This window comes from Geotalea daltonii FRC-32, from assembly GCF_000022265.1.
GTDB classification, from domain to species: domain Bacteria; phylum Desulfobacterota; class Desulfuromonadia; order Geobacterales; family Geobacteraceae; genus Geotalea; species Geotalea daltonii.
Window position 1 is genome coordinate 3,992,501 of record NC_011979.1, and the last position, 230,686, is coordinate 4,223,186.

Annotated in this window: 189 protein-coding genes and 6 tRNA genes (2 of these 195 cut by a window edge); 45 read left to right on the plus strand and 150 right to left on the minus strand. The window is 52.6% G+C overall.

Going from position 1 to position 230,686, the window contains the following annotated elements:
• The 72 genes from tyrS to GEOB_RS18210 form a co-directional block, all read right to left on the minus strand.
• A protein-coding gene (gene tyrS, locus GEOB_RS17865; RefSeq protein ID WP_012648657.1) for a tyrosine--tRNA ligase crosses the window boundary here: on the minus strand, positions 1-287 show its beginning. The gene continues 925 nt to the left of window position 1, outside the view; only the first 287 of its 1,212 coding nucleotides appear in the window; it begins with the start codon at positions 285-287; the stop codon falls past the left edge of the window.
• Between the two features lie 29 nt (positions 288-316).
• Positions 317-1,105, minus strand: coding sequence for a TIGR00282 family metallophosphoesterase (locus tag GEOB_RS17870; RefSeq protein WP_012648658.1), 789 nt, complete (start codon positions 1,103-1,105; stop codon positions 317-319).
• A complete protein-coding gene (gene rny / locus GEOB_RS17875) occupies positions 1,095-2,660 on the minus strand; it encodes a ribonuclease Y (RefSeq protein ID WP_012648659.1) in 1,566 nt (521 codons plus the stop codon). The genes GEOB_RS17870 and rny overlap by 11 nt, the downstream gene beginning before the upstream one ends.
• Positions 2,661-2,689: 29 nt before the next feature.
• Positions 2,690-3,295 (minus strand): 5-formyltetrahydrofolate cyclo-ligase, encoded by a 606-nt coding sequence (locus GEOB_RS17880; RefSeq protein ID WP_327049802.1) that lies wholly within the window; start codon positions 3,293-3,295, stop codon positions 2,690-2,692.
• Between the two features lie 262 nt (positions 3,296-3,557).
• Positions 3,558-3,836 carry a cell division protein ZapA gene (locus GEOB_RS17885; protein WP_012648662.1) on the minus strand — a complete coding sequence of 93 codons (279 nt, stop codon included), beginning with the start codon at positions 3,834-3,836 and terminating at the stop codon, positions 3,558-3,560.
• Complete coding sequence (locus GEOB_RS17890) at positions 3,833-4,018, minus strand: cell division protein ZapB (protein ID WP_012648663.1); 186 nt, start codon at positions 4,016-4,018, stop codon at positions 3,833-3,835. Before GEOB_RS17890 ends, GEOB_RS17885 begins: the two co-directional genes overlap by 4 nt.
• A gap of 67 nt (positions 4,019-4,085) precedes the next feature.
• Positions 4,086-5,114 carry a signal recognition particle-docking protein FtsY gene (gene ftsY / locus GEOB_RS17895; RefSeq protein ID WP_012648664.1) on the minus strand — a complete coding sequence of 343 codons (1,029 nt, stop codon included), beginning with the start codon at positions 5,112-5,114 and terminating at the stop codon, positions 4,086-4,088.
• Complete coding sequence (locus GEOB_RS17900) at positions 5,114-5,476, minus strand: roadblock/LC7 domain-containing protein (RefSeq protein ID WP_012648665.1); 363 nt, start codon at positions 5,474-5,476, stop codon at positions 5,114-5,116. The genes ftsY and GEOB_RS17900 overlap by 1 nt, the downstream gene beginning before the upstream one ends.
• Before the next feature lie 47 nt (positions 5,477-5,523).
• Entirely contained in the window at positions 5,524-9,054 is a 3,531-nt protein-coding gene (smc, locus tag GEOB_RS17905; protein ID WP_012648666.1) for a chromosome segregation protein SMC, read from the minus strand.
• Positions 9,055-9,200: 146 nt separating this feature from the next.
• Positions 9,201-9,746, minus strand: coding sequence for a 50S ribosomal protein L17 (gene rplQ / locus GEOB_RS17910; RefSeq protein WP_012648667.1), 546 nt, complete (start codon positions 9,744-9,746; stop codon positions 9,201-9,203).
• Positions 9,747-9,780: 34 nt separating this feature from the next.
• Entirely contained in the window at positions 9,781-10,803 is a 1,023-nt protein-coding gene (locus tag GEOB_RS17915) for a DNA-directed RNA polymerase subunit alpha (protein ID WP_012648668.1), read from the minus strand.
• Positions 10,804-10,837: 34 nt separating this feature from the next.
• Positions 10,838-11,464, minus strand: a complete 627-nt coding sequence (gene rpsD, locus GEOB_RS17920; RefSeq protein ID WP_012648669.1) for a 30S ribosomal protein S4 — start codon at positions 11,462-11,464, stop codon at positions 10,838-10,840.
• Positions 11,465-11,496: 32 nt separating this feature from the next.
• Positions 11,497-11,892 (minus strand): 30S ribosomal protein S11, encoded by a 396-nt coding sequence (rpsK, locus tag GEOB_RS17925; RefSeq protein WP_012648670.1) that lies wholly within the window; start codon positions 11,890-11,892, stop codon positions 11,497-11,499.
• Positions 11,893-11,913: 21 nt separating this feature from the next.
• Positions 11,914-12,282, minus strand: coding sequence for a 30S ribosomal protein S13 (gene rpsM, locus GEOB_RS17930; protein WP_012648671.1), 369 nt, complete (start codon positions 12,280-12,282; stop codon positions 11,914-11,916).
• Between the two features lie 31 nt (positions 12,283-12,313).
• Positions 12,314-12,427 carry a 50S ribosomal protein L36 gene (rpmJ, locus tag GEOB_RS19875; protein ID WP_083767176.1) on the minus strand — a complete coding sequence of 38 codons (114 nt, stop codon included), beginning with the start codon at positions 12,425-12,427 and terminating at the stop codon, positions 12,314-12,316.
• Between the two features lie 26 nt (positions 12,428-12,453).
• A complete protein-coding gene (map, locus tag GEOB_RS17935; protein WP_012648672.1) occupies positions 12,454-13,200 on the minus strand; it encodes a type I methionyl aminopeptidase in 747 nt (248 codons plus the stop codon).
• 6 nt (positions 13,201-13,206) lie between these two features.
• Positions 13,207-13,851 carry an adenylate kinase gene (locus GEOB_RS17940; RefSeq protein ID WP_012648673.1) on the minus strand — a complete coding sequence of 215 codons (645 nt, stop codon included), beginning with the start codon at positions 13,849-13,851 and terminating at the stop codon, positions 13,207-13,209.
• A gap of 17 nt (positions 13,852-13,868) precedes the next feature.
• Positions 13,869-15,176 carry a preprotein translocase subunit SecY gene (gene secY, locus GEOB_RS17945; RefSeq protein WP_012648674.1) on the minus strand — a complete coding sequence of 436 codons (1,308 nt, stop codon included), beginning with the start codon at positions 15,174-15,176 and terminating at the stop codon, positions 13,869-13,871.
• A gap of 2 nt (positions 15,177-15,178) precedes the next feature.
• On the minus strand, positions 15,179-15,619 hold the full coding sequence (gene rplO / locus GEOB_RS17950; RefSeq protein ID WP_012648675.1) for a 50S ribosomal protein L15: 441 nt from the start codon (positions 15,617-15,619) through the stop codon (positions 15,179-15,181).
• Between the two features lie 17 nt (positions 15,620-15,636).
• Positions 15,637-15,816 carry a 50S ribosomal protein L30 gene (gene rpmD / locus GEOB_RS17955; RefSeq protein WP_012648676.1) on the minus strand — a complete coding sequence of 60 codons (180 nt, stop codon included), beginning with the start codon at positions 15,814-15,816 and terminating at the stop codon, positions 15,637-15,639.
• 25 nt (positions 15,817-15,841) lie between these two features.
• Positions 15,842-16,333, minus strand: coding sequence for a 30S ribosomal protein S5 (rpsE, locus tag GEOB_RS17960; RefSeq protein ID WP_012648677.1), 492 nt, complete (start codon positions 16,331-16,333; stop codon positions 15,842-15,844).
• Between the two features lie 23 nt (positions 16,334-16,356).
• Positions 16,357-16,725, minus strand: coding sequence for a 50S ribosomal protein L18 (gene rplR, locus GEOB_RS17965; RefSeq protein ID WP_012648678.1), 369 nt, complete (start codon positions 16,723-16,725; stop codon positions 16,357-16,359).
• Positions 16,726-16,751: 26 nt separating this feature from the next.
• Positions 16,752-17,291: a 50S ribosomal protein L6 gene (rplF, locus tag GEOB_RS17970; protein WP_012648679.1), complete on the minus strand. Its 540-nt coding sequence runs from the start codon at positions 17,289-17,291 to the stop codon at positions 16,752-16,754.
• 18 nt (positions 17,292-17,309) lie between these two features.
• Positions 17,310-17,708 carry a 30S ribosomal protein S8 gene (gene rpsH / locus GEOB_RS17975; RefSeq protein WP_012648680.1) on the minus strand — a complete coding sequence of 133 codons (399 nt, stop codon included), beginning with the start codon at positions 17,706-17,708 and terminating at the stop codon, positions 17,310-17,312.
• Between the two features lie 34 nt (positions 17,709-17,742).
• Positions 17,743-17,928: a type Z 30S ribosomal protein S14 gene (locus tag GEOB_RS19880; protein ID WP_012648681.1), complete on the minus strand. Its 186-nt coding sequence runs from the start codon at positions 17,926-17,928 to the stop codon at positions 17,743-17,745.
• A 20-nt stretch (positions 17,929-17,948) separates the two neighbouring features.
• A complete protein-coding gene (rplE, locus tag GEOB_RS17980; RefSeq protein WP_012648682.1) occupies positions 17,949-18,488 on the minus strand; it encodes a 50S ribosomal protein L5 in 540 nt (179 codons plus the stop codon).
• A gap of 13 nt (positions 18,489-18,501) precedes the next feature.
• Positions 18,502-18,828, minus strand: coding sequence for a 50S ribosomal protein L24 (gene rplX / locus GEOB_RS17985; RefSeq protein ID WP_012648683.1), 327 nt, complete (start codon positions 18,826-18,828; stop codon positions 18,502-18,504).
• 22 nt (positions 18,829-18,850) lie between these two features.
• A complete protein-coding gene (gene rplN / locus GEOB_RS17990) occupies positions 18,851-19,219 on the minus strand; it encodes a 50S ribosomal protein L14 (protein WP_011938005.1) in 369 nt (122 codons plus the stop codon).
• Between the two features lie 13 nt (positions 19,220-19,232).
• Positions 19,233-19,490 (minus strand): 30S ribosomal protein S17, encoded by a 258-nt coding sequence (rpsQ, locus tag GEOB_RS17995; protein ID WP_012648684.1) that lies wholly within the window; start codon positions 19,488-19,490, stop codon positions 19,233-19,235.
• A gap of 9 nt (positions 19,491-19,499) precedes the next feature.
• Positions 19,500-19,688, minus strand: coding sequence for a 50S ribosomal protein L29 (gene rpmC / locus GEOB_RS18000; protein ID WP_012648685.1), 189 nt, complete (start codon positions 19,686-19,688; stop codon positions 19,500-19,502).
• Positions 19,678-20,100, minus strand: a complete 423-nt coding sequence (gene rplP, locus GEOB_RS18005; protein WP_012648686.1) for a 50S ribosomal protein L16 — start codon at positions 20,098-20,100, stop codon at positions 19,678-19,680. Before rplP ends, rpmC begins: the two co-directional genes overlap by 11 nt.
• A gap of 21 nt (positions 20,101-20,121) precedes the next feature.
• Positions 20,122-20,754, minus strand: a complete 633-nt coding sequence (gene rpsC / locus GEOB_RS18010; RefSeq protein ID WP_012648687.1) for a 30S ribosomal protein S3 — start codon at positions 20,752-20,754, stop codon at positions 20,122-20,124.
• Between the two features lie 23 nt (positions 20,755-20,777).
• Positions 20,778-21,113, minus strand: a complete 336-nt coding sequence (gene rplV, locus GEOB_RS18015; protein ID WP_012648688.1) for a 50S ribosomal protein L22 — start codon at positions 21,111-21,113, stop codon at positions 20,778-20,780.
• Positions 21,114-21,132: 19 nt separating this feature from the next.
• Entirely contained in the window at positions 21,133-21,414 is a 282-nt protein-coding gene (rpsS, locus tag GEOB_RS18020; RefSeq protein ID WP_012648689.1) for a 30S ribosomal protein S19, read from the minus strand.
• Between the two features lie 28 nt (positions 21,415-21,442).
• Positions 21,443-22,267, minus strand: a complete 825-nt coding sequence (rplB, locus tag GEOB_RS18025; RefSeq protein WP_012648690.1) for a 50S ribosomal protein L2 — start codon at positions 22,265-22,267, stop codon at positions 21,443-21,445.
• A 22-nt stretch (positions 22,268-22,289) separates the two neighbouring features.
• Positions 22,290-22,574, minus strand: coding sequence for a 50S ribosomal protein L23 (locus GEOB_RS18030; protein WP_012648691.1), 285 nt, complete (start codon positions 22,572-22,574; stop codon positions 22,290-22,292).
• On the minus strand, positions 22,571-23,194 hold the full coding sequence (gene rplD, locus GEOB_RS18035) for a 50S ribosomal protein L4 (protein ID WP_012648692.1): 624 nt from the start codon (positions 23,192-23,194) through the stop codon (positions 22,571-22,573). The genes GEOB_RS18030 and rplD overlap by 4 nt, the downstream gene beginning before the upstream one ends.
• Before the next feature lie 21 nt (positions 23,195-23,215).
• The gene (gene rplC / locus GEOB_RS18040; protein ID WP_012648693.1) at positions 23,216-23,851 is read right to left on the minus strand and encodes a 50S ribosomal protein L3; all 636 of its coding nucleotides are present in this window, start codon (positions 23,849-23,851) and stop codon (positions 23,216-23,218) included.
• A gap of 30 nt (positions 23,852-23,881) precedes the next feature.
• A complete protein-coding gene (gene rpsJ / locus GEOB_RS18045) occupies positions 23,882-24,190 on the minus strand; it encodes a 30S ribosomal protein S10 (RefSeq protein WP_012648694.1) in 309 nt (102 codons plus the stop codon).
• A 15-nt stretch (positions 24,191-24,205) separates the two neighbouring features.
• The gene (gene tuf, locus GEOB_RS18050) at positions 24,206-25,396 is read right to left on the minus strand and encodes an elongation factor Tu (protein ID WP_012648695.1); all 1,191 of its coding nucleotides are present in this window, start codon (positions 25,394-25,396) and stop codon (positions 24,206-24,208) included.
• A 29-nt stretch (positions 25,397-25,425) separates the two neighbouring features.
• Entirely contained in the window at positions 25,426-27,504 is a 2,079-nt protein-coding gene (gene fusA, locus GEOB_RS18055; protein ID WP_012648696.1) for an elongation factor G, read from the minus strand.
• 30 nt (positions 27,505-27,534) lie between these two features.
• Positions 27,535-28,005 carry a 30S ribosomal protein S7 gene (rpsG, locus tag GEOB_RS18060; protein WP_012648697.1) on the minus strand — a complete coding sequence of 157 codons (471 nt, stop codon included), beginning with the start codon at positions 28,003-28,005 and terminating at the stop codon, positions 27,535-27,537.
• A 23-nt stretch (positions 28,006-28,028) separates the two neighbouring features.
• On the minus strand, positions 28,029-28,400 hold the full coding sequence (gene rpsL / locus GEOB_RS18065) for a 30S ribosomal protein S12 (protein WP_012648698.1): 372 nt from the start codon (positions 28,398-28,400) through the stop codon (positions 28,029-28,031).
• 119 nt (positions 28,401-28,519) lie between these two features.
• Positions 28,520-32,653: a DNA-directed RNA polymerase subunit beta' gene (gene rpoC, locus GEOB_RS18070; protein ID WP_012648699.1), complete on the minus strand. Its 4,134-nt coding sequence runs from the start codon at positions 32,651-32,653 to the stop codon at positions 28,520-28,522.
• A gap of 70 nt (positions 32,654-32,723) precedes the next feature.
• Entirely contained in the window at positions 32,724-36,836 is a 4,113-nt protein-coding gene (gene rpoB, locus GEOB_RS18075) for a DNA-directed RNA polymerase subunit beta (RefSeq protein WP_012648700.1), read from the minus strand.
• 157 nt (positions 36,837-36,993) lie between these two features.
• On the minus strand, positions 36,994-37,374 hold the full coding sequence (gene rplL, locus GEOB_RS18080) for a 50S ribosomal protein L7/L12 (RefSeq protein ID WP_012648701.1): 381 nt from the start codon (positions 37,372-37,374) through the stop codon (positions 36,994-36,996).
• A gap of 45 nt (positions 37,375-37,419) precedes the next feature.
• Entirely contained in the window at positions 37,420-37,944 is a 525-nt protein-coding gene (gene rplJ, locus GEOB_RS18085) for a 50S ribosomal protein L10 (RefSeq protein WP_012648702.1), read from the minus strand.
• Positions 37,945-38,114: 170 nt separating this feature from the next.
• Positions 38,115-38,816 carry a 50S ribosomal protein L1 gene (rplA, locus tag GEOB_RS18090; RefSeq protein WP_012648703.1) on the minus strand — a complete coding sequence of 234 codons (702 nt, stop codon included), beginning with the start codon at positions 38,814-38,816 and terminating at the stop codon, positions 38,115-38,117.
• Between the two features lie 21 nt (positions 38,817-38,837).
• Positions 38,838-39,260, minus strand: a complete 423-nt coding sequence (gene rplK / locus GEOB_RS18095; protein ID WP_012648704.1) for a 50S ribosomal protein L11 — start codon at positions 39,258-39,260, stop codon at positions 38,838-38,840.
• A gap of 65 nt (positions 39,261-39,325) precedes the next feature.
• Positions 39,326-39,853: a transcription termination/antitermination protein NusG gene (gene nusG, locus GEOB_RS18100; protein ID WP_012648705.1), complete on the minus strand. Its 528-nt coding sequence runs from the start codon at positions 39,851-39,853 to the stop codon at positions 39,326-39,328.
• A gap of 10 nt (positions 39,854-39,863) precedes the next feature.
• Positions 39,864-40,049, minus strand: a complete 186-nt coding sequence (secE, locus tag GEOB_RS18105; protein ID WP_012648706.1) for a preprotein translocase subunit SecE — start codon at positions 40,047-40,049, stop codon at positions 39,864-39,866.
• A 36-nt stretch (positions 40,050-40,085) separates the two neighbouring features.
• Positions 40,086-40,162: transfer RNA gene (locus GEOB_RS18110), tRNA-Trp, on the minus strand.
• 39 nt (positions 40,163-40,201) lie between these two features.
• On the minus strand, positions 40,202-40,351 hold the full coding sequence (gene rpmG, locus GEOB_RS18115; protein WP_012648707.1) for a 50S ribosomal protein L33: 150 nt from the start codon (positions 40,349-40,351) through the stop codon (positions 40,202-40,204).
• 54 nt (positions 40,352-40,405) lie between these two features.
• Positions 40,406-41,596 (minus strand): elongation factor Tu, encoded by a 1,191-nt coding sequence (gene tuf, locus GEOB_RS18120; RefSeq protein WP_012648695.1) that lies wholly within the window; start codon positions 41,594-41,596, stop codon positions 40,406-40,408.
• A 66-nt stretch (positions 41,597-41,662) separates the two neighbouring features.
• Positions 41,663-41,738, minus strand: a tRNA-Thr gene (locus GEOB_RS18125).
• A gap of 13 nt (positions 41,739-41,751) precedes the next feature.
• Positions 41,752-41,828, minus strand: a tRNA-Gly gene (locus tag GEOB_RS18130).
• Between the two features lie 113 nt (positions 41,829-41,941).
• Positions 41,942-42,026, minus strand: a tRNA-Tyr gene (locus GEOB_RS18135).
• 23 nt (positions 42,027-42,049) lie between these two features.
• A tRNA-Thr gene (locus GEOB_RS18140) sits at positions 42,050-42,125 on the minus strand.
• A gap of 122 nt (positions 42,126-42,247) precedes the next feature.
• On the minus strand, positions 42,248-44,062 hold the full coding sequence (locus GEOB_RS18145) for a YgiQ family radical SAM protein (RefSeq protein ID WP_012648708.1): 1,815 nt from the start codon (positions 44,060-44,062) through the stop codon (positions 42,248-42,250).
• A 61-nt stretch (positions 44,063-44,123) separates the two neighbouring features.
• A complete protein-coding gene (argC, locus tag GEOB_RS18150) occupies positions 44,124-45,164 on the minus strand; it encodes an N-acetyl-gamma-glutamyl-phosphate reductase (RefSeq protein ID WP_012648709.1) in 1,041 nt (346 codons plus the stop codon).
• A 107-nt stretch (positions 45,165-45,271) separates the two neighbouring features.
• Positions 45,272-45,664, minus strand: coding sequence for a 30S ribosomal protein S9 (gene rpsI / locus GEOB_RS18155; RefSeq protein ID WP_012648710.1), 393 nt, complete (start codon positions 45,662-45,664; stop codon positions 45,272-45,274).
• 34 nt (positions 45,665-45,698) lie between these two features.
• On the minus strand, positions 45,699-46,130 hold the full coding sequence (gene rplM, locus GEOB_RS18160) for a 50S ribosomal protein L13 (protein ID WP_012648711.1): 432 nt from the start codon (positions 46,128-46,130) through the stop codon (positions 45,699-45,701).
• A gap of 108 nt (positions 46,131-46,238) precedes the next feature.
• Positions 46,239-46,973 carry a tRNA pseudouridine(38-40) synthase TruA gene (truA, locus tag GEOB_RS18165; RefSeq protein ID WP_012648712.1) on the minus strand — a complete coding sequence of 245 codons (735 nt, stop codon included), beginning with the start codon at positions 46,971-46,973 and terminating at the stop codon, positions 46,239-46,241.
• Positions 46,974-47,062: 89 nt separating this feature from the next.
• Positions 47,063-48,490 (minus strand): two-component system sensor histidine kinase CreC, encoded by a 1,428-nt coding sequence (gene creC, locus GEOB_RS18170; RefSeq protein WP_012648713.1) that lies wholly within the window; start codon positions 48,488-48,490, stop codon positions 47,063-47,065.
• Complete coding sequence (creB, locus tag GEOB_RS18175) at positions 48,487-49,167, minus strand: two-component system response regulator CreB (RefSeq protein WP_012648714.1); 681 nt, start codon at positions 49,165-49,167, stop codon at positions 48,487-48,489. Before creB ends, creC begins: the two co-directional genes overlap by 4 nt.
• 45 nt (positions 49,168-49,212) lie before the next feature.
• Positions 49,213-50,583 carry an exosortase K gene (xrtK, locus tag GEOB_RS19540; RefSeq protein ID WP_012648715.1) on the minus strand — a complete coding sequence of 457 codons (1,371 nt, stop codon included), beginning with the start codon at positions 50,581-50,583 and terminating at the stop codon, positions 49,213-49,215.
• Positions 50,580-52,001, minus strand: coding sequence for a B12-binding domain-containing radical SAM protein (locus GEOB_RS18185; protein ID WP_012648716.1), 1,422 nt, complete (start codon positions 51,999-52,001; stop codon positions 50,580-50,582). The genes xrtK and GEOB_RS18185 overlap by 4 nt, the downstream gene beginning before the upstream one ends.
• A gap of 89 nt (positions 52,002-52,090) precedes the next feature.
• Positions 52,091-54,088: a VIT and vWA domain-containing protein gene (locus GEOB_RS18190; protein WP_012648717.1), complete on the minus strand. Its 1,998-nt coding sequence runs from the start codon at positions 54,086-54,088 to the stop codon at positions 52,091-52,093.
• A 179-nt stretch (positions 54,089-54,267) separates the two neighbouring features.
• A complete protein-coding gene (locus tag GEOB_RS18195) occupies positions 54,268-55,287 on the minus strand; it encodes an aspartate-semialdehyde dehydrogenase (RefSeq protein ID WP_012648718.1) in 1,020 nt (339 codons plus the stop codon).
• A gap of 197 nt (positions 55,288-55,484) precedes the next feature.
• Positions 55,485-56,585, minus strand: a complete 1,101-nt coding sequence (gene asd / locus GEOB_RS18200; RefSeq protein ID WP_012648719.1) for an aspartate-semialdehyde dehydrogenase — start codon at positions 56,583-56,585, stop codon at positions 55,485-55,487.
• A 95-nt stretch (positions 56,586-56,680) separates the two neighbouring features.
• On the minus strand, positions 56,681-57,769 hold the full coding sequence (gene leuB / locus GEOB_RS18205) for a 3-isopropylmalate dehydrogenase (protein ID WP_012648720.1): 1,089 nt from the start codon (positions 57,767-57,769) through the stop codon (positions 56,681-56,683).
• A gap of 144 nt (positions 57,770-57,913) precedes the next feature.
• Positions 57,914-58,951 (minus strand): ribonuclease Z, encoded by a 1,038-nt coding sequence (locus tag GEOB_RS18210; RefSeq protein ID WP_012648721.1) that lies wholly within the window; start codon positions 58,949-58,951, stop codon positions 57,914-57,916.
• Positions 58,952-59,173: 222 nt separating this feature from the next.
• Between GEOB_RS18210 and GEOB_RS18215 the strand changes: the two genes are divergently transcribed.
• Entirely contained in the window at positions 59,174-60,343 is a 1,170-nt protein-coding gene (locus GEOB_RS18215; protein WP_012648722.1) for a GspE/PulE/PilB domain-containing protein, read from the plus strand.
• 114 nt (positions 60,344-60,457) lie between these two features.
• On the opposite strand, the gene GEOB_RS18220 is transcribed toward GEOB_RS18215, so the two are convergent.
• The 6 genes from GEOB_RS18220 to GEOB_RS18245 all read right to left on the minus strand — a co-directional run bounded on the left by GEOB_RS18220 (position 60,458) and on the right by GEOB_RS18245 (position 69,474).
• Positions 60,458-60,757 (minus strand): TFIIB-type zinc ribbon-containing protein, encoded by a 300-nt coding sequence (locus tag GEOB_RS18220; RefSeq protein ID WP_012648723.1) that lies wholly within the window; start codon positions 60,755-60,757, stop codon positions 60,458-60,460.
• A gap of 121 nt (positions 60,758-60,878) precedes the next feature.
• Complete coding sequence (locus GEOB_RS18225; protein ID WP_012648724.1) at positions 60,879-62,504, minus strand: NADP-dependent glyceraldehyde-3-phosphate dehydrogenase; 1,626 nt, start codon at positions 62,502-62,504, stop codon at positions 60,879-60,881.
• Positions 62,505-62,561: 57 nt separating this feature from the next.
• Positions 62,562-64,625: an elongation factor G gene (gene fusA, locus GEOB_RS18230; protein WP_012648725.1), complete on the minus strand. Its 2,064-nt coding sequence runs from the start codon at positions 64,623-64,625 to the stop codon at positions 62,562-62,564.
• 132 nt (positions 64,626-64,757) lie between these two features.
• Positions 64,758-65,897, minus strand: coding sequence for a bacteriohopanetetrol glucosamine biosynthesis glycosyltransferase HpnI (gene hpnI, locus GEOB_RS18235; RefSeq protein WP_012648726.1), 1,140 nt, complete (start codon positions 65,895-65,897; stop codon positions 64,758-64,760).
• A gap of 87 nt (positions 65,898-65,984) precedes the next feature.
• Positions 65,985-66,551, minus strand: a complete 567-nt coding sequence (locus GEOB_RS18240) for a class I SAM-dependent methyltransferase (RefSeq protein WP_230198988.1) — start codon at positions 66,549-66,551, stop codon at positions 65,985-65,987.
• 229 nt (positions 66,552-66,780) lie between these two features.
• Complete coding sequence (locus GEOB_RS18245; protein WP_012648728.1) at positions 66,781-69,474, minus strand: MMPL family transporter; 2,694 nt, start codon at positions 69,472-69,474, stop codon at positions 66,781-66,783.
• Between the two features lie 217 nt (positions 69,475-69,691).
• On the opposite strand from GEOB_RS18245, the gene shc reads away from it, so the two are divergent.
• From shc to hpnH, 4 genes are all read left to right on the plus strand, one after another.
• On the plus strand, positions 69,692-71,758 hold the full coding sequence (shc, locus tag GEOB_RS18250) for a squalene--hopene cyclase (protein ID WP_012648729.1): 2,067 nt from the start codon (positions 69,692-69,694) through the stop codon (positions 71,756-71,758).
• 25 nt (positions 71,759-71,783) lie between these two features.
• Positions 71,784-72,770, plus strand: coding sequence for a hopanoid-associated sugar epimerase (gene hpnA / locus GEOB_RS18255; protein ID WP_012648730.1), 987 nt, complete (start codon positions 71,784-71,786; stop codon positions 72,768-72,770).
• A 99-nt stretch (positions 72,771-72,869) separates the two neighbouring features.
• Positions 72,870-74,780, plus strand: a complete 1,911-nt coding sequence (gene dxs / locus GEOB_RS18260) for a 1-deoxy-D-xylulose-5-phosphate synthase (protein WP_012648731.1) — start codon at positions 72,870-72,872, stop codon at positions 74,778-74,780.
• Between the two features lie 43 nt (positions 74,781-74,823).
• Positions 74,824-75,822: an adenosyl-hopene transferase HpnH gene (gene hpnH, locus GEOB_RS18265; RefSeq protein ID WP_012648732.1), complete on the plus strand. Its 999-nt coding sequence runs from the start codon at positions 74,824-74,826 to the stop codon at positions 75,820-75,822.
• A gap of 226 nt (positions 75,823-76,048) precedes the next feature.
• On the opposite strand, the gene GEOB_RS18270 is transcribed toward hpnH, so the two are convergent.
• The 21 genes from GEOB_RS18270 to glmU all read right to left on the minus strand — a co-directional run bounded on the left by GEOB_RS18270 (position 76,049) and on the right by glmU (position 105,316).
• On the minus strand, positions 76,049-76,285 hold the full coding sequence (locus tag GEOB_RS18270; protein WP_154650519.1) for a hypothetical protein: 237 nt from the start codon (positions 76,283-76,285) through the stop codon (positions 76,049-76,051).
• A gap of 429 nt (positions 76,286-76,714) precedes the next feature.
• Positions 76,715-77,437, minus strand: coding sequence for a transposase (locus tag GEOB_RS18275; RefSeq protein ID WP_327049804.1), 723 nt, complete (start codon positions 77,435-77,437; stop codon positions 76,715-76,717).
• Positions 77,438-77,536: 99 nt separating this feature from the next.
• The gene (locus GEOB_RS18280) at positions 77,537-77,869 is read right to left on the minus strand and encodes a transposase (protein ID WP_012648733.1); all 333 of its coding nucleotides are present in this window, start codon (positions 77,867-77,869) and stop codon (positions 77,537-77,539) included.
• 70 nt (positions 77,870-77,939) lie between these two features.
• A complete protein-coding gene (locus GEOB_RS18285) occupies positions 77,940-78,203 on the minus strand; it encodes an RHS repeat domain-containing protein (RefSeq protein ID WP_012648734.1) in 264 nt (87 codons plus the stop codon).
• Between the two features lie 113 nt (positions 78,204-78,316).
• On the minus strand, positions 78,317-78,967 hold the full coding sequence (locus tag GEOB_RS20735) for a CPBP family intramembrane glutamic endopeptidase (RefSeq protein ID WP_012648735.1): 651 nt from the start codon (positions 78,965-78,967) through the stop codon (positions 78,317-78,319).
• The gene (locus tag GEOB_RS18295; RefSeq protein ID WP_012648736.1) at positions 78,964-81,123 is read right to left on the minus strand and encodes an RHS repeat-associated core domain-containing protein; all 2,160 of its coding nucleotides are present in this window, start codon (positions 81,121-81,123) and stop codon (positions 78,964-78,966) included. The genes GEOB_RS20735 and GEOB_RS18295 overlap by 4 nt, the downstream gene beginning before the upstream one ends.
• A gap of 30 nt (positions 81,124-81,153) precedes the next feature.
• Positions 81,154-81,609 carry a hypothetical protein gene (locus GEOB_RS18300; RefSeq protein ID WP_012648737.1) on the minus strand — a complete coding sequence of 152 codons (456 nt, stop codon included), beginning with the start codon at positions 81,607-81,609 and terminating at the stop codon, positions 81,154-81,156.
• A gap of 10 nt (positions 81,610-81,619) precedes the next feature.
• Complete coding sequence (locus tag GEOB_RS20535; RefSeq protein WP_083767178.1) at positions 81,620-82,159, minus strand: RHS repeat-associated core domain-containing protein; 540 nt, start codon at positions 82,157-82,159, stop codon at positions 81,620-81,622.
• Positions 82,160-82,209: 50 nt separating this feature from the next.
• The gene (locus GEOB_RS20575) at positions 82,210-82,338 is read right to left on the minus strand and encodes a hypothetical protein (protein WP_083767179.1); all 129 of its coding nucleotides are present in this window, start codon (positions 82,336-82,338) and stop codon (positions 82,210-82,212) included.
• Between the two features lie 260 nt (positions 82,339-82,598).
• A complete protein-coding gene (locus GEOB_RS18310) occupies positions 82,599-82,961 on the minus strand; it encodes a hypothetical protein (protein ID WP_041267200.1) in 363 nt (120 codons plus the stop codon).
• A gap of 60 nt (positions 82,962-83,021) precedes the next feature.
• Entirely contained in the window at positions 83,022-86,237 is a 3,216-nt protein-coding gene (locus GEOB_RS19545; RefSeq protein ID WP_012648738.1) for an RHS repeat-associated core domain-containing protein, read from the minus strand.
• A gap of 137 nt (positions 86,238-86,374) precedes the next feature.
• Positions 86,375-87,025 carry a CPBP family intramembrane glutamic endopeptidase gene (locus tag GEOB_RS20740; protein WP_012648739.1) on the minus strand — a complete coding sequence of 217 codons (651 nt, stop codon included), beginning with the start codon at positions 87,023-87,025 and terminating at the stop codon, positions 86,375-86,377.
• A gap of 1 nt (position 87,026) precedes the next feature.
• Positions 87,027-87,176, minus strand: a complete 150-nt coding sequence (locus GEOB_RS20210; protein ID WP_154650521.1) for a hypothetical protein — start codon at positions 87,174-87,176, stop codon at positions 87,027-87,029.
• A gap of 112 nt (positions 87,177-87,288) precedes the next feature.
• Entirely contained in the window at positions 87,289-88,257 is a 969-nt protein-coding gene (locus tag GEOB_RS18325; protein ID WP_012648740.1) for a transposase, read from the minus strand.
• 340 nt (positions 88,258-88,597) lie between these two features.
• Complete coding sequence (locus tag GEOB_RS18335; protein WP_012648741.1) at positions 88,598-88,936, minus strand: hypothetical protein; 339 nt, start codon at positions 88,934-88,936, stop codon at positions 88,598-88,600.
• Between the two features lies 1 nt (position 88,937).
• On the minus strand, positions 88,938-92,804 hold the full coding sequence (locus GEOB_RS18340) for an RHS repeat-associated core domain-containing protein (RefSeq protein ID WP_012648742.1): 3,867 nt from the start codon (positions 92,802-92,804) through the stop codon (positions 88,938-88,940).
• Between the two features lie 13 nt (positions 92,805-92,817).
• Positions 92,818-93,111, minus strand: coding sequence for a hypothetical protein (locus GEOB_RS20215; protein ID WP_041267201.1), 294 nt, complete (start codon positions 93,109-93,111; stop codon positions 92,818-92,820).
• Positions 93,112-93,620: 509 nt separating this feature from the next.
• Entirely contained in the window at positions 93,621-93,785 is a 165-nt protein-coding gene (locus GEOB_RS20220; RefSeq protein ID WP_012648744.1) for a hypothetical protein, read from the minus strand.
• 727 nt (positions 93,786-94,512) lie between these two features.
• Positions 94,513-101,556 carry a right-handed parallel beta-helix repeat-containing protein gene (locus GEOB_RS18350; protein ID WP_012648746.1) on the minus strand — a complete coding sequence of 2,348 codons (7,044 nt, stop codon included), beginning with the start codon at positions 101,554-101,556 and terminating at the stop codon, positions 94,513-94,515.
• A gap of 520 nt (positions 101,557-102,076) precedes the next feature.
• Positions 102,077-103,906: a glutamine--fructose-6-phosphate transaminase (isomerizing) gene (gene glmS / locus GEOB_RS18355; protein ID WP_012648747.1), complete on the minus strand. Its 1,830-nt coding sequence runs from the start codon at positions 103,904-103,906 to the stop codon at positions 102,077-102,079.
• A gap of 36 nt (positions 103,907-103,942) precedes the next feature.
• Positions 103,943-105,316 carry a bifunctional UDP-N-acetylglucosamine diphosphorylase/glucosamine-1-phosphate N-acetyltransferase GlmU gene (gene glmU, locus GEOB_RS18360; RefSeq protein ID WP_012648748.1) on the minus strand — a complete coding sequence of 458 codons (1,374 nt, stop codon included), beginning with the start codon at positions 105,314-105,316 and terminating at the stop codon, positions 103,943-103,945.
• A gap of 378 nt (positions 105,317-105,694) precedes the next feature.
• Here glmU and GEOB_RS18365 point away from each other — a divergent pair, with 378 nt between their 5' ends.
• From GEOB_RS18365 to GEOB_RS18375, 3 genes are all read left to right on the plus strand, one after another.
• A complete protein-coding gene (locus tag GEOB_RS18365; RefSeq protein WP_012648749.1) occupies positions 105,695-106,237 on the plus strand; it encodes an MXAN_5187 C-terminal domain-containing protein in 543 nt (180 codons plus the stop codon).
• A 49-nt stretch (positions 106,238-106,286) separates the two neighbouring features.
• Complete coding sequence (locus tag GEOB_RS18370; RefSeq protein WP_012648750.1) at positions 106,287-108,161, plus strand: B12-binding domain-containing radical SAM protein; 1,875 nt, start codon at positions 106,287-106,289, stop codon at positions 108,159-108,161.
• Between the two features lie 224 nt (positions 108,162-108,385).
• Positions 108,386-110,242, plus strand: a complete 1,857-nt coding sequence (locus GEOB_RS18375) for a cytochrome c3 family protein (protein ID WP_012648751.1) — start codon at positions 108,386-108,388, stop codon at positions 110,240-110,242.
• A gap of 86 nt (positions 110,243-110,328) precedes the next feature.
• Here the strand turns inward: GEOB_RS18375 and modC are convergent, their stop codons facing one another.
• The 4 genes from modC to GEOB_RS18395 all read right to left on the minus strand — a co-directional run bounded on the left by modC (position 110,329) and on the right by GEOB_RS18395 (position 113,781).
• Positions 110,329-111,384 (minus strand): molybdenum ABC transporter ATP-binding protein, encoded by a 1,056-nt coding sequence (modC, locus tag GEOB_RS18380; RefSeq protein ID WP_012648752.1) that lies wholly within the window; start codon positions 111,382-111,384, stop codon positions 110,329-110,331.
• 3 nt (positions 111,385-111,387) lie between these two features.
• Positions 111,388-112,071 (minus strand): molybdate ABC transporter permease subunit, encoded by a 684-nt coding sequence (gene modB, locus GEOB_RS18385; RefSeq protein ID WP_012648753.1) that lies wholly within the window; start codon positions 112,069-112,071, stop codon positions 111,388-111,390.
• A 33-nt stretch (positions 112,072-112,104) separates the two neighbouring features.
• Positions 112,105-112,836 (minus strand): molybdate ABC transporter substrate-binding protein, encoded by a 732-nt coding sequence (gene modA, locus GEOB_RS18390; protein WP_012648754.1) that lies wholly within the window; start codon positions 112,834-112,836, stop codon positions 112,105-112,107.
• Positions 112,837-113,112: 276 nt separating this feature from the next.
• Positions 113,113-113,781, minus strand: coding sequence for a TVP38/TMEM64 family protein (locus GEOB_RS18395; protein ID WP_012648755.1), 669 nt, complete (start codon positions 113,779-113,781; stop codon positions 113,113-113,115).
• A gap of 339 nt (positions 113,782-114,120) precedes the next feature.
• Between GEOB_RS18395 and GEOB_RS19890 the strand changes: the two genes are divergently transcribed.
• The 11 genes from GEOB_RS19890 to GEOB_RS20745 all read left to right on the plus strand — a co-directional run bounded on the left by GEOB_RS19890 (position 114,121) and on the right by GEOB_RS20745 (position 126,887).
• Positions 114,121-116,202 (plus strand): ATP-binding protein, encoded by a 2,082-nt coding sequence (locus GEOB_RS19890; protein WP_012648756.1) that lies wholly within the window; start codon positions 114,121-114,123, stop codon positions 116,200-116,202.
• Positions 116,203-116,215: 13 nt separating this feature from the next.
• Complete coding sequence (locus GEOB_RS18405) at positions 116,216-117,634, plus strand: sigma-54-dependent transcriptional regulator (protein ID WP_012648757.1); 1,419 nt, start codon at positions 116,216-116,218, stop codon at positions 117,632-117,634.
• 257 nt (positions 117,635-117,891) lie between these two features.
• Complete coding sequence (locus GEOB_RS18410; protein ID WP_012648758.1) at positions 117,892-118,236, plus strand: STAS domain-containing protein; 345 nt, start codon at positions 117,892-117,894, stop codon at positions 118,234-118,236.
• Positions 118,233-120,323 carry a chemotaxis protein CheW gene (locus GEOB_RS18415; RefSeq protein WP_012648759.1) on the plus strand — a complete coding sequence of 697 codons (2,091 nt, stop codon included), beginning with the start codon at positions 118,233-118,235 and terminating at the stop codon, positions 120,321-120,323. Before GEOB_RS18410 ends, GEOB_RS18415 begins: the two co-directional genes overlap by 4 nt.
• Positions 120,313-120,867, plus strand: coding sequence for a chemotaxis protein CheW (locus GEOB_RS18420; protein ID WP_012648760.1), 555 nt, complete (start codon positions 120,313-120,315; stop codon positions 120,865-120,867). The genes GEOB_RS18415 and GEOB_RS18420 overlap by 11 nt, the downstream gene beginning before the upstream one ends.
• Positions 120,846-122,570 (plus strand): methyl-accepting chemotaxis protein, encoded by a 1,725-nt coding sequence (locus GEOB_RS18425; RefSeq protein WP_012648761.1) that lies wholly within the window; start codon positions 120,846-120,848, stop codon positions 122,568-122,570. Before GEOB_RS18420 ends, GEOB_RS18425 begins: the two co-directional genes overlap by 22 nt.
• Before the next feature lie 17 nt (positions 122,571-122,587).
• On the plus strand, positions 122,588-123,472 hold the full coding sequence (locus GEOB_RS18430; protein WP_012648762.1) for a CheR family methyltransferase: 885 nt from the start codon (positions 122,588-122,590) through the stop codon (positions 123,470-123,472).
• 7 nt (positions 123,473-123,479) lie between these two features.
• Complete coding sequence (locus GEOB_RS18435) at positions 123,480-124,568, plus strand: protein-glutamate methylesterase/protein-glutamine glutaminase (RefSeq protein ID WP_012648763.1); 1,089 nt, start codon at positions 123,480-123,482, stop codon at positions 124,566-124,568.
• Positions 124,569-124,773: 205 nt separating this feature from the next.
• Positions 124,774-125,172, plus strand: a complete 399-nt coding sequence (locus GEOB_RS18440) for a response regulator (RefSeq protein ID WP_012648764.1) — start codon at positions 124,774-124,776, stop codon at positions 125,170-125,172.
• Between the two features lie 152 nt (positions 125,173-125,324).
• Positions 125,325-126,473, plus strand: a complete 1,149-nt coding sequence (locus tag GEOB_RS18445) for a sensor histidine kinase (protein ID WP_083767181.1) — start codon at positions 125,325-125,327, stop codon at positions 126,471-126,473.
• A 249-nt stretch (positions 126,474-126,722) separates the two neighbouring features.
• Positions 126,723-126,887, plus strand: a complete 165-nt coding sequence (locus tag GEOB_RS20745) for a CcdB family protein (protein WP_407638390.1) — start codon at positions 126,723-126,725, stop codon at positions 126,885-126,887.
• A gap of 89 nt (positions 126,888-126,976) precedes the next feature.
• On the opposite strand, the gene GEOB_RS18450 is transcribed toward GEOB_RS20745, so the two are convergent.
• From GEOB_RS18450 to radA, 4 genes are all read right to left on the minus strand, one after another.
• Positions 126,977-127,052 (minus strand) — tRNA-Ala (locus GEOB_RS18450).
• A gap of 51 nt (positions 127,053-127,103) precedes the next feature.
• Positions 127,104-128,930, minus strand: coding sequence for an ATP-binding protein (locus GEOB_RS18455; protein ID WP_012648766.1), 1,827 nt, complete (start codon positions 128,928-128,930; stop codon positions 127,104-127,106).
• Between the two features lie 57 nt (positions 128,931-128,987).
• Positions 128,988-129,344: an RNA polymerase-binding protein DksA gene (gene dksA, locus GEOB_RS18460; RefSeq protein ID WP_012648767.1), complete on the minus strand. Its 357-nt coding sequence runs from the start codon at positions 129,342-129,344 to the stop codon at positions 128,988-128,990.
• Between the two features lie 97 nt (positions 129,345-129,441).
• A complete protein-coding gene (radA, locus tag GEOB_RS18465) occupies positions 129,442-130,788 on the minus strand; it encodes a DNA repair protein RadA (RefSeq protein WP_012648768.1) in 1,347 nt (448 codons plus the stop codon).
• A gap of 158 nt (positions 130,789-130,946) precedes the next feature.
• Here radA and GEOB_RS18470 point away from each other — a divergent pair, with 158 nt between their 5' ends.
• Complete coding sequence (locus tag GEOB_RS18470) at positions 130,947-132,575, plus strand: HEAT repeat domain-containing protein (protein WP_012648769.1); 1,629 nt, start codon at positions 130,947-130,949, stop codon at positions 132,573-132,575.
• Positions 132,568-133,944, plus strand: coding sequence for an HD-GYP domain-containing protein (locus GEOB_RS18475; RefSeq protein ID WP_012648770.1), 1,377 nt, complete (start codon positions 132,568-132,570; stop codon positions 133,942-133,944). The genes GEOB_RS18470 and GEOB_RS18475 overlap by 8 nt, the downstream gene beginning before the upstream one ends.
• A gap of 27 nt (positions 133,945-133,971) precedes the next feature.
• Here the strand turns inward: GEOB_RS18475 and GEOB_RS18480 are convergent, their stop codons facing one another.
• Complete coding sequence (locus GEOB_RS18480) at positions 133,972-134,553, minus strand: HEAT repeat domain-containing protein (protein ID WP_012648771.1); 582 nt, start codon at positions 134,551-134,553, stop codon at positions 133,972-133,974.
• Between the two features lie 58 nt (positions 134,554-134,611).
• On the opposite strand from GEOB_RS18480, the gene GEOB_RS18485 reads away from it, so the two are divergent.
• Together GEOB_RS18485 and GEOB_RS18490 are read left to right on the plus strand one after the other, a co-directional pair.
• Positions 134,612-134,926 carry a hypothetical protein gene (locus tag GEOB_RS18485; protein WP_012648772.1) on the plus strand — a complete coding sequence of 105 codons (315 nt, stop codon included), beginning with the start codon at positions 134,612-134,614 and terminating at the stop codon, positions 134,924-134,926.
• Between the two features lie 120 nt (positions 134,927-135,046).
• Complete coding sequence (locus GEOB_RS18490) at positions 135,047-136,027, plus strand: beta-ketoacyl-ACP synthase III (protein ID WP_012648773.1); 981 nt, start codon at positions 135,047-135,049, stop codon at positions 136,025-136,027.
• Here GEOB_RS18490 and GEOB_RS18495 read toward each other — a convergent pair.
• Both GEOB_RS18495 and GEOB_RS18500 read right to left on the minus strand, forming a co-directional pair.
• A complete protein-coding gene (locus tag GEOB_RS18495) occupies positions 136,014-137,078 on the minus strand; it encodes a CheR family methyltransferase (protein WP_012648774.1) in 1,065 nt (354 codons plus the stop codon). The genes GEOB_RS18490 and GEOB_RS18495 overlap by 14 nt on opposite strands.
• 95 nt (positions 137,079-137,173) lie before the next feature.
• Positions 137,174-137,488, minus strand: coding sequence for a hypothetical protein (locus GEOB_RS18500; protein WP_012648775.1), 315 nt, complete (start codon positions 137,486-137,488; stop codon positions 137,174-137,176).
• A 190-nt stretch (positions 137,489-137,678) separates the two neighbouring features.
• Here GEOB_RS18500 and mfd point away from each other — a divergent pair, with 190 nt between their 5' ends.
• The 3 genes from mfd (at position 137,679) to GEOB_RS18520 (ending at position 143,214) form a co-directional block, all read left to right on the plus strand.
• Complete coding sequence (mfd, locus tag GEOB_RS18510; protein ID WP_012648776.1) at positions 137,679-141,188, plus strand: transcription-repair coupling factor; 3,510 nt, start codon at positions 137,679-137,681, stop codon at positions 141,186-141,188.
• Between the two features lie 54 nt (positions 141,189-141,242).
• Complete coding sequence (locus GEOB_RS18515; RefSeq protein WP_012648777.1) at positions 141,243-142,169, plus strand: peptidylprolyl isomerase; 927 nt, start codon at positions 141,243-141,245, stop codon at positions 142,167-142,169.
• Positions 142,170-142,251: 82 nt separating this feature from the next.
• Complete coding sequence (locus GEOB_RS18520) at positions 142,252-143,214, plus strand: peptidylprolyl isomerase (RefSeq protein WP_012648778.1); 963 nt, start codon at positions 142,252-142,254, stop codon at positions 143,212-143,214.
• Between the two features lie 107 nt (positions 143,215-143,321).
• Here the strand turns inward: GEOB_RS18520 and GEOB_RS18525 are convergent, their stop codons facing one another.
• A complete protein-coding gene (locus GEOB_RS18525; RefSeq protein WP_012648779.1) occupies positions 143,322-144,221 on the minus strand; it encodes a DnaJ C-terminal domain-containing protein in 900 nt (299 codons plus the stop codon).
• Between the two features lie 162 nt (positions 144,222-144,383).
• On the opposite strand from GEOB_RS18525, the gene hemG reads away from it, so the two are divergent.
• From hemG to GEOB_RS18540, 3 genes are all read left to right on the plus strand, one after another.
• Entirely contained in the window at positions 144,384-145,799 is a 1,416-nt protein-coding gene (hemG, locus tag GEOB_RS18530; protein ID WP_012648780.1) for a protoporphyrinogen oxidase, read from the plus strand.
• Between the two features lie 213 nt (positions 145,800-146,012).
• Positions 146,013-146,975, plus strand: coding sequence for a zinc-ribbon domain-containing protein (locus GEOB_RS18535; protein ID WP_012648781.1), 963 nt, complete (start codon positions 146,013-146,015; stop codon positions 146,973-146,975).
• 95 nt (positions 146,976-147,070) lie between these two features.
• Entirely contained in the window at positions 147,071-148,723 is a 1,653-nt protein-coding gene (locus GEOB_RS18540; RefSeq protein ID WP_012648782.1) for a DUF4139 domain-containing protein, read from the plus strand.
• 96 nt (positions 148,724-148,819) lie between these two features.
• Here the strand turns inward: GEOB_RS18540 and GEOB_RS18545 are convergent, their stop codons facing one another.
• From GEOB_RS18545 to GEOB_RS18575, 9 genes are all read right to left on the minus strand, one after another.
• A complete protein-coding gene (locus GEOB_RS18545; RefSeq protein ID WP_012648783.1) occupies positions 148,820-149,665 on the minus strand; it encodes an FAD/NAD(P)-binding protein in 846 nt (281 codons plus the stop codon).
• 150 nt (positions 149,666-149,815) lie between these two features.
• Positions 149,816-150,820: a 4Fe-4S dicluster domain-containing protein gene (locus GEOB_RS18550; protein ID WP_012648784.1), complete on the minus strand. Its 1,005-nt coding sequence runs from the start codon at positions 150,818-150,820 to the stop codon at positions 149,816-149,818.
• A gap of 72 nt (positions 150,821-150,892) precedes the next feature.
• On the minus strand, positions 150,893-151,840 hold the full coding sequence (locus GEOB_RS18555) for a 4Fe-4S dicluster domain-containing protein (protein WP_012648785.1): 948 nt from the start codon (positions 151,838-151,840) through the stop codon (positions 150,893-150,895).
• Positions 151,841-151,870: 30 nt separating this feature from the next.
• A complete protein-coding gene (locus tag GEOB_RS18560) occupies positions 151,871-152,371 on the minus strand; it encodes a hydrogenase iron-sulfur subunit (RefSeq protein ID WP_012648786.1) in 501 nt (166 codons plus the stop codon).
• A 165-nt stretch (positions 152,372-152,536) separates the two neighbouring features.
• Positions 152,537-152,674 (minus strand): hydrogenase iron-sulfur subunit, encoded by a 138-nt coding sequence (locus GEOB_RS20225; RefSeq protein WP_407638369.1) that lies wholly within the window; start codon positions 152,672-152,674, stop codon positions 152,537-152,539.
• A gap of 165 nt (positions 152,675-152,839) precedes the next feature.
• A complete protein-coding gene (locus GEOB_RS20230) occupies positions 152,840-152,977 on the minus strand; it encodes a hydrogenase iron-sulfur subunit (protein WP_407638369.1) in 138 nt (45 codons plus the stop codon).
• 136 nt (positions 152,978-153,113) lie between these two features.
• On the minus strand, positions 153,114-155,111 hold the full coding sequence (locus GEOB_RS18565; RefSeq protein ID WP_012648787.1) for a CoB--CoM heterodisulfide reductase iron-sulfur subunit A family protein: 1,998 nt from the start codon (positions 155,109-155,111) through the stop codon (positions 153,114-153,116).
• 83 nt (positions 155,112-155,194) lie between these two features.
• On the minus strand, positions 155,195-156,085 hold the full coding sequence (locus tag GEOB_RS18570; RefSeq protein ID WP_012648788.1) for a CoB--CoM heterodisulfide reductase iron-sulfur subunit B family protein: 891 nt from the start codon (positions 156,083-156,085) through the stop codon (positions 155,195-155,197).
• Complete coding sequence (locus GEOB_RS18575; protein ID WP_012648789.1) at positions 156,082-156,666, minus strand: 4Fe-4S dicluster domain-containing protein; 585 nt, start codon at positions 156,664-156,666, stop codon at positions 156,082-156,084. Before GEOB_RS18575 ends, GEOB_RS18570 begins: the two co-directional genes overlap by 4 nt.
• Before the next feature lie 283 nt (positions 156,667-156,949).
• Here GEOB_RS18575 and GEOB_RS18580 point away from each other — a divergent pair, with 283 nt between their 5' ends.
• On the plus strand, positions 156,950-158,773 hold the full coding sequence (locus tag GEOB_RS18580) for an ABC transporter ATP-binding protein (RefSeq protein WP_012648790.1): 1,824 nt from the start codon (positions 156,950-156,952) through the stop codon (positions 158,771-158,773).
• Entirely contained in the window at positions 158,773-160,560 is a 1,788-nt protein-coding gene (locus GEOB_RS18585) for an ABC transporter ATP-binding protein (RefSeq protein WP_012648791.1), read from the plus strand. The genes GEOB_RS18580 and GEOB_RS18585 overlap by 1 nt, the downstream gene beginning before the upstream one ends.
• Positions 160,561-160,712: 152 nt before the next feature.
• Here GEOB_RS18585 and GEOB_RS18590 read toward each other — a convergent pair whose 3' ends face one another.
• Positions 160,713-163,622 (minus strand): CARDB domain-containing protein, encoded by a 2,910-nt coding sequence (locus GEOB_RS18590; protein WP_012648792.1) that lies wholly within the window; start codon positions 163,620-163,622, stop codon positions 160,713-160,715.
• Positions 163,623-164,022: 400 nt separating this feature from the next.
• Here GEOB_RS18590 and selB point away from each other — a divergent pair, with 400 nt between their 5' ends.
• The 3 genes from selB (at position 164,023) to GEOB_RS18605 (ending at position 168,392) form a co-directional block, all read left to right on the plus strand.
• Complete coding sequence (gene selB, locus GEOB_RS18595) at positions 164,023-165,933, plus strand: selenocysteine-specific translation elongation factor (protein ID WP_012648793.1); 1,911 nt, start codon at positions 164,023-164,025, stop codon at positions 165,931-165,933.
• A 136-nt stretch (positions 165,934-166,069) separates the two neighbouring features.
• A complete protein-coding gene (locus tag GEOB_RS18600; protein WP_012648794.1) occupies positions 166,070-167,779 on the plus strand; it encodes a methyl-accepting chemotaxis protein in 1,710 nt (569 codons plus the stop codon).
• 154 nt (positions 167,780-167,933) lie between these two features.
• Positions 167,934-168,392, plus strand: coding sequence for a response regulator (locus GEOB_RS18605; protein WP_012648795.1), 459 nt, complete (start codon positions 167,934-167,936; stop codon positions 168,390-168,392).
• Positions 168,393-168,395: 3 nt separating this feature from the next.
• On the opposite strand, the gene GEOB_RS18610 is transcribed toward GEOB_RS18605, so the two are convergent.
• Positions 168,396-168,890 (minus strand): MogA/MoaB family molybdenum cofactor biosynthesis protein, encoded by a 495-nt coding sequence (locus tag GEOB_RS18610; protein ID WP_012648796.1) that lies wholly within the window; start codon positions 168,888-168,890, stop codon positions 168,396-168,398.
• Positions 168,891-169,079: 189 nt separating this feature from the next.
• Between GEOB_RS18610 and GEOB_RS18615 the strand changes: the two genes are divergently transcribed.
• Positions 169,080-169,796 (plus strand): uracil-DNA glycosylase family protein, encoded by a 717-nt coding sequence (locus GEOB_RS18615; protein WP_012648797.1) that lies wholly within the window; start codon positions 169,080-169,082, stop codon positions 169,794-169,796.
• A 33-nt stretch (positions 169,797-169,829) separates the two neighbouring features.
• Entirely contained in the window at positions 169,830-170,444 is a 615-nt protein-coding gene (locus GEOB_RS18620; RefSeq protein ID WP_012648798.1) for a PHP domain-containing protein, read from the plus strand.
• A 124-nt stretch (positions 170,445-170,568) separates the two neighbouring features.
• On the opposite strand, the gene GEOB_RS18625 is transcribed toward GEOB_RS18620, so the two are convergent.
• Positions 170,569-170,919, minus strand: a complete 351-nt coding sequence (locus tag GEOB_RS18625) for a hypothetical protein (RefSeq protein WP_012648799.1) — start codon at positions 170,917-170,919, stop codon at positions 170,569-170,571.
• 338 nt (positions 170,920-171,257) lie between these two features.
• Here GEOB_RS18625 and GEOB_RS18630 point away from each other — a divergent pair, with 338 nt between their 5' ends.
• The 3 genes from GEOB_RS18630 to GEOB_RS18640 are packed head-to-tail and all read left to right on the plus strand — an operon-like array spanning position 171,258 to position 173,309.
• A complete protein-coding gene (locus GEOB_RS18630) occupies positions 171,258-172,361 on the plus strand; it encodes an SPFH domain-containing protein (RefSeq protein ID WP_012648800.1) in 1,104 nt (367 codons plus the stop codon).
• Positions 172,362-172,375: 14 nt separating this feature from the next.
• A complete protein-coding gene (locus tag GEOB_RS18635) occupies positions 172,376-173,071 on the plus strand; it encodes a zf-TFIIB domain-containing protein (protein WP_012648801.1) in 696 nt (231 codons plus the stop codon).
• A 4-nt stretch (positions 173,072-173,075) separates the two neighbouring features.
• The gene (locus GEOB_RS18640) at positions 173,076-173,309 is read left to right on the plus strand and encodes a DUF1653 domain-containing protein (protein WP_012648802.1); all 234 of its coding nucleotides are present in this window, start codon (positions 173,076-173,078) and stop codon (positions 173,307-173,309) included.
• A 28-nt stretch (positions 173,310-173,337) separates the two neighbouring features.
• Here GEOB_RS18640 and GEOB_RS18645 read toward each other — a convergent pair whose 3' ends face one another.
• From GEOB_RS18645 to GEOB_RS18735, 20 genes are all read right to left on the minus strand, one after another.
• A complete protein-coding gene (locus GEOB_RS18645) occupies positions 173,338-180,621 on the minus strand; it encodes a CxxxxCH/CxxCH domain c-type cytochrome (RefSeq protein WP_012648803.1) in 7,284 nt (2,427 codons plus the stop codon).
• Between the two features lie 11 nt (positions 180,622-180,632).
• Positions 180,633-184,994 carry a CxxxxCH/CxxCH domain c-type cytochrome gene (locus tag GEOB_RS18650; protein WP_012648804.1) on the minus strand — a complete coding sequence of 1,454 codons (4,362 nt, stop codon included), beginning with the start codon at positions 184,992-184,994 and terminating at the stop codon, positions 180,633-180,635.
• Between the two features lie 13 nt (positions 184,995-185,007).
• Positions 185,008-190,365, minus strand: coding sequence for a CxxxxCH/CxxCH domain c-type cytochrome (locus GEOB_RS18655; RefSeq protein ID WP_012648805.1), 5,358 nt, complete (start codon positions 190,363-190,365; stop codon positions 185,008-185,010).
• A 557-nt stretch (positions 190,366-190,922) separates the two neighbouring features.
• Positions 190,923-194,405 (minus strand): eCIS core domain-containing protein, encoded by a 3,483-nt coding sequence (locus tag GEOB_RS18660; protein WP_012648806.1) that lies wholly within the window; start codon positions 194,403-194,405, stop codon positions 190,923-190,925.
• Entirely contained in the window at positions 194,405-195,781 is a 1,377-nt protein-coding gene (locus GEOB_RS18665) for an ATP-binding protein (protein ID WP_230198989.1), read from the minus strand. Before GEOB_RS18665 ends, GEOB_RS18660 begins: the two co-directional genes overlap by 1 nt.
• Positions 195,748-197,610, minus strand: coding sequence for a contractile injection system tape measure protein (locus GEOB_RS19550; RefSeq protein ID WP_012648808.1), 1,863 nt, complete (start codon positions 197,608-197,610; stop codon positions 195,748-195,750). Before GEOB_RS19550 ends, GEOB_RS18665 begins: the two co-directional genes overlap by 34 nt.
• A gap of 15 nt (positions 197,611-197,625) precedes the next feature.
• Complete coding sequence (locus tag GEOB_RS18675) at positions 197,626-200,580, minus strand: hypothetical protein (RefSeq protein WP_012648809.1); 2,955 nt, start codon at positions 200,578-200,580, stop codon at positions 197,626-197,628.
• A gap of 8 nt (positions 200,581-200,588) precedes the next feature.
• Positions 200,589-203,339 (minus strand): response regulator receiver (CheY-like) modulated diguanylate cyclase/phosphodiesterase (GGDEF and EAL domains) with PAS/PAC sensor(s), encoded by a 2,751-nt coding sequence (locus GEOB_RS19555; RefSeq protein ID WP_012648810.1) that lies wholly within the window; start codon positions 203,337-203,339, stop codon positions 200,589-200,591.
• Entirely contained in the window at positions 203,324-206,329 is a 3,006-nt protein-coding gene (locus GEOB_RS18685; protein WP_012648811.1) for a baseplate J/gp47 family protein, read from the minus strand. Before GEOB_RS18685 ends, GEOB_RS19555 begins: the two co-directional genes overlap by 16 nt.
• The gene (locus GEOB_RS18690) at positions 206,319-206,720 is read right to left on the minus strand and encodes a GPW/gp25 family protein (protein ID WP_230198990.1); all 402 of its coding nucleotides are present in this window, start codon (positions 206,718-206,720) and stop codon (positions 206,319-206,321) included. Before GEOB_RS18690 ends, GEOB_RS18685 begins: the two co-directional genes overlap by 11 nt.
• Before the next feature lie 102 nt (positions 206,721-206,822).
• Positions 206,823-207,104: a PAAR domain-containing protein gene (locus GEOB_RS18695; protein ID WP_012648813.1), complete on the minus strand. Its 282-nt coding sequence runs from the start codon at positions 207,102-207,104 to the stop codon at positions 206,823-206,825.
• A gap of 9 nt (positions 207,105-207,113) precedes the next feature.
• Complete coding sequence (vgrG, locus tag GEOB_RS18700) at positions 207,114-208,832, minus strand: type VI secretion system tip protein VgrG (RefSeq protein ID WP_012648814.1); 1,719 nt, start codon at positions 208,830-208,832, stop codon at positions 207,114-207,116.
• A 74-nt stretch (positions 208,833-208,906) separates the two neighbouring features.
• Positions 208,907-209,575, minus strand: a complete 669-nt coding sequence (locus GEOB_RS18705; protein WP_012648815.1) for a CIS tube protein — start codon at positions 209,573-209,575, stop codon at positions 208,907-208,909.
• A gap of 3 nt (positions 209,576-209,578) precedes the next feature.
• Entirely contained in the window at positions 209,579-209,740 is a 162-nt protein-coding gene (locus GEOB_RS20360; RefSeq protein WP_012648816.1) for a DUF5908 family protein, read from the minus strand.
• A 1-nt stretch (position 209,741) separates the two neighbouring features.
• Positions 209,742-210,188 (minus strand): phage tail protein, encoded by a 447-nt coding sequence (locus GEOB_RS18710; RefSeq protein WP_012648817.1) that lies wholly within the window; start codon positions 210,186-210,188, stop codon positions 209,742-209,744.
• A complete protein-coding gene (locus tag GEOB_RS18715) occupies positions 210,188-210,628 on the minus strand; it encodes a phage tail protein (RefSeq protein WP_012648818.1) in 441 nt (146 codons plus the stop codon). Before GEOB_RS18715 ends, GEOB_RS18710 begins: the two co-directional genes overlap by 1 nt.
• 56 nt (positions 210,629-210,684) lie before the next feature.
• The gene (locus GEOB_RS18720) at positions 210,685-212,622 is read right to left on the minus strand and encodes a phage tail sheath family protein (protein ID WP_012648819.1); all 1,938 of its coding nucleotides are present in this window, start codon (positions 212,620-212,622) and stop codon (positions 210,685-210,687) included.
• Between the two features lie 10 nt (positions 212,623-212,632).
• Positions 212,633-213,646: a Smr /MutS2 protein gene (locus tag GEOB_RS18725; RefSeq protein WP_012648820.1), complete on the minus strand. Its 1,014-nt coding sequence runs from the start codon at positions 213,644-213,646 to the stop codon at positions 212,633-212,635.
• Positions 213,643-214,212, minus strand: coding sequence for a DUF4255 domain-containing protein (locus GEOB_RS18730; RefSeq protein WP_012648821.1), 570 nt, complete (start codon positions 214,210-214,212; stop codon positions 213,643-213,645). The genes GEOB_RS18725 and GEOB_RS18730 overlap by 4 nt, the downstream gene beginning before the upstream one ends.
• A 183-nt stretch (positions 214,213-214,395) precedes the next feature.
• Positions 214,396-215,523: an alpha/beta hydrolase family protein gene (locus tag GEOB_RS18735; RefSeq protein WP_012648822.1), complete on the minus strand. Its 1,128-nt coding sequence runs from the start codon at positions 215,521-215,523 to the stop codon at positions 214,396-214,398.
• A gap of 128 nt (positions 215,524-215,651) precedes the next feature.
• On the opposite strand from GEOB_RS18735, the gene GEOB_RS18740 reads away from it, so the two are divergent.
• The gene (locus GEOB_RS18740) at positions 215,652-216,623 is read left to right on the plus strand and encodes an ATP-dependent 6-phosphofructokinase (RefSeq protein WP_012648823.1); all 972 of its coding nucleotides are present in this window, start codon (positions 215,652-215,654) and stop codon (positions 216,621-216,623) included.
• Between the two features lie 62 nt (positions 216,624-216,685).
• Here GEOB_RS18740 and GEOB_RS18745 read toward each other — a convergent pair whose 3' ends face one another.
• Positions 216,686-218,329 (minus strand): aspartate:alanine exchanger family transporter, encoded by a 1,644-nt coding sequence (locus GEOB_RS18745; protein ID WP_012648824.1) that lies wholly within the window; start codon positions 218,327-218,329, stop codon positions 216,686-216,688.
• 197 nt (positions 218,330-218,526) lie between these two features.
• Here GEOB_RS18745 and GEOB_RS18750 point away from each other — a divergent pair, with 197 nt between their 5' ends.
• The 3 genes from GEOB_RS18750 to GEOB_RS18760 are packed head-to-tail and all read left to right on the plus strand — an operon-like array spanning position 218,527 to position 220,841.
• Positions 218,527-218,868, plus strand: coding sequence for a YtxH domain-containing protein (locus GEOB_RS18750; protein WP_012648825.1), 342 nt, complete (start codon positions 218,527-218,529; stop codon positions 218,866-218,868).
• 46 nt (positions 218,869-218,914) lie between these two features.
• The gene (locus GEOB_RS18755) at positions 218,915-219,382 is read left to right on the plus strand and encodes a DUF2844 domain-containing protein (protein ID WP_012648826.1); all 468 of its coding nucleotides are present in this window, start codon (positions 218,915-218,917) and stop codon (positions 219,380-219,382) included.
• Entirely contained in the window at positions 219,369-220,841 is a 1,473-nt protein-coding gene (locus GEOB_RS18760) for a DUF3443 family protein (RefSeq protein ID WP_012648827.1), read from the plus strand. Before GEOB_RS18755 ends, GEOB_RS18760 begins: the two co-directional genes overlap by 14 nt.
• A 74-nt stretch (positions 220,842-220,915) precedes the next feature.
• Here GEOB_RS18760 and GEOB_RS18765 read toward each other — a convergent pair whose 3' ends face one another.
• The 6 genes from GEOB_RS18765 to GEOB_RS18785 form a co-directional block, all read right to left on the minus strand.
• Positions 220,916-221,482, minus strand: a complete 567-nt coding sequence (locus GEOB_RS18765; RefSeq protein WP_012648828.1) for a phage tail family protein — start codon at positions 221,480-221,482, stop codon at positions 220,916-220,918.
• 90 nt (positions 221,483-221,572) lie between these two features.
• Positions 221,573-224,653, minus strand: a complete 3,081-nt coding sequence (locus GEOB_RS18770) for an efflux RND transporter permease subunit (RefSeq protein ID WP_012648829.1) — start codon at positions 224,651-224,653, stop codon at positions 221,573-221,575.
• Positions 224,654-224,819: 166 nt separating this feature from the next.
• Positions 224,820-226,352 carry an efflux RND transporter periplasmic adaptor subunit gene (locus tag GEOB_RS18775; protein ID WP_012648830.1) on the minus strand — a complete coding sequence of 511 codons (1,533 nt, stop codon included), beginning with the start codon at positions 226,350-226,352 and terminating at the stop codon, positions 224,820-224,822.
• Positions 226,349-227,653, minus strand: a complete 1,305-nt coding sequence (locus GEOB_RS18780; protein ID WP_012648831.1) for a TolC family protein — start codon at positions 227,651-227,653, stop codon at positions 226,349-226,351. Before GEOB_RS18780 ends, GEOB_RS18775 begins: the two co-directional genes overlap by 4 nt.
• Before the next feature lie 357 nt (positions 227,654-228,010).
• Positions 228,011-228,166 (minus strand): hypothetical protein, encoded by a 156-nt coding sequence (locus tag GEOB_RS20235; protein WP_154650522.1) that lies wholly within the window; start codon positions 228,164-228,166, stop codon positions 228,011-228,013.
• A 297-nt stretch (positions 228,167-228,463) separates the two neighbouring features.
• Complete coding sequence (locus GEOB_RS18785; protein ID WP_012648832.1) at positions 228,464-229,261, minus strand: transporter; 798 nt, start codon at positions 229,259-229,261, stop codon at positions 228,464-228,466.
• A 237-nt stretch (positions 229,262-229,498) separates the two neighbouring features.
• Between GEOB_RS18785 and GEOB_RS18790 the strand changes: the two genes are divergently transcribed.
• On the plus strand, positions 229,499-229,708 hold the full coding sequence (locus GEOB_RS18790; protein ID WP_012648833.1) for a GSU3473 family protein: 210 nt from the start codon (positions 229,499-229,501) through the stop codon (positions 229,706-229,708).
• A gap of 278 nt (positions 229,709-229,986) precedes the next feature.
• On the plus strand, positions 229,987-230,686 hold the start of the coding sequence (locus GEOB_RS18795; RefSeq protein WP_012648834.1) for a methyl-accepting chemotaxis protein. The gene runs 1,388 nt beyond the window's last position; 700 of the gene's 2,088 nt are visible here — the first part of the coding sequence; its start codon is at positions 229,987-229,989; its stop codon lies beyond the right edge, outside the window.

A 230,686-nucleotide genomic window follows, 5' to 3' on the forward strand; every position in this document is an offset into this window, starting at 1 on the left:
GAGAGAACTTTCCGCGTTTCCGATTTTCCCGTCGGGTCACCTATCATGCCGGTAAAATCGCCGATGAGAAAGTATATTTCGTGCCCCAACTGCTGAAACTGACGCAGTTTATGGAGCAAAACGGTATGGCCCAGGTGAAGATCAGGGGCGGTGGGATCAAAACCAGCCTTGACTCTTAAAGGAACGCCGGTCGCAGATGATTTCTCCAGCTTCTCGACCAGCTCTTTTTCCAGCAGGATCTCCACTGCGCCACGCTTGATTATTTCCATCTGCTCTGCAACAGTCATAACGCCTCCAAAACTCGATTCAAGCCCGGTCAGCCACATGAAACGGAAATTCGCTCAATTGATATAGCCTTTCCCGATGTCTCATTAACCTCTATAACCACGGCGTTGAGCCGGATGTTCTTTTTCGCCACTTCAAATTTTGTCGGCAGCTGTGTGAGGAATCTCTCGATAGCCTCTTCCTTGCGCACACCAATTACGGAGTCAAAGGCCCCGCACATGCCGGCGTCGGTCATGTAGGCGGTGCCGCCTGGGAGAATACGCTCGTCCGACGTTTGCACATGGGTATGAGTGCCCACAACTGCACTGACGCGACCGTCCAGGTAAAAACCGAGAGCCGCCTTTTCCGATGTGGCCTCGGCATGAAAATCAACAAATATGATGGGAGTTTCGACATTCAGTCGCTCTATCTCCCGGTCTGCGACTCTGAACGGGCAGTCAAGGTTATTCATAAAGACCCGCCCTTCCAGGTTAAGCACCGCGACCTTGACACCGCCGGCGGTTCTGATGATTGCACTACCCTGCCCCGGCGTTCCTTCAGGGTAATTTGCCGGCCTGACCAGTTTTTCTTCCTTTTTAATGAAAGATAAGGCGTCTTTTTTGTCCCAGATGTGATTACCGCTAGTGAGCATGTGGATACCACAGCCAAAGAGGTCTTTGGCCGTTTCCTCGGTGATGCCGAAGCCGCCGGCAGCATTCTCTCCATTGGCTATGACAAGATCGACAAAATAGCGGTCAATCAGGCGATGCAGCTCATAAGAAAGAGCCTGGCGCCCCGGCTTTCCGACAACATCTCCCAGAAACAGCAGTTTAACGGGCATATTCGGTAGCTCTGGTCTCTCTGATGACATTTACCTTTATCTGTCCAGGATAAGTCATTTCAGTCTCGATTTTTTTGGCAATGTCTTTGGCTAGAATCAGGGAGCGTTCGTCGCTGACCTCTTCACTGGCCACCATGACCCTGATCTCGCGTCCGGCCTGAATAGCAAATGAGTTGGTCACGCCGCTGAATGATGAAGCAATCCTCTCCAGATCGTCAAGCCGCTTGACGTAGGTTTCCATCATCTCGCGACGGGCACCGGGACGGGCTCCGGATAGGGCATCGGCGGCCTGAACAAGCACGGCAAGCACAGTTGCCGGCTTTTCGTCCTCGTGATGGGCCATGATCGCATGGATTATTTTTGGAGATTCACCGTATTTTTTGGCCAGTTCGGCACCGATAACCGCATGTGAGCCTTCTACCTCATGGTCAACAGCCTTTCCCAAATCATGTAAAAGCCCGGCTCTCTTGGCCTGCTTCACGTTGATGCCAAGCTCGGAAGCCATGATTCCGCAGAGAAACGCCACTTCCAACGAATGCTGATACACATTTTGGCTGTATGATGTCCTGTATTTGAGACGACCAATCAATTTGAGTATCTCGGGATGAATTCCATGAACACCCAAGTCGAAGGCAGCTTGTTCGCCGGCTTCTTTCATCGCCTGCTCTATCTCTTCCTCAGCCTTGGCGACAACCTCTTCAATTCTTCCAGGATGAATCCTGCCGTCAGCAATGAGTTTCTCCAGGGAAAGTTTGGCTACCTCCCGGCGTACCGGATTGAAACCAGAAAGAATCACCGCTTCGGGTGTATCGTCAATAATGAGATCTATTCCGGTTGCTGCTTCCAAAGCCCTTATGTTGCGCCCCTCACGGCCAATGATACGCCCCTTCATTTCATCCGAGGGGAGTGCAACAACCGAAACAGTTCGTTCTGCAACATATTCTCCGGCGTACCGCTGAATGGCAAGGGCCATTATTTCCTTGGATTTTTTGTCTGCAGTTTCTTTCGCTTCTTCCTCAATGGCCTTGATGCGCTTGGCTGCATCGAGTTTGGCTTCGTTTTCCATTGTTTCCATGAGGATCTTCTTTGCTTCTACAGCCGTCATACCGGATATATTTTCAAGCCTTGTCCGCTCTTCGCTGATCAGCTGGTTCAACTTCTCTTCTTTTTGCGCAACTCCCTGTTCCTTGGTGACAAGGGTCTGCTCTCTTTTAATAAACTCGGCATCCCTCTGGTCGAGAAGGTTCACCTTCTTGTCCAGGTTTTCTTCCTTTTGCTGCAACCTCTTTTCTAGTGCCTGAAGATCCCGGCGCTTTTCCTTCGTCTCCCTTTCAAATTCTGCCTTGGCCTGATAAACAACATCCTTTGCCTGCAAGGTTGCTTCTTTGGTGATGGTTTCAGCCTGACGCTTTGATTCTTCCAACATCTTTGCAGCCAGTTCCTCAGCTGAGGCAACTATGGCATCGGAAGACTTCTTCCTTAACAGATTACCTATCAAAAAGCCCACGGCAGCAGTTATTACTGCTAAAACAATTGTTATCATATCTATTTTCAAACTATGTACCTCCCTTCTATATGTTTAAATCAAGGACGGATAATCCTTGTCTCGCTGAAAATCAGATCCATGGTTACATCATGTGGTTCACCGACAATTTCATCAACCAGTTGGAAATCATAGCAGAGTCCTACGAATTTGCCGCATCCCTCAAGGAGGTGAAGCGTCCGATCATAGAAGCCTTTTCCATAACCGATTCTGCGTCCGTTTATATCAAAAGCAACGCCGGGAATAACAAAAATGTCGATGGTTTCGGGCAAATGGATAATGTTTTTTTCTCCCGGCTCCTCAATACCGAAAGCACCGTTCTCCAAGTCGGAGGCAGCATGAATCTGCCTGAAAGTTAGCTTGTTGCCGTCCACAACAGGATAAAGGACCTTCTTCCCGAGAAAAAAAGAGCGGCGCTGTAAAGCGACAGTATCAACCTCATGATGGATCGGCGCATAAAGTGCCAGGCTTTCAGCCCGCAGAAACTCGGAAGAGCCCATGAAAGATTGCTGAATCCGGAGACTGTGTGCTTCAACTTCTAAAGGGGACAACGCTCTTCTTTTGGACAACATAAGCCGGCGAAGTGAATGCTTTGGCATGCGGCCTTTCTCGATGGTGCGAAGCAGACAGTTTTGGGGCAAGCCCATTAACAGGAGGGAACTCTGGAGGGAGAATGGAGGAGGAATGTCAGGTTAGGCGGGGACTGTCGGGTAAAGTCGCCAGTAATGTGCATCAGCCACTAAAGCAACCGTTAACCCCACTGGACATATTAACCATATGTATTACAGCCACCTATCAGCGAAACGAGGCAATAGGTGAAAACTAGAAAATCTGCCTCGAAAAACTATTACCGACCCTGCATCCAGAACCACTTATATGAAAAATCTCCCTTGAGAGACCCTGAAAAACTTATCTTACCGAATCCATTCGCTGAATCAAACCAGCAATCCTGAAATCTTCGTCTTTTCTGCTACTTTCCAATCTGTCAAGCACTGCCAGGTAATCCTCCGCCACATTCAAAAGGGTCAGGATAACTGCCACCTGGTTATCGACCGTATTTCCCGAGTTTAAAACCTGCTCCACCCTCTTATTGACGAATGATTCCACCTTACGGACTGTGCCTTCATCAGCAGTGCTTCTAACGCTGATCTCCCGACCCAACACCGTTATTCGGTGTGAAACGTTCAAAGATGATCAACCTCTTGGAGCTTTTCCAAAATTGCATCTATACGTGACTTGATGCCGTTCCTGTCAAATTGCAATTTGGCGTTCTCTGTTCTTAACAGCTCGTTTTCCTGCTTCAGTGTCATGTTAATCTGTAAAAGCCGTTCGACTTTCCGTTCAAGTTCATCGAATAAACTACTGTCCATGGATCCACCTTTTCGCCAGGAATATTAAGTAAATACCCGACAAAAGTCAAGGTGATTGTTAAATTAACTAAAAGATAGCATCGACAAATTCCTGCGGTTCAAACTCCCGGAGGTCTTCTACACCCTCACCGACACCTATATAACGAACAGGTAACGAGAACTCATGGCTCACCGCCACCACTATCCCCCCCTTGGCGGTTCCGTCAAGCTTAGTGAGAATGAGGCCGGTGACTTGTGCCGCCTCCTTAAAGAGGCTCGCTTGTGAAATGGCGTTCTGGCCTGTTGCTGCATCTAATACCAACAGGGTTTCATGGGGTGCACCCGGAATTTCACGTTCTATTACCCGGCGGATCTTTTTCATCTCTTCCATGAGATTGACCTTAGTATGCAGGCGCCCCGCTGTATCGATCAAAAGAACATCACAGCCTCTGGCTAGGGCTGCTTTGCATGCGTCAAAAGCTACGGCAGATGGATCAGCCCCCTCCTTGTGGCGCACGACTTCGGCGCCAACCCTTTCCCCCCAGATCTCCAGCTGTTCGGCAGCCGCTGCACGGAATGTATCCCCTGCAGCCAGCAAGACTTTTTTTCCGGCGAGCCTGTACTGGGCTGCCAGCTTGCCAATCGTCGTCGTTTTGCCCACACCATTGACACCGATAACCAGAATGACAAACGGCTTGGCGGCAATTATATCAAGACCCGATTCCACTTGCACCAGTCGATTGGTGATTTCCTGTTTAAGCGCTGCTTTCAATGCATTCCCGTCTTTGAGTTCGTTCCTCTTCAGACGCTGTTCAAGGGTTCTTATCAACTCAACGGTAGTTTTCACTCCTATATCGGCAGTAATGAGAATTTCTTCCAGTTCTTCCAGAACATCGGCATCAATCTGTTTTTGGCCTAAAAGGAGGCTGTCGATCCTGCCGACAATGCTTTCATGGGTTTTTGTAAGCCCCTGCTTCAGGCGATCAAAGAAACCTGTCTTTTCCTTGGGCTCCGCAATTTCAGCATTCACAGCCTTTTCCTCGGCCTCAGTGGCCGAAGTATCAGCAGTAAATTTATCCAGCAGGCCCTTAAAGAACCCTCTTTTTTCTTCGGCCATCAATAAATCTCCTTTATCAACAACTGAATAGTGCGTGCAAAACACCTTTCCGCCCGTGCCAGCAGTATATCATTGTCCATGGTCATCACCAGGGAATAGTCAGAGCCGACGACACCGACAATAAAAAGCTGATTCTCCGTCTTTATCGCCAGATGGGTCAACGCTCCAGCTGTTGGAAATCCGGCAAGAACCTCCTTCAACTGGCCGATGATTATTCCCTGATGGGCTGCTGTCACCTTAAGTTCGTATGTGTCGGCAAGACAATATTGCTCAACCGCTTCCCCCTCCCAATCTGCCAGAATGGCCCCGGTTGAGCCGGGTGAATTTTCCACCAGTTCCTTCAAAATGGCTTTAAAAGGCAATTCCAACTCCTAACCAGCTCCGCATGATGCGCCCGCTCAAAATATAATTAGTTGAGTTTTACTGAGACCAGCTTCGAAACGCCCGGCTCTTCCATGGTAACGCCGTATAATGTGTCGACAACTGCCATGGTTGTTTTATTGTGGGTGATTATGATGAACTGTGAAAATGCGCTCATCTCCCTTACCATCTCGTTGAAACGGCCGATATTGGCATCATCCAGCGGCGCATCAACTTCATCAAGAAGACAAAATGGCGTAGGTTTTATCAGGAACAGGGAGAATATCAAAGCTACCGCACTGAGGGCTTTCTCCCCCCCGGAGAGAAGAGTAACGTTCTGCAGCTTTTTGCCGGGAGGCTGAACAATGATTTCCAAGCCGCTTTCCAGCAGGTCGTCCTCGTTCGTCAGTTTCAATTCCGCTCTGCCTCCGCAGAAGAGGCGCGGAAACACCTCCTGGAACTTTTCGTTGACCAGGTGAAATGTTTCAAGAAAGCGCCTGCGGGTGGTCTTGTTGATCCGCTGGATTGCCTTTTGCAATGAACTGAGGGAATCCTCAAGGTCTTCCTTTTGTTCATCAAGGAATAAAAAGCGTTTTTCAAGCTCTTGAAATTCTTCTATGGCTGTCAGGTTCACATCGCCCATCTCGTCGACAACCTTCATCAGCTCATTTTGCCGGGAGCGCTTTTCGGCCTCATTATATTCAATGTTACCGTACTTTGGGAGTATATCTGCTATTCCGGTCCGAAACTTATCAAGTACCTGTGTTTCAAGCTGGCTTAGTTGCATGGAAAGCTGTGTTGCACTAAGAGTGTGATTTGAAATTGCTTCCTTTGAGGTTACTACCAATTCCCGCAGTTTTTTCTGCTTAGCCTCGTCTTCCCTGTGAGCGCTTATCTCAAACTCGTACTCTTCCTTCAGTTTGCTATAGGAAAGTTCAAAAGAGGCCTGCTTTTCCAACAGGGCCTTCAGTGACTCTTCACTCTGCTGGATCGAGAGAACCAGTTTCTCCCGATCCAGAATAGATTTTTCAACCTCTGCAGCATGGTCTCCTGCTTGCTTCTTCAGTGCTGTCATCAACGATTCAACTCGCAGGAGGTCTTGATTGATCGCGTCTGTTTTCTCCTTGAGGGAAGCAACCTTGACCTTTCTGGCCGTAACAGCTTCGCGGGCGTCGGCAATGATTTCTTTTCGTGCCTCCCACGACTGTTGCAGGCTTGCTAATTCCAGCTCCAGCACTGATTTTCGCTCATCACCCTGTAAAACAGCCTTTTTTAGGTCCGAGATCTCCCTTTCAAGCAGAATTTTCTCTTCGTCAAGCTGTTCATTTTCAATGGTACCGACCGAAGCCCTCTCTTCTAATCTTCCAACCTCTTCACGAGCCCGCGTCAAATCTTTCTCTGCATTCAACAACTCAATTTCAGCCTGATGCAGTTTCTGCCTTATATCCCGTAACCCCTCTCCTGCAGTCGCTACGTCCTCTTTCAACTGAGTTCTCCGCTCTTCCAGCTCGGAAATTTGCTTCGTAAGAAGCTCTGCTTCCAGAGAAAGCTCTTTAATTTCACGTTTTTTGTGAATAAGCCCTTGGTAGGCGGCCTCCGGTGAGCCGCCGTTAACGATAGAGCCTGAGTGGACCATATCACCTTGAGAGGTGACAAACATCAGGTGCGGTGACTGCTTGCCGAGGATCAGCGCCTTCTCGAGGCTGTCGACAAGATATGTATGGGCCAGTAAGGGTTCTATGTACTCCCTGAATGGATCAACTATGCTGATATTATCCAAAAGACAGACAGCCTCAGGAATCAGCAGTGGCTTCTGCTGTTTACACGGCTGCTGCAGGACAAAACTGCACCTCCCCCCCGACACCTGACGCAGATGGGCAACAGCACTTAAAGCATCACTTTCCTGGTCACATACCAACCATTGGAGCCTCTCGCCAAGGGCTACCTCTACCGCAGCCTCAAAGGCTTCACCGGTTTCGACCATATCGGCGACCATACCATTGAACTTGCTTTTAAAGTCATCATTGGAGAGGAGGGTGCGGATCCCCTGCCCATAACCGGCAAACTGTGCCTCCAACTCCTGCAATGATTTCAGGCGGGAAGATTTTGCTGTAAATTGATTGCGTTTGTCATGAAGGGCCGTTTCCGTTGAAGAAAGAAGTGACTTCAACTCCCCTTCGCGCAGGACAAGAGCATTCATCTCCTCAACATCTTGCTGCGTCACCTCTTTGATTTTTTTGCAGGAATTCTCAAGTTTCAAGACGGCCTGAAATGCCTCCTCCCTTTGCTCCTGCAGTTTAATGATCTCTCTCTGATTCCGCTCGTATTTTTCCACCAGTAATTCGAGACGCTTCACGTCTGCAGCAAGCTTGTTGTTTAACTGGGCATTGTTGGATAGCACTTGGAACAATCCGTTCCTTGCTTCCTCAATCTTTGCCGAGGCGCCCTGTTCCGTCCTGGAAGATTCATCCAGAAGGCGCTCATCTTCCACCAGCTGGCTCGACTCACGCTGCAGCTCTGCGATCAGTGAGATCTTCTGCTCATTCAATGCAGCAAGCTCGGTTTGAGCTTCTGTGTGGCGAAGAGCGCAAGTATCCTGCTCTTGTCGGGATCGTTCAAAGAGTCGGTCGAGGTTTAACAGTTCCTTTTTGTGAAACTCACGGCGGCTATCTCCTGCCATAAGCTCACCTTTCATCCGATATATCTCTTCCTGCGCCTTTTGAATGCGCTCTTCACGCTCTACAAGCAGCAGACGTTTCTGTTCAAAAGCCAGTTCGCCTTTTTCCTGATCGATAATCTGAACGGAAAGTTCTTTCTTCAGTAGATCAAGTTGCCGATCAAGGTCTTCTTTTTCCTTCATCAGCGCAGCATATTTCTTTACGGAAAAGAGAAGCTCTATCTCTTTCAGTTCCTCCCTGCACTCCCTGAATTTTTCGGCTTTCCTGGCCTGCCGCTGCAGTCCACCCAGTTGCCGCCTTATTTCCGTAATTATATCGGTGATCCTGAGCAGGTTATTTCGGGTGAGCTCGATTTTCTTCAGAGCCACCTGCTTGCGAGCCTTGAACTTGGTAACTCCCGCCGCCTCCTCGATAAGGACACGACGTTCCTCCGGCTTTGAGTGGAGGATCATTCCTATCTTGCCCTGCTCAATTATGGAATAGGCTCTTGCACCAACACCAGTGTCCATGAAAAGCTCGGCAATATCGAGGAGTCGGCACTGGGATTTGTTAAGCAGATATTCACTTTCACCGTCGCGGTAGAGCCGCCTGGTAACCTGGATTTCGCTGTAGGTTAGGTATTTGGCAGGAACGCGGCCATCTTCAGTGGAAAAAACCAGTGAAACCTCGGCCATGCCCAAAGGTTTCCGGCTTTCGCTGCCGCCGAAAATGATATCCTCCATCTGCTTGCCACGGAGGTTCTTGGCTGATTGTTCCCCCATGACCCAGCGGATTGCATCAACCACATTCGATTTGCCGCAGCCATTAGGACCGACAATGCCGGTAATGCACTGCTGGAAATCCAGGGAAACCTTGTCGTGAAAGGATTTAAAGCCTATTATGTCGACCCGTTTTATTTTCATAAGCGATAGATAGTAACAGAGTGACTCTTTTGTTGTAAAGTTTTAGATGGGGCTGCATCGACGTATGGAGCCGGTTTTCACCCCTTTAAAGATAAAAAAAAAGGCACAGTTTCCTGTGCCCTTTGCAAAAAAGTCGAGTTTTGGTTCTAATCAGCTTTGGCTTCGCAATCCTCTGCCGGATCCTTGACACCCTGTACTTCTGCCTCTTCAGCAGGTGCGGCATCATTTGCGGTGGCTACTGGAGCCGACTCTGCGGTTGCAGAGGCAGCTTTTGCAGCTACCTTGGTAGCAGGTTTCTTGGCAGCGATCTTCTTTTTAGCCTTGGGTGCCTGTATTGTCTCTTCCACGAGTTCAATAACTGAAAGAGGTGCGTTATCCCCAGGACGAATACCGAGCTTGATGATGCGGGTGTAGCCACCGGCACGCTCAGCATACCGTGGTGCTATAGTAGTAAAGAGCTTGGTAACGACCTTCTTGTCACGAATAAAAGAGGCTGCCTGCCGCATAGCATTGAGGTCGCCCTTTTTGCCAAGAGTGATCATTTTCTCTGCAATGGAGCGAAGTCCCTTTGCCTTAGCATCAGTAGTCGTTATTCTTTCGTGATTCAGGAAGGAAGTAACCATGTTTCTGTACATGGCTATCCTGTGACTTGTGGTTCTTCCTAATCTTTTGCCTGCATTATTATGACGCATGACTGCTTGTTCCTTTCTCGTTTAAGCCTTGCGGTTATTCTTCTTCTTTCTGCTCGCCCCTGAGACGTCGCATAATTTCAGGGTCGGGAAAGTTGTCCAGTTTCATCCCCAGCGTCAGCCCCATATCAACAAGAATATCTTTTATCTCATTGAGAGACTTTCTGCCGAAGTTCTGCGTTTTAAGCATTTCAGCTTCGCTGCGGGAGACGAGTTCACCAATGAGCTTTATGCCGGCGTTCTTAAGGCAATTTGCCGAACGAACTGACAGTTCAAGCTCATCTACGGAACGGTAAAGATTCTCATTCAGCCTCTCACGCTCCTCCATGGGCTCAGCCTCTTCTACAGGCTCTACCTCCTCATCAAAATTGATGAATATGGTCAGCTGATCCTTGAGAATTTTTGAAGCATAGGCGACTGCATCCTGAGGCTTGACGCTGCCGTCAGTCCAGACTTCGATGGTAAGCTTGTCATAATCGGTGATCTGACCGACACGGGCATTGGTAACAGTAAAATTCACCTTGGTTAAAGGTGAAAAAATCGAATCAATGGGTATGGTTCCAACAGGTGCCTTTTCATCGCGATTCCGATCGGCGGGCACATAACCTTTGCCGAGCTTTACAACCATCTCCATTTCCAGGTTTGCATCCTTGGAGCATGTGGCAATGTGATGGTTCGGATTGAGTACTTCTATATTGGGATCCGTTATGATATCGCCTGCCCGGACAATTCCTTCGCCTTTCTGGGCGATTCTGACGACCCTAGGCTCATGGCCGTGCATTTTAAAGCGCACACCTTTCAGGTTCAGAATAATATCCGTAGCATCTTCCGTAACACCTGGAATCGCTGAGAACTCGTGCAATACACCTTTAGCCTTTACAGACGTGATGGCAGCACCTTGAAGTGAAGAAAGAAGAACCCTGCGCAGAGAGTTGCCGAGTGTGGTCCCGAAGCCGCGCTCAAAAGGCTCCGCATAAAATTTACCGTATGTATTTGTAAGCGATTCAGTCTCAACCTGGAGCTTCTTAGGCTTGATCAGGTCGCGCCAGTTTTTGTACATGTAATTCCTCCCTATACCGGGGTCTTTGAAGCTTTTACTTGGAGTAGAGCTCTACTATAAGCTGCTCTTGGATCGGCATGGTGATGTCTTCCCTGACAGGAAGGGTCTTTACCGAGCCCTTGAAAGCTCCCTTATCAAGCTCAAGCCATTGCGGGATTCCCCGCCGAACAACAGCTTCAAGAGACTCATTTATAGAAGCTACTTTGCGGCTTTTTTCCCTGAGCTCGACAGTATCTCCGGTCTTAACCTGGATAGAAGGAATGGTGACCTTTTTCCCGTTCAGGGTGAAATGGCCGTGTCTTACCAGCTGACGAGCTTCTATTCTAGAGGAAGCGAAGCCGAGCCGATAAACTATGTTATCGAGGCGCCTCTCAAGGAGGAAAAGCAGGTTTTCACCTGTTACACCTTTCAACCTGTCGGCTCTCTCAAAATAACCACGGAACTGGTTTTCTAGTATCCCATATATACGTCTAACCTTCTGTTTCTCACGAAGCTGCACACCGTAATCAGAAGTTTTTGATCTTCCTTGCCCATGCTGACCCGGGGGATAATTTCTTCTCTTGATGGCACATTTATCCGTATAGCAGCGCTCACCTTTGAGGAACAGTTCTGTATTTTCCCTTCTGCACAATCTGCATGAGGGGCCTGTATATCTAGCCAATGAAGACCTCCTTCACTCTTTCCTGAAAATTATTAAACTCTTCTGCGTTTTGGGGGACGGCAACCATTATGGGGAATTGGTGTTACGTCGCGAATAAAACTAATTGAGAAGCCTGCTGCCTGAAGAGCACGCAGTGCGGATTCACGACCGGAGCCAGGTCCTTTCACATAAACTTCAACGCTGCGCATTCCATGTTCCTGAGCCTTTTTTGCACAATCTTCTGCAGCTATCTGTGCAGCAAAAGGTGTGCTCTTACGGGAACCTTTGAAACCTTTGCATCCAGAAGTAGACCAGGCAACAACATTACCAACCGGATCAGTAATGGTGATCATGGTATTGTTAAAAGTGGCTTGGATGTGAGCCACACCATTGGGAATATTTTTCTTTTCTTTCTTCTTTTTTACGATTTTCTTAGCCGGGCTAGCCATTATTCCTCCAAGAACTTGACACTATTTCTTCTTACCTGCGACAGTACGTGCAGGTCCTTTTCTCGTACGTGCGTTGGTCTTGGTCCTCTGACCGTGAACGGGCAGGCCTTTTCTGTGCCTGAGCCCCCGGTAACAACCCAGATCCATCAATCGCTTTATATTCATAGAGATATCACGGCGAAGGTCGCCTTCTACCTTGACGTTCTTGTCTATGTTTTCCCTGATCTTGGCGACTTCTGACTCGGTCAGATTGTCGCTGCGAGTATTGGCATCAACGCCGGCTTCAGCCAGTATCTTCTGCGATGTCGAACGACCAATTCCGTAGATATAGGTCAAAGCTATCTCAATCCTTTTATTCCTTGGTAAATCTATTCCAGCGATACGTGCCAATGCCCGTCCCTCCTATTCGTAACTATTTGACCTAACCCTGTCTCTGTGAATGCTTGGGAATATCGCATATTACCCGCACAATGCCCTTACGTTTTACAATTTTACATTTTTCACAGATTTTTTTTACTGAAGCTCTTACCTTCATAAATAATTTCCTCTCATCTATTTGCATTAAAGCGTAGTCAGTATCTCGGGGCCATTTTGTGTAATGGCAACAGTATGCTCAAAATGCGCCGATAGGCCACCATCAACGGTTACCGCCGTCCACCCGTCTTCAAGAACCTTGACATCAGGCTTCAACTCATTAATCATCGGCTCAATAGCCAAGACCATTCCCGGCTTTAGTTTAACACCACGCCCTGGAGGTCCATAGTTCGGTATCTGTGGGCTCTCATGAAGATTTCTACCAATTCCATGACCAACAAAGTCCCTTACCACAGAGAACCCTTGTGCTTCCACATAAGCTTGCACTGCATGGGATATATCTGAAAGCCTGTTATCAGCTACAGCCTGCTTGATGGCAACATAAAGTGATTCTTCAGTCACCTTGAGAAGCTTTGTCGCCGTCTCACTAACCGTGCCGACAGGAATTGTCAATGCGGCATCACCATAAAAGCCGTCAATTACAAGACCGAAGTCGATACTGATTATGTCGCCACTGATTAGTTCCCGCTGGGATGGCATGCCATGAACTACCTGATTATTAACGGAGCAGCATAAGGAATAGGGATAACCTCCATACCCTTTGAATGCTGTCTTGGCCCCCAGCTTGGCAGCCTCACGTTCTGCAATGGCGTTCAGCTCCAAAGAGGAGATTCCTGGCAGAATCGACTTTTTCAAAAGCTTCAGTATCTCAGCTACTGCCCTACACGAGACCCGCATTCTGTCTATCTCTTGTGAAGATTTAAGAATGATCACCCTTTTTCAGCCTTGCAGTATCGATACGATCTTTTGCTGTATCTCTTCCATGGAACCCACACCCTCTACCGATCTGAGCAAGGATTTATTTTTGTAGTATTCCACCAGAGGCGAAGTCTGCTGCCAATAGACCTCAAGCCTCTTCCGCATAGTGTCTTCACGATCGTCATCCCGTTGATACAGCTCACCGGAACACTCATCGCAGATCCCGGAGCTCTTAGGAGGATCGAAAGACACATGAAAACCTTTCCCACAGTTACGACAAGTTCTCCTGCCGGTAACCCTCTCAAGAAGCTCTTCATTGTCAACCACTATGGATATGACATGATCAATCGAGCGCCCGAGACCTGACAATACCTTTGCCAGCGCATCAGCTTGAGCCACTGTCCTAGGAAAACCGTCCAGAATAAAACCATTAGAGCAGTCGGCAAGATTCAGCCGCTCCTGGATAATACCAACAACCACCTCATCAGGAACGAGTGCACCAGCATCCATGAAGGATTTGGCCTTACCGCCCATAGGGGTCATATCTTTAACGGCTGCACGAAGTATATCACCAGTTGATATCTGAGGAATCCGATACTTCTTTATCAGCAGTTTAGCCTGAGTGCCTTTACCAGCACCAGGCGGTCCCAAAAGAATCAGGTTCATGGTAATTTCCTTACAGACTAACGCCTACCCTTAATCTTTACACCCTTCATAAACCCTTCATAACTGCGGGTTATGAGGTGAGACTCAATCTGCGCAACAGTGTCCATGCCAACACCAACGGCAATAAGCAGCGCAGTACCACCAAAGTAAAAGGGCAGATTGAACTTCCCTATAAGTATCGAAGGCAGAACACAGACGGCAGAAATATAGATGGCACCGGCAAATGTCAACTTGGTCAATACCCTGTCAAGAAACTCCGAAGTCTCCTTGCCGGGCCTTATACCGGGTATATACCCCCCCTGCTTCTTGACATTTTCAGCCACGTCAACAGGGTTAAAAGTTACAGCCGTATAGAAGTAACAAAAAAAGACTATAAAAGCAACATAAAAAAGGTTGTACACCCAGTTTCCGGGCGTCAAGCTTTTTGAAGCCTTCTGCACCCATGGAATGTTGATGAAATTGCCAACAGTCGCCGGAAACATTATAATAGACGAGGCAAAGATCGGGGGGATAACTCCCGCCATATTGACCTTGAGCGGAAGGTGCGAAGTTTGCGTCCCGTAAGTCTTTAATCCGACAACACGCTTTGCATAATGAATCGGCAGCCTACGCTGTCCTCGCTCGACGAAGACGACAGCAGCAATCGCCAGAAACATCAGCGCAAGCACAAATATAATTGCAAAGAGTGGAATCTCACCGGTCTTAAGAAGTCTAAAGCTGTTAAGAATAGCTGTCGGAATGCGGGCGACGATGCCTGCGAAAATTATCAGGGAAATCCCGTTGCCGATGCCCTTTTCTGACATCTGCTCGCCGAGCCACATGATAAAAGCCGTTCCGGCCGTCAATGTGATAACAGTCATGATCCGAAATCCCCAGCCGGGGCTTGGCACAACCAATTCCCCTGCCGGGCCTCTCATGCTTTCAAGACCGATGCTTATACCCAGTGCTTGTACTACACTCAGCACTATAGTGCCGTAACGGGTATATTGTATAATTTTTTTCCGGCCGGCTTCCCCCTCTTTAGATAACTTTTCGATAGCTGGCACAACCACAGTCAGCAACTGAAAAATGATGGAGGAAGAAATATATGGCATGATACCGAGTGCAAAAACGGTGAGCTTTTCTAATGCGCCACCAGAGAACATATCGAAGAGTCCCAGGAGGGTCCCCTGCGCTTGCTTGAAGAAGTGCGCCAGCGCTTGGCTGTCAATGCCAGGAGTTGGGATATGACACCCTACCCTGTACACTGCAAGCATTGCCAAGGAGAAGAGAACTCTTTTTTTCAGTTCAGGAATTTTAAATATGTTCTGGAAGGCCTCTAACAAGGTTATATCTCCTCGACAGTTCCACCGACAGAGGTAATTTTATCCCGTGCTGCTGCACTGAACTTGTGGGCTTTTATGGTGAGAGACTTGGTCAACTCCCCAGAAGCAAGGATTTTGATACCATCGCATATATCTTTAACCAAGCCGCTTTTCTGCATTGCCTCAACATCTACACAACTGCCTTGCTCAAAAGCGTCCAGTTGAGAGAGATTCACAACAGAGTATACTTTTTTAGACAGCGGCTTAAAGCCACGTTTGGGCAGCCTGCGATGCATAGGCATCTGGCCGCCTTCAAATCCGGCCTTAACACTGCCGCCACTGCGAGCCTTCTGGCCTTTGTGACCCTTGGTAGCTGTTTTACCATGGCCTGAACCTGTTCCACGACCTATTCTTTTTCTATTTTTTGAAGCACCTGCTGCTGGCTTTATGCTGTTTAATTCCATATGACACCTCAAGAGGATTACTCATCAACTTTTAGCAGATGGCTCACTTTATTGATCATGCCCCTGACTTCAGGCGAGTCTTTTAAAGTGACCGTCTTTTGCCGCTTGGTCAACCCTAGACCATTGAGAACAGCCTTAACGCTGGTCGATTTTCCTATATGACTTCTGACAAGGGTAACTTTTACTTCTGCAGACATATCTTGTACTCCTTAAGCTTTTTTGCTACTGCTCTGCGAGGCCCCTTCTCATGATCAGTTCTTCCGGCGTCCTGAGTCTCATCAGACCGGCGAAGGCAGCTTTCACTACGTTATGTGGATTATTGGAACCAAGACATTTAGCAAGAATGTTATGAACTCCTGCCGATTCAAAAACAGCCCTGGCTGCACCGCCCGCGATTACGCCGGTACCAGCGGATGCAGGCATCATCAGAACTTTCCCGGCTCCGAAACGGCCTTCGATCTCGAAGGGTATTGTCTGTCCCTCAACAATAGGAACCTTGATGAGATTCTTTTTGGCCTGCTCCACCCCTTTTCGGATAGCTTCCGGCACCTCATTTGCTTTGCCGAGTCCATAGCCGACGTATCCATTCCCATCACCGACAACAACAAGTGCGGAGAAACTGAAACGCCTGCCTCCCTTGACAACTTTAGCGACACGGCTGATATGAACAACTCTGTCCGTTAGATTGATCTCGTTTGGGTTGATCTTAAGCAATTAAATCCTCCTTAAACTGTCCCTTAGAAGGACAAGCCGTTTTCACGAGCAGCTTCTGCAAGCGCCTTGATCCTACCATGATAAAGAAAGCCGTTTCGGTCAAATACAACCTTGGATATTTCTTTAGCCAGTGCCTTTTTAGCAAGTGCTGCGCCTACTTTCTGGGCAGCCTCTTTATTACCGGTATAATCAAGACCAGTGCTGACCTCATCAAGTAAAGTCGAAGCCGAAGCGACAGTCGAGCCGTCAGCATCATTGATCAGCTGGGCATAAATATGCTTAGCCGATTTAAAGACATTGAGTCTTGGACGCTCAGCTGTTCCTTTAATTTTTTTTCTGACCCGTACTTGCCTCTTCAGGCGGGAATTTTTTTTCTGGGATAGAGAACTCAATGCCCTTCTCCTTCTTTTATCTTTGGCTATTTTTTACCGGTTTTGCCGGCTTTTCTCAGGATAGTCTCGTCGGCGTATTTGACACCCTTACCCTTGTATGGCTCAGGTCCACGAAAATCTCTAATCTTTGCCGCAGTCTGACCGACAAGTTCCTTGTCCACACCCTTCACGAGGATTTTGGTCATTTTGTCAACTTCCACGTTTATTCCCTTGGGAAGTGAAAAATTGATCGGATGGGAGTAGCCCAGACTCAGGTTGAGGACATCCCCTTTAAGTTCTGCCCTGTAACCTACACCGTTGATTTCTAAAGCGGTCTCAAATCCTTTTGTTACACCGGTCACCATATTATTGATCAGAGTACGGGTGAGGCCATGGGCTGAACGTGACTTTATACCATCATCATCTCTGGATACAGAGATATGGTTTTCGGTCATTTCTATGGTAACGCCGGACATGATGGTTCGGGAAAGAGTGCCTTTGGGACCAACAACTTGCAGGTTGGAGTCTGTATAGGATATTTTTACTCCCTTGGGGATCTCAATGGGAAGTTTTCCAATTCTAGACATGCTTTTGCTCCTTTAATACTACCAGACTGTGCAGATAAGTTCGCCGCCAATACCAAACTCTCGAGCAGACTTATCGGTTATGATACCCTTGGATGTTGAAAGTACGGCTACACCAAGCCCGTTTTTTACCTTGGGGATCCCGTCGCTGTCCACATAGACTCTGCCACCCGGCTTGCTGACACGCTTGATCTCGTTGATGACATGATCCTTTTCATCAATATATTTGAGATAAACACGCAATACACCCTGCTTGTTATCTGCGATAACCTTATAGTTCTTGATGAATCCTTCATTCCTCAGAAGGTTGGCCAAGCTAACCTTCAGATTTGATGAAGGAATATCAACTTTTTGATGCTTTGCCATACCAGCATTCCTGATTCTTGTTAGCATATCGGCAATCGGATCAGTCATCGACATTGAATCTACTCCTCTTTCCCTTTAACTTTAAATACTACCAGCTTGATTTGATGACCCCGGGGATTTGACCAGAAGAGGCAAGTTTTCTTAAGCAAATCCTGCACATGTCAAATTTTCTATAGTAAGCTCTAGGACGCCCACACAAAGGGCAACGGTTATACTCACGTACCTTGAATTTGCTTCCACGTTGCGCTTTTATAATCATCGATGTTTTTGCCACTGGTTCCTCCGAACTGGTCTTTAATTCCTGAAAGGCATGCCCATTAGCTTCAACAGGGCTTTTCCCTCTTCGTCATTCTTTGCAGATGTAACTATCGTTATATTAAGACCTTTAATTTTGTCGATCTTGTCATAATCTATTTCCGGAAAAATGAGCTGCTCCTTCACTCCCAGAGAGTAATTGCCTTTACCGTCAAATCCCTTGCCGGAAATACCTTTGAAGTCTCTGACACGGGGCAGAGAAACATTGATCAGACGGTCAAGGAATTCATACATTTTTTCCCTGCGCAAAGTCACAGCGCAACCAATGGGCATTCCCTGGCGAAGCTTGAATCCCGCTATGGATTTTTTCGCCTTGGTGATAACCGGTTTTTGGCCGGCGATCAGGGCCATCTCAGATACAGCAGAATCAAGAATCTTAACGTTCTGAATTGCTTCGCCCAGTCCCATATTGATGACGATTTTCTCCAATTTGGGAACCTGCATAATGTTCCGGTAGTTAAAATCCTTCATCAGCTGTGGAACCAGCTCTTTATTATAAAGCTCATTTAGCCGTGCCATTCAATCCTCCAAACTATTTGTCAAATGCCTCGCCGCATTTTACGCAAACCCTGACTTTTTTGCCATCTTCGAGGGTATTGGTGCGTGTTCGCACGGCTTTATCGCATTTGCTGCAATATATCATAACGTTAGAAACGTGAATCACTGCTTCCTTTTCCACGATGGAACCAGACTCACTTCCACGGGGCTTTGTATGACGTTTCGTTATGTTAACCCCTTCAACAAGGATTCCATCTTTTTTGGGGAGGATTTGCAAAACTTTACCCGTCTTTGCCTTGTCCTTACCAGCAATAACGACAACCGTGTCATTCTTTTTTACATGCAGTTTTTTGCCCAGCATTGATTTATCTCCAAGATAAAAATTAAAGGACTTCCGGTGCCAGAGAAATAATTTTCATGAATTTCTTTGCTCGCAGCTCTCTGGCAACGGGGCCGAATATACGAGTACCAACCGGTTCCTTCTGGTTGTTGATTACAACTCCGGAATTACCATCAAAACGGATATAGGAGCCGTCAGGCCGACCGATTTCTTTAGCGGTCCGTACAACAACAGCCTTTACCACGTCCCCTTTCTTGACTTTAGAATTGGGAATAGCTTCTTTAACGGAAGCTACTATGATATCACCTATACCAGCGTATTTACGTTTGGAACCGCCCAGTACTTTTATGCAAAACAGCTTTTTTGCACCGGAGTTATCGGCAACATCCAAAATAGTCTGCATCTGTATCATTAGTTACTCCTACCTAAGCGTTTCGCTCGATGATCTGTCTGACTTTCCAGCGTTTATCCTTGCTCATGGGGCGAGTTTCGACAATTAGAACCCTGTCGCCGGTCTTGCAGCTGTTGTCGACATCATGGGCCTTGTATTTAGCGGATCTCTTAATATATTTGTTGTAGACGCTGTGTTTGATAAGGCGATCAACCTTAACTACGACTGTTTTGTCCATTTTGTCGCTGACTACAACACCAATCTGGGTTTTTCTATTGCCACGTTCACTCATATAGCCTCTCTAGCCCCTTTTCGCGCGGAGTACGGATTTTACCCGTGCAATGTCTTTCTTTATGCGAGCTGGTTTTGACGTGTCTTCCAGGCGACCGGTATGAAGCTGGAACTTCAGGTTGAAGAGCTCTTTGGTTAATTCAGCTTCCGTCGATCGGAGTTCGTCAACGGTAGATTTATTCAGATCACTAGCCTTCATTGGCGTCCTTCCTTGATGTAAATTTAGTGGGTATAGGAAGTTTGTGCGCAGCGAGCCTGAAAGCCTCGCGGGCCACTTCTTCGGTAACACCCTCCATTTCGTAAAGGATCCGGCCCGGTTTGATCACGCAGACCCAAGAGTCAGGCGATCCTTTGCCCTTACCCATACGAGTTTCAGCCGGCTTTGCAGTCAACGGCTTGTCAGGGAAGATACGGATCCAAATTTTACCGCCCCTCTTGATATAACGGTTCATGGCAATACGAGCAGCTTCGATCTGTCTGGAGTCCAGCCAGCCGCATTCCGTCGCCTGCAGACCGTAATCTCCGAAAGCCAATGAGACGCCTCTCTGAGGGGTGCCGGACATCCGCCCCTTCATTTGCTTTCTATGCTTAACTTTCTTTGGCATTAACATCGCGAAAAACTCCTGTTTCTATTATTTGCCGGAGAGCACTTCACCCTTGAATATGAGAACCTTGACACCGATAATCCCATATGTGGTTTTCGCCTCAGCAAAACCGTAATCAATATCTGCTCTCAAAGTATGAAGGGGTACCCGCCCTTCACGATACCATTCGGTACGGGACATTTCAGCGCCACCGAGGCGTCCTGAGCAGGTAATTCTTATACCTTTTGCACCAAACTTAAGGGAAGAGGTGACGCTTTTCTTCATGGCCCGCCGGAAAGCAACACGCCGCTCAAGCTGCAGTGCTATGTTTTCCGAGACCAACTGTGCGTCAAGTTCCGGTTTCCGCACTTCCTGAATATTCAGATAAACTTCCTTGTCGGTAAGTTTGGCCAGTTCCTTTTTCAGGGTCTCGACCTCTGATCCCTTCTTGCCGATAATGAGACCTGGACGAGCAGTGTATATGTTAATCTTGGCTTTTCCTGCCGCACGCTCTATTTCAATCTTGGAAACACCAGAATGATACAGACGTTTTTTAAGAAAAGATTTCAGCTTCAAGTCTTCATGAAGAAGCTTGGCAAAATCCTTTTCCGCGTACCATTTCGAGTCCCAGGTTTTGATAACGCCAAGTCTGAAACCAATAGGATTTACTTTCTGACCCAAAACTTCACCTCCAAGCTGTAAGCTTATTTCTTCTCCGCCAGTACAACACAAATGTGACTGGTCGGTTTTCTTATTTTGCTTGCTCTACCCATGGCCCGCGGCACAAATCTCTTCAGAACAGTACCACCGTCAACATATATGGTTTTTACATAAAGACGGTCCACATCAGCTACCCCTTTTTGCTCGGCATTAGCAACAGCCGAAGAGAGAAGCTTCGAAACGAGCTTTGCCGATGGCTGCGGCGAGAAGCGTAATGTATTGAGAGCGTTCTGTATCCCTTTCCCTCTGACCATGTCTACTACCAAGCGGGTTTTACGGGGAGATAAACGAGCAAATGATAATTTGGCGGTTGATTCCATTCATAACTCCTTTGAAAACTTACTTCTTTTTCAGCTTGCTTTTTTTGTCGGCGGCATGCCCGAAAAAGGTCCTGGTGGGAGCAAATTCGCCCATTTTATGACCCACCATGTTTTCGGTAACAAAGACCGGTATGAATTTTCTACCATTGTGCACGGCAAACGTCAGGCCGATAAAATCAGGAGTTATCGTAGAACGTCTAGACCATGTTTTAATTACTTTTTTGGACGATGCTCCCTCTGCCTGAACTTTAGCTTCTAGGTGAGCGTCTACAAAAGGTCCTTTTTTTATCGATCTTGCCATCTGAAAATACCTCTGTTCGGTTTAGATATTATTTTGTCCGTCGCTTAACGATGAATCTGGTGGAAGTCTTATTGGTTCTCGTCTTGTATCCTTTGGTCGGGATACCCCATGGAGTTACGGGGTGACGGCCCCCAGAAGTTCTACCTTCACCACCACCGTGGGGATGGTCGACGGGGTTCATGGCAACGCCCCTTACTTTAGGACGCTTGCCAAGCCAGCGGGAGCGACCTGCTTTGCCGATGGAAACATTTTCGTGGTCCAGGTTTCCCACTTGCCCGATAGTTGCCATACAATCCATGAGGACCATACGCACCTCACCGGAAGGAAGTTTAACCTGGGCATATTTTTCTTCCTTTGCCATAAGCTGGGCAAAGGTGCCGGCGCTACGAGCAAGCTGCGCTCCTTTGCCGATTTTCAACTCGATATTGTGAATAATGGTACCCAAAGGGATCGAACGGATTGGCAAAGCATTTCCAGGTTTGATATCAGCGCTGGTACTCGCTACAACAGTATCCCCTACCTTAAGGTCAAGCGGAGCGATAATGTATCTTTTTTCGCCGTCAGCATAATTCAACAGAGCAATCCTGGCGCTGCGATATGGATCGTATTCCACCGAAGCTACTTTGGCCGGAATATCCCGCTTATCACGACGAAAGTCGATGATCCGATACTTTTGCTTATGACCACCGCCAATATGGCGCGAAGTGATCCTGCCAAAATTGTTACGACCACCTGTTTTTTTCAACTTTACTACAAGAGATCTCTCGGGCTGGCTGGTGGTAATTTCCTCAAATGTTGAACAGGTCTGATGCCTGCGGCCTGCTGACGTTGGTTTGTAACTTTTGATAGCCATTATCTAAACTCCGCAAAAAGGTTTATGCTTCAAAGAAATCGACATTGTTACCCTCTTTAAGGGTGACGTAGGCCTTTTTCCAATTTGAACGTTTGCCTATATTTTTTCCGACTCTCTTGATTTTGCCTGCCACATTGACAGTCTTAACAGATTCAACTTCAACATTGAAAAGAGTCTTGACGGCATTTTTTATTTCGATTTTATTGGCATCATTGTCAACAATGAAGGAGATGACATTGTGGTCATCTTTTTCAATGGTAGTTTTCTCAGTGATCAGCGGCTTTTTTATAACACTGTAGATGTTCATGACTGTAATGCTCCTTCTACTTTGCGCACCGAATTTTCTGTGAAAATTACTCGCTGATATTTCATAAGATCAAAGATGTTAAGTCCTTCAGTTTTCAACACCTTGACGTTCTTAATGTTGCGTGCGGAAAGCTCCAGGTTACGATTTTCAGCATCAGTAACAACAAGCGCCTTATCAAGGGAAAAGCCTTTCAAAACGCCGACGAAATTTTTGGTGGAAACCGTATCGAGGTTTATTGCATCAAGAACAGTCAGTTTGTCATTTTTGAACAGCAGGGACAGCGCAGACCTAAGGGCAGCCCTTCTTGCTTTCTTGTTCATGGACAGATTATAAGTTTTTGGTTGGGGGCCGAAGGCAACACCGCCGCCCGGATACTGGGGAGCCCTTTTACAGCCCTGACGAGCCTGACCGGTTCCTTTCTGCTTAAAAGGCTTTTTCCCGCTGCCGGAGACAGCAGCCCGGTTCTTGACTGCCACCGTGCCCGCACGACGATTCGCCAGCTGAATTTTAACAGCCTCGTGAATAAGGTATTCCCTTACTTCATCGTTAAAAACCGCGTCACTGAGCTCAATCTCACCGACTTTTTTGTGACTTGTATTATAAACATCAAGTTTTGCCATAACCTATCTCCAGACCAGCAATTATTTCTTTGCCTTAACACTATCCTTTATAAACACCAGGCCATTGGTGGAACCGGGGATTGCCCCACCCACCAAAATCAGATTGTCTGCAGCGTCAACCCTGACAACCTTGAGTCTCTGCACAGTAACTCTTTCGTTTCCAAGCTGACCTGGCATCTTTTTATTCTTGAATACGCGCGAAGGAGTGGCTGAACAGCCGATGGAACCAGGAGCCCTGTGAAAGCGTGAGCCATGGCTGGAACGACCGCCCTTGAAACCCCATCGCTTGATGACGCCTTGAAAGCCTTTACCGATGCTGGTTCCAGTGACATCAATAACATCTCCGGCAGCAAACAGATCTGCGTTAAGGACATCTCCCACATTATAGGAGTCCACATTATCTACACGAAGTTCGCGGAAAAAGGAGAACGCGCCGCTTCCGGCTGCCTTGCAATGACCAACCGTGGCACTGTTTGCCTTGGCAGCCTCTTTTGCGTCAAAGCCAACCTGGATAGCATTGTAGCCATCCTTTTCCTTTGTTTTCTTCTGGATAACAACACAAGGGCCTGCCTCGACGACAGTTACAGGAATGCGCCGGCCGTCATCAGCAAATATTTGTGTCATACCTATCTTCTTACCAATCAATCCCTTATTCATGGTTGATTATCCCCATCCTTATATTCTCAATTAAAGCTTTATCTCGACATCCACACCAGCAGAGAGATCAAGTTTCATCAGAGCGTCAACTGTCTGCTGTGTAGGCTCAAGGATATCGATCAGCCTCTTATGGGTTCTGATCTCGAACTGCTCACGTGATTTCTTGTCAACGTGAGGCCCGCGCAAAACGCAGTATTTGTTGACTACAGTCGGAAGAGGAATGGGACCGGCAACCCTGGCACCAGTCCTCTTGGCTGTATCCACAATCTCCCCGACAGATACGTCGAGCAGCTTGTGATCATAGGCTTTCAAACGGATTCTTATCTTCTGACTTGGCATTGTACCCTCAACTTTTTATTCGATAATAGAGCTGACAACCCCGGCGCCGACAGTGCGGCCGCCCTCACGGATGGCGAAGCGAAGTCCTTCGTCCATGGCGATTGGGGTGATCAGGTTCACTTGTACTGCTACGTTGTCGCCGGGCATTACCATCTCGGTGCCGGCGGCAAGTTCTACTATGCCGGTCACGTCGGTGGTGCGGAAGTAGAACTGGGGACGATAGCCGTTGAAGAACGGGGTGTGTCGTCCACCTTCTTCTTTGGTCAGGATGTAGGCTTCTGCCTTGAATTTGGTGTGCGGGGTGATTGAACCGGGCTTGGCGAGTACCTGGCCACGCTCAATGTCTTCACGCTTGACGCCACGAAGCAGAGCGCCGATGTTGTCGCCGGCACGGCCTTCATCCAAAAGCTTCCTGAACATTTCTACGCCGGTTACGGTGGTCTTGGAGGTTGCCTTCATTCCGACGATCTCTACTTCTTCGCCGACCTTGACGATGCCTCTTTCTACACGGCCGGTTGCTACGGTTCCACGGCCGGAGATGGAGAATACGTCTTCGACGGGCATGAGGAACGGACGGTCGATGGCGCGCTGTGGCTCTGGGATGTAGCTGTCTACGGCTTCCATGAGCTTCATGATGGCGGGCTCGGCCAGTTCGCCCTGCTCGCCGTTCAGTGCCTGAAGGGCGGAGCCTTTGATGATGGGGATGTCGTCGCCGGGGAAGTCGTAGGAGGAGAGCAGTTCGCGAATCTCGAGTTCTACCAGTTCGAGAAGCTCTTCGTCGTCGACCATGTCGGCTTTGTTGAGGAATACTACTATGTAAGGTACGCCTACCTGACGGGCGAGCAGAATGTGCTCACGAGTCTGGGGCATTGGACCGTCGGCTGCGGATACGACCAGGATGGCGCCATCCATCTGCGCTGCTCCGGTGATCATGTTCTTTACGTAGTCGGCGTGGCCCGGGCAGTCAACATGGGCATAGTGACGCTTGTCGGTTTCATATTCAACATGGGCGGTGGCGATGGTGATACCACGCTCACGCTCTTCGGGGGCATTGTCGATCTGGTCGAAGGCTTTGAATTCTGCCTGGCCTTTGCCTGCCAGTACTTTGGTGATGGCGGCGGTCAGGGTGGTCTTGCCGTGGTCAACGTGCCCGATGGTGCCTATGTTTACATGCGGTTTGGTTCTTTCGAATTTTGCTTTTGCCATATTGCTACCCTCCCTCGTATAGGAATTGCTTATCCTTTTACCTTCGCAACTATCTCTTCGGCCACTGATTTCGGTACCTGCTCATAGTGATCGAATGTCATGCTGTATGTTGCACGACCCTGAGTAGCCGAACGGAGATCGGTTGAATAGCCGAACATCTGGGCCAAAGGCACCATAGAATTGACCACTTGGGCTCCGGCGCGAGATTCCATCCCCATGATACGGCCACGACGCGAATTAAGATCGCCGATGACATCCCCCATATAGTCTTCCGGGACAACAACCTCTACAGACATAATCGGCTCGAGCAGGACGGGAGATGCTTTTGAACACCCTTCCTTGAAGCCCATGGAACCGGCTATCTTGAAAGCCATTTCGGAAGAGTCAACCTCGTGATAAGAACCGTCAACCAGACTTACCTTGAAATCGACAACCGGGAAACCTGCCATAACGCCGGTATCCATTGCCTCCTGTATACCCTTGTCAACAGATGAAATATATTCACGAGGAACAACCCCGCCCTTAATTGCATCGACAAACTCATAGCCTTTGCCAGGCTCCTGGGGCTCAAGCTCCAGCCAAACATGACCGTATTGACCACGGCCACCGGACTGTCGAACGAATTTGCCTTCCACCTTGATCTTTTTGGTTATGGTCTCGCGGTATGCAACCTGAGGCTTGCCCACATTCGCTTCTACCTTGAATTCACGCATGAGTCGATCAACAATGATCTCAAGGTGAAGCTCACCCATACCGGAAATAATGGTCTGACCTGTCTCTTCATCGGTTTTGACCCTGAAGGAAGGATCTTCCGATGCAAGCTTCTGCAGGCTGAGGCCCAATTTTTCCTGGTCAGCTTTAGTTTTTGGCTCGATGGCGATTGAAATAACCGGCTCAGGAAATTCAATGGACTCAAGAATAACCGGATTGTCTTCCACACAAAGAGTGTCACCGGTAGTGGTATATTTAAGACCAACAGCAGCGGCAATATCCCCTGCGTAGACTTCTTTGATCTCTTCTCGTTTATTGGCATGCATCTTAAGGATCCGGCCGATACGCTCTCTCTTGCCCTTGGTCGCATTGTAGACATAGGAGCCAGAGTTAAGGACACCCGAATATACCCTGAAAAAGCAGAGCTGCCCGACAAATGGGTCTGTCATGATCTTAAAACCAAGAGCAGAGAAGGGCTCGGAGTCAGCAGCCTTGCGCTCGATGGGTTCTTCGGTGTTAGCATCGATACCCTTGATGGCAGGAATATCAGTTGGTGCAGGCATATAATCTATGACTGCGTCAAGAAGATTCTGCACCCCTTTGTTTTTAAAAGCAGATCCGCAGATAACAGGAATAATCTGGATGGCAATAGTTGACTTGCGGATCGCAGCCATAATTTCTTCATTGGAAAGCTCTTCCCCACCGATATATTTTTCCATCAATACATCGTCATGACTTGAAAGCTCCTCGATCATCTTTTCACGGTACTCCTGAGCAAGCTCAAGGTCCGCTGCAGGGATCTCGGTTTCCTGGAAGGTAGCACCAAGAGACTCTTCATCCCAGATAATAGCCTTCATGGTCACCAGATCGATAATACCCTTAAAGGTATCCTCCTTGCCGACCGGAAGCTGAATAGGGACAGGATTCGCCTTGAGGCGATCCTTAATCATGGAGACGCCGCGAAAGAAATCAGCACCAATACGATCCATTTTGTTGATAAAGGCAATACGCGGAACACCGTATTTATCAGCTTGACGCCATACGGTTTCCGACTGCGGCTCAACGCCACCAACAGAACAGAACACAGCAACAGCACCGTCAAGCACGCGCAATGAACGCTCAACCTCAATGGTGAAGTCCACGTGACCCGGCGTATCAATTATGTTTATTCGATGATCGCGCCAGTTACACGTTGTAGCAGCAGAAGTAATAGTGATACCACGCTCCTGCTCCTGCTCCATCCAGTCCATGGTGGCAGCCCCATCATGGACTTCGCCAATCTTATGAGAAACACCAGTATAGTAAAGGATACGTTCTGTCGTTGTCGTTTTACCGGCATCGATATGAGCCATAATCCCAATATTGCGTGTCATTTCCAACGATACCAAGCGTGCCACTTAAACCCCCAGAATACTATCTATATAAAACTACCAGCGGTAGTGAGCAAAAGCCCTGTTGGCTTCAGCCATCTTGTGCGTATCTTCGCGCTTCTTGACCGCTGCGCCACGGTTGTTATAGGCATCCAGAATTTCACCGGCAAGCTTATCCGTAACAGTCTTCTCCGACCTGTCATTGGCATACTTCACCAACCAACGCATGGCAAGAGAAACCCTACGCTCCGCCCTAACCTCAACAGGCACCTGATAGGTGGAACCGCCGACCCTCCTGGATTTAACCTCCAGCATAGGCTTAATATTATCAAGACTCTTCTTCAGAATCTTGACCGGCTCCTCATTCACCTTTTCACTGACTATCTCAAGAGCACCATAAAGAGCCCTTTCCGCCGTACTTTTCTTGCCATCGAACATGATAATATTGACCAGCTTGGCAACAACCCGATCCCCATACTTAGGATCCGGCAATATTATTCTTTTAGCCACTTCTCTTCTTCTTGGCATACCTAACCCCTCAAATTGATCGTTTACTTCGGTCTTTTGGCACCATACTTGGAGCGACTCTTCTTACGATCCTTCACACCAACCGAGTCAAGCGTTCCACGCACTATATGGTACCTGACACCCGGCAAGTCCTTTACCCTTCCGCCGCGAATAAGAACAACAGAGTGCTCCTGAAGATTGTGCCCAACCCCGGGAATATAGGAAGTGACCTCAATCCCGTTCGTCAAACGCACCCTCGCCACCTTACGGAGAGCCGAGTTCGGCTTTTTCGGCGTAGTAGTATAGACCCTGGTACAAACGCCACGTTTCTGCGGACAACACTTCAAGGCAGGAGCAGTGGACTTGTCTTTCTTACTCTCCCTGCCGATACGGATCAACTGATTAATGGTTGGCATAACTACCTCTCGCATGCTTCATGCACAGGGGTCTCCCTGCGGAAGCGATGAAAATAACAATTTAACTTTCGCTTGTCAAGCTTTTTATCAAGCAACTAGATTTTTTTCAAAAACCTAACCTAACCTGCGGCCACTTCTTCAACTTGCTCAGAAGGAGTAACTACCGGCTCCTCGGCAACCAGCTTCAAGTTTCTGTAACGGGCAAGGCCTGTTCCAGCGGGGATCAACCGCCCCATTATTACATTTTCCTTAAGCCCGCGAAGACCGTCGATCTTACCTTCTATTGAAGCCTGTGTCAACACCTTTGTTGTCTCCTGGAAGGATGCCGCCGAGATAAAAGACTCGGTAGACAGTGAGGCTTTGGTGATACCAAGCAGCAGAGGCTCTGCTATGGCGGGTTTACCGCCTTTATCGAGAACTCTTTCATTTTCGTCCTCGAAAATATAACGCTCAAGCTGGTCATCGATCAGGAGTGTGGTATCGCCCACATCCTTGATGCGGACCCTTCTCAACATCTGGCGGACGATTGTTTCGATATGCTTGTCGTTTATCTTGACCCCCTGGAGTCGGTATACCTCCTGGACCTCGTCAACGAGGTATTTGGCCAGTTCCTTCTGCCCAAGAACCCTGAGTATATCATGGGGATTGGAGGAACCATCCATGAGAGCTTCGCCTGCTCTGACATGGTCACCTTCGTGGACACTGATATGCTTGCCCTTCGGGATAAGATATTCTTTTGGCTCACCCATTTCCGGGGTAACAATAACTTTGCGCTTACCCTTGGCATCCTTACCGAAGGTGACGATACCGTCAATCTCAGTTATAACGGCGAAATCCTTAGGCTTTCTCGCTTCGAAAAGCTCGGCAACCCTTGGCAGACCACCGGTGATATCCTTTGTTTTAGTAGTCTCACGTGGAATCTTGGCAATGACGTCACCGGCGTTGACAACAGCATCTTCCTGAACTGTGATGTTTGCTCCCACCGGCAGATAATAACGGCCCATGGTAGTTTCGTTGATCTTTGCGGTCTTGCCGGCTTCATCCTTGATGGTAATGCGCGGACGCTTGTCTGCATCACGGGATTCAACTACAACCTTACGGGACAGGCCGGTAACCTCATCAACCTGCTCTTCCATGGAAACACCTTCAATTATATCTCCAAACTTAACCTTACCGGCAATCTCCGTCAAAATCGGCATGGTATAAGGGTCCCACTCAGCGATGGCTTCACCCTGCTTGATAACCTGACCGACATTGACCTTGATCTTGGCACCGTAAAGGATAGAGTATTTTTCGCGTTCACGGCCCGTCTCATCGACGATTGCCAGCTCACCGTTGCGATTCATGACGATGTGATGACCGTCAGTATTGGTGACATAGTTGATGTTGATGAACTTGACGCTACCTTCGGTGCGTGCTTCCAATGAAGTCTGCTCCGCTCGTCTCGAAGCAGTACCACCAATATGGAAGGTACGCATGGTGAGCTGGGTTCCAGGCTCGCCGATGGACTGGGCAGCAATGACGCCAACGGCCTCGCCCATGTTGACCAAATGCCCTCTGGCAAGGTCGCGGCCATAGCACTTGGCGCAAATACCGCGCCGGCTCTGACAGGTCAACACCGAACGTATTTTCACCTTTTCCAGACCTGCTGATTCTATTTTCTGAACCAGTGTTTCATCGATTTCTTCGTTGGAAGCGACCAGCACATCACCGGTAACCGGGTCAAGGATATCATCCAGCGCGACCCGCCCCAGAATCCTGTCTCCGATATGTTCTATGATCTCGCCACCCTCGGTGAGAGAAGAAACAACCAGACCATCCAGTGTGCCGCAATCAGGTTCAGTGATGATGGCATCCTGGGCAACGTCCACAAGGCGTCTTGTAAGATATCCGGAGTTGGCTGTTTTGAGCGCGGTGTCGGCAAGACCCTTACGGGCACCGTGGGTGGAGATGAAGTACTGGAGAACCGTAAGACCTTCGCGGAAATTGGCAGTAATCGGCGTTTCGATAATTTCGCCAGACGGCTTGGCCATGAGACCACGCATACCGGCAAGCTGGCGAATCTGTTGAGCCGAACCCCTCGCACCAGAGTCAGCCATCATGTGAATGGCGTTGAAGGAAGGAACCTTGACTTCTTTACCATCAGGAGCATGGACAATATCCCGGGAGAGGTTGTCCAGCATCTCTTTAGCGATTTCTTCGGTAGATTTCGCCCAGATATCGATAACCTTGTTGTAACGTTCGCCGTCTGTAATAAGACCTTCAGTATATTGATTCTGTATCTCTTTGACATCTTCCGATGCCCTGTTGATAATGGCCGTTTTCCCTTCGGGAATAACCATATCGTTGATGCTGATGGAGATACCGGCAATGGTCGAATAGCGGAAACCGATGGACTTCAGCTTGTCGGCAAGAATGACAGTTTCCTTATTACCGGCAAGGCGGTAGCAAACGTCCACCAGGTTGGAAAGCTCCTTCTTGGTCATTACTTTGTTGATGGTGGCGAAGGGGACCTCATCCGGCAGAATCTCCCTGAGAACGACGCGGCCGGGCGTGGTATCCACAAGTTGCGGCTTTTCGTCAGTAGCGAGGTTCTTCAGACGAACCTTTACTCTAGCCTGAAGATCCACCTCGTCAGCGTCGAGTGCAATCCTTACCTCATCCTGGGAAGCGAAGATCTTGCCGTCCCCTTTGGCGAAGAACTTTTCCCTGGTCATATAGTAGATGCCGAGGACCATGTCCTGTGAAGGTACAATGATCGGCTTACCATGGGCAGGTGAAAGAATATTGTTGGTGCTCATCATGAGAACGCGGGTCTCAACCTGGCTTTCAACGGACAGGGGGAGATGAACCGCCATCTGATCACCGTCGAAGTCGGCGTTGAAGGCTGTACATACCAACGGATGCAGCTGGATCGCTTTACCCTCGATGAGTACCGGCTCGAATGCCTGGATACCGAGACGGTGAAGGGTCGGAGCGCGGTTCAACATGACCGGATGTTCCTTGATCACCTCTTCCAGTACGTCCCAGACTTCAGGGCGCTCTTTCTCCACCATTTTTTTGGCACTCTTGATAGTAGTGACGAAACCTTTTTCTTCCAGCTTGTTGTAGATGAAAGGCTTGAAGAGCTCAAGGGCCATCTTCTTGGGCAGACCGCACTGATGCAGCCTCAGTTCAGGACCGACAACAATAACTGAACGGCCGGAGTAGTCGACACGCTTACCGAGCAGGTTCTGGCGGAAACGGCCCGACTTTCCTTTCAGCATGTCGGAAAGTGATTTGAGAGGACGTTTGTTGGGCCCTGCGATGGCGCGGCCCCGTCGACCGTTGTCGAAAAGGGCATCCACGGCCTCCTGCAGCATCCGCTTCTCGTTGCGGATGATGACTTCCGGCGCCTGCAGTTCCATAAGCCGTTTCAGACGATTGTTACGGTTAATTACCCGGCGATAGAGATCGTTGAGATCGGAAGTGGCAAAGCGACCGCCATCCAGGGGAACCAGGGGGCGAAGTTCGGGAGGAAGAACCGGGATACATTCAAGGATCATCCACTCGGGCTTGTTGCCGGAAGATTTAAATGCTTCGACAACCTTGAGGCGCTTGGCGGTTTTTTTCCGTTTGGCTTCGCTGGTAGCTTCAAGCATTTCAACACGGAGCTGCTCGGCCAACACATCCAGGTCCATGGACATGAGGCATTCTCTGATTGCTGCTGCTCCCATTCCAGCCTCGAACTGGCCGTTATATTCTTCCATTGCCTTCAGGTACTGATCTTCAGAAAAAACCTGGGCAAAAGGCATGCCGGTGTTTTTAGGATCCGTAACCACATATGCTTCAAAATAGAGGACCTTTTCCAGATCCTTCAGGGTGATGTCCATCAGGTTCCCTATCCGCGAAGGGAGAGACTTGAGAAACCAGATATGGGCAACTGGCGTCGCCAGGTCGATATGACCCAGCCTTTCACGCCTGACTTTAGAGGGAATGACCTCGACCCCACACTTCTCACAGACAATGCCGCGATGCTTCATCCGCTTGTATTTGCCGCAGTTACACTCGTAATCCTTGGTGGGCCCGAAAATTTTTGCACAGAAAAGGCCATCCCTCTCCGGCTTGAATGTCCGGTAATTAATGGTCTCCGGCTTTTTAACCTCGCCGAATGATCTTTCGCGGATCTTTTCCGGGGAAGAGACAGAGATTCTGATGGCAGAAAAATGGAGCGGATCCTTCGGTTTATCGAAAAAGTTAAAGATATCTTCCAAAATATATTCCTCCTCGTTGTTTAGGAGTTATAACCATAAATTTGTTTTGTTGCGTCCAAAGACCTGACGGTCAGTCTTCCTCGTTTTCAAGGAGCTCAACATCCAGTCCCAGGGACTGCAGTTCCTTGATAAGAACATTGAAGGATTCCGGAAGTCCCGGCTCAAGGGTGTGCTTGCCCTTGACTATCGCTTCATACATTCTGGTACGTCCTGCCACGTCGTCAGACTTGACAGTGAGGAATTCCTGGAGTGCATAGGCAGCACCGTAAGCTTCCATTGCCCAAACCTCCATCTCCCCGAGACGCTGCCCACCGAACTGGGCCTTGCCGCCGAGAGGCTGCTGGGTTACCAGACTATAAGGCCCGATGGAACGAGCATGAATCTTATCGTCAACCAGGTGGTGCAGTTTCAACACATACATCACACCAACAGTGACCTTATGCTTGAATGCGTCGCCTGATTTACCGTCATAGAGTGTAACCTGGGCAGTATGGGCAAAACCGGCCTTGCCGAGCATTTCCCGGATGCCTTCTTCCGATGAACCTTCGAAAACCGGTGAAGCCATAGGCACGCCACGCTTGAGGCGCTTGGCCACATTGCTCAGCTCTTCATCATCCAGGGTATCAAGGAATTTATTCATCTCCTTGTTGCCGTAGACCTCTTTCAGATAGGTCTTGATCTTGGTTTTCTCGGAGTTCTTCTCCAGCATCTCCTCGATCTGCCAGCCAATACCTTTGGCTGCCCATCCCAGGTGGGTCTCAAGAATCTGCCCCACGTTCATACGTGACGGAACACCCAGAGGGTTCAACACGATTTCGACAGGGCGACCATCCTCAAGATAGGGCATGTCTTCTTCGGGAAGGATACGGGAAACGACACCTTTGTTCCCGTGGCGGCCGGCCATTTTATCACCTACCTGCAGCTTGCGCTTGATGGCAATGTAAACTTTTACCATCTTGATAACGCCGGGAGGCAGATCGTCGCCACGCTTGAGCTTCTGCACCTTGTCATCGAAAACATACTTGATTATATCGATTTGCTGATTCAGGGTAGACAGGATCTGAGCCACCTTGTCATCGGTGCTTTCATCATCAGCAACGGAGATTTCGTCCCACCTGTCGATAGGAATCGAGCTCAGAGCCTCTTCGGAGATGGCCTTGCCTTTGACGATCAGTATCTTGCCGTCTTTACCTTCAACCTTAACAGCCGCCGTCTTGCCTACCAGCAGCTTTTTAAGTTTGCTTACCGCAGACTCTCGGATGATGCGGATTTCGTCCTGTTCATCCTTACGCAGTTTCTTTTCTTCTGCCTGTTCGATCAACTCGGTACGGGCGTCCTTGTCCGCCCCTTTGCGGGAGAAGATCTTTGCGCCGATGACCGTACCTTCTACACCCGGCGGAACACGCAGAGAGGTGTCACGTACGTCACCGGCTTTTTCACCGAAAATTGCCCGCAGGAGTTTCTCTTCCGGGGAAAGCTGTGTTTCCCCCTTGGGAGTAATTTTCCCAATCAGGATATCGCCTGGCCTTACCTCGGCACCGATGCGTATGATGCCGGACTCATCCAGGTCCTTGAGGGTTTCTTCGCCAAGATTCGGTATATCGGCGGTTATCTCTTCTTTGCCCAGCTTGGTGTCACGGGCGACGCATTCGAATTCTTCAATATGGATAGATGTATAACGATCATCCTTCACCAGCCGCTCGGAGATGAGAATGGAGTCCTCGAAGTTGTAGCCCCCCCATGGCATGAAGGCGACCAGAACGTTCTGACCCAGAGCCAGTTCACCCATGTCGGTGGAAGGACCATCGGCAATAACATCGCCCCGCTTGACATGGTCCCCTATTTTCACAACGGGCCGCTGATTGATGCAGGTGTTCTGGTTGGAACGGGCAAACTTGATGAGGTTGTAGATATCCACACCGGTGCCGGTTTCATCATATTCATCCTCGTCGATCTTGACGACGATGCGGGAAGCATCTACCGACTCAACGACACCGTTATGGCGGGCAACGACGGAAACACCGGAATCCCTTGCCACGACGCGCTCCATGCCCGTACCGACCAATGGAGAATCGGCTCTGAGCAGGGGCACGGCCTGACGCTGCATGTTGGAACCCATAAGAGCACGGTTGGCGTCGTCATTTTCCAGAAAAGGAATCAGTGATGCGGCAACGGAAACCAACTGCATTGGGGCTACATCCATCAGCTCCAGTTCGTCCCTGCCGACGAGAACGAATTCGCCGCTTTTGCGGGCAGAGATATAGTCGGCGACGAAACGGCCATCCTTGTCCACTTCTGCATTGGCCTGGGCTATGGCATGACCTTCTTCCTCAAGGGCAGAGAAAAACCGGACTTCATTGGTAACTTTCCCTTCCTGGACCAGCCGATAGGGGGTTTCTACGAAGCCGTGCTCGTTGATCCTGGCATAGGTTGACAGTGATGCAATGAGGCCGATATTCGGACCTTCCGGAGTCTCAATGGGGCAAACCCTGCCATAATGGGTGGGATGAACGTCACGTACCTCGAAGCCGGCACGCTCACGGGTCAAACCGCCTGGTCCCAAAGCTGAAAGACGCCGCTTGTGGGTAACCTCGGAAAGAGGGTTAGTCTGATCCATGAATTGGGAAAGCTGGGAAGAACCAAAAAATTCTTTCACCACAGCTGAGACCGGTTTGGAGTTGATCAGGTCGTGAGGCATGAGGTTCTCAACTTCCTGCAGGCTCATCCTCTCTTTGATGGCACGCTCCATACGAACGAGACCAATGCGGTACTGATTTTCCAGCAACTCGCCAACGGCACGAACACGGCGATTGCCAAGATGATCGATGTCGTCGATGTTCCCTCTGCCGTTCTTGAGATCGATGAGGTAACGGACAACCTCAAGTACGTCTTCCCTGGTCAATGTCATGCAGTCCAGCGGCACCTGAAGACCGAGCTTGTAGTTGAGCTTCAATCGGCCAACTGCAGACAGATCGTACCTCTCAGGATTGAAAAAGAGGTTTTCGAACAGCGACAGGGCACTCTTCAGTGTTGGGGGGTCTCCAGGGCGCAGCCGTCTGTATATTTCGATCAGTGCATCATCGGTGGAACCGATCTTGTCGATTATGATCGTGTCACGGAATGATGAGGTCACATGCAGATTATCGATGAACAATACCTTAAAGGTGTTGATCCCTTTCGACTTGATCTCTTCAAGCTTTGCCTGGGTCAATTCCTCGTTGCATTCGGCAACGATCTCCCCCGTGGAGGGATCAACGATGTCATGGGAAGAAATCTTGCCGACAAGTTCTTCTATGGTAATGGGTATGAATTTTATACCATGCTCTGCCATCTTTCTGATGGCCGCCTTGGTGAACTTGCGATTTGCCTTGACCAGAACTTCCCCGGTTGCCGAGTCAACAATATCGATGGCCGCTTTCTGATTAGTAAGCAGTTCAGGGTCTGCTACCTTGGTCAGTTTCTCCCCAGCAAAGTTTATCTCTTCACTTTTGTAGAAGAAGTTGAGCAACTCGTCCGTCGAATATCCAAGGGCTTTCAGGAGCACTGTGGCCGGCATCTTGCGGCGGCGGTCTATGCGCACATAAAGTATGTCTTTATGATCAAATTCGAAATCAAGCCACGATCCCCTGTACGGGATTACCCGTGCAGAATACAACACCTTGCCGCTGGAATGTGTCTTACCTTTGTCGTGGTCGTAAAAAACGCCGGGAGAGCGGTGGAGCTGACTGACAATGACACGCTCGGTTCCGTTTATAATGAAGGTTCCATTCTCGGTCATCAGCGGAATTTCGCCAAAATAGACCTCTTGCTCCTTGATGTCTCGTATGGAGCGGGTGCTGGGCTCTTTGTTCACGTCCCAGACAACCAGCCGGACTTTAACCTTCATAGGAGCGGCAAAGGTCATTCCCCTCTGATGACACTCTTCAACGTCATATTTGGGGATGCCTAGAGAGTAGGAAACATATTCGAGAGAAGCAGTTTCACTAAAATCCTTTATGGGAAAAACACTTTTAAAAACGGCCTCTAGGCCGGAATATTTTCTTGCTTCAGCGGGGACATCTAACTGGAGGAATCTCTTGTAGGAATTTTTCTGGATATCAATGAGATTTGGTATATCGATAATCTTCTTTATTTTGGCGAAGTTCTTGCGTAACAGGGGGTTATTCGCAATTGAATAAGCCATATCTTCTCCTTTGGTCAACGCCGTAAAGCCTTAACCCTGTGGATTCTTACTTGCTCTTCGACCCAGACAACCGGCTTGAGTGGCCGCCAAACTAAAATAGAACAGCCAAGGCCGCACATGGCGACCTTGGCTAGAACAAGAATCGGAACAGCAATTCTTATTTAATTTCCACTTCTGCGCCAGCTTCAACCAGTTGTTTCTTGGCCTCTTCGGCTTCTTCCTTGGAAACGCCGGTTTTAAGCGGCTGGGGTGCACCGTCAACCAAGTCTTTGGCTTCTTTGAGGCCCAGGCTGGTAAGTGCACGAACAACCTTGATGACGCCGATCTTGTTGGCACCGGCAGCCTTGAGAATAACATCAAATTCGGTCTTTTCTTCAGCAGCTTCAGCAGCTGCAGGGCCGGCAACGGCAGCAACAGCCACAGGGGCAGCTGCAGAAACACCGAACTTTTCTTCAAGTTCTTTCACCATTTCCGCAAGCTCAAGAACAGACATTTTCTCAATAAAACTAATTACATCAGCTTTGGTAATTTCAGCCATTTTTTATTCCTCCATGAATATTTATACGAATTTGTTTTTAAATTATCAGTTGCCTTCTTTTTGAATCCGGATTGCATTAAGTGCACGGACAAAGCTGCCCGGTACGGCTGCAAGTACGCCAACGAAGTTGGTGGCGGGTGCCTGCATTGAACCGAGCATTTTTGCAATAAGTACTTCACGGCTGGGCAGATCGGCCAATGCCTGGATGTCGGCCGGGCTGATGGCTTTGCCGGAGAGCACGCCGGCTTTCAAGGTGAACGGATTGGTCGTTTCCTTGGCGAAACGGGACAGAACCTTTGCTGCTGCGACAGGATCGTCGTAAGTAATGGCTACAGCAGTTGGTCCGGCAAAGTAGGGATTCAATGCCTCTTTATCGGTCCCCTTCGACGCCAGTTCCAGCAGTGTGTTTTTGACAACCTTGAACTCGACAGCAGCCTTGCGAAGCTCATTCCTGAGTTCGGTGGCCTGCCCCACATTCATGCCACGGAAATCAGCAAGAAAAACGGCTTTCGCACGTTGGAGCTTGTCGTGTACTTCGGTTACAAGTTGGTGTTTGCCTTCTTTATTCAAGCGCCTTCCTCCTTTCTTTTGGTTTCGGGTAGTTTACCCCGCCAAAGTCAGGAAGTATCGGGAAATAATGCAATTCCTTCAACTACCGCCAGTCTCGGTAGGCCAGTTTCCTGTTTATGTTGCCATGCATGCGGCAACACCTACTGTCTTTGACTTTGGCAAAACTATATTTATATTACCTGTGAGGATACGTCAGACACATCAAGATTCACACCAGGCCCCATGGTGGAAGAGACACTGATTTTCTTGATATAGGTTCCTTTTGCTGCAGACGGCTTCGATTTGACCAGCGCATCGATCAGAGCAAGGATGTTTTCCTTCAGCTTGTCTGTTTCGAAAGAGACTTTGCCAACAGGAGCATGAATGATACCGGCTTTCTCCACCCTGAATTCGACCTTGCCGGATTTGGATTCGTTGACGGCCCGGCCCACATCGAAAGTGACGGTGCCTACCTTAGGGTTCGGCATCAGGCCACGTGGGCCGAGAAGTTTACCGATCTTACCGACGACACCCATCATGTCGGGTGTGGCAATGGCGGTATCGAACTCGAACCACCCTTCCTGGATTTTGGCAACCAGATCATCGGCGCCAACGAAATCTGCTCCTGCGTCGCGTGCTTCCTTCTCCTTTTCACCCTTGGCGAAAACAAGAACCCGGACTTCCTTGCCGAGACCGTTGGGGAGAACAACTGCACCACGGACCATCTGGTCGGCATGCCGCGGGTCAACGCCAAGCCTGACAGCCACGTCTACAGTTTCGGTGAATTTGGCGTAAGCAGAACTTCTCACCAGTTCAAGGCCGTCATTAAGGGTATAACTTTTGCTCCTGTCAACCTTGGCAAGAGCGTCTTTAAGTTTTTTACTGGTAGGCATTTTCTTTCACCCTCTCTTTATCTATACAATCTCAACGCCCATACTGCGAGCGGTTCCCTCAATGGTTTTCATGGCGGCTTCAAGACTGGCGGCATTCAGGTCGGGCATTTTTTTCGAAGCAATTTCCTGCACCTGGGCCTTCGTCAGTTTTCCGACCTTATTCTTGTTGGGAACGCTTGAACCGCTTTCGATGCCAAGCGCTTTTTTAATAAGAACAGAAGCCGGAGGTGTCTTGGTGACGAACGTAAATGACCTGTCCGCATAAACAGTTATCACTACAGGAGTAATTGTGCCTTCGTCTGCCTGAGTCTTGGCATTAAAGGCCTTGCAGAATTCCATTATGTTTACGCCGTGCTGACCCAGCGCAGGACCGATCGGCGGGGCGGGATTTGCTTTACCGGCCGGTACTTGAAGCTTGATATATCCAGTGATTTTTTTAGCCATTACTAGACTCCTTTTATCTGTTCCTTAAATCAATTTATATCTTCAGGTCGCAGGTAGAGCCAGAGTCATTGTTTTTCGACCTGCATGAATTCCAGCTCCACAGGGGTAGCTCTGCCGAATATACTAACCATGACCCTAAGCTTGCCTTTTTCAGGTTTCACATCTTCTACAACCCCGGCAAAATTAAGAAAAGGTCCATCAATAACCCTGACGGTCTCACCAACCTCAAAAAGAACCTTGGGCCGTGGCTTCTCGGCTCCCTCTTCCATACGCTGGGTGATTTTTGCTACTTCTTCATCCGGAATGGCAAAAGGATTATTGCCTCCGACAAAACCGGTAACCTTTGAAGTTTCCTTGACGACATGCCAGGTATCGTCATCAAGCTCCATATTAACAAGGATATATCCAGGGAAGAATTTACGGGACGAGGTTCGCTTCTCACCCTTCTTCAACTCGACAACTGTTTCACAAGGAATGAGAACTTCACCAAACTTTTCCTCAAGGCCAAGGTTTTTTATTCGCTCCAGGAGCGATAACCTGACTTTATTTTCAAAGCCGGAGTAGGTATGTACACCGTACCATTTATGAGCCATTGTGAGTCCTCTAGCGGAGTATGAACCTGATCAGCTTGGCCAGGACAACATCACAAGCGCCAAGATAAAGGGAGATCAAGACAATAATCACTACAACAACCCATGCTGTAGAAATGGTCTCCTTGCGGGCAGGCCAGGTAACCTTACCCAACTCAGCTCTCACTTCCTCCAAAAAATTTTTGGTCTTTACCAGCACTCGTGCCACCCCACAGTAATTAGGTTTTTAAAAAAATGGCAGGCCAGGAGGGATTCGAACCCACAACACCCGGTTTTGGAGACCGGTGCTCTAGCCGTTAGAGCTACTGGCCTGCATGAATGAGCCACACAGCGGAGTGGCTCATTTTCGAATTATTTTGTTTCCTTATGTGACGTGTGCGTACGACAGAAGCGGCAGTACTTCTTCAGTTCCAGCTTTTCCGGTGTTGTCTTCTTGTTTTTTGTCGTTGTATAGTTTCTCTGCTTGCACTCGGTGCAGGCAAGTGTGATGATATCTCGCATTGCTGCCTTCCTTTGTCTTGATCAGCAAAGGCGGGGTTGGCCCGCCTCTGTGAATTATTCGATAATAGAGCTGACAACCCCGGCGCCGACAGTGCGGCCGCCCTCACGGATGGCGAAGCGAAGTCCTTCGTCCATGGCGATTGGGGTGATCAGGTTCACTTGTACTGCTACGTTGTCGCCGGGCATTACCATCTCGGTGCCGGCGGCAAGTTCTACTATGCCGGTCACGTCGGTGGTGCGGAAGTAGAACTGGGGACGATAGCCGTTGAAGAACGGGGTGTGTCGTCCACCTTCTTCTTTGGTCAGAATGTAGGCTTCTGCCTTGAATTTGGTGTGCGGGGTGATTGAACCGGGCTTGGCGAGTACCTGGCCACGCTCGATGTCTTCACGCTTGACGCCACGAAGCAGAGCGCCGATGTTGTCGCCGGCACGGCCTTCATCCAAAAGCTTCCTGAACATTTCTACGCCGGTTACGGTGGTCTTGGAGGTTGCCTTCATTCCGACGATCTCTACTTCTTCGCCGACCTTGACGATGCCTCTTTCTACACGGCCGGTTGCTACGGTTCCACGGCCGGAGATGGAGAATACGTCTTCGACGGGCATGAGGAACGGACGGTCGATGGCGCGCTGTGGCTCTGGGATGTAGCTGTCTACGGCTTCCATGAGCTTCATGATGGCGGGCTCGGCCAGTTCGCCCTGCTCGCCGTTCAGTGCCTGAAGGGCGGAGCCTTTGATGATGGGGATGTCGTCGCCGGGGAAGTCGTAGGAGGAGAGCAGTTCACGAATCTCGAGTTCTACCAGTTCGAGAAGCTCTTCGTCGTCGACCATGTCGGCTTTGTTGAGGAATACTACTATGTAAGGTACGCCTACCTGACGGGCGAGCAGAATGTGCTCACGAGTCTGGGGCATTGGACCGTCGGCTGCGGATACGACCAGGATGGCGCCATCCATCTGCGCTGCTCCGGTGATCATGTTCTTTACGTAGTCGGCGTGGCCCGGGCAGTCAACATGGGCATAGTGACGCTTGTCGGTTTCATATTCAACATGGGCGGTGGCGATGGTGATACCACGCTCACGCTCTTCGGGTGCATTGTCGATCTGGTCGAAGGCTTTGAATTCTGCCTGGCCTTTGCCTGCCAGTACTTTGGTGATGGCGGCGGTCAGGGTGGTCTTGCCGTGGTCAACGTGCCCGATGGTGCCTATGTTTACATGCGGTTTGGTTCTTTCGAATTTTGCTTTTGCCATGAAGGTATCCTCCCTATAAATGAATGCCTAAAAGTTCGTTTTACCGATTTTTTTGAACAGATTAAATGGAGCCCACATCCGGACTCGAACCGGAGACCTCTTCCTTACCAAGGAAGTGCTCTACCTCCTGAGCTATGTGGGCGATCGAAGAAAATTGGAGCGGGAAACGGGACTCGAACCCGCGACCCTCAGCTTGGAAGGCTGATGCTCTAGCCAACTGAGCTACTCCCGCCAATTCCTGCAAATCAGAAGATTTTTGAATCGATAAGCAGCACAGCAACCCAGTACATGCGACATAAAGTCTCCTGAGGCCTGTCGTGATCTCATCTCTTCTGTAGTATTTTATGGTGGAGGGAGGAGGATTCGAACCTCCGAAGTCTACGACGACAGATTTACAGTCTGTTCCCTTTGGCCGCTCGGGAATCCCTCCAGACGAAGAACGTTTCCTGACTGTGGAGCTGGCGATGGGACTCGAACCCGCAACCTGCTGATTACAAGTCAGCTGCTCTACCAATTGAGCTACGCCAGCAATGTTTCTCTAAACTTAATACAACTTTTTACTGCTTGGTCAAGATGCTTCAAAAAGCGAAGTTCCTTGTATAGATCAATTCAACTTTACTGTCAACAATTTTTTAAGAAAAAAAACAATTCTTATGTTTCTATCTTTTTTCTTTTCATGTTTTTCTGGCGAAAAGCAAGGTCATCTCGTCCACCAAAAAGCTCGCCAGATGCAGATTCACGGTTACACGCCTGCAGTGCCTGGATCACGTTTTTTCTTTCCTCTGCCACATGGGAAAGGAGCAAAGATTTCTGCAGCCTCTTTTCCTTGTCGCTCTTTGCCACATAGACTGCATTACCGGTAAAAGGATCAATCCCCGTATGATAGATACAGGTCGACAATGTGCCTGGTGAGGGGGTGAAATCCTGTACCTGCTCGACCTTCAATCCGTTTCTTTTAAGAAAAAGCGCCAGATCAACCATGTCTGACATAGTGCTTCCAGGATGGCCCGAGATAAAATAAGGTATTACATATTGTTTTTTGCCGGCACAGGAACTTTCCTCTCTGAAACTGGCAAGGAACTTTTCAAATGCCCCGCTACCCGGCTTACGCATCAGGTCGGTTACCTTTTTAGAAACATGCTCTGGCGCGACCTTCAACAACCCGCCCACATGATAGCGCAACAGCTCCGTAAAGTAGGACTTTTGGAAGGCTAAGAGATCATAGCGAATGCCGGAGGAAACCACCGTATGCTTTATTCCTTCAAGTTTCCTGATTTTGGCCAGCAGGGCTGCTGCCCGTTTGTCCGACATATACAGATTTCTGCAGGGAACGGGATAGAGACAGCTTTCACGTCGGCAGGAAGCCTCAGCTGAGGGATTGCCACACCTCAAACCGTACATGTTCGCTGTTGGTCCGCCAATGTCGCTGATACTCCCCTTGAACCACCTCAATGAGGAAAGCTTGGTTATTTCCTGAAGAATGGACGCTTCACTGCGGGACTGAATCGCCTTGCCCTGGTGATGGGTGATGGCGCAGAAGGCACACCCGCCAAAGCAACCACGGTGGGTAGTAATAGAAGCTCTTATCTGTTCGTAGGCAGGAATGGTTTCTTTGTACGAAGGATGGGGCGCTTTCATAAAAGGAAGCGCATAAACCAAGTCCATGACTTCCTCCGAAAGGGGAAGAGCAGGTGGATTACATATCAGGTACCGGTTATCATGCTTCTGGCAAAGTTTCTTGCCACAGAACGGATTTTGTTCCAGAGAAATAAGCCGGAAAGCCTCGTTGAATTTTGCCGGTTCAGCATTTACCCCTGAAAAAGCTGGAATTTCGCTAACAGGACCATCGCCAGGAATAGCATTGGAAATAAAGGCCGTTCCGCGGATATCCGTTAGAGAAGTGAACGCCTCGCCGTTACGCAATCTTGTAGCCAACTCCAGCATGGGGGTCTCACCCATACCGTAAATAAGCAAATCTGCCTTGGCATCAAAAATGATGGAGCGGCGCACCTTGTCTTCCCAGAAATCATAATGGGCAAAGCGGCGAAGAGATGCTTCAATGCCGCCGATGACGATCGGCACATGGCGAAAGGCTTCCCTCAGGCGAGAACTGTAAACGATAGTGGCACGGTTGGGCCGCGCCCCATGCCTGTTGCCGGGAGTATAGGCATCATCATGGCGAAGCTTCCGTGCCGGAGTGTAATGGGCGACCATGGAATCCATGGCTCCTGCCGAGACAGCAAAAAACAGGCGAGGGGCACCAAGCGTCATGAAAGCATCTTTCGAATGCCAATCCGGCTGGGGAATTATCCCTACTCTGAACCCATGAAATTCAAGCCAGCGGGCAAGGAGAGGTATGCCGAACGAAGGATGGTCGATGTAGGCATCGCCGCTGACAAAGATAACATCAAGCTCGTCCCAGCCCCGCTTTTTCATATCTTCCCTTGAGATGGGGAGAAAAGACATCTACCGCAGATCCTTTTTCAACGGGCTTCCCGTGAAACCAGCCCGCCAAAGCAACAAGTATTTATGGAAACAGCCCCAGAGACTCCAGACCAAGGTTCTCCGGAAAGCCGTTCATAATGTTCATATTTTGTATGGCCTGACCGGAGGCACCCTTTATGAGATTATCGATGGCCGAAACAATGACAATCCTGCCAGTCCTCTTATCGACCGTCAATCCGATGTCACAGAAGTTAGAGCCACGAACGAAGGCGGTGGACGGAAAATTATTTTCAGGCAACACCCGCACAAAGGCCTCGCCGTGGTAAAAATCCCGATATAACTCAACAAGTCCGGCCAAAGAGACTTCGCCTGCAGGTTCGGCATAAATAGTTGAGAGGATGCCACGGTCCATGGGAACCAGGTGGGGAGTAAAGGTAATGGTCAGCTGTTTCCCTGCAAGAAGGGAAAGCTCCTGCTCAATTTCGGGGATATGGCGATGAACCCCGCCGACTCCATAGGCCTTGAACCCATCGTTAACTTCGCAGTACAGATTGTCCACCTTGGCACTGCGCCCTGCCCCACTGACCCCCGATTTCGCATCGGCAATAATGGTGGCAGGATTTACGAGTTTCTTTTTCAGGAGCGGCGCCAGTCCGAGAATGATGCTGGTCGGGTAACACCCCGGATTGGCGACCAGGTCTGCCTCGGCAATTTTTTCCCGCCGCAGTTCCGGCAGGCCGTATATCGCCTCTTTCAAAAGTTCAGGATTCATGTGAGGCTCATACCATGCCGCGTACTCCCTGGCATCATGCAGACGATAATCCGCTGAAAGATCCACCACCCGCTTGCCAAGCTTCAGGAATGTGGGAACCACTTCCATGGCCGCCTTGTGTGGCAGTGCAGTGAATATGAAATCGGCCCGCTCAGCAATCCGCACCGGTTCCAGGTTCTCCAGCACCAAATTGTAGCGGCTGCGCAAGGTGGGAAATATTTCAGCCACATTTTTACCGGCGCTTTGCTCCGATGTCACACAGGTAACGGAAACCTCGGGGTGTCCGTGAAGCAGCCGTAACAGCTCAATGCCCGTATAACCGCTGGCACCTACAATTGCAACCTTCAACATGTGGTTACCTCCTTAATGAATTGAACCCGTCAATGAAAAAAGGGGAAAATCCTTCCTGGATTTTCCCCTTGATAGCATTATTTTGTTGTAGCGAAGAACAGCTCCGATTAACGCTTGGAGAACTGGAAGCTGGCACGGGCAGATTTCTTGCCGTATTTCTTACGCTCTTTTATGCGTGAATCGCGGGTAACAAAACCAGCCTTTTTCAACGGGGTGCGCAGCGCCGCATCAACTTCAAGCAGAGCCTTGGTAATGCCGTGCTTGATGGCGCCGGCCTGGCCGGAGTCTCCACCACCGCTGACGGTCACGTAGATATCGAACTTGCCCAGGTTCTCGGTCAGCTCAAGGGGCTGCTTGACAACCATCTTGGAAGTTTCCCTACCGAAGTATTCATCGAGGGTCTTGTGATTGACTGTTATGACGCCTGTTCCCGGCTTCAACCACACCCTGGCGATGGAGGATTTCCTTTTCCCTGTTCCGTAAAAGCTTGCTGCTGCCATTTTTCTATCTCCTGATCTCAATAGAATCAAAAATTTATATGCTCAGTGCCTTGGGCTGCTGGGCCGCATGGGGATGGTCCGTTCCGGTATAGATCTTCAGCTTCTTGATCATATGGCGGGCCAGCTTGTTTTTCGGCAACATGCCCTTAACAGCTTTCTTGATGAGGTCTTCAGGCTTCTTCTCCAGCAGTTTGCCGGCAGAAATCTCCTTGAGTCCACCGGGGAATCCGGAGTGGCTGTAATAGATCTTGTCTGCATTCTTGTTGCCGGTAAGCTGAATCTTATCGGCATTGACAACGATCACGAAATCGCCGGTATCAACGCTGGGCGTAAATGTAGGCTTGTTCTTACCGCGAAGCACATTGGCTATTTCGGTAGCGATCCTGCCGAGAACCTTATTATCAGCATCGACCAGATACCAATTCCTGGTCACTTCATCTTTTTTCGCAACTTGCGTAGTCTTCATCTAACCCTCACAACTGGCTGAAATTTATTCATACTGGATCACAGAAAGTTCGTAACATAATACATCAGCCGGACACTGTCAAGAAAAATTCTGTGGTCTTCGCAGAGATCAATAAAAGACTTCCATGAGACAGAGTCCTTGCGGCGGTGCGGTGATGCCGGATGCAGACCGGTCTCCTCCGGCAAGCAACCCGGGAATGGCAGATGGGTCCAGCTTACCCTGCCCCACGGCGACCAAGGTGCCAGCAATGACCCTGACCATGTTTTTCAAAAATCCTGAGCCATGCACATCTATGATGACAGAGTCGCCTACTTTGGCAACCGAAACATGGAACATTCGGCGGATAGTTGTTTTTGCCACACAGTTTGACGCCCGGAACGCTGCAAAATCATGCTCACCGACAAAATGGGAAGCGCCCAGCTGCATCAATTCCATATTCAGTATGCCCCGCAGATGCCAGGAGTTGAGCCGTGTCAGGGGAGAGCGCCGCTTACTGTTATAAATGGTGTACCGATAATGCTTGCTGATTGCATCGGCACGGGGGTTGAAAGAAAGCGGCACCTCGGAGGCATCCCTGATGGCGATATCTGGAGGGAGAAGGCAATTGAGGCCATCGGAAAAGGCACGGACAGGCAGATCCTTTTGCGTTTTAAAAACCGCCACCATCCCCAGTGCATGAACCCCGGCATCGGTACGACCTGAGGATTGCAGCCGAACCGATTGCCCCAGCATCTTCTCCAGGGACTCTTCAATTACCTGCTGAATAGTTATGCCATTGGGCTGCAACTGCCATCCGCAGTAGGCGGTACCGTCATATTCTATGATAAGCTTTATATTACGCATGAACGAAGGGCACTATAGCAGAAATTCGAATGGAAACCAACAGGGGATGGTGTATATCATTTTTTTGCACATGCCAGACCCGCTAAAATTTATATTGGCAAACTTAAACTGGCACGCAAGCCTTTATCCGGCAGATTGTCAAGCTGGATGCCACCCCCGTGAAGAATGGCGACTTCTCTCACGAAGTTGAGGCCCAGGCCAGTGCTCTTCTTGCCGGTGTCGGGGCGTTGCAGGGAAAAGAACCTATTGAATATCTTATCCCTGCAATACTCGGGAATTCCGGGGCCCTCATCATCGACCACAATAACAAGAGCTCCTTCAGCAACAGTTGCGGTTATCGCAATGGTTCCCCCTGAGGGGCTGAAATCAATGGCGTTCTGAACTATATTGGAAACAGCCTGGTGAAGTAGAAACAGATCCCCTGGTACGCTGGCACCCTCATCCACATGAAATGCAATTTGCAGCCCCTTGCGTGACAGGATAGGACCCTTGCTTTCCAGCACAGCGGTGAGAAGCCCATTAAGACAAACGGGCTCCACATTTTGCAGGGTCTTTCTTGCCTCAAGTTCGGACAGCTTAAGCATGCGGTCCACCAGGTCCTGGATCCGGTTGGCCTCGGTACGGATGTTGGAAAGGAACAGCTGCCGCTTCTCCGTCGGCATCTGCTCATCCAGAAGTTCCGCCGCTCCTTTGATGGCAGAAAGAGGACTCTTTATTTCATGGGTAAGGGTCTGGACGTACCGTTCCACATATTTTTTCCCTTCCAGGGCCTCACGCATATCTTCCAGAGCCAGGCCCATATCCCGCAATTCCGTGCGCCCCAACGGGGGAAGCCTCGGCCTTTTCCCATCGCGGATCTTATTGGCATACCTGGTGAGTCTTTTGATGGGATGGGTCAGCCACAAAGATACGACAAAAGAAAGGGCAATAGCCGACGCCGCTGCAAGGTACCAGAGCTTGAGGATTCTGGGTCTTTCGCTGTTGACAAAGGCATTGATGTTGGTGGTCGGTTTGGCCACCGTCACTACTCCTGCATTTTTCCCATGAATGATGATAGGTGCTGCAACAAACAGTATGGACGTCCTGGGGTCCTTAGGATCCAGGCGAGTAGTCCTTGTGCCGTATTCCCCTTTCAGTGTCAGGGAAACGTCCCGCCACCTGGAGTAATCCGCGCCGACGTTCTTGGGTTCCAGTGAATCGAAGATCACTTTTCCCGAAGGGTCGGTGATGTATATGCGAAGGTCCACACGCTTCTTCTGGAATCCATAAATGCGCGCTGTAAGGGAGCGGGAATAGGCGTGATCAAAAGCCTTGTACAGATCCTGCGGATTAAAGCGTCCGGTCTCCATCTGCGTTCCCACCATGGCCGCCAGCAGCGTGGCGTGGTCCGCAAGGGGATCTTCCACGCTTTCCAGAAAAAATGTCCTCAGGTCCTTGAAGAATTGGCTGGCCGGGTATGAAAAGCAGATGACTGAGATAAGGAGGTAGGCGAGAAAAATCCGTGCTGCCAGCTTCATAGGTCTTCCCTCAGGGCATACCCTGTTCCCCGATAGGTTACAATAGGGTCTTTGCCTGGCTCAATTGTTCTCAGTTTCGCTCTGATGTTTTTTATATGGGCGTCAATGGTCCGGTCAAGACTGCAGTCAGGATGCTCCCAGACGATCTGCATAAGCTGATCCCGGGAAAAAACATGACCGGGCCGTCGGATGAAGGTCTTGAGGATGTCGAACTCATAGCGGGAGAGATCCAAGACCCTGCCAAGATAGGAAATCTGGCGTTTCGACTCATTCACTGCGAATGTCCCGGTACATGGAGAAGGCTTGTTGCCTGTGCCGGTCCTTCTCAACACAGCCTTGACCCTGGCCGACACCTCCCTGGGGCTGAAAGGTTTGGTAATGTAATCGTCGGCGCCGATCTCCAGGCCAACAATCCGGTCGATCTCATCGGCGCGGGCGGTAAGAAAAATGATTGGGACGGAACGAAGTTGCCGTATCTGTTTGCACAGTTCGAATCCGCTCATGTCCGGCAGGCCGACATCGAGAATGATGAGATCGACAGCATGATCCGCCAGCGAAGAAACAACCTGTGTCCCTGATGGAAAACAGAGCGTCTCGAATCCCTCTGTTTCAAGGGCATATTGAATAGCGTCGACAATTCCAGGTTCGTCCTCGACGATCATTATTCGCGGCTTCATGATGGTTTGCCCCCTCCAGATCTGCGAAAAACTTCAATCTGATCCTCAGCTTGCTCTTTTCTCTTTTGTTTCCCTGATTATGTCAATCTTTTTCTTCAGCAGGTTGAGGACAAGCCAGCCCAGAAAAATACAGAGGGTTGCAACCAGCACGAAAACCGAGTGTTCCAGATACCGCGGCCCATATCGGTGGAGGGAGCCGTTCAGCAGGGGCATGAAGACGGAGATTGCAAGGTACCAGGCGAAGGGAGCAAATACGACATTGGAAACGGACTGAATTTCTGAGGCTATCGCGGTCTCGGCAGCGGAAGATTTTTTACGGCAAAGGCGGCCGACCATCCGTTCCGCCGCCAGATAGGTGATTACCAGGATCGGCACATATATCAGCATCCCCGCCAGCCTGTGGACCCGTTCCGGTGTGGCCCATTCGCCATAGATGTCTGCCCGGTACAAATAGATGGAGATCATAATCCTGAAACTGTTGCCCAAGAGTGTCACCAGATAGGCCGAAATAATGCTGATGACAAGCCAGGCCCATTTCTTCATTGGGTTGTCCAATCGGGAAACGAGGGTAAAGAAGATGGTGGCAAAACAGATAATGAAAAAATTAACTCCCGCACAGGCCGGGGCAATGACGACGCGGCTGGCAAGGCTGACAAAACCGACGGCAGGATCGTACTGGAACTGGATGCCGGTGATGAGCTCCACCAAAAAGGCAAGGGGTTGCAGAACCCAGACCAGATCGTCTACTCCTGCTGTGCTGTAAAAGCCCTTGAGGGACAAAATCACTATCATGCCCAACCCATACAAAGGGAGGTTCTTCCTCGTTACCCCTTTGTCCGTCCGCCGCCGTCTGTTTCTTTGCCAGTTCCGCCAACACGACAGTACCCGCTTCACTGGCCCCTTGCCGAAACAGTTGACCATAAAGGAGAGAAAAACGATCCGGCTGTCGAGGAAGAGGCTGTAGGAGCCTGCATACCTGTCGTCAAAAAATCTGCTGACGCTTCGCCCTTTGCCGGCAAAGAGTTGCGCCAGCCCCGTCATGCCGGGTTTGCACCGCCAGCGGCCCAAGGCGGGATCCTGCCAGTCAAGGCGCGTCACATCCTCCATAGTCATCGGACGAGGCCCGACCATGGACATGGAGCCCCCGAGGACATTGAAAAACTGCAACAGTTCGTCAAGCCCTGTTGCCCGGATCCATCCCCCGACCCTCGTCACCCGTCCTTCCCGCATGCTTCGAAACTTGTAGATGCGAAACATGCGCATTTCTTTTCCAAGCCTCTCCTGCACAAAAAGAACCGGTCCTCCATCTTCGAGAAGAATCAGCAGGGTAACAACGAAAAAGACAGGGAGAAAGACAACCAGGCCAATGGATGCAGCGACCATGTCAAAGATGCGTTTTATGGGATTCTGTTTCATGACGCCGGCGTAACCTCCGTTTCTTTTAGACCAGGCCGGATCCCGACCTCCTGCTCCTCCCGCTGCGCAGTCAGCAGAACCGACTCCAGAACTCCCCTCATTGAAATCAAGCCTTTAAACTTGATCATTGCATTCCAAAGGGGTTCAAAGCGCTTCCACCCTCCCGCGTACATAAGATGCCGCACACGGTTCGGAAACAGCGAATGGGCGCTGCTTGCCTTAAGGATGGAGCCCCACCGGTAAAACTCCCGGTAAGCAAGGTCATACCCTGCTTTCAATTGGTCTGCCGTCATTCCCTTGGGCTGGTAAACCACATGACGGGTATCATACAAGTCCCAGTCACTGCTCTGGATGCGCCCATCACCATCGAGGGTCCGAAACAGCGCCGTACCGGGATATGGTGTCAGAATATGAAATGTTGCCGTGGTGATACCCCGCTCAATGGCCCAGGATGCGGTACGCCTGAATATATCCGGGCCGTCGCTGTCCAGGCCGAAGACGAAGCTGCCGTTGATGAAAACACCCAGGTCATCCAGGCGGCGGATCACTCGATCGTAGTCCCGTCCCAGGTTCTGTCGTTTGTTGCTCGCCTGGAGATTCCGGGGATCGATGGATTCGAAACCAATAAAAATACTTCGAAGTCCTGCCTCCACGGCTCTTTCGATCAGGTCGCCTTCAAGGATGGAATCGACCGTCGCCGCCCCCTGAAAGAGTCTATTCATGCCGCGCATGCCATCGAACAGATTTGCGGCGAAGTGCCGGTCCCCCAGCAGATGATCGTCCAGAAAATAGAGATGACGTCCCGGGAGGCTCTCAATTTCAGCGAGCGCTGCATCGACGCGTTGGGTATAGAAAGAGGCGCCACCCTGAAAAAAACTATCCTTATAGCAGAAATTGCAGTGATGGGGACAGCCGCGGGAGACGACCAGGGAGTTAGGCACCAGATATAGTTCCCACTTGATCAGATCGCGGCGTGGGGGTGGCACACCCATGAGGGAACGGTTCGGAGAAAAATAAACAAGTCTTGGTTCTCTCCGCCGGAAATCTGCAAGGAAAGCGGGAAACGTATCTTCACCAGGCCCGAGAAAAATGGCGTCGGCATGAAGTTTTGCCTCTTCAGGCAAAGAAGTTACATGCAGACCTCCCATAGCCACGAAAACGCCCTTTGACCGGTAATGATCGGCAATCATGTATGAGCGGCGGGCGCTTGTAACATAGGCTTGAATCACCACCAAATCGGGATGATCGCTGGTATCAAGTTCTTCCACATGTTCATCGACAAGCTCAACTTCATCGTCCGGCGACAGAAAAGCGGCAAGGGTTGCAAGTCCAAGGGGTGGAAACAATGAATACTTTATGGGACGCCAGAATGGACTTTTTGCCTCTATCAAGGCGGGCAAAATCATTTTCACTTTCATACGGTCTCCTTGGTATTGATCCGATAACTGCCGGTTCTGCTCTGGGCAAGGAGGGAACCTTCAAGGCTCCCTCACGCTCTTAATCGGCTTTACTTGATCACCTTTCCCTGTCGCCGGTATCGTTCAAGCCCGAGGAGCGCGGCAGCCACGACAATGAACAGCACCGTGAGGCCGGGTTCCGGCACGGAGGTGCATCCCACGGCCAGATTGGAAACACCTGCGGGAAGTGGCAATGGCTGGTCCACATTATCCGCTGCGCCTTCTTTGTTTCGAACCTCTTCAAGAACGGCAATGAATGATGTATACGGAGTGAGCAGGTTGTAGTCGAGCCCGAGATTCGTTACCTCTCTCCTGGTGTCAGAATTTTCCCCCTGGACATTGTAATTCGACAGTCTTGCGATACGAGAACGGGCCCAGAGGTATTTCAGGGGGGCATGGTCTGAAAGGGGTTTGGTTTCTTTGACGTAAAAAGTTCGGGTATATTTGCCTGCTGCGGTTTTACCGGTAAGCTCAATTTCGCCGATCGGTTTGCCGCGCCACTTGCCGTACAAAACCAGGGGGCGCTGGGCAAAGAGATCGGGAATGGTCGCCGGTTCCACATTGTAGGCCTCAAATTCTTTGAATTTGACATGAACGCCGGTCAACAGGGGGGACGCCACATACTTGCGGAAGCGATCCGAGGCTTCCTTCGCCTCTTCCGGCTTCGTTACCACGAAGGACTCCCCTTGGCCCGCCTGGGCAATACCGTCCACCAGGTAGCGATTGATGCTCGACCCGATACCGAAGGAGAAGACATTGGTGGTATCCAGATTTTCGGAAATCAGCTTGAAACTCTCCCGTTCCGCACTGATAAAGCCGTCGGTGATGATAACCGCCGTACGGGCTTTACCCTTTTCCCGCGGCAGGGACAGGGCTTTATTCAGGGCGGCAGCTAGCTCAGTTCCGCCTCCTCCCTGCTGGGAATCGATGAGTCTGATCGCTTTCGTGATATTTTCACTGGTTGCAGGAATGGACGAAGGATCCATGACCTGTGAGCCGCCGGCAAAAAGGACCAGGTTGAACGTGTCAGTGGGACGGAGGTTGCCGATCAGGTCCCGGATCAGAGTCTTCGCCGTATCGAGGGGAAAGCCGTGCATGGAACCGGAAACATCCAGGACAAAGATGTATTCCCGAGGCAGGATCTCAGCCGCCTGCACCTTTTCCGGAGGCTGGACCATAAGAAGAAAGAAGTTCTCCTTCTCCCCTTGATAAAGCATGAGCCCGCTCTGAATCTCCTTGCCGGCAAGGCGGTATTTGAGGATGAAGTCCCGATTGGCCGCAAACCCTCCCGATTTCACAAGAGCCGCAGTGACCATAGATTTGTCCAACCATGACAGATCCACCTTGTGGGAAGGACTGACCACTTCCTGGATCGGTATCGAGGTGGAGAGAAAGACATTGATGTTAAAAGCAGTAGCCGGAGTTTTCCCCTCCTTGAGATAGGGTGATTTTACCCATTTGTCGCGCTCTGGAGCGTCCGCCTCTTTCTGATTGGAATACCTGGGTCCGACAACGGTAGGGTAGACGAATTCATAGGTTCCATCCGTCGGCACCAGGAGCTCGGCATAGTGTAGCTCGATCTGCACCTCATCCCGGGGCATGATGTTTGCGAGGCTCATGGAGAAAACATTCGGCCGTTGCTCCTCCAGGAGCGAGGCGCTCTTTCCTTCGGCCTTGGCCTTGACGAATTCGGCTTTGGCGGCCTCTTTCTCCTTGATTCGGGCTGTAACGACACGTTTGCCAACCGTCATCTTCATGCCATGAACGGAAGCCCTAGTTGAGGCGGGGAAACAGTATCGGGCGTTAATGGGCCGAGTGCCGTTGTTGACATACTTCTGCGTAACGGTGACATCGGCGATGACGCCGTTGATGGTGACCTTGACGTCGGTATTCTTCAACGGAAGCCGGTCAACGGCAGGGTCACCATGCTCGATGAAGAAGTAGGGGGAAAGGGTTTTATCGCCCCCGTTTTCACTGGAGGCATGGGCAGGCATCTGCGGGATAAGTGAACTGATTAAACAAACTAGGGCAAGCAACTTCGTCTTCATGGTAAACCTCCTTGTATTGCAGGTTGCCGTAACTTCCGGCTCATTGTTGAGTCGAATGTACACGATGAAATTGAAGTGAATTTGAAGTGGGGATGAAAAAAGTGTGAAAAAAGGGGAGGACAAATAAAAAGGCCGTGGAAAAAATTCCACGGCCTTGTCAGACATTAATGTTGCTTGAACTATTTAAGGTACTTCTCGATGAGAATCTCCGCAATCTGCACCGCATTGGTGGCCGCCCCTTTGCGGATATTGTCCGCTACCACCCACAGGTTCAGGCCATTTTCGATAGATTCATCCTTGCGAATCCGCCCGACCTGGACAAAATCCTGCCCGGCTGCATCAACAGGCATGGGATATATACCTTCTGCAACGTCATCAACCAGCTCACAGCCCGGTGCCGCAGCGATCAGCTCCATGGCCGTCGCAACAGAAATCTCCTTCGCTGTCTCAATATTGATCGATTCGGAGTGGCCGAAGAAAACGGGAATCCGCACCGCAGTCGCAGTAACCTTGATGTCGGCTTCCATTATCTTGCGCGTTTCATTGACCATCTTCATCTCTTCCTTGGTGTAACCGTTATCGCAGAAGGAATCGATCTGGGGCAGACAGTTGAAGGCAATCTGATGGGGGTAAACTTCGGTGTTGGCAGGACGGCCATTGAGAAGCTCTCCCACTTGGACACGCAGTTCTTCAATGGCTTTCTTGCCGGTACCGGAAACGGCCTGATAGGTGGAAACGACGATGCGCTTGATCTGGGCATGGTCATGGAGGGGTTTGAGAGCTACCACCATCTGGATGGTGGAACAGTTGGGATTGGCGATAATCCCTTTCTTCTTGTACCCGGCAATGGCGTGGGCATTCACCTCCGGCACCACCAGAGGCACATCCGCGTCCATGCGCCAGGCGCTTGAATTATCGATGCAGATTGCCCCGGCTTTGGCAGCAGAGGGGCAAAACTCTTTGGAACGCTCCCCTCCTGCGGAAAAGAGCGCGATATCAATGCCGTCGAAAGAATCATGGGTCAATTCCTCCACCAGGACCGCCTTGCCCTTAAATTCCAGTATTTCTCCCGCACTGCGGCTGCTGGCCAGATATTTTATCTTCCCTACCGGGAAATCACGCTCCTCAAGACACTCGATCATCTGGGCGCCAACCGCGCCGGTGGCGCCGACAATGGCTATATTCCATTTTTTACTCATTACCAATATCTCCCCTTAAATACGTCAAATAAAAACGCCCCGAGAGGGGCGTCTTTATACTTATTGGATGTGGATTTCGTGCAGTAGCAAGGCTGTCGAGGAGCCGCGAGGAGACTAGGTACCCAGAACAGCGCTACGCCGCACGACCGGAGACGAAGACTTACGCAGCTACTGTGCGAAAGGCCGCATTCATGTAATTATTTCTCGAGGAGTATGCGGAGCATTCTCCGCAACGGCTCCGCCGCCCCCCACAACAGCTGATCGCCACAAGTAAAGGCCGACAGGTATTGGGGGCCCATCTTCATCTTCCGTACCCGGCCGACCGGGACGGTCAGCGAACCGGACACCGCCGTCGGAGTCAGTCCGGTTAACGTCTCTGCCTTGGTATTGGGTACAAACTTTACCCACTGATTGTCATTCTTGATCAAGCTCTCGATGTCGGCAATGGGTATATCCTTATTCAGCTTTATGGTCAGGGCCTGGCTGTGGCAGCGCATGGCGCCGACCCGCACACAGATGCCATCTACAGGGATCGGCGAAGAGGTGCCGAGGATCTTGTTGGTCTCGGCATAACCTTTCCACTCCTCACGGCTTTGCCCGTCTTCCACCTCCCGGTCGATCCAGGGAAGAACGCTTCCGGCCAGAGGAAAGCCGAACTCCTTGGTGGGCAAGGAGCCATCCCGCAGGGTGGTGGTCACCTTGCGGTCGATCTCCAGGATTGCAGAAGCAGGGTTTTTCAGTTCCTCGGCAACCACGCCGTGGAGAACCCCCATCTGGCTTAACAGCTCACGCATATTGGGAGCGCCTGCACCACTTGCCGCCTGATAGGTCATGGAGGTGAGCCACTCCACCAGACCTGCCCGAAACAACCCGCCAAGCCCCATGAGCATCAGGCTGACGGTGCAGTTGCCGCCGATGAAATCCTTCTGCCCTTTGGCCAGGGCGGCGTCTATGACGTTACGGTTTACCGGGTCGAGGATGATGACCGCATTGTCTTCCATACGCAGTGTGCTGGCGGCGTCTATCCAATAGCCCTGCCATCCCTGCTTGCGCAGCTCGGGGTGTACGGCCTTGGTGTAATCACCACCCTGGCAGGTGATGATAATATCGAGCTTTTTCAATTCCTCGATATCATCGGCCTTTTTCAGGGTTCCGGCATTCATGGGGGCAGGCTGACCGGCCTGTGAGGTGGTAAAAAATACCGGCTCGAAACCGAAACTGAAATCTTTTTCCTCCTGCATCCGCTGCATGAGGACCGATCCAACCATACCGCGCCAACCGACAATTCCGACTTTCATATGTTTGTTCCTCTTCTATTGAAGTTTTGAAGATCGATTATGATCATTCCAGGGGGAAATTTGCAACAATTTTAATACATTTCGTTGCAGATCGATCACAGTGCAGCGATTATGGCCTTGCCCATCTCACTGGTGTTGACCAGCTTCTCGCCATCCTTTTTCTGATAGATGTCCCTGGTCCGGTAGCCCTGGTCGAGAACTTTGGCCACTGCCTTATCGATGGCATCGGCGGCCTCGACCAAACCGAAGGAATAGCGCAGCATCATGCCCGCCGACAGGATCTGGGCAATGGGGTTGGCAATGCCCTGACCGGCAATATCAGGTGCCGAGCCGCCGGATGGCTCATACATGCCGAAGGTCCCTTCTGCCAGTGAAGCGCTGGGGAGCATCCCCAGGGAGCCAGTCAGCATGGCGGCCTCATCGGAAAGGATATCGCCAAACATGTTTTCGCAAAGCAGGACGTCGAACTGCTTGGGCCAGCGCACCAGCTGCATGGCCCCGTTGTCTACGTACATGTGGGTCAGCTCCACATCGGGATATTCCTTGCCGATGCCGGTCACCACCTCGCGCCAGAGAACCGATGAAGAAAGAACATTGGCCTTGTCGATGGAGCAGACCTTCTTTGAACGCTTGCGAGCCGCCTGAAAAGCAACATGGGTAATGCGCTCGATCTCCGGTACGCTGTACTTCATGGTATCGATGCCGATCCGGTCGCGTCCCTGACCCTCGATTCCCTTTGGCTGTGAAAAATAGATACCGCCGGTAAGTTCACGGACCACCAGTACGTTGAAGCCGCCGGCAATCACCTCTTCCTTAAGTGATGAAGCACCGGTAAGGGATGGGAAAATGATGGCAGGACGCAGATTGGCATAGAGCCCGAATATCTTGCGCAGAGGAAGCAATGCCCCCCGCTCCGGCTGCTCATCGGGTGGCAGGGTTTCCCATTTGGGGCCGCCCACCGAACCGAAAAGAATTGCATCGGCAGCCTTGCAGATATTGATGGTAGTTTCCGGGAGGGCCTTGCCCTCATTATCAATGCCGGCTCCCCCCACGTTGGCATGGGTGCGCTCGAATTTCACATCGTATTTTGTTTCGACAGCGTCCAGAACCCGCAACGCCTCGGCCATAACCTCAGGGCCGATACCATCACCGGGCAGAACTGCCACTTTGAAAGCTTTTGCCATTGTTAATCCCCCGCTTATCAATTTAAAAAATTGGTCGATATTATTTGCCCCAACGCATAGTTGTCAACAAAAAAGGACCGCTTTTACACGATCCCGATCGAAATTGCGATAAATATCAAGTTTCAGCTATGACTATGACAAGGTCTACTTCTGTAGTCGGATTGATGCTGCAGCCCCTCCGACAAAGGCTTCTGTCAATTCTCGTTCAAGACGGTAACCTTCGCCGTTGTACTTGGCGGAGAAATGAAACGGGGTCACCCTTGTCACGCCCGCCTGGCGGGCCAGGGAACCGGCCTGGGCTGCAGTCAGGTGGCATTTTACCCTGGCCCGGTCAGCTTCCTCATTCAAGAAAGTGGATTCAATAAAAAGATAATCGGCATCATGGGCAAGAGTGACTATTTTCCCTGCATTGGCGGGGGAAAAGACCACGTCTGTCACATAGGCAATCTTCTGTCCCGGCACCACCTGCAATACCTGGCCCTTCAGGTCGCCCAGCTTCATCTCACGCTCCTCGTAGCCTCCTGCCTTCTTCCACGATGCCCGAATGATCGTATCATCCGGCTTTTCCTGCAGGACCGCCCGTTTCAAGTCGGCCAGCCACGGCCCCACTTCAAGGCCAAGATTTTCCAGGCGATTTTTCATTACGTTTACGTGCTGCTTTTCCTCAAGACAGAAGGCGAGGCTGGTGGTCCTGTGATCGAGGCAGGCACAATGGATCGAGAAATTCTCCTCATCCAGCAACAGCCCATAGTCAACCATAAATGAGCGGCCGGCGCTCCTGTGGAAACCTTCACGGCAATGGAATTCGGCAGAGAGCGCAGAACCGTCCCCATCCACTTCAACGGCAACAACGGTGAAATCAGTTGGATAATTCTCTACCAGGTTCCAGGTATATCCGGCCAGCCGATGTTCAATCTGCTCGACAAAGCCGGAGGGGCCATAAAGGCGGATTCTTTTGTCGCGCCCCAGACAGGTGCGGACCAGCTGATCAAAGCCGATAAAATGATCCACATGGGTGTGGGACACAAAGATGTGGCTTACCCGCAGAAGCTTTCGCGCCGAGAGGTTTGACAGGTCGCCAAGGTCGAAGAGAATCGCTCGCCGCTCGAAGAGAAAATCAATGTAAAGTCCCGGATCATCAAATGGGTCATTAATGAGGAATGGATGAAACTGAGGGGTCATGTGGCGCCTCTGATGCAGTGATCTGTATTTATTCTACCGGCAAAGCAATTACAGTCAAAATTGCCGGTTCCATCAATAGACACAGATGGCAAATGAGGTTGACGTTGACAGTGTACGATTGAACATTTAGAGTAGTTTCCATCCGGAAACCACTAGTTTCTCATCCGGAGTTTCCGGATGGAAACTAGAGTATGAAAAATTTGCAAGATGCTGGGGGATGTGATGGCGCTTAAACTGGGTGAGATGCTGGTGGAATCGGGGATAATAACCCAGGCTGAACTTGATGAAACCCTGAAAAGCCAGGTTATTTTCGGCGGCAAGATCGGCACAAACCTCATCGAAATGGGTTACATAGAGGAAGAGGAACTGGCCCAGTTTCTCAGCAAAAAGCTTGGCGTTCCCTGTGCCGGCAATGAGCAGTTGATCAACCTCCATCCCGGTGCATTAAAGCTCATTCCCAAAGAGATAGTAAGAAAATACCGGGTCGTACCCCTGGGGCTGGATAAGAAAAAGCTTTACGTGGCCATGGAGGATCCCTCCAATCTGGCCTCCATAGATGAAATCTCTTTTATGACAGGTTTTATCGTTATGCCTCTCATTGCAACGGAACTCAGCATTATTCTTGCCCTTGAGAAGCATTACGGGATCAAACGGGAAACGCGCTATATCACGGTTGCCAATGGTGGACGGCGACAAACAAGGGCTGCCAGGAGTGCAGGCGCCGACACAACAAACAAGGCCAAGGTGCCGGAGCCTCAAGCAGCAAAGCCTGCGGCCGTACTCCAGAAAGAAGAGGTTATCGAGCTACCCTTTCTTTCCGAGCTGAATGATTACGATTTCGCCCTTTCGCCATCCCCCACGCCTCCCGCTGTCTCCATAAGTATCGACAATGAGACCATCGAAAAATACACCATCGACACCTTTTCCATGGAACTAGCCGAGGCAGAGGATCGGGATGCCATTGCCAATCTGATCGTCACCTTTGTCGGGCAGGAGTTTGACCGCGTAGCCCTTTTCATGGTCAAGGGCAACACAGCCAGCGGCTGGAACACCCTTTCCCAAGGCAAGCCGATTGCCGGCTTCGAGGATTTCCAAATCCCCTTGAAAATGCAATCTGTGCTGCAGATCGTCGCCGAAGGGAAGAGCTTCTATCTCGGGCCTCTGGCAGACACTCCAGCCAACAGCACCATGCTGACAGCCATGGGTGGGGGAAAACCGGCCACCGCACTGCTGGTGCCGTTGGTGATGATGGGCAGGGTCGTATCCATATTATATGTGGAAGGTGGAAAGGCCCCCCTGGGAGACCGGGTCGTCCACATGCAAAAAGTCATTGGCAAAGCCGCCATGGCCTTTGAGATTCTCATCCTCAAAAGCAAAATCCTCATGACCTGAAAATGAAGAGAGTGATCCAGACTTTCACTTTTACTTGAAGCATACAAAAAAGGCCCAGCGCATTTAGAGCGAAGGGCCTTCTTTCTTTTTTTAATTAACAGGGTCGATCAGCAGTCACTGCTCCTCTTCTTTGAACCACTTTTCGAACCAGCTCCGGTGGTCCTTCGACGCCAGTATCTGCAGGTCGTTGGGACCAAGCCATATGCCGCCGCAAGCCGGACATTTGTCGAGGGGTACACCGCGAAAAGTCATGGGTTCAATGGCCGCACTGCATTTTGGACAACGGTTTTTGCAATAGGTTCTTATGACCTCTTCGCGGGCTGTCTCCCTCATCTGCTCGATCTTCTTCTTTTCCTCATTGTAAATATATTGATTTTCCAGTGCCTTTTCCCGCTCTTCCCATTTGCTGGTCATAAAAACCTCCTTTGTCATTGCATTTGATGAACGGATCAATCGATACCGTCAAACATTCCATATCCTCATTATAGCCCTGTTTATGCCTGCTGCAACTGTTGTAGCGGTGGAATCACAGGCCTCACAGAATGAAATCTGTGGATAGAAAGTTCGATTTCCCTTCACGGACGATGTTACGGATGATCTCCTTGTTCTGATCTGAATCCCTTGCTGCAACCAGAGCTCGAATGGAAAAGGCGCGCAACGCATCGGAAACGGAAAGGGTACCCACCGCCGAATCCTTGCGCCCGGTAAAGGGAAAGATGTCGGGTCCCCGTTGACACTGGCTGTTGATATTCACCCTTGAGACCTGGTTGACCAGCGGATCGATCAGGTTGGCCAATTCGGTTGTCTCATGGCCGAAAATACTCACCTGCTGTCCATATTCCGAAGCGGTTATGTACTCAATGGGATCTGAGATATCGCTGAAAGGCAAAACTGGAATGACCGGACCAAACTGCTCCTCCGTGTAAATCCGCATTTGCGCAGTAACCGGATAGAGAAGGGCTGGATAAAAAAAAGTCTCTCTGACGCTTCCCCCTCCCTCGTTGGCAACACTGGCTCCATGGCGACGGGCATCGGCCACCAGCCCCGAAAGGTATTCCGGTTTGCCTGGCTCCGGCAATGGTGTTATTACCACCCCCGGCTCCCATGGCATGCCGTATGTTAATGCGGTTATGGCCTTGGCAAAACTGGTTACGAACTTTTCGGCAATGGATTGATGAACAAAGATGATCTTTATGGCCGTACAGCGTTGGCCGTTAAAGGAAAGACTGCCCACCAGGCATTCCTCCACCGACATATCCAGATCCGCGTCGGGTAGGATAATGGCAGGGTTCTTAGCCTCCAACCCCAGTACCGAGCGCAGCCGGTGCATTTTTGGATGTTCCTTCTGCAGGGCATCGGCAGCCTTGCTGGAACCGATAAAGGCCAGCACATCCACCTTGCCAGACGACATCAGCGGCGGAGTAATGGTCCTGCCGGCACCGAAGAGTGTGTTGACCACCCCTGGAGGAAATGACTCGTGAAAAGCCCCGAGCAGCGGGGAAAACAACAGTATGCCGTGGCGCGGGGGTTTGAGCAGCACCGTATTACCCATGATCAGGGCCGGAATGAGGGTAGTGAACGTTTCGTTCAGGGGATAGTTGTAAGGTCCCATGCACAGGGTCACCCCCAAGGGCGAGCGACGGATCTGGCCGATGATTCCCTGCTGCACGACGAATCGTGATGAAACCCGGTCCAGTTCCTTCAGGGCATCGATGGTATCGATAATGTAATCCACCGTCCGGTCGAATTCCTTTTCAGAATCCTTGAGAGATTTGCCGATCTCCCACATGAGCAGCCTGACCACCTCGCCCCTTTTTTCCTTCATGCGCCAGGCGAATTCCTGGATGCACTCGATTCGGGCGGCCACCGGCATGGTCGGCCATTTGCCCCGGCCGGAATCATAGGCCTCCACAGCTGCTGCAAGCGCGGCCAGTGCATCCCCCTCTGTCATGACCGGGAACCTGCCGATCATCTTGCGCGACAGATCAGTACCGTTCCGCACGCAGACCGGCGAAAAGACCTCCTGCATCGGCCCTTCCCACCTGCGGAGCTCACCGTTGAGCAGGAATCTGTTCATTTCCACCGGTTCAGACAGCCGGTAATTTACCGGGATTTCGGCCTCAGCAGGAAATAATCCAGTCATTCCCTCTTGCAAACTCATATGACCTCCCAGACTCTGAATCACCATTTTTATGTAATCCGCGCCTTATCTTCAAAATTATACCAGACCAAAACCTTTCTGGATCTCATCGTTTGCCACCTGGAAATGATCAAAATGCATGGTAAAACTCCCCACGCCCTTGGTGGCGCTACGCAACTCGGTCATGTAGCCGAACATCTCCGACAGGGGAACCCGGGCATGGATCACTTCGTTCTCCGACGCCCCCCCCAGTCCTTCGACCCGTCCACGCTTCTGCTGGATCTGCCCCAGAACTCGACCGGCATGTTCGGCAGGGGTAATGATCTCAAGGGCCATCACCGGCTCAAGGACAACAGGTGAAGCTTGTTGTGCCGCCAGAGTAAAACCGCGATGGGCAGCAGCCTTGATCCCCAGCTCGGTGGTGACACCCGGCTCGAAAGGAACCTCCATTACCTGAACTTCCAGATCGGCAAAGGGATATCCGGTTCGAACGCCTGATGCACAGACATGGCGCAGGCTTTCCTCAAGGGCAACACACATCTCTGGAGGTAATGGCAAGCCTTCCGGGGGCGAGATAATAATCCGCAGACCTTCTCCGCGCGGCAATGGGCGAAGGGACAACAACACCTCCCCTTTCTGCAACCGCCCATTGATCTCCTGGCTGAATGTTTCCCGCCAAGTGACTGGCTGGCGAATGGTTTCCCGGTACATGACCCGCGGCGGGCCGGTCTTGACGGTGATGCCGTATTCCCGGTTCAGCCTGTCGGTGATTATCTCCAGATGGAGTTCTCCCATGCCGGTGAGAATGGTCTGACCGGTCTCCCCGTCCTCATGGACGCGAAAAGTGGGGTCTTCCCACTGAAGCTTCTCCAGTGCCCCGGGAAGCCGTTCCCGATCTTCGGCCCCTTTTGCCTCAACCGCCACAGACACCACCGGCTCCGGGACGGCAAGACCATCGAGAATCAATCGATGGTTGAATTCGCAAAGGGTATCTCCGGTAAGTGTCTTTTTCATACCGGTTACGGCTACAATGTCGCCCGGAGCAGCCTCCGTGATCTGCTCCCGTTTGTGGGCGTGCATGTGAAAGAGACGATCAGCCCGCTCAAAAGCATCTCTGCTGCTATTGAAGATCGCTGAACCGTTACGCAGCGCGCCGGAATAAATACGTAGAAAGGTCAATCTGCGACCTTCTTCGGCAAGCACTTTAAAAGCAAAGGCAACCAGGGGAGACGCCGGGTCACAGGAAATGGTCACCGCATCCCCTCCCGCAGTCCGGCCTCTGACCGGCGGAACATCCGATGGAGAGGGAAGAAAATCGACCACTCCGTCAAGGAGAGGCTGAATGCCTTTGTTGCGCAAGGCAGCCCCACAAAATACCGGGCATATGCTGCAGGAGAGGGTCGCCGTTCTCAGGGCAGGAAGCAGTCGTTCTGCAGGAAGCTTTACCCCGGCGAGATAGTCGGCAAGAACAGCATCGTCAAAATCGGCAGCCGCTTCCACCAACAGATTACGGGCCGCTGTCGCCTCTTCCAAGGACTCCTGGGGAATCGGCAGCCGCTCCACAGTCATCCCCTGGTCAGCATCACTGAAAAGGACCAGTTCCTCTTTCAGGAGGTCTATCACCCCCAAGAAATCCGCTTCTTTGCCAACAGGAAGCTGCACCGGCACCACCCGAGCCTTGAGCCGGGATTCCATCGCCACAAGGACCGCCCTGAAGTCGGCACCGATGCGGTCCATCTTGTTGATGAAGCAGATGCGGGGAACCCGGTAGCGATCTGCCTGGCGCCATACGGATTCGGTCTGGGGCTGGACCCCTTCCACGGCGCTCAGGATGGCTATTCCCCCATCCAGCACGCGCATGCTTCGCTCCACCTCGATGGTAAAATCGATGTGCCCCGGCGTATCGATCAGGTTGATGCGACAGTCCCGCCAGTAGCAGCTGCTGGCGGTGGCGGTGATGGTTATGCCTCGCTCCTGCTCCTGGGGCATCCAGTCCATGACCGCCTCGCCGTCGTGGACCTCCCCCATCTTGTGAATCTCGCCGGTGTAATAGAGGATACGCTCGGAAACGGTGGTTTTTCCTGCATCGATATGGGAAATGATGCCGATGTTGCGGATCAGGGCAAGTGGTGGGGTAGTCATGACCAGTGCCTCGTGCGAAAGTTTCGTTGCGGTAGGAAAATAACCTGAAGATTATAACAGATATGCGGCAAAGGGCATGCAGGCAGGGTAACTTCTGGTCTTTATGGATGAGAGCTATAGGGGAGATTAAGGCTACCGGTCTTCTTCGATCCTGCCGCCAGGCAGGAGGCGAAAGAGGTGCCCACGCCAGCTGACCCGATTGCCGAGAAAGGAGAGTGCCCAGGTGGAAAAGGCGAAGAGATCCCGCAGGGGGAGTAGCCAGAGCCAGCGGGGAAAGATCCGGTCACCGACGAAGGAGCGGCTGTAGATGATGGCCACCAGGGAACGGCACCCGTACAGGATTGCGGCAGCTGCAAGGCCGGCGGCAGAAAAACCGGACAGGCAAAGGGCAATGAGTGCAGCGGGAAAAGGCTGGGTGATGCCGGAGGCAAAATAACCACCCGGGCGGCTGACCCGCATGGTGCGGGCCCAGCGCAGCTGGCGGGAGAGAATGTTCTTCATGGATTCACGGTGCAGGATGCTTTCGACGTAGTAGTCGGACAGCACCAGACGGTACCCGGCACGATGGATCTTGTTGCCCAGCTGGTAGTCGTCGGCCAGGTAATCCACCAGTGCTCGGAAACCGCCGATCTTTTCCAGCGCCTCACGTCTCACCGCCATGGAAGCGCCAAGGGCAAAGGAAAGCCCTTCCAGCCGGAGGGCCACCATCACATTCGGCACCATCTCGGAGGTAAAGCCCATGGCCTCGATGGCACTGGCAGCCCCCATAACGCCGGTCGTCCGGTACAGTGAGGTCACCAGTCCGACCTGCGGATCGCTGAATGAAGAGCATACTTCCTTGAGATAATTCTTTCCGACGCGAATGTCGCTGTCACAGACAATGATGAGGTCATGCCTGGCTTTGGGAAAGGCATTGATCAGGTTGCAGACCTTGTAATTTGGGCCGTAGATCCGCTCGTCCACCACCAGCTCCATGTCGACGGCAGGGAATTCGCTCATCAGCCTCTTGATCACCGGCACAACCGGGTCCGATGCTGAGGCAACTGCAAACACCATCTGAAAACAGGGGTAATCCTGGGTGCAAAAGGAGGCAAAAATGGCGAAACTCTCCGCATCCATCCCCTTGACAGGCTTGAGGATGGTCACCGACGGCAACGTTTTGGCAACCTCCTCCTTTTTCCGGTCAAAGTATGACCGGCCACACCAGAGGGAAAGCAGAACGTAAACCAGCGGTGGGGCGATGACAATAAATGGGAGAATGGCGAAAACCATCAGAAGCCCCTTAAGTAACAACATTAGGGATAAATGAAATAATCGGCGACGGCACGGCCCATGGCATGACCGATGCCGGTAAGGTGCTCAAGAAACTTTTGCAGCCAGGACAACATAGGGTGCTGCCGATGAGCGGTTCACCTGCCTGCTGCACCAGGCACTGAAGGATCGCGGCAGGGATCTCGCCCAGTATTCTACGGCAGCCGCCTCTTCTCCGCCCCCGTCATGTCCCGGGTAGATAACCACGACAATGACCCCGCCGGATACAACTAGATACGAAGCCTGCTCAAGGGCGGCAAGAGTTGTGGCCGCTCTGGTGATGCAGCTTTTATCACTCCCGGGAAGGTATCCCAGGTTGAAGGCCACCGCCTGCACCGGGTCGGGCACATATGCCGCCAGCTCTTGATGGCCGGCATGAAACAGTTGAACCCGGTCAAGACACTTGTTTTCCTCCAGCAGCAGCCTGGTTTTCTCCAGCGCCTGCTCCTGAACGTCAAAGGCGAAGACAGCTCCCTCGGCCTCGACCAGTCCGGCGAGAAACAGCGTGTCGTGGCCATTGCCGCAGGTGGCATCCACCACCCGGTCGCCAGGTTTGACCCGCTCCCGCAAAAAGAGATGGCTCAGACCTACTGCATTTCCCATATTATCGTTCAATCTAACCGCCTCTATCTGCCGCGGCTTCGTCCGTTCGGTCGGTCGCCACAGCTGCGAACCGTGCAGGGTCTCTGCCTTCGAATCTAAAAAAAAAATTACCGGCTTCGAGAAAAGTTCCATATGCAAGGCTTGCGAGGACCGAGGCGGGAGGCGTACCGGAAGGTACGTTGAGCGCATCGGCCCGCAGCATAACGCAGCAGATGGACTTTTATCGGAGCCGTTATCCGCCTTACTTCTTACCCACTAGAGTGAGCACCGCCGGCAGCGTGATAATAAAAGCCAGCTGACAGGCAACCATCCCCAGGGACATGACCGCGCCGATACTGAAAACCCCCTGGTGGTGGGCCACCATGAGTGCACCGAAGCTGGCCATGATGGTCAGGGTATTGAGGATGACGCCCACTCCAGTGCTGCTTGTAACAACTGCCGTTGCCGAGCCGTCCTCGCGGCGGAAGCGGTTGATGATGTATATGCCCGAATCGACGGCGATCCCCAGGACCAGCGGCATGACGATGATATTGGCCGAATTGAAGTTGATGCCGAACAGCCACATGCCGCTAATCATGAAGAGGACTCCGACCACCAGCGGTACCAGCCCGATCAGTGCAAATTTGATGCTTCTGAAGGTAATGAGCAGGATAATGACGATGGCGATGAAGGCGTAGACAAAGGCCTTCATGTAGGAGTCGCGCATGATCGTCATGGATTCGTAAACCATCACCGGTTCGCCGGTGGCATGAATATCCACCTTGCGCACGTCATCGAGGAATGCCTTGAGCGGCTCCCGGTTGAAGATGTCGTGCTTGGGCACCACCTGCAGCATGTAGCGGCCGGTTTTGCCGACAAAGCGGTCTCTCAGCTCCTGGGGTATTGCAGATGCGGTGACAAGCTCGGCGTTGAGACTCTCCTTCAGGAACTGGATCTTCTCGGGCAGCTCGGCAAACATCCCACCCTGAAAATCCTTGAGCATACCCACCGCATTGCGATCCTTCTCCTTTTCCAGCTTGGCGAAAAAGGTATCCAACGTCGCCAGGAAGGCAGCCACCGGCTTTGCTTCCGGCTTGCCTTCCTGCTCAAGCTTTGCCTTCAGCCGTGCCACAGCATTGCGGAAGTTTTCAAAAACCTCCGGCAGTTCCATGAGGCTCAGGTCTTCCTCGTACTCGCCCGGCTTTATATCGGAGAGTTCGTTGCGCAGAGCTGTCAGATCAGCTACCTTCTGTTGCTGATCCTCGGGAACGAAAGAGTTGAAACTGACCACGTGGTCGACGGTGGGCAAAGACTCCAGCGCCTTGGTCTTGGCCGCCGCATCTGCAGCCGAATCAGCCGTTACCACGGCAAAATAGCCGGAATTTTCCGAGTTGCGCATCAGCTTGTAGGCGTACCTTACGGACTCCAGCCCCCGTGCCTGGAGGTTCATCAGGTTATAATCGAAGGTAATCTGCGACAGGGGATAGAGTGAGGCGAGACAAAGAATTGCCGAAATGGCCACCACTGCCTTGGGATGACCGAAAAGAAGCTGCTTGGCTGATTCAGTGAGGGATGAGGAGTGAGGGGTACGGTCTGAACCAGTCGATGGCGCCTTGATTTTGCGATATCTGGCCAGAACTACCAACATGGCCGGAAGCACGGTAAAGGTTATGATGACGCAGATGGCCACGCCGCCGGCGGCAATGATACCCAGCTCGGCTATGCCCTTGAAGTCGGTGAAGATGAAGGTAAGGAAAGCGGCGGCAACGGTGGCCGCAGCCATGATGATGGCCCAGACATTATTTCTCACCCCGGTCTCAATGGCAACGAGTGGCTCAGCCCCTCCCGTCAACTCCTCCTGGTAGCGGAGCACCAATTGGATGCCGTATTCGATGCCGATGCCGATGAGCATGATGGCAAAGACCATGGAAAGAATATTGAGGTGCCCGATGGCCAGGGTGGCAAAGCCAAAGGAAAGACAGATGGCCACCACCAGCGAAACCATGGCGGCAACGACATTGAGCACCCCGCGGAAGGCGACCAGAAGGAGGATCACCGTCAGGATAAGGGAAACGATAGTGGCCAGGGTGATATCGCTCTGGCTGGTGCTCATCTCCTCGTGTTCGAGAACCGGGTTGCCGGTCAGACCGGCAGAAACACCCTTGAATTGAGGCTGCTTGCGAAGTTCTGCCAGATGGGCACGGATGACCTTGATCGCCTCTTCTGCAGGGACAAAGCTTGCCTGGTTCTTCACCGGCAGAGCGGTAATGACCTGCATCTTCCCGGCCTTGCTGAAACTTGATTCCTGACCATCCTTCCCCTGAAAAAAGAACTCTTCCAATGAGGGAGGGGTAGCTGTGCTATCGCCAAAGCTCTTGAAACCGATCCCGAGCTTTTCCAGCATGAAGGTCAGACTGCCCAGTTGCGCTTCAGCGCCTGGAGAACTGCTCCCTTTGGCCACATAGCCATCAATTTGTCCGGTAAGATAAGTAAAGAGGGTCTGTACCGATGGGGAGGCGGACAATTCCTTGAGCACCGGCTTCAGGGCGGTCAGGTTCTCCCGCAAGCCCTTGACGTCCGCCGCCGGCATGAAGAGCAGGCCGTTCTTCTTGAAGAACTCCAGACCAAAAGGATAGAAAACATCCTGGAAGTGCTGCTCGTCGGCAGCCAGTTTTTCATAGAGTGCGGTACCGAAACGGGCCGCCCGCTCCTGGTCGGCACTTTCGATGACGATGACGATATCGTCCATGTCGCCGAATTCCTGGCGCCAATTGCGGTAATCCTGATGATAGCCCGTGTTTTTTGGCATCAGATCATCGCGGCCGGTAAGAAATTCCATCTTCTTTGCCGTATAGACTACCGAGAACAGAGAACCGAGCAGGGCAACAACAAGAATGACACGGGGATATGCAGCAACAAAACCGAAAAGGCCTTTGAATCGTTTTTCCGTTTTCATAAATCTCCTTGAAGATAAACAGCAATCAAGCTTATGTAACACAGCCGCGTGGTGAAATCAACCACGGCCATCAAGGGTTGAGGCTCTTCGAATCATTGGATGGCGGGCAGAAACATGATTAAGGGTATACCTTTTTACAAAATTGTGCTATTCGTACCGACTTGTATCTGAAGGACAATTTGCAAAAACTAACGAGAAAAAAGGAGCATGGTGTGTAATGAGTCCTTGTAAACATCCCATATCACATGCACTAACATCCTTTAACGGCGAAACAGCCGATAGCGTACCTGTTCAGACTCCCAAAACAGGTGCCAAGATACACCACCTCCCCCCTTCCATCTGGAAAAAGAAAGAAGGGGAATTGAAGAGCCCCCTGGATATCGCCATCGAAAACAGTCGCGACTTCTTCTTCCGCGAGCAGCTTCCGGACGGTTATTGGTGGGCGGAGCTCGAATCAAACTGCACCATCACTGCCGAATATGTCATGCTCTACCATTTCATGGACCTTGTCGACCGTGAACGAGAGCGGAAAATGGCCAACTACCTCCTCAGCAAACAAACTGAAGAAGGATTCTGGACCATCTACTACGGCGGCCCCGGTGATCTTTCAACCACCGTCGAGGCCTATTTTGCCCTGAAGCTGGCCGGATACCCGGCCGATCATCCGGCTATGGTCAAGGCGCGCGCCTTTATTCTCGACAATGGCGGCATCATCAAAACCCGCGTCTTTACCAAGATTTTCCTCGCCCTCTTCGGCGAGTTCGCCTGGTTCGGCGTTCCATCCATGCCAATAGAGCTCATTCTGCTGCCCAACTGGGCATATTTCAATATGTATGAGCTTTCCAGCTGGTCACGAGCCACCATCATCCCCCTGTCGATAGTCATGACACAGAGACCGGTGCGTAAATTGCCGCCGGCTTCCAGGGTTCAGGAATTGTACGTTCGTCCCCCCAGCCCCATCGATTATACCTTTACCAAGGAAGACGGCATTTTTACCTGGAAGAACTTCTTTATCGGCGTCGACCACATCCTCAAGGTATATGAGAGCAACCCCATTCGCCCCTTCAAGAAAAAGGCGATGCTCGCGGCTGAAAATTGGGTGTTGGAGCATCAGGAAGCAACCGGCGACTGGGGCGGCATCCAACCGGCCATGCTCAACTCGGTGCTGGCCCTGCACTGTTTGGGTTATGCCAACAACCATCCAGCCGTTGCCAAGGGGCTGGAGGCGCTGGAAAACTTCTGCATCGAGAGCGAAGACAGCCTTGTACTGCAATCCTGCATTTCGCCCGTCTGGGATACGGCGCTGGCATTGAAGGCGCTGGTGGATTCAGATGTACCCAACGACCACCCGGCGCTGGTCAAGGCGGCACAATGGCTTCTGGACAAGGAGATCCGCAAGGCCGGCGACTGGAAGGTCAAATCGCCGGAGCTTGAGCCGGGAGGGTGGGCTTTCGAGTTCCTCAACGACTGGTATCCCGATGTGGATGACTCCGGTTTTGTCATGATGGCCCTCAAGGATGTTGCCGTCAAGGACCGCAAGTCAATGGATACCGCCATCAAGCGCGGCATCAGCTGGTGCCTGGGCATGCAGAGCAAGAACGGCGGCTGGGGTGCCTTCGACAAGGACAACACCAAGTACCTGTTGAACAAGATCCCCTTTGCCGACCTTGAAGCCCTTATCGACCCCCCCACTGTCGACCTTACCGGACGGATGATGGAGCTCATGGGAACATTCGGCTACGCCAAGGATTACCCACCTGCAGTCAGGGCACTGGATTTCATCAAGAGGAATCAGGAGCCGGACGGCAGCTGGTGGGGACGCTGGGGGGTAAACTACATTTACGGCACCTGGTCCGTTCTGTGCGGGCTTTCCGCCATGGGTGAAGACCTCAACCAACCGTACATAAGAAAAGCCATCAACTGGCTGAAATCCCGGCAGAATATAGACGGCGGCTGGGGCGAGACCTGCGAATCCTATCATGACTCGTCACTGGCGGGCATAGGCGCCAGCACCGCCTCACAGACCGGTTGGGCGCTACTGGCACTGATGGCTGTCGGCGAAGAAAATGCCAGCGCCGTCGCCCGGGGCGTACAGTATCTGCTTGCCACCCAGAAGAGCGACGGCACCTGGGATGAGGACCTTTATACCGGCACCGGTTTTCCAAAGTTCTTCATGATCAAGTACCATATCTACCGCAACTGCTTCCCCCTCACTGCACTGGGCACCTACCGCCGGAAAACGGGGGGAAGGGCCGAAATGCAAGTCAGTGAGCATAACAAATAACCAGGCCCCAGATCAGATTCGATCCATGAAAGTTTTCATCACCGGAGCAACCGGTTTCATAGGCGCAAGCATCGTCAGGGAACTATTGAAGGACGGAGCTACAGTCAAGGCCCTGGCCAGGGCAGGCTCCGACCGCAGCAACATCAATGGGCTCGACGTTGAAATATGCGAGGGGGATCTCTGTACCCCTGAGTCCCTGGAAAAGGGCATCAGGGGCTGCGATATGGTTTTCCATGCCGCAGCCGACTACCGGCTATGGACGAAAAAACCGTCGCAGATGTACGAAATCAACGTAAACGGCACCCGTAATGTCCTTGCTGCCGCACTCAAGGCCGAGGTTAGTAAGGTAGTTTACACCAGCAGCGTCGGCACCCTGGGCAATCCGGGCGATGGCAATCCGGGTAACGAGTCGACACCTGTAAGCCTTGTCGACATGGTCGGCCATTACAAGAAAAGCAAGTTTCTCGCCGAGCGGGAAGCGGAATCCTTCATCGCCAAGGGACTGCCGCTGGTCATCGTCAATCCGTCCACGCCGGTCGGCAGACTTGACATCAAACCGACCCCCACCGGCAAAATTATCGTCGATTTCCTCAACGGGAAAATGCCGGCATACCTGGATACCGGCCTCAACATTATTGACGTGGAAGATTGTGCCCGTGGCCATATCCTGGCTGCCCAAAAAGGGCGCATCGGCGAAAAATACGTCCTGGGCAACAAGAACCTGAGCCTGAAGCAAATATTCGCCTCGCTTGAGGAAATCACCAGGCTCCCGGCACCCAGGGTCAGACTCCCCTACTATCCCATTCTTTTTGCCGCGTACGCCAACGAGGCACTGGCGGCATTGACCGGCAAGGAACCGCTTATACCTCTGGCCGGTGTGCAGATGGCACGCAAATTCATGTTCTTCGACTCTTCCAAGGCTGTAGAGGAACTGGGGCTGCCGCAGAATTCTGTAGCCGACGCCCTGGCAAAAGCAGTAGAATGGTTCCGGCTTGAAGGCTATGCCAGGTGAACCCGGTTCGAAGTTCGAAGTTCTAAGTTCGAGATTGAAATTCGCCTTTAACATCGAACGCCGAACGTCGAACGTCGAACTTTCTTTTAAGAGGTATGTATGTCCAATATTCTCAACAGAATAAACAGCCCCGCAGACCTGAAAACGTTAAAAGAAGATGAACTGCTGCTGCTGGCCGGTGAAATCCGCCAGTTCCTTCTCGATACCGTTTCCAGGACCGGCGGGCATCTGGCTTCCAATCTGGGTTGCGTAGAACTGACCCTGGCACTGCATTACTGTTTCAACTCCCCAAGCGACAGCATCATCTGGGATGTAGGACATCAGGCCTATACCCATAAAATCCTCACCGGCCGCAGGGATGTTTTCCATACCCAGCGCCAATATCAGGGCATCAGCGGTTTTCCCAAGCGCTCCGAATCTGCTCACGATGCCTTCGGCGCCGGCCATTCGTCCACCTCCATTTCAGCCGGCCTTGGCATGGCAGTGGCCAACTGCCTGAAAGGCGATCCAAGCAAGGTCATTGCCGTTATCGGTGACGGCAGCCTCACCGGCGGCATGGCCTTCGAAGCCCTCAACCAGGCAGGGCACCTGCGCAAGAACCTGGTGGTGGTCCTCAACGACAATGAGATGTCCATTTCGAAAAACGTCGGCGCCCTCTCCACCTTCATTTCGCGCAAGCTGACCGGCAATTACTATCGCGACCTGAAAAAGGAGATGCAGAGGCTGTTGCAGAATATCCCCGCCATCGGCGGCAACATCCTCCATTTTGCCCGCAAAGCGGAAAACTCCCTCAAAGGATTCCTCACCCCCGGCACCCTCTTTGAAGCCCTCGGCTTCGAATACATCGGACCGGTACACGGCCACGACCTGCCCCAGCTGATCGAAATCATGCAAAACGTGCGGTCACTGGAAGGGCCGGTCCTGGTCCATGTGGTTACCACCAAGGGAAAAGGTTACCAGCCGGCTGAAGACACCCCCGATAAATTCCACGGCGTCGGCCCATTCGACATCAAGACCGGCAAGGTCACCGGAGGCAAACCGGGAGCTGCGTCTTACACCGGTATTTTCGGCGATACCCTCTGCAAGCTTGCCGAAGAGGATGAAAAGATCGTCGCCATCACCGCCGCCATGCCTGACGGCACCGGTTTGACCAAATTTTCAAGGACTTTTCCCGACCGCTTTTTCGATGTGGGCATCGCTGAGCAGCATGCCCTCACCTTTGCCGCAGGGATGGCCACGGAGGGGTTCCGCCCGGTGGCCGCCATCTATTCCACCTTTGCCCAGCGCGCCTACGACCAGATCTTTCACGATATCTGCCTGCAGAAGCTGCCAGTGACGCTGGCCCTGGACCGGGCAGGCCTGGTGGGAGACGATGGTCCGACCCATCACGGGGTCTTTGATCTTTCCTATCTGCGTCACCTGCCGGAGATGACGGTAATGGCGCCAAAGGATGAGAATGAGCTGCAGCACATGCTGAAGACCGCCATTTATTCAGACCAGCCCATCGCCCTGCGCTACCCCCGTGGTGCCGGTTACGGCGTTGCCATGGACTCTATCCTCAAAACCATTCCCCTGGGGGTGGCGGAACAGCTGGCCAAAGGGGAGGATATCACCCTCATTGCCATCGGTAGCACTGTTTATCCGGCCATGGAAGCGGCTGAACAGCTGAAGGCAAAGGGAATCAAGGCCTGTGTCATCAACGCCCGCTTCGTCAAACCCCTTGACCGCAACCTGATCCTCTCCGCTGCCGGTCGTAGCGGCTGCGTCGTCACCGTAGAAGAAAATGCCCTCCAGGGAGGCTTCGGCACAGCGATAATGGAGCTCTTGTCCGATGAAGGCGCCGGCATCAAGGTAAAAAGAATCGGCATCCCCGACCGCTTCATCGAACAGGGGAGCCAGGCCCAGCTAAGAAAAGATCTGGGACTCGATGCTGCCGGCATCGCCCAGGTTGCGGAAGATTTTCTCAAAACCGGCAATCAGATCCAGCCTGGCCTGGTCCGGGTAAAATAATCTCGTCAAGTTTTAAAACAGCATGTGCATGAAAGGATAGTTAATGCGTTTTCCCCTGCGTCTCAATTACGATCTCACCAAATACATCGTTGCCAACAAAATGAATAAGGTTGACAAATACCCGCTGGTGCTGATGCTTGAACCAACCCATCTCTGCAATCTGGCCTGCTCCGGCTGCGGCCGCATCCGCGAGTACGCCGACACCATCCAGGAGATGATGTCCCTGGAAGAATGCCTGAACTCGGTTGATGAATGCCCGGCCCCGGTTGTCACCGTCACCGGCGGCGAACCGTTCCTTTACCCGCATATCTTCGACCTTATCGATGGGGTACTGAAGCGGGGCAAGCACATCTATCTCTGCACCAATGCCCTGCTGCTGGAAAAAGCCCTGGACAAGATGCGCCCCCACCCCAACTTCACCCTCAACGTACACATGGACGGCATGGAAGAAACCCACGACCGCATCCTGGAGCGCAAAGGGACCTTCAAGACCGCCATCGAGGCCATCAAAAAGGCGAAGAAGCTCGGCTTCCGCGTCTGCACCAACACCACCATCTTCAAGGAAACTGACCTGGTGGAGATCGAAATGCTCTTCTCCAAACTGGAAGAGATCGGTGTCGACGGTCTGCTGGTTGCACCGGGCTTCGGCTATGAGGCCGTTGGCGAGAAGCTCTTCCTGGAGCGGCGGGACATCGAAAAGAAATTCGAGCAGGTTTACGAAATGAGCAAGCGCTTCCGCTTCTTCTCAACCCCCATGTACCTGCGCTTCCTCAAGGGAGAAAAGAAGCTGGAATGCACCCCCTGGGGCAATCCTACCCGGAACACCCAGGGCTGGAAGGCCCCCTGCTATCTCATTACCGACGCCCACTACAAGAGTTTCAAAGAAATGATGGAAAAGACCGAATGGGAAAAATACGGCGTCGGCAAAGACCCCCGCTGCGCCCAATGCATGATGCACTGTGGCTTCGAACCGACGGTCGTTGGGGAGATTGGCAAAAGCTGGAAGGATATTTGGGAGATGATTGTTTGGAACCTGACTTGAGAATCGGGTATATTTGAATAAAAGGCCGCCTTTCTGAAGAGGGCGGCCTTTTTTGCTTCGGATGGAGCGGTTTCAGACCGCCCTGCTTGACATCTTTATTCAGAGTAAATGTTTTTCAGGCTCTTTATCCTTTAAAGAATTGATTATGTTAGTTAAACCAGAAATAGCCGTAAACAGGTCACCTCATGACGGTTGACTGACCACCTGAAATCATTTTGTCCAAAGGTTACTGCAACCCTAGATTTGCAGTATTTATGAGGTATTTTAAATCGCCAGCTTCATCTACCGTTACAACTTGTATTACAGCTGTTCCAGTTCCTTTAGTTGCCGGTGTCTGATATTTACCGGTAATCTGCCCTGCAACTGTGGTATAGACCTGAAGTTGACTGTTCGCCCCACTGGTCGTCCCATCAATAAAACTGCCACCAGCGGAGTTTTGTACGAAAAGCGCTGCAGCAGTCAAACCGACTCTTGTCCCGTCTGGCACCATAGCCCCATTCTTATCACGGATATTAACTGTTACCGTTGCAGTGTTAACTCCATTCGCAACGAGTGTAGACGGATTAGCTGAAATAGAGGCATTGCCGATGGCAAAAAGACTTACACTGCCTTGCCCTATTAAGTTCTGGGGTAAGTTCTGGGGTGTCAGGTAAGTTCTGGGGTGTCAGGCTTGACTTTCGGACATTTCTTCCATCTCGCCCCGTAACTCCTCAAGGAGTTTTATCAGCCGAGCATCTGCCTGCCGGATCAAGCGCTGCGCTGCCTTGCCAAGGGCAGTGATATCACGTTGCAGCACCTTGCCTAGTTCTGTCAGGGTGAGATGCGGTGATTCCTGGACAAGAACTGCAGCAACTGCTCTTGCCTCGCTGAATGGCCTCTTCTTTCCAGGCGCTTAGAGTTCTTTCGCTGCTATTCCATAACGACGGCAGATGGCATCGATGAGTTCGTCAAGTTGCCATTCACGCCGCCAATGCTGGTTCGCCCTTGTCAGCGCTTTATCTGCGAAACAATCATCACCAAGAATCCGTCCCTCGCATGTGCCACTATGGAATTCATTTCTTCTTCCCTCGGCAATGCCATCTAAAAGAAACTGCCGATAATGCTGGATGGCCGCGTTGATTTCCCCCGAGAACAGGGCAAGTACCCATTCGGTCGTCAGCCACGGGAGCATCTCCTTGCCGAGATACGCATTATGACCGCTCCAGCGGTAGCCTTCAGGACATTCTGTCATTCCGGCCCGCACGGGGTTGAGATGGACATAACGGACGAGTTCGAGCAGGTAAGCGTCAGCATCCAACATGATTGCCTTGTAGCGTCCCTGGAAGAGATGCCCGGTGCGCCGGCGGGTGTAATTGATCCATCTGGTGTATTTAAGCGACAGACTCTGCATGATACGCGAGAGGGGAATCTCTTCCACCTGCAAAATCAGATGGACATGGTTAGTCATACAGCAAAATCCGTGAATCCGGCAATGAAATCGTTCTATTACTTCCTGCATGTGCAGATAGAAACGAAATCGGTCACGATCCTTGAAAAAGAGTGGTTCGCCGGCATTGCCACGCAGAATGACGTGGTAGACAGCGCCGGGGTAATGTATGCGAGGTTTACGGGCCATAAAGAAACAATATATCAAAATGTCCGAATGTCAAGCCTGACACCTACGGTTGGCCCTGACACCTACGGTTGGCCCTGACACCTACGGTTGGCCTGACACCTACGGTTGGCCGCAGAGTATGGACTTGTAGCGGTTCTGGAACAGATGGCCGCAGCGCTGATATTTGCGATTAAAGTAAACGGCATAACCGGTCAGCAGACGGCGCATGGTTTCAGCAAGAGAAACTCTGGTCGGCATGAGAAGCAGATGTAAATGGTTTGACATGAGCGCCCAAGCATAACACTTGGTGGCGCTTTTCGTGAGCAGGGCAGAAAGGCTTGCCACAAAACGTTCCTTGTCAGCATCTTCAGCGAAAATGTCACGGCGTTCGATCCCGCGAACAATGACGTGATGGAGGACGTCGGGTATGTCAAGACGTGGTTGGCGTGGCATGAGCGCAAGCTAACATAAGTATTGCTCAGTGACAATAGTTAATTAGCAAGCAACGTCCCCCTAGCTCCCCCTAGAAGTAATCGATGCGGTTGCCCTGGGGAAAGATGATGTGGTCGATCTTGCTGATCGTCCCGCCGCAACTGGCACAGCCGACGGTGGTGTAGCCATACTCGGTGACTGCGGTGTCGCCGGGGGTCTTGATGGTGAGGACCCTGCCGACATTGTCGTAGGTGTAGGTTGTGGTATTGCCGTTGGGGTCGGTTATTCGGAGCAGCGCCGGGGCAGAAAGCTCCTCCACCTTCAAAAGTGGGTTTCGTGAGATCAATATTTCCATAAAAGTCCAATAAAGTGATTGGGTTAGACTCAACATAAATAAAGAGATTTACCCCTCCCATAAGCCCAATCGGGTCAGCTTGGATGTCCCCGTAGAGATTTACGTCCCCGCCCTTAAACCCAATTGGGGCCTTTTGTATGTAGGTATGTGATTAAAAACCACATGCAATTGTTGAAAATATGTGCTGCGATACTGCTCTTTATAGATTTCGATTTTTCAAAAGTGTAGGTATATACTATTCCCTGCAATGCGATATTACCTAAATTTGAATCTAGTGCATGAAATGCAACGAAAATGCTGTTTGAAATTATGAACGCAACACCTATTCCAAACTCATTTCTACTTATACTATACAAATAGTACCTAAATATAATTTCTTCTACCACTGGCGCAATAATGCAACTAACCAACAAAAAAACAATTAGGCCAAACGTTGTATATTTCCTAAGATATGACAAATCATAACCAAAGCCAATCCAGTAATAGTTGATTGCATACAGCACTATAAAAAATAATATAGCAGTAATTGCGTATTTGAACGATATTGGTTTGATTATAGTTTCTTTAAAACGTGTAGTATCTCTTTTATATATATAAAATATTACCGGTAAATATACCAAGATAACAGTAGATGAGTTATCAATATAGCCATTTGGAATCGACAACGTTAACAAAAAATAAACTACGAAGGACAGAATTAGAATGACAATTATTCGTATAATTTCTGCCAAACTATTTGATTTTGTATACTTTGACATTTTCATTGTAACATTTGCGGTTTTAATGGGTTTGGTGACATTGGGCTGTTGTATGGCGCTGGAGCCAAAGGGTTATATCCTTCCACAGGAGGAGAGGGCTTTTCCTTTTCTCGGCAAGCATTATCCTTCAGGTAATTGGAAACCTTTGCTGCTGTATCCAATGTTTTTCCTGGTTTAACTGTTGCGACCTTATATGCCGTAGCTTGGAGTGCTGGGAGGTATTGCAAGGTCGCCATAAGTCCTTCAGGATCAATAAAGTTAATAGGATTATTTTGAACGTAAGCGTATAGGTTTATCCCCCCTCTGAACCCGATGGGGTCCTTTTGGATATACCTCCCTATACTCGGATTATAATCCCTGAAGTAATTGTAGTTCAGCCCTGATTCTTGGTCTGCATACTGGCCCGGAAACCTAAGGTTCAGAGTTCCTGCTCCCGTTATTGCTGCGCTGTCCCCAAACGGCCTGCCTTCAATCTCCCATACCTTCGCTCCGCTTGCATCGGACATAATCAGTGGAGTGCCAAGATGGTCAGTATGGATGTAGTTTGTGCCTGTTGCATTGATCTTCGCAACAGGCTCCCCGTTCAGATACACATACTCCGTCAATCCATCACTGGCATTTTCCACCAGCAGGCTGCCTGCCCGATCATAAATAAAATGGATTGTCGTGCCAACTGTTGTTTTCTTTACTCGTTCTCCACTGGCATTATAGACATAATCTCCTGTCTGAGTTGCCGCGGCTCGTATTAACCTCTGATTCTGGTTATAGGTGTAAGTGGTGGCATTATCAGCAATGCTGTTGCCGTTGGCATCGTAGTTGAGGCTGTTTGTGTTTGCGTCCGTTATGCCTGTTAGCCTATTGCTGCCGGGTTGATAGTTGTAGCTCGTCGTGGCGGTTCCATCCACCTGCGTTAAGCGATTCCCTACTCCGTCATATGTCCATGAAAGATTGCCCCAAGGCCCTGCTGCTGTTTTCAGCCTGTTTAGTGCATCGTAACTGTAGGTCTTGTTTTTGTTGTTGTCGAGGGTGTTGGTGATGCTGGTGATGTTGCTGTTGGCGTCAAAGCCGTATGTGAGGCTCTGCAAGGTTGCCGTAGCGATGCTCACAATCCTGTACTGGTTGTCGTAGCCGATAGTTCTGATGATGCCGTTACCATAGGTGACACTTGCGACCCCACCAAAGGGCTTGTAGGTGATGTTGCCGGCAAGGCTTGTGGTTACACCGCCAATGGTGCTGGTTATACTGCTTACCAGGTCATTGGTGTAATTGTAGGTTATCACCCTGCCGCTCGGGTAGGTGATGGTTCTGGTGTTGCCGTTCATGTCGTAGGTGTACTGGGTGATGTAGGTAATGCCGTCTATGGTCTGGGTCTCTTTGGCGATCTGACCTTTTTTGGTGTATTCGTAGGTGGTGCTGCCGCTTTGATCGGTTACTACGCACAGCCTCCCCTTGCCGTTTGGACAAGTGTCGTAGGTATAGGTGATGTCGGTATCTGTCGGATAGTCTGTTTTTGTAAGCCTGTTGGCTGCATCGTATTGGTAACCGATCGTCACGCCTTTTGCGTCGGTCCTGGTCCTGAGGTTGCCGGCAGGGTCGTAGGTGTAGGTGGTGGTGCCGGTATCGGGGGAGATGGTCTGGTAGAGCCTCCCTTTGTCGTCGTATTTGTAGACGGTGCTGTTGGTGTTGCCGTCGGTTACGGTGGTCAGGTTGTTGTTCGAGTTGTAATTGAAGGCGGTGGTGACAGTGCCCGGTTGAATGGTTGTGGTGAGCCGGCTCAGGGCATCGTATTGACTGGTGGTGATGTTTTGTTTCGGGTCTTTAAAGCTGGTCTGGTTGCCGAGGTTGTCGTAGGTGTACTGGCTGAAGGTGTTGTCTGGGTAGATGGTTTTTGTCATACGACTGAGGGCATCGTACTGGTAGCTGATGGTCTTTTGCAGGGTACCCGACGGATCTTTGGTCTCTTCCTTGAGTTGATTTCCTTCGCTGTCGTAGGTGTAGTTAATGCTGTTCCCCTGGTTGTCGGCAATTTTACTCAGGTTGCCCATATTGTCATAGAAGTAATCGATGCGGTTGCCCTGGGGGAAGATGATATGGTCGATCTTGCTGATCGTTCCGCCGCAACTGGCACAGCCGACGGTGGTGTAGCCATACTCGGTAGGCAACGGTTCGTCCCAAATTGTCGGATATGCCAGTCAGTGTTTAAAGATCAGATTATTAATAGAATCTTCAAAGCCCTTGAAATCCTCTGCATTGCCTGTGAACAATATTGTCGTGCTTTCTTTTGGAATTGAAATGTGAAGCAGCATCAAACTGGACGATTTCATTATTGTTGAAAGCATTAAAATTTCTCGGCCTTGTTTTTCAACAATTTTTTCCTCTTTTATAGTTTCGTTTTCCTCGATGAATTTTTTATATTTTGTAAAAAATTCTGACTTTGGCACAACCCTTTTATTAAAAAAAATGTTTGTGCCATTGGTTGGCAATTTAAGTACTAACAAACTGTTATCTTTATCATTCTTACTATTGTTAAAGGCCACTTTCATTACGATATTGTTATAAGAAATGATCTTATTATAATGATTAAAAGCCACTGAAGCTATTAAAACAATTACAATAGTTGCTGCAATAATTTGAATTTTTTTGCCCATGAAGCGCCCCCTATTTACGGTACTTGCCTGTTACTGGCCCAGTTATGCTTGTGTTTGTAGGTGAGTTTCTTATTATATCCATTGTCTCTGGATGCATTATTAGTTCTATTTCTTTCGCTGCCCAATCATGAATGATAGCTTCTTCAATCTTGCCTTTATCAAAAGCTTCCTCTCTTTTCCGTAATTGATATTGCAAAATGTCTCTTGTATCTTGGGATTGCATATATGACCTCATAAACTTCAACAATCCTGTGGGATCAAGATCTAAACAATCTAACAAACCTAATGAATCCACCTTATTTATCGGATTATTTTGGACATACGAATATAGGTTTATCCCTCCGGCTATACCTATTGGATCTTTTTGGATGTAGCGCCCAACGCTCGGATTGTAATCCCTGAAATAGTTGTAATGGTTCCCTGTCTCTGTATCAAAGTACTGGCCCGGAAACCTAAGGTTCAGCATTCCCGCTCCAGTTATTGCCGCATTGTCGCCAAATGGTCTGGCCTCAATCGCCCATACCTTGGCACCGCTTGCATCCGTCATCATCTGCGGTGTGCCCAAATGATCGGTGTGAATGTAGCTTGTGCCTGTTGCATCTATCTTCGCAACAGGCCCAGGGCATCGTAATTGTCGTAGGTGGTGGTGCCAATGAGAGGCTCAGTTTTTGTCAGCATGTTGCCATTGGCGTCGTAGGTGAAGGTGGTGACATCCTGCGTCGGTGGCACCCGAAATGTTGGCTAATGCAATAAAGCAGGAACGTCCCCTTAGATTTTCGGAACGTCCCCTTAGATTTTCGTTACCAAAATGATGGGATAGGTGCGTCCAGAATCAGACAGCATCGCTAAATATTCGATTTAAAAGAGCAATATTTTCAGTTGACAGAGAGACTATAGAATGTCCCCGCAGGTTTCTCCCGAAGTCTTGTTAAATCACGGCTTCACGGCGTTTTTGCCGGTGCGGTTTGTGAAAAATGTAAACGCTACCCCTATGGGTTACCTCTAAATTTCCTTGTAATCCCTACTGAGGCCAAATACTTCTCATAAATATCTATTGCTTTTGAATCGCCATCAAACAAATCTTCATAAAATCCAGGCTCGCTGAATTCAGGTGGATCTATATAATATTCATCAGCTTCATATTCTTTTCGAATCCATGATTGTGGAATTGATGAATCGATAATCTCAAAAAGATACTTAGGGTATAAAATTGGATCACCAACTTGATCAACTATTCTGAAACAATCATGATCAATTCCAATAACATCATAAGTTTCGTTTGGCTTAATGTTCTTATTGTCAAATTGATCTAATATATGGTTATGTACTTCTTGTTTTGCTTTGACTTTCATAAAAATATATTCTCCTATGAAAAATAAAGACGCAAGGCATAATAATAGCATACCATTTGTTTAAAATGGATCTGGTGATCCGGCTGGTTTTTTACCCACTTTGTTCCCATTATTCTCATACCAGTGCCATTCTTTACCAAATTCATCCCATCCTTTTTTCTTCAACCAATCTTTAGCTTTACCTCCAAATTTCTCAACAAGCTCATCGACCTTTCTGATATTTCTTCCTTTAGCTATTATCTCAGATGAGCTCAGTATGCTTTTGGTAAATTTTTCAGTCATACCAATAGGCAGAAGGTTTTCTAAGACTTGTTGAAGTGTTTCTCTGTCCTTGTCATCGCAAGGCTTATACTCTCTTGCCCGCTTTAACAGATCGCTATACGGAGAAAGACCCTCCGGATCAACCCAGTTAATCGGATTATTTTGGACATACGAATATAGGTTTATCCCTCCGGCTATACCTATTGGATCTTTTTGGATGTAGCGCCCAACGCTCGGATTGTAATCCCTGAAATAGTTGTAATGGTTCCCTGTCTCTGTATCAAAGTACTGGCCCGGAAACCTAAGGTTCAGCATTCCCGCTCCAGTTATTGCCGCATTGTCGCCAAATGGTCTGGCCTCAATCGCCCATACCTTGGCACCGCTTGCATCCGTCATCATCTGCGGTGTGCCCAAATGATCGGTGTGAATGTAGCTTGTGCCTGTTGCATCTATCTTCGCAACAGGCTCCCCGTTCAGATAGACATATTCCGTCAATCCATCACTGGCGTTTTCAATAAGCAGGCTGCCTGCCCGATCATAAACGAAATGGGTTGTCGTTCCAACCGTTGTTTTCTTTACTCTTTCGCCACTGGCATTATAGGCGTAATCCCCGGTCTGGATCGCAGCGGCTCTTATCAGTCGTTGGTTCTGATTATAAGTGTAGGTGGTGGCGTTGTCGGTAACGGTGTTGCCGTTGGCGTCGTAAGCGAAACTGGAGGTGGTAGCTCCTGTGATGCCGGTAAGCTTGTTGCTCCCCGGCTGGTAAACATAGCTGCTTGTGCCCACACTATCCACCTGCGTCAGCCGATTCCCCACGGGGTCATAGGTCCATAGCATGTTCCCCCATGTGCCTGTGGCGCTGCTCAGCCTGTTCAGAGCATCGTAACTGTAGCTCTTGTTTTTCGTATTGTCGAGGGTGTTGGTTATGCTGGTGATGTTGCTGTTTGCGTCAAAGCCATACGATAAGCTCTGGATAGTTCCTGTGGTAGTGCTGGCAATCCTGTACTGATTGTCGTAGTTAATGGTTCTTGGTAAGGCGTTACCATAGGTCAGGCTTGCCAGTCCTCCAAAAGGTTTATAGGCGATGTTGCCGGCAAGGGTTGTAGTAACGCCGCCAATGGTGCTGGTCATACTTGTTACCCGGTCATTGGTGTAGTTGTAGGTTATCACCCTGCCGCTCGGGTAGGTAATGGTTCTGGTGTTGCCGTTCATGTCGTAGGTGTACTGGGTGATGTAAGGGATGCCGTCTATGGTCTGGTTCTCTTTGGCAATCTGAACTTTTTTGGTGTACTCATAGCTGGTTGTTCCGCTTTGATCGGCAACGGCACAGAGCCTTCCCTTACCGTTGACGCAGTTATCGTAGGTATAGGTGATGTCGGTATCTGTCGGATAGTCTGTTTTTGTAAGCCTGTTGGCGGCATCGTAGGTATAGGCTATGGTAATTCCCTTTGCATCGGTCTTGGTCTTGAGATTGCCGGCAGGGTCATAGGTATAGGTGGTGGCGCCGGTATCGGGGGAGATGGTCTGGTAGACCCTGCCCTTGTCGTCGTATTTGTAGACGGTGCTGTTGGTGTTGCCGTCGGTTACGGTGGTCAGGTTGTTGTTTGAGTTGTAATTGAAGCCGGTGGTGATATTGCCCGGTTGAATGGTGGCGGTGAGCCGGCTTAAGGAGTCGTACTGGCTGGTGGTGATGTTTTGTTTCGGGTCTTTGAAACTGGTCTGGTTGCCGAGGTTGTCGTAGGTGTACTGGCTGAAGGTGTTATCGGGGTAGATGGTTTTTGTCAGGCGACTGAGGGCATCGTACTGGTAGCTGATGGTTTTTTGCAGGATGCCGGTTGGGTCTTTGATCTCTTCCTTGAGCTGATTTCCTTCGCTGTCGTAGGTGTAGTTGATGCTGTTCCCCTGGGTGTCGGCAATTTTACTCAGGTTGCCCATACTGTCATAGAAGTAATCGATGCGGTTGCCCTGGGGGAAGATGATATGGTCGATCTTGCTGATCGTTCCGCCGCAACTGGCACAGCCGACGGTGGTGTAGCCGTATTCGGTGACTGCGGTATCGCCGGGGGCTTTTATGGTGAGGACCCTGCCCACATTGTCGTAGGTGTAGGTTGTGGTATTGCCGTTGGGGTCGGTTATGGTGCCGGGATTGCCGAGGCCGTCGTAGTTGGCATAGGTGGTTGTGCCGATCAGCGGCTCGGTCATGGTGAGCCGATTGCTGGTGACGGGATCGTAGGTGAAGGTGGTGACGTCTTCAACATCAGTGCGGGGGCCGTCGATTCTCGTGACGTGACCGTGGATGTCGTATTCATAGGAGGTAGTATAGGTGTAAGAGGTTCCATCCCCTGAAAGACCGGTCTCGGTACTGCTGCTGACATTGCCGGTCCCGTCATAGGCATAGGTAAGCACCGAGTCTTGCAATGGGTTCACCGCACTTTTCATGGTTTTGGTGACCAGCCTTCCGAAGGTTGGATGGTAGGTGTAACTGGCGGTCTTTGCCACGGCACTGCCAGAGCCCCTGGTCTCGGTGAGGATATTCCCTTTGTCATCGTAGGTGAAATCATTGGCGGTTTTGAGAACCAGATTGGGAGTGGCTGGTGTACCGGTGTTCTCCCAATATTCTTCCCTGAGAATCCAGGTTTTGTCATTTCGGGTATACCTGGTTTCGTTGCCGAAGGTATCGGTTACTTTGCTGGGCTGGCCTTGATCGTCGAACTCGACGGTGCGGGTCTGGGTGTTGAGAACTGCGCCGGCCGGGTCTTTGATTGTGGTGGTTATCTGGGTCTTTTTGCCGGGGGTGATGTAGTTGAAATCAATGGTACCGTTGCCATGGGACTGCTTGGTCACTCTCCCCGCGGCGCTGCCGGTATTGACAAAGGCTCCTCCTCCTTCATCAACGCTGGTCATAAGGTGCTTGTTGTTTGGATCGGTATAGGAATAGGCAGCGCGTAGCAAAGGGGTAGTTACGGCTGTCAGGTTTCCGAATGCATCGTGATCGTAGGTAACGGTTCGTCCCAAATTGTCGGCAATACCCTTAAGCCTGCCGGTGGTCGGATCGTAGGTGAAGGTGACGCGTGTGCCGGTGAGCGAACCGGTGGCGTCTTTTTCCTCGATGCTGTGCAGGCGGAAAGGGCCTTATCAATAGGTACCAGATGTTAAGACCATAGAAATGTCAATAAAAACCACAGGCTATTATTATACATATGCAGTATTATGCTGCATTTAATGGAATTAGATATTTCAAAAAATACAGTATATATAATCCCTTGAATCAATATATCTAACATGTTAGCCGATTGATATATATGCATTCCGGCAAATAATAAAACGGATACCAATATTCCAGGGACAAGACCGTATTTAGTTTTAATTATGCCATAATAATAGCACCTGAATAATATTTCTTCTAGTAAAGGAATGATAAAACAAGCAATCAGTAAGTAAGCAAACTTTGATACTGTGTTCATTTCATATAATTTTAGAAATACTTCGGAAACATTATTATTTTTCAACCAGAAATAATAAGGAATAAAGAGGATAGTAATTATGATATTCCCAACTACTAGATATTTCAAATGAGTTCGCTTGCTTATTGCGGCAGTCAATGTGGTTGGTGCTTTTAAATGTAGATATAAAATTGCTGCAATGTACATTAGAACAATCATCAAATTGTGGATAATTGAGGTATCAGAAATATTCGTTACAAATATGACATAAAATAAAAATACTATGAACATTATAAAGCTTGATACAAAAATATCAGAAACCGTAATAATATTATATGCTTGAAGTGTTACTTTGTTCATATTATTGGTTATCCACCTTAATTGTTATGGGAGGAGCTACTGGCTCACCTGTCAATGGGTTTACTGTCATTGTGCAAAAAAACTTTACTTTGTCTTTTAACTGCTCAAGAGTTTTTTTAGCTTGCTTGGCTGCTTCGTCTTTGACAGGCATGCCAGGACTTTTATTTCCGAGATCATATAGTTTCGGGTCCTTGGGAGGGTCCTTGGGAGGGTCCTTGGGAGGGACGTTGTTAGCTAATCAACTAACTGCCTCCCCTTCAATTTTATATCCCCAGCTCCGGGTAACTCTTCAATAACTCCGCTCCCCGTCTGGCCGCTATAGACGCGCCTGCCGAGCCGATCCCTACGACCTTCCCGGCCTCTGTGCCCGTATAGCCATACTCACGTACTGCCAAGTAGCAGAAGATAGCTTTTGCCCGTGCTACGGCGCGCTCTTTGCCGGGACACTGCATTCGGTCTGCAACCACTCCGGTCACGGCACAGACTCTGTCTAGCAATTCAACCAAGGCAAGACGTGGTTTATTCTTCTCCACCACGCTGGCCCCCTGGGTCAACTTTTCCACAAACCCGCCACTGCCAAGGATTCGCTCATCAAAGGCGGCTATTTCTTTGATCTCCATGCAATCGGGCTGGCTGCGCTTAAGTCCGCCCCCGACCAGATCCTGGCGATGTCCTGTGGTAATTCCATCGGCGACGAACTGCCAATAGCCACGAACTGCGCGTGCCCTGGTATTTCCAAAACGTGTCAGTACCTCGTCCGTCTCCTGACCTTCCATGGCCCGCTTACCGAGTAATACTGCATGGCCACTCCACGGGTAGCTTCCCAGTTCATTCATATCGGAAACCATGCCCGCTCGTAGCGGGTTCAAATGGATATAGCGCACAAGTTCGAGAAAGTAAGGATCCTCCTCGCAGAGTATGGACTTGTAGCGGTTCTGGAACAGATGGCCGCAGCGCTGATATTTGCGATTAAAGTAAACGGCATAACCGGTCAGCAGACGGCGCATGGTTTCAGCAAGAGAAACTCTGGTCGGCATGAGAAGCAGATGTAAATGGTTTGACATGAGCGCCCAAGCATAACACTTGGTGGCGCTTTTCGTGAGCAGGGCAGAAAGGCTTGCCACAAAACGTTCCTTGTCAGCATCTTCAGCGAAAATGTCACGGCGTTCGATCCCGCGAACAATGACGTGATGGAGGACGTCGGGTATGTCAAGACGTGGTTGGCGTGGCATGAGCGCAAGCTAACATAAGTATTGCTCAGTGACAATAGTTAATTAGCAAGCAACGTCCCCCTAGCCGCCCCGTCCCCCTAGCCGCCCGGGTGATGCGCTTCTTTTTGATGAAGAAGAGCGAAAGCCGCCGGTTGATTTCCTTTTGCAGTTTGACGCGCTGTTGGAGTTAAACGAGGAAGAGAAAAAAGTGGTGAGGGCGGTGCTTGACGGCCTGGTTCTGCGGCATCAGGCTAAAAAGTTCATGGACAGGCAACATGCAGAAACGCCGTGAAACCCTGTAGTCTAAGGCTTCACGGCGTTTTGTTTGGTCAGGTTGTCTCATGTCTGGGGCTGACCCTGCCTATTTACCCCTAAATTCCAACACAACAGAATCGTTACTGGAATTTTTCAAGCGAATTCCTCTGTTATTTGCGACAGCTAGCCAGAATATAGCCATGAATGATGAGAGAGGCATTAAGACGGCAAACCGGGACAACGTATAAAATGTACCCAACTTGTTACCTTGCTTTTTCCTTTCGCCTTCTTGCATGTGCATTAACAATTGCAATGATGAAAGGATGACCCTAGCTCGCCAACCGCATATTGAGACGTCAAAGTCCTTGTTTTCATTCAACAACCTTTTTGCCTTCGCACCAAAGCCACGTTCACTATACTCTAGCACTTCCGCCTGATTTCCCATTTTAATTCCCCATCGTTACACAGCTAATCCATGCTGCCGTACACGCAGCAAGACAGACTCCCTTACCCACAACACCTCCCGGACAGCGGGTGGTGCAAAAAGCCGTACACACTCTGAACATTGCACTACATCCGGTTCCAGGTGGCTTCGGTGGCTTTATCGGTGGTCTTGGCGGTGGTGGTATTGTTGGAATTGTGGGTGGTGGTTTTGGCAGTGGTCCTACAGCAGCTTCTCCAGTGGGATCGGTCCAATTCACAGGGTTGTTGTCGACGTAAGCATAGAGATTTATCCCCCCAGCGAACCCTATCGGATCTTTTTGAATATACCGCCCGATTGCCGGATTATAATCCCTAAAATAATTGTAGTTGTTCCCCGTCTCGCCGTCTGCATACTGGCCCGGAAATCTGAAATTGAGACTGGCCAAGCCAGTGATAGTTGCATTATCCCCAAATGGCCTTGCCTCTACCTCCCACGCTTTAGCCCCGGTTCCGTCAGTCATGAAGGTAGGAGTGCCTAAATGATCGGTATGGATGTAGCTTATGCCGGTTGCGTCGATCTTGGCCAGCGGCTGGTTGCTCAGGTAGATGTAGTCAGCTTGGGTGCCGTCTGTAGCTGATTCAGCTATGAGTTGTCCTTGCTGATCAAAGATGAAGTAGGTTGTAATGCCGTTGACTACCTTCTTGGCGCGTTGCCCATTGGCGTTGTAACTGTAGCTGCCTGTTTGCTCTGCAGTTGCCTGGATCAACCGCTGATTCTGGCTATAGGTGTATGTCTTGCTGTTTTCGTTCGTTGTGTTGCCGTTGGCGTCATAGCTGAAACTGGCGGGACTCGGGCCGGAAACGCTGGTCAGCTTGTTTGTACCCGGCTGATAACTATAACTGCTGGTACCGCTGCTGTCGGTCTGAGAGGTTCTGTTGCCAACCCCGTCATAGAGCCAACTTATCGTTCCCCATGGCCCGCTGCCGCTACCCAGCCGGTCGAGATTGTCGTAAGTGTAGGTCTTGTTCTTGGTATTGTCGAGATTATTGGTGATGGCGGTGATATTGCCATTAGCATCATAGCCGTAAGTGAGGTTTTGGACAGTTCCGGTAACGATGCTCGCTGGCCGATATTGGTTGTCGTAGGCTATGGTTCTTGCTAAACCGTTGCCGTAGGTGAGTGTTGTCAGGCCGCCGAAGGGTTTGTAAGTGATACTGCCGGCAAGGGTCGTGGTTATCCCGCCTAGTGTGCCGGTTACGCTGGTTACCCGGTCATTGGTGTAGTTGTAGGTTATAACCCTGCTGCTTGGATAGGTGATGGTTTTGGTATTGCCGTTCATGTCGTAGGTGTACTGGGTTGTGTAGGCAATACTATCAATTGTTCTTGTTTCCTTGGCTACCTGTCCTTTCTTCGTGTACTCATAGCTGGTTGTGCCGCTCTGGTCAGTGACAGCGCAGAGCCACCCCTTGCCGTTTGGACAGGTATCGTAATTGTAAATGTTTGCCGAGTCTGTGGGAAAGGTTGTCGTGATGAGGCGGTTGGCGGCATCGTAGGTATAGGTTATGGTAATGCCTTTTGCGTCGGTCTTTGTCTTTAAATTGCCAGCAGGGTCATAGGTGTACGTGGTAGTGCCGGTATCGGGTGAGATGGCTTGATAGACCCTGCCCTTGTCGTCGTACTTGTAGACAGTGCTATTGTTATTGCCGTCAGTGACGGTGGCCAGATTGTTGTTTGTGTTGTAGCTGAAGCCTGTGGTGATAGTACCAGGTTGGATCGTAGCGGTAACCCGCCTCAAGGCGTCGTACTGGCTGGTGATGGTACTGCCTTTCGGGTCCTTGCTGCTGGTCACATTGCCGAGGCTGTCGTACCCGTACTCTGTGTAGGTTGCGTCAGGATTTTTGACCTGCTTGAGCCTGTTGAGGGCATCGTACTGGTAGCTGAGGGTCTTTTGCAAAACGCCTGTTGGGTCTTTGATCTCTTCTTTAAGCTTGTTCCCTTCACTGTCGTAGCTGTAGTTGAGGCTATTCCCAAGTCCGTCGCTAATTTTGCTGAGTTTGCCATTGGTGTCATAGAGGAAATCTAATCTATTCCCTTCCGGGAAAATCATGTGATCGATACGGTTTGCTACTCCACCGCATGAGCTGCAGCTGCCGGTGGTATAGCCGATCTGAGTAGCGGCGGTGTCTCCGGGTGCTTTGACGGTGAGTACGCGACCGACGGCATCATAGGTATAAAGGGTAGCATTGCCGTTGGAATCGGTGATAGTTCCTGGGTTGCCAAGGCCATCATAGTTGTCATAGGTGGTGCCGACAACGGGCTCGGTTTTGGTAAGCATATTGCCGCTGGCATCGTAGGTGAAGGTGGTCACATCCTGAACATCTGTGCGAGGGCCGTCTATTTTTTTCAGCCGACTTTGGCTGTCATATTCGTAACTGGTGATGTAGCTGTACGGTGTACCATCGCCTAAAAGGCCTGTTTCGGTGGTACTAAGGAGATTGCCTTTGGTGTCATAGTCGTTTGTGGTTACTCGATCCTGTGCAGGATTTACCACGCTTTTTACTTTTTCTGTCAGGACGTTACCGAATATTGGATGGTAGGTGTAGGTGGTGGTTTTTTCTATGGCGGTCCCTTGGGCATCGGTACGGGTAAGCAGGTTGCCAACTGCATCGTAGGTGTAATCAGCGGCGTATTTGAGCACAAGGTTAGGACTTGCCACCGTACCGGTGTTTTCCCACTTTTCTTCACGGGTGACCCACGTCTGACTGTTTCTGGTGTATCTCGTTTCATTGCCGAAAGTATCGGTTACCTTGGCCACCTGCCCGCTCTGGTCAAAGGTGACAACGCGGTTCTGGGTGTTGAGAAGGGTCCCTGTCCCGTCTTTGATTGTAGTAGTAACTGTCGTTTTTTGCCGCGGAATTATGTAGCTGATGTCGATTGTGCCGGTACCGTGGGTTTGTTTGATAACCTTCCCCTGGGAATCATAGCTATTGACGTACATCCCTTCACCTTCGTCAATTGTGGTGAGAAGGTGCTTGTCGTTGGTATCGGTATAGCCATAGAGAGAATTAAACTGCGGAGATGATACGGACTTCAAATTGCCGATACTGTCATGGTCGTAGGTGATAGTTCTCGAAAGGCTGTCGGTTATCTGGGTCAGCCGGCCTGTTTGTGCATCATAGGAAAAATGAACCCACCTGCCGGTGGGCGTGCCGGTGGTGTCATGTTCTTCAACAGTACTTAACCTATAGTCGTACGCCACAACAAGCGGGTCCGTCTGTAGAACATTCCAGGGTAACAGCCCCCAGAGTGGGGCTTTTGTGGCTGCTTCATAACTGAGAACAAGGGAGTTGCCTTTGATGTCTGTCATCGTGGTCAGACGACCATTAATATCGTATGTTTCCGCTGAGCCGTCTTTCTCAGTATAGGTATGGGTACCGTCGGGATTGGTGGTGAGGATTCCCGTTTCACCTACTGGCGTAGTAAAACCTGTACCAGAAGGCATGAAATGTCTTTTCCAACCGGTTTCCTTCCGGATTATGACTGAGCCGTCGGCATAGGTATAAAGTCTCTTGTCGTAGTTATGCGCCCAACCATAACCCAAGGGGCTGTCATAGCCGGATACACTGGTGTATCGTCTTTTTATGTAGATGGGGAAGTTACCAAGAGTGAGATCGACCCTGCTTAACGACTCCGTCCCTGAAACAAGGCTGATGGGTTTGCCAACATAGCCGGGATTCCCTTTTTCTATAATGGTTGCATCGGTCGCCTCGACCTTGTAATCCACAGCTGCACGAGAAACGCTTGGTAAAAAGCCCCCCCCTACACAGACTACGAGCAGCAGTCTCACCATGCCTATAAACCTTTTATTTTTAGCTACTCCACCCAGCATGCTCCCTCCTCTTTCAAAAGCAACTACCCATCGTAGAATAGGTTTTAGTGGCCTGCAAAACCTGCTGACCGATCATCTGGTCCTGGTCCTGGTCCTGGTCCTGGTCCTGGTCCTGGCCCTGGCCCTGGTCCTGGCCCTGGCGGCGGTGGCGGCGGTGGTGGCCCACAAAGAGAGCAGGAATCTCCGTTGTTGCAACAAGCATTGCCGCAACAGGGATCATTACTGCCACAGCAAGGGTCAGTACTGTTACAGCATTTGTCGGTCGGATCGGAACATAACCCTGTGTAAAGGATGCCACAGAAGTCATTTCCGCCTTCAATCACAACCTGACCACAAGTCGTACATACTTCAGGGGGATAATAAAGCATCTCAAATCGCGTACAACCACCAGCTTTATCGCAGAATGCCTCGGCAACAGAGATGGCTTCAGCTTTCGTATCACATTTTGATGGTCCACACAAACTGACATCCCAACATTGCGCGAAAGATAAATCAGGCACTAAGACCATGATCATGATTAAGTAACTGACTGTATGAATAAGAACTTTCACCTATTTGTTATCCTTTTGGCTGAATTTGAAATTCTCGCTTATCCATAAACCTACTTTTTCAGGTTGCTCAAGACTTTCATTCATTTCAAGGCAGTATTTGAAATTGTAAGCTATCGCTGTAGAAAATGGTAAGACAGAACAAGCGAACAGTCCCCTTCTTACTTAAACTTTGCTTTAGTTACTACACCCACGACGTCCCCTCCTCCTCAAAAACACTTTCCCTTCGAGAGATCTAACTCCAGTAACAATTTAACGGCCTGCAAAATCAGGTAGATCTGATGGTGGCGTCGGTCCAGGTCCTGTTGATCCCGGTCCGGTCGGCCCAGGTCCTGTCGGTGGTGAAGGTGGCGGTGGCGGGCCACAAGAGAGCAGGAATCTCCATTGTTACAACAAGCATTGCCACAGGGTCTTTATGTCTTCGGAATGGCATTAAATCTCCCTCGACAGATCGTGCTTCACGCTGCATCCTGTCAAAAAGTGAGTTAGGCGTAATACGAAAGGAGGCAAAAGAACAGCTGTACTCCCTTTTATTTGCCAGTAAACCCCGAAAGATCTGAATCTGGTGCTCGATTTTGTCCGTTTGAGCCGTTTGAACCATTTGAGCCATTTGAGCCCGGTGGTGGCGGGCCACAAGTCACGCAGGAATCATTATTGTTGCAACAATCATTGCCGCAACAGGGATCTTTACTGCCACAGCATTTGTCGTAAGGATTTGTGCAGCAAGGATTGGTTGGATCAGAGCAGTTATTGCAGTAAATCGCTATATTAACTTCAGCCTCTGGATAACATGTACATATAGTTTTTGCACCATCCCAACAAAATCTTTGGCTATATTTAACAACAAGAGTACGTCTTGAACCGTGGTAAATTTGATCATTATATGGAGCATCACCTATTATTGAACAGCTACAGAACGCATTACCACTGCTCCCGCAAAAGACAGTATTAACATGATCAACAGCTTGATCACGAGTCCAACAATCATCAGCAACAGACAAGTTTTCAAAACATAGAACTAGAAGCAAGGTAAAAACAATGTAATATATTTTATAAAGAAACCTGCTGATATAGCTCATCAATATATACTACCTCCAGAAGTTTCTTCTGTGGTTCTATGCTTTCTCAAGCGATTTTGATTGTACCATCTCTATGACAACTTAATCGCCTACACCCAAATTTCCCCTAGTGACAGACGAAGCACCAGTAACTGGATCGGTCGCCTGGATCCAAACTGTATAGTCTCCTTCCTCGCTCACAGCAAATCCATTGCCGGTTGCATCGGTGGCTTTCCATTCAATCTCATACTCTCCTGCCGGCTGGAGGACATGATCGACTAGAGTTATTCCTAATGCCGTTGGTGGCAGCATCTTTACCGTAATATATGCCTGCTTGGACACGGCATATTTCAATCTGGTGAACTGTCCATATGAGAAGTGCAGTTGATAAGGGTCAGTGCTGACATAGGTGATCTTTGGGGTGTTGCCGGTTGCAATGATGAAGTTCTCGGCAAGTAGGGAAGAAACCGAGCAAGACGCTGTGCCCCCGCCATTCAGCATGACGTTTAAGGGATTCCTCCCATCCCAATTGGTGGTATAGGTACCCGGAGTGTAGGGTATTGCATCGACTATCTTGAAGTTTTGGCTACCCCATAGGATATTGATCGTGACGCGTTCTGGTTGAGTAACGGAGTAGGTAATTGGAAGAGGGACGTTCCTGCGTGGATAGTAATCCCCCTGGCTGCATGTGATGCTCCCCTGACCACTCGGCGGTAGCGGAGAGTAGCCGTCGGTTCTTGTCCCATCAGAGGCATTCAGTATATACAGATACGCCTCATCCAAAACGGTTTTGCCGGTCGAATCGGCACCATTCCAGGTATATGAATAACTGCCAGCGGTCAGACAGCTTATTGAAGCTTGGTACACCGGAGTACCATTGGTACCGAGCTTTTCCGGTATGACACTCAAAGTCACTGTTGCCGGGCTGTTGATGGTGAATGCTATGGTCGTAGATTCCCCTAAGGCTGTGTTTAACGTGTTCTGGCTGGCTGATATCGAGGAGAGGATCAGGTTATTCACGGTCACGGGTATAGCTGTTACTGCTCTGTTGCCGGCCTTATCTGTGGCAGTTATCTTCATCTGATACTCGCCATTCTCTAACCTGATCTCGTTTTTCAAATCATTGGTGATCCACACTGCCAGCGTACCTGAGGTGACTGGCATACTTGACGACGCGAAAAGAGTCCATTGCCCCGTGCCGGATGCTGCCCCATATTCCACTGTGTAAGTATCGAAATTGGTATCCGCAGCAGTTCCGGTAATGGTCGCCGTGTTCTGCAATACCCCGCCTGAAACAGGCGCTGTAATGGAAACAGTCGGCAGCGTGGTATCAACTTTTATGGTGCCTGTTTTAGGTGAAGCTCCCAGAGACGACACTGGATCAAGAGCATTGAATGCATAGGTATATGTGTCGTTAGGCACAACCACACCTGCAGAATTACGGCCGTCCCAGGCCTGGCTGAACGCAGAGCTACCTTGAGTTGTAAGGGTCCTGACAACAGTACCGGTTGAGTTGCTTAACGTTACGGACCAATTGACCGGGTAGCTGGCCGTCGCGCTAAGTAGCGACGAATCCTTGGTACCATCGCCGTTCGGTGAAAGGTAAGTCTCCGACGAATTTGCATTCTGAATCCAGAGGAGCCTGATGCGTGCCGCTTTTACTGTTGCATTCCCGGCATTATCGGTGACGGTGAGGCGCAGGGTGTATACGCCTCCAGTGGCATTGGTGAGGTCCCAGGCATACAAAAGGTTACCTTGCACTGGAACTGTTGCGCTCCTAAGGGCACTCCAGGAAATCGGGTTGTCTCCTGCCCCATACTCAAGGGTGTAGTTCTTGAAATCGGTAGGATCGGAGGCGGTGCCGGTAACATTGACGATGGTCCCGCCGGAAAAGATCTGATCATCAGTCGGCACATCGAGAATGGCCACAGGAAGTTGGCGGAATACCTTTACGGTTCCTTGTAAGGGAGAGGCCGCTTCCAAAGTCGCAGGATTTACCGCTTCTATCTTGTAGGTATAATTTCCATCCGCTACTTTCACAGACTGGCTGTCTTCGCCAAACCATCTCTGACTGATGGAAGTGCCGGAGCCGGTGAAAATTCTGACGACGTTATTTCCGCTGTCGGTGATAGTGATGGTCCAGTTGGCATTGGCGGAGATGAATGCCCCGAAGGTGAGATAATCCCCATCAGGATTGAACGCTGCTGGCGAAACCTTGACATTGCTGAAAGTCACTCCAGTCCCTGGAGTCTGGCCAATCCAAGGATTGTAGAGTACCTTGTCGCTGACGCTGTTGCCGGTGCCGGAAGGGTTGCTTGCATGGGTTGGTCCGGAGTCTGCCCCCCACCAATTATTTCTTGCGTCAACATCTACAGTCGTGGAACTGTTCCATACACCTGCGGTGGAATTGCCGTAGATTCGTGAATTGACGATGTAAGGGTTTGAAGAAGTGGCATAAACACCCCACTTGTTGGCTGTAACCGTGCAACCAACCACCTGAGGGATGTTTTGTGCACCATATACATAGATGCCGCTTCCGGCACTGTTTCTGATTGTGGAATTACGGATCACTGGCGAAGAAGAATTAAAGACAACGTTTGCGTTATTGTAGTACCCTCCTGAGCCTCCGTATTCGACGACAATGTTATTCAATATACTGCCGCTGGCAGAGTCACCGGAGAAGGTTATACCCGACCAGCTTCCGGCAGTAGGCGTACCCTGACTGGAAGTAAAGGTGATCGCTGCCGTCCCTCCATCGGCAATGATGGACCCCCTGGAAGATCCCGAACCAATCTGCAGCGAGGTGTTTGTGTTAAATTTCACCACGACTCCCGGATCGATGGTCAGGGTAGCGGTGGTGACGGTGTCCTTAAAAACATAGACATTGCCGAGAACAATATATGGTGCTACCCACTTCTTCCAAAGAGTGTTTTGCGTCAGATACTCCCCGACAACCTCGATTTTGCCGGTTGCGGTAAGTCCGCTGAAGGTGTTTTCAGACAAAATCCGGTTTATCAAGGCAGCCCCTGCATGGGGTGGCGAATTATCCCCATTGCTGAAGGTATTGCCGGTGATGGTAGGGGTGATGCCGGTGGATGCGAGGTAGATGCCATTGGCAATGGTTGAATTCGTGACTGACAACATTGAAGTGGAACTGTTCAGGTAAAGGCCGTACTTGCCAGTGCTATTGACGATGGAGACGCTGTAATTGGAAACTGTTGGAGAGCCGCTTCCGTAAATGCCATGACCGGTGGTGTTGGTATTGGTTAAGCTGCCACCGGTAATGATGGGCGATGAGGCAGAAAGATTGATACCGTAGCTGCCGTTGTTGGTAAGAGTGACATTCTCCAGCACCGGGTTACTATTAGAAAAGCTAGCATAGCCCGTCATGTCTGTTATGGTGCAGTTTCTAAAAACAGGTGAAGCGGAGTTGATACTAAAGCCGGTGGTATATTGAATGTCGGCAATTTCGATTACTGATGTTGCATCCACAGTGCCGTCATAATAGGTAAGGCCTGCCCATGTACCGCTGATGCCGCTTCGGGTGAAGGTGATACGATTTGATGGTGTTCCCTGGGCTATCAATGCCCCCTGGTTCGTGCCACTGCCGATCTGAAGTCCGGTGCTGGTCGCAAACTTGATGACGGTTCCCGGTGCAATGGTCAAGGTCGAGGCGGTTGTCGTGGTGTTGTAGACGGAAACAGTGCCGGAGACCACGTGATACGGAGCTGCCAGTGGGCTCCAGGTTACATTACGGTTCACCTGTTCGCCCACGATCTCGATTCTGCCGCCTGAAGTAAGGCCAGTTAGGGCGTTGTTGGCTATAAGCTGCCCGACTATGTTCGCCCCTACATGGATCGGAGAGCTATCCAGATTAGTGAAGGTATTGCCGGTAACGGTCGGGGTAATGCCGGTGGATGCGAGGTAGATGCCATTGGCAATGGTTGAGTTCGTGACTGACAACATTGAAGTGGAACTGTTCAGGTAAAGGCCGTACTTGCCAGTGCTATTGACCATAGAGACATTGTAATTCGTAATGACCGGTGCCCCGTTGCCATAAATACCATGGCCGGTGGTGTTGGTGTTGGTGTTGGTTAGGCTGCCACCGGTAATGATGGGCGATGAGGCAGAAAGATTGATACCGTAGCTGCCGTTGTTGGTAAGAGTGACATTCTCCAGCACCGGGTTACTATTAGAAAAGCTAGCATAGCCCGTCATGTCTGTTATGGTGCAGTTTCTAAAAACAGGTGAAGCGGAGTTGATACTAAAGCCGGTGGTATATTGGATGTCGGCATTCTCGATTACTGATGTTGCATCCACAGCCCCGTCATAATAGGTAAGGCCTGCCCATGTACCGCTAGTGCCGCTCCGGGTAAATGTAATCCTTTCCGTCGTCGTCCCTTTTGCGATTAGTGCCCCTTGATTGGCACCACTTCCTATGTATAGCCCGCTACCGCCTGCAAATAATTTAATTGTTGTTCCTGGCTCGATAGTCAGAGTAGCAGGCGAAATGGTATCTTTGTATACGTAAATGGCTCCTGAAATCACATAAGGCGCAATCTGTTTCCGCCACAGTGTGTCCCTGTTTATCTGCTCGCCTACCACCTCGATCTTGCCGGCAAAGGTCTGGCCGGTCAGGGTGTTGTTGGCGATGATCTGGGCAATGATATTGGCTCCCGCATGAAGGGGGGAGTTATCTAAATTAGTGAAGGTGTTGCCGGTGATAGTCGGAGTAATGCCGGTGGAGCCAAAGTATATGCCATTGGCGATGATAGAGTTGGTAACACTGAGGGCTGAGGTCGTACTGCCGAGGTAAAGACCATACTTGCCGGCACTGTTGACGATGGAGACGCTGTAATTGGAAATTGTTGGGGAGCCGCTGCCATAAATGCCATGGCCGGTGGTGCTGGTGTTGGTTAAGCTGCCGCCGGTAATGATGGGCGAGGAATTCGAAAGGTAGAGGCCATAGCTGCCATTGTTGGTGATGGCAACATTCTCCATGATCGGATTGGCGGAAGAAAGATTAATCCCATATCCCGTTACGTCTGTTATGGTGGAGGTTTTGATTGTAGGAGAAGCAGATGTGATACTCAACCCGCTATTGTACTGGACATCGGCGTTTTCGATGACGGTTATGGCATCAACAGTGCCGTCTTGGAAGGCGATGGTTCCCCAAGTCCCGGTTGTGCTGCTTCGGGTGAAGGTAATTCTCTCTGTCGTCGTCCCTCTGGCGATGAGTGCTCCCTGGCTTGTACCGTTGCCAATCTGGAGCCCGGTATTCGGGGCAAATTTGATCATGGTGCCTGGTGCAATGGTTAAGGTAGAGGGGATGGCCGTCGTATTGTAAACCGAGACCGTGCCGGAGACTACCCAGTAAGGAGCAACCAACTTGTTCCACGTTGTGTCCTGGGAAACCTGCTCGCCCATGACCTCGACCCTGCCCGTGGAAGCAAGGCCGGTCAGGGTGTTGTTGGCGATGATCTGGGCAATGATATTGGCTCCCGCATGCAGGGGCGAATTATCCAGATTGGTGAAGGTATTGCCGGTAACGGTCGGGGTAATGCCGGTGGATGCGAGGTAGATGCCATTGGCAATGGTTGAGTTCGTGACTGACAACATTGAAGTGGAACTGTTCAGGTAAAGGCCGTACTTGCCAGTGCTATTGACCATAGAGACATTGTAATTCGTAATGACCGGTGCCCCGTTGCCATAAATACCCTGACCGGTGGTGTTGGTATTGGTTAAGCTGCCACCGGTAATGATGGGCGATGAGGAGTTCAGGTAGATGCCGTAGCTGCCGTTGTTGGTAAGAGTGACATTCTCCAGCACCGGGTTACTATTAGAAAAGCTAGCATAGCCCGTCATGTCTGTTATGGTGCAGTTTCTAAAAACAGGTGAAGCGGAGTTGATACTAAAGCCGGTGGTATATTGGATGTCGGCATTTTCGATTACTGATGTTGCATCCACAGTGCCGTCATAATAGGTAAGGCCTGCCCATGTACCGGTTGTGCCGCTTCGGGTGAAGATAATTCTCTCTGTCGTCGTCCCTCTGGCGATGAGTGCTCCCTGACTGGCACCACTTCCTATGTATAGCCCGCTGCCGCCTGCAAATTTAATAGCCGTACCAGGCTCGATGGTCAGGGTAGCAGGGGAAATGGTATCTTTGTATACGTAAATGGCTCCTGAAATCACATAAGGGGCAATCTGTTTCCACCACAGTGTGTCCCTGTTTATCTGCTCGCCTACCACCTCGATCTTGCCGGCAAAGGTCTGGCCGGTCAGGGTGTTGTTGGCGATGATCTGGGCAATGATGTTGGCTCCCGCATGAAGGGGGGAGTTATCTAAATTAGTGAAGGTGTTGCCGGTGATAGTCGGAGTAATGCCGGTGGAGCCAAAGTATATGCCATTGGCGATGATAGAGTTGGTAACACTGAGGGCTGAGGTCGTACTGCCGAGGTAAAGACCATACTTGCCGGCACTGTTGACGATGGAGACGCTGTAATTGGAAATTGTTGGAGAGCCGCTGCCATAAATGCCATGGCCGGTGGTGCTGGTGTTGGTTAAGCTGCCGCCGGTAATGATGGGCGAGGAATTCGAAAGGTAGAGGCCATAGCTGCCATTGTTGGTGATGGCAACATTCTCCATGATCGGATTGGCGGAAGAAAGATTAATCCCATATCCCGTTACGTCTGTTATGGTGGAGGTTTTGATTGTGGGAGAAGCAGATGTGATACTCAACCCGCTATTGTACTGGACATCGGCGTTTTCGATGACGGTTATGGCATCGACAGTGCCGTCTTGGAAGGCGATGGTTCCCCACGTCCCGGTTGTGCCGCTTCGGGTGAAGGTAATTCTCTCTGTCGTCGTCCCTCTGGCGATGAGTGCTCCCTGACTGGCACCACTTCCTATCTGCAATACGGTATTGGAAGCAAATTTAACCACAACGCCAGGTTCTATGGTGAGGGTAGCTGCTGTGGTACTGGTCCCATACACCTGAACAGTTGAAGTGACATTATAAGGGCTACCGGCCAGAGTCCAGGTTGTATCCGTGGAAATGACACCTCCCACCGTAGTATCTGCAAAAGACGGCAGAGCATGACTTATCAGAATGAACAAAAAGAAAAGGAGTGTTTTGAGTCCCTTCACCACACCCTCCTGTAAGGTTATTTGATTTAGAACTATTTTGACGGCATACACAATAATGCTGAGAAAATCAATATTAATGGACTGTAAAATTTCTTTACAGTTGTAAAAAATTTTTACAGTTGTAAGTATTCCTTTTTTGATTTAAATAGTTAGCTATAGCAAAAAACAAGGACTTGATTCAAAAATTTGACTTCATTGGAAAGAAATAATCTTTAAGTGTGATTTATCAAACATAATAGCTGGCATAGGAAAGGAATTTTAGTTAATTGTCTCAGATGGTGCTTTTTTAGAAGCCTTAGCTTTGTGCCGCACGGTTGCCCGTGCTTTACAATGATTTTTTACCAAATGCGACAATGTAAATAAAAAAGTGGGTGCGAGATATTCTATCCCACACCCACTTCACGACTTTCAATATACCAAATGATTTTTGAGTAAAGCAGTGGCCGTAAGCCACCACACCTTCAGTTCCCTGCTTTATTTTTCACGATCAAACAAACCATCATCAAAGCAGAATGCGCCTCTATTCCACCGTCACACTCTTGGCGAGATTGCGCGGCTGATCCACATCGGTCCCCTTGAGGACCGCCACGTGGTAGGCTAAGAGCTGCAGCGGCACCGAGAGCAGGATCGGCGCCAGATCGTCGTTGTCCTGGGGTATTTCCAGGGTTACCTCGGCTTTGCCGGCTATCTCACGGTCTCCTGCCGAGCAGACGGCGATGACTCTGCCGCCACGGGCAATGACCTCTTCCATGTTGGAAGCCACTTTTTCATAGTTGGCATTCTGCGGCACGAGGATGACGACCGGCATATTCTCATCAATGAGGGCGATGGGGCCGTGTTTCATTTCGCCGGCGGGATATCCCTCCGCGTGGATGTAGGAGATCTCCTTGAGTTTCAATGCCCCTTCCAGGGCGATGGGATAATTGATGCCGCGGCCGAGGTAGAGGAAATCCCTGGCGTTCATATATCTTTTGGCCACGCTCTCGACCTGGTGATTGAGTTCCAGGGTCTTTTCCAGGAGTGCCGGCACCTTGACCAGGGAAGCGATCATTGCCTGTCCCTTCTCCTTGTCGATGGTGCCGATGGTGCGGCCAAGCTTGATGGTGAAGAGATAGAGGGCTACCAGCTGGGTGACGAACGCCTTGGTGGAGGCAACGCCGATCTCGGGGCCGGCGTGGGTATAGACGACGCCGTCGGCTTCGCGGGCGATTGAGGAATCCACCACGTTGCAGATGGCGACGTTCTTGCCCCCCCTGGCTTTGCCTTCGCGCATGGCTGCCAGGGTGTCGGCAGTCTCTCCCGATTGCGAGATGAGGATGATAAGGGTCCGATCATTGACGACGGGATTGCGATAGCGGAATTCCGAGGCGATATCCACCTCCACCGGAATCCGGCAATGCTCCTCCAGAAGGAATTTCCCCACCAGACCCGCATGCCAGGAGGTGCCGCAGGCAATGATGCAGATCCTCTCGACCTTTTTCAGCTCGCCGTCCGGCAACGAGAGGCTTTCCAGGTAGACATCACCCTCTTCTTCCAGGAGTCTGCCGGCGATGGTGTCACTGATGGCGCGCGGCTGCTCGAAGATCTCCTTAAGCATGAAGTGCTTGTAGCCCCCTTTTTCCGCCATGAGCGGCGACCAGTCGATGTGACGGGAGTTCTTCGTCAAGGGAGCGCCGGCAACTGTTGAGAACGCAGGCTTATTGTTACGAAAGACCGCCATTTCTCCATCTTCCATGAAGATCATTTCCCTGGTGTGGGACAGAATAGCCGGGATGTCGGAGGCGACGAAAAATTCCTCGTCACCGAGGCCGATAACCATGGGCGAACCCTGTTTGGCGGCGATCATGGTGCCGGCCTCGGTTTCACAGAGGATGCAGACTGCATAGGCGCCACGCAGTTCACCCAGCGCCTGTCGAACGGCCTTTTCAAAATCTCCGCTTTCACGGAGCTTTTTCTCCACCAGGTGGGCGATCACTTCGGTGTCTGTTTCACTCTTGAAGGTGTGGTGGGCGGCCCTCAACTCTTCCCGCAGCTGCAGATAATTCTCGATAATGCCGTTGTGCACGACAACCACCGGCCCGGCCTGATGGGGATGGGCATTTATTTCGGAGGGCCTGCCGTGGGTTGCCCAACGGGTGTGGCCAATGCCGATGGCGCCGGCAATCGGCTCTTTTGCCAGGAGGTTTTCCAGATTTATCAGTTTGCCCTCACTGCGCCTGGTCTCGGCATGGCCGTTATTGAGGGTGCAGATGCCCGCAGAATCATAGCCGCGGTACTCAAGCCTTTTCAGACCATCAAGAATAATGGGGGTTGCTTCTTGTCTGCCTGTATAACCAACAATTCCACACATTTCGAACTCCGTTAGAACATAGAACTTAGAACCGTCTTATTTGTTTTTGAGTTTCCAGCCTTCCTTGTTGACCTGGGGAGCCCTGGCGATGGCCAGGGAGTCAGGCGGGACATCTTTCGTGACCGTGGTTCCCGCGGCGATCAAGGAATTGCGGCCGATAGAAACGGGGGCCACGAACTGCACGTCGCTGCCGACGAAGACGTCATCTTCGATGACGGTCCGGTGTTTTTTCACCCCGTCATAATTGCAGGTTATGGTTCCGCAACCGATGTTCACATGGCTGCCGATGGTCGCATCGCCAAGGTAGGTAAGATGTGATGCCTTGGAGCCCGCGCCCATGATGATCTTCTTGGTTTCAACGAAATTGCCGATCTTGACCTCGTCTCTAAGCTCGGTACCAGACCGGAGATGCGCCATTGGCCCGATGGCAACCGTGTTGCCTATTACAGAATCCTCCATCACTGAGCCGGCCTTGATCGTCACACAGTCCCCTACCTTGCACCCCTTGATCACGGCTGAAGATTCGATGACGCAGTTGTCGCCGATGACGGTGCCGCCGGAGATGCAGACGTTGGGATAAATGGTGGTGTCCCGGCCGACGACGACCCCATGATCTATGTAAGTTGTCTCGGGATCGATGATGGTTGTGCCTGCCACCATCAATGCCTTATTGATTCTCACCCTTATGATGCGGCCTGCTTCTGCCAGCTGCACGCGGTCGTTTACTCCCATTACCTCCATCGGATCGGCAATGGGAAAGGCGCAGCAGGTCCGCCTTTCAGCAACGGCAGTTTTGATGATGTCTGTCAGATAATACTCTTTCTGGGCGTTGTCATTTTTCAGATCGGCGACGGCAGTGAAGAGAAACCCGGCATCAACACAGTAGATGCCTGAATTAATCTCGTTTATCTGCCGCTGTTCGGCGCTTGCGTCTTTTTCTTCTACGATTTCCGTCACATGACCCGCTGCGTCTTTGATCACTCTGCCGTAGCCATAGGGGTTGTCCATGCAGGTGGTAAGAACGGTAATGACGGCCTGCTGTCGGTAGTGGTATTCGAGGAACGTCTGCAGGGTCTCCGGGGTAATCAACGGCACGTCGCCGCACAAAATAAGAATGGCGCCTGTGAAACCTGAAAGAGCCTCACTGCAGCAGGCAACCGCATGCCCGGTGCCCAGTTGCTCCTCCTGGGAGGCAAAAACGATGTCCCCTTGATCGGCAAAAAATTCCCGTACCTTTTCCGACTGGTGACCGACGACCAGCGTTATGACCGCAGCACCCGCTTCCCGTACCACGTTGACCGGCCAGGAAATCATCGGCATGCCGGACAGGGGGTGCATGACCTTGACCAGTTCGGATTTCATTCGTGTCCCCTTGCCGGCAGCAAGGACAATTGCAGCCACTTTTGCCATTGAAAGGCCTCCAGTTGAGACTTCATAAGTAAAGTACCTCTTCTAACAAATAAGCCACTGCTTCGTCAATATATTAACTGGTTTCCATCCGGAAACTCCGGATGAGAAACTAAGTGGTTTCCGATTCGGAAAGAGGGGATTTTTTGTTCTGGCAAGGAAATCAAGGGCTTGCGCGGAGACATACATCGGTACGTCGCACAAGTAAGCCCGCAGATTGACGCCGCCAGGGCAGAAAAGAACCCTTTCCGGATGGAAACTAACTGGGAAGGGATGACTTGTCATAAGAACAGTATCCCCCGTGAATCGATGTCCGGATACTCTTGGTTTTCCCTTTACAGAATCAATATCTTGCAGTTATATTTAAGCTTCGGAGGGAACATGGGGATACCTGAAGATCTGTTATTTTTCGAACAGAGCCTGCATGATCTGGTTACAAAGTATGAACAATTTTTCCTTGGTCTGGAAAAACGTGAACCCCTGAAACTTCTGGACACTGTCGAAAGAGCCTGCCGAAAATACGCCAACACCAACATCTCCAACACGATGCTCAAGTTCAGGTATAATTCCCTGGTTGCGTCCTTTAACACCCACAAACAGAAATGGACCAGGATCAACCGCCTGATAGAGGAAGGAAAGTACTCCCGTGACCGCTTCAAAATGGCTATGCACTCTGAACATCCGGACAAGAAACAGCCCCGTGAAGCGAAGGGCGACACCAAGGTAAACGAACTGTACAGGGAATTTGTGGAAGCACGCAAGGCCTGTAATCTGCCGACAAGCAGCATCACCCCCGACATGATCTCCGCGGCCATCGAAAAACAGAAGCCCCTGATTTCTTCAAAGTATAACTGCAACAGTGTTGAATTCAAGGTCGTCATCGAGGACGGCAAGCCAAAAATAAAAGCCCGGCCCAAGCAGTGATGATCGAAATTCCCATTCCACCTGATACCGTTATGCATCGGAGCTTCCTGTGCATGTAGTCCTGGCCTCCATCCACCCCTTTCCATCCCCCCAGGCGGTCCCTCTTGCCGCTGCCTGTCTGAAGGCAGCCCTGGACCGTGAGAAAGGACTCTCTGGCAAGATTTCCGTATCCCTCACCGCTACGTTTATCGGTACACCCCAAGAACAATTCATCGAAGACATCCTCAAGCTGGACCCTGACGCGGTAGGATTCTCCATGTACGTCTGGAATCGCAACGAGTGCCTCGGTATCGTCTCTGCGCTACGGCAGCTGATGCCACGATTGACGCTTTTTGCCGGGGGACCCGAGGCTACTGCCGATACGGAGAGATTACTTGCCTCTTCCACGCTTGATTTTATCGTCGTCGGAGAAGGAGAATCCACATTCGTCGATGTCATGTCACGGATGACCCAGGGCAGCTCACTTGCCGGAATCGAAGGCCTTGCCCGTGCGCAGCAAGAAGGCTTCCAGTCCTTTCCCCGGCACCCTGAGCCGGACCTGGATCAACTACCTTCACCATATTTATCGGGGGTCCTCGTTCCAAGCGAAGGGGATGGGGTATTATGGGAACTCTCCCGTGGCTGCAACTTTGCCTGCGAATTCTGCTTCGACCACAAAGGGGGCGTCGGCGTTAGGCATTTCTCCCTTGAGAGGATAACGCAAGAGCTGAATTTCCTTGTCAAGAGGAAGGTTGCCCAGGTCTTCGTTCTTGATTCCACCTTCAATCAGGATATGAAGCGGGCAAAAAAAATACTGCGCCTGATCAAAAAGGTGGCACCCCACATCCATTTCCACTTCGAGGTGAGAAGTGAGTTTATTGATGCGGAACTGGCGAGACTGTTCGCTGAAATCACCTGCTCTCTGCAGATAGGGCTGCAAAGCGCGGACCCGCTTGTACTGCGTAACGTGGGAAGAGTATTCAACCGGCAGGACTTCAGCATCAAGATCGGCATGCTGAACAATGTCGGAGCAATCTTCGGCTTCGATCTGATCTACGGGCTACCCGGCGACAGCTTGGCCGGCTTCAGGCAAAGTCTTGATTTTGCCCTGTCCCTATATCCCAATCACCTGGATATCTTCCCCCTCGCGGTACTGCCCGGAACCCGTCTGGCCGAGCGGGCTGAGGAACTTGGGCTTGCCTGGCAAAGATCCGCGCCCTACACAGTTGCCTCATCTCCGACCTTTTCCGCGGCAGATATGGAGATTGCCCGAAGACTGGCCGCCGCCTGCGATATTTTCTACAGCAGGGGGAAAGCGGTAGCCTGGTTCAACTCGGTGCTTCAGTCTCTTCATCTCAGACCGGCTGCCTTGCTGGAATCTTTCATGCTTTGGCTTAGCGAACAAAAAATTACGGTGACCGGTGAAGATCAATTGAGTGACGGGCAGATCCTGCAGATGCAACGCCGGTTCCTGCAATATCTTTTCACCGGGAAAAAAAGAGCTCAACTGATCCCGCTGGTTCATGACCTGGTGGATTTTCACTACTACTATGCATCAGCTCTTCTTTCTCCTCTGCCCGACCTCCCCACCGACAGGGAACTGGAGCACACCGATCTGCTCCGCGAGCCGCTCACCCTTTCCTCCTCCGCTATTCTTGCCAGATTCAATTTCGAGATAATCGATATTCTGGAGGCAGGGGAAATCGACCTGCGTGAATTTGCCGGCTGTTTCAAGCCCAGCGGGTCCTTCGCCGTCATATACCCACGGGCGGACGACGTTTTCACCGAGTCACTGATTGAGCCTTATTACCTGCTACTGCAACGCCTTGGTTGCGGAAAGCCCGCCGGCGAAATCCTGACAGATATCGGACTTGCGGCTGAGGAAGCAAGCTCCTTTCTCGAGTTCGCGGCAGCAGAGGGTATTGTGACAATCAGTGGGAAATGAGGCGTTAATTCCCAGAAGCCTTTCCGGCAGGAACACATGAGCAATAGTTGTGTATATTGTATACTTTTTTCCTGTTGCTTTTTAATCTTCCCCATATTAGTATCCGGTCATTTGCTATGAGTGCCTTGCCATCAGCCTATTTAACTTAGCAAAACCTCATTAATTGAACACAGCAGGCTATTCGCGTTCTAAGACGCTTACTTTGTCGTATGGAGGTTGTTTTCATGTTTCAGATCGTAACCAGATTGCTTCCTGCCCTGTTGCTGCTTTTGGCTTTTGTCGGGCCGACTGCTGCCGAGCAGGGGATGGCCATTGACCCGGCCACCTGCCTTGGCTGCCACAGTAACAAGATTTCCGCTGCCGCCTTTGCTGCGTCAGTCCATGGTAAAAATGCTTGTACCAGCTGTCACGTGGAGATCACCGATCTTGCCAGGCATATGCGGGGCGAGACCAAGATCGCCAAGGTCCATTGCGAGCGTTGCCACAAAAAGGAGAATGCAGAACATTACAACAGCGTCCACGTCCAGAACGATGTGAAATGTGCCGACTGCCACACCGACATCCACACCCATACTTACTGGAAGAAGGACAAACGCATTGTTGTCGCGAAGTGCATACAGTGTCATGAAAAACAGGCTGTCTTCCAGCAATCCGTTCACGGCAAGGCCGTTGCAGCAGGCAACCAGGATTCTGCAGCCTGCAACGACTGCCACAACCTCCATGACATCAAGCCCCTGGGAGATCCCAAATCCCACACCAACCGCGAATTCCACACCAAAGTGTGCATGAAGTGCCATAGCGACGAGAAGATGATGGAACGTAACGGCGTCTTCAACGTCGCTGTAAAGACTTACATGGAAAGCTACCATGGCAAGAACTACCGGCTCGGTTTCCCTGAGAAGGTCGCCGGCTGTGCAGACTGCCATACTGCTCATATGGTGCTTCCTGCCAAAGACGCCAATTCAAGCGTCAACCCGCAGAACCTGGTAGTAACCTGCGCCCAGTGCCATAAAAATGCTACAGCGCTCTTTACCAAGTTCTATGCCCATGGCGAGCACACCGACCGGGAGAAATATCCCATCCTCTTTTACACCTTCATTGCCATGACCGGCCTGCTGGTGGGCACCTTTGCCGTATTCTGGCTCCACTCGCTGCTCTGGATGTTCCGCGGCTTTGTGGAGAACAGGGAAAAGGCACAGGCCCTCATGGAAGGTCACGTCGGACATGTCGTAGCCGATGGACATGCCGTTTACCGTCGCTTCCAGAGACGGCACATTTTCCTCCACCTCCTGGTGATCATCAGCTTCCTCGGTCTTTCGCTGACCGGCCTGCCGCTCAAGTTCAGCGACCAGGTCTGGGCCAAGATGTTCATGGAGCTTATAGGTGGATCGGCCAAAGCCGGCTTTATCCACAGGATCTGTGCAGGCATTACCTTTGTCTATTTCGCCAGCGCTATTGCCCTTAGCATCCATTTCCTCTTCATCCGCAAGGACTTGAAGGGCAACTTCCTGCAGAGGATGTTCGGACCCGACTCATTGATGCCCAACTTCAGGGATATCAAGGACGTCACCGGCATGGTCCGCTGGTTCCTGTTCCGGGGACCGAAGCCGACGTTCGAACGCTGGACATACTGGGAAAAATTCGACTTCATCGCCGTCTTCTGGGGTATGTTTGCCATCGGCGGTTCGGGCCTGATGCTGTGGTTCCCGGAGATATTCGGCTATTTCCTGCCAGGCTGGGCTTTCAACGTGGCAACCATCGTCCATTCCGACGAAGCACTGCTGGCCACCGGGTTCATCTTCACCGTCCACTTCTTCAACACCCATGGCCGGCCGGAGAAGTTCCCCATGGACTTCGTCATCTTCAACGGACAGTTGCCCAAGCATGAGTTCCTTGAGGAACGTGGGGACCAGTGGAAACGTTACGAGGAGCAGGGAATCACCGAGAAGTTCAGGGCCAAGCGCACCAGCGGGATCGCCTATGATTTCATCGTCAAGGCCTTCGGCTTCACAGCCGTAATTACCGGGCTTACCCTTGTCGTTCTCATGCTGTTCGCCTTCCTTGCCGGGGGATCCCACTAGGATTCCATTGAAAGAAACAAGAAAAAAAGAGGGCTGCCGAAATGGCAGCCCTCTTTTTTTCTGTACCTAATGATCGAACATGCCGTCTACTCCAGCTTTCTGAAAGAAGCAGCCTTGATTGCAGCAAACACCTCGCATCCCGGCACAATCCCCAGTTCCTCGGCCGCTTCGGCTACAACTTCGGATACCAGGCGTCCCGACCCGCAGGCGAGCTCAACCCCCACCGTATTCCCCGAAGAAAAAGTCTTGACGACCAGACATTTCAGCAGGTTCCTGGCACTAATGGCTTCCGGATGCTTCTTGAAGATGATGATGTCTTTGGATGAGAGTTCGAATAAGGACGCAGACTCAACACTCCCTGCGGAAACGAAAAGCTCCGTTTCTCCCCACCGGTAGGCATGGATGCCGCCGGCCTGCCGTGGGTCTTCAAGCCTGAGCAGATTGATGTATCCCACCTGGCTGTAGCCCATACGTGCTCTGGCCAACTCATCGGGGGTCGTGCGCTCAAGGATCCTGCCCCGTTCAACGGGCAGGACCTGATCCACCATCAGCCTCATTTCTATCAGCGAATGGGAGATGAAAAGATAGGGAATGCCGAACTCGACGCTGACACTTTTCAGGTAAGGAATGATCTGAAATTTGAGCCCATCGTCCAGGGCAGAGAGGGGTTCGTCCATGAGCAGCAGTGCGGGATTGGCCAAAACCGCCCTTCCCAGGGCCACCCGCTGTTTTTCGCCCCCCGAGAGATTGTTCACACCCCGCTCCAGCAGGCCGTCAAGCATGAGGACTTCCGTCAGAACAGCAAAGTCGATGGTTCGATGCTCGGGGGCACAGCGCTTGAAACCGTAGAGCAGATTGGACCTGACATCCAGGTGGGGGAAGAGGCATGGCTGCTGGAAAACGACTGCAATCCGCCTTTTTTCGGGCGGTACACATATTCCCCTTCGACTGCTGTAAAGGCAATGGCCATCGAGGCATATTTCACCCGCATCGGGACTATGCAAGCCGGCAATGAGAGAAGCCAGGGTGGACTTGCCCCCTCCCGATTGGCCGAAAATGCCGATCCGGTCGCCGGAGACGGTGAAATCGGCCTCAAGGGTAAAGCCTGCAAAATTCTTTTTTGCCTGCACGGACAATTCCATGCTTCACCCCCTCTTGGCCAGCTTGATGCTGATGAATTCATGTAAGAGGAGCACAACCGCCGACATGAGGATGGAGATGACACAAAGGGATATGGCCATAGCCTCACTGGCCGGGGAGCTTGCATAATCATAAATGGCAAGGGGAATTGTCTGGGTGACTCCGGGGATGTTGCCGGCGACGATGATAGTGGCGCCGAATTCGCCAAGGCTGCGGGCAAACATCAGCAGTGAGCCGGCAACCACTCCAGGCAGCGAAAGGGGCAGAATGATGGTGAGAAAGGTATCGTGCCTGCTCGCCCCAAGGGTGCGGGATGCCTGAATGAGCTGATAATCGATATGCTCCATGCTCAGGCGCACCGCACGGACCAGCAGGGGGAAGCCGACAACTGCCGAGGCAATTACAGCCGCTTTCCAGGTAAATATTATCCTTATTCCCAGCTGATCAAGGAAAGATCCGATCCAGCCGTTCTTGCCCAGCACCAACAGCAGCAAATAACCGATCACCACCGGGGGCAAGGTCAGGGGGAGATTGACCAGGACCTCCAGCAGCAGCTTCCCCCTGAAGGCGGTAAAGCTCATGACATAGGCGAAGCCAATGCCGAAGGGCAGAGAAAGTGCCGTGGCGGCCAGCGCTACCTTTGTCGACAGGTAGATAGCCTCATAATCTGGTGGAGTAAGTGATGTCATCCCATGTCTCTCGTCACAGCTGTTGCGTAATTGCTATCTTAACGTGAAACCTTTCTTGAGCAAGACTGCCTGTGCCTCCGCACCTTTCAGATAATTATAGAAAGATACGGCCTCAGGATTCTTGCTGCCGGTGCCAGTCAGTCCCATCCTGTAGACAATTTTCGGATAAAGATCAGCCGGCACGGTAAAAAGAACCTTTGCCCGTTTTGCCTGCAAGGCCTCAGTCATGTACACAAACCCGCCGTCCACTTCGCCTCGCTCCAGGTAGAGAAGGCATTCCCGCACATCTTTCGCCATGACCAGTCTTTTTGCAACACCTTTTTCCATATTGGCGGATCTGAGGGCGGCCATGGCGTACTCGCCGACAGGTACACTTTTGGGATTGCCGATGCCGATCTTTTGCAGCAAGGCAATGTCCTTCAGTGATTTGATCCGCTTGTCGGTCTTGCCGGCGAAAACGAGCTCATTGCCAGCAAAAGTGACAACACTGGCGGTCGCCATAAGCCCTTTGCCGACAAGGTAGTCCATCCAGTGGCTGTCTGCAGAAATAAAGAGGTCTGCAGGCGCACCATTTTCAATTTGCCTGGCAAGAGTCCCGGAGGCACCTGCATTCTTATACAGGGTAATATTCCTGTTGTTTCTGCTGAAGCTGCCGGAAAGTTCGTTGACGACTTCCTTCAGGCTGGCGGCAACAGACAGGTAAACTTGCCCTGCAGAAGCAGATGTTGCCCACAGCAGCACAAAAAGTATGATCAGCCGCTTCATTGTCGGCTCCTTTCTGCTGAAAAGCAGCAGTGATTTATTTCAGCCGGCCATCACGGCGAAAGTGATGCAGCTACTATGCCTTTTCGATTTACCCGGTCCCCTTGCCTTCTCACAAGATTCCGATTTCTGTAGTCCCCGTACAACAGGCGTGTGGACACCTCTGCCGACAAGGTACCAATCTGAAGGGATACCCCATCCTGTACAACGGCAATGGCAGATGCCTAATAAAGCGGCAAAAACCCTTGATACTGCTGGCGCCAGTCCCGCCGTGTTTATTCAAGGTCGCTTCCTCTTCCATTTCCCATAAACAGCGGGAATGAGCGCAAACGAACCCAGCAGGGCAAAGGAGGCAAGTACCCGCGGCGAAAGCACCTGTTCCGGTGACTCTATACTGGCAAGACTAGCCCCGGCGTTGCAGAAAACCAAGCTGCCGGGAATAATTCCCACCAGGGTGGCAAAGAAAAAAGTGCGCAATTTCAGGCGGGTCAGGCCGGCGGCGAGATTGATGAGAAAGAAAGGGAAAACCGGCACCAGGCGAAGGAACAGCAGGTAGCCGAAGCCCCGCTGCTCAAGTTCGCTGTTCATGGCTTCCAGCCTGGTGCCGAACCGCTTCTGCACCACATTATGAAGTAGATACCGGCTGACTAGGAATGCCAGAGTTGCCCCGCTGGTGGCAGCGATATTGGCGTAGATGGCGCCCATCATCACCCCGAAGATCGCTCCGGCAGCAAGGGAAAGTATCGCCGCCCCCGGCAGGGAGAGCGCGGTCTGCAGAACATAGATGGCAATGAAGACTATGGCAGCGGAAATTTTATGGTGTTCATAGTAGGAAACAAGACTGGCATGGTTGGCTTTCAGTGCCTCGATGGTCAGGAAGCGGTCCAGATCGAACCAGAAAAAAAGAAGAATTAAGAGCAGCAGCAGTGGGAATAATATTTTTTTCACTCGTTGGTCCCTTAGACAATGATCCGAATGTGGTACAGAGGTGCCAGTATAGCTAAAATATCTGCCGGATGAAAGTCGAAGAACAGAACAACCACTGAAAAATCTAAATTTTGGGTGACCTGTCCCGATAATTTAAATATGCGCTAATCTGCAAGGGGGATAACAGGTGCGCTCAATTTACAGGAACTGAAGGGAAATCTTCTCCATCAGCTTGTAATTGGCAATCCTGGCAGCTATTCTGGACATATTGGGCAGATGAGGTCTTAGCAGGTCTTGTTGCCTGCAGAACTTTCATATACATTGTCAGGTGCAAACAGGAAAGGTCAGAGGAGAGGATAGTTGCCGGGTAAAAATTCAAGGGGAACAGCCGATATAAGAGTGAGTCTCAAAACCAAGATAGTCCTGACAACTTCTGCTTTTGTCGTTCTGTTCATGTCAATAGGTGCATATTCGGGAATCTATTTCGAGCACCATCTCAAACCATTCATCTACGGGCAGCAAAGTGCTCTGGCCTCCTCCATGGCCGATGGGATCGACGGCAAGAATACGAATTTCCAGACAGAAATCGTCGCTGTGGCTGAACAGGTTACGCCGGAGCTCATGCTGCTTGCAGTTCCAACCGTTCTTTTACTGTCCATTGTCATGGTTTGGCTTTTGATGGGCATGCTGACGGCACCATTACACCGGTTCACCAGCCACGTGAAAAAGGTTGCCGCGGAGGATGAACAGAAACCGGTGGAGATTGAAGCCGGTGACGAGTTAGGGTCCCTTGCCGGGGCGTTAAACAAAATGCTGTCTGAACTGAATATGAAGAAGAAAACCATTCAGGAACAGCTCCGCTTCCTGCAGGTGCTGATGGACACCATGCCGGCGCCTGTGTTTTATAAGGACATGACCGGCAGGTATCTTGGCTGCAACGCCTCGTTTGCAGCCTTTATCGGCATGCCCCGCATCCAGATCATAGGCAAAACCGTCTATGACATTGCACCCAAAGCACTGGCGGACATTTACCACACCTCAGACCTGGAACTGGCAAAACGGCAGGGGATACAGGTTTACGAGTCAAGAACCCCCTATGCCGATGGCAGTTATCGTGACGTGGTCTTTTATAAAGCATTATTCACCAATACTGAAGGGATACCGGAAGGGCTGGTCGGCATCATGCTCGATATAACTGATCGTAAACGTGTCGAGGAGAAAGTGCGCGACATGGGAGAGCGATTCCACCAGCTTTTTTCCCAGAACTGGGATGCCATTCTCCTTTTGTCGCCGGAGACGTTCCGGGTTGTGGATGCAAATCCGGCAGCTGGCAAGATGTTCGGTTACGATGACAACGGATTGATATTCCTTGAGTTGTCTGCAATTCTTGACGCCGATGATCTGGCAAGGCTGGCAGATCTCCTTGCCAATTCCGACCATGCTGGCAGTGTTCAGCTGGACAAAGCGACAGTCATGCCCAAGGACGGCATGAACATCACGGTTTCCATCCGCTGCAAACTGATAAAAATCGACAGCGACCAGTTTGTCTATTGCTCCTTCCGCGACATCGGCGAAAGTATCCGCCTGAAAAAGGAGATGCAGGAGACCCAGGGGAAGCTGATTCATGCCAACAGGATGACCGCACTGGGAGTTCTCACGGCGGGCATTGCCCATGAGATCAATAATCCTAACAGCTATATCTTGGCAAATGCGACCCTTCTGTCCGAGGCCTGGAACGATGCCATTCCCGTCTTGCGGCGCCATGGGGAGGAGTACGGAGAGATATACCTCGGAGGATTACCCTTTGCCGAGATGCAGCAGGTGATACCGAGGCTTTGCTCCGGGCTTACCGAAGGTTCACGCCGGATCAGCGCCATCATCGCTAACCTGAAAGGCTTCTATCGGGAACAAAAAGGGGCGGTCGCGACGCCATTCGATATCAACAAGGCAATCGGTGATGGTGTTTCCATTCTCATCCATCACATACACAAGCACACCAATCACTTTTCGCTCTGTCTCGGGGAAAATCTTCCCCCTGCCAGAGGAAGATCGCAGCAGATAGAGCAGGTGATTATCAACCTGGTGATGAACTCACTGCAGTCCCTTGCCGATAAGTCCGGAGCTGTTTCTGTGTCCTCGGCCTTTGATGAGCAGTCCGGCTTCATCACGGTTACAGTGAAAGACGAAGGGAAAGGGATGGCGCCGGAGGTGCTCGAACGGCTTACGGAGCCCTTCTTTTCCACCAGGCTTGACGAGGGGGGCACCGGTCTCGGACTTTCCATTACCGACACCATCGTCAAGGAGCACGGGGGCTACCTGCTGTTCGATTCCATCCCCGATGGGGGCACCACCGCAACGTTCCGGCTCCCGGCGGCAGCCGGCGCTGTATTACCGACTGCTACCGACGGCGACTGTAAAATGGCAGCAGATTATCAGATTTGACGGCGAGGTTACAATGACAGTCCCGGGGAAATTTCCAATTCTTCTTGTCGATGACGAGGAGGAGATGCTCTTCATCCACAGCGTCATGTTCAGGGGGGCCGGTTTCAGCGAGGTGACCACCCTGAGCGACAGCCGCAAGGTGCTGCCCCTGCTTGAGGAAAGGAGCGTCGCCCTGATTGTTCTCGACCTCTATATGCCGTTCCTCGGTGGTTTCGAGCTGCTCAAGGAGATCAAAGACCGTTTTCCGCAGATCCCGGTCATCATCATGAGCGCGGCCAATCAAATCGAGCTGGCGGTGGAATGCATGAAAACCGGAGCCTTCGACTATTTTGTCAAACCTGCCGAGAAAAGCCGGCTGCTGGCCAGTGTCAACAGAGCTCTCGAGCTGCATTCCCTGCGCGACGAGGTCTCCCTGCTGACAAGGCATTTTTTCTCGGATCGACTGGACCGGGAAGAGGTATTTGCCTCTATCATCACGCGAAACCCGGCCATGAGACGCATCTTCCGCTATATGGAGGCAGTGGCGGCAAGTGATCAGCCGGTACTGGTGACGGGAGAAACCGGGGTTGGCAAGGAGATGGTCGTACGCGCGCTCCATGATGCCAGCCACCGCAAAGGCCAGTTCATAGCCGTTAACGTGGCCGGTCTGGATGACCAGGCTTTCTCGGACACCCTCTTTGGCCACACCAGGGGGGCATTTACAGGGGCTGACCAGGCGCGCGAAGGCCTGGTGACAAAGGCGGCAGGGGGCACCCTTTTCCTCGATGAGATCGGCGACTTGCAACTGCCGTCCCAGATCAAGCTGCTGCGTCTTCTGCAGGAAAGGGAGTATTATCCTCTCGGCTCCGACAATGCGAAGAAAAGCGATTCCAGAATTGTCGTCGCCACCAACCGCGACCTGAAGCAGATGATGGAGGGGAATTCCTTCCGTAGTGACCTCTATTACCGGCTCAAAACCCACCGAATCCAGGTGCCGCCGCTGCGCGACCGGCTTGAAGATATGCCCCTGCTCGTCAATCATTTTCTTGACGAAGCGGCTGCGGCCATGGGCAAAAGCAGGCCGGTTCCCCCAGTCGAGCTTAACGGCTACCTTGCTGCTTACAGCTTCCCGGGCAACATCCGCGAGTTGAAAGGGCTGATCTTCGACGCCGTGGCCAGTCATCAACAGGGGGTGCTTTCCCTCGAAACCTTCCGGAAAGCCATCGGCAACGACCATACCCCCCATGGCCCCGAGCCCGTTGACTATTTCAAGCACTGCAGCGGAGCAGCAGGTGAGCGTATGCCAACCCTCAAGGAAGCGGAAGAAGCTCTCATCGCCCATGCCCTGAAAGCTGCTTGCGGCAATCAGGGCATCGCCGCCGCCCACCTGGGCATCAGCAGACAGGCTCTAAACAAGCGCCTGTGCCGCCGGGGTGAAAATCCGCCAGACTGAGATATTATCCAGACGAAGAACCTCCCCACTCCAAACCCTGCGACAAAAGTTGCAGGCGTAACCTTCGTCTCTCCCCTCTCACCCCGCTAAAAATCAACACTCAACCGGAATTCCCATTTTTCAGGCGCAACAAACGTCGCACGCTACCCACAAACTGTCCTTTTGCCAACCCATTGATTTTACACTTAAATTTATCGATCCGACCTTGGCATTGCCCCTGCAAAGTGAGACTGACAAATGCAGCAGGGAGGATTGCAATGACCGTATCGTTACAGAAGCCGCTGACACTCAGTCTTCATGGTGACTGGTCGGTGGCCGGCATAGCTGGCCAGTGGGCACTGGTTTCAGCGTACCTGGCCGGACTCAAAAATGACAACGAAGGTGCAGACGAAGCCAGCCGGCGGATCCTGATCAGCATGGAGGGCATTGATGCGCTGGATGCCTGCGGATGTCAGCTTATGGCGATCTTCGTCCGCGATGTGCGAAAGATCGGCATCGAGCCATGCCTTACCGCCGTGCCGGATAACCTGCACGGCATCATCAGTGCTCTGGGCTTTACCCACCATTTTCAAAACATGGATCCGGGAGCGATCGAGCAATGAAAACCTCCATTGACATGGCCCGATTCTGCCAGACCTTCTTTGAGGAATGTAGCGAGCATCTGGCTGAAATAGAACGTATCCTCCTTTCCCTGGATTTGAACAGGCCGGATGAAGAGGAACTGAATGCCCTCTTCCGCTCGGCACACACTATCAAGGGAAGTGCCGGCATCTTCGGCTTCGAGGATATGACCTCGGTCACCCACCTGCTTGAATCGCTGCTCGACCGGATCCGGGGCCACGAGATGCTGCTCACCGCGTCTATGGTTGATCTTTTTCTGAAGGCAAAGGATGCCATCGCCCTGCAGTTGGCCGGTCACCGTGATGGAGAACGGGTCGACCTGCAGTTTATCGAGGAGGTCTGTTGCAGCCTGCGGCATCTAACCGAACAGGACGCCCTTCCCTCCCCCTCGACAAAAGGGGATTTACCCGCAGTTCAGGCCCAGACAGAAGATGGAAAGATGCAAAGCACCTTCGAGCTCCGCTTCAGCCCGGACACGGACCTCTTCATGCGTGGCGCCCGCCTTGACTATCTCTTCGACGAACTGGGGGAACTGGGAGAATTGACGGCTCAGGCAATCATAGCTGATGCTCCGCCGGTTGAGCAGCTTGATCCGGAACATTGCCACACCCGTTGGCAGCTATGGCTCGCCGGCACCTGCAACGACATGGAAATCCGCGATGTTTTCGAGTTTGTGGCTGATGATGATCAGTTGAACATCCGCAGGGTTCAAAGCGCTGAAATTGGCAATGACAGGCCGGAACCGCAGCCGGTGACGGCAAGTGGTTCCCAGACGGCAGCGGAGACACAACCGTTCGGCAGAAGGGCCTATGACAAGGATGAAACTGCGCCTGGAGCCTTCGGCCGTCGGGGGGGGGAGGCGGAATCTTCCATCCGGGTTGGCGTGGCCAAGGTCGACCAGCTGATCAACCAGGTGGGAGAGCTGGTGATCACCCAGGCCATGCTCGACCAGATGGGGAGGCAGCTGGATCCGGTCCTTTTTCAAAACCTGCATCAGGGATTGCTGCAACTGGAACGGAACACCAGGGATCTGCAGCAGAGCGTCATGTCCATCCGGCTTGTCCCCATCAGCATCGTTTTCAACCGCTTCCCCAGGCTGGTGCGGGAGCTGGCGGCCAAGCTGGGCAAGCAGGTTGAACTGAAAATGGTCGGAGAGACAACGGAACTGGACAAGGGTCTGGTGGAGAAAATCGCCGATCCCCTCACCCATCTGGTGCGCAATGCCCTGGATCACGCCCTGGAGGTTCCTGAGTTGCGCATAGCCGCCGGCAAAGGGCCCACCGGCAGCGTGATCCTGCAGGCGTCCCAAGTGGGGGGAAGGATCGTCATCGACGTCATTGATGACGGTGCCGGCCTCAACCGGGAAAAAATCCTGACGAAAGCAGTCGAGCGCGGCATTGCCACTGCCGACACCATGTCCGATGAAGAAGTCTGGCAGCTCATTTTCGCCCCCGGTTTCTCCACCGCCGAGGCGGTCACCGATATCTCCGGACGCGGTGTCGGTATGGATGTGGTGTTGAAAAACGTTCAGAGTCTCGGAGGACGGGTTGCCATCCAGTCGGAGCAGGGCAAGGGGACCCGCGTCACCATAAGCCTCCCCCTCACCCTCGCCATTCTGGACGGGCTGAGCGTTGGTGTCGGCAATGAACGTCTGATTGTGCCAATCAACGCTATTGTCGAATCCCTCCAACCCACCGGAGAAAATCTGAAAGCCATTAACGGCAACGAGGTGGTCCAGGTGAGAGGGGAATATATCCCCATCCTGCGCCTCCACCGCATTTTCAACCTTACCGATGCGGTTACCGATCCCAGGCATGGCATTCTCATGATCATAGAGGTAGAGGGGGAAAAGGGGGCAATGCTGGTCGACAATCTACAGGACGAGCTCCAGGTGGTAATCAAGAGCATGGAGGAAAATTATCGTAAAGTGGAAGGCACTTCCGGCGCAGCTATCCTTGGCGACGGTCGTGTAGCCTTGATCCTTGACGTGGGAGCCCTGATGCAACCGGGAAAAAGGAACAGCAACTGGCACCGGACCAGATCAAAGGAGGCGTGGGATGCAGAATGAACAGGGATCAACGCAGAGCGGGAGGGGGGAAGAATATCTAACCTTCACCCTTGGCAAAGAAGAGTATGGCATGGATATTCTCAAGGTGCAGGAGATTCGTGGCTATGACGCGGTAACGCATATTGCCAACTCACCCGACTTCCTCAAGGGGGTCATCAATCTGCGCGGCGTCATCGTCCCCATCGTCGACATGCGCATCAAATTCAACCTGGGTAGCGCCGTTTACAACGAATTCACCGTCGTCATCATCATCAATGTTGCCGGCAGAGTGGTCGGCATGGTTGTCGATGGGGTATCTGACGTCATCAGCCTTGCTCCGGAACAGGTCAAGGCAGCTCCGGAATTCAGCTCCGGTCTTGATACCAGACACATCACCGGCCTCGGCACCATCAATGACCAGATGCTGATCCTGGTGGACATCGAGCAGTTGATGTCCAGCCCGGAAATGCAGTTGATGAACAATGGAAACATGCAACCGTCGGCATTGCCGGTGGACACAATAACTGCCCAAGGAGAACAGCTATGCAATGGTTCTATAATCTGAAAATCGGTACCAAACTGCTGTCAAGCTTCATCATCCTGGCCCTCATCGCCGGAATCATCGGCTGGATCGGCATTGCCAACATCAACAAGGCCGATGACAATGGCCAGATGCTCTATGAAAATGTGACCATTCCCATCTCCCACTTGGGAGAGATATCAACCAGTTTTCAGCGGGTGCGGGTCAACCTGGCCAAGATACTGCTGGTGCAGGACCGGGCGGAAAAACAGAAATACAGTGAGCAGATCAAGGAGCTGAGTGCCGAGATCACCAGGAACGTGGAGCTGGCGGAGAAGACCTTTACCGGCAGTGAGGAGAAGGGGTTGTTGAAAGATTTCAGCGACAGCCGCACCGTCTTCAGGCCGCTTATCGGTAAGATAGCCGATTTGTCCATGGCCGGCAGGGATGCCGAAGCCCTCGCCGCCTATAACGGGGAAGCGACTCATGCGGCCATGACTGAGCAGGCGGCCATCAACAAGCTGGTGGAGTTCAAGGTCAAAAATGCTAAGGCCATGTCCCAGCAGAACACTGCCATGGCCAGTGCGGCAATCCGCTTCACCCTAATACTGGCAGTTGTCGGTATAATCCTGGCAATCAGCTTCGGCATCTTCATCACCCGCATCATCACCACTCCCCTGCAGGAGGCAGTGCGCACAGCACAGCTGGTAGCCGATGGCGACCTGACCTGCAAGGTGGAGCCGAAATTTCAGGATGAGACCGGCCAGCTGCTCCTGGCCCTGAAGGAGATGAACGTCAGCCTGGTCAATATCGTCCAGGATGTGCGCAACGGTGCCGATTCCATTGCCACTGCCACCGAACAGATCTCCGCCGGCAATGCCGATCTCTCCCAGCGCACCGAGGAACAGGCTTCGGCACTTGAAGAAACCGCCTCCAGCATGGAGGAGCTGACCTCAACCGTTAAGCAGAATGCCGACAATGCCCAGCAGGCCAATCAACTGGCCATCAGTGCCAGCTCGGTAGCGGTCAAAGGGGGAGAGGTCATTACCAGAGTGGTTAACACCATGGGTTCCATCTCCGACAGTTCCCGCAAGATTTCCGACATCATCGGCGTTATCGACGGCATCGCTTTCCAGACCAACATCCTCGCCCTCAATGCAGCTGTGGAGGCGGCCCGGGCCGGTGAACAGGGGCGTGGTTTCGCCGTGGTCGCCGCAGAGGTACGGAGTCTGGCCCAGCGTAGCGCTGCTGCGGCAAAGGAGATCAAGTCACTCATCGAAGACTCGGTAAGCAAGGTGGAGGATGGCAGCAAACTGGTGGAGGAAGCTGGCCACACCACCCAGGAGATTGTCACCAGCATAAAAAGGGTCACCGATATCATGGCTGAAATCTCTGCCGCCTCCATCGAGCAATCCAGCGGTATCGAGCAGGTTAACACCGCCATCACCCAGATGGACGATGTTACCCAGCAGAACGCCGCCCTGGTGGAGCAGGCTGCAGCAGCGGCAGAGTCACTGGAAGAGCAGGCAGGGCAACTGGTGCAGATGGTCAGCCGCTTCAAGCTGGATGAAAACCTGCAATTGCGAAAGGTAACGGTGGAGAAGAAGGTGCGCCAGATCGATTCCCTGCCGAACAAACCTTTGGCTGCCAAGGCCAGGCCGGCCACTGCTCTAATGCGGCTGGCCAAAGCGGAAGGGCATGACTGCGCTGTGCCTGCAGAGGCCGATGGTGACTGGAAAGAATTTTAAACAGCGGGACAGAGACAATGAAAATGACAGGGATGGCGGCCGCACCTGCCGGCAAACCGCCGGCACCGGCCAAGTGGGATGGTAAAGAGACGGTTCTGTTTCCCCTTAAGGACGAGGAATTCGGCCGCCTTCGCGAACTCATTCACAGCATCGCCGGCATCTCCCTTTCACCAAACAAGAAGGACCTGGTCTACAGCCGTCTGGCACGCCGCCTGCGCACCAGACGGCTCTCCTCTTTCACTGACTATATCGGCATCCTGGAAAGCGGCAATAGTCTTGAGCGGGAAGCTTTCATCAATGCACTAACCACCAATATGACCTCCTTTTTTCGCGAGGCCCATCATTTCCCCATTCTCGCCCGCCACCTGGGAAGTATCAAATTCAACAGGCCGATTACCATCTGGACCTGTGCATCTTCCACCGGTGAAGAGCCATATTCACTGGCCATTACTGCCATTGAACAGTTCAACAGTTTCAATGCTCCGGTGCGCATTCTTGCCACGGATATAGATACCAATGTTCTGAAGAGGGCGCGCAAAGGCATCTATCCCCTTGAACAGTTGCAAATGCTCTCTTCGAAGAGGATGAAACGCTTCTTCCTCCGTGGAAAAGGAGAAAACGATGGCTTTGCCAAGGTCAAACCGGAATTGCAGCAGATGATCACCTTCCGGCAGCTCAACCTTCTCAGCACGGACTGGGGGCTGTCAGAAAGATTCGACGCCATCTTCTGCCGCAACGTCATGATTTACTTCGACAAGATGACCCAACAGCGGGTGCTGACAAACCTGGCCCGTTACCTTAATCCCCATGGCCTGTTCTTTGCCGGCCACGCTGAAAGCTTCCACCATGCCACAGATCTGTTCCGGCTCTGCGGCAAGACTGTTTACGCCCTGAGGAGCTGAATCCGCCATGGCTATCAAGGTTCTTATCATAGACGATTCGGCACTGATACGCAGCCTGCTCTCCGACATCATCAACCGCCAGCCCGACATGGAGGTGGCGGGGACCGCCCCGGATCCACTTGTGGCAAGGGAGAAGATCAAGGCGCTCAATCCAGACGTGCTTACCCTGGACGTGGAAATGCCGCGCATGGACGGGCTGGTCTTTCTGGAAAGGCTGATGCGACTGAGGCCGACGCCGGTGATCATGGTTTCATCGTTGACTGAACGGCATTCGGCAATTACGCTCCAGGCCCTGGAGCTGGGGGCTTTCGATTTTGTCACCAAACCGAAGATCGACATCTGCAACAGCCTCCAGGACTATGCCGATGAACTCGCCGACAAGATCCGTGGTGCGGCAAGATGCCGCCTGCACCGGCCATTACGAGATACGGTCGCCAGGACGATCGGGCCAAAAAACTCGGCCGATGTCGTCCTTCCTGTGCACCATGGCAGGTTTGCCACCACGGAAAAGGTCGTTGTCATCGGTTCTTCGACGGGGGGCACTGAAGCACTGAAGGCTTATCTGACCACCATGCCTCCCGATTGCCCTGGCACTCTCATCACCCAGCACATGCCGGAAACCTTCACCAGGACCTTTGCCAGGAGGCTCGACAGCCTGTGTAAAATTTCGGTAAAGGAGGCGGAAGGAGGTGAACGGGTGTTGCCGGGACATGCCTATATCGCTCCGGGGAACCGGCACCTGCTGCTCAAGAGAAGCGGTGCCAATTATGTCACCGAACTGTCGGACGCGCCTCCTGTCAGCCGTCACCGCCCCTCTGTGGACGTACTTTTTCGTTCCGCCGCCAACTGCGCCGGCAGCAATGCCATCGGCATCATCATGACCGGCATGGGAGATGACGGTGCTGCCGGCATGAAAGAGATGCACGACAATGGTGCTTTTACACTTGCTCAGGACGCGGAGAGCTGCGTCGTCTTCGGCATGCCCAAGGAGGCCATTGCCAGGGGAGGAGTTGACCGGGTGGTGCCGCTGCCCGAACTCTCCAGCCATCTCTTTGACTGGCTTTTAGCCCAGGGCCGGCGTAATTTCAGGGTTTAAGAAGCCCTCTCCCATTCTTTTTGAGAACAAATGACCCATGACCACAGTGACCACGTCCTGTTTTGGCCTCACCATCTGCAGAAAAGTGGTGCACAACCACAATGGGAAGATCTGGGCGAAAAGTCCGGACCCGGCAATGGGACAACCTTTGGATCACTCTGCCGTTGGTGTCTGAATTCCTCACAGTCAAGGACCAGGAAACCACATGAACAATAAAGTGATGATTATCGACGACAACGAATATATCCGGGAATCCATCGAGATCCTGTTCAGGGCCAAAAGAATCAACGTCCTTACCGCCTCCGGAGGGGAAGAATGCCTGCATCATCTGGAAGCGGGCTTCAGAGGGGTCCTGCTCATGGACATCATGATGCCTGAGATGGACGGCTGGGATACCATTCGCCAGATGGTCGCCAGAGGGCTGTATGAGGGCAATACCATTCTCATGCTCACGGCAATGGGGGAACCCGACGGCAGGATGGAAGAGATCCAGAAATATGTGACCGATTACCTGACAAAGCCTTTCAATCCCACTGCCCTCCTTGAAGCGGTGGAATACTACCACCAGTTGCTGGTATCGGGTAGTACCGATGTCCGGCAATAACCGGCGAGCCGCTGGCACTGAAGAAACTTTTCTGCGCATTGCCCCCAAAGGCCGCCATACAAGCAGGGACCGTAGATTTTGTCCGGAAAGAATTGGTGAAAAAATACTGGCTCTGGTAAGCCGGAACCAATAGGGGGGGCAGCACCGTGCATATGCTTAACGTGAAGATGTCTCACATGGAGCAGGAAGAGAATGAGTTTGAACGGCAAAGTACCGTGGCCTCCCGGATTGATTACGCCAGGCTTTTTCATGCTGCACCAGTTGCCATGTGTATCACCACCCTGGGCGGACGGTTCATCGAGGTAAATGAAGAATTTCTCGACAGGAGCGGCTATTGTCGAGAGGAGGTTATCGGCTTTACTTCCGCCGAAATCGGGATCTGGCTGGACGACAATGACCGGGTCCGCATAATCAGCTCACTCATAGATAAAGGCAAGCTGAAAAATGAGGACATCTATTTCAGGGACAAGAACAATAATATCTTCGCCGGACTTTTTTCTGCCGAGCTCATCGAGATAAACTGCGAGCCATGCATTTTTGCCTTCATAACGGACATTACTGAACGAAAACATCTCGAAGAGCAGATAGAGATGCTGAATACGGACCTTATGGCAAGGAAAATGGAACTGGAAATGGCAAACAGTGAACTGGAGGCATTCAACTACACGGTCTCCCATGACCTCAACGGCCCTCTCACAATTATTGGCGGGTTTTGCCAGCTGCTCAGGGAACAGTGCGGTCCTCTGCTGAAAGGAGAACACCTGGAGTACTTGAAACGAATCCAGGAGGGCACCCGAGTGATGGAGAAACTCATCGATTCGCTGCTCTGCTTTTCGCGGCTGTCCAGGTGCGAACTGCGGCGGGGAGAGGTGGATCTGAGCATGATTGCCAGGGAAATCACCGACAGCCTGAGAACGAAAGCTCCCGATCATAGGGTAATATGCATAATTGCAGACGGCATAAGAGTTGACGGTGACGCCACTTTTTTGCAAATCGCCTTGGAGAACCTCATCGGCAATGCCTGGAAGTATTCAAGCAAAAAGGAGGAGATCTTCATCGAGTTGGGGAGAACCGAATCGAAGGGGAGGAACTGCTACTTTATCCGGGATAAGGGGGCCGGTTTCGATAATATATATGCCGAAACCGTGTTCAGCCCATTCAAACGGCTGCACAGCGACAGGGAGTTTGCCGGCCACGGTATCGGCCTCGCCACCGTCAGTCGCATCATCCAACGCCATGGTGGCGAGATCTGGGCTGAAGGAAAAGTCGGGGAAGGAGCTACCTTTTATTTCACATTGTAGTAGGGGTCAGGAAACGGAGAAAAAGTGGCAAAGTGGCAATCTGTGGAAAAAGCCAGCATCAGCGACCTAGGAGTCTGTCGGACTTAGAATGAATCGGCTGCGAAAATGGCAAATCGGTCCGGATCTCCGTAAATTTTCGACAAATAGGTCCACTATTCGCTCTCAAATTTCCAAATATCCGTCCTCGATTTTCCATTCTCTCGCTTCGACCCTAAGTCCGACAGACTCCTGGTAACCATTCAACAGAAAATCGTATATGAGAATCTTGAGGAAGATACTCGCAAAGAAGTACCATTTCTTCTCGACGTACAACACGAGTTACACTCTCACCTACTGACGCGTGTGATGATTCCATTAGTGCGAACCGATGCTCAGAAAGCAGGTTGGACACGTTGTGCCCTACATTTACAATAGAGAGGCAAAGTGTGTTCGCATCAAGTATACAAATTTCAGAAATCAACGCAAAAGGGGCTAGACATCACTGTCTAACCCCTTGTAATTTTTGGTGGAGATGAACGGGATCGAACCGTCGACCTATGCGTTGCGAACGCATCGCTCTCCCAACTGAGCTACATCCCCTGATGATTTTCTCAATGTATACCGCAAATAATAACGGTTGAAAAGGAATTTTCAGTTCTGAATCGGCACGACGACGCTAAATTCCACGCCGATACCCGGTCGGTTGTTGATATGGATCTTGCCGCAATGGTTGGTGATGATACGGTTTGCTATGGGAAGACCAAGGCCGGTGCCGGTGTCTTTTGTGGTGTAAAAGGGATTGAAGATGTGGTGAAGCGTTTCCAGCGGAATGCCTCCGCCGGTATCCCTGACCTTGACGGCAACGGCTTTCTGTCCGTCGATGGTTGAGGTCCCGACCCGAATGGCAAGCTCACCGCCATTTTTCATCGCTTCCTGTCCATTGAAGAAAAGGTTGATGAACACCTGTTTCAGTTGTTGACAGTCGCCGAGAAGCGCCTCGATCTTTCGGGGAAAGCGGGTCGTAACCCGGATGCCTTTCTCTTCCAAGGAAGGCCGGACCACTGCCAGAGCGTCCTTAACTATCTCAGAGATATTGCAGGGGGTATAACAGATTGTTGTCTTCTTGGAGAAAGAAAGGATATCGGTCAGCATCTTCTCCAGTCTCAGCACTTCCCGGACGATCAGGTCGGCACTTTCTTTCTCGTCGGATGCCTTGGCCAGCCTGCCTGCCAGCCGCCGTGCAAATCCGCCGATGGCAACCAGAGGTCCCTTGAGCTCATGGGCAATGCCGGCTGCCATTTCACCTATGGCGGCCAAACGCTCTCCCTGGATGAGCCGGTCCTGGGCCTCTGACAGATCGCGATTGGTATCTTCGATCCGATTATAGAGGATGGAATTCTGGATGGCCATGCCGGCTTGATTGGTGAAAAGTTGTAAAAAGCGCAGGTTGTCTTTGCTGATAGGCCTTCCTTCGAGGCTGTTGTCGACCACGATGACCCCTACCACCTTTTCACGGGCTATGAGCGGTGCGACCGCGAAGGAGGTGATGCCGAAGCGCTTGATGAAAGTATGATCCGCCTGCTTTTCACGGGCGGCCACGGGCACATAGATCAGCCGTTTTTCCAGCACGGCCCGAGAAGCCAGGTTCAGTGACTTGTCCAACTCCAGGCGGCTGGCCATTACCTTCTGATTGAAATCGGCTTGTCGCTGGCAGACCATGTTGTCATCGGAGATGTCCCAGCGACTGGCCAGGATATCCTCAGACTCGCTGAAGGGATCGGTGCAGCATGCGGATGTTTCCCTGGTCACTCCAAGCATTCCCTGCATGATTCCTGACCTTTTGTTGATAAGGAAAAGCATGGCCCGGTCGAAAAAGGGAGCCGGCCCCGAAGTAAGCGCCGTCAGGGTAAGGTGGATCAGCTTGTTCAGTTCAATGGTGGAAAGGATAGTATTACTGACACGGTAGAGAAGGGACAGATCTTTCAGTTTTTTGTCATTTTCAGCAGAGAGATTGGTCAACAACTGAAGGGCAATGGTTCGCACCTGCTCCAGGACCTTTTTCCTGGTAGCGGTCAGGCTCTCGTTTGGCCCCAGGCCGATGGCGAGAACGCCAAAAAATCGGTCATTGCGTGAGATAGGTTCGCAAAGAAATTCGACTTCACTACCATGCCTGGTTTCGTCGGCATGGAGAGCCTGCGGTGGGATAGAGAGCGGAATTCTTCTGGCAGCACAAATTCCGGCACCGCCCTGTCCTGGTGGGATATTGCATGGAGTCATGGTGCCCGGATCGGCGCTGCTTATTTTCCTGGACAGGCATCCTTGATACTGATCATGGAGATAAATGGTGACGGATGTTAGCTGGAGTGAGCCGGCAAGACGTTTAACAAGGGATTTCAACTTCTGGAGAGAAGTGCGGTTTGGGGCGTCGGCTATGCGCACCGCATAACTCAAGAGGTTGTACCTGTCCCGAAAGGTCATGGCAAAACTCCGGCGGGATGTGTATTGGAGGGTGAAAAATCAGAGCATACGGAAAAATTATCGCAGCTTTTCTTTCTGTTCCTGATCCATTTTGCAGTCGATGCAAAGGGTGGTTACCGGGCGTGCTTTGAGTCTCGCTTCACTGATGTCTTCTTCGCATATTTCGCAGATGCCGAAGGTGCCGTCCTCGATACGCTGAAGTGCTTCCTTGATCTTGTTGATGAGTTTCCGTTCCCGGTCCCTGATGCGCAATTCGAAGTTACGATCCGATTCCTGGGTCGCCCGGTCGTTTGGATCGGGGAAATTCGTCGTGTCCGAGGTCATTTCCGACACGGTCCTGCCGGCTTCTTCCCTGAGGACGCGGATCTCTTCCAGCAGTACGTTTTTAAAATACTCAAGCTTTTCTGAATCCATGGACTTCACCATCCTTTGCTAAATCATTATAATATTAAAAAGGAATTTAACTATTTAGTAAAGGAAAATTTTGTGGTCAGGCCTGCTGAGGAGTGACCTAAAAGACCTTGTCCAGGGCTTCGTCGACCGATTTCACGCCAATGAGTTCAAGACCCTTTGCTTTGACCTGTTTCAGATTGCCGGCTGGAAGGATGCAGCGGCTGAATCCCAGCTTGGCGGCCTCCTTGACTCGAAGCTCGGGCTGGGTAATACCTCGCACTTCTCCGGTCAGACCCACCTCCCCCAAAAGAAGGGTGTTGCCGGCTATGGGCTTGTCAAGGTGGCTTGAAGCGACGGCAACAACCATGCCCAGGTCGGCGGCAGGCTCATTCAGTTTTACCCCGCCCGCCACGTTCAGAAATATGTCCTGGCCCGCCAGCGACAGCCCCACTTTTTTCTCAAGAACAGCCACAAGCAGGGACAGACGGTGATGATCGACGCCAATAGTTGTGCGGCGAGGAACACCAAGTGAAGAGGCACTCACCAGGGCCTGCAGCTCGACGAGGACTGGGCGACTCCCTTCCAGAGACGCCACGACCACGGAGCCGGAAGCCCCCATGGGCCGTTCGGAAAGGAAAAGCTCGGAGGGATTTCTGACCTCGCAGAGCCCTCCTTCCTTCATTTCGAAGACACCGATCTCGTTGGTGGAACCGAACCGGTTTTTAACCGCACGCAGAATCCTGAACGGATGACCGCTGTCCCCTTCAAAGTAGAGAACGGTGTCAACAAGATGTTCCAGCACTCGTGGGCCGGCTATGGCGCCATCTTTGGTCACATGGCCGACAATGAAGACCGGAATCCCGCTCCCTTTCGCCATTATCATCAGCCGGCCGGCTGTCTCGCGAACCTGACTGACGCTGCCGGGTGCCGATTCCAGCCCTGAGGTGAAGATAGTTTGAATGGAATCGATAACTATCGCCTTCGGCTGCATCCTGGCAATATGGGCAAGGATGTTTTCCAGGGCCGTCTCGGCCAGGACGTAGAGGCCAGGGGCATTGACTCCCATTCTCGCGCCACGCAACTTGATCTGCCGGGCGGACTCTTCTCCGGAAACATAAAGGACGGTGCCGGTCTTAGCCACGTGGTTCATGGCCTGCAGAAGCAAGGTAGATTTACCGATACCGGGATCACCACCGATAAGGACCAGGGAACCTGCCACCAGCCCCCCTCCCAGCACCCGGTCGAACTCTGAGATGCCAGTGGGAAGATGCATCTCTGCTTCCCCACCGACCTGGTTGATCGGCAATGGGGGGCCTCCGGGGAGTGCCCTGCTAGCGGCTGCCCCGGATTTAATGGCAACTTCTTCCTCCATGGTATTCCATGCCCCGCAGTCGGGGCATCGGCCAAGCCACTTGGCGGACTGGTAGCCGCATTTCTGGCAACTGTAAAGGGTCTTTGTTTTCAATGTCTTATCCCTCTTTGTACTGGCCCGGATAGTAGTCCCTTTCTCCAGGTGTGTCAACAGCGACCCTTGTGGCTGCTATCGGTGTATTAGTTTGACAATGATTTTGACATTAATATAAAATTCCTTTTCTACCATTATCCTGCGTAAACAGGGAAACAATGAATTTAGGCACCGAGTCCATATTGAAGCTGGTACGCCCCAAGACAGAAAAGCCTGGAAATCCGGGTCCTATTCTGGCAGATATTTACAAGGCAATGAGAGCCATCGGCTTTTATCCCGAAGGGCACCCGAAGCGCGAGGAGATAGTCGCCAATGTCTATAATACCTTAGGGCATTTTGTGCAGGAAAAGGAACTGGCATTGACCATCAGCCGGGCAGGGTTCTCCTCCGCAGGTGAGCCGATAAAGGCAGAGTTGAACCAGATGGTTGTCAGCCTTGCCGCTGAGTTGTTCATCCGCAGGATCCAGCAGCTTACATTTCTCCCGGATCTGTCCCTTGATGACCTGCGTGCGTTCCTGCACCTGTTGTCCATGGACCAAAAGAATCTTGCGCTTTCCGGGGGGATGGCACAGCTGATGCCGGCAAGGGGCATACGAACAATATGGGCCAATGAGATAGATCTGTCGGTGATCTGGGAAAAGCGGCAGGCGCTTGAAGAGAAAATAGAGTCTGGAGATGCGCTGGCCAAAACGGGCGAAGAGGGACCTGAACGGGCTGAGGGGGAAGAAGGTGCTTATCCCGCAGACAGCGGGAACACCGATACAGATACCTTGATGGAACTGCTTGCCCGAATGGACCGGGAAACCGACGACAACCGCTACCAGCAGTTGGCCCGCAATCTGGCCAGCAAGGCAGAAGGTTTCAAAGAAAAGGCTGTTTGCGCCCCTCTTTTTCTGGTTTTGCATGCGCTCCTGCAGCATAATGAAGATACAAACCGGTCCCAAGTGCAGAGAGATTATGCTGTTTTTACCCTGGAGCAAATTGCAGAAGGGGTTACGATCGATTTTCTTCTGCAGCACCTGGAGAGCAAGAGTCCGCTGGAGACAGCAAAGATTTATCCCATACTTAAAAAACTGGGGGCAAAGATTGCCTATGTGATCATTCAGAGGCTCTGCTTGGCTGACGGCCTTCATGCCCGAAAATCACTTGCAGCAGCACTGCTCGCCATCGGCCAGCCGGCGGTTCCTCCGCTTCTCGCCATGCTCAAGGACGAGAGATGGTATGTGGTCCGGAACATGGTGGCCATTTTAGGGCAGATCGGCTGTAGGGACAGCGCCAATGCCTTTAGGCCGGCGCTCTATCATGGCGATCAGCGGGTAAGGAAGGAAACTATTCATGCGCTGGTAAAAATCGGCGGCAAAGATGCCGAATCCATGATTATCGAGCTTATTGAAGATGCAGACCCGGCCATTGTCCTTCATGCCATAATGTCTCTGGGTCTTTTAAAGAGCGATGCCGCCGTGCAACTGCTGATCCAGATTATTGAAAAATCGGATTTTTTCTCCAGGCAGATCAAGGTAAAGAAGGAGGCGATCATCGCCCTTGGCAGGATTGGTGACAGACGGGCCGTCACCCCACTACTCAGCCTGCTTGGATCAAACAGCTGGCTGCCCTGGAGTAAGTGGGACGAAATGAAGATTGTGGCCGCTACGGCGCTTGGCCGACTCGGGGATGAAGCAGCGCTCCCTTCTCTGAACGCTTGTGCGGCAAGGGGCGGATCTCTGGGGAAAGCCTGCAGTGACGCGGTTGACAATATCGAGAGGGTGGCGGAAGGTCTCTATGAGTGAAATCAGCCAGGAAATCGCCCAGCGCATGGCGACACTGCTGTCGGGTTCGATCAAGGGAGTCGGCTTTTATCCCTCCGGCCATCCAGCCATTCTCAACCCGCTTAAGGAAATCGTGACCATTGTTGAGGCAGCCCTGCGAGCGCGCCCCGAAGTCAGGCTGGGAGTTGTGGATGGGGTCTTATTTGTCGAGAAGCAGCTGTTTTTTGCACCATCCACAAGCATTGAAGAGCTGGCAACCCGCCTGCAGGAGAAGGAAATCACCGGCATCATCCTCAGTCCCGGCATTAACGTCAGCGGACTTGCCCGGTTCGTTACCCTCCTGGGAAAGAATCAACTGAAGGCTGAACAGATCAACACCGAAATCAGCTCCCAGGGGATAACGGGTCTCTCCATCATCACGGCCATGGATGAGGACCAGGAAGAGATCCAGCAGGAGGAAGCCTGCCTCAGGACTCGTCATGAAGCCCTCGAAACGGTGGAGCAGATCTTCAGGGAAGTGGAGCTGGGCAGAATTCCCGGCAGCGACAGGATATCAACCGTGGTCCGGGAAATGGCTTCATTGGCGGTCAAAGATTCGGCGGCACTGCTGGCGTTATCGATGATCAAGGACTACGACAACTATACCTTCAATCACAGTGTCAATGTGGGGGTAATTTCCATGACCATTGCCTCCCATATGAATCTTGGACGGGAGGAAATAGAGACGGTCGGCATGGCCGGTTTCCTCCATGATGTGGGAAAGGTCCGAATAGAAAAAAGCATCCTTAACAAGCCAGGAAAATTGACGACCATTGAATACGAAGAGATGAAGAAACATACCGAATCGGGCATTGAAATCATCGATAAAATGAAAGGAATCAATTCGAAGGTGGCACAGGCCGTGCTTGGACACCACATCGGCTATAATCGTAAAGGCTACCCCGAATGGGCAAGGGAAATGCCATTCACCTCAATGAGCGAAATTGTTGCCGCTGCCGATTGTTATGACGCCATCACTACGGTCCGCGTTTACCAAAAGCCATACAATCCAAGAGAGGCCATTGCCCACCTGCAAATAATAGCGGGTTCTTATTTGAATGGCGATATAGTGGATAAGTTCAAAGAGATGATGGGGCCGTACCCGGTAGGAACGGTGGTGAGGCTGGATAATAATGAAATTGCCATTGTCTACCGGCCGAATCTCCAGGTGCCTGAAGCACCGAAGGTGAAGATTGTAATGGATGCTGCTGGCAGAAGACTTGCCATGCCTCTGCGCAGGAAGCTGGCTGACGAAAAGGGAAACACTTACGCCAGAATTGTGGCGGTAGTAGATCCTCTAGTGAAAAATATCGATATTGCCGGCTGTCTCAACATGTCTTCAGCAAGGTAGGTCGGTCTTTGGCAGGCAGAAAACCTGCTATGACAGCGCCAGCCTCCCCAGGGCAGAAGCTGCTGCTTCCCTGGTCGCTGCGTGAGGTGACTGCATCAGCGAAATCAGACGTTCCTCAAGCTGCAGGTTCCCGATCAAGCCAAGTGTCCGGGCCGCTTCAGCATCAAGAAGTCCATCGCCTGCATCGAGGAACGGCAACAGGATAGGGACCAGGGATGGATCCCTGAAGTTGGCCAACGCCGCGATGGCCTTTGCCCTGATGGCTGAATTCGGCTCCTTCAGCTTGTCGACGAGCGGCATTAACGTGGAAGGGTTGGCCAGATTGCCCAGCACCTCAATGGCTGCCGATTTTATATCTTCTTCCGGACGGGAAATGCAGTAGAGAAGCGGAGGAATAGCCTTCTCTCCCCCTAATTTCCCTAGTGCATAAATGGCCTTTATCTTTGAAGAACGGTTCCCTTTTTTCAACAGATCGAGAATTTCTTCCCGGCTACCGAGCCCTTCCAGGCATTCCAGAGAATGTGCCGCAGCGGCGCGCACCGCTTCACTTGAATCCTTGAGTGCGGCAATAAGAGCTTGACGTCGTTTGTTGAGGGCTTTTGAATCCATTGGGTATTTCTATCAAAAAAGGACACGTTGGACAATAAATTTCACTCGGGAGTTTTTCATGGGTATGAATCTAAAGGCGGCCCTGCTTTCGGGCCTGGTGCTCCCCGGTTTGGGCCAGCTCTATAAGGGGTGCAAAATCAAGGGTTCCGTAATGATCGCGCTGGTGAACATCTTTCTCATCGGAGCGCTTCTGTTCGCCCTTAAAGGAGTCGGGAAAATAATCGTTTCTTCGAAAATGCCCGGTTCACCGGATATGCAACAGGTGCTGGAAACAATGAGGAATGATACTCCTGCTGCCAGATGGTTGTTGGCCGCTTTTTTCGGCCTTTGGCTCTATGGTGTGGCAGATGCCCTTCTGGGTAGGAAGAAATAGCCGGAAGATTTGTACACGCAACCAACGGAGTTATTGGTTTGACAAATGCAGCTCAAATGTGCGATAAACTAACGCTGTTTTGGATTTGCAGGCAAATTTGCCAGGCAGATGGGAGAGATGATGTTATATTCACAAGTACTTGCCACCGGCGGCTTCGTCCCGGTAAATGCCATAGCTAATAGTTACTTCGATTATCTGGTGGAGGACGCTGATGAATGGATACGCTCGCGGACGGGAATAAGGGAGCGGCGATTTGCCTCTGCAACTGAATCCACCTCTGATCTGGCCACTTCAGCTGCAAAGGATGCCCTGCAAAAGGGGAAGATAGATCCACTATCCATTGACTGCATCATCGTTGCAACATCGACTCCCGATATGATCCTGCCGGCTACAGCCTGCATGGTGCAGAAGAATATCGGAGCAGCAAACGCCTTTGCCTTCGACATGAATGCAGTTTGCAGCAGCTTCATCTACGCAGTGGAGACGGCCGACAACTTCATCAGGTCCGGCAAGTATGGGAAAGTCCTTGTCATTGGGGCCGATACCTATTCCAAAATACTTGACATGCAGGACAAGACCTCCTGCCCCCTTTTCGGTGACGGCGCCGGTGCCTTGATTCTCGGATCCACTCAGGAAAAAAAAGGTATATTGCAGAGCATCGTCAAAAGCGACGGCAACGGTTGGGAGCTGATCCAGGTGCCATCATCCGGGTCAAGGAAACCAATAACCGCCGAGACCATAGCGGCAAAGGAAAATACCTTCAAGATGGCCGGGAAAAGCGTCTTTATCTTTGCCACGGACGTCATTCCGCAGATAATCACGGAAGTTACCGCCAAGGCCGGTATCCGCCCAGACCAGCTTGACTACATCATTCCCCATCAGGCAAATGTCCGCATTATCGATTTCATTTCCAAAAAGACCGGCATCAACAAGGACAGATTCCTGCTCAATCTTGACCGTTACGGCAATACTGCAGCTGCTTCCGTCGGCCTGGCTCTGGACGAAAACGTAACCAGCGGCAAGATCAAACCGGGCCACCTGGTCCTGATCATGGGCTTCGGCGGCGGACTCTCCTGGGGGGGCATCCTCATCCAGTTTTAATACCCGCCAGCCCTTCCTCCAATTTCAACACCTCAAGACCAGCCTTAGTAAAAATCTCCACCAGCAGTGTTGCCGGCACCTTCTTTTTCCAGCCGCCATGGAATTTGTCGGCGGCGAGCAGAATACCTCCCAGGTTCAATCTCGCCGCCAGTCTTGTAACCGCCTCTTCCAGCGCCACTTTTTCGTGGAGAAAAGGACCTCCCAGAATGCCATTGCAGAGGATCACATGGAATCGTTCGGCTTTAGCCGGTATGCCGGCAATATCTTCCAAACGGAAAGCCATTCTCTTGGAGATTTCACCGCTGAACAATGGCGCCACATGACGTCGGTAATTAGCCTGACGCTGCAGATCATGGGGAAAAAAGACATGGGCGGCGGCAAACAGCTCGAACGGTTCAATGGTTGAACCGCAGATGTGGAAAGTTTCCGGGGAATAGCCGCACTCCGGCAGCAGTGCCGCCAGTTCATAGGTCCCTTCACCGCAGCCGCAGGCAGCATCAAGGCAGTTAATCTCATAGTTGAATCTGCGCCTGTTTTCCCTGAGCCAGTCCTTCAGGAAGTCCAACTGCTTCGGATAACGGTTAAAACCGCCTCCATATCGTGGCGGCAGGAAATTGTGAAAGAAGAACAGGCGCCTCTTCTTCTCGTCGGCGAGCAGGCTGCACAGCAGCTCGGCAGGGTTGGCACTTGTCACGAGGGATTGAAGCCCATGCAAGGCGTCGGGCCAGCTGGGAGCGTTATGAATGGCCGAAGCTCCAAGGAACGGAGTGAATAAGGTTACCTTGGCAAAAAAACGATTGAATACGGGAATGATTCGATCAAGAGGAAACAGGAGTTCGGCAAGGGCCTGCATTTCATGGGTTATGACCAGTCCCGGCGCCCACAGGCCATGGGTAATGCTCGTGGCATAGCGGTGAAATGAGCAGTCAAGTCGGGAAATGCGTAGGTCAAGGTCATGATCTTCGATCTTCCCCGGCACCAGCAGGTGGGCGAGACGTTCTTCTGCAACTTTTGAGGCAAGGCTGGGTTGAACGCTGAAATGCATCTGCATGAATCAGTTTTCCTTGCAATGACGTACGGCAATGCCAAAGGGCACCCCTCTTTATACACTTTAGCGGATTTTGTCAACGCTGGTTCAAGCGGCAGTTACTGTTTTTTGTCCAGAAGAGCCTTGAGCAGGGAGGGATTTTCAGGGCGAGGGGATGATTTCCTGGTGATGAGATCACGAACCGAAAGAAGATCCTTTTTCAGCGTCTCTCCGTCTCTTACCAGTATGCGGGTACGGGCATCGCTGCGCACGTATGGTGCCAGCAGATTGATTGCCTCGGATATCAGTTGACTGACAACCACCCGCTCCCGATAGTTTTCGAACTGCCCGGTTTTCAGGCGTTCCTTGATAGTCGTAAATTCATTGGAAAAGTAAGTCAACACTGTTCCATAAACATTTGTCTCATCTGTCATTATTATATCCCATATGGATGCAGTCGTGCCAAGACACCAGAGTCAGATGCTTTTGGCGGCTTAAAAAACTTTTCGGCGATGGACCTTTTTTCTTTAAGGAATAATGCCCGGCCGAAAAAAGAGTGCAGCAAGCTGCTCTTGCCATAATTGTGGCTAAACAGCTGCTTTTTTGTTATGCTTTCCAGGTTCAATGCCGTTTATTCCAATTGCTGCAACCGTTGCCATGACCGCTTTCATCTCCAGTCCCAAAAAAATTGTCGCCGCCATTGCACCGGACGATGCTAATGTCACCCTTGCCGGACTGAAAGGCTCTGCTCCCGCCTACATTCTTTCCCGCCTGTGGGATGAGCACTCTCGGCTTCTTTTCATAATCACACCCGACGCCGACACAGCAGAGGAGCTGTACCGGGAGATGCGCTTTTACTCCGGCAGCGATGAGCGGGTTCTCTATTTCCCCCCATGGGATACTGCCCCGTTCGACACGGCCTCACCACATGCCGATATCGTAGGGCAGAGGCTCAACGTATTGTTCCGCATGATGGACGGCAGGGCCGGCGCTGTGATTGTTCCACTGCCCGCACTGATGCAGAAGGTCCTGCCGCGAAAAACCCTTGGTCAAATCTCCCAGTACATCGTCGCCGGTGAAGAGGTGGAGCGGGATCTGCTGCTTGAGAAACTGGTCAAGTTAGGTTACTCCCACGTGCCGCTGGTGGAGGATCGGGGTGGGTTTTCCATCCGGGGAGGAATACTGGATATCTTCCCTCCGGACCTGCCGACACCGGTCCGTATCGAGTTCTTCGGCGATTTCGTCGACACCATCCGCACCTTTGACCCGGTTACCCAGCGATCCCTGCAGCCGTTGCAGGAGTTGATCCTTCTCCCTTCACGCGAGGTGGTCATCTCCGAAGAAGTCCTGACAGCTTTTGCACCCCGGCTGAAAAGAAGGTGCGACGCCCTTGAGATACCTGCTACCAGGCGTCGTGAACTACTTGAGCAGCTGCAAAGTGCCATATACCCCCCCGGGGTCGAATACCTTCAACCCCTGTTCCACCCTGACCTGGAAAGCCTTTTTGACTACTGCGGTGAAGATTTCCTCAAGGTCATCTACGACCCTGCAGCCATGGCAGCAGCGGAGAATGGTTTTGCCGAAGAACTAGCTGCCGGCGAGCGCAAATCCCTGGAAAAAGACAACATTGTCTGTGAGATAAATGACCTCTTTCTGGATGCAGTGCAGCTTGGCAGCTATCTTGACCAGGGACGTCGCCTCTCCATCCCCTTCCTGGAGATAGCCGGCGGCAGGGACGCCGGGCAGACCATCCGTCTTCAGGTGCAGGACAACAGCTGCTTTAAGCTGGATGTTACGGCTGAGGGTGAAGGAGTACTGAAACCGCTGGTGGAAAAGCTTCTTGCCCGGCAGGCCGAACAAAAACATGTGCTCATGATTTGCCACCAGCGCAACCAGGCCCAGCGCCTTTATGAGATGCTTTCCCATTACAATCTGCCACTGGCTCTCTCGGAACGGGATTTCCCGGGTGAGTTGGGGCGTTCCGACAGCCAGTTACGCATCATGGTCGGGGATATCTCACGGGGATTCCAGCTAGCTGAAGACCAGCTGGTCATTATTGCAGAGGAGGAGATCTTCGGCGTCAGGATCAAACGCCGTGGCGTTTCCGAAGCGAGAAGGAAACAACTTCTTACTTCCCTTGCCGAACTGAAGCCCGGCGATTACATGGTGCACATCGATTTCGGTGTCGGCATCTACCGGGGACTGCAGCATCTCACCTTTTCCGGCATGGAAGGTGATTTCCTGCTCCTGGAATACGCCGGAGCCGACAAACTTTACCTACCGGTGGACCGGATCAACCTGGTGCAGCGTTACGTGGGGGCCGAGGGGGTTGAACCCCATGTGGACAAGCTGGGTGGGGCCGGTTGGGAGAAAACCAAGGCCAAAGCCCGGGCAGCCATCCAGGAAATGGCCGGCGAGCTGTTGAAGATATATGCAGCACGCCAGGTGGAAGAAGGCCACGCCTTTTCGCCCCCCGATGAGCTTTACCAGGAATTCGAGGCGGCCTTCGCCTATGAGGAAACCCCTGATCAGCAGGCGGCAATCGAGGACGTGCTGCTCGACATGGAGAGCAAGAAGCCAATGGACCGGCTGATTTGCGGCGATGTGGGCTATGGCAAGACCGAGGTTGCCCTGCGTGGCGCTTTCAAGGCGGTCATGGACGGCAAACAGGTGGCAGTGCTGGTACCGACGACCGTTCTTGCCCAGCAGCACCTGGAAACTTTTTCTGCGCGTCTGAAATCATACCCGGTGAAAGTGGAAATGCTCTCCCGCTTCCGCACCCCCAAGGAGCAGAAGGAGATCATCGAGGGGGTGAAAAACGGGACGGTGGACGTTGTTATCGGCACCCATCGCCTCCTGCAGAAGGATATCGTATTCAAGGACCTGGGGCTGCTCATCATCGACGAGGAGCAGCGTTTTGGGGTGACCCACAAGGAGAGGCTGAAGAAATACCGGGCGGTGGTCGACATCATGACCCTGACCGCCACCCCTATTCCCCGGACACTTTACATGTCGCTGATGGGCATCAGGGACCTTTCCATCATCGATACCCCTCCGGTGGATCGGCTTGCCATTAAAACCTTCGTTGCCCGCACTTCCGATGATTTGATCCGCGAGGCGGTGCTCAGGGAATTGCGCCGGGGGGGACAGATTTTCTTCGTCCACAACCGGGTACAGACCATCGGCGCCATGGCGGAGCACCTGCAAAGGATCGTCCCCGAAGCGAAGATAGCCGTCGGTCATGGACAGATGGAGGAGAAGGAGCTGGAAAGGGTGATGCTTTCCTTCATGCATGGGGAAAGCAACCTGCTGCTTTGTACGACCATCATCGAATCCGGCCTGGACATTCCCACTGCCAACACCCTCATCGTCAACCGGGCCGACACCTTCGGTCTTTCTCAGCTCTACCAGCTGCGCGGCAGGGTCGGTCGCTCCAAGCAGCGCGCCTACGCTTACCTGCTCATACCCGGCGAGGGTGCCATATCGGCAGATGCCAGGGAGCGGCTGAAGATCATTCAGGAGCTGACCGAGCTGGGAGCAGGGTTCCGCATCGCGACCCACGATCTTGAGATCAGGGGTGCCGGTGATTTGCTGGGTGCACGTCAATCTGGCGATATTGCTGCGGTAGGTTTCGAGCTCTATACCGAGTTGCTGGAAGAAGCAATCAGACAATTGAAGGGTGAAGAGCTTGCGGAACGGGTGGAACCGGAGATCAAGCTGCGTATTCCGGCGTTTATCCCCGAGGATTATGTCCGAGAACCGAACCAGCGGCTGATCATCTACAAGCGCCTTACCCAGGCAACTTCAGAGGAGGATGTGGCGGAGATAATGGGCGAGCTTGTCGATCGCTTCGGCAAACTTCCGCTGGCGGCCCTCTATCTGGTTGAGGTCATGAAGCTGCGGGTAGCGCTGAAGGCAATGCTGGTCAAGGAAATAGAATTCGACGGCAAAAAGCTGGTTCTCTCCTTCCACCAAAAGACTCCCGTTTCACCAGACACCATCATTGGCTTGATCCGGCAACAACCGAAAAAATACCAGTTTACCCCCGATTTCCGTCTTTGCGCCGAACTTGCCGACACCTCCTTTGATGGCGTGCTCAAGGAGGCGGGAAATCTCTTGAAAACCCTAGGGTGATGTGCTACTTATAAAAGACTGAGAAAATATTAATATAATCTAAGGAGTCATGGCGTGAACTACAGACAAACTGGAAAGCTATTCTTTGTCGCACTCTGCATTACCGCAGTTTTCGGCTGCAAGGGGCAAACAGGTACCGGAGCCAAGGAAGAAAAGAAATCCGGGCCGGTCTTGGCAGAGGTCAATGGCTCGACCATTACCGGCAGCGATTTTAATAAAGAGGTGGAAGCGCTTCCCCCATACCTGAAGCCGATGGCAGAAACAGTGGAAGGCAAGAAGGAGCTGCTCGATACCATGGTGGTCCGGGAGCTTATTCTCCAGCAGGCGAAAAAGGATGGTATCGACAAGAGTCAGGCTGTAGCCGACAAGCTGGAAGAGTTGAAAAACCGGATTATCGTTGAGGCATTCCTGAAGAAAAAAGTCGAGGAGCAGGCAAAGATAGGCGACGCTGAGCTTCAGGATTTTTACAATAAGAACAAGGAAAAATTCCGCACCGGCGAACAGGTAAGAGCGAGCCACATTCTGGTGAAAACCGAGCCCGAGGCGCAAGAAATCCTCAAGCAGCTCAAAGCCGGGGGCAACTTCGAAGAGTTGGCGAAAAAACAATCCATCGATGCAGCCGCTGCAAAAGGAGGAGACTTGGGCTGGTTCGGCAAGGGGTCCATGCTCCCCGAATTCGAGAACGCTGTTTTCGGTCTCAAGGAAGGTGCAACCTCTGGCATAGTCCAGACCAAGTACGGTTACCACATCATCAAGCTCACAGGAAAGCGTCCTGCAGGTGTCAGACCTTTGGATGAGGTGAAAGAGCAGATTAAAGCTGCCATTCTTCCCGAGAAACAGCAGGAAGTGTTCAAGAAGCTTAAGGAAGATCTGAAAAAGGGCGCCAAGGTCACGGTGAAAGAAGATGCGCTCAAGACACTGGACGGTGAAAAACCTGCAGATAAATCTAACGCGCAGCCGCCAGCACCAGACAAGAAATAACCACCCTTTTTACTTTTGGAACTGCGGCCGGGCGTTTCGTCCGGCCGCTTTTTTGCACTAACCCGAGCCCATGGAAGCCATTATGAACAAGTTCTTGCTTTATTTTGCTGTCAGTGTCCTCTTCATTTGTCCCGCAGCTGCAAAAGGGGAGCTGATCACTGCAGTTGCCGCCATTGTCAACGACGATGTCATCACCACCCTTGAAGTGCAGAAAGAGACTGACCAGATAATCAAGGAGATGGAGAAAAAAGGCCCTGCCGAGACTCCGGACAAGGCTGCATTACGCAAAATTGCACTGGACCGCCTGATAGACAAAAAGCTGGTTGAGCAAAAGATTAAAGAGCTGGATATCAAGGTTCCCGAAGAGGAACTGAGGCAGTCCATTGAGGATGTAAAAAAACAGAACAACCTTACGCAGGAAGCTTTAGTTGCTGCCCTTGCAGGACAAGGACTTTCTTTTGAACAGTACAAGACCCAGCTCAGGGAACAACTTGAGCGCCTGAGGCTGATGAGCCAGGAAGTGCGCTCAAAGATTCAGGTAGGGGAGCGTGAAATCAGGGAATATTACGAAGCCAATCACAACCGTTACGGCGAAGAAGAGTTCTTCCGCGCCCGCCACATATTCTTCAAGGTCGGCAAAGATGCGCCGGAGAGTGAAGCGGCAAAGGTAATGACGACGGCAACGCAGGTTTTGCAGGAGGCTCGGAGCGGCAAGGATTTCGCCGAGCTGGCCAGGCAGTTCTCGGACGACCCCGCGGCAAAAAAGGATGGCGGAGACCTTGGTACCTTTAAAAAAGGGGACATGATAGGGGAGATTGAAGCCGCAGTCAGCGGCATGAAACCTGGAGAGGTCAGCGATCCGGTCAAGACTGCCGCCGGTTTCCATATCATCAAGTTGGAAGAACGCAGCAAAGGCAAGCCGCGGCCCTTTGAAGAGGTAAAGGCGGAAATCGAAGATCTTCTCTATAAAAAGAAATCGGAAGAGCGGTTCAACCAGTGGGTCAACGATCTTCGCAAAGGGGCCGCCATTGAAATAAAGCTGTGATTGGTGATTGGTGATTGGTGATTGGTGATTGGTGATTGGTGACTGGTGACTGGGAAAGCACCAGTTCCCCGATTCCAGTGCCTCCTCAGTGCCCCCTGTCCCTGCTTTTAGAGTCCTTTCTTCGACAGTTCTTCCAGCAGTTGCCGTTGTGGCCCGGTCAGTTGTTCCGGCACCTTTACCCCGACCCTGACGAAGAGATCACCGCGCCCGGACCCTGCCAGGCGCGGGAATCCAAGCCCCTTCAGCCGGATCTTCGTGCCCGGCTGGATGCCTGCCGGGACCTTGATCCTCTTGGTCCCATCCATGGTCGGCACATCCAGGGAGGCACCCAAGGCTGCTTCCGTGAACCTCACCTCCTGGGAGACGACGATGTCATCACCTTCCCGCTGCAGTACCGGATCTCCTCCGACTTTCACCGTAAGATAAAGGTCGCCGTTAGGCCCGCCATGGATGCCGCTGCCCCCCTTACCCTGCAGCCTCAGCTTGGCACCGTTCTCAATGCCGGCAGGAATCTTTACCGAAAGCTCCTCCCGCTGGCCGTCCTTCATGTAGGCAATGCGTTTTTCACAGCCACTAAACGCCTCATGAAAGGAAACGTTCGCTTCCATGGAAAAGTCATCACCCTTGCGGGGTCTCTGGGCGAACCGACCACCCCCCTGTTGGAAGCCACCAAAACCGCCGCCGAAGATGCGGGAAAATATGTCATCGGTACCGAAGCCTTTGTCCTTGAAAAGGTCTCCCACATCGAAACCGCGGAAAATATCCTCCTGGGAGAAGCGCTGGTGAAAACCGGTATCGCCAAACTGGTCGTACTGTGCCTTTTTCTGGGGATCGGAGAGAACCGCATAGGCTTCGTTTATCTCCTTGAATTTTTCCTCAGCCTCCTTATTGCCAGGGTTCTTGTCCGGATGATATTTGACGGCCAGCTTTCTGTAAGCTTTCTTGATCTCGTCGGCAGATGCCCCTTTTTTCAACCCAAGCACCTGATAATAGTCGGTGGTTGCCATGAATGTCCTTTCGCCATATATTCAATTCAGAATAGCCAATGTAATGGCGCAAAGTTCTTATGTCAACCATTGTAACACCAGCGTTTGCCTTGACAAGAAAGGTTAGAAGGGCTTAGTATTCAGCTGTTCCAGCCCCATCAAGCCCAACAGGGAGAGCTCCAAATGAAAAAAGCGATAATTGTAGGCGGCGGTATTACCGGTCTTGCAACAGCCTGGCTCCTGCGGGAGAAAGCAAAAAAAGCGGGGATGGAACTGGAAATAGCCCTTTTGGAGAAAGAAGAGCGGGTCGGTGGAAAGATCAGGAGCATTAAAGCAGATGGTTATCTCTGCGAATGGGGCCCTAACGGTTTTCTCGACAACAAGCCCCAGACCCTGGACCTGTGCCGGGACCTGCAGGCTGATTCGCAGCTGCTGCGCAGCAATGATAATGCAAGAAAACGTTTCATCTACTCGGAAGGCTTTTTGCACCAACTGCCTGAGAACGGTCCCTCTTTCTTCAAAAGCAAGCTTATCTCCTGGCCCGGAAAGTTGCGCCTCGCATTGGAACCCACCCCCTTCATCGCCAAAGCGCCAGATGGAGTGGACGAGACATTGGCCGCCTTCGGCCGACGCCGACTTGGTGACGAAGCGCTACGCAAGCTGATAGCGCCCATGGTTTCCGGCATTTTTGCCGGTGATCCTGAGACCATGTCCCTGCAGTCCTGCTTCCCGAGGATTGCCGAACTGGAACGTGAATACGGCGGACTGGTCATGGCCATGGTCAAGCTGGCGAAAAAGAAAAAACAGGAACTTGCCGAAGGTAAAGCGGTGGCAAGTGCGGCAGGGCCGGGCGGCATTCTCACCTCGTTCCGTGATGGTCTCCAGACCTTGACCGAAATCATCCGTGGCCAGCTGGGTTGCGAAGTGCTCTCTGTCGGTGAAGAGGTTGTCAGGATCCGCAAGGGAAGCTCGGTACCGTACCGGGTCGAGACGACCAGCAGGGAGCTTGATGCCGACGTGGTCGTGCTGGCGACCCCGGCCTACGCTACGGGGCAGATGCTGGAAGGACTGGACAGTGCCATGACCGGCATCCTTGGTCAGATTCCCTATGCAACGATGAGCGTTGTCTGCTTAGGTTATGAGCAGGATAAGATCAGCCATGACCTGAACGGGTTCGGCTACCTGATTCCCAAGGGAGAAGGAATGAATATCCTCGGTACCCTTTGGGATTCCAGCATCTTCGAAAACAGGGCACCCCAAGGCAGAGTGCTGCTGCGAAGCATGATGGGCGGAGCCTGTTTTCCCGAGTACATCAAGCTATCCGATGAGGAGGTGCAACGCAGGGTATGTGACAACCTGAAGACCATCATGGGAATAGCTGCGCCTCCAGATTTTGTCAGGATCTTCCGCCACGAAAAAGCAATCCCCCAGTACACCGTCGGGCACGGCAAAAGGCTGCAGGCCTTGCTGGATGCCGGACGGAATCACCAGGGGCTTTTGCTTACCGGCAACAGCTACCGAGGCATCGGTCTCAATGACTGTGTGGCGGCAGCCGTGAGGAGCAGCAACGAGGTTATGGAACATCTGCAGAAAAGATAGTCGCCGGTTGGAGCAGAGCACGTGCGGCCATGGAGGATTTCCCCCATGGCTCTTTCATCCTGTAACGGTAAAGTAAGCTTCAGGTCTCTCAGATGGCCATCCGTTGCTGTAAAGATGGAATAATTGACACTCTTGTCCCCCTTCTGCTATAAAAATAGTTCGGATATAAGTAATTGAGGCAGCAGGGATTAGTTGTTTTTCAGGAGAACGTGGATGATCGTTTATTGTGAAAAGTGCAACAGCAAGTTTCAGGTTGATGACGCAAAAATACCCGATACGGGCATCAAAGCCCGCTGTTCAGTTTGCTCACACGCATTTGTCTTGAAAAAAGAGCCTGTTGTGACCACATCTGCCTCCCAGCCTGGGCCAGCCGACCGACTGGCCCAGGCAGAACCCGTTCAGGCACAGGCTAAATCAGGCAGCACTACCGGATTTGACGCTTCCGTATTCAACGATACAGCTCCGGAAAGAGCCAAAAGTCAAAGCCCGCTCATGGGCAGCGGCGGGCCTTTTTTCTCGAGGTTTGCAACGGAAACTGCCGCGAAGCCGGTCAAAGACGCCGATGGACAAGGGGATGTTGTCGTCGAAATAACAGACAATGGCAGTTTTGACAACGCGGCAGAAATATACGAAACTGAAACGCAAGGTGCCGAAGGTTTGGCGGATGCTTTTTCCAAAGAGCCTGCCATGGCAGGCAAGCCGGAGTCTGGATATGATGCCTTTGCCACCTTTGTCGAGCGGCACAAACAAGACCCCCAGACAGGCCAATATCCAGGTCCGGCTGCAGCCGAAATGGAGAATGCAAAATCGGGATTTTCTGCGGCCAGCGGACAGTCAATGGCGAAAGCAGCTGCAGAGGCGATGTCTGCTACCCGCGTACCCGAGGTGGTAACATCTGTCGATGGGCAACTGCCTTCTAATCAGATTTCCAATAGAGCGATGAAGGGAATCATGACAAAGCTGGATGCCCAAGGAATGAACGACGACTATGTGGTGCAGATGGTCCACGAAATTTGTCAGGCGGTCAAGTATGTGGAAGGGGTGGAAAAACCCGACTGGACGACCAGGATGATGGGCCTCGACATGCTGTGCAAGATTCGTGGCCTTTATGCAGGCGAGAAGAAAGAGGATCCGGCAAACCGGCAGTTGCAGATAGTTACCGGCATCAACATGTGAAGAAGGAACATTTGTCGATGATGTTTTAAGACGGTCAGGGAGTAAACATCAGCCCTGGCCGTTTTTTTACCTACTGCAGGTATAAGGAGAAAACCATGGGCTCTTATCTGAAGTTTTCCGTTCTGGCGGTAACCATCCTCTTCCCTCTGTTGGCGACAGCCGGTGAAATTCCCCGCATTCCCTTCTCCCCCCGCATAACATCGGTCACCGTGTATCCCGATCGTGCCATGACCAGACGCACGGCAACTGTTGAACTGAAGCAGGGAAATTACCTGATTGGGATAAGCCCGCTGCCGGCACTCATGCATGATGACACAATCAGGGTTGATGGGTGTGGAAGCGCTGTGGCCACCATAACCGGGATGGAGATAAAGAGGAGCTTCCTCGACCAGACTCCGGAGAAAAGGGCCAGGGAACTGGAAGAGGAAATAAAAAAACTGCAGCGGGTGCTGGCTGGCCTTGACGCGCGCAAGGGTGGACTTGCCGCCCAGAAGGGATTCATTGACTCAATAAAGTTGGCTTGGGGTGAGCGCATTTCCAAGGAACTGGCGGTGGGTAAACCAACTACGGCAGATCTGGACGAAGCGTTGAATTTCATTGGCAACGGCATTACCGCCGCTGAAGAGAAAAGCCTCGACCTGGAGATGGAGAAGGCTAAGGTCAAGGAAAAGATCGATGCCCTGACCAGTGAGCTGGAAGCCGGCCGCGGTACTGCCAGGAAAGAGGCGAAGGTGGTGGAAGTAACGGTGGAAGTCGCAAAGGCTGGAAGTCTTACCCTTGAGCTGTCCGGGGTTGTAAGCCATGCCGGATGGGAGCCGGCCTACGATGCACGATTGGCCGGTGATGCAAAATCAGTAGAGTTTACTTTTAAGGGCCAGGTCCGGCAGCAAACCGGCGAGGACTGGAATAATGTGGATCTATACCTTTCCACGGCACGACCGGCCATTGGGGGGAATCCCCCCTCCCTCTATCCGTGGCGCCTGTCCTTTTATCGCCCCATGCCAGTATATCCCGCGGCAGCAGCCATGGCAGCGCCTGCCTATAGAAGTAAGGCTCAGGTGCTGAAAGAAGAAAGATTTGACGAGGCGCCGGAGGCTGAGGAACAGGCACAGCATTTGACAGCCGATGTGGGTCAAGAGCAGACTTCGCTCCTCTTTCATATCCGCCGCCCTGTAGATATTCCCTCCGACGGCACCAGCCATGGGACGACGGTGGCCATTGAAAAACTGCCGGTGCAGGTGGATTACCTGGCGATCCCCAAACTTTCCCCATATGCCTACCTCAGGTCCCAGATCATCAACGGTGCTGCCTATCCTCTTCTTCCCGGCAAGGTCAATATCTTCACCGGGGGTAATTTCATCGGCTCCGGACACCTGCGGAAGGTGGCAGCCGGTGAGAAGTTCGAGCTGTTCTTCGGGGTGGATGATCAGGTTTCCATCAAGCGGGAAGAGTTGAAGCGCCACAAGGAGGCAGGGCTGTTCGGCAAGAATCGCCAGACATACGGCTATAAAATCGAGGTCACCAATTATCGCAGGGAAGCAACTACCATCGTCATTAACGATCAACTACCCTTACCCGGCGATGAGGAAATAAAGGTCACCCTTGGAGAGCCCAGCATAAAGCCAGAAGAAATAAAAACGGACGGAACCCTTGTCTGGAAACTGCCGGTTGATCCTGGAACAAAGCGGGAAATATCCTTCAGCATTCAGGTGGAATATCCGAAGGATCGGGAGGTAAGCGGCTTGTAGAAAGCCAGACATCGGTAACCGTAACCTGCAAGAAAAAAAAGGGTCCGGAAAACTTCCCGGACCCAAACCCCTCCAACAAACTCTCAGTCACCAGCCTCAGAACTCCTGAGGCATGGCCTTGACCTGGGCAGCAGTGAATACTGGTCCATCCTTGCAGACGTAGACATTGCCCACATTGCACCGGCCGCATTTCCCCAGTCCGCATTTCATACGATTTTCCAAGGTCGTATAAATGGCGTCATCCTTGAAGCCCAGCTTTTCCAGCACCGGCAGGGTAAATTTGATCATAATCGGCGGGCCACAGACCAGGCCAATCGTGTTTTCTGCGGCAGGGGCGGCCTCTTCCAGGATGGTGGGCACAAAGCCGACCTTGCCGTCCCATTCAGGGCCATTTCCACCCGGATCCACCGTCTTCACCAGCTTCACGTCCCCCCGCTCCTGCCAATCCTTCAATTCCTGCTTATAGACAAGATCGGCCTCGGTGCGGGCACCATAGACTATGGTGATGTCGCCGAACTTGTCACGCCAGTCGAGACAGTTCCAGATCACTGTCCGTAAGGGGGGAAGCGCTATTCCTCCCGCCACAAAAACCAGGTTCTTGCCGAAGAACTGCTCGATGGGAAAGGAGTTGCCGTAGGGGCCGCGCACGCCGATGGTTTCACCCACCTCAAGCCGGCGCAGGGCTTCGGTAACCCTACCGGTGGCCCTGAAACAACACTCGACGAAACCCTTGCGGGTGGGGGAAGAGGCGATGCAGAAAGTGGACTCGCCGGCGCCAAAAGCAGAGTACTCGGCGAACTGGCCGGCGCGGAAGGAAAATGTATCCCTTACCTGCTCGTCCTGGAACACCAGCCGCAAGGTGCGCACGTCCGGGGTTTCATCGATGATCGATTCGATGGTGACGAGATACGGTCTATAGATATTTTTGTTGTGATCGCACATAAGATGCCTTTTCACCACGAAGGCACGAAGGGCAAGAAGAAATCATCTCAGGATAAAAACAAATGTCAAAACGGTTTTGCCTTTGATCCTGATTGTCCTGAATTGTGTCTTTCGTCTTTCCTTTGTGCTCTTCGTGTCTTCGTGGTGGATTTATTGTTTTTGAATCTTCTCCAGGACCGCCTTGATATCGATCCCCACGGGGCAATGCCGGATGCATCTGCCACAGCCGGTACAGAGGGTCTGGCCGAACTTGTCACCGTAGTACTTGAATTTGTGCATGATCCGGTTTCGGTAGCGCTTGTTCTGGATATCGCGGGGATTGTGGCCCGAGGCGTGGTTGGTGAACTTGCCGAAGCCGCAGGCATCCCAGCTCTTCCGCCGTGCTCCCTTGGCATCAGTCCCCTCATCGACGATATCGAAGCAATGGCAGACCGGGCAGAGGAAGGCACAGGCGCCGCAGCCGGCACAGCGATCGGCGATCTCCTGCCAGAGAGGGCTTTCAAAGTTTTCAGTAAGCCAGGTCTTGATCTCGGCCAAATCCAGGCGAAACGCCACAGGTTCCGACACAGGCAGCGGCTTTGTTTCCCCCTGCTCACCGAAAAGCGATGCATATCGACCCAGAAAAGCCTTCCCCTTTTCCGTGAAACCATCACAGGCATAGCCTCCTTCGGTCAAGGGGGTAAGAAAAAGATCCGACCCTTTGCTGTCCTGGGGAGAGAGTCCTGTAGCCGTACAGAAACATGCGTCGTCAGCAGTGGCACAGGCCAACCCGATGATGGTGGTCTTACGGCGGCGCTCAAGGAAAAACTCGTCGTTGTAATCCCAGGTGAAAACGGCATCGAGAATGGAAGGCGCAGCAGCATCGCAGGGACGCGCCCCAACAAGAACGGTCTCGGGAAAAGCGGCCACATCCACATCTGCCACCTTTACCCCATCACAGTTTCTCTCATAGGTGAGGATGGTTTCGCAGAGGGGGAAGAAGGTCTCCTTGGCCGAGCGTCGTGGCAGAGTGCCAAGTGCCAGTTGCTCGCCACTGTCAAGCGGCTCGTAAAGGATTATGCTGCCGCTCTGCCTGGGCGCAACAACGCGTGTCCCCTCTTTGATGAGGATATCGATAAGGATACAGAGGTTCTGGTCAGTAATCGTTTTCTGCATTTTGTTTCCTGTAGGGGCAACCCCCTGTGGTTGCCCGGATGATGGGCGGCTACGGGTAGCCGCCCTACGAAATTATTTGATGAAACTCTGGTCGTCATTATCTTTATACTCTGCCAGCGGCCCCTTCTCCACTGGAGTGAGCCCAGCCTCGAAGTCATAGAGTGCCTTCAGCTCCTTGGCCATTTTCCGGTTAAGGAGGTTCAAGGGGATATCCATGGGGCAGGCCCGTTCGCATTCGGCACAACCGGCGCAGCGTCCTGCCAGGTGCATGGCACGGACGATGTGCCAGGCTGTGTTCCCTGCCGGACGAGGTGTTGTCTCCACTGCCTGTGGACGGTTACGGTCGCACATGCACTGCTCGCAGTAGCAGAAAGGGCAGACCTGGCGGCAGGCCAGGCAGCGAATGCAGCGGGAAAAGTGCTCCTTCCAGAAGGCCCAGCGCTCCCCAGGGGTCATCGCCTCCAGCCGTGCCAGCTCTTCGCCCTCCAGCGGGGTCAGTTCCGGCAGGTCAGGGGTTGTTCCCACAATGAGATCAGCCCCTTCAGGTGTATGGACGGAGCACTCGCGGCACTTGCGCGAAATGTTTCCGGCGGTAAGCGGCTCACTGTTCGCAGGTCCGTTCCCTTTTACCCCGGCGCAGGCGACGCCAATGATATAGAGATCCTCCCTTTTGAGCTGTGATTCACCCAAGAGCCCTGCCAGGGCCCGCATGTCGCATCCCTTGGCGACGATGGCTATCTTGCCGGCTCGGCGGATCTCTTTCTTGGCCTTGGTCAGGTAGAGGGCCAGGTTGTTGACGCAAGCCGGCGAGAAGATGAGTTCACTGGCCTTAGCCGGATCGGTAATGATATGGGGGATTGCGGTGCCGGCCAGGCGACCGGCCTTATAGCCGATGACGGCTGTGACGCTGCCGCCGGCAAGCAGTTTGGCCGCTTCCTTCCCGATGATTTCGCTGGTGGCGGCGTACCCGGTGGTATCGATGGAGGGGGTTACTGCGATTTTTTCTGCCGTATTGTTCATGTATAACCTTCAGTACGAGTCTTTCCAGCTTTAGATGCTACCATAGGCCTCTTGCAGCTCCGGTGTGTCCAGTGCCCCTGACCAGTGTTCCTCTGTCTCCAGTTCCTTGAATTCGGTCATCGGCCCCAGCACTCTGATTCGCTCGGTCAGTTCCGTTACCACCTCCACCCATTTCCCCCCCTCGGCAGCCGATACCCAGGAAAACTGGAGACGATTGAGATCGACACCGACAAACTCCAGCAGTTGACGAAAGGCGGCAAAGCGGCGGCGGGCATGAAAATTCCCCGCCATGTAATGGCAGTCGCCAGGATGGCAGCCGGAGACCAGCACCCCATCAGCACCGCGCTGGAAGGCACGAAGGATAAAAACCGGATCGATGCGCCCCGTGCAGGGGAATTTCAGCACCCGGACGTTGGCCGGATACTGCATGCGGCTTGTCCCCGCCAGGTCCGCCCCGGCGTAGGTGCACCAGGTGCAGACGAAGGCGACGATTTTTGGTTCGAGCTCATGATGTTGTTTTTCTGGATGCATGATTAAAACCTTTCACCACGAAGACACGAAGGACACGAAGAAATCAAAAACTTTTTAGGTGTAAAGCCAAGCCATAGGATCTATCCGGCTTTTTGTTCCGTCTTTCGCCTTCCTTCGTGCTCTTCGTGCCCTTCGTGGTGGATTTGTTATCTTACAACGCCTCTATCATGGCAATGATCTGTTCATCGGTATAGCCGTCCAATTCCATGTCCCCGCCAGGTCCGCCCCGGCGTAGGTGCACCAGGTGCAGACAAAGGCGACGATTTTTGGTTCGAGCTCGTGATGTTGTTTTTCTGGATGCATGATTAAAACCTTTCACCACGAAGACACGAAGGACACGAAGAAATCAAAAACTTTTTAGGTGTAAAGCCAAGCCATAGGATCTATCCGGCTTTTTGTTCCGTCTTTCGCCTTCCTTCGTGCTCTTCGTGCCTTCGTGGTGGATTTGTTTTTCCTACAACGCCTCTATCATGGCAATGATCTGTTCATCGGTATAGCCGTCCAATTCCATGTCCCCGCCAGGTCCGCCCCGGCGTAGGTGCACCAGGTGCAGACAAAGGCGACGATTTTTGGTTCGAGCTCGTGATGTTGTTTTTCTGGATGCATGATTAAAACCTTTCACCACGAAGACACGAAGGACACGAAGAAATCAAAAACTTTTAGCTCAGGATCTATCCGGCTTTTTGTTCCGTCTTTCGCCTTCCTTCGTGCTCTTCGTGCCTTCGTGGTGGATTTGTTTTTCCTACAACGCCTCTATCATGGCAATGATCTGTTCATCGGTATAGCCGTCCAATTCCACACTCTTGGACGGACAGGTGGCCTGGCAGGTGCCGCAGCCGCCGCAGACGCCGGGATTAACATAGGCGACGACCCTTATCAGGTTCCCCTGGCGGTCCCTGATTTCCTTCTCTTCGATGGCGCCATAGGGGCAGACTTTCTTACAGTAAAAACAGCCGACACAATTTTTCTCGTTGACCCGGGCCACGATCGGCTCCCGCTCCAGCTGATCCTTGGCGAAAAGGGTCATCACCTTGGCCGCTGCTGCCGAAGCCTGACTCACCGTATCGGGTATATCCTTCGGCCCCTGGCAGGCTCCGGCCAGATAGATGCCGGCCGTGGCGCACTCCACCGGTCTGAGTTTCGCGTGGGCTTCGGAGTAGAAATTGTATTTGTCGTAGGAAATACCAAGCTTCTGGGCCAGGCTGTCAGCGCCGGGCTGGGCCTGGACTGCCGTCGCCAATACCACCAGGTCGGCCTCGATTTCCACCTGTACCCCGACCAGGGTATCGCTCCCCATAACCACCACCTTGTCCCCCTTCTGGTAGAGCCGGGAAACCATGCCGCGTATATAGACCGCCTCCTCTTCCTCCACCGCCCGCCGCCAAAACTCATCATAGCTCTTGCCGGGGGTGCGGGCATCCATATAGAAGACGTAAGCCTGGCCGTCGTGAACCTTGTGGTGGTAAAGCATGGTATGCTTGGCAGTGTACATGCAGCAGATCTTGGAGCAGTAGGAAATGCCCTTTTCCCTGGCCCTGCTGCCAACGCACTGGATGAAAACCACCTGCTTAGGTTCCTTGCCGTCTGAAGGACGGAGGATTTTTCCGCCCGTAGGGCCGGATGCACTGGCGAGGCGTTCGAAAGTCAAGCCGTCGATGACATCAGGGATGGTGCCGTAACCGAATTCGCCATAACCTTCGATGGGGCTTACTTCCGGCTTCCGATCAATGGAGTAGAGGTCGAACCCGGTGGCAACAACGATGGCGCCGACCGGCTCCATTACAAGCTGGTCCTGCTGTTCGAAATCTATGGCCTGGGGTCCGCATACCTTGGCACAGAGGCCGCATTTACCGGCTCTGAACTTGAGGCAGTTTTCCCGGTCGATTACCGGCGTATTGGGTACCGCCTGGGGAAAGGGGACATAAATGGCAGAGCGCAGGCCCAGATCCTGGTCGAATTTGTTGGGGATTTTCTTCTGCGGGCATTTGGCCATGCAGATACCGCAGCCGGTGCACGTATCCTCATCAACAGAGCGGGCCTTTTTGCGGATGGTGACGGAGAAGTTGCCGATATAGCCATCGATGCTTTCGATCTCCGACCAGGTGTAGAGCTTTATGTTGGGATGATTGGCGGCATCGACCATCTTCGGCGTCATGATGCATTGGGAACAGTCAAGGGTGGGAAAGGTCTCGGAAAGCTGGGCCATATGGCCACCGATTGAAGGCTCGCGCTCGACGAGCACCACCTGGTGTCCGGCGTCGGCGATGTCCAGGGCAGCCTGGATGCCGGCAATACCGCCGCCGATGACCAGCGAACGCTTGGTGACCGGGACGGTGATCGGTTCCAATGATTTTCCCCGCTTCACCCGCTCCACCATCAGCCGGACCATATCGCTCGCCTTGGCCGTCGCTTCTTCCCGGTCCTCATGAACCCATGAGCAGTGCTCGCGGATGTTGGCCATGTCGCACATGAACGGGTTGAGGCCAGCTGCCTGGGCCGCCTTGCGGAAGGTCTTCTCATGCATGCGCGGACTGCAAGCCGCGACGACGATACCGGTGAGTTTGTGCTCGGCCACGGCCTTTTTCAGCAAGTTCTGCCCAGGATCGGAGCACATGTACTTATATTCGGTGGCGTAGGCAACGCCGGGCAGCCTGCCTGCAGAAGCTGCAACCCGCTCCACGTCTACAGTTCGGGAGATGTTCTCTCCACAGTGACAAATGAATACGCCGATTCTTGACATTTATACGTTCCTCGTAGGGGCGACCCTGTGTGGTCGCCCTGCCCATGCGGTCGACCGTTCAGGGCAGGCACACGGGCCTGCCCCTACAGTAATTTCTTTTCCTTCAACAGGGGCAACGGGCTGACCATCATGCTTTCCAGTCCCAGGCGGCTGGAGGATAATCCGACCGCCAGCCCCACCATCTGGGTGATATAAAAGACAGGCATGCCATACTGGACCTTATACCCTTCCTCGATCTCCTGCTGACGGATGTCCAGGTTACCGTGGCAGAGCGGGCAGGCGACCATGACGCAGTCGGCGCCTGCAGCCTTGGCCGAGGCAAGTATGGCATTTGAAAGCTGCAGGACAACGCCGGGGCGCGACAGGGTGAAGTTGGCGCCGCAGCATTCGAGACGGTGCGACCAGGAAACAGGTTCGGCTCCAAGAGCAGCCAGGACGTTTTCCATAATGCTCGGGGCTTCACAGTCATCCAGCTCCGGCACCTCAGGAGGACGGGTCAGCAGACAACCGTAGTAGCAAGCGACCTTGAGGCCGTTCAATGGTTTGGTTACCGCCTGTTCAAGTTTATCCAGGCCAAAATCCCTGGCCAGGATCTCCAGCAGGTGTTTGACCTTCTTCTCCATTGGCGCCGGGGCGGCAATAGCCTTCTCCACCTGTTTGCGCTGGATATCGTTGTGCCTCAGATGATGCTGGGTAGTCTTGAGCCGCGAAAAACAGGCGGCACAGGCCACGGCCAAATCCCCCTTTACCTCTTCGGCCAGAGAAAGATTCTTGGCACACAGGGAGAGGGAGAGCAGTTCATCCACGTTGTGGGCCGGAGTCGCACCGCAGCAGAACCAGTCTGGCACTTCCTCCAGTCCGATTTTTAGCGCCTTGCAGACACCGCGGGTGGAGATATCATATTCCTTGGCCGAGGCATGGAGGGAACAGCCGGGATAATAGGCGTAACTGAGGATCTTTTTACCGGGGGTCACGGCGCCTCCCCTTTGTTCCGCATGGTTTCAATGCGGCTGAAGATGTTTTCTATTTCAGAGATGTTCCTGTTTTTCGAATGGAACATTTTCAGCTTGCCCCGGGAAAGGAGCTTGGGGCCGAGCAGCAGGTCCTTCATGAACTGACCGCTCTTGACATTGAAGACGGCGCCAAGGCGCATTTCGTACTGGCGGCCATAGGTACGGATGTTATCAATGAAGAGCCGGTTGGCCAGCTGAACGAAACTTTCCTTCGAGGGCCCGTCAGCATCCCACGAAAGCTTGCGCAGGGCATCCATGATGGCTGCCAGATTGACTTTGTTGGGACAGCGGGTGGCACAGGTCTCACAGGATGCGCAGTACCAGATGGAACGCCCGGCCAGTATCCGCTCCCACTGGCCCAGCTGAAGCAGGCGAACCACCCGGTTAGGGGGATGTTCCATGAAGCTGGCCATGGGGCATCCGGCCGAGCATTTACCGCACTGGAAACAACGGCGGACCGAGGTGCCGGAGAGGGCCTCGACTTTATCGACGAAACCGATGTTCATGGTTTCGTTGGACAGGAGCATTTTTTTGCGTTTCACCGCTCCACCTCTTTTTATCTTTCAAATCATTTTTTAAAAAAGAACATTTTTAGCAAGGTTAAAATATCTTGCAAGCAATAGCCATATAAAATAACTAGTTAGGCAATAAAATTTAATATCGATAAAAATTGAATAACATACTGGAAAGCGCTTTGTCAACATTAATGGCATGATGGCCTGATAAAAATAAAACAGTGTACGCTATCGACAGCAATCAGGCTGATCAGGAGCCCTTCGAGTATAGTTCACGGGCCTGGGAAATAGCAACCGTATCTGTTTCGGCTTGAAACTCATTTTGACAGCCGGAGTAAAAAAGAATAAAAATGAACCCTTCCACTATTTTTCATCTTCCGAGGTCTGTATCAGCGAGCTTTCCAGACTATACCGTTATGTAGCAACCTGCCGCGGTGCTTATTTTACCGGGTTATTCTGGCTTTTCGGCACCAACGGCTTTGCCCTGCTCATTCCGTGGCTGCTTAAACTGGCCATCGACAGCCTGGGCAAACAGGGAACACCCATGCACAGCCCCGCCTGGTATGCGCTGCTGATCATGGTTTCGGCCCTGCTCCAGGGGGTGATCCGCATTTTTTCCAGGACTACCCTCCTCCACGCCGGCCGCCGCATCGAATACATGATCCGCGAAGACCTCTATGCAAAGCTCCTCACTCTGGATCTGCCCTATTTTTCCCGTGAGCGTACCGGCGACATCATGTCCCGCTTTGCCAACGATCTGACCAATGTCCGCATGCTTCTGGGTTTCGGCATGCTCAATGTCATCAATACTGCCATCGTCTATGTGGCGGCCCTCTCCCTGATGGGGCACATCAGTATCCATCTGACCCTCTGCGCCATCATCCCTTTTCCCCTGACCATTCTCATCGTCAAGCGTATGAGTGCCTCCATGTTCAGGCGTTCACAAATTATTCAGGAAGAACTGTCGCGACTGACTAGCAAGGTAGAAGAAAATGTTTCTGCTGCCATGGTAATCAAGTCCTACTGCCGGGAAGATGCTGAAACCGGCTCATTTGCAAAAATCAGCAGCAGTTATCTGGAAAGCAACATGGGCATGGCCAGGATTCGAGGCGCCATGATACCGATCATGGCCGCCAGCGGCGCCATGGGAACGCTGATCGTGCTTTTTGTCGGCGGCAGCCGGGTTATCTCCGGAGAACTGACTTTGGGAGACTTCGTCGCTTTCAATGGCTATCTGGCAATGCTGGTCTGGCCGACCCTGATGTTGGCCTGGATTCTCAACCTGTTGCAGCGGGGTGCTGCCTCCATGTCACGACTCAACGAGGTGCTGGAGGCAAAGGCGACCGTCCGGGAACCAGCTCAGCCGGCACCGGTGACAATTAACGGCAACATAGAGATAAGGGATCTTTCCTTCAGCTATAATGACAATCCCCTCTCTCCAGCCCTCTCCCATATCAGCCTCCATATTAGTAAAGGGATGCGCCTGGGCATTGTCGGCCCCATCGGCAGCGGCAAGTCCTCGCTGGTGCGGCTGCTCCCGCGCCTTTATCCTGTTGCCGACGGCAAGATCTTCATTGACGGCACCGACATCAACCAGATTCCACTCAAGCAGCTACGTGAGGCCATCGGTTTTATCCCCCAGGAAAGTTTTCTCTTCTCCCGGACTATCGGCGCCAACATCGCCTATGGCAAAGAAGGGGCAACCAGGGAGGAGATAGAGAACAGCGCGCGATTGGCAGGGATTGCCCCGGACATTCTGCGCTTTCCCGACAGCTATGAAACGCTGGTAGGGGAGCGGGGGGTAACCCTTTCCGGCGGACAGAAACAGCGCACTGCCATCGCCCGGGCGCTGCTGAAGAATCCGGCAATCCTCATCCTGGACGATCCACTGTCGGCAGTGGATGCCCGCACCGAGGAGGAAATACTGGCCAACCTGGCGGATTACTATGGTGAGCGGACGGTTATCATCGTCTCCCACCGTCTTTCGGCCCTGCGGAAATGCAACCTGATCCTGGTCATGGATGAAGGGCGCATCGTCGAGCAGGGAAACCATGGAGAACTTCTGGCATTACAGGGGCGATATGCGGCCATCCACCGCGAGCAGCTGCTGCGCATGGAAATAGAGGGGTATTGATGCACTTCGGCGGCATCTATGAAGACGAAATAGTCGGCAAAGCCTATGATCGAAAGTTGATGGGGCGGTTTCTGCGCTATCTTCTGCCGTACCGGCGGCTGGTGGCGGGAACGCTGGTCGTGCTGCCTCTGGTGGCTGCCTGCAGGCTTGCCCAGCCCTGGCTCCTGAAAGTAGCCATCGATAATCACATCGTCGCCGGCAAGATGGAGGGACTCCCGGTCATTGCCGCCTCATATCTGGGGCTGATTCTTGCCGAGGCCGCATTCACCTTTATCCAGGTTTACCTGCTCCAGTATCTGGGACAGCGGGTCATGTTCAACCTGCGCATCGAGTTGTTCAGCCACGTCCAGCGGCTCTCCACCCGCTTTTTTGACCGGACCCCGGCGGGAAGTCTGGTTACCCGGCTGACCAGCGATGTGGAGGCCCTTGGGGAAATGTTTGCCGCGGGCATCATCACCATTGTCGGTGACATCCTGGTCCTGGCCGGTATCATCGGCATCATGCTCTGGATGAACCTGCGCCTGTCGTTGGTCACCTTTTCCGTGCTGCCGGTGCTGTTCTGGGTCGCCTTCACCTTCCGTAACCGGATGCGCACCGCCTTTCGCCAAGTCAGGGCCCGGCTGGCCAACCTCAACACCTTTTTGGCCGAAAGCATCGGCGGCATGGCAATCGTGCAACTTTTCAACCGCCAGCGTGGCGAGCAAGAGGAATTCCGCCGTCTCAACAGGGAGTACCGTGACGCCAACCTGCCGGTAATAACCTGGGACGCCTCCCTTTTCGCCGGGGTAGAGGCGATTTCAGCCGTAGCGGTCGGTCTGATCATCTGGTACGGAGGGGGGGAGATCGGCCGCGGCACCCTGACCTTCGGTGCATTGGTGGCCTTCATTCAGTATATCGAGAAATTCTTCTCCCCCATCCGCGATCTCTCAGCCAAATACTCGGTGATGCAAGGTGCCATGGCCGCCCTGGAGAGGATCTTTCAGCTGCTGGATACTGAAAAACCAGCATCTGATTCTCCCCCCTCTCTCCAGCAGTCTCCCCTCACGGGAGAGGATGTACATTCACCCTTCATCGAGTTTAAGAATGTCTGGTTTGCCTATCAGGGAGAAGAGTATGTCCTCAAGGATTTCAACCTGCAGCTTAGGCGGGGGGAAAAGCTGGCTTTGGTGGGTGAGACCGGCGGCGGGAAAACTACCGTTACTCGGCTGCTGTCAAGACTTTATGAGATTCATCGCGGCTCCATCACTCTCGGCGGTACCGATATACGGACCTTGCCCCTGGCAACCTTGCGGCACAAAATAGGCATCGTGCTTCAGGACCCCTATCTTTTTACCGGCACCATTGCCTACAACATCACCCTTGGCGATCCCGCAGCCGCAGCACGCCTTGAACAGGCTGCCACCATGGTCGGCGCCGATCGTTTTATCCATCGTCTGCCCAAGGGCTTTAACGAGGAAGTGCGGGAACGGGGGGTTAATTTGTCGGCAGGGGAGCGGCAGCTCATCTCCTTTGCCCGCGCCGTTGCCTTTGATCCGGAAGTACTTGTCCTCGATGAAGCCACTGCCAGTGTAGACAGCGAGGCGGAGCGTCTCATAGAGGAAGGCCTCAAAGGACTCCTCTCCGGCCGCACTTCCCTGGTGGTTGCCCACCGCCTCTCCACCATCAGGGATGCCGACCGCATCGTCGCCATCCATCGCGGCGAAAAAATGGAGGAAGGAAACCACCAGGAGCTGATGGCGGCCAGGGGGCTTTATTACCGGCTGTACCAGCTGCAATTCAGGGATTGAGTTTACACAGCAAAGGGCGCCTTTGAGGTAATTATGCTGTTAGCTCGTCACGTCTCATAAAATATTAAACCAATTAAAGAAAAGCCCTGAATGATTACAGGGCCTTCCTTTCTTGTTGTCAAAACTATATTTTACTTTCGTTTGTGATCTACCTATAAAATTATTGCGTTGCCGACTCTGCTGTTATTGCTCTCGGCATCCACCGGGGGATTCCACTCAGGGATTCTATTGTCATAGTCAGCTATCGCACCAACATAATAGGTTCCGGTCATATTTGGTGGCAGATAATTTGATCCGGTAATAGTCACTATATCACCACCCCGTATCGCACCATTGTAATAGGCCATGGCAACCCACGTGTCAGCCCCATTTGTTATCACTTCGTCCTGAGAAAGGTAAATTCCTGCATAATTGACGGATGCATTACCGTTACCCAAATTCTGGACCTTCAACGAGCATGTTAACATGCCGTTTGCTACGCTGCCGGACACACTGTCAGCTACTACCACCAAATCATTAGTGATCGTCACTTGGTTGCCGACTCTGCTGTTATTGCTCTCGGCATCCACCGGGGGATTCCACTCAGGGATTCTATTGTCATAGTCAGCTATCGCACCAACATAATAGGTTCCGGTCATATTTGGTGGCAGATAATTTGATCCGGTAATAGTCACTATATCACCACCCCGTATCGCACCATTGTAATAGGCCATGGCAACCCACGTGTCAGCCCCATTTGTTATCACTTCGTCCTGAGAAAGGTAAATTCCTGCATAATTGACGGATGCATTACCGTTACCCAAATTCTGGACCTTCAACGAGCATGTTAACATGCCGTTTGCTACGCTGCCGGACACACTGTCAGCTACTACCACCAAATCATTAGTGATCGTCACTTGGTTGCCGACTCTGCTGTTATTGCTCTCGGCATCCACCGGGGGATTCCACTCAGGGATTCTATTGTCATAGTCAGCTATCGCACCAACATAATAGGTTCCGGTCATATTTGGTGGCAGATAATTTGATCCGGTAATAGTCACTATATCACCACCCCGTATCGCACCATTGTAATAGGCCATGGCAACCCACGTGTCAGCCCCATTTGTTATCACTTCGTCCTGAGAAAGGTAAATTCCTGCATAATTGACGGATGCATTACCGTTACCCAAATTCTGGACCTTCAACGAGCATGTTAACATGCCGTTTGCTACGCTGCCGGACACACTGCCAGCTACTACCACCAAATCATTAGTGATCGTCACTTGGTTGCCGGCTCTGCTGTTATTGTTCTCGGCCGACTCAGGGACTATATTGTCATTGTCAACTATGGCACCAACATAATAGGTCCCTGTCATATTTATCGGAATGTATGACCATGAGGTTAGAGTGACTGAGGAGCCGCCAGGAATACCACTAGGATAGTAATATGCAGAGTTAAGCGTGTCCTCTTTTGTTATGAGTTGATCGGTGGAGAGGTAAATGCCGATAGAATTAGCACCTGCCGTTTTGATCCCCTGATTTTTGATTGTTACCGAGTACGAAAGCTTCCCTCCGCTGGCCGTGGCGGTAACACCCGTCACCACCAAATCAGGTTCGATAGAAGAAATCCTGATGACATTCCCTGTCGTGCAATTGTTGTTTTCATCAGTCTCGGGGACAAGGTTAGTATAGTCGGCACAGGCTTTGATGTAATATTCGCCAGTTTGGATTGACGGGATAGTGACCGTGGTACTGGTCGAATCTGACATACCTGGCCCTAGTGAGGGGACGGTCCTCTCACCTAGTGGATAATCTACGCCATCTCTAGTGAGATAGAAACCGACCTTTGAGCTATCTGCTGCACCTGCGCCCTGATTCTTTACCTCGTATGATATGTCTATTGTGCTTTCAATAGTACCTGTTGCAGGCCCCGTCACCCTGGTTATAGCCAGATCAGCGTAAGACTCGTATCCAAGCATCACCGAATGTAGCACCGGTGTGCTTAGCCCGTCCGAAGAAAGCTTTACCTGTATCTCAGCCGCCGGGGTGAAAGAAACGTTGAGAGGAACAGAAGTCGTTACGCTGCCGTCCGTTTCGGTTGTGGTTTCCGAGCCGGATGTAGAGACGTCGTACCAAGTGTCGGCTGACCCGTCAGGGCCTTTATAGGTTGCACCATCGAGCGACAAAACATCCGGCGCAGTTCGTATCTGGAACTGGATCTTCTGGTTTGCGCCAGGGGTGGCGTAATTCCAGGATAGGTGTATGGCATTGGCGTTGTTAATTCCCATTACGGGAGCATCGACGCGAAGCCCGATATTTCCAGGAGCCTGACCGCCAAGGAGGTTGAGTGGTGGATCGATTTCAACGTCTTTTATAACTTGGTCTGTCACACCGTCAATGACAGTCATATACTGATTGGACTTACTGGTCAGATAAACTTTATTATCTACCGCATTGAATGAGGCAGTCGTCGCGCCTGCCGCTACTGGCACGGTAATCAGCGCGGAGTCGGAGACTCCATCAAGAATGGTGACGGTCTGGTCAGCAGTGTTTGCAATATAAGCCTTATTGCTTTTGGGATTGTAAACGGCGGCATAGGCTCCGTTGCCAACTGTGAGGGTGTGGGTGATGGTATCGGTAGTGACATCTATCACCAGAACCTTGTTGTCGTTGTATTGCCCAACATACAGCTTGTTGCTCTGGGAATTGTAAACAACACCAGCTGCCCTGCCAGGAAGTGATATGTTCGGCATCAATGTGTTGGATCTTGCGTCAATAACCGCTATCGAAGTACGATCAACCCCAGTGGTGTAAATCTTATTATTCAACGTCACGCAGGTTATGGTCGCAGAGGTCACGAAATCTTTTGTGACACCTATCATGACATCTCCAGGCGACGTAGTAGTATCGATATTTAGCCTGGTGGCCTTTTCCCAATCTTCTTTGTTGTCCCATTTCACCGGGGTTATTGTTGACGCCTGCGCAGTTACTGAGATGCCAGCAATTCCCACCACTAATCCCATGAACATAACTGCCGTTATTGTTTGCCTCATCACTCTGTCCAATTTCTTTAAGCAGTCCATTTTCCCTCCAATCAATATATGCACAATTCCAATCAACCCTGCATCAAAGGTCCTTTACCCTCCTTTCCTGCTCGGTTAAAAAAGCAAATGCAATGCTAGCTGCTTTTAATCATATATTACATATTAATGCAAGCTGTTTATCTACTTTCCCCTTTTCCTCCGGCCATTTTACTGGATAGACGTGAGATGAAAATTTAAGAGGTACCTCAATCAAACAAGTTATATCCCCCACAGGATAGGAGTCCACCTGCTCAAGATGAGGCCAAGATCATCCGTAACAAATCTTGCCTTGACCTCATTCAGAGTAATTTAGTAATACTGCTGTGGTTACTCCTGAGCATCTATATCAAATTCCGTTTTCTCCATCTCTACGTATTGCAATAGTAAGAGGATTGCTATCATGAAACATCTCATTCTCGGCACTGCAGGACACATCGACCATGGCAAGACCTCGCTGGTCAAGGCTTTGACCGGCATCGACACTGACCGGCTCAAGGAAGAAAAGGCGCGTGGCATTACCATCGAGTTGGGCTTTGCCCATCTGGAACTGCCGGAAGGGATACAGTTCGGCATCGTCGACGTTCCCGGCCATGAAAAGTTCGTCAGGGCCATGGTGGCCGGAGTCGGCGGCATGGACCTGGTGATGCTGGTCATTGCCGCCGATGAGGGGATTATGCCCCAGACCAGGGAACACCTGGAAATTTGCCAGCTCCTGGGGGTGAAGAAGGGGCTGGTGGCCCTGACCAAGACTGATATGGTGGACAGCGAATGGCTTGGTCTGGTGACGGAAGAGGTGCGGGAATACCTGTCCGGCAGCTTCCTGGAAGATGCGCCCATAGTCCCGGTTTCCTCGCGCACCGGTGCAGGACTTGATGAGCTGAAGGGGGAGCTGGCACGGCTGGCACTGGAGGTGGAGGAGAAGCGGCACGATGGCCCCTTTCGCCTGCCGGTAGACCGGGTCTTCACCGTGACCGGCTTTGGAACGGTTGTCACCGGAACGCTCCTTTCCGGTGAGATCCAGGTTGGGGATGAGGTTGAATTGCTGCCGGCCAGTCGCGAATGCAGAGTCCGCGGCATCCAGGCCCATGGCGCAAAAACCGACCGTGGTCTGGCCGGGCAAAGGCTAGCCGTAAACTTGCAGGGGGTTGATCACGACCAGGTTTTGCGGGGCGATGTGGTGGTGCCCAAGAACCTGTACCGGCCGACCCGGGTCGTGGACGTACGCCTCAACTACCTGAGTTCGGCACCGAGGGAGCTGAAGCATCGTGCCACCCTGCGTCTCCATTCGGCCACCTATGAGGTGCCGGCACAGGTCATTCTTCTGGATCGGGACACGCTCAAGCCGGGAGATACCGCCTGTGCACAGCTGCGTCTTGCCAATCCGGTACTGCTTCTTCCCGGTGACCCATTCGTCCTGCGAACCTATTCACCCCAGGCTACCCTTGGGGGTGGCAGCATCCTCGATCCGGATCCACCTCGCCGTCGCCGGCGTTCCGAAGAGGCCATTGCACTCCTTGAGGCCATTGAAGCGGGCAACGAGGCGGATAAGGTCAGGATGATGGTCGCCGCCAGTCTCCTGTCAGGCCTCCCTCTCAATGAAATCATCAACCGTACCGGCATGTCGGTAAAAAGAATCGATGCAGCTCTGGCAATCCTTCTTACCTCTGGAGACGTGCTGCAGGTGGTACGCGAACCCAGGATTTTTCTCGGCAAAGCTGCCTTCGAAGGGCTGAAGGCGAAGTTGATGGAGGAACTGCAGACCTATCTCCGCGACAATCCCATGAAAGACGGCATCAACAAGGAAGAACTCAAGTCTCGCATACCCAGGCGCAGTGACCCCCGTTTTTTCGGCCCGATCCTGGCTGCCCTTGAGAAGGAAGGAAAGGCGGTCTCGGAGCGGGATATTATCAGGCTGCCGGGACGCAAGGGGGAGGCAAGCATCGATCAGGCCGGCATCCAGGAAAAGATTGCGGCTGCCCTGCAGAAGGGTGCAATGGAGCCTCCCACCATAAAAGAATTATGCAATGACTGCAAATGCTCAGAGAAACAGGTACTTGAGCTTCTAAATCTCCTGGTGCGAGATCACAAAGCGGTGAAGATCAAAGGTGATGTTTTTTACGCACCTGATCCCATTGTGACAATACGGGAAAAGCTGACTGCATATCTCAAGGAAAAGGGGGAAATCGCCCCGCCTGAGTTCAGGGAACTTACCGGCCTTTCTCGGAAATTCATGATCCCTCTTCTGGAGTATTTTGATCAGGAAAAGCTGACCATCCGTGTTGGAGATAAGCGTGTCCTGCGCAAAGGTTAGCAGCCAACCTATCGAATGCTTTAATAGCAAAATAATAGAACCCTGTTCTTTTTATTGCTATTTTCCCCTTGCGGGCTCCCAATGCTTCATCTAATATGCAATGAGTTTCATATTTAAGTTTGTCAAGGAAAACAATATGGCTAGAAATCTCAGGTTCGGCTCCAGCTTTATCCGTTTTTCACTATTTTGCGGTTTTGTCGCTTCTTTGTCCGGTATTTACATCAGCATGAAGATGGATCGGTCAGCTTCAGCTTCTCATATATATGCCATTCTTGCCGGCGTTGCTTTCTCCGTGAATGCCCTGGTTGCTCTGACTGTGTTCCTGATGCTGGCCGCCCGAAAAATGGTCAAAAGGGTACATATTATAGCCGATGCCATGAACCGTGGGGCAGACGGGGACCTGACCGCCAGGGTGCAGGTGGATTCAGGGGACGAGCTCGGAATTCTCGGCAGCAGCTTCAATGTCATGCTGCAAAATCTGTCGGGGATGGCTGGAAGGGTTAAGATTACCATCCACGAACTGAGCAGGATGGCTGTGGACATCAAGGAAGTTTCCAGGCGTGGGGTCACCGTCGCCGAAGTTCAGTCCCAAGGGGTCAAAGGGACGACCATTGCCGTCCAGGAGATTAATCAATCCATAAATGACGTTGCCCAGGGAGTGGAAAGCCTTTCCAGATCCTCGGCGGAAAATGCGTCATCCATCCTGGAGATGTCGGCCAGCATCGAAGAGGTGGCAAAGCATGTCGAGGCCCTTTTTGAGGCAGTCGAAGAGGTAAGCAGTTCCATCATAGAAATGGCATCTGCTGAGAAGGAGATTGGTCGCAGCGTCAACAGCCTCATGTCCGATTCCACGACTACGGCCAAGCTGGTGACGGAAATGGGAGACTCCATCAAGCAGGTGGAGAGGAATGCCCTGAATACAGCAGCCATTTCCGAAGAGGTGCGAAACGATGCCGAATCGGGGCGTGCTTCGGTGGAGGCGACCATTTCCGGAATCGAAGAAATCCGCCGCGCTTCCCGGACCTCCTTTGAATCCATAGAGAATCTAGCAATGCGGGCGGGCAACATCGGCAAAATTATCCAGGTGATAGACGAAATCGCCGAACAGACCAACCTGCTGGCTCTCAATGCTTCGATCATCGCTGCCCAGGCCGGCGAGCACGGCAAGGGATTTGCCGTCGTTGCCGGAGAGATAAAAGAACTTGCCCAGCGTACCGGCAATTCCACCAGGGAAATCACGGATATCATCAAAGGGGTCCAGGAAGAGACCCAGCGGGCTGTAAAGGCATTCAACCTTGCTGAGCAGCGCATCGGTGAAGGTGAGAAGCTTTCCCAGCGTTCTGGGGAAATGCTGGAAAAAATCGTCTCCGGAGCCCAGATGGCTACGGAACAGGTAAACCAGATCGCCCGGACGACGGTGGAACAGTCCCAGGGGAGCCAAGAAATCAGCGGGGCAATGGACCGGGTTGCCGACATGGTCAAGCAGATTGCCAAGGCCACCAGGGAACAGGGCAAGGGGAGCGAGCTGATCATGTCTGCCGCAGAGCGCATGAAAACCCTGACCAGCCAGGTTAAATCATCCTCTCAGGAACAAAGCAGCTCAAGTAGCCTTATTGTCCGCTCGACTGAGGGTATCTCCTCTATGATAGAAAACATCAAAAAAGCATGCGGAATGCAGGCGGAAAGCAGTTGTCGTATCGTTCAGGCAATTGAAGATATCGCCGAGTCCACGAAAACGACAGTGGATGCCACCAGAGTAATGGATGGCGTTGCTGCGGGTCTTTCCCAGCAGATAGGGGTCCTGAGCAAGGAAATGTCGATCTTTAAAATAGAATCGGGAAAATAATTATAATCAATTCATTGACAAATACGAGCTTAGTGTTATAAAAGGTACTTCAGCTAATTATATCAGAAGGTTAGTAGATCGGCATGCCTGGGAGGTGCCCCCCACAAGGAACTATTCCGTAATAAACTACTCGAATCTGGCAACGGAGGTTTTAATGTACGAGCATCATGTTATGGTGGTTGAAGATAATCCTGATGATGAACTCCTTACCTTGAGGGCCCTCAAGAAATGCAATATCCGTAACGTGGTAGTGACCCGTGACGGAGCAGAAGCCCTTGATTATTTATTTTCAGCTGTCGATGCCGATGGCCTTTCCGTCAAGGTGAAACCAAGCTTCATTCTGCTTGACCTCAAGCTGCCCAAGATAGATGGTCTGCAATGCCTGCTGGCAATCAGAGCTGATGAAAGGACCAAGGACATCCCTGTTATTATTGTCACCTCTTCCAAAGATGATAAGGATGTTAACCGTTGCCGGACCCTCAGGGTTAAAGGCTACCTTAACAAGCCTCTGGATGCCAGAGAACTAGCCGAAACACTGCAGGAACTGGGGTTCCAGATAAACTTGCCCAGCAGCATCCCAGCTCCGGCTCCACGGCCATCATCCCTGATCTGACCGTCACCTGGGGGGGGCGGCGCAATCCCTGGTACTACCCTGGATTTTTTCCACAGCATGCGGTACCGCCGGCCAAACAGCTTCAATATTCTCCACAGCCCCTTTCGGGCTGCCGGGCAGATTGATGATCAGGCTCCTGCCCCGGATGCCGGCTATGGCTCGCGAAATCATGGCATGCGGCGTCTTTTCCAGGCTTCTTGCCCGCATTACCTCACCAAAACCGGGTATGACACGGTCCAAAACAGCCATGGTTGCTTCGGGAGTCACATCCCGTGGCGAAACGCCTGTTCCTCCTGTGGTCAGAATCAGGTCAACCCCACCGCTGTCCGCCCATTCCTTCAATATGGACACAATTTCTTCATGCTCATCGGCAACAATGGCGCTTTTAACAATGGCTACCTCATGTGCCGCCAACCAGTTCTGCAGCGCCGGCCCACTGCCGTCTTCACGTTCTCCGCGGGCGCCCTTGTCGCTTAAAGTCAAAACTGCCGCCTTCATTCACGCCTCCTAAGCTGATTCTTTTATCTTCTTGTGATACCATAACACGCCCTGAAGGTAAGTCTCAAGCACCGTTTATGACGAAATGGAAGGGCTATTCAAATCGGTGATGCGACAATAGCGACCGGGGAAATATGGTAAAATTATCAAGGGCAGAATCAGCTGTCGCCCTCTGAAAGGTATTCATCGATGAATCTTTTAAGCATAAGCGAAACTCTGGCAGAAAAGCTTGACCGGCTGGAATTCTCCCGTCCGGTTGCCCATGTGTACAACCCGTTGCGTTATGCCTGGCGGCCACACCGGGAGTACCTGAACCGCTATGGAGGAACAGGGAAGAAAGCGGTGCTGGTCGGGATGAATCCCGGGCCGTGGGGCATGACCCAGACCGGTGTGCCGTTTGGCGAGGTGGCGGTGGTGCGGGACTGGCTGAGAATAGCCGATCCTGTAGAAAGGCCAGGTCTTGAACACCCCAAAAAGCCGGTCCAGGGTCTGAACTGCCCCCGCAGTGAGGTGAGCGGCAAGCGTCTATGGGGCATGATCCGTGAGCGCTTTGAGACACCTGCACAGTTTTTCAAGGATTACCTGGTCCTTAACTATTGTCCGCTGCTCTTTCTCGATGCCCAGGGGACCAACCTGACCCCGGACAAGCTTCCGAGTGTGGAACGTCATGCGCTTGAGGATGCCTGCAACGGGGCATTTCGTCATATGATCGAATATCTCAAACCTGAATTTGTTGTAGGGGTTGGTAATTTTGCTGCAATTCAGGCAGAAACCGCTTTACAGGGGCTGCCGGTAAACGTAACCAAGATCCTCCACCCAAGCCCCTCCAGTCCGGCTGCGAACCGGGGATGGAGTGAGGTTGCACTACGGCAGCTGTCTGAAGCGGGGATTGGATTCCAGCCGTAGCTACCTTGTTTATATGCCTGTCCAGAGGTGACCATGATAATTGAGCTTCATTGTCACACGAAGGAACATTCCCCCTGCAGCAGGGTACCAGCCATGGAGCTTGCTGCCGCTGTCAGGCACAGGGGGAGCGACGGCCTGGTCATCACCGACCACCATTATATGTGGCCGACAGAGGAACTTGCAGAATTGAAAAGAGAAAACCGCTTGCCTGGCAACTTCATGATCCTGTCAGGCCAGGAGGTACTTACAGCCGATTTTGGTGACGTGCTCGTTTATGGAGCTGCCAGATCCATCCCCCATGGCATGTCCCTTGCCGCACTGAGGAAAAATCATCCCCATGTGGCACTGGTCTGGGCCCATCCTTACCGTTACGGCCATCTTCCAACCGCTGTGGAGCTTATGAATACAGATTTTGACGCCATAGAAATTGTCAATCCTCACCACAGCGAAGAGGAAAATTACCGAGCCGTTTCGGACTGGCAGCGGTGGAAATACCGGGCCAGCAGCGGTTCCGATATTCACAGAATCGACTTCAGCGAATTCTATCCGGTACAGTTTGACTGCCAGATAGGAAGGATCGAAGAGTTGGTAGCCTGCATAAAAGCAGGCCGAATTTCTCCCCGGATCGGCAAATACGCTGAACACTGATAAAGAAGTTTCCTTCTGCTCGTAGAAAATTTTGTCGAATCAGAAAAAAATCCCCCTATGAAAAAAGAAGGGCCAGGGTATTGTCATATGCCCTGGCCACAGTGTCTTTCCCTGGAATTGCCAATCATGAGTCGACCGGGTTGCCCCGTGTTTCGGCATCCAGTATGGTCAGCAGGTTTTCCGGGGTGAAACTGCAGACATCCTCTTTGCCCTTGTGAGCCCATTTGATCCGGTCGCCCCCGGTATCGTGCACCAGATTAACCCGCGTGCCACCGACCTTTTTCACCACCGACCACATGTCCTCCATGCTCAACAAGTCAAGGCCGCCGATTTCCTCGGTGCCTGAGCTCTCGGCTTCGAAGCGTTCAATCAGGTCGTAGTCGAGGAAATCCTCCTCTTTGCGCCACCACCTTACAAACCGATCTTTTTCGGTACGCCGTTCCTTCACTGCTTTTACAGCTTCCAGTCCTGTCATGGCACACCTCCTTGCCCATTGTCATCATTTCCGGGGATTTTCATCCCCACCTGAATTAATTATACTCCCGTCTCGGCCAAGGGATATCCTTTAATTGCGATTTCTGCAGCTTGAATTTGGACAGGACATGGTGGCGAAGAAAGGACGGAAATATCCTGAGATTTCAATTGAATTCATTAATCTGATGTTGTAGCCTAATCAGATGCTGCGAACGCCAGTTAACGGGGCAAAAGCAAATCTGCCCCGTTACAGTCAGCAGATCTAGTTCCAGCAGTCGCTGGTTCCCGGCAGTATCGAGAACTAAGCCATTGCCTATTACCAAGTATCAGGGGGAAACCATGACATTGTGGGAAAAAGCCAAAGCAGAATTCATCGACATCATTGAGTGGATTGACGATTCGAGCGACACCATGGTCTGGCGGTTCCCTCGCTATGAGAACGAGATCAAGTATGGGGCTCAGCTGGTGGTCAGGCAGGCCCAGGCGGCGGTCTTCGTCGACAGGGGAGAGATTGCCGATGTATTTACGCCTGGACAGTACCGGCTGGAAACGCAAAACCTACCCGTGCTGAGCACCCTGAGGGGCTGGAAATACGGCTTCCAAAGCCCGTTCAAGGCCGAAGTTTATTTCGTCAACGTCAGAAGCTTTACCAACCTGAAATGGGGCACCAAAAACCCGGTCATGCTCCGGGACCCTGAATTCGGCCCGGTACGCCTCAGGGCCTACGGCACCTACGTGGTTCGGGCCAGCGATCCGGCAAAATTCATCAGGGAGATTGTCGGCACCAGCGGGCATTTCACCCTCAACGATGTATCGGACCAGCTGCGAAACCTTATCGTGACAAGATTCTCGGACATGCTTGGCGAGCACCGCATACCCGTTCTTGATCTGGCCGCCAGATACAATGAACTCTCACTTTATCTCACGGAAAAGGTTGCTCCCGAATTCAATGAATACGGGCTGGAAGTGACCAAGCTCCTGGTGGAGAACATTTCCCTGCCGCCAGAGGTTGAGGAGGCGCTGGATAAAAAGAGCAGCATGGGCATCATCGGCAACCTGGACGACTTTACCCGCTTCCAGACCGCCAACGCCATGGAGGCCGCGGCACAAAACCCGGGGGGCGATGCCTCGGCAGGCATAGGTATGGGCATGGGCTTTGCCATGGCCAACCAGATGGGAAAAGCGGTCGCCGCTCCCCAGGCAGCGGCGCAGACTGTCCCGCCCCCCCTTCCTGAAGCAGAGAGCTGCAAGTACTACGTAGGAAAAAATGGTAAGCAGGCCGGGCCATTCGATGGGGATGCCATCATCGCCTACATAAGAAAGGGCTCCATCACCAGGGAAACCCTGATGTGGAAAGAGGGGATGGACAAGTGGCAACCAGCTGAATTATTTCCCGAGTTTGCCGGCGAAATGAAAGCAACCCCGCCACCTCTGTTCGAATAAGGGAGAAACACAGCATGGCCAACTGTTCCAACTGCTCTGCACCACTGCTGTCAGGTTCGATCAAATGCGAATACTGCGGTAGCCGCAACGATATCGATCTCAAAGGCATCAATTACTACACGACCAACGAGCCCGATTCGGAACGGATCTGTCCGCGATGCAACATAAGGCTCAAGACCATTGACCTGAAGGTCGAAGGGAAATTCCTCGTCGAAAGATGTGATGAGTGCCTGGGGCTGTTCTTTGATCCGGGGGAACTGGAAGCGCTTCTCCAGGCAACGGTGACCAATGTCTTTGCCATCGACCGAAGCAGGCTGAATGCCATCAATGCAACCAGAAGAGCCGAAAACTACGCCATCACCTACCTCAAGTGCCCCATCTGCAGCACAATGATGAACCGGGTCAACTTCGGCGCCAAGAGCGGAGTCGTCGTCGATATCTGCAAAGACCACGGCGTCTGGCTCGACGGCGGGGAGCTGCGGCATCTGGCCGAATGGATGAAGGCCGGCGGCAAACTGCTCGACCAGGAGCGTCAGGAAGAGCGGAAAAGGCAAGAGGCTGAAGCCCAGCTGGAACTGCTGAAGCAACGTTCCAAATCGTCGACCGGCGGAGAATTCAGCGAGTATGGCGGCTTCAGAAACTATGATGGCAATGATACTGATGATCTTTTCGAGCTGCTGAAAAAAGCTGTTATCTTCTTTACCAGGTAGACAAATGGCACCTGATAAAACCACCCCGATAACGCCCGGCCGGTACCGGCACTACAAGGGCAACTATTATGAAGTGATCGGCATCGCCAGGGACAGTGAGACCGAGGAGCCTTTCGTTGTCTACCGTTGCCTCTACGGCGATTATTCCCTCTGGGTAAGGCCCCTATCCCGGTTCGCCGATACCGTCACCATTGAGGGGCAAGATGTGCCGCGTTTTCGACGCTCTCACCCTTTTTAATTATCCTCCTATTGGATGCTCGTCATCATCAATATTTACCCCCTGGTGTGTAACTACCCATACTGTTGCTGCAGGGGCTGCCTCCGCCTGACGTCGTGCACGTCGCACTTCCCGATGTCAATTCGTTAACTGCCGTCAATGGCCGGTGATTTGTCAGGGAAAGCGGCGTTACCGTGTTTCTTATGAATGCATACGGTCTGCTGGTCTCGGTTGTACCTCGGGGCCACTTGGAATCAGTTCCCGTGCCGGCCAGCCTATTGAAGCCGTGAACGTTCTCGCCACGTGTCGGACGACTGGCGGTAATGCTGCTGGAGTGGCAATAGTTGCACCCATAACGCAGATAGGTGACCATGCTGCTGTGCGTACTTGATGCAAGTGCAGAACCGGTGCCGTGATGTTGAGAGGTGCTCGTGTTATATCCGGCATGGCAGATTTTACAGAGTGTCGTTTCGTTGGTGCTGGCCGCAGGGGTCCCTGTGACTGTTGCCGTGCCTCGAAGGGTGGCTTGTGCGCCGTGGGCCGTTACGGTACTGGTCTGAACCCCGGATGCACCAACAGGTGCATGGCAATCCCAGCAGGAAATCAGTGGCCCCCAGCTCGTTATGTCAACGCTACTACCCCTGGTCGCACCGTTCCATGGATTGACCATTCTGGTGGTTTTGGCATACCAGTTATTCTGTTTGCCCATAACAGGGTGATAGGATGAGTTGCTTGTGGCAAACGCCGCTGCAATATTGGTGACACCGCCGGTTACCCCGTTAGCGGTTATCCCGGCCCCTGTATATCCTGCTTCCGCAATGGTAGTGGCAAAGGGCTTTTCTGCAGTCCCACCGGGTACCTGTGCTGTGGTACTTACGGCACCGTTCCCATCATGGCACTTGAGGCAGAAGTTGATCTGAATAGCGGCCACATCAGCCTCGACGTTCGGGCTACCCAGATCCCGACTGAATCGGGGCGGTTTTGCATCAACAGTGGTGCTCGTATAGGAACCGGGAGTCCCGCTGAAGGTTACACCTTTGATGGTAGAACCGGTATCCGGATCGCGAAGCTCTATCAGTCCGTTTTGGTGATATGAAGTAGGTTTCCCTGTGGACATCTCCCCTTCCATGTGGCAGACGATACAGTCGTACTGGGTGACTGCACCACCTGCGGAGCGCTTGTGAGACCAGGTGTTGTTGAATTCAAGGGAAACTGCCCTTCGTGAACCATTATTGGCCAGAGGACCCTGTTTTATATCCACAGTTTTACTATGACAAGAGACACAGCTCGGTCCTTCGATGCTGCCGTTCAGGTGCAGTTGGAAATTCAATATGGTCCCGGTCGCAGAAACGTTGTTGTGACAGCCGCTGCAGGAGGTTGTTGGCACCTGACCACGATGGGCCGACGAAGATATGCCGTAAAGCGGAGGATTGCCGTGGCAGACACCGCAATTGCTTCCCGATCTGGCTGCGGTCCAGGTTACGGTTGCCGTACGCGCTGCTCCGCCACGGCCGTCCTGGTGGCACTGGTTGGTGGAGCAGGTGCCCCCCGATGAGTAGGGATAGCCCTTGCTGTCTGTTGTATTGGTAGAACCAAAGGTATAGTTGACAACAGCAAGGATATCGGCCTTGCCGTCCTCCTCATTATGCAGGTTTGCAGGATGGCAGTTTTTGCAGGCAAAGCCGTAGGCAGTGGCAGTTGTTTTATTGCTGCCGGTCAGGTTATTAAAGACGGTCCCCTGGTTGTAATGCAGAGCATGTCCTGCCGTTGTACTCACAGAAAGCTGGCCGTTATTGCTGCCGCCATGGCAACCATCGCAAATCTTGGGCTCTCCTTTATAGGCAAAGCCGTTATAGGTTGTATCGGAGCTATGGAGATGACACTGGGTGCATACCGTGCCTGAGTTATGGCTGTCTGAGCTGGTGGCAGTATAGTGTACCATCTTGTTGGGATCTGCATTTTTATAGGTATGGCAAACGTTACAGATACCATTGAAAGGAGCCGCCGTCTTAGCCCAGTTTGAGGCAGCAGCCTTTGCTACAAAGGAAACATTATTAGTGGTAAAGCTGGACGGCACTCCAGTTGTTCCATCAGAGGTCATTGACGGCTTCAGGTGTACCATGGCAATGGGTCCTGCATTGGTGCTGGTCCGGTCTCCGTGTGAGTCATGGCAATCCCAGCAGAACTGGCCGCCATTGAGTGATGTGGAATGCTTGCTGCCGAAGTGATATTTATCCACCTTGCGCTGAGTCGCTGTCTTGGCGGTATATCCGGGCCCTGGCGTTACCCCGGTTGCGCCGACGGAGGCATGACAGACAAGACAGACACCATTCCTGCCCCAAGTTGCATGATCGAAATTGCGCAAACGCATCGGATTATTGGTGTCCCCATGGCTGACACTGCTGTATTCATGGCAGTACAGACATGGATCGCCTGCCCCACCAGCCGTGGCTGCAGCCGAGGAGAATCCGGCAAAGGCCGCTCCGGTAACGTCATAGGAGCCGGATTGCCTGCCGTGGCCCGACCAGCTCCATTCAGCCCGGGCAATCTTTGCCATGGTGCTGTTTTTGAAAGCGTAATTGACGGTATCGGCAGTGGCAAAGTGACAATCACCGCACTTGTTGGTGCCGCCCCAGGTGAATACCGTTGAAGCATTGCCGCCATGGCAATTGACATTACTACAGCTGGTTTTGGTCGTCGGAGGGTTTGCAGACGTGGGGGTAAAGGTATTTGGCAAGCCGATAAATGTTTTCGTGCCGTTGGCAACGACATTGTAATTCTTGTTTACATGGTTTCTCACGCTGGAAATGGTATTGCCGCCACTGCCAACCGTGCCGTTGTGGCACCAGTCGCAGGTAAAGCCCCAGAAGACCGCATGCTTGGGATGGCTGTTGGCCTTGCCCTTGTAACCGTTCTGGTAATCAGGCCCTGTCGGATAGGCCGTATGACAGCTGCCGCAATGAACGTTCGCCTGTACCGTATCCCATTTGATCCAGGGAGTTGAGTAATCGGTGAAAGAAAAGGCCCGACTGTGGCAGTAACCGTTTTTACACTGATTATTTCCGGCATCCCAACGGAAAGCTGCAGAGCCGACCGTACTGCTGGCGGAAATATTGCGAAAACCATTGGGATGCTTGGCACGACTGCCGGAAAGAAGCGCAGTATTGCTGGTTGTCGTAGACGCATGACAGGCGGCACAGGTTACCAGGGTGTTGTTTGTGGAGGTATTGTTGCTGCCGATGGTCCCACCATTGCCATAGGTGTTGGCATGCTTGTTGTGGGGTTTTGACCAGGTGGTGTGCTGAGAGTTCGGATCATCGGCTGCCTTGTTATGGCAATCCCCACAGGCGGCGGCTCTGCCGGTCCAGCGCAGCACACTGGTCATTGGGGACTGGATCAGATCCAGAGTATTCGCATAGTTACGTTTGCCCAGGCCGCCGCGTCCGTCCGAGTGGCAGTAGGTGTCGCAGGAAGTGCCGGTTGAATACCCATATCCGCGTCCGTCATAGATCAAGCCTGTGCCGCGGTAGACCACCTCCGGCCTGCCTGCCCCTGAAGGAATATTGTTGAACGGTGGGCGCATGATGACTTCAGCAACAGAACCATTTGTCACGCCGGCAGGAGGCCCATTGAGATGGCTTTCGGTCGGACTGCCGGGATGGCAGACGCCACACATGAAGACGTTGGTGCTGCTGGAAAGATTGACATTGGTCCATCCTTGTTCGGTTGTACTGGACGGGCGGGTAGAGCGGTTGTAATGCTTACGGTGGGCGGGTGAAAGTGTGGCTGTCGATGTAGTGGTGTTATTGGCCTCATGGCAGTTGCCGCAGGTGTTAATCGTAGAGGTGTCCCAGTCCCGACTTTGGGTGGTGGAATTGTTGCCGTGGCAGTAAGTATTGGAGCAGACGTGGGTAGAAGCAAAGCTGCCCGAGAAATTGGCCATCTTGATGAAGTTAATGTCAATCGCACGGTTGATGTGCTTGACGTCGGTGCCGTTGAAGACAGACCGGCCATTGGCAGCGACTGTATTCACGTGGCACCAGTTGCAGGTAACCGGCTTGTGTGGCAAGGGCCCGGCACTTATGTGGTTCAGGTGCCGCCCCGAGCTCATCTGTCTTTGAACGCCAGCCAGGCCGTTGTGACAGTAATTGCACTCGATGGTCCCCTGCTGACCGGCAGCGATGTTGTTCCAGGTCGTAGGAGGCGCCTTGTAGACACCTGCCCCGTTGGAGTGACAGTAGATCTGGGTACAGCCGTTGGCGGCATAGGCCAACCCGCCGGTCGATTTAGGCCCCCATGCCACGTTGTTCACCCTGTTTGCGTGAAGCGAAAAAGCGGTGACATTATCAAAGGCATTTACCGTCGAGGCATGGCACTCGTTGCACTTGAAGTTGAAACCGCTAAAACTGCTGCTGGTATTGTTCACATGTGCAGTATGACCTTTGGTGGCAATCGGATCGGCTGAGGCTGCATTGTAACCATGACAACCGGCGCACCCCCCCGACAGCGAGCCTCCCCAGGTAACCGGTTTATTGAAATGGCAGTAGACATTGGTGCACTGTTGGGCACTACTGTCCCAGCGAATTGCCCCGGCGATGCTGTTGCCGGTAACGTTGCGGAAGCCATTGGGATGCCTGTCGCGTCTGTTGGCAATAAGAGTAGTATTGTCGGCTGCGGTCGCTGCATGGCAGGCGTTACAGGTGGCATTGGCACTGCGGGAGCCGGAAAGGTGCTTAGAGTGGGAACCGGACCAGGTGGGGTTGGCATCACCATACTGGTTGTGACAGTTGCCGCAGACGACCCCGGTTGAGGTTGTCCACTCCAGTCTTGGCGCCGATGTGCTGTTGCGTTTCCCCGGGTTGCCACGCCCATCGGAGTGGCAGTAGGTATCACAGGTGGTCCCGGTGGAATAACCATAGCCGCGGCCATCGTAATTTACGCCGGTGCCACGCGTCACTGTCTCCGGTCTCGTTGCCCCCACAGGAGGTGTAAACGGCAGGCGCAAGGCGACCTCGGCCACCGAGCCATTGGTAACGCCTGCCGGCGGCCCGCTCAGATGGCTGGTGGTCGGGCTGCCAGGGTGACATACCCCGCACATGAAGACGTTGGTTGAAACTGAGCGATTTACATTGGCCCAGCCATCCTCCGTGGTATTTGCCGGCCGGCTGCTCGTATTGTAATGCTTGCGGTGGGCCGCTGAAAGGGTGGCTGAGGTCGTGGTCGTGTTGTTGGCCTCATGGCAGTTACCGCAGGTATTGAGGGTTACCGTATCCCAGTCGCGGGTGGAGGTGGTGGCATTGTTGGTATGGCAGTAAGTGTTGGAACAGACATGAGTGGAAGTACTGTAGCTACCGGAGAAGTTTGCCATTTTTATGAACGACACATCGATGGTGCGGTTGATGTGCTTGACATCTGTACCGTTGTATACCGATTGACCGTTAGATGCCACCGTATTCGAGTGGCACCAATTACATGAGACGGGTCGATGCGGCAGGGGGCCGCCATTGATATGGTTCAGGTGCCGCCCGGAGCTCATCTGATTCTGGATTCCTGCCAAACCGTTATGGCAGTAATTGCACTCGATTACCCCCTGCTGGTTGTCACCGATGGTCTTCCATGTCTGGGGAGGGGCTTTATACCTTCCCTTGCCGTTGGAATGGCAGTACACCGTACATGTCTTGGCAGGGTCGTAGGAAAGGACACTGGTCCCCCCGGTTGGCACATACGCGGCATCGGGGCCCCAGTTCACATCGGCTGCGCCATTGACATGAAGGGAAGTAGAAATCAGCCCGGTGTCGGAGGAATTCACCGTCGAATTATGACATTCCTGACAACGGAAATTGAACCCGCCAAAACGGACACTGGTGTTGTCGACGTGGGCTTTGTGACCATTGCTGGTAATGGTTGAAACCGCATCCGCATTGTTACCATGGCAATTTACACAGCCGGTTGAGTAACTGCTGTCACCCCAAGTCGGGTTCTGTCGAGGTGGTTTTCCTTTTCCGTCGCTGTGACAGTAAAGATTGGAACATTCTCCATAGGCCGCGCTTGGCGCCATATCACCAGTGGAACCTGCAGCTGCCGGAGTCAAGGAACCGGCCGCCTGGTACCCGGCTGATGATCCTACCAGAGGGTCCGTCGTTTTCATTGCCCAGCGCACATTCCCCTGGACATGGGAAACATCAATAGCCGGATGACAGAGATCACAGGAGAAGCTGTAACCGGTAGAACCAGAGTGCCTGACATGGCTTCCCATGGTGGGCGGTGTGGTCGGTGTAGTTCCGTGGCAGCTGCCGCATTGATTCTGACTTGCTGCGTCCCAGCGCGGCGATTGGTTTGCCCCGCCCGTTAACGGAGCTTTCACCTGCACTGCACCAACTTTCACACCACCCCCGTGGCAGTATACATTGGAGCAGATGTTGGCAACGGCATGATCGGTAACCACCGCTGCTATCGTTGTGTTTGGAGTGCCTGAAGAAACAGAGTAGCCACGGTCAACGGAAGAATAGGGAACATAGGTGCCGCTGGTTACCTTGCCGCCAAAACCATAAAAACCGATATCGAGGCTGTTGCTCAGGTTGGGCATCCTAATGGTGCCGTTGCTTATATAGTGGCAGGTATCACAGACCATGCCCCTGGCCTCGGTATGGGTAACATGGGCGCCGGCCTGTCCGGAAACAAGGGCATTGGAAGCTCGCGGTGTACCAATGAGCCCCGTATCCCCACCCAGCACCGCCTCCGAAGGGGGATTGCCGTGACAACCGCCGCAGGCGGCCTTGAAACCGGTATTATGCTTATGGCATGTTGTACAAATGGCTTTTGGGGTAGGATGACTGAGGTTGCCACCATTGGCGATATTGTTTGCGGTATCTGCATTATGAAATTTATTTTGGCTGTGACAGGCTTCGCAGATGCGGCTGGAAGTTGCATGGCCACCGGCATCCTCACCCATGCTGGTTACGTTGCTGAAGGATACGCCCACCGAAGGGGAGCCATTGGGCCAGTTTTCGCCGTTCTGAGTAGTCAAGACGCGGCGGACGTTCTTAATATTGGGCTTTTTATTCGGCTCATGGCAGGTGGAACATTCGAATTTCCCGTACTTACCGCTTGTTACCCCCCATCCTCCTTGGGCGGCCCATTTTGTCGAGCCGGTTCCCTCGCTGTTATGCATAAGATCAACGGCACCCGATGGTAAAGGGATCAAACATATCGCCCAGGCAATCGCCAGCAGTGCCAACCCTTTTGAAATTCTCCCCGGAGTAGCCATTACAGTCTGTATTATCATCGCATCTTCACCTTTTATGAAAAATCCCTTTATGCCGTTATTGATCATGTGCCTTCCCCTTACTGGTTCGCGTGACAACTCACACACTTAAGCTGCGCCCCCCAGGTAATGCCCGGTTGATTGACGTGGCACGCGGTGAGGCATGTTTTGCTCTGGGCATTCCAGGTGGCAACACTCAGGTCGGCACTATCGTATGAGGTATCGGTCTTGTAGCCTCCGCTGCGTGACCAACCTAAAGCATTGGCAACGTTGGCCAATTGGGCCTTGGTCTTAATGGTTATGGGAGCGAATCTTACTTCTTTGGCACCATTTATGTGCAGTGCAGTATCGGTTATCTCACCTGCCTGAAGCGGAGTTCTGCTGCCGGGCTTGTGGCATGTGGCACAGCGGAAATCACTGCTGGTGTCGTACATGGCATAGGTGTCGACTTTTGTGCTGCTGACAATGCCGCTGTGACAGGTGTAACAGGATATGGTCGTCGCCAGGCCCGGGTTACCATGGGCCATGTTGCCACTGGAGGAATAGCCGAGATAGCCGTTTCTGTTGTTGCCCACATAGGTGTTCATGTAGTGGATGCCGGTCATGTGCGCGGTTTCAGCGAATGGTCGGACCCCATTGTCACCCAAGCTTGATTCTGCTACATAATGGGACTGGCCCGCATATCGTGGAGGATTGTCATGGCACATGGCACACCTGTTGCCGGTGAAGGTACCGTACCAGTTGGGAGTCTGACGATAATCACCCGCAACCAGCACTTCTGCTGTGCCGGTAGTACGACCGTTTGAGTGGCAGTAGACTGTTTCACAGGTAAAGTTATCTGCTGCTGTTTTGGTAAACCCTCCAGTATCAGTGGTGATCAGGTTGTTGAGGGAAACCAGATGGCTTGCCCCTGGCTTGTCTTTCCTCAGGATGATCTCAACCACATTGTTGCGATGGGTGGTGTCGTCTGCGGCAGGATGGCAGTTGCCGCAGCCGTAGCGGTAGAAAGTGCCCGTCGATCGGTTTGCAGTGAAGTTATAGAAGGATATCATCCCCGCGCTGATCAGATTGCCAATGTGAGCAGCATGCGCCCCGCTGAGGTTTGCGTGGCAGGCATTACACCCGGCACTGGCAGCATCCCCCCAGCGGGGACTGCCGCCGCCATGGCAGCTGATGGTGCTGCAGGTCCTGGTGGAATAGTTGTAATCGGCGGTTAGACCTGCCTTGGCCGTATCTAATTTTACATTTACACTGCCATTGAGGTGATTGGCGTTCGAAAGTATTGCCGTCCCTGCCGTGGTGACCGTATCAATGTGGCAGATCTCGCAACTGGCGGCGCCGGTGACGCTGACGCCGGAAATTTTAAGCTTTTGCGTATGGGTGGCGTGGCTGTTTGCCTTGAAGAGGCCGAGCCCTTCATTGGCGTAATTAGGTTCACCGGCAACGCTGGTAAAGGCTGCAGGACTGGCTACACCGTGGCAACCAACGCAGTTGGTGATTGGAGTTCCCCCTGTCCAGCTAACCACCATGCCGGGGCTTCTCTTGCCGTCACTGTGGCAGTACGAAGTATTACAGGCAGCTGCATCCTTCCCGGCCCTGGCCCCGGAGTAGTTGACCAGCAGATTCCCATGGATGCCCTGGTCGATAACCGAGCGGTCACCGGCAACGGTCTGGGCATGACATTCGGCACAACCATAATCAACACCATTGAGTGCAGCCTGATTGATATGCTGGGTATGGCTACCGGTTTTGATATCACCGGGGGCAGCAGCCGTATTGCCACCATGGCAGCCGGTACAATCAAACGGCATGGCCGCACCCCAGACGGCGTCGGGTGAGCCTGTCCCATGACAACTGATATTCGAACAAGTTTTCGATCCTGGATATAGAAAGGTTTTCCCTCCACCCGGCGCGACCTGAATGAACCTGTCAATGTGATCGGCTCCGGAAAGTTTGCCATCCGCAGCCACCGTCCTCCCATGGCAATAAACACATGTAGAAGAACCGGAGGTACCGACATGCTTCTTGTGGCTGTTGGCAAGATCGAGCCCACTGCCGGTACTCGTATAGTTAGGCTCACCGTAGATACTGGCGAAGTCAGCCGGAATAGCTGCACCGTGGCAACCTGTGCAGTTATCTATGGCCGGCCCCGTTGCCCAGTTGACTGCAATGCCTGAGCCCCCTTTGCCGTTGGTGTGGCAGTAGGCCGTATTACATGAAGCAGCATTCTTGCCTGCTCTGGCACCGGAGTAGTTCACCAACTTGTCAGGATGCAATGTCGAATTGCTGATTGTACGGTCGCCGCTTACCGTCTGGGCATGACACTCGGCACAGCCGAAATTGGTTCCGTTTACTCCTGCATTATTGATATGCTGGGCATGCTTGCCAGTCTTGATATCGCTGGGAGCTATGGCCGCGTTGCCGCCATGACAACCGGTACACTCTGTGGCAAAGGTGGCGCCCCAGACCGCATTGGGGGATCCTGAGCCATGGCAGGAAATGGTCGAGCAGGTCTTGCCGCCCGGATAGGCGAAACTCTCTCCACCACCCGGGGCCACTTGGATGGTTTTGTCCAGATGAGCGGCGCCGGTCAGTGCCCCTGTTCCGGTAACCGTACCCGTATGGCAATATACACAGCTCCCGCTTCCCCCAGCCATGTGCTTTTTATGACTGTTTGCCCTCGTTTGGCCTTCACCGGTAGAGGCATAGTTAGGCTCCCCATAGACTGAAGCAAAGTCGGCAGGGATTGCCGAGCCATGACAGCCGACACAGTTGCCAATCGGTGTCCCACCCGCCCAATTCACCACCATGCCTGCGCCCCCCTTGCCATCGCTGTGGCAGTAGGCAACATTGCAGGCAGCCTTGTTCTTGCCGGCCCTGGCCCCCGAGTAGTTGACCAGCTGGTTCAGGTGATTGCCGGGCATGCCGATGGTCCTGTCAGCAGTGACAGTCTGGGCATGACATTCGGCACAACCGAAATTCACACCGTTGACTGAAAGCTGGTTGATGTGCTGCCCATGCATGTCTGAGGCAATGGGTGCTACACTGTCGGCATTGCCGCCATGACAGCCGGCACAATCTGCGTTGAATGTGCTGCTGCCCCAGGTTGCATCCAGCCTTGGCGGTTGTCCTTTGCCGTCCGTATGGCAGGCAACGTTGGTACACTGGCCGTAGTTGTCACTGGGGGCCATCTCGCCGGTAGCACCCTTCCAGAGACCTTTGTACGCTGCATTGGCTCCAACACGGGGGTCGCTTACCTTCATTTCCCAGCGCAAACTCCCTTGCACATGGGACATATCTATGGCCGGATGACAAAGGTCACAGTTGCCGCTTTCTGCCGACCAGACCGGCACCACATGCTTCATATGGCTCCCCATTGTCGGTGGACTGGCGGCATTGATTCCGTGGCAGCTGCCACAGGCATTCTGAGAACTTGAATCCCATTTGGGGATCGTATTGGTCCCACCCGTGAGAGGTGCCTTGACCTGGGTAGAGCCCACCTTGACACCACCGCCATGGCAGTAAACATTGGCGCATTTGTTGGCAGCCGGATAATTGGTGACCACAGAGGCGATAGTCGTATTGGCGGTGCCGGAGGCAATGCGATAGCCGCGATTGCTGGAAGAATATGGAATATAGGTACCGCTGGTTACCTTGCCGCCGAAACCATAGAAGCCAATATCGATGGTGTTGCTCAGGTTGGGCATCTTGATGGTGCCGTTGTTGATGTAGTGACAGGTATCGCAAACCATGTTGCGGGTCTGGGTGTGTGTTGCATGGGCGCCGACCTGCCCGGAGGGCATGGCATTGGACGGTCGAGGTTTACCGATCAAGCCGTAATCGCCGCCAAGAACCGCTGCCGTGGGCGGGTTCCCGTGGCAGCCGCCGCAGGCTGCCTTAAAGCCGGTATTATGTTTGTGACAGGAAGTGCAGACTGCCTGGGGTGTAGGATGGGCCAGGCCGCCACTATTGTTGGCCGTGTTGAAGTTATGAAACTGGTTCGCACTATGGCAGATCTCGCAAATACGGCTGGAAGTGGCGTGCCCGTCTTTGTCATAACCCATGCTGGTGGAATTGAGAAAGGTCACATTTACTGATGGCGCGCCGTTTGGCCAATTTTGGCCGTTGGGTGTAGTAATTGTCTTGCGGATGTTTTTCAGGTTGTCGGCATCAGGCTCGTGGCAGGTGGCACAATCAAATTTCCCGTATTTCCCCCCGGCAACACCCCACCCTCCCGCTGCCTGCCATTTTGTCGATGCTGTATCGGCACTGTTGTGAAGAAGGTCAGCTGCCTGGACACTGATAACGGAAGCAAAAAGAAGACCGACGATGGCAACTGCAAGGCACCACGCCATATTCAAGCTCCGGTGATCATTATTCAGATTCTGTCGAATCATCTTCATCGTCATTTCACCTTTTGTCCCGATAGTCATTGCTTTCATGCACCCTCCCTCCTCACTGGTTGACATGGCAGCTGACACATTGCAGCTGCGCTCCCCAGGTAATGTTGGGCTGGTTGACATGGCAGGCAGTAAGGCATGTCTTTGTTTGGGCATCCCAGACAGAGACACGCAGGTCTGCGTAATCATACGAGTTATCAGCCTTGTAGTCGCCGTTGCGCGTCCAGCCGAGGGCATTGGCAGCAACTGACAATTGGGCTTTGGTCTTGAAGTCGATCGGTGCAAAGGCGACATTCTTGGCGCCGTTCACGTGGAGGGCTGCATCGATGATCTCACCAGCTTGCAGTGGTGTTCTGCTGTCTGCCTTGTGGCAGGAACCGCAATTGAAGATGCTTGCTGTGCCTGCCATGGCATAGGTATCAACCTTTGTACTGCCGACGATGCCGCTGTGACATGTATTACAGCTGATGGTAGTTGACACTGCACTGTTTCCATGTGCCGTGCTGCCGCTGGAAGAATAGCCGAGGAAGCCATTTCTATTGTTCCCTTTGGAGTTGTTGCGATAGTGAATGCCAATCATGTGGCCGCTTTCCTTACCCATGCTCGACTGGGCCACATAATGGGACTGGCCTTCATAAAGCGGTGGATTGTCGTGGCACATGGCACACTTGTTACCGGTAAAAGCTCCGCCGTACCAGTTTGGCGATTTCCTGTAAGCCGGATTGACGGTATTCCTGCCGTCACTGTGGCAATAGACCAGGTCACAGGTAAAGGTTGTTGTGCCATCCTTGGTATATCCCGCGCCGGCAGTGAGAATTTGCTTGTTCAACCTCCTCAGGGCGCCGATTCCCAATGCGTTGCTGGACAGGTCCATATCACCATAGGTGCCGTTGCGGTGGTTGCCGGTCGCAACTGCCGGATGACAGTTGGCACAGCCATAGCGGTATATGGCGCCGGCCGAGTTGCTGGAGGTATAGTTATACATGGTGGCGAAGTTGGTGTTCCAGAGGTCGATACCAACATGCACTGCATGGGCCCCCGATGACATGAGGTTGGCATGACAGGTCTTGCAGCTGACGCTGGCAGTATCGCCCCATTTGGGCGCAGGGGAGCCATGACAAACGGTATTGCTGCAGGTACGGCTGATCTTGTCATAGGTGGCCGAACCTGCCTGTGCCGGATCAAAATAGACATCAATGGATCGGTCAAGATGCAGGGAATTGGCCTTGATCTGAGTGCCGGTAGTAGTGACCGTACTCACATGGCATATTTCGCAGCTGGCTGCTCCTTTAAGGGTCAGATTATTTGTATGGGTCTGATGGCTGTTGGAGGTGGCAGAACCTGCAGTACCGGTGTTGGCGTAGTTCGGCTCACCGGCCTGGCTGACGAAGGTTCCCGCACCGGTTGCCGTACCATGGCAGCCCACGCAATTAACGAAGGTTGCGCCGGTGGACCAAACGACAGCACTTCCAGGCATAGCCTTGCCATTGCTATGGCAATAGGCCGTGTTACACGCCGCAGTGTTCTTGCCTGCCATGCTACCCGAATAGTTGACGAAGCCATCGGCATGCCTGGTTCGATCACTTAAGGTTGTATCACCGGCTACGATTGGTGCATGGCACTCGGCACAGGTAAAATTGCCGCCGATATCCGGATTATTCATATGGGAAGTATGCCGGCCGGTCTTGATGTCACTGGGTGCAGCGCCGGCATTGCCACCATGGCAACCGGTACAGCCAAGACTTCCTCCCCAGGTGGCAGTGTTGGTTCCCGTACCGTGGCAGGCGATGTTGGAGCAGGTCCTGCCAACGCCGCGATTAAATGTCTTGCCGGAGATACCGGAGGTCGAATAGCTGATGTAGCTGTTGGTATGCCTGGTGTTGACGGTGGAACCGGTGACACCGACCACATCCGCATGGCAGTAGTAGCAGGTCCCTGCCGCCCCGGCTCCCACGTGCACCTTGTGGCTGTTTGCACGCAAAGTGCCGGCAGTCTGGCTTGCATAGTTCGGTTCGCCGGCGGTGCTGGCGAAATCGGGAGCCGAATCGTTTCCGTGGCAACCGATGCAGTTACTGTAGATGGTTTTTGAGTTCCAGCCGTTGGCGGAGCTAAAGGCAACGTTCGCCTTCCCTTTTCCGTCGGTATGGCAGTAGGTATTGGAACAGTTGCCTTGCACGGAATTGTAAGAGGCACTGCCTCCGGCCCGGACACCGGAGTAGTCGAGGAAGCCATTGCCATGTTTTGTCGCCTCGGCAAAGGAGCGTTCATCGGCATTGATCGTTTTGGCGTGGCACTCGGTGCAGTTGTAATAGGTACCGAGGGTAGCGGCATTATTGATATGGGATTTATGACTGCCGGAACTGATTGGAGCAAAGCTCAAATGGTTGTTGCCGTGGCAGCCGGTGCAATCTTCAGTGACAGGCGCGCCCCAGATTTTGCTGAAAGACCCTTTTCCGCCGTGACAGCTGATGTTACTGCAGGTCTTGGTTCCCTCCTCGTAGCCGAAGCTCTTGCCGTTGCCTGCCTGGACATCAATCTGGCGATTGAGAATGTGTGTGGAGTTGCTGGAGAAAATCGCACCGCCCGCATCGACTGTACCGCCATGACAGGAAGCGCAGCTTAATCTTCCATTATCCACGTGATTCTTGTGATCGTTGGCGCGCAGGGTTCCGGCACCGGTACTGGCGTAGTTGGGTTCCCCATAGCCGGAAGTGAAGTCCGCCGGACTGCTGTTGCCGTGGCAACCCAGGCACCCCAGCGTTGTTGCACCGGATTTCCAGCCGTTAAGGCTGGTGAAAGTCTTGTTCGTACCCCCTTTGCCATCCGTATGGCAGTAACTGGCCGAGCAGACACCGGTTGCCGTCGTGTAACTGCTCCTGCTACCGGCCAGGGTACCAGTGTAATTCTTGAAGCCGTTGCCGTGAACCGCACTATCGGCGATGCTTCGGTCGTCAGGATCGACGGTCAAGGCATGGCAGGTGGCACAGGCAAAATTTTTGCCCAGGAAGGTCGGGTTATTAATGTGAAGCTTGTGTTTGCCTGAACTGATCGGAGTGAAACTTATGGCGTTGTTGCCATGGCAGCCGGTGCAGTCTGCGGCGAATTTCTGGCCCCACTTTGCTTCTGCCGGCCCTCCATGGCATGAAATATTGGAACAGGTCCTGTTACCAAGGTAGGTGAAGGTCTTGCCGCCGCCAGGGGCGATATTTTTCATACCGTTCAGGTGGAGGGTCCCCACCTTCAGGCCGATAGTGGATACTGTATCATTGTGGCAATAAACGCAGGTATTCAGGCCGATGCCACCCATGTGACGGTCATGGCTGTTGGCAAATGTCGTATCCGCACCGGTGTTTGCATAGTTTGGCTCACCTGCAGCACTGATAAATGTTCCTCCTGCAGATACCCCGTGGCACCCCTTGCAGTCATTGATTACCGAGCCGTCTTTCCAGGAAACCGTAACGGCGGGGGAACCGCCTTTTCCATCACTGTGGCAGTAAGAAACAGAGCATGTCCCCGTTGAGCTGTTGTAACGACCCGCCCTGGCACCCGAATACTCAGCATATTTGTTGACGTGCCTGCCCACATTACCGATGGTGAAATTGTTAAGGACGGTATTGGCATGGCAAACAACGCAGCCATAATTGGTGCCCAGGAAGCCCACATTATCCACATGGGCCGTATGTTTGCCGGTGTTGACAGCGTTACCAGTCTGGGCAGCCTTGTGGCAGGCGTCACATGCCAGAGGACCAGCTTCACCCCAGCCGACGCTTTTTTTATTCCCCTTTGCATCCGAATGGCAGTAGTTCGCCGAGCAGCTGCCGTAGCCGTTGCCGGGCGCGTTGGCCGGCATCTGATTATAGGCACCGCTATATGCGTTGAACACCACCTGGATGTTGTCGTCGAGATGGGTCATCAGGATACCGTCGCCGCCATAACCGTTGTGGCAGGTGGCGCAGTCGTAAGCATAATTGCCAATGTGGCGGGTGTGGGCACCGCTGCTGATTATTGTTCCGTCACCCTGCTTGCCGCCATGGCAACCGTCGCATGCAAGAACAGTCGTAATCCCCCAGGTGACTGTCTTGTAGCTGTCCGGTTCGCCAACTCCACCGTTGGGCTGAACATTACTGTGGCAATAGATGTTGTTACAATCGCCGTAAGGGGCTACGCCGGGGAGCGTCGCCGTGGAAAACCGCTTGTAGCCCTTATAGGTGGCGGATGGCCCCTGTTCCGACAGATTCCATGCCACTCGCCCATTTATCATATGGGGGCTCACGTAATCGTCGTGGCACCTGGTGCAGGCCATCTCCAGATCTCCAACATGTCTTTTGTGTGCACCGGGTGGAACCGGGTTCGGCGGGTTGGCTGGAGTGGTACCATGGCATGCCGCGGCATCACAGGAGCGCTGAATGCCACCAAGGGGGCCATGGGTCCATGAAATCGGTCCCTTGTAAGGATCAGCTTTCCCGGCATCTACCGCCCAACCGTCACCATGGCAGTAGATACTGCAGCTGTTCACACCTGCTTCGCGCAAAAGTGCGGTACCGGGATTTCCCGGAGCAACTGCAAAATTGTTTGTGAACGGAGGACCGATGGTGCCGGTATATGTTCCGGCCATTACCGTTGAGATACCGGAAAATCCTTTCCAGGTCTTCCTGTCGATTCGGAAACCCATCTCGATCATGTCATTGCCATTGAGAATGCCATGACCGTAATTGTTATGGCAGGTATAGCACTCCATTTGCTCAATGTTGCGGTGGCGGTGATGAGCGCCGGCATCGGCGGGGGGATTGAAACCAAGGGTGTTACTGCCATACACCATGGTTGCCGGGCTGGTTGGGGGTATCCCGTGACAGGACGTACACTCACCTACCTGAGGGGCCTTGTAGCCTGTGCTGTGCTGATGGCATCCGTTACAATCTCTCCTGTTACTGCTCCCTTTTGGTCCATGTTCCGCATGTACAATATTGGATAACTTGCTGGCACTGTAATTGTGGTAGAGGGTCCTGTGATGGCATACCTCGCAGACATTGCGGGAGCCATCCTTATAATCAGTCCGTTCGTCATTTCCGAAAACACCGGTTATCCCATTGGACGTTGTGGTATAGCGGTCGAAGATGACTCTTCTTTTACCTGTGGGAGTGGCAATAGAATAGTTGATGTACTTGATGTTCTTTCCCGCTTTTCTATTGTGACAGGTAGCACAGGTATACTCGCTACCCCAAGTTCCGTATTTGCCCGAAGCAGTGTTGGTACTGTTATGGATCAGTTTGAGAGCATCGGCACTTGCAGCCGTCGGGAAAAGATGATCTGCTATAAAAAAACCAATGATCAGTAAGGCCACGATCATTGTCATGACGCTTGCCTGGGTCTTGCTGCCTGTTGCAGCAACACTTCCCACTTTATCGTGTCTCATATGGTTCATCTCCCTTTACCCGCAAATCGCATCTGACGCAGGGCTAAGCAAACCCCGTAAAAAAGCTGAATCTTTCGCAAATGCAGTTAGTTCACGACTCATTAAAAGCAGACCCTATTTCTAATGAGTTTATTAAGTCGTAATAATTACTTTGATTATATGTATAGCGAAATTAAACAGGTTCTTGTTAAGCAGGATTAATGCCAAAATTGAGTTTTTTTCATTTAGCATTGCTGACTGGAACCAGAGGCGCTTAGCTGTCGAATTTCTTTAGTTTTAGCGAATTGGGAAGTATGGGGGGAACCAAGGTAAATAGGTAATTTAACAGGTAGGAAAGGGAAACAGCCTGTTTGCAGGAAAGGATACCGTAACTATTGAAGGTCAAATTCTGCAGACAAAAGCCTGCTGCCGTAAGGAAAAGCATCCGTTTTGCAAGCTATGTTCTTCACTCAAAAAGCATGTGGCGCCAGCTTGGTACTGAACTGCTCCTGCAGATCCATGTGGACCTCCGGACATGTTATCTTCTGGCGGGATGGATTTGGAGCTACTTCAGTCTTCTATTTTTTTCTTCTCTCATAATATGACTCGCTCCATATCACCTTCGAAGGATCGAACTTCTTCATCTTCGCTGCATCGTCAACATCTTTCTCAAATTCGGATTTCGCGGCCCTGCGCTCCTCAGCCTTTTTCTTCGACTCCTCCCTGGGAGTCGGCCCCACCCTGTAGATAGAATCGATAGTGAATTTTTTGGGGTCCTTTCGCCGCCTCTCAAGGCGTTTTTTCTCATTGAGCGTATAGGTATCGACGAAGGCCTCCAGTCGCGCGTCGATCTTGTACATCTGCTCACCGGCATCATTGACGTGGCCGATAAGCGGCTCGGCCGGTTTTTCTATCACCTTCACCTCATAGAAAGCGAGGCAGCCAGCTTTGTTCACCAGGTTCTTCACGTGCGTTTCAACCATCGTCTTGTGATCCGAATTCGCCTGGGTGGTTATGGGGAAGAGGTTCTTCGCGACCCCAGGACCGCCAACATTGTCGTTGAGCAGGTGTCCCTTGATATACGTCTCCCCTCCCGAGCGTCCCTTGCCGACCTTACCGACAGTCGGAAGGATGGAGAAAACTTCCGCCTGCTCCGAATCCTTCGGGCTTGTCCCCTGTCCGTGGTTAGGAGCAAGATACTCATATGTCATGTGGTAACCGGCAACGGAAGACTTGTTGCCGATCCTCACACTTCCAGTACGGTAAGTAATCACCGGCTTTACTTCGACATCCCCCACTTTGACAGGCTCGGCAGACCCCGCAATTGTGGTTTCAAATATATCCAGCAGTTCCGCGAGCAATGTCTCCAGCTTCGCAGGTGTGTCCTTCGGTTTCTCTTTGTTTTCCTGAGCCGCCTTTTGCAGAATGGCGTCGAGTTTCCCTGCTTCGTCGAGTTTCGGTTTCGCCCCCTTCATTGCAGTGGTCGCATCGGCACTCCCGGCATCCGCTTTCCACCGGTTGATCCTCGCCTGCACCTCCGCCGGGTCTTCACTTGCGACCCATGGGCGCGGTTTCGCCTCCGTTCTCTTGAAGAAGAATTCGTGCTTCGCCCCTTTCGGCGTCCTGAAAGAGCTTTTCCTTTTCCACCAACCTACTATAGCGCCTCCTGTATCCTTGGCTGTTTTCCACAACTTCTTCGCCCCGGCAACGATCCACTCCACTACCTTCTCCAGCGCTTTGTCAATGGGGGCACGGACCTTGTTCATGATGCCGGTGGTTATGTCGGTCACCTTGCCGAGACCGACCAAGCGGGCGAGAAAGCTGATCACCATAGTAAGCAGCCCTGCCATGGTCTGCTCGACCCGGTTTGCCGCAGCGGCAATCGCTCCCGATGCGATGGCGGCAATGGAATCGAGGAAGGATTTCGCCACCTGGGTGATCTGCTTGATCCGTTCGATGAAGAACATGATCGTGTTGTAGATGGCGATGATTGCCTGGATGATCGCCCCTGCCGGGTTCAGGCTCGTGACGAGCTTGGTGATGGCACTCTCCACCACCTTCACGATAACGAAATTGCGGATCTCCTCCAGAACAATCTCCTTCAGGTTGGAAAGCTGCTCCTTTATCTTCTCCCAGGCGGCCGCGGGGCCTTCCTTAACCAGCGTGACAACGATGTCGAAACCGGTTTCCATGGTCTTCACCACCGTCTCCCCGACCGCACGCACCAGCTTCTGCCGGATGTTCTGCCAGGTCAGTCCGAGAACGGAGAGAATGAACTTGATAATCTCCTTCATGTCGAACGACTGCGGAATGTAGATGGCGGCACCAGCGAGTGCCCCGGTAAGCCACTGGAGAAGGCTCGTCTTGAGGTGCGTACCTATGTTGGTCGAGAACTGCCTGAATCCCTGGATCCCCGCCTTGACAAGGTTCCCGACGAACCGGATCGGGTCCTTCAGAATCGTCCGGAACACCTCGATCCCTTTTTTCAGGTAGGGAATGGCAGCCGGAGCGACCACTTCGAAGATGATCTCCAACAGGTTCCAGACGGCATTCCCGGCCCAGGTCACGAACTTGCCGACGAAGTCGCCGAAAACCCCTGCAACCTTCACGAATGCACGGGGAACAAGGACAATGTCAGCCAACTCAAGTGACTGGAGGGTCTTCACGAAGAGCGAAGGGACCTGCCTGACGAAGCCGACCAGCGAGGCAACCGCCCCCTGAAACCAGGCCCAGGCGCGCGCCACGGCATTGGCCTTCTTCAAATTCTGCCACACCTCTTCCTGGCCGATCAGCTTCATGAAGCCGCCGATGAGCGTCTCAGCGTTTCGCGGCGCCGGTTCTCCGGTCACCGGGTCCTGCCCCAGTATCGCTTTCAGCAGGTCGTATCCCCGCGTCCCCTCGGCCAGCTTCGCCAACGGGCGCAGGATCGCCTCCCTGATGAGCCTCAGAATTCCTGTGATGAGCCCCTTGACAACGCCGACGATCCTGTCGATCGGCTCGGTGAATATCCGTTTCGCCCTGTCCCATGCACCTCCCAGGTCCGCCAGATCTCTCATGCCGAGGGAGTCGATGAATGTCGTGACAGCCTGCTTTATTGCCGAGCCACTCATTCCCAGAGCGGAGATCTGCTGCTCGACCCACCTCCCGACCTTGTCGAAGATGCCGTGGTTGTCGAGCGCCTGGGTGATGAGGAAGCCTCCCGGCATGAACTCGATGACAGCGCGGAGGATGTTGGCCGGGCTTCGGTCGACTCTGCTCATGTTGATCGGGTTGACGCCGAGGATGATGGTGAACATTCTGAAGCCCGGTATGATCGCCGCCTTTTCGGCGATGTAGTTCAGCGGGCTTGCAAATCCGAACAGGCGCTGCACCATCGGCGGAGAGGTCTGCGTAATGCCTGGATCTCCGCTCCGCTGGAGAGTTCCTCCCTGCTGTACCGTGTGAGTGAGCTCGTGGGCGATCAGCTCTTTTCCATCGCCGCTCTCAGGCCTGAAACGGTCTTTGCCGAAGAATACGTGATTTCCGACGGTGAAGGCCTGCGCATTCAACTGCCTATTTAGCTTCGCTGAGCTTTCACCGGTGTGAATCCGCACATTCGAAAAATCTGTACGGAACCTCGGCTCCATGAAGCTGCGCACGCCGTGGGGAAGAGGCTTTCCTCCCGGCATACTGCCGGAGATCCCTGCAGCAACGCTCGTCGCTACGCTTCCTTCTCCCTCTCCCTTGCGCTGGATCTTTTCTTTCCCTTCTTCCCTTTTCTTCTTCCTGAGAATTCCTGAATCGGCAAATCTCCGGAGATAGGGAGAGGTCATCCTTGAAATGCTGTCGCTGGGAATGGTCCTTACCGGAGAGAGCGGAAGCGGCATCCGGGCGACCTTTTTTGCGGTCATGTCGGCTTCCTGCTCGGTCCTGTCGTGGGGGGAGGAGATCTTGAGCGCAGAGGTCTGCACCGAAAAGGGCGCCGTGGCATGGGAGGTCTTCCGCTGCACCCCTTTAATCGAAGCGGCAGATTGATTCACTGCCGGCTTCGTTATCGTCTTCGCGTGCTTAGCCGTCTGCATCAGATAGCCCTGCCCTCCTTGTATAGTTCCCTGCGGATTCCCTCTTCCACATCGTCAAGAAGTATTGTTGTGCTGTCTTTACTTACCGCCTTCAGGGATGCGAAACGAACGACATTCATTATCGTCCCCCCCGTCAGCTCGTACTTCTCCGCTATCCTCTCCAGGTCCATCCTCTCCTCCAACTCCGCCTTGGGTGAAAAGGCATTCCTCCAGATCCGCAGGCGTTCGGACGGTTTCGGAATGGAGAAATGGATTATCGACTGGAAGCGTCTCACAAAAGCGTCATCCATATTGGTCCTGAGGTTGGAGGCCAGGATGACCACGCCGGCAAACTCCTCTATCCGCTGCAGAAGAAAACTTACCTCCTGGTTCGCATACCTGTCATGGGAATCGTCGACGCGCGTCCTCTTTCCGAAAAGAGCATCAGCCTCGTCGAAAAAGAGAATCCACCTCTTGTGCTCGGCCATATCGAAAACTTTCGCCATATTCTTTTCGGTCTCGCCGATGTACTTCGATACGATCATGCTCAGGTCGATTCGGTAAACATCGCGGCCACACCTTTTCCCCAGCAATGATGCAGATAGAGTCTTTCCGGTGCCTGGAGGGCCGTGAAAAAGCGTGATAAAACCCGGCTGGAGCTTCTTATTCATCTCCCACTCCTCCAGCAACCGCTGTCCGTGAAGAATCCAATTCCTGATCTCTTCAATCTGCTCCATCGTAGCAGGCGGTAGAATGAGATCGTCCCATTCGAGCTGCGTCTCGATCAGACGTGCCGGAAAATCCGAATTATAGGCGGGTTTCCGCTCTTCACCGGTTGTAAACCACTGAAGATGCTCGCGAGAGATGATGAGTGGGCCGCTCAGCACCGGCTCCACTGTGGAAGTGGGTGACAGGTGCAGGATGTTGTGACGTGCAAAAAAATGGTCGCCGTCGAAGAGCCTCACCACTTCAAATCGCATCCCGAGATCGTCCCCCGCAAGTATGAAGGCCGCTGTCTCCCCGGAAGGGATGAATCCTCCATGCGTGCTTCCGTGCAATCCCCCGAATTCGGTAAATCCACGCTCGGTAGTCTCGTTTTTGCTCCACAGGACGTCGAGGAGTTGGGGACGGAGATGTGGTATGAGTGCGAGCACAAGCACCAGCCGTTCGTTAAATGAAAGATCGTAATGCCGCACGAATTCCCCATAGCAAGAATTGCTGGTGGAGATATCAGGGGGAGCAATCTCTAAAATCGAGCCCAAGGCGGCGTCCTTGTTGAAATAGAGCCGGATGCGGGCATCGAGGACATCGGCAAACCAGGAAAGTTCGGCGGCGAGATCCTGTGCGTTTTCGGAGGAGGCGGCTACCATTCCACGTATACCGGTATTTTCATCCATGGCAGTTTCACGATCCCCATGCTCCACGGCAGATGCTCAAGGAGCATGTCGAAAGGCCGTCGCTCCACATTCAGTCTCCAACCGTACTCCTCCTTTCGCAAAAGTCCCCGGCGCTGCAAGAAGGCGGAGCGGAACCCCTCGATGGAGGTGTTTTTCAAGGCCATCCAGTGGGATACCACCGCGCGAAGCAGCGCTTCCGATTCATCCCGCTCTTTTTGAGCGAGAAGTCCCTCGCACACCGGCAGCGGAACCTCGGGATCCAGTCCGAGCAGTATCTTCGTCAGGGCGAGTTCAAATTCGTACACCTCGTCGCTCCCCGTCGCGCAAAAATGCAGGAGGGCGGCCGCACGCGCCCGCTCGGACGGCAGGAGCACTTTTTCCGAAGTGGCAATTCCGGTGGCATCAAAGAAGCGCGGGAGAAACGGATGAAGCAGGATCAATCCTGCCTGCCCCACCGACAACGGAAAAAGATCTGACTTGAACGCGTTGTCGGCACGAATTCGAGTACCTGTCGAGAAGACCTCTTCCCCTCCCGGCGAAACCTCCGGAATCTCGCCGGCAGACAAGGATGATTCCTCCTTCTCCCGCCGGACAGCCGACGCATCACCCGCTCCAGTGGGGGTCCCGATACCCTGAGGATGCGGTACAGACTGTGCTTTTGCTGCATTATCTTCAACATCTTCAAGGGGGACGGCAGAAAGAAGGCTTCCCGTAACGTTCCGCGTGGCCTCTGTTCCCGGTTTTTCTCTCGTTAGTCTAGCTTCCTTTTCCAACGATTCCCGGCGCTTGCCTGCGTTAAATGATCCGGGACGTTCTGTGCCGGCACCCGGTACAGCTGTCTCCCGGCTGCTGTCATTTGTGCCTCTCTCCCCCTGTCTCTCCATGTAGAAAGAACTGTGTCGTCGAGTCTCGGTTACCGCTGCTGCAGTTTCTCCTACCGTGGGATCGACGGACGAAGGGTAATTGACGGCATTGGCGGGCGTACCATTCTCAGGAAGAGCGTTCCGGGAAACACCCGCTCGCAGCCGTGAGATGCAGCGCTCGACCGTCTCCGCCTCTTGCTGCGGTACGATAGTGCCTTCAACCGCGGCACATAGCTCCTCAATGATGTCTCCGCCAGGCTCTGCCGCCCATTTCGCCAAAACAGCCGCCCCCATCCTCAACTGCGTGTGGCTGCTCAAATGGAATTCCTTGTCATCCAGGAGCAGTTTCAGAGCTTCGTCGGCCGAGACACTTCCCCCCCTTTTTGCCTTCCCCCCCGGCAGTTCCGTTGCAAGGCGATAAATGTTCTCCTCCCCAACAATCTGCAGGAGGCGGAAGAATTGGAATGCTTCAAGCCTGTTGCTCCCGATGAAACTGATCAGGTCGCCCCACCGATCCCGACAGCTAGCGCGAAGTGTGGCCGCCGCTTCCGACTGTGGGACACCCGACCCTTCCCATGGCAGATATCCGGTCTCAAGGTAGTGAAGGAGAGCTTCAAAATCGCTCACCCCGCCGGGCGATTTTCCCGCATCTGAACCTCTAGCCGCAGTTCTCGGCCTGTGGAGAAGATGAGAACGAAGTTGCTCCCGAACCTGCTGCAGGATCAGATTAGGAAGAAGTTCCTTCCATTCCCCCTTTGCATTGATTTTCAGGTTCACCTCGATCTTCGGTATCCGCAGTGGATGAGCCCCTTCCGCCGCTTCGTCGAACGCTTGTTGCAGGACCGGCAAGAGAATCTCTTCCCCCTGCTCACGCAAGTACTTCCGTAGCGCGAACGCCTCGGCGGCAGTCCCTGTGCGGACTGTCCATTGCTGCTTGCGAATACGGTGAGGGGCTGATGTCGGCATTTAAACGTCCATCCGTTACCCCTGTGGCGGATTTTGTTTATCCACAGGTGTCGCAGGGGAAGAGGGCACATCGGGCTTTGGCGTATCCTTCACTATCTTGCTTACATCACCCTTCTTTATGGCAACTTTGTTTATGGGAACCTTGCCCCCGGCAACCTTCGCCGCTTCGGAAGCACCGGACTTTAGTACATGGTTAGTCACGGCTTCTGTCTTTAGGTAACGTGTCATGGAGATATAATCGGACAGCATGAAATCCGCCACGACAGTCCCTTCGTAATCGACGATGACAAAGGTGCCCCCGCGCGACACTCCACCGCAGTGCTCGAATCCGGGATTCCGGCAAAAGAGATCGCTAAATTGCATCCTGTCCCCCAGCGCTTGAGTCAATCGACGGAATAACCCGAGGCCGACACTTAGCAGTTCCCTGGCCTCTTCGGCTGCGATCTTGTTGAGACCGCTTGCACGCGCAAAATTAATAATGTCGAAAATCATCCAAAAGTCCCGCCATTGATCGGAGTTAAAATTCAGTTTTGCCCTAAGCAGTTCCGTGTACATCTTGTCTATAACCTGCGTCAGCTTCTCGATCTCGATACTGTCATCGACCTTGGCATCGCCGATCATCTTGACAAGTCGTTCACCCGCCATAGCAACGGCGTGCTCCCTGCTTTTCGGCTCCCACATTTCGTTTTTGAGAGTAACCGGCAGCACGGCAAAGGGGAGGTTGTAGCACAGGATAAGGGTCAAGAGACGCCTCGTCACCACCTCCACATCCTGACCTAGGTGCCCTTCTATCCTGAAAAAGGAATTGTCGCAGAGGGAAACTTTCAATGGCTCCTGCCGCTTCGCTTCCTCCTCGAATAGCCCCGACATTTCCTTTTTCGACGAACGGTCGATGACGTCCTTAATTGATTCGTGGACACGTTCCAAGCGGGCAAGAACAGCCGGGTCCGCTTGGAGCATAAACCTTTCCCGTTTATACTCTGGTCTCTGCAAGACAGGGGCTTCTGCAAGCACCGCGGTTTCCGGGCGAATGCTAACAACTGTGGAATAGTAATAAGGAGTCTGCCCCTCATTCAGTAGACAATCTCCGCGCCTGCCAGTCGGTGTCACTGCCACCCAATCCACCGCTGGTACCTCGAAGCTCCCGATCATCCAGTCGATTTTTTCAAGGAGCTGAAGAGCTGTCTCAAGAGCCTGCTCGGCTTTGGAACAAACCGCCGGTTGAAAGGAGGTACGAAGGCGATCAGTCCTACCGCTGGCTAAGCCTACCAGCAGGTGCTTCGGAAACAGGTTGTAATCGGGAGCACAAACGGCGCCTGCAACAACTGCCGCTTCTCCCAGGCTGTTGCAGCACTCCAGAAGAGTTTTAAGTAGATCGTAGTAGTACTGAATGCCCAATGGGTACTTCTCTTCATTTAAACCGACGGCCTTCAATAACTCTTTCAACTGTTCCGGACTCTTCTCCGGATTAAACCTGTCGTGGATCCCCATCAGTATTTCTTTCCATTTTTTTAGGAGACCTTCCAAAGGACCTGCTATGAACGAGGCGACAGGCTTGCAACGTAGGGGCAAGCTATTGAAGAACTTATTCAGGTTCCTCTCGCAGGCATCCCAGTAAGCATCCTGCAACACCTTGTACCAAAGTCCTGTTCCAGCCTCGCCTGTAAGGAATGGCAGCGGGCTTAAAACCGGACGGTCGGCGAGTATCTTCGAAAATTCGCTGTTCTGACCCCGTCGGATCGCAAGGGAGGCCACCTGTTCACAGTCAGCCAACAGCACCTTGACCTTGTTGACCCGTTCCTGCCCCAAGTTGTCGCAGTCGGTGGCCGAACAGATGTCCCTATCCGTGATGTAGCTCTCCACGTAGAGGATGACCGCCATTTTCTGAAAATTGGAGAGTGTGGCCAGCGGAGTAGCGTCTTCTTCACAATACGGCCTCTCATCCAGCAGCTCGTAGAGCTCGATCAGCTTTCCCTTTTCCGTATCGCCACCGTAGAAGGGAGCATAGCGCGGCCGGCTCTCGTCGAATGTGGTGAACCACTCGAAGATGCGCGGGGCGGAGAAGACGACCAAGTCGCCATCGGTGGTCACCCCGACTCCCTTGCCGATCTCGATGCGGGTCTCTTCGAGGGAGATGTCGAACCCGCAGAGGATGCCGACGCCGATCAGGTTCACCCGTGTCAGGCGTGTCTGGTCGTCCAGGTATTCGGCTATGCTGTTTAACTGGTCGTGTGTGAGCACCTGCCCCTTCTCGAAAATGCTGTACATCTCCGATATATGCTGCAGCGACTGCACTGCATCGCGACCCGGGGGATGGAACGGCTCCTCGGCAGGCTTCATTGTCGCAAACTCCAGACCTTCATCGTTCACAAATCTGGCCGAAAATCCCCATTCGTAATGGGTTTCCGCAACGGCGGCCAGCAAAACATTCGTCCCCTTGTAGAGACATACCTCCGCCGACCTCTCCGCCACATCCACTTCCATCTCGCCCGCGAATTTCAGCTCATCGATCTCCTCACCGTTCAGCCACACCCTGAGAGAATCGTCGTTTCTGACGAAAAGTTCTGTCTGCCGGGTGTCTGGTGAATGGATATAGACAAGAAAGAATGCCAGACAGTGGTGCTTGTCGGAAAAGTCGTGCAGGGAGGTGTTCGAGAAGTCATGGAGCCGGCGGATGTCATCCCCCGTATCATGGGGATTTTCCCAGTCATTGACATGGAAAGATGCGCGCTGCCAGGTGCAGCGCATGTCATAGAAACTGCTGCGGTATTGCACAGCGTCACCCTCTTCGGGTGAGACGCACAGTGACCTGGTGATGTCCAGCGGGCGGATACCGCCAAACGGTGAAACGATATCGTTTATGATCTGTTTTGCCGTGGGGTGCCCGTCTCCGGCGTGGTGAGAGAACGACTGGTGTTTCACATTGAAAATTGGTCCGAGAACAAGCCATTCGCTGATGTAATTTGACATGGGCGTCCTTATTCGCTCTTTTTGCCTAGACTCGTATGATCTAATATGAATTTCCCTTCGCGCGCTCCTTTTGCACAACCGGTCAGGGTTGCAGTCGGATAGACGTTTTTGACGGCAAACAGGGTGCAGAAAAACCTGAGTAATTTGCTTCTTCGGTCCGATTCTTCCGCACCCGATTTAACGCCTATCCAATCCTGATACACTTCCTGCAAAAGCTCCATATCCTCGCGGCTGATCCAGCAGATTTTCGGCAGTATGTGCGCCGGGGTCTCCTGCCTGATTACCTGTTCGGCATAGCGCCTGAAATGCATGTCGCCGAAGCGGCGCCCGTACGCCGGCAGGATCACGTGGAGCCGGTACGAGTAGGGATCGAGGGATGCAACATCGTCGCCGGCTGATAACCGGTTTATTCGAAGGAAAGGGTCATCGCTTCCATCCTGGGGGCGCAGAAGGATATTCTCGACCACATACATTCCTTCTCCGCCATAGTTGGCAGTCATGATGTCAATCAATTCGTCAATAGCCTGTTCCATTTCCTGTTTCCTGCCAAACGACTGTTTCCTGACGGCAACCACTTTCCTGTGCTCGTCGACGATCTTGAAGCAGTGCTTCCCGTCGGTGGTGATGCTGCGCACATAGGCAGCGGGGATCTGAGCGAAATGCACCGCACGCATCATCTCCTGCCGCGCCTTCTCCTCGGTCACGAAATTCCTGCTGCTGCTGAGCAGTATTCCCTTCGTTGCACTCCTGCGAATTCGAAAACGGAACTCGTCTCCAGGGGTGGCGTCGATTTCCGGGTAGATATCGTATGGAACGCTTTCGGCAAGATTTCTGCGGGCAAAATTGCGAATGCCAAGAAGCCGTGCCACGCGTCTCTCGAATCCGGAAACATTTTTGCTGTCCCACCGGGATCTTGGATGGCTTAACGTGTAGTTGTAGGCAAGCCCCCTGTCGCTGCTTATCCTCGGGTAATCTTTAAGGAATTCGCATTTATACCTGAGAATGGAGAGACTGCTCGCTCCGAAATCGGAATACATGAGATGTGCGAATTCGGTGAAACGCTCTGCGAAGCGCGCGATGAGATGGTCGAGAAAACGGCTTCTCCTGTCGATGTTAACGCCCTCATCCTCGAATCTGCTCTGGAGAGCAATATTTATGAGATGCTGAAGGTGGTCCTCCTCACCCATGCCACCTCTTACGAAACGTGCAGCGGCCTTCTCCGCATCGCGGACCGCACCTTCGTCCGCTGTTGTCCCACAAACAAAAGCGACTATCTTCCTTATTTTCTCTTTCTTGTCCTCTTCGCCGGAGGCTGTTTCCATAATGGTTCTTTTTATGGAGTAGAGGCGCTCGTGCTGTGCAAACGAGTCAACAACCTGGTGAAAATAAGTTGTCTGGACAGGGGGCTTGTTCGAAAAAAGCTCGCGGACCCGGCCCAGCTGTGCAAGATAGTCCGCCATCAGCTGGTCGAAAAAAAGGAGGTAACCCTTCAGCTGCAGCGCCAATGCCTTCCTTCTGTCATCGGCCTGGCTGCCGAGTCCGTATTCGCTGATCCCGTAGATCTGGGGAAAGTGGTTCTGAAACGAATAGTACGTAGAAGGATTTCTGAAATTTCCCAGCGGGACTTCCAGATCATCTTCCCGCTTCGTCTCCACCAGCAAGATCGCCCCTTTCCGAAGTTCAGCGAGTCTTGCACGTACGGCATCCTCGGATGGAGCTACCCGCACGCCGCGCCGATGAAAAACAAAGCGATTTTTACCGAGAACCGGTTTTCTTCCCTGACTCACCTTAAGAATCCACTTGTTTCTCGCCGGCTCGACCTTCCCCTTCCGGACCCTGTTGACCAGTATCTCCTGAACCGCCCGGACAGCATCGACGTCCATTACAATGCTGATGATGTCGGAGAGACGGATCTCTCCCCGCAGAGCCCCGTTGGCAAGCTCGTAATCGTCGATGAAGCCGCAATCAAGCCTTGGCCCTTCGAATAGCTCGTCCACCATGAACCGACTGCCGTCAGGCTTTTTCTTTTCCAGCATCTCGCTTAAAGAGTAGTTTCTGACCGGCGGGTCGAAGTACTGTTCGACCAGGAAGAGGATTTTTGCCGCGACTTCGATCAGCGCAGCATCGGAAGTGTCGGGGGCAACCTGGATTTCGCAGCAGAGATTGAACTCTTCCGTCTCAACCTTCATTATGGAGACGAAATCCTCACAGAGATTTCTGTTCCCATGAAGCGTCTTTCTGACCAACTCCTCGGCTTCCTTCTGTTCCTGTGGATCGTTTGACTCGAAATCCACTAGTACATTGTAGAGACCCTGCACCGCCACCTCTCTCCCATGATGGGCCGGTTTGGAATGGGAGAGTTCACCCGCTGCAATGTCCGCATAATAGGTAACGGGACATTTCTCCAGCCATGCGTTCCTCACCCCTTTCAGATCAATCAGCAGCTTCCGGTAATCGAGCAGGGTAAGAGGTCTGTTCGGCAGAATAGTCCTGGCGGTGAAAAACTGCCCCTGCATGTTCTTCTCGTTATCAGCGGGCGCCGCCAGCAGATCCTTGACCGGAAGGGATGCACGGTAGGAAAGATCGGTAAGGGCGTAGGCAAGTAATTCAAGGATGGTAACACCAGGGTCATGGATGTTGTAGTCGGTCCAGATCCGGTGGGAAAGGCGCTGCACATGCTGAAGCCCGATCTCGAAAAGATGGCGATGATCGAACTTTTCTCCCGGTTTTCGTTTCGGTATGGTCACAGGAGAGAGCATTTCGGTACCTCGCCGATAGTATGTAAAGGGGCCGAGACCAGTATTGCATCGGGGCGGTCGGGACGCGCTTCGTCGATGTCGTCCATGGTTTTGTCTTCGGTGTAGGTGTACATCATGAAGTCGGTGACGAAATCGACGTACTCCACCTCTTCGATGAAATCGAGGATGACCGATTTGTATATTCTGCCCCCGAAGGAGAGCTCCCGACCATTGATGGTTGAAGACCCCCTATCGAAAGCCCAGGGCGAAAGAAACTCCAGCAACTTCGCGTTCAGGTCCTTGCTGTAGTAATTGAATTCAAACCCTTCCTTGAACTTCACCTTGAAATCGAGCTCCAGCTTCTGATAAGTGGGGCTTTTGACATGAATATTGACATGAGATGAGGTTCTTGCACGGAGACATGAGGCAATGCGGTCGAGGGTATCGGTATCCACCTTCGGCTCCAGCGGATCGGTGGTATTCCTGTTTCTCAGGTCCGGAACCACCACTATGAGGACATTTCCCGGGGTGAGCCATGAATTCTTATCCGCATGGGGAATGCATCTGGCCAAGTGGATATTCGGGAACGCCTCCAGCACGACCCGCTCATAGTCCCACGCGGTGATGCAGCGGTTCTTGTGCCGTAGCCGCTCGGCGACACGGGCATGGAAGTCGCCATCCCCCTCTTCAGGGGCGCCGCCGAACGTGGCGTAGGGCTGCATGACCCCTTTTACCGCGGCTATCGGCGTTTTCAGCTTGGTAATGGTTCCCGAAGGGAGCGGAGCGGCAAGGTGGGAGAGATCGTTGCCGTTGTCCCTGAAGGTCACTTCGACCGCATTCGCCGCCACCTCTACCATCTGGCAGGCCCCATCGGAATCCTTGCCCACTGTTCCCTTGATCCAGAGATGGTCCGAGGGAAGGATGGTGTTGCCAAGGCTGGCCGCCGATGGGATCACAAAAGTGATAATCCCGCTCCGGCGAAAATTGTTGGTAGAGTCGAGCAGCACCTCCGTCGGCCCCAGAGGTTTCCAATAGTTGTTACACAGAACGGACCACTTCAGGCTGGGGGAACTGGACTCCGGGTCGTTGCTCCCTTCGGCAACCTGGAAAAGCACGCTTACACTGTCTCCCCCGCGAAGGTTAGAGAAGCCGATGTACAGCTCCCCTTCGTTTGGATATTCCGGCAGAAGCGGCACCTTTATCTGCGCTTCGTCCAAAAAACCAGTCACGTTCCTGAGATAGCCATGCTCCCTGGCGACACCGAAACCGGTCAGGTGAAAAAACCGGATTTTTTCACTATGGTAGTCGCTCTCTTCAATTGAAGAGAGCTCAACCTTGCCGGAAGTGGCGGTATAGGAGAGGGTAATTTCCTCGATGGCTGGCGTATAAGGCTCTTTCGGAAGCTGCGGCTGTTCTAACTGGTCTTCGTCATTCGGCGAAGTCCCAGCCTGCGTTGTCTGCGCCAGGGCCATTGCTGCTGCGGTATACTTGTTTAAATATTGCGAATGCAGGAAATCTTGTTTGAGCGAGAAGGTTGCCAGTCCAGCCTTGCCGATGGCAAAATTCTTCAGGGCTGTTGCGTGTGCCTCGAAAAGAGACGCAGCGCTCTCAACCTCACTGGAGATGCCGGAAGTGTCAGATGCCGTAATTCGAGCGGTAAAGTAACTGTTGTTCTCCAAGCCGCTCTCACCATAGGCGTTATAGTGTTCGACCAGGTTATCCGGCACCCCCTTCCATTTGATTTGCAGATCGAGGGAAGTCACCGTTTTTTCTGCCGCTTCTGGCGAAACCACGGTAAATTTCGACCCGGATGTGGGCTGCGGCCCGAAGGGAAGAAAGGGTTTTTTGGGATCCGCCGCCCCCAGGTCCGTCTCAACATGAATGGTGCGGAGCCGGACTGGGGCTTCCTTTTCCTGAGACACCTGCCGCCCCACTTCCACGACGATCTCCGCCTCTTTCACCTTTATCCCTGCAAGTTTGCCATATTGAGGGCTATTCTTCTGCTTCAGGAGCACCTGAATGACCGGCGCCGGGGGAACGCAGGAAAATTGATGGAGTTTCCCATCGCAGTCCACCACTGCCTGTTCCGTAGCCGGAATCCCGATGTCCAATTCCAGCTCACTGCCGCTGCAGGCAATTTCGACTACATTTCCGGAGATCCACCCTTTTTCGCCAGTCAAGCGGACTTCGAAAATCTCGGCGAGGGAAGTATTCCCTTTCAGATTCTCCCCTCCGGTCAGGCTTAACTTCAAGATAATGCGGCGACTCCCCTCCTTCATCCGCAACACCGGAGCGGATAGGGCGAACCCTATTTGGGCTTCGGGCCAGCGGTCTGTGCCGAAGGGGGGCCATTTCGGCTCCGGCCCTTTAAATTCCCCTCCCACACCGTTCGAAGAATTCGCAACCGTGGCGCGTCTCACGATCCCGTCATTTCCGAGATGGACCCCCAGCAACGACGCTACTTTCGCGGCATTGATGACCGTATTTCTTGAAGGGGCATAAAGACGCTCCACCCCCTTCGCATCCTTCCCTGCTGAAAAGGAGTGTCCAGGCCCGATCTCCGTAGCAGGCATATTTTTTTTCAGCTCAAGCAGGAGATGCGCCTTGTCCCATTGGGGAGATTTTTTCTCGAAACGGAGGATATCCCGGTAGTAGAAGTCCAGGTGACGGCCGGTAAACCGATTCAATACCTCTTTCGGTATCTCGTAAAGCTTGAGGAATGAAAAAAAGAGCGCCAGGTGGGGCTCCATATCCCCCGAATCTGATCCGGGAAGGAGATCCGCTTCTTTTTCATCATAATCGAAAAAGCGGCTCCAGTTCCCCGAAGGAGCGGAGGGATCGAGGTCGTAGAAATCGATCACCTCGGCCAGCTTTTTTGCATGGAGGAGGAAGTCACGAGGATTTCGTTCGTCGACGTCGGCGAAGTGCACCGAGAGTTCGTCGGCGAGACGGCTACGCCGGTCCTGGCCCGGCGAATCCATCGAGTGAGGAGTGGTTGCTTTATCGGCCATCTGCTCTTCCGGTCCCGACGCTCGCGCCGGCTTCCCCTCGTGAACTGTCGATTGTTCCCCGCGCCTCTCCCCCCTCGGCCAGATAAAAGGGATAAACAAGGTTGTAGCGCGAGTTAGTTGCGCGGATCTCGTACTCCAGGTGAACTGCGATCACCCCTTGATACTGGGCGCTCGTATCGAGCACGACGGAAAGGAGGTTGATGCGAGCCTCGTAGATGAGTATGCCGATACGGATTCCATCAGCAATATAGGTCTTCATCGTCTCGCTCATCGGCTCGAAAAGCAGCTGACGCATGTCAAGACCGTACTTGGGGTTGAGAAAACGCTCTCCGGCAGTGGTTCCCAAAAGGATTCTCAGGCTTTCCTCGATATCCTTTTCCTCTGAGCTCATGTTTATCCTCCCTGCGGCAGCAGAGAACGAGGGGGGAAAGCTCCATCCGCTTCCGAGGAACGAGGTTATGCTCTCCTTAGGATTTCCCATGTCTCCTCCGGTTCATCCGATCTGGACCGTCGGCTCTCCAACTGCCGCCTTTGCGCCGCAGAGACAGGCGTCGGTCGCCCTTAGGGCCGGCTTGTTGCCGATAAGCACTGTCGTACTTCCGAAGGGAAAGGTGCTGACGGCCAGGGGATGCGCCTGGGAAACGGGGATTGTGCAGGAGTGCATGTCTCCGGCAACCGCCGCAGGCTTCCCGCCGATAAGGACAGTCGGGCTTCCGGGACCGGTGATGGTCCCGCCGTGGGTGGTAGTGTCGCCGACTCGTGCGGCTGCAGGCATAGGTCCTCCTCAATTGAGCTGCAAAAGGCTCCCCTTGACCTTGGTCACGGCGCTGCTGGAGAGCTCGGCTCCAGCGGTGCCTTCCAGCTTCAGTTCGGTCCCTCCCTTTGCTCCGAGTGAGGTTCCCGATTCGATCTTCATCTCCGTTCCCGCCTTGGCGGCGAAGGAAGTGCCCGATTCCAGCTTCACCTCGGTCCCCGCTTTCAGGGTGATCGCCTTACTGCTTTCCATGGTGATGCCGTCCTGGGTCATTTCGATTTTGTTGCCGTTCTGGTCGGAGATTTTTATCGCCTTATCTTCCTCGCTCAGGATGATCGAGTTTCCTCCGGGGGTCTCGAACTGCATGACTTTTTTTTCGTCGTTGAAGTAGAGCTTCATCTTAGAGCGGCTCTGGTAGACCTTTTCATGGTTATCGTCGGAACCCTGCAGCGGTGCGGCGTTTGCGCTGCTGTGCAGCATGCCCAGGATCACCGCCTGCCGCGGGTCATCGTTCAGGAAACCGAGGACCACCTCGTCATCCACCTCGGGCCTGAAAAAGAAACCGCGGTCATTTCCAGCATCCAGTGTGGCGACCCGCGCCCAGGTGCCGTCTTCTTCAGCACTTACCAGCGGCATCCTGACACGCACGCGGTGTTCTCCGTCCGGGTCCTCGTTGGACACCACTACGCCGATCTGCAGGCCGCTTACCGCCGGCAGAAGCGCAGCCGCTTTCGGAGCCGATACCGGCTGCTCCTCCGCAAACCATTTTTCCATACTTCCGAATTGGATATGGGTCTTCCACCCCTGCACCGTGTCGAAATCGTGCCGAACTCCGGTGACGAAGACTTTACCGCTGAAACGCCCTCCGACACCGTCGACCTCTACCGTATCCCCGGGGTTCACACTTCCGATTCCCTCGCACTTTATCCGCCCGCTTACCTTGCTCAGCTTCGATTTCAGCCACTGCGCATCGGCCCATGCCTGCGCCTCTTCCTCGGTAACCGCCGCAGATTGCAGCCGGTAGTGGTCGAGCCCTGCAACAGCTGCGAGATCATCGGTGGAAACATCCCCCGGAGCAAGTTGCCCCGGATCGGTGGCATCCTTTTCTGAGACTGCCTGCTGGGCCGGGTCCCAGGTAAAGCTCTTCACCGCAGGATATTGGAACCGCGAATCCATCTCGGCGTCCATCTCCAAGATGGTGGCCCCATACAGCAGTGTACAGACCGGCGTGCCACCGAGCTTCGGCGTTGCGACCTTCACTTTTTTGTCGTTCGCGAAGACCGCTCTACCGCATGCATCTGCCCGGGAGACGATAAAATCCCAGTCGGTCGAATCATACTGCACCTGTTGCTTGTGGGTGACCGATGTGGACTCCACGTCGGCATCGACGGAAGCGGCATCAAGAAGGGCTGTGATAATGTCACTGTCGGTCTGGTCGAAAAAATAGGCGCTTTTCCGTCCGATGGTCATCTTGCTGGCCTGGTGGCGGCACTCGACCACGAGCTGCGATGGGCTGCGGTCGCGGATCTTGATACTCTGCCGTACCACTGTTCCATTAAAAAGAGATACCTCGTCGCTGCCACTGCCTGCAACGATTTCAACCTCCCCGCCGGGCAGGAAGAGACTATCATCGGCCAGGGGGAACTTACCGGACGAGGCGGAGCCGTCCAGGTAGACGAGTTGCGCAGACGACAGCCGGTTCACCATCTTCGTTATGGACAACCCAAGGAGATGGTGCTCGCGGTTCACCGCCGTACCGTCCACCTTTATGGTGAACTCGCGGTGGGTGGCTGAAATGGGTAACGTTCTCTGTGCAGGAATGGCTATTTCTCCAGCGGCGGAAAGAACACCTTAGTTCCGGGAACAAGTTTCCGGAAGTTGTCGAGGCCGTTCACCACGGCTACCTGAAGGTAGTAACCGGGATCACCGTATATTTCGTTGCACATGGACGGGAGGTTGTCGGCCACCCGCACGACACGCACATGTGTCAGGTCGGGAGACTCGTCCCGCGCGATAGCTTGGCGGGTGCGGTCATCCGAATTATCGGTAAAGGTGGCGGTAATGATCGCCCTCAAAGGAATGCCGCTCGGCTGGAACATCTTATAGGCGATGGAGGCGCTCTTGAGTACGCACCTCTTCACCTGCAGCTTACCCCACACTACCTTAAGGTAATGCGGACGGTGGATTGTCCCGTCATAGCCGGTAACCGTCTGGAACTCCTCTATTTTCTGCTGGACATCGATCTTTTTCCCGTTGGCTCCGGTGCCGTCGATGAAAAAGGTCAGCGACATATCCCCCGGCTTCGCCTTCTTGAAATTCATTCTGCTGTTGGTGGTACCGGCACCCTGGGCGCTGTCGTACTCCATCTCGTACGAAAGCGTGATTTCGTTCGGATTCAGAAAGGACTCGAATGTTCCACAGGGGGAATCGGAATAATCGGGCTCGCGGAAGGCCAGAATCAGCAGTTTTTCAAGAGCTCCCATGTCCGCCATCGGCTATCGCTCCCCTTTCCGTGCAAGAATATCGAGCACCCGCTCCACGCACTCATTCACAACCGACTGTTTATCTTCGGTCGATGAGGGGGGAGCGGCGCTCCCCCCTGAAGCATCGTTGGTTACCTCTACGGAAATGACAACTTCATCGACTATGATCGGCATGCTATGATTTATCCATGGTGAAACGCTGGTAGTAAAGCTGGAGCGACTCGATGGAAACGGCGCTGTTCGAGGCATTGAGGTCGCCCAGCGACCATTTGGTCGGATACGCACCGACCAGGTGCCAGGTAAGGAGTGGCTGGTGCTGTTCGTTCAGCAGCTTGATGTCCACGCTCTTCGGCTCGATGTCCATATCCTCGATGCACCGCCGTACCCACTCCGTTATTTCCGAATTAACGAGGAGACCGCGCTTCAACACCAGCTCGGTATACCTCGCCCGTGTGGGGAACTTCTGCACGAAGCGGTTCTCTCCCCCCTCGGGCACCTCTTCGGTTGCCATTTCCATCGACAGTCCCGTCACCTCGGTGAACCGGACGTCGTTATCGTTGGACGGAAGCCCGAGGACCTCGACCTTGAAATGAAAGGCAACGGGGGGATAGTAGTTCGCCATCAGTCGTTTTGCACCTCGAGCCCTTCGTGAGCTATTTCGATCGACTCGATCGCCACTTCGTTGCCGCTTGCCTTGAGCTGCGGCCCCTCGACCTTCACCGGGAACGCCTTATGGACCTTCCAGACCATGACCGGGTCATGGTTCTCGTTCAGAAGGCTGATGGTGAGGTCCCGCCGCTCGACGGTGTTGAGCTTGACTGTGCTGAGCCAGGCAAAAAAATCGTTGTCGCTCTTCACGACCCCCCGCTTCAGGGTGATGTTGCTGAATTTTCGGAGTCCCGGCATCTTGATTGAGGAGTACTCGGGAAACGACCCGTCACGATACTCGATCGCCTGGTTCTCCTGGGTAAGGCCGGTAACTTCCGAAAACCCGATGCGCTTGCCCCCCCATTCGACCCTGAAATGAAATACGGGAAGCGGATAATCTGCTGTAATGGCCATGGTCTTGATTCCTTTTCTATTGGATTCGGAAAATCATTATCGATCGATGTCCCAGGCTATGACGTCTGCAACTTGTGGGAGAACTTGAGTACGATGAACTCGGCCGGGCGGACGACGGCCATGCCGATCTCCACATTCATCCGCCCTTCGAGTATGTCCTGGGAATTCATCGTCGTCCCCAGGCCGCACCTGACGAAAAACGCCTCCTTGGGGGTCGCCCCGGCAAGCGCTCCGTCGCGCCATTTCTGCATGAGGTAGTTCTCGATCATGCCCCGCACCTTCACCCATGTGTTGGCATCGTTCGGCTCGAACACCGCCCAATAGGTGGATTTCTTCACCGACTCCTCCACCATGTTGAAAAACCTTCTGACCGAGATGTAACGCCATTCGTTGTCGTTACCGGCGAGGGTGCGCGCCCCCCAGACCAGCGTCCCTTTTCCGGAGAACGCCCTGATGGCATTTATCGACTTCCCGGCATTCGTATCAATATTCAGGTTGTCGGTCTCGTCGGCATCGAACTGGTAGATCGGCCCCACGACACCTGCGAGGCTTACGTTGGCCGGAGCTTTCCAGACCCCCCTGGCGTTGTCCACGGCGGCACATACCCCGGCAATCGCTCCGCTCGGAGGAACAGTGGTTGCCGTTTCGTTGATCCCCTTGAGGATCTTCCGGTATAGGGGAAAGCTCTCATAGAGGGATGTTTCATAGGTGCTGGCGTAATTAGAAGCACTCATGACGATGCCCATTACCGTCTCGCGGATAATTGCGAAGTTCTTTGCCACGTTCGGAAAGATCGCATCGCACTTCGCCTCGTCGGTCGTTGCCTCACCGGGGATGATCGACGACTTGCCCGGTGAGGAAGAGGAAAAGATCCCTCCCCATTCGGTTGCTGCAGGATCGGGATCTACGCCCCAGCTGGCAATGTATTCATCGCTGGCGACGGATTCGTCGAGCTCCTTTTCGTTCGCTATCAGCTCCTCGTATGCCTTCTTGAGCCTCCCCTCTATCGCATCCTTTATATCCTTCCTTAGTCTCTCTCCCTTCACCCCGGAGGTCACATCGAGAAGTTTTTCGGCTAAATCAGGGATCCTGAAGATGAACTCGAAGATATCCCCCATCTTGCCGAGCCCCTTGTTGTTCTTGTATGCAGCCACCAGATCCTGGTACCCTTGGTTGATGCTCTTGGAAGTGCCGAGCAGGTCTTTCATCTTCGCATCTACCGTCGATATGTCTTCAAGCGCCGTTTCGACCAGCTTGACAAGGTCCTTTATCCCCTTGTCGGTCGTAAGTTGCTCGATGGAAGTTTTCGTCCCTCCGACATAGATGGCATCCCTGACATTGGCGTACGGGATATTCTTGCTCACACTGATGTTGAGCCAGGGAGTATAGGCGGCGCCGTATTTCAGGTTGTTGATCCCTATCTTGTCGCGGAATAAGGTTCCGTTCGGGTCGTCAAGGCGAGTTTCGAATATCCCGACCCGGTCCATCAGGTCCCCGCACTGCATGAGTGCCTGCTGCTGCACCTCTCCGAGAGCACCGGCATCGAGGGAGGCGGCATCGGGGAAAAGCAGCATCGTCGGCTCGTCGTACTTCTTGAGTTCCCGAACCCCCGCTATCAGCTTCTCTTTGCTCACATCCTCTTCATAGTTTCCGACGGAAACGATGTAGCATTTCCCCCCCCCGTTATCGAAGAAAAGCCTCAGGCTGTCGTAAAGGTAGAAGTTTCTGCTCTCGAAGTTGGCGCTGACAAAGTTGTAGCCTTCGTCGAGATTGACTTCCTTTGGAACTACGGCCGGAGCACCTCCGAAGTACATCTCGAAGTCGGGCAACGACTTTATCTTCGTCGGTACCATGCTTAGATCCTTGTCGGTGATCTTCGTCGCCCTTGCGGTGTACCCCACGAACGCAGGGACCGCGGTCTCGACTTCGGCCACCGACGGTGGAAACAGAGAAATCTCGTCGACATAAACATCCGGTGTTTTCAATGGTCTCATAGTCGGTTCCTCATCCTTTCGATATGTGGATGACGATCTTCCCGTCCGGCTTGTCGGCCGCAGGTAGCGGCAGCGACTTGATGAGCGTTTCGTCATTCCTGAGCAACTGCATTTTTCTCGTTCCTGCTTCAGCCCTAGGTATCGGTTTTTCCGATCTGAACAGGGCAACCCTCGCCTCCATGCCGCCGAGCCCCTTGTACCCTGGTGGCATTTCTTCGGGTCGTACCCTTTCGAAAGATGTCTTCGAATCTCCGTTGTTGCCGTTACCCTGCGCTTTCTCCTCGACCTTCACCTGATCCAGCTCTTCTTCCGAGTATCCCTTCGCCACCACGTAATATTCGAGGAACTCTTCCTTCCTCTCGAACGGGATGTTCAGCTGTATGGGGGCATCTTTGGACTGGTAAAAAGAGTCGTCTATCGCCACTTCGACGATTGCGAGCCCACCAGCCTGCAGCATCTCGGCATCACGGTAATACCAGGTCGTTGTTTCCGAGCCGGGAGCACCTTCATCAACCATAAAATGACGACCGGAATAGCCGTTCAATGTGAACCGGGCCTCGCGAAACTCCGCATTTGCAGCCATCTCTTCAGCCAGAATATGGCCGCTATCATCCCGCAAAACCAAGCTCAAAGGCCGGACCTCGCTTACAACCGAATGGGAAAGAAGGTCCCTGGTGACTGTTACCTCCCTTGCACTCTCGAATCTCTCCGGGAGGGAACCGTTCCGGTAGTAGAGGACCCGCTTGGGGGAAACATTGACATTTGTGAAATTCATGAAATACGGGTTGAGCAACACGAGCCGAAATCTCACCGTCGCGCCTGCCAGGGAGAAAAGAGGGTTGTTTCCGGCGTCCACCTCGTGAAGGAAGTACAGGACACCATTTTTCACCCTGGAGAGCACCCTCGCGTTCCGCAGGAGCTCCCGTGTATCTCCAAGCAGTACAAAGTCGATGTCGTTGCAGCTCTTTAAGTAGTAACCATGAGAGATCGCTACCGTGAAAAGAGTTCTGAAGGTAGTGATCATTGACTGTTCGTATCTCCCTGTATTTTCGTAACAGGAGGCTTCACGGTTTTTACCGCCCCATCCTGAATCGTTATCATCCTGACCTTATACAGGACAGAAGGAAGCTGTTTGGCGCCGATGAAACCCCATATCTGGTTGAGCTGCTCGTAGGAGGGAGATTGCAGCTCTACGCTCAGCTTCGCTATCTGTCTGTCAAGGGCAGGGTATTGTTCGGAAGTAAATGAAGGACGGGACTGAAAAAAGGAGATTATGTGGGAAATGGCTTTTAAAGCGACATCATAAACAGTGTAATTCGCGGCAAACAGGAGATAGATATTCAACTTCAGTTCCGGCTCCAGAACTACATGCTGATCACCTACCAGCCTGTGTTCCAGAGTCTGAGACTTTAGCACTCGCTCCTCTTCAATATTGATAATGCTGAGGCCAATCGTATCGCTGTCAATGGCATACTCACCCTTCCCATTGACTACAGGTCCCAGCTTGACCTTGGTAAAGCCTGTGCGGTCACTGGTTAGACTGTACGCGTTGATCTCGTCCGAGAGAAACTGAAGGGCAACATCGAGCACCAGTACCTCCAGAGAAAGCTGTGGAAGATTAATTGGCGGAAGTTTGTGTTGCTGGGTTCAGAACGACAACAGCATGGCCTGTTTTTTTATTTAAAATACAAAATATAGTTTGTTTCTTTAATTTAAGCAGCTTATTAACATAAAACTAACCGCCTGTCAAAACGATTTTTTATTATTTTCCTCTTATTGCCTCGATACCCGCAAAAGCCGTGACAGCGCTCTCCACAGCTTAATAGTGTCGCTAATACGTGGTTTTAAATTGACATGCATCAGGCCCTGGACCAGATAAAGGCTTCCCTGGCCGCGAGAGATATTCTCGGCAAGGGCGACGCTCTCCGTATAGGGAATGATATCATCATCATAGCCGTGAAGGATGATCATCTGCGCCTTCAGGCGGCCCATATCGTAACCGGCGATATTCAGCCGTGTGATCTCCTGGCGGATGGAGAGCGGCAACCGACCGATGAGGGCCGTCACCCTGGTCCGGTCCCTGTTCTCGATGAAATTGAAGAAATTTCGCCCCTCAGGTGACAGCCCATCTGCCAAGTCGCCAACGGCGGCACCCGGATCATCAAGCTTTCTGGCAGCCATCCTGGCAAAGAGTTGGCGATCTGTGGCCAAACTGAGCCGCCTGATGTTGCTCAGGACAAATACCCATTTGCCATAGTGATTGGGTTCCCGGTACTGCCATGTACCCTCCTTCTGAAAATAGCCGGTGGTAAAGAAGGTGAGCACCCGGACCAGGTCGTAATAACCGCCGATGGTCATGATGAATCGTACCCGTTGGGCAATGAGAGGATCGAGTGCCGCGAGTACGGCCGGTCCGCAGGCATAGCTGATGCCACAAAGACCGGCACGCCCGTTTGGCGCCAAATCCTGCTGCGTGGCCAGCCAATAAAAACACCGCGTCACATCTTCAGTGTCCCTGGAACCGATCTGCAGCGAACGGAATCCCTGCAGGTCCGGCACCAGCACGGCAAAACGTGCACGGGCCATGCTCATGGCCAAAGCCTGCAGTCGCGGGTCGTCCTTGCCTTTCTCCGCAGCCCCCGGAAGCAGCAACATCGCCGCCAGCGGCTTTTGACCGGCAAGGTACAGGTCGGCATGATAACGTACTCCTTTTACTTGAAAATTCCTTGCCAAACGCCGTGGCTCGGCTGCATCCCCACTTGGGGCTTCCTTTGCTCCGGCAGCAATATCCACCAATAGTTTTGCCGCCTCGTAATCTCTTACCGGATTACAGCCGGTCAGAGCCATGGCCATGACAATGATGGGCAATATATGCCCGATGCTGACAGGTCTTGAATTCATCCTGTTCCTCCAGGTAAAGGTTTTCCGGCTAATGCTCGCTCACATTCGGCGAAAAATCTTGCTGCCACACCTATGCTTATCCCGATTCTGATATAAAATTACTGAAAATCAACCGTGTGGAGGGAACCATGAAACGTATTGCCGTACTCACCAGCGGCGGCGACGCCCCTGGCATGAACGCCGCCATTCGTGCCATCGTCAGGACGGGACTTGACAAGGGTTGGGAGATGTTTGGCGTTCATAACGGCTATGCCGGCTTGATCAGCGGCGAGATAATGCCATTGGGCGCGCGGGATGTGGGAGGCATCATCCAGAAGGGTGGCACCATGCTCGGTAGCGCCCGCTGCCGCGAATTCGAGACCGAGGAAGGTCGCCGGAAAGCCTTGACCCAGATGGAGCAGCAGGGAATCGGCGGCCTGATCGTCATTGGCGGAAACGGCTCCCAGACCGGCGCCTATGAGCTGTCCCGGATGGGGTTCCCGGTGGTGGGAGTCGCCTCGACCATCGACAACGATCTTTACGGTTCGGACATTACCATCGGCGTCCAGACCGCCATGGATGTGGCACTTGAAGCAATCGACCGGCTCAAGGTTACCGCCTCCTCCCACCATCGGGCTTTTCTTCTTGAGGTCATGGGGCGCAAATGCGGATACCTGGCATTGATGGCAGGCATTGCCGGCGGCGCCGAGGCGATCATGATCCCCGAACAGAAGACCGACCCGGAGGTTGTTGCTGCCGATCTGCGAGCTGCCTATGACAACGGCAAGGCCCATGCCATTATCGTTGTTGCCGAAGGTGCACAGAACAACGCCGACGGCATGGCCCAGTACTTTCAGATCCATCGGGAACGGCTCGGTTTCGAGCTCAGGGTTACCAAGCTCGGCCATGTGCAACGGGGGGGCTCGCCGGGCTCCTTCGACCGCATCCTCGGCACCCAGCTCGGTGCAGCCGCCACCGAAAGTCTGGAGAAAGGCAACAAGGGGGTCCTGATGGGGATGATTAAGGGAGAAATCACCGCCACTCCGCTTGATGTGGTGGTCGAGAACAAAAAAGACCTTGACTTGCGTTTGCTGGAATTGGCAAAAGTCCTGGCAAAATGACCGGAACCGGGCGAGACGGCAACGCCGCAGACCACCCCCGCAGTAGTTTTACAACAGCCTGTTCACTCCAGCACTGCCAGCAGCACCTGAACGCAGATAATCTTGTAGATGGTCGCCGCCGGGTAGACCGACGCAAAGCCGATGTTGGGCAGATCATTGCGGGTCTGATCCAGGGCATAGCCGAGAACCGCGGTCTGGGTCTGCATTCCCGCGATTATACCGATCAGAAGGGTCATGGGAATCTTCAGCAGGCGGTAGCCGATCCAGAGCGCTGCCAGTGAAGCAAGACAGGTCAGGATGATGCCGGTACCGAAGATCAGCACGCCACCACCCTTGGTGAAGGTGGAGAGAAAACTGTACCCGGCGCGGGTGCCTATGCCGGCCAGAAAGAGCACCATGCCGATCTGACGCAAGGTCATATTGGCGCTGTAGGGGAGGTTCCAGACCATCTTGCCGCTGTGGCCGATGGTCCCCAGGATCAGCGCCACCACCAGCGGCCCTCCGGCAAAACCGAACTTGAAGGTGATGCCGCCGGGAAGCGGGATCGGCAGAATGCCCAGCAGGAGCCCCAGTGCCAGGCCTCCGCTGAAGGTGAGGATATCCACCTCGCTGACGGCGCGATATGAATCCCCAAGGTATCTTGACACCGCCTTCATGTTGTCGTGGTGGGTCACCACCCTGACCCGGTCCCCCAGTTCCAGCACCAGATCGCCATTGGGCAGAAAGTCGTCATCGCCGCGCCGAACCCTGGTGATGACCGCGCCGAACCTCTTGCGCAGGTTGAGATCCTTGAGGCGGCGCCCTGCCACCTCCGGGCTGGAGACGAAAATACGGCGAAAATCGAATTCGCTTCGGTCCAGATCGATCTCTTCCACGCTCTTTTCCCCCAGGTAGGCGGCGGCCCGCTCTATCTCCCCGGAAGAACCGACCACGGTGATCAGGTCTCCTACGGCCAGCTTTTCTTCCATGGTTGCCAATTGAAACTGGCCGGCTCGTTTCACCCGTCCGAAGATCACGTCCCACCCCTGCTCCCGACGCAGGTCCTCCAATGGCTTGGCGCAACAGACGGGAGCCCGGGTCACGCGAATGGTGAAATTTCGCAACGGTTCGGTGGGTGCGCCCAGATCGCGCAGCTGCTTGGCCTCGCTGGCGAAATTGATCCGCCACAGGCGCTGGGCCAGGCTGATGGCAAGGACGGTGCCGATGACCCCCATGGGATAGGTGATGGAGTAGCCGACAACCGGCTCGGCCAGAAGATCTTCAAGGCCACTGCCCGAGTAGTTGTGCTTAAGCGTATCGAGAATCGCCGCCAAAGCCGGCGTACTGGTCAGGCTTCCGGCAAACATCCCTGCTGCGATCGTCGACTTGAGGTGCAGTAATTTGCCTGCCACCGCCGCCACTGCGGCACAGACCGTCAGAACACCGATCACCAGCAGGTTGTAGCGAAGTCCCTGACGCTTGAATGACGCCATGAAGGTGGGGCCGCCGCTCAGGCCGATGGCATAGATGAACAGGCTCAATCCCAGCATGTAAATGACTTCCGGCAGTTTCATGGCGGGATCGAGGGAACCAAAGGCCAGGCCGACGAAAAGCACTGCCGCCACGCCGAAGCTGCTGCCGCGTATTTTTATCCGCCCCAGTGGATAGCCGATTCCAGCCACGAGGAAAAGGAGCAACAGTGGATTATCGATGAGGATTTTGGTCATCTATGGCTTCCTTTAATTATTCTTAATAATTATAACCAATTCTGCCAAATATCCACCCCCCTGTCCTCCCCTATTCCATAAGGGGGACAGAGGGGGGGGTGAGTAGGGGAAACACCTTTTCTTTCCGTTTCATTTGCGCCGTCTATTTTTATGTTATAGTTAAAATTAAAATTTATAAATAAAAAGGAGACACAATTATGGCACAGAAAGATACCATGGCAGATGCTCTGATGCTCGTCGGTGGCGGTATTGTAGGCGCCGGGTTGGCCTTGTTGCTCGCTCCCAAGACAGGAAAGGATACCCGCAAGGACATTGTCCGCATGGCGAGAACCGTCGGCAGTAAAACGGACAAGGTCGTCCATGAGTTTGCCGACAATGTTTCCGAGCTGGCCGACACCATCGGCGAAAAGGCCTCCAGCATACTCAGCAGTGAAGTGGACTTGGCTCCGGAATCGAAAAAAGAGCTTTTGGCAGCCATAGAAAGGGGGCAGGTCAAGCTGGAGAAACAGCGGCAGAGACTGGCGCGGTTGATCGGCTGAGGTTAAGGGCAACAGCCCCACACATGACAACCGGAGGACGATTATCATGCCCAGTCACTTTTTTCTCTTGGGAGGAATTGTTTTCCTGGCGGCGCAATTCTTAGCTGTTCAGCCGGCAAATGCCGTTTTGGGGGAACCAGCCACTTCCATTGCATCGGATAAAGAGTCTCTCGGGGGCTTGCGGATTGCCAAGTCAGCCGGCGACGGCTTTGAGGTACAGGAGATACAGTCTGAAGCCACTTCGGTGCGGGAATACATCTCACCTGACGGAATTGTTTTTGCCATTGCCTGGAATGGCTTGGTCCATCCCGATCTTACCCATCTCCTCGGGTCCTACGCCTCTGAATATCAGCAGGCGTTGAAAGAGGTTCCCCGCAAGCCGGGGCGCCAAAGCCTGCAGGTAACCTCAAGCAGGGTCATCGTCGAAAAATGGGGCCATATGCGGAACCTGCAGGGACGCGCCTATGCACCTGATCTGTTGCCGGCGGGGGTGACCATCAATGAGATCCGATAACCTGCTCTTTCGCTCCATGCTGATGCTTATTCTCGCTCTGGCCATGGGTGGCTGCGGCGACAGCGGAAACAGCAACGCAGCACTAGCGCCGAAAGTTCTCCTCTCCATCGCCGTCACACCATCGGCGCATTCCCTGAGTACGGGACAGACCCAGCAGTTCTCAGCTACCGGCACCTTTTCCGACGGCACGTCCCAGGATCTCACTACTGCGGCCGCATGGTCATCCACAGATGCGGCTGTGGCAACAATAAACAACGCCGGTCTTGCCACAGCAGTCGCTGCCGGGTCTACGGCCATTACCGCAACATCCGGCGACGTCAAAGGCTCGACCACTCTCACTGTAACCTCCGCGGCCGGGGTAGCCGGGGCCACCGAGCGCAATGTCATGCCAGTCACCGTCAACGGCTCGCTCTGTTCGGCCAACTCCTATCCCAACAAACCGTGCGTCGCCGTTACGGTCTGCATCCCCGGCACTACCACCTGTACGACTATCAATGATATCCTGCTGGATACTGGAAGTTTCGGCTTGCGTCTTTTCAAGCAACCCTTGGGGCTCGAATTGCCCGCCGCACCAGGTGCCTCGGGTGAATTGGCCGAATGCATCCAATTTGCCGACGGCACCTCGGAGTGGGGTCCCATCCGCATGGCCAGCGTCACCCTCGGCAACGAGCCGGCAATCAATATCCCGATCCATGTCTTTGATACCTCCTTTGGCACACGTTCCACCGCCTGTCTCGATGCCGATCCCGATCCGGCTACAGCCGGGTTCAATGGCATACTCGGGGTCGGGCTGTTCCCGCAGGACTGCGGAAGCAGATGCGCCAACGCTGCCGCCAACGGCATGTATTTTTCCTGCAACGGCACTTCCTGCATCGGCACTACCGTGGCCGTTGCCGACCAGGTGAAGAATCCGGTCGCCTTCCTCCCCCAGGACAATAACGGCATACTCGTCCGGTTTCCCGCCGTTTCCGCAACAGGGGCACCGTCGGTAGACGGCAGTCTCATCTTCGGCATCGGCACTCAACCAAACAATACACCGACGGCAGTCAAGACCTTTGCCGTCAACCAGTTCGGGGAAATAACCACCGTCTTCAATGGAGTCTCGAACGGCAGCTTCATCGACAGCGGCTCCAATGGACTCTTTTTCCCCCAGCCGGCCCAGCCGCCGCTTCCCCCGTGCCCTTCCCCCTTTGCCGCCTGGTACTGTCCACCAGAGGAACTGCCCCTTTCCGCCACGGTCATTGCGGCGGCCGGCGTCCCGACGGCAGAGATCCCGTTCCGGGTCGGCAATTTCCTCAATCTCACCGCCACAGGAAACAGGGTTTTCAATAATATCGGCGGCCCCTCCCATGGCAACATCTTCGACTGGGGCTTCCCCTTCTTCCTGGGCAGGGATGTCTTCATCGGCATCGAAGGAAAAGGGACCAATCTAGGTAACGGACCCTTCTGGGCATTTTGAAACAGTCTCAATCCTGCTGCCGCACAGGGCCCGTTGATGGGCCCTGCGCGGAATTTTCAGAGTAGTTATCGAAATTATTCAATCACCACCTCAATCGACTTTACACCAGCAGTAAAACTTTCACCTTTATATGGACGAAGTAATCTCTTCTTGTATATCGGTTTCAAGTTGATCGTATTTACACCATCCCGCAGAACAATTTCTTGCTCCACAATTACATCATCAACCGGAAGCACAATCCTTAGCTTGTGTTTGCCCGGAGCCAGGGCAATCTGCTTACTGAATCGATATTTCCAGCCCGTTCCACTTTCCGGCACGTTGGAATCAATGGGTGATATTTTTTCCAAGACCGGCTCAGTCTCAAGCACTGTTGCCTGACCATCAATATTCAGATGAACGGTAAATGGAGGGTCGTTATGCTTGTTGTAAGACCATGGGAACCGTGAAGAAATACTTTTGACGGAAAATTTGATATCTGCAATAGCTTTACCCGACGGGACCTCCTTACCAAGCACGTCAGTAAAGACATCCTGTTTACTTCCAATCGAAGCCTTCGCAATCAGCCCCCGGCTGTTTGCACATCCGCTGATCAGTAAACTTGCAATCATGATCATGCATGCAAAATGCAATGCAGTTTTCATATTATGCGTCTCCTTGTAAAAATCGAGCTGTTAATCCGTTATTACCGATGTGCCCCTCTCCCCCCCGTGATGGGGAGAGGGGCACAGACATTACTTCTGTTGCTCTTTTCCGAACTTCAGATAGAGCGAGGGCAGTACCACCATATTCAGCACGGTCGAACTGAGCAGCCCCCCCAGAATTACGATGGCCAGCGGCGAAAGGATCTCGTTGCCCGGTTTGTCGGCGGCAATGGCAAATGGCACCAGTGCCAGACCGGCTGCCAGTGCGGTCATTATGACCGGTCTGAGACGCTCCATAGAGCCCTGCAGCACTGCTTCTTGCAAGGTTTTCCCATCTTGTTCCATCAGGTGTTTGTAGTGGGAAATCAGCAGAATGCCATTTCGTGTCGCTATGCCGAACAGGGTGATAAATCCCACCAGCGAAGCGACGCTAATGACCCTTGAGGTGAAATAGACGGCTATTATGCCGCCGATAAAGGCAAGCGGCAGGTTGACCATGACCAGGAATGCATCTCTGAAACAACGAAATTCAATATAGAGGATCAGGATTATGAAGAGCAGCGAAACGATACTCAGCAGGCCGATTGTCCTGGTTGCCTCTGCCTCGCTCTCAAACTGTCCGCCATACTCCACGTAGTACCCCTCCGGGAGCTTGACCTTCTGCTCGATGTTGCTGCGGACATCTTCGAAAACACTGCGCAGATCACGTCCTGCCACGTTTGCCTGAACGACGATCTTGCGTTGAGCATTCTCTCTGGTGATGGTATTCGGCCCCTTGGCGGAAACGACCCGAGCTACGGTGGACAGGGGAATCTTGACCCCGGTCGGGGTGTCGATCATGACGTTTTCGATGGAACCGGTACTATCGCGAGCCGCATCTGGAAACTTCACCACTACGTCGAACCCTCGATCTCCTTCCAGGGTACGGGTCACGGCCATGCCGGCGGTGGCAGCCTCCATTGCCTCCGCAACACCAGACATGGTGAGATCATACCGAGCCATCTGGGCACGGTCCGGAATGATCCTGACCTGGGGAATGTCCTTCTGCTGTTCAACCGACAGATCCGCCAGGCCCGTGACATCGGCAATGGCGCCCCTGATCTCTTCCGCTGTAATCCGCAACCGGTACAGCTCGGGACCATAGACCTTAATGGCGAGGTTAGCCATGGTGCCGGACAACATGTGGTCGATCCGGTGGCCGATAGGTTGGCCGAAGGTAATGGTAGCGGGCATTCCGGCCATTGACTTACGCACTTCCGCCATGACATCGCCAAGTTTGCGGTCCTTCATATCGAGCTTGGCCTCGATCTCCGTCATGCTCGCCGCCTTGCCGTGCTCATCCATATCACCCCGACCTGTTCTGCGGGCCGTTTTCTTGATGTTAGGGTGTGCCAGCAGCTTTTTTTCCACCTCCAGAGCAATGGCCGCCGACTGTTCCAATGAGGTTCCTGCCGACGTAACGATAACCACCGTCAGCGCCCCTTCGTTAAATGCGGGGAGAAAGGAGCGGCCTGTCATGGACAAAGGAATCATTGCCAAGACAAAGGCCGCCACTGATCCTGCAATCACGAGTTTCGGCCGGCTGATTGCCAGGTTGAGCATGGGGCGATAGAGGCGCTGCAACCAGCGAACTGCGGCACTTTCTTCCTCCCGCTCCAGGCATTTGGCCCGTGGCAACAGGTAGGAGCAGAGGGCCGGGGTAACCGTCAGGGCGACAATCAGCGATGCGCCGATTGAAACCATGTAGGATATTCCGAGCGGCCGCAACAGCCGGCCCTCAACGCCCGTGAGAAAGAAGAGGGGCATGAATACCATAAGAATGATCATGGTCGCATTGACAATGGATGCACGGATCTCCTTCGATGCCTCGAAAATCACCATGCGCGACGGGGATCTTGTGCTTTCCGGTTTCAGGCGATTTTCCTGCAAACGTCGAAAAACGTTTTCCACATCGATGATGGCATCGTCGACAATGACCCCGATGGCGATGGCCATTCCCCCAAGAGTCATGGTGTTAATGGAGATGTCGAAAATCCGCAGGGCAAAGATGGCAAACAGCAGCGACAGCGGCATGGCGGTAATAGAAATGAGGGTGGTCCGCACATTGCCCAGAAAAAGGAAAAGGATGACGATGACCAGCAGCGCCCCCTCGGTCAGAACCTTCTTGATGTTGTCTATGGCCCGCTCGATGAAATCTGACTGGCGAAATATATCGGTTTCCAGCTTCATACCGGCAGGCAGACTTTTCTGCAACTCAGCGAGTTTCCCTTCCAGGCGCTTGGTCAGTTCAAGAGTATTTGCGGTAGGATGCTTCTGAATCGAGATCACCACTCCGGGTTTGCCGTTGGCCGAGGCGTCCCCATACCTGAAAGCCGGGCCAATGGCAACCCGCGCCACATCCCTGACCAGAACCGGCACACCGCCCCTGGCAGTCACTACAACCTGCTCCAGATCGGCTGTGGTGCGGACTCTGCCCACGCCACGAATCATGTATTCCTGGCCGGTCTTCTTCATAACACCGGCGGCAAAGTTTTCATTAGCTCCTTTGAGCGCCGTGATTACTTGCCCCACCGTGACGCCGAAGGCTTGCAGACGTTGCGGATCAAGTACGGCCTGATACTGGCGGGTGTCACCGCCGATATTGGAAACCTGCGAGACCCCCGGTACCGCCAGAAGTCGCTTGCGGATAACGAAGTCGGCGGTTTCTTTCAATTCCATGGTGTTATGCTTGTCGCTGACAAGGGCCACGTGCATGATCTCCCCCATGATCGAGGAGATCGGGGCCAGTTGGGGGATCGCATCAGCAGGCAGAACACCGGCCAATGATTGCAGCTTTTCATTGACCACCTGGCGCGCCTTGTATATATCAGTTCCCCAGGTGAACTCGACCCAGACGGTGGAGAGACCGGCTACCGTATAGGAACGGACCCGGCGCACGCCGCTGGAGCCGTTGACAGCACTTTCAATCGGATAGGTGACAACCGACTCCACCTCTTCCGTAGCCATGCCATGGGCCTCGGTGATGATGGTAACCGTCGGCGCGGTCAGATCCGGCAGGACATCCACCGGCATCTTCATGGTTATATAAGTCCCGACCAGCAGCACCAGCAGTGACGCCACAACGACGATCAGCCGGTTCTCCAGGGCCAGGCGGATTACTTTATCGAGCATGTAATTCTCCTCGTATGTTAGTTTTTTCCAAGAAACGAGATTTTTTTGTCCTGGCAAGGCTGTCGAGGGTTGACGCGGAGGCGTAGTACCCAAAGGGCATAAACAGCGCTACGCCGCACAAGGAAACCCGAAGACTTACGCAGCCAGGGCGGAAAAGGCTCGTTTCTTAGTGGGCATGGCCCTGGTCTGCGCCCCCCTTGGCGGCGGACTCGGCTTGTTTGACGTAATAGGCGCCACGGGTCACTACCCGCTCATCACCCTTGAGACCTGAGGTGATCTGGACAAAACCGCCATCTTCGACGCCGACCTTTACCTCCCGTCGATCAAAAGCCTCCCCCGATGGCTGGATAAAGACGAACCAACGGGCCTCGTCTTCAATCAGGGCATCCTTGGGCACGGCCAGTGCGCCGGCAACCGAGCCGGTCCGAATGGCAACATTGGCGAACAGCCCGACCTTGAGGCGTCCTGATTTATTGGGCACTTCAAACAGTACAGGCAGGGTTCTGGTCTGGGGATCGAGCATATCGCCGACCGACACCAGCCGCGACGGTTTGAATTCATCAGTCAAGCCGGCAACGGTGAAAGTCGCATTGAGCGACTTGCCGGCTGTGGCGATCTCGGTCGCAGGAAGATTGGCTTTGAGCCAGAGGGTGCCGGTATTGACAATACGCAGGATTGGTTGTCCCGCCTCAACCCCTTTGCCGGCCCCGGCAGTCACCTCGACCACCGTGCCGCTCACCGGTGCACGCACCGCAATCCGACCACTTCCTTCTCCCTTGACACTTCCCATGGATTTTTCAAGAGGCTCAAGAGCCGACTTCGCACTGGAAAGTGCCAGCTCCGCTTCCTCTACTCGTTTCAGCGGGGCTATTTTAGCGTCATGGAGTCGCTTGGCCCGGTCGTACTCCTTTTGCGCAAGTGCAACCCGATTTTTTGCTTCGGCATAGGCCGCTCCCAGCTGACCGATGCCGCCATCCGGCCTGATCGGGGGATCAATCATGGCCACCACTTCACCTTTTGCCACCTTCTTCCCGATGAAAGGCAGTTGCTTGACAGTTGAGATGGTACCAGCCAAAGGAGCGGCAACCGTTGCTTCAGCGTTCGAGACCGGAACCAGCTCCCCGGTCGTGGTAACGAAGCTGCCCAGATCTTTCTTGACCGGCTGGGTTACCATGAAATCCACGACCCACTGTTGTTCCTTCAAATACGCAATTGCTCCCTCACCACCTGCATGTCCTTCTGCCGGTTTCGCACCCTTGTTCGATACCTGTACTTCAGATACCGTGATTTCGTCGGCGAATCCCTTCCCGTCAGTGATCAGTTTGAGCGAATAGTTCCCAGGATTGGCAAGGGTCGCCTCAGCCTTGTAAATACCGGCACGGGTCGGGGCCGGCATGGTGAAGATGACCGGTTCACCGGCAGATGGAGTGAATACCATTTTCAGCCCCCCCTCCGTTACCGGCTTGAAATCGGCAAGTCTGGTGAGATGAATCAGAAAACCCGCCTTTTCTCCTGCCACCGGCGGATCATATTCCATAAAAAGTTCGCTCTTTGCGGAATAGGCGGTTACCTTGATTGGTTCGGCTTCGCCTCCGGCAGCAGCGGCGGGTGCATGTTCCTTGTGATTACAGCCTGACAGTGTGAACAGCAGAACCAGTAGTATACCCATGTATTTCATGGCAGTTTTGTAGATGCTCATTTATTTCCTCCGTCCACTTTCTGTAATTCGACTCCCACCGCGGCCTCCAGTTTTGCGACCGCAGTGTTCCAGCTGTAGAGTGCTGTCAGATAGCCGTCAGTTACTTCGATAAATTTCTTCTGTTCTTCGATCACTGCAAGAATCCCTACTTCACCAAGACGATACGCCTCCTGGACCAGTTTCAGGTTCTCAGAGAGTTGTGGGATAATTTCCCCGGCATAGATATTCAGTGATTTTTCCGCAGAGGCGAGCCGCGCGTGAGCAGCTTCTACCTCCCTCTCAATGCCTTGCCGGACAAACGCTTGACGTGTTTCAGCGCTGCTTTTTCTGGCCTGGGCTTCTCTTATACCAGCCTGGTTTCGGTCAAAAAACTGAAGGGGGAAAGAAAACTTCAGGCCGATCAGATAGTCTGTATCTCGCTCTTGAAGGCCTCCCAAGGAAGTCTCCGACCTTTCCCAGCTGAAACCGATTCCAGCCCTCACATTCGGCACCAGTTCGGCCTGAGCCAGGGAGAGTTCAGCTTCACCTTTGTTCTTTTCCGCTTCAGCAGCTCCCAGGTCAGGGCGATTTTTCAGGGCCATAGCCTTTAATTCTGCAGGATTTTCAGTGGACGGCTTCGTCTGCGGTTTGCCGGTAATCTTCAAGCCCGTCAAGGCAGGCGTCCCCATGAGCGAGAGTAGTCGCTGCCGGGCCGGCACGAGTTCGCGCTCCGCCTCGATTTTTCGTCCTTCACTGCGGGCGGTTTCGACCCTGGCCAGGTTTACGTCCAGTTCCGCAACATCACCGGCGGCCAGCCGTTCTTTGGCAATCTGCAACAATTCGTTGTTCAGTTCCTGGGACTTTTGTGCCAGCTCAAGACGGCTTTCCACTAGAAGAAGACTGTAGAACCCGGTCTTCACCTCCAGCAGCAGCAGACGTTCCGCATCCTTGATCCGGTTCCCGAACCGTACAAGTTCGGAGTCAGCCACGGCCAGCCGCTTTTCCCGTTTACCACCGAGTAAGAATTCCTGGGATACGCCGATGCCCAGACGGTTTTCGGACGAACTGCCGGTAAGGGCACCGGTGACGCCTTCCAGATCCAAAACAGGATTGGGATAGAGGCCTGCCTTGATTTTGCCTGCGTCGCCGATTCCCAGCTCTTGGCGGAGCGCTTTCAGTTCCCCGTTGTGCTCCCTGGCAATGGTAATGATTTCCTGTAGATTAATGGCATTTTCCTCTGCCCGAAGTGGTGCCGTTGTTGCACAAATTACTGCCGCCATTGCGACGACAGATGTTAGTCGCTTCATTACGTTCTGTTTCAATTGTTCCTCCATGATTGCGCTGAGGTGTGACTTGTCCTGAATCCAACCACGTAACTGTGCCAATATCCCATCATTGAAGACGCCGCCAGGGCAGAAAAGAACCCTTTCCGGATGGAAACAAGGTAATACGCATGCAGAAATGCCTTTGTAATTCCGGCAATAAGCCTGGCCCAATGACACAATTACGGGGGATTAAGTTGTAGTATTTTGAGATAATTATGGACTGGACGACTGGACGCAGAACGACTCAGCAAGAGTGTCGTTTTAGACGCATGTGTAGCGTGTCAGCCCTTCAGGCGAGGTTATGCGGGGGAGTATCTATAGCCAGGAATACTTCGGGGATGAATTGAAAAGACTCTAAATTGAGGTGAAGAAGTTCATGGGGTGAGGGAAGACGATAAGCGGTTTGGGCTGCCAGAGAAACGTAGGAGTGATGATCGCAACTGAAATGGTCATGGTCGGTGCTGGGATGGTCGTCAGGTGGACAAACCGGGCAGTGACCGGAAGTTTCAACCTGTAAAAATCCTATTGAGATTTTGTGGGGGGTGGAAAACCCTGCTTCCTCAATTTCATGGGCAACAGAAAATACGGTGTTGATGGAAAGACAGGCCATCACCATTATCAGGGTCAATGCAGTGATTTTTCTGAATTTCGAATTCAAGCGGTTTACGACCTCAACCCTTTTAATGAGTAACTATTGCAAGAGATTAAATTTTTGCAGCACCTGTGTCAAGCAGTAAAATGCGAGAGTGGCAAGGCCCGTAAAAAAATAGTGCCCGACAGGCTTTGCCACTCGTATCGACCAATTTATCAGAACAATGAATGCTCAAATGAAAGATAGGCGAAGGCGCCATATTCTCCCTTGGAAGGACCGAAACCAATGGGAAACGCAATGCCCGGTACAATCTGCAGTTTGCCAATGTCGATTGCATACCGAAGCCCGGGGCTTACGAGTAGTGAGTGTTCATCGACGGTTACCCCGTTTCCCTGCACGGCCTGTTCTGTACCTCCTACTATTTCGAGCATCAGGTTCAGATTTTTCGAAGCTAGAAAAATTGCGCTTGCGCCATAGTTAGTCGCAACCGTGTCGGCCTTGGCTCCTGCTGCATCCTTGCTATCAGGGGTAAAGGTAATGCCCATGTTGTAGTGGGTAACCCACCGTTCGGCAAGTTTCACGCTCAGTGGAAAATTGACCTGATAACCAACTGTGCCGGTTCCTAGTCCCTTCTTCTCATCACCAGTGGGAAGAATGAGGGAGAAGCGGGGCGCAAAGGCGATGCCTTCCTTCAGAACTGCCTGATAACGGTAATTGATCGCCACATCTCCAAATCCCGTGTCGTCTTGTCCGCCCCCCCTGATCCTCTCGACCGGGATGGTGTATGAAAGCTGATGATCCTGTTTCGGCACCGGCCACTCTTGAGTGAAGGTAAACAGCGAGCTGTCACCCTTCATGTGCTGGTAGGTGAAAATGTGCTGGATAACCCCGTCCTCTTGATTGTATGCTTCTTCGATGAGGAAAGAGTTGTCCTGAATTTCGCGGTACTCGGCGCTGAACGCCGGAGCCACACTCAACATAACCATGGCCGCAATAAATGATAGCTTTTTCAATTTAGTTTTCCTCCTGTTCGATTTTCTCAGCACAACACGGCAAACCGATCCATGCTGCAGTTAATTCTAATGGTTTATTTCGGCACAACCCTGCAAAACTGAAGTGAATTTTGGGCATGACTGAAAGAATGGGAGGGATATGTTATTTATTCCTGAAGTCGGCAGATATTTGACGGAAATCTAGTATACTCTAAAATGTTAGATCAATTTAATTCTTGCTCCCCCTGGAGATCTACCATGCTGATCAATGTCATCTATCGCGACGGCAGCGTCGATATTGTAAATTCTTCTTCACTGAGCCACCTGATCAAAAACGGGGAAATCTTCGCCTTCTGCCGGTCCGATGGCTGGACGCGCCTTGACCGGGACCCGGTCCGCAGACAGAAGCTCCCCTTCGACGGACCGGGGAAGAGGATAAACGATCTGATGGAAGACTACTATGGCTGACCAGGAAGGCCTCTAATCCTCGGGCTTACTGCCGTAAAAATCCACCTCAAGGTCATAGGCACCCCTCTTTCGTTCAAGGGAAGCAAGTTCGCGGGACCGACTGCCCAATAATTTTCAACAGCCCGCCAATCTGCAACAAACCTTCTGCAGCATCAATTCCCACAAATCTGCAGCTTATATCCCTTCTGAATTAAACCACGTTTTATTCTCAAGATTCCCGTGGCGCCGCCGATAACTCTCTACAAATACTTAAAATGGCTGCGGCTCTGCGAGGAATTATGCCCAAGAAAAAGCTCCTGCACAAAATTCTCGGAATTATCGGTCTTACCCTTTTCGTCGGCTTTGCCGCCATGGGCATGCTGGCCCTATGGCTTGAGTACTCAGCCACCATGGACCTGCAGATGAAAAACAGCCGCAACATGGCGGCGTTCATTATCCACAATATCGACGAGTACATGATGAAGGGTGAATCCAAGGCTGTGGAGGCCTTCCTTACCAAAATAAAAGATAAAAAATTCGCCCTTGATATGCGAATCTTCAATGGCGACGGTAAAGCGCCGGAACAATTGGAAGGACCAGCCAATAAGGATGTTGTTGCTGCCTTGGCCAGTGGCAAAACGCTGGAGCTGAAGCAGAAGGAAAATGGCATTCACACCCTTAGATCTGTGGTTCCCGTGCCCAATGAAGAACGGTGCAAGCAGTGCCATGATGCGGAACCCAAATTCCTGGGGGCCATCGTCCTCACCACCTCCCTTCAAGAAGGGTTCAACAGCGCCCTCAAGCTTACCTGGATGCTGACTGCTGCCGGCATATTTTTCTTCCTGGCCATGCTCATCACCCTCTATTTATTCTTCAAAAAGACGGTCATCAAAGATCTTATGGAATTCGCCGATAAACTGCGGATCATTGCCCGCGGCGAGGGGGACCTGACCAAGGAGATATCCATCCGCTCCCGGGATGAAATCGGCTCACTGGCAG

Coding starts and splice junctions, on each gene's coding strand:
- GEOB_RS18635 (WP_012648801.1), top strand. CDS start 172,376: ATGGCCAACTGTTCCAACTGCTCTGCACCACTGCTGTCAGGTTCGATC.
- creC (WP_012648713.1), bottom strand. CDS start 48,490: ATGAAGCTGGCAGCACGGATTTTTCTCGCCTACCTCCTTATCTCAGTC.
- GEOB_RS20215 (WP_041267201.1), bottom strand. CDS start 93,111: ATGACTTCTGTGGCATCCTTTACACAGGGTTATGTTCCGATCCGACCG.
- GEOB_RS17890 (WP_012648663.1), bottom strand. CDS start 4,018: ATGGACAGTAGTTTATTCGATGAACTTGAACGGAAAGTCGAACGGCTT.
- selB (WP_012648793.1), top strand. CDS start 164,023: ATGAAACATCTCATTCTCGGCACTGCAGGACACATCGACCATGGCAAG.
- rplM (WP_012648711.1), bottom strand. CDS start 46,130: ATGAAGACTACGCAAGTTGCGAAAAAAGATGAAGTGACCAGGAATTGG.
- GEOB_RS18280 (WP_012648733.1), bottom strand. CDS start 77,869: ATGCCACGCCAACCACGTCTTGACATACCCGACGTCCTCCATCACGTC.
- GEOB_RS18710 (WP_012648817.1), bottom strand. CDS start 210,188: ATGGCGAACTACTATCCCCCCGTTGCCTTTCATTTCAAGGTCGAGGTC.
- GEOB_RS18640 (WP_012648802.1), top strand. CDS start 173,076: ATGGCACCTGATAAAACCACCCCGATAACGCCCGGCCGGTACCGGCAC.
- GEOB_RS18525 (WP_012648779.1), bottom strand. CDS start 144,221: ATGGCAACCACCGACTATTATCAGGTGCTTGGGTTGAAAAAAGGGGCA.
- GEOB_RS18410 (WP_012648758.1), top strand. CDS start 117,892: ATGACCGTATCGTTACAGAAGCCGCTGACACTCAGTCTTCATGGTGAC.
- GEOB_RS18715 (WP_012648818.1), bottom strand. CDS start 210,628: ATGGCCATTACAGCAGATTATCCGCTTCCCGTATTTCATTTCAGGGTC.
- GEOB_RS17915 (WP_012648668.1), bottom strand. CDS start 10,803: ATGTACAAAAACTGGCGCGACCTGATCAAGCCTAAGAAGCTCCAGGTT.
- GEOB_RS18340 (WP_012648742.1), bottom strand. CDS start 92,804: ATGCTGGGTGGAGTAGCTAAAAATAAAAGGTTTATAGGCATGGTGAGA.
- modC (WP_012648752.1), bottom strand. CDS start 111,384: ATGGAATTGTCCGTGCAGGCAAAAAAGAATTTTGCAGGCTTTACCCTT.
- GEOB_RS18610 (WP_012648796.1), bottom strand. CDS start 168,890: ATGAAGGCGGCAGTTTTGACTTTAAGCGACAAGGGCGCCCGCGGAGAA.
- rpsG (WP_012648697.1), bottom strand. CDS start 28,005: ATGCCAAGAAGAAGAGAAGTGGCTAAAAGAATAATATTGCCGGATCCT.
- GEOB_RS18425 (WP_012648761.1), top strand. CDS start 120,846: ATGCAATGGTTCTATAATCTGAAAATCGGTACCAAACTGCTGTCAAGC.
- GEOB_RS18190 (WP_012648717.1), bottom strand. CDS start 54,088: ATGAAGACGAAGTTGCTTGCCCTAGTTTGTTTAATCAGTTCACTTATC.
- GEOB_RS18500 (WP_012648775.1), bottom strand. CDS start 137,488: ATGACAGATGAGACAAATGTTTATGGAACAGTGTTGACTTACTTTTCC.
- GEOB_RS18740 (WP_012648823.1), top strand. CDS start 215,652: ATGAAACGTATTGCCGTACTCACCAGCGGCGGCGACGCCCCTGGCATG.
- GEOB_RS18405 (WP_012648757.1), top strand. CDS start 116,216: ATGACAGTCCCGGGGAAATTTCCAATTCTTCTTGTCGATGACGAGGAG.
- rplC (WP_012648693.1), bottom strand. CDS start 23,851: ATGAATAAGGGATTGATTGGTAAGAAGATAGGTATGACACAAATATTT.
- GEOB_RS17880 (WP_327049802.1), bottom strand. CDS start 3,295: ATGGGCTTGCCCCAAAACTGTCTGCTTCGCACCATCGAGAAAGGCCGC.
- rplP (WP_012648686.1), bottom strand. CDS start 20,100: ATGTTAATGCCAAAGAAAGTTAAGCATAGAAAGCAAATGAAGGGGCGG.
- GEOB_RS20740 (WP_012648739.1), bottom strand. CDS start 87,025: ATGAACAAAGTAACACTTCAAGCATATAATATTATTACGGTTTCTGAT.
- GEOB_RS18605 (WP_012648795.1), top strand. CDS start 167,934: ATGTACGAGCATCATGTTATGGTGGTTGAAGATAATCCTGATGATGAA.
- rplO (WP_012648675.1), bottom strand. CDS start 15,619: ATGGAATTAAACAGCATAAAGCCAGCAGCAGGTGCTTCAAAAAATAGA.
- GEOB_RS17940 (WP_012648673.1), bottom strand. CDS start 13,851: ATGAACCTGATTCTTTTGGGACCGCCTGGTGCTGGTAAAGGCACTCAG.
- GEOB_RS18690 (WP_230198990.1), bottom strand. CDS start 206,720: ATGAGCTCAGAGGAAAAGGATATCGAGGAAAGCCTGAGAATCCTTTTG.
- GEOB_RS18145 (WP_012648708.1), bottom strand. CDS start 44,062: ATGTCTTTTCTCCCCATCTCAAGGGAAGATATGAAAAAGCGGGGCTGG.
- GEOB_RS18375 (WP_012648751.1), top strand. CDS start 108,386: ATGTTTCAGATCGTAACCAGATTGCTTCCTGCCCTGTTGCTGCTTTTG.
- GEOB_RS18445 (WP_083767181.1), top strand. CDS start 125,325: ATGCTTAACGTGAAGATGTCTCACATGGAGCAGGAAGAGAATGAGTTT.
- leuB (WP_012648720.1), bottom strand. CDS start 57,769: ATGGCAAAAGCTTTCAAAGTGGCAGTTCTGCCCGGTGATGGTATCGGC.
- GEOB_RS18770 (WP_012648829.1), bottom strand. CDS start 224,653: ATGCTCGATAAAGTAATCCGCCTGGCCCTGGAGAACCGGCTGATCGTC.
- GEOB_RS18435 (WP_012648763.1), top strand. CDS start 123,480: ATGGCTATCAAGGTTCTTATCATAGACGATTCGGCACTGATACGCAGC.
- GEOB_RS18645 (WP_012648803.1), bottom strand. CDS start 180,621: ATGATCAATAACGGCATAAAGGGATTTTTCATAAAAGGTGAAGATGCG.
- GEOB_RS18440 (WP_012648764.1), top strand. CDS start 124,774: ATGAACAATAAAGTGATGATTATCGACGACAACGAATATATCCGGGAA.
- rplB (WP_012648690.1), bottom strand. CDS start 22,267: ATGGCTATCAAAAGTTACAAACCAACGTCAGCAGGCCGCAGGCATCAG.
- GEOB_RS18555 (WP_012648785.1), bottom strand. CDS start 151,840: ATGAACAATACGGCAGAAAAAATCGCAGTAACCCCCTCCATCGATACC.
- rplN (WP_011938005.1), bottom strand. CDS start 19,219: ATGATACAGATGCAGACTATTTTGGATGTTGCCGATAACTCCGGTGCA.
- GEOB_RS18325 (WP_012648740.1), bottom strand. CDS start 88,257: ATGCCACGCCAACCACGTCTTGACATACCCGACGTCCTCCATCACGTC.
- GEOB_RS18790 (WP_012648833.1), top strand. CDS start 229,499: ATGCTGATCAATGTCATCTATCGCGACGGCAGCGTCGATATTGTAAAT.
- rpmG (WP_012648707.1), bottom strand. CDS start 40,351: ATGCGAGATATCATCACACTTGCCTGCACCGAGTGCAAGCAGAGAAAC.
- GEOB_RS18535 (WP_012648781.1), top strand. CDS start 146,013: ATGATCGTTTATTGTGAAAAGTGCAACAGCAAGTTTCAGGTTGATGAC.
- GEOB_RS20225 (WP_407638369.1), bottom strand. CDS start 152,674: ATGCATCCAGAAAAACAACATCACGAGCTCGAACCAAAAATCGTCGCC.
- GEOB_RS18030 (WP_012648691.1), bottom strand. CDS start 22,574: ATGAACATCTACAGTGTTATAAAAAAGCCGCTGATCACTGAGAAAACT.
- GEOB_RS18705 (WP_012648815.1), bottom strand. CDS start 209,575: ATGGCGGACATGGGAGCTCTTGAAAAACTGCTGATTCTGGCCTTCCGC.
- GEOB_RS18620 (WP_012648798.1), top strand. CDS start 169,830: ATGATAATTGAGCTTCATTGTCACACGAAGGAACATTCCCCCTGCAGC.
- GEOB_RS18665 (WP_230198989.1), bottom strand. CDS start 195,781: ATGGATGAAAATACCGGTATACGTGGAATGGTAGCCGCCTCCTCCGAA.
- GEOB_RS18625 (WP_012648799.1), bottom strand. CDS start 170,919: ATGACAGGACTGGAAGCTGTAAAAGCAGTGAAGGAACGGCGTACCGAA.
- rpsQ (WP_012648684.1), bottom strand. CDS start 19,490: ATGAGTGAACGTGGCAATAGAAAAACCCAGATTGGTGTTGTAGTCAGC.
- GEOB_RS18215 (WP_012648722.1), top strand. CDS start 59,174: ATGGCGCTTAAACTGGGTGAGATGCTGGTGGAATCGGGGATAATAACC.
- GEOB_RS18585 (WP_012648791.1), top strand. CDS start 158,773: ATGCACTTCGGCGGCATCTATGAAGACGAAATAGTCGGCAAAGCCTAT.
- GEOB_RS19555 (WP_012648810.1), bottom strand. CDS start 203,339: ATGCTCTCTCCTGTGACCATACCGAAACGAAAACCGGGAGAAAAGTTC.
- GEOB_RS18590 (WP_012648792.1), bottom strand. CDS start 163,622: ATGGACTGCTTAAAGAAATTGGACAGAGTGATGAGGCAAACAATAACG.
- modA (WP_012648754.1), bottom strand. CDS start 112,836: ATGAAGCGGCTGATCATACTTTTTGTGCTGCTGTGGGCAACATCTGCT.
- rpsL (WP_012648698.1), bottom strand. CDS start 28,400: ATGCCAACCATTAATCAGTTGATCCGTATCGGCAGGGAGAGTAAGAAA.
- rpsJ (WP_012648694.1), bottom strand. CDS start 24,190: ATGCCAAGTCAGAAGATAAGAATCCGTTTGAAAGCCTATGATCACAAG.
- hemG (WP_012648780.1), top strand. CDS start 144,384: ATGAAAAAAGCGATAATTGTAGGCGGCGGTATTACCGGTCTTGCAACA.
- GEOB_RS18735 (WP_012648822.1), bottom strand. CDS start 215,523: ATGAATTCAAGACCTGTCAGCATCGGGCATATATTGCCCATCATTGTC.
- modB (WP_012648753.1), bottom strand. CDS start 112,071: ATGACATCACTTACTCCACCAGATTATGAGGCTATCTACCTGTCGACA.
- GEOB_RS18660 (WP_012648806.1), bottom strand. CDS start 194,405: ATGCAGACGGCTAAGCACGCGAAGACGATAACGAAGCCGGCAGTGAAT.
- xrtK (WP_012648715.1), bottom strand. CDS start 50,583: ATGAAACAGAATCCCATAAAACGCATCTTTGACATGGTCGCTGCATCC.
- GEOB_RS18545 (WP_012648783.1), bottom strand. CDS start 149,665: ATGTGCGATCACAACAAAAATATCTATAGACCGTATCTCGTCACCATC.
- GEOB_RS20230 (WP_407638369.1), bottom strand. CDS start 152,977: ATGCATCCAGAAAAACAACATCACGAGCTCGAACCAAAAATCGTCGCC.
- mfd (WP_012648776.1), top strand. CDS start 137,679: ATGCCGTTTATTCCAATTGCTGCAACCGTTGCCATGACCGCTTTCATC.
- rplL (WP_012648701.1), bottom strand. CDS start 37,374: ATGGCTGAAATTACCAAAGCTGATGTAATTAGTTTTATTGAGAAAATG.
- shc (WP_012648729.1), top strand. CDS start 69,692: ATGAGTCCTTGTAAACATCCCATATCACATGCACTAACATCCTTTAAC.
- rpoB (WP_012648700.1), bottom strand. CDS start 36,836: ATGGCTTATTCAATTGCGAATAACCCCCTGTTACGCAAGAACTTCGCC.
- GEOB_RS18695 (WP_012648813.1), bottom strand. CDS start 207,104: ATGCCTGCAGCCGCACGAGTCGGCGACACTACCACCCACGGCGGGACC.
- glmS (WP_012648747.1), bottom strand. CDS start 103,906: ATGTGTGGAATTGTTGGTTATACAGGCAGACAAGAAGCAACCCCCATT.
- GEOB_RS18725 (WP_012648820.1), bottom strand. CDS start 213,646: ATGATCACTACCTTCAGAACTCTTTTCACGGTAGCGATCTCTCATGGT.
- GEOB_RS18550 (WP_012648784.1), bottom strand. CDS start 150,820: ATGCAGAAAACGATTACTGACCAGAACCTCTGTATCCTTATCGATATC.
- nusG (WP_012648705.1), bottom strand. CDS start 39,853: ATGGCTCATAAATGGTACGGTGTACATACCTACTCCGGCTTTGAAAAT.
- GEOB_RS18520 (WP_012648778.1), top strand. CDS start 142,252: ATGAACAAGTTCTTGCTTTATTTTGCTGTCAGTGTCCTCTTCATTTGT.
- fusA (WP_012648725.1), bottom strand. CDS start 64,625: ATGACTACCCCACCACTTGCCCTGATCCGCAACATCGGCATCATTTCC.
- rplD (WP_012648692.1), bottom strand. CDS start 23,194: ATGGCAAAACTTGATGTTTATAATACAAGTCACAAAAAAGTCGGTGAG.
- GEOB_RS18760 (WP_012648827.1), top strand. CDS start 219,369: ATGAGATCCGATAACCTGCTCTTTCGCTCCATGCTGATGCTTATTCTC.
- rplE (WP_012648682.1), bottom strand. CDS start 18,488: ATGGCACGGCTAAATGAGCTTTATAATAAAGAGCTGGTTCCACAGCTG.
- rpmC (WP_012648685.1), bottom strand. CDS start 19,688: ATGAAGGCTAGTGATCTGAATAAATCTACCGTTGACGAACTCCGATCG.
- asd (WP_012648719.1), bottom strand. CDS start 56,585: ATGAAAGTCGGAATTGTCGGTTGGCGCGGTATGGTTGGATCGGTCCTC.
- GEOB_RS18185 (WP_012648716.1), bottom strand. CDS start 52,001: ATGAAAGTGAAAATGATTTTGCCCGCCTTGATAGAGGCAAAAAGTCCA.
- smc (WP_012648666.1), bottom strand. CDS start 9,054: ATGAAAATAAAACGGGTCGACATAATAGGCTTTAAATCCTTTCACGAC.
- GEOB_RS18565 (WP_012648787.1), bottom strand. CDS start 155,111: ATGTCAAGAATCGGCGTATTCATTTGTCACTGTGGAGAGAACATCTCC.
- GEOB_RS18775 (WP_012648830.1), bottom strand. CDS start 226,352: ATGAGCATCTACAAAACTGCCATGAAATACATGGGTATACTACTGGTT.
- GEOB_RS18685 (WP_012648811.1), bottom strand. CDS start 206,329: ATGGCCGATAAAGCAACCACTCCTCACTCGATGGATTCGCCGGGCCAG.
- GEOB_RS18335 (WP_012648741.1), bottom strand. CDS start 88,936: ATGGGAAATCAGGCGGAAGTGCTAGAGTATAGTGAACGTGGCTTTGGT.
- rplA (WP_012648703.1), bottom strand. CDS start 38,816: ATGCCTACCAGTAAAAAACTTAAAGACGCTCTTGCCAAGGTTGACAGG.
- rplK (WP_012648704.1), bottom strand. CDS start 39,260: ATGGCTAAAAAAATCACTGGATATATCAAGCTTCAAGTACCGGCCGGT.
- glmU (WP_012648748.1), bottom strand. CDS start 105,316: ATGGCAAAAGTGGCTGCAATTGTCCTTGCTGCCGGCAAGGGGACACGA.
- truA (WP_012648712.1), bottom strand. CDS start 46,973: ATGCGTAATATAAAGCTTATCATAGAATATGACGGTACCGCCTACTGC.
- ftsY (WP_012648664.1), bottom strand. CDS start 5,114: ATGGCCGAAGAAAAAAGAGGGTTCTTTAAGGGCCTGCTGGATAAATTT.
- rpmD (WP_012648676.1), bottom strand. CDS start 15,816: ATGTCTGCAGAAGTAAAAGTTACCCTTGTCAGAAGTCATATAGGAAAA.
- rplX (WP_012648683.1), bottom strand. CDS start 18,828: ATGCTGGGCAAAAAACTGCATGTAAAAAAGAATGACACGGTTGTCGTT.
- rpsI (WP_012648710.1), bottom strand. CDS start 45,664: ATGGCAGCAGCAAGCTTTTACGGAACAGGGAAAAGGAAATCCTCCATC.
- GEOB_RS18415 (WP_012648759.1), top strand. CDS start 118,233: ATGAAAACCTCCATTGACATGGCCCGATTCTGCCAGACCTTCTTTGAG.
- GEOB_RS18560 (WP_012648786.1), bottom strand. CDS start 152,371: ATGCATCCAGAAAAACAACATCATGAGCTCGAACCAAAAATCGTCGCC.
- GEOB_RS18430 (WP_012648762.1), top strand. CDS start 122,588: ATGAAAATGACAGGGATGGCGGCCGCACCTGCCGGCAAACCGCCGGCA.
- GEOB_RS17870 (WP_012648658.1), bottom strand. CDS start 1,105: ATGCCCGTTAAACTGCTGTTTCTGGGAGATGTTGTCGGAAAGCCGGGG.
- rpsS (WP_012648689.1), bottom strand. CDS start 21,414: ATGGCAAGATCGATAAAAAAAGGACCTTTTGTAGACGCTCACCTAGAA.
- GEOB_RS18480 (WP_012648771.1), bottom strand. CDS start 134,553: ATGGATTCAAAAGCCCTCAACAAACGACGTCAAGCTCTTATTGCCGCA.
- GEOB_RS18310 (WP_041267200.1), bottom strand. CDS start 82,961: ATGAAAGTCAAAGCAAAACAAGAAGTACATAACCATATATTAGATCAA.
- GEOB_RS18300 (WP_012648737.1), bottom strand. CDS start 81,609: ATGGGCAAAAAAATTCAAATTATTGCAGCAACTATTGTAATTGTTTTA.
- GEOB_RS18650 (WP_012648804.1), bottom strand. CDS start 184,994: ATGAAAGCAATGACTATCGGGACAAAAGGTGAAATGACGATGAAGATG.
- hpnA (WP_012648730.1), top strand. CDS start 71,784: ATGAAAGTTTTCATCACCGGAGCAACCGGTTTCATAGGCGCAAGCATC.
- GEOB_RS18485 (WP_012648772.1), top strand. CDS start 134,612: ATGGGTATGAATCTAAAGGCGGCCCTGCTTTCGGGCCTGGTGCTCCCC.
- dksA (WP_012648767.1), bottom strand. CDS start 129,344: ATGGATTCAGAAAAGCTTGAGTATTTTAAAAACGTACTGCTGGAAGAG.
- rpsK (WP_012648670.1), bottom strand. CDS start 11,892: ATGGCTAGCCCGGCTAAGAAAATCGTAAAAAAGAAGAAAGAAAAGAAA.
- GEOB_RS18655 (WP_012648805.1), bottom strand. CDS start 190,365: ATGAGACACGATAAAGTGGGAAGTGTTGCTGCAACAGGCAGCAAGACC.
- GEOB_RS18675 (WP_012648809.1), bottom strand. CDS start 200,580: ATGTCAAATTACATCAGCGAATGGCTTGTTCTCGGACCAATTTTCAAT.
- tuf (WP_012648695.1), bottom strand. CDS start 25,396: ATGGCAAAAGCAAAATTCGAAAGAACCAAACCGCATGTAAACATAGGC.
- GEOB_RS18540 (WP_012648782.1), top strand. CDS start 147,071: ATGGGCTCTTATCTGAAGTTTTCCGTTCTGGCGGTAACCATCCTCTTC.
- GEOB_RS18365 (WP_012648749.1), top strand. CDS start 105,695: ATGGGGATACCTGAAGATCTGTTATTTTTCGAACAGAGCCTGCATGAT.
- GEOB_RS18210 (WP_012648721.1), bottom strand. CDS start 58,951: ATGACCCCTCAGTTTCATCCATTCCTCATTAATGACCCATTTGATGAT.
- GEOB_RS18225 (WP_012648724.1), bottom strand. CDS start 62,504: ATGAGTTTGCAAGAGGGAATGACTGGATTATTTCCTGCTGAGGCCGAA.
- tuf (WP_012648695.1), bottom strand. CDS start 41,596: ATGGCAAAAGCAAAATTCGAAAGAACCAAACCGCATGTAAACATAGGC.
- GEOB_RS18275 (WP_327049804.1), bottom strand. CDS start 77,437: ATGGCCCGTAAACCTCGCATACATTACCCCGGCGCTGTCTACCACGTC.
- GEOB_RS20220 (WP_012648744.1), bottom strand. CDS start 93,785: ATGCCATTCCGAAGACATAAAGACCCTGTGGCAATGCTTGTTGTAACA.
- GEOB_RS20360 (WP_012648816.1), bottom strand. CDS start 209,740: ATGCCGATCATAGTCGATGAAGTTGTCATTTCCGTAGAGGTAACCAAC.
- GEOB_RS18475 (WP_012648770.1), top strand. CDS start 132,568: ATGAGTGAAATCAGCCAGGAAATCGCCCAGCGCATGGCGACACTGCTG.
- GEOB_RS18745 (WP_012648824.1), bottom strand. CDS start 218,329: ATGACCAAAATCCTCATCGATAATCCACTGTTGCTCCTTTTCCTCGTG.
- GEOB_RS18720 (WP_012648819.1), bottom strand. CDS start 212,622: ATGAGACCATTGAAAACACCGGATGTTTATGTCGACGAGATTTCTCTG.
- GEOB_RS18750 (WP_012648825.1), top strand. CDS start 218,527: ATGGCACAGAAAGATACCATGGCAGATGCTCTGATGCTCGTCGGTGGC.
- GEOB_RS18455 (WP_012648766.1), bottom strand. CDS start 128,930: ATGACCTTTCGGGACAGGTACAACCTCTTGAGTTATGCGGTGCGCATA.
- GEOB_RS20210 (WP_154650521.1), bottom strand. CDS start 87,176: ATGCCTGTCAAAGACGAAGCAGCCAAGCAAGCTAAAAAAACTCTTGAG.
- GEOB_RS18630 (WP_012648800.1), top strand. CDS start 171,258: ATGACATTGTGGGAAAAAGCCAAAGCAGAATTCATCGACATCATTGAG.
- rplQ (WP_012648667.1), bottom strand. CDS start 9,746: ATGCGTCATAATAATGCAGGCAAAAGATTAGGAAGAACCACAAGTCAC.
- GEOB_RS18470 (WP_012648769.1), top strand. CDS start 130,947: ATGAATTTAGGCACCGAGTCCATATTGAAGCTGGTACGCCCCAAGACA.
- GEOB_RS18220 (WP_012648723.1), bottom strand. CDS start 60,757: ATGACCAGCAAATGGGAAGAGCGGGAAAAGGCACTGGAAAATCAATAT.
- GEOB_RS20535 (WP_083767178.1), bottom strand. CDS start 82,159: ATGATGACGGATGCAAGCGGTGCCAAGGTATGGGCGATTGAGGCCAGA.
- GEOB_RS18490 (WP_012648773.1), top strand. CDS start 135,047: ATGTTATATTCACAAGTACTTGCCACCGGCGGCTTCGTCCCGGTAAAT.
- GEOB_RS18285 (WP_012648734.1), bottom strand. CDS start 78,203: ATGGAAATATTGATCTCACGAAACCCACTTTTGAAGGTGGAGGAGCTT.
- GEOB_RS20735 (WP_012648735.1), bottom strand. CDS start 78,967: ATGAAAATGTCAAAGTATACAAAATCAAATAGTTTGGCAGAAATTATA.
- GEOB_RS18765 (WP_012648828.1), bottom strand. CDS start 221,482: ATGAAAACTGCATTGCATTTTGCATGCATGATCATGATTGCAAGTTTA.
- rplV (WP_012648688.1), bottom strand. CDS start 21,113: ATGGAATCAACCGCCAAATTATCATTTGCTCGTTTATCTCCCCGTAAA.
- rpmJ (WP_083767176.1), bottom strand. CDS start 12,427: ATGAAGGTAAGAGCTTCAGTAAAAAAAATCTGTGAAAAATGTAAAATT.
- hpnI (WP_012648726.1), bottom strand. CDS start 65,897: ATGGTTTTCGCCATTCTCCCATTTATTGTCATCGCCCCACCGCTGGTT.
- GEOB_RS18420 (WP_012648760.1), top strand. CDS start 120,313: ATGCAGAATGAACAGGGATCAACGCAGAGCGGGAGGGGGGAAGAATAT.
- GEOB_RS18245 (WP_012648728.1), bottom strand. CDS start 69,474: ATGAAAACGGAAAAACGATTCAAAGGCCTTTTCGGTTTTGTTGCTGCA.
- GEOB_RS18600 (WP_012648794.1), top strand. CDS start 166,070: ATGGCTAGAAATCTCAGGTTCGGCTCCAGCTTTATCCGTTTTTCACTA.
- GEOB_RS19550 (WP_012648808.1), bottom strand. CDS start 197,610: ATGCCGACATCAGCCCCTCACCGTATTCGCAAGCAGCAATGGACAGTC.
- GEOB_RS18195 (WP_012648718.1), bottom strand. CDS start 55,287: ATGAGTAAAAAATGGAATATAGCCATTGTCGGCGCCACCGGCGCGGTT.
- GEOB_RS18755 (WP_012648826.1), top strand. CDS start 218,915: ATGCCCAGTCACTTTTTTCTCTTGGGAGGAATTGTTTTCCTGGCGGCG.
- GEOB_RS18495 (WP_012648774.1), bottom strand. CDS start 137,078: ATGCAGATGCATTTCAGCGTTCAACCCAGCCTTGCCTCAAAAGTTGCA.
- creB (WP_012648714.1), bottom strand. CDS start 49,167: ATGAAGCCGCGAATAATGATCGTCGAGGACGAACCTGGAATTGTCGAC.
- rplF (WP_012648679.1), bottom strand. CDS start 17,291: ATGTCTAGAATTGGAAAACTTCCCATTGAGATCCCCAAGGGAGTAAAA.
- GEOB_RS18615 (WP_012648797.1), top strand. CDS start 169,080: ATGAATCTTTTAAGCATAAGCGAAACTCTGGCAGAAAAGCTTGACCGG.
- dxs (WP_012648731.1), top strand. CDS start 72,870: ATGTCCAATATTCTCAACAGAATAAACAGCCCCGCAGACCTGAAAACG.
- rpsH (WP_012648680.1), bottom strand. CDS start 17,708: ATGTCGATGACTGATCCGATTGCCGATATGCTAACAAGAATCAGGAAT.
- argC (WP_012648709.1), bottom strand. CDS start 45,164: ATGTTGAAGGTTGCAATTGTAGGTGCCAGCGGTTATACGGGCATTGAG.
- hpnH (WP_012648732.1), top strand. CDS start 74,824: ATGCGTTTTCCCCTGCGTCTCAATTACGATCTCACCAAATACATCGTT.